This window comes from Rhizobium sp. SYY.PMSO (assembly GCF_046840415.1).
Classification (GTDB): domain Bacteria; phylum Pseudomonadota; class Alphaproteobacteria; order Rhizobiales; family Rhizobiaceae; genus Rhizobium.
On sequence record NZ_CP177349.1, the window covers coordinates 1,184,972 to 1,410,841 of the forward strand.

The window sequence follows — 225,870 nt, forward strand, 5'->3', positions numbered from 1 at the left end:
TCATGGTTCTGGTTGCGGCCCTACGGATGCTGCGCGAGGCCGGAGATTCCCGCGTGCGGTCCATCGACCTGCTTGCCTGGCTCGACATCGTCGCGCTGGCAACCGTCTGCGATGTCGTGCCGCTGAAGGGCTTGAACCGCGCCTATGTCGTCAAGGGGCTGATTGCGGCGCGCCATCAGGGCAATCCCGGGCTTGCGGCGCTGTTTCGCAAGGCGGGCCTCGGCGGTCCGGTCACGCCCTATCATTTCGGTTTCCTGATCGGCCCGCGCATCAATGCCGGCGGCCGCATCGGCGATGCCGCGCTCGGCGCGCGCCTGCTGACGCTGGAGGATGCAGGCGAGGCCGAAACGATCGCCGCGAAGCTGGACGAACTCAACCGTGAAAGGCAGGCCATGGAGGCCGCCATGCTGCAGGAGGCGGAAGCCGAAGCGCTGGCGGAGTACGGCAATGGCGATGGCGCTTCCGTCATCGTCACCGCGCGGGAGAGCTGGCATCCGGGAATCGTCGGCCTGATAGCCTCGCGCCTCAAGGACAAGTTCCGCCGGCCGGCCTTCGCCATTGCCTTCGATCCAACGGGAAAAGGCACCGGCTCCGGTCGTTCCATCAATGGTTTCGACATGGGGCGCATGGTTCGTGCGGCCGTCGATGCCGGTCTGCTGGTCAAGGGCGGCGGTCATGCCATGGCGGCCGGCTTGACGGTGGAACGAGGTAATCTCGGGAAGCTGCGCGCATTCTTCACGGAAAAAGCGGAAAAGCAGGTGCCTGGTCTGGTCGCCAACGAGACGCTGAAGATCGACGGGGCACTCGGCGCGAGCGGCGCGACTGTCGAGCTCATCGACAGGCTCGAGACGGCTGGTCCCTATGGTTCGGGCCATCCGCAGCCCGTCTTTGCTCTACCAAGCCACAGGTTGCGCGATTCGCGCCTTGTCGGCCAGTCGCATATCAAGATCACTCTGGAGGCGCAGGATGGCGGCCGGGTGGATGGCATCGCCTTCCGCGCGGCGGAGACGCCGCTGGGCGAGCTGCTAATGTCCTCCCGTGGCGCGCAACTCCATGTCGCCGGCACGCTCGGCGCTGATCATTGGCAGGGAAACAGGCGCGTGCAGCTTCGCGTCACGGACGCGGCGAAGGCTCTCTGAAAACCTGTAGGATGCTTTGCTTTTGCAAAGCGAAATCAATGATATCGAGGGGAGAGGCAGTGGCACGCCCTAGGGGAGTCGAACCCCTCTTTACAGAATGAAAATCTGTCGTCCTAACCGATAGACGAAGGGCGCGTGCTGTGGCGCCCTTATAGTCAGCACCTTTCATTCCCGCAAGCGGAAAATCGAGGAAAATCCCAGAAAAATCCATGACTAGACGAAGATTTTTCGAGGCGATTGTGGAAAACCTCAAGTCATCGCGATCTGGTACGCCCTAGGGGAGTCGAACCCCTCTTTACAGAATGAGAATCTGTCGTCCTAACCGATAGACGAAGGGCGCATGCCGCACGACCTAGATAGGAATAACCTATTATATCCGCAAGCGGTAGCACAATGAATTCACGAAGCGGGAGAGAGACAACAGTGGCACGCCCTAGGGGAGTCGAACCCCTCTTTACAGAATGAAAATCTGTCGTCCTAACCGATAGACGAAGGGCGCGTTCAGCTGTTGTGTGGCGCGCTTATAGCGGGGTGATTTCATTCCCGCAAGCGGCAATTTTACTTTTTTGTAGAAAAAATGACAGACGGACCAAACTGCCGCCGGTCGTGAATAAGTGAGCCTTAACAGGCTCTTGCCGGCGACACCGAAGATTTCCCGCAAACGCGGGCTGTTTAGCGGCTGCCTGTGCCCTGCACGGGCTGCACCAGCAGCTTGCCGTTCTGAGGCTGGTTCTTCGATGCGACGAACTGCGCCAGGATCGCCGCCTGTCTGCCGTTCAGTTCACGGACGTTCGGGTTCGGTGAGGTTGTGACACCCGAAGGCACTGCCTGGGCGATCGGCTGGCTCGAATTGGCTGCCGGCGTGGCTGCGTTGCGGATGACGGGTGGCGGCAGAACGTCGGCCGAGGTTCGGCCGTTCGGCACAGCGGCGGCATCCGTCGCCTGCGGCGCCATGGCCTGCATGGCGGCCGGCGGCGCGCTGTAGACGCTGCGCATCATCGGCGTGATCGCCTGGCTGCCGTCGGGCTGGTTCCTGGCCAGCGTCCCGTCCGGATTGACGGCGATAGGCGGCGGAGCGGCAAAGATACTGCTTCTGTTCGCGTTGACGGCGGTCGGCTGCGTCACCAGGCCGGCTATGCCGGTCTGTCCATCTGCGGGAGCTGCCGCGGGGCCTGGATAGAGCGCCTGATTCTGCTGGGCGACGATTTGCTGGCGGCTGCCGTTGACGCTGTGCACCAACGGGTCGCGATAGGCGCCATCGGTTTTGCGCCGTCGGGCGTCGGCCTTGCTGTTCATGTCGGCGGCCAGTTGTTCGGCGGCTGTCGGCTGTGCGGCGGGAGCGGCTTGCGATGTTTCTTCCGGCTGTTTGGCCGTGGTCGCGCAGCCCGCGATCATCACAAATGCGCCGATGGCGGCAATAATGCTTGCGAGCTTCTTCCCGCCGTATAAAATCTGTTGGTCGCACATGGGACGTTCCCTGCAAAAAGGTCTGCATCGGAACGGCCTCCTGCGAGGGACGACGATACCGCGCGCGCCGACTGGAAACGGAAACTGCGCGATATCCGATGCATGATGCTTCGAGTCGTCCAAGCATGCCGGAGGACAGGCATGGGCGGCAAGCGCGAAACGGATCGCTCCGCGCGTGCCGTAAGCCTCGCGAAAGCTTGCGCCTTACCAGGAGCCGGTATTAGGCATCGAGGCCCAGGGCTCGGCGGACGGAAGATTGGCGCCCTTCTGCAGGATTTCGATGGAAATTCCGTCCGGAGAGCGCACGAAAGCCATATGACCGTCGCGCGGCGGGCGATTGATGGTGATGCCGTTGTCCATCAGATGCCGGCAGGTCGCATAGATGTCGTCGACTTCATAGGCGAGGTGGCCGAAATTGCGTCCTCCGGTGTATTCCTCCGGGTCCCAGTTGTAGGTCAGTTCCAGGCTGGGCGCGCCATTGCTGCGGGATGATTCTGCATCCTCTTCGGCTGCAAGGAAAACGAGCGTGAAGCGACCTTTCTCGTTTTCGTAGCGGCGGGTTTCAGTAAGGCCGAACAAAGTGCTATAAAAATGCAACGAGGCGTCGAGATCAGTGACACGAACCATCGTATGGAGATAACGCATTCTATTTCCTCTCTTAAAGTTGAGCGCGCCGGATCTTCGAACGAAGCACCAGCTTCGCGCAAGCCTTGGAGCGGTAATCTAGGGTGGGAATAAACGAAAACTAGGACTTGCGCTTTTCCGTTACCAAGATGTTAATCTTGATATCAGGGAATCAGTTAACCGTAACAGTGTGACGCGTAATCGAGGGCTGGCTAGGATGGGTGACAGAATTTCATCGAAGGGAATTGTCGACTTCGAGGAGATGTCGGGCGATACCGTCGAGCTCATCGAAATCTCAGGCGTCGTCAAGTGGTTCGATGTCGCCAAAGGCTTCGGTTTTATCGTGCCGGACAATGGCATGCAGGACGTTCTGCTGCATGTGACCTGCCTGCGCCGGGACGGTTATCAGACGATTCTCGAAGGAACCCGTATCGTTGCGCTGATCCAGCGCCGGGAGCGTGGCTATCAGGCCTTCAAGATCCTCTCCATGGATCAGTCGACAGCAGTGCATCCGTCGCAGATGCCGCCGGTGCGCACGCATGTTCAGGTGACGGCGACCAGCGGCCTGGAGCGCGCGCTCGTAAAATGGTTCAACCGCACGAAGGGCTTCGGCTTCCTGACGCGCGGCGAGGGCACCGAGGATATTTTCGTGCACATGGAAACGCTCCGGCGCTTCGGTCTGGCGGAACTGCGCCCCGGACAGGTGGTGCTGGTCCGTTTCGGACCCGCCGAAAAGGGCCTTATGGCGGCGGAGATTCATCCAGATGCACCGAGCCCGGTTACGCGGCCACACTGACATGAAAAGAGATTTGTTTCTCAAGTTCCTGAAAAGCGCCATCTTGGCGCTTTTTCTCGTTGGGGCCATCGCCCCGTCGTCCTTTGCGGCGCAAACGGCAGGGCAGCAGTCGATGGCTTTCGATTCGGAGCCGCTCTCCATCGCATCGGCCAAAGGCCAGACTCACAAGTTCACGGTAGAACTGGCGCTGACGCCGCCTCAGCTGGAATTCGGCCTGATGTATCGTGACAGGATGCCGGCCGATCACGGCATGTTGTTCGATTTCGGCACATCGCGGCCGGTCATGATGTGGATGAAGAACACCAGGCTTCCGCTCGACATGCTCTTTCTGGATCGGAAAGGTGTCGTCACCCACATCCAGGAAAACGCAGTGCCGTATTCCGAAGCGATCATCAGTTCCGACGGACCGGCTGCCTATGTCATCGAGCTGAATGGCGGAATCGTCGAGAAGCTCGGCCTTGCGGTTGGCGACAAGGTGACGAGCGCGACCATTTCAGCCAAGCTCGGCAAGTAGATTTTCACCGGGGAAGACCTGCCGGATGTGATTTTAGCTGTTGCAGCAGGCAGATGAACCGTGTATCTCCCCACTCGTTCCGCAGAGCCCGCGCTTGGGCAGTGCGGAATAAAAACATGATCCCACTCGCGCAAGGGCGATATTGCGGTGATCATGCTCACGGTACGGAGTGTAGCGCAGTCTGGTAGCGCATCTGGTTTGGGACCAGAGGGTCGGGAGTTCGAATCTCTCCACTCCGACCATTTAAATATCCTCAGTTCTTAATAGAAGTCCTGCCGGTTGTCGCGGCGACGTCGTTTGTGCATCATGAGCCGATGTTCCTCTCGCCGGAATAATTTCGGGCAAGGATAGATATTGCGCCGCGCGGTCGTCCCGCGCCCCCAACGCTCTGGTTCCAAACCGGATATGTTGTTACCACATGCGGCGCGATCTCAATCTGATCGTCTTCCGGGCAAGGCTTTGCAAACAGTTTGAAAGCTGCATCCGCCGCCCGCGATTTTTCGGCGCCTTTTTGCTTGAAAACCAAGGGATTCGCAGCTAATCAAAAACCGATATGCGCTCGACCCGAAAGGGCCGCGGCGAGACAAGTGAAGCACAATGGCGGGTCGCTCCCGCTTTATTCGGAGGCGCTGCAGCAATGCCTGCCAAGATTTATCGTCCCGCAAAGACCGCCATGCAATCCGGCAAGGCCAAGACCCATCTGTGGGTTCTGGAGTTCGATCAGGAAATCCCGCGCAAGATCGATCCGATCATGGGTTATACCTCGTCGGCCGATACGCGCCAGCAGCTCAAGCTGACGTTCGAGACGCAGGAGCAGGCGGAAGATTACGCCAAGCGCAACGGTATCGACTACCGGGTAATCCCGCCGAAGGATCCTATCCGTCAGGTCGTGTCTTATTCCGACAACTTCCGCTTCAACCGCATCCAGCCCTGGACTCACTGAGACAGGCACTTATTGAACGCCGCCCATTGAGTTTGAAGGCGGATTCAGGCATGTGTTGGCGGTCGCATCTCGTTGCGGCCTGGCCTTACGGCCCCTTAGCTCAGCTGGATAGAGCACTTGCCTTCTAAGCATGTGGTCGCAGGTTCGAATCCTGCAGGGGTCGCCATCTTTTCAATGACTTAGCGCCGGTTCAAGCCTGATCTGTGTGATAGAGCCGGAGCCTTCCGGGCGCAGGAGTTGGGCACGATTTCCACTGTCTGCCTCATCAGGCCTGGTTCAGCGGCAGAGTGACAGATTCTGGATCTGATTGCTCCTCCTTCAACCGAAGAGCAGGAAGCAGCTTCGCATAATTTAGACGCCGAGAATGGCATCTATTTCAGCGATGATTGCTGCGTAGGTCTGGATGTGCCGGTGATACTCGGCCTTGATCTCTTCGGTGATGTCGGAGAGTGGTCCGTTCCCTTCCTGTCGGAAGTGGCGCGTATCACTGTCGTCGATGTGCTTGAGGCGCTGCTCATATTCGGCGAGCTTTTTCTTGTGGCTCTCGCGAAGTTTCGCCAAATCCATTTTGGGATCTCCTGTCTTGCGTCAGTACAATGGCAGACGCCTGGTCCGGTGACAATCATCGGTTTCGGCAAAGCCGGACCCGCATGCACTCGAGACGTTCGGACGCAATTGTCGATCCTTGGCGTGGCCGCCATCTAATATGGGCACTCAGTTCAGCACTCCCGGCCAGCCGACGGCATCTTTCGGTCTCGTGGCGTCGACGGCCATCTGAATGAGGTCGTGACCGGATATCGCCCCGGCCAGCTTGATAATGATGATGGCGGCGCCCAAGAGCGCGAGCCCACCGATGATCCGATCGCTTCTTTTCACGGCCCGCTTCCCCCGACGTTTCGTGAATCCCGCATTGTTCGCGGTAGCGGATACTATATCGCGTCTCACACGAAGCGCCATATGGCTTGTTCACGTTGCCAGCCGCCCGGCTGCGACAAGCAACAGTCCGCCGGCAATACCTTCGATCCATCTCCTGTGGCGATCGCTGAAATTTCTGCGAGAACCGACGGCCGCGACGGCAAGGCTGAGCAATGCATAGACAATCCCGCATAGGCCGATGAAGATTGCCGAGAGCAGCGAGGCTTGCAGGACGACGCTCCCATCGTGCGTCAGGAACTGCGGCAGGATGGCAAAATAGATCATCATGCCTTTGGGATTGAGAGCGGCCGTCAGAAAGCCGCGCCAAAATCTGTTGGCTGCGATCCCTGAGGGTAGCGATGTAGTGCCGTCGGCGCTCATGGAGGATGCGATGAGCCGGAAGGCGAGGTAGCTCAGATAGCCTATGCCCAGCCAGCGCAGCACGGCGAACAAGATCGGAGAGGTTGCGATGATGGTGGCCACCCCGAATGCCGCCAGCGTCGAATGGACGATATAGCCGATGCAGATGCCTGCGGTCGATCGCAGACCCGCGGAGGCGCCTCCCGAGATTGCCTGGGATGCCACGAAGAGCATGTCCGGGCCGGGTGTACAGATGAGCGGCAGCACGGTGGCTGCAAAGAGAACGAGATTGGCGTTTTCCATGCAGGAAAGCCTAGCGATTCATCGGCGCAATCGGCTTGCGAAGATGCCAAATTCTGCAAGATTATTGGCATTGAATTCTATGAATCGCAGTTTTTCGATAGGGAATCCCAATGGGACTGGATGAGATCGACAAGCGCATTCTGCGTGCCTTGCAGCGCAATGGGCGAATTCAGAATGTGGAGCTGGCGAAGGAAGTGGGGCTTTCGCCATCCCCGTGCCTGCGTCGTGTCAAGCTGCTCGAAGATGCCGGCATTATCGATCGCTATGTCGCTGTCGTGAACCCGGTCAAGGCGGGCCTGCCGCTTTCGATGTTTGCCCGCGTCTGGCTGACGGCGCAGGATGCGGAAACGATCGACCGCTTTATCGCCGCCATGAAGATGCTGCCGCAGGTGATGGAATGCTACATCATGCTGGGGGAAAGCGACGCATTGCTGCGTGTCGCCGTTTCAGATCTGGACGATTACAGGCAGTTTCAGTCCACGCACCTGACGAAGGTCAACGGCATCCAGAACGTCAAAACCGATGTGCCGAGCCAGATTGTCAAACAGACATACGCCCTGCCGCTGCGCTGACCGGCTTGCGACGCCATCTTGCCAACGAAGGGCTGCTCATGAAAAACCCGCCGGCTGCGAGGCAGCGGCGGGTCTCGTTTCATGCGAGCTGTACAGTGATCAGTGCAGGATCTGGCTCAGGAACAGCTTGGTGCGCTCATGCTGCGGATTGTCGAAGAATTCCTTCGGCGAATTCTGTTCGACGATCTGGCCCTGGTCCATGAAGATGACGCGGTTGGCGACCTGGCGGGCAAAGCCCATTTCGTGAGTCACGCACAGCATCGTCATGCCTTCTTCGGCAAGGCCGACCATGGTGTCCAGCACTTCCTTGATCATTTCCGGATCGAGCGCCGAGGTCGGCTCGTCGAACAGCATGATCTTCGGGTTCATGCAGAGCGAGCGGGCGATCGCCACGCGCTGCTGCTGGCCGCCGGAAAGCTGGCCGGGATATTTCTTTGCCTGCTCGGGGATCTTGACGCGGGTGAGGAAGTGCATGGCGATCTCTTCCGCCTGCTTCTTCGGCATCTTGCGCACCCAGATCGGCGCCAGCGTGCAGTTTTCCAGAATGGTCAGGTGCGGGAAGAGGTTGAAGTGCTGGAACACCATGCCGACTTCGCGTCGGACTTCATCGATCTTCTTCAGGTCGTTGGTCAGTTCCACGCCGTCGACGACGATGCTGCCCTTCTGATGTTCCTCCAGCCGGTTGATGCAGCGGATCATCGTCGACTTGCCTGAGCCGGATGGGCCGGCAATGACGATGCGCTCGCCGCGCATGACCTTGAGATTGATGTCGCGCAGTACGTGGAAATCGCCGTACCACTTGTTCATGTTCCTCATTTCAACCGCGACCTCGGTCTCGGAAACGGTCATTTTTTTCGGTTGGGCTTCAGCCATTTTATATTTCCCTCAATTCTTATCGCTTGTGGCCGGTGTCGAGATGGCGCTCCACGAAACCTGAATAGCGCGACATGCCGAAGCAGAACAGCCAAAAAATGAAGCCGGCGAAAATCAGTCCCGTCACCGGTGTCACGGCGGTGGCCCAATTCGCATCCGAAAAATTCTGGCGAACGATGCCGAGCAGGTCGAACATGCCGACGATTGCCACGAGCGACGTGTCCTTGAACATGCTGATATAGGAGTTCACGATGCTCGGAATGACCAGCTTGATGGCCTGAGGCAGCACGATGAGCCGCATCTTCTGCCAGTAGCTGAGACCGAGCGAATCGGCCCCTTCGAACTGACCTTTGGGTACGGCCTGCAGGCCGCCGCGGAAGACTTCGGCCATATAGGCCGAGGTGAAGATCGCAACGCCGACCACGGCGCGCAGCAGCTTGTCCACCGTCCAGCCCTGCGGCATGAACAGCGGCAGCATGTAGCTGGCCATGAACAGCACCGTGATCAGCGGCACGCCGCGGATGACTTCGATGAAGATCACGCACAGCATGCGGACGACGGGCATTTTCGAGCGGCGTCCGAGCGCAAGCACGATGCCGCACGGAAAGGAGACCGCGATTGCGACGAAGGCAATCACCAGCGTCACCATCAGACCGCCCCATCTCTCGGTCCCCACGACTTCGAGGCCAAATCCACCATGCAGCAGGAAGAACGATACGACCGGCAGCACGATGAACGCCAGAAGCAAGGTCATCCCTTTCCTCGGGACCGACGGGATCATTAGCGGCACGAAGGTAAGGATCGTGAGAATGACGACCAGCACGGGCCGCCAGCGTTCGTCCGGCGGAAAAAGGCCGAACATGAAGACGACGAATTTCGCGCGAACGAAGGCCCAGCAGGCACCACTCCAGCCCTCCGGCTGGGTTCCACCTTGAGCGGGTGTGGCGCAGAATGTGCGATCGGTTCCGCTCCACACCGCCTTTATGAATAGCCAATCGACCAGTTGCGGGATTGCCCAGACGAGAAAGACGATGGCAAGGACGGTCAGGACGACGTCCTTCGGTGTGGCGAAGAGGTTTTTCCTCATCCAGTGCCATACACCTCTTTCGCTGGCGGGCGCGGGTTGCTGCGACAAAAGCGTTTTGCTGACGAAGCTCTGATTTGCATTCGGCATCTTATCTCTCCACCAGCGCCATCTTGGCGTTGAACCAGTTCATGAACAGCGAGGTTACGATGCTCAAGGCGAGATAGACGATCATCCATATGATGACGACTTCGACCGCGCGTCCGGACTGATTGAGGATAACGCCGCCGACGGCGACGAGATCGGCGTAGCCGATGGCGATGGCGAGCGAGGAGTTCTTGATCAGATTGAGATATTGGCTCGTCAGCGGCGGAATGATGATGCGCATTGCCTGCGGGATGACGATGAGGCGGTTGATGGCCGATACCCGAAGGCCAAGTGCGCCCGCCGCTTCGGATTGGCCTTTCGGCACGCCGCGGATACCGGCGCGCACGATCTCGGCAATATAGGTTGCCGTATAGAGGGAGAGAGCCAAAAGAAGCGCGATGAATTCCGGCCCCACGACAGTCCCGCCGGTCAGGTTGAACTTGCCGGCGACCGGGTAGTCGAAGGAAAGCGGCATCCCCGTTGCCAGGAAGACCAGCAGGGGCAGGCCGACCAGGATGGCGACCGAAACCCAGATCGTATGGAATTGCTGGCCGGTTGCCGCCTGGCGTCTATGTGCCCATCGCGCCACGAAAAACACGATTGCTATGGCGACAAGGAGAGCAATCCCCACGGCCCACATGCCGGCGCCGAAAATCGGGCTGGGGAAGGCGAGGCCGCGATTGCTGAGATAGCTGGAAAAGGGCAGATGCACGGCTTCCCGCGCCTGCGGCAGCAGCACCAGAACCCCGCTGTACCAGAAGAAGATAACGAGCAGCGGCGGGATGTTGCGGAAGAGTTCGACATAAGCCTGCGAAAGCTTGGCGATCAACCAGTTGTTCGAAAGCCTGCCGATGCCGACGATGAAGCCGACGATCGTCGCGGCGATGATGCCCACGACCGAAATGAGGAGGGTGTTGAGCAGGCCGACGATCAGCGCATCGATATTGGTGGAATCGCTGGAATAGGGGATGAGAGCCTGTCCCAGATTGAAGCCGGCCCGGCCTTCGAGGAAGCCAAAGCCGAAGGAACGGTTCAAATCGCTCAGATTGCGGGCCGTATTATGAATGACGAATGCGGCGAGGGCCACAAGAATGACGATCGTCAAGGCCTGATAGAACAGGCCCCGGATTTTGGGATCGTATAGCGCTGATATGGATGAGCGCTCGCCTTCAGGCGAATTTGTAATAATTGCCATGCAGAGTTTTTCCCCAATGTGCCTGTTTCAGGCTTGTTTTCTTGAGGTGGGAAAGGCGGATTGCCGCCTTTCTCCTAATTTTGGACGATGTCGCTTAGCGCACCGGAGGCGCGTACTGGATGCCGCCCTTGTTCCACAGCGCATTGAGGCCGCGGGCGATCTTCAGCGGGCTGCCGGCGCCGATGTTGCGGTCGAAGACTTCGCCGTAATTGCCGACGCCCTTGATGATGTTGTAGGCCCAGTCATTGGTCAGGCCGAGGTCGGTGCCGATCGTGGAGCCCTGTTCGGTGCCGAGGAAGCGCTTGATATCCGGGTTTGCCGAATTCTTCATCTCGTCGACATTCTTCTGCGTGATGCCGAATTCTTCGGCGTTGACGAGCGCATAGGCCGTCCAGCTCACGATGTTGAACCACTGGTCGTCGCCCTGGCGAACGGCCGGGCCGAGCGGCTCCTTGGAGATGATTTCAGGCAGAACGACGTTATCGTCCGGGTTCTTCAGCGTCAGGCGCAGTGCGTAGAGGCCGGACTGGTCGGTGGTGTAGACGTCGCAACGGCCGGAGTCATAGGCCGTGTTGACCTCTTCGAGCTTGTCGAAGACCACCGGATTGTATTGCAGGTTGTTGGTCTTGAAGTAGTCGGCAAGGTTGAGCTCGGTCGTCGTGCCGGATTGCACGCAGATCGCCGCGCCGGAAAGCTCGAGCGCCGACTTCACGTTCAGTTCCTTGCGAACCATGAAGCCCTGGCCGTCGTAATAGGTGACGGGACGAAACTTGAGGCCGAGCGCGGTGTCGCGATTGATGGTCCAGGTCGTGTTGCGAGACAGCACGTCGATTTCGCCGGACTGTAGCGCGGTGAAACGGTCCTTCGCGCTGAGGGGCGTGTACTTCACCTTGGTCGGGTCGCCGAAGACGGCGGACGCTACGGCCTTGCAAAAGTCGATGTCGAAACCGGCCCAGTTACCGGAGGCGTCCGGTTGCGCGAAGCCGAGAAGACCCGTATTCACGCCGCACTGAACGAAGCCCTTGGCCTTTACGTCGCTCAACGTCGAAGCGGAAGCTCCGGACGCGGTGTAAGCCAATGCTGCGACTCCGAGAAATGCGGAGAGAGCAAACTTTTTCATCTTTCCCAACCTTTGTCTATTTGTTTTATAGTTAAAATGTATCGCCCCCGAAGCCGGTTCCTGGAGAACCACGCTCCTTCCCTTTCCCGGTGCGAGTGGGCCTATCACAGTCGCAAATGGTGTAACGGTCAAGAGATCGCCCGGATTATTGCGGATTTATTCGGCATTTTTGCCCGCCATGGTCGAAAAATGGGCATTTGGCGTCGAAATGGGCGGTATTTTGCCAAAAATCTGCGCGGAAATGAGGTTTGTGTCGCCAATTTTGTTAGTTTAGCCTTCCAATAATATGTGATGTCGGGCTGATCGGGGTTGACCCCACTGGACTTGGCCGCCACAAATCCAGCTTCCCCGCAGCGCCAAAGGCATATCCGGACATGAAAGACAAAGACACTTCCCTGCAGAACGCCGGCATCAACACGCGTTTGTCCCACATCGGCAACTCGCCCTTTGATTTCCACGGCTTCGTCAACCCCCCCGTAGTGCATGCCTCGACGGTGCTGTTTCCCAATGCGCGTGTAATGGAGACGCACGACCAGAAATACACTTACGGGACGCGCGGCACGCCGACGACGGATGCGCTGTGCGAGGCAATGAATGCGCTGGAGGGATCGGCCGGAACGATCATCGTGCCGTCCGGGCTTGCGGCCGTCACCGTGCCTTTTCTCGCCTATCTGTCCGCCGGCGATCACGCCTTGATCGTCGATTCGGTCTACGGCCCCACACGTTTTTTCTGCGATACCATGCTGAAGCGTCTCGGCATCGAGGTCGACTATTACGATCCGCTGATCGGCGCCGGCATCGAGCAGTTGATCAAGCCGAACACCAGGCTGGTCCACACCGAGGCGCCGGGTTCCAACACCTTCGAGATGCAGGATATTCCTGCCATCTCGGCAGCGGCGCATCGGCACGGCTGCGTCGTGACCATGGACAATACCTGGGCGACGCCACTCTATTTCAAGCCGCTCGATCACGGCGTCGACGTCTCCATCCATGCGGTGACGAAATATCCGGCCGGCCACTCCGATATTCTGATGGGGACTGTTTCCGCCAATGAGGCGCATTGGAAACGGTTGCTGGACGCCCATGGCCAGCTGGGCATCTGCGGTGCGCCGGACGATGCCTATCAGGTGCTGCGCGGCTTGCGCACCATGGGCGTGCGTCTGGAGCGTCACCAGGAAAGCGCGCTTGCGATTGCCCGATGGCTCGAGGGCAGGGAGGATGTCGCGCGCGTGCTGCATCCGGCATTGCCAAGCTTCCCCGGTCACGATCTCTGGAAGCGCGACTTCAAGGGATCGAGCGGGATTTTCTCCTTCGTTCTGGCCGTCGACGATCCGCAGAAATTCAAGGCGAAGGCGCACGCCTTCCTCGATGCCTTGCGTATTTTCGGTCTCGGCTATTCCTGGGGCGGTTTCGAAAGTCTTGCGGTGCACGTCAATCTCAACGACCGGCGCATCACGAAGGCACCGGCAGAGGGACCTGTCATCCGTCTGCAGATCGGTCTGGAAGACGTCGCCGATATCAAGGCGGATATCGAAAAGGGCTTCGCTGCCGTCAGGCAAGCGTAGTCAGCCGGCGGCGCGATAGCCGTAGATCCAGTCCATGTCCGCCGCCAGGCTTTGCGGCGGACGAAGCGAGAGGACGAGATCGCGCGCCATGCGGATCGGCCCGCGGGCATGGTAGGCGAACTGATTGAAGGCGGCGCGCTGCCGCAGGCGCGCAATGCGCGGCGACCGGTGCTTTTCGTAGAGGTCTAAAGCTTCGGTCGGCGGCCGCGTCGCAAGCATGCCGGCAAGTTCGAACGCGTCCTCGATCGCCATGGCTGCCCCTTGTGCCGCGAACGGCATCATCGCATGCGCGGCGTCGCCGATCAGCACCGTGTCTTCGCCGTTGTGCCATCGGCCGGCTTTCATTTCATAAAGCGGCCAGAAACTCGCCTTTTCCTGCGCTTCCAGCATCTGCACGATTGCGCCGTTCCAACCGGAGAAGGCGCGCAGCATCTGCCTGCGTTGAGCCTGGCTGCCGGCTGCGCCCCAATCGCGGCTGGCGCTGTTGCCGGAGACGATGGCGACAATATTGAAGGCTGCATTCTCCCGGATGGGATAGCAGACGAGATGGCTGGATGGGCCGAGGAAGGCGGTAACGTTCGCCTTGTCCAGCATGGCCGGAGCCGCCGTTTCCGCGATGGAGAAGCGCCACGCAATATTGCCGGAAAAGAGCGGAGCGGGGGCACCGGGCACCAGCGCATGCGCCTTGGACCAGACCCCGTCCGCGCCGATGACGAGATCGAACTTTCTTCCGGCGAGATCCTCCAGCGCCTGCTTGGCTTTGATGTCGATGTGCTGACCCAGATGCAGCTTGCACAGCGCATTGGCGGTCACGGCATCGAGAAGGGCCTTCTGCAGGGTCGCGCGATGTGCGGCCCCATAGGGCGCACCCCATCGCCGCATGGCGAAATTTCCGCAGGGAACGGATGTGATCTGTCCTAGCGACGAGCCGGATACGAGCCGGATTTCCCCTGGCTCCAGCCAGACGGGCCGAAGCGCGTCGAGAACGCCGAGCGTATCGAGGATGCGGGAGGCATTCGGTGAAATCTGCAGGCCTGCGCCGACTTCGGTCAGTACCTCGGCCTGCTCGAAAATGTCCGAGGCGATGCCATGTCTCGCCAGCGCCAGTGCCGCCGTCAATCCGGCTATTCCGGCGCCGATGATGGCAACTGCTTTGATCGGCATTCTTCTATGTCCGATCAGGCTCTACGGCGTCACGCGGCCTTGAAGTGAAAGACGCAGCCGGCCGGGTTGGTCTGGTCCGCCTTCAGCGACGGATTGTAGCGGTAGAGCGTCGAGCAGTAGGAGCAGACCTTCTCGCTCTCGTCGCCGATATCGATGAAGATATGAGGATGGTCGTAGGGAACCGAGGCGCCGGTGCACATGAATTCCTTGACGCCGATTTCGATGACGCGATGTCCGCCGTCGTTCTGGAAATGGGGAATATTGTGGCCGGCCATGATGATCTCCGAATGCGTCTTGCCGTAGCGGCATGAATGTTGCGCCAGACTTGGTAGCCTCTCTTTATAATCCTTCGTGCTGATTGTGTAGTGCGAAAGTCCCGCTTGATGCAGAGATTTTCGCACGCGCAGGGTTCATTTGATATCGCCGATAAAATATGGTCCGGCGCCAACAGGATCCAGCTTGCAAAGACGAAGCCATGAATTTGAATGCTCCCCGGATGTCCAATTTTCTCAGAGACGGATTGAAGCTCGCCTTTTTCGATGAAGGCGACCCCAGCGGGCCGCCGGTGCTGCTGATTCACGGCTTTGCTTCGACCGCGGTTGCGAACTGGGTCAATCCGGGCTGGCTCAAGACGCTTGGCGATGCAGGCTATCGGGTCATCGCCATCGACAATCGCGGCCACGGCTCGAGCGACAAGCTTTACGATGCCGATGTCTACCATCCCTGGATCATGGCCGACGATGCCGTTGCCCTCCTCGACCATCTGGGCATATCCGAGGCCCACGTCATGGGCTATTCCATGGGCGCGCGCGTTGCCACCTTCATGGCGATCGCGCATCCGGATCGCGTCCGCTCGCTGGTGCTCGGCGGTCTCGGCATCGGCATGGTCGAAGGTGTCGGCGATTGGGATCCGATCGCGGAAGCGCTGGTGGCGCCGTCGCTCGATGACGTTACCCATGCCCGCGGGCGCATGTTCCGCGCCTTCGCCGAGCAGACGAAGAGCGACCGGCAGGCGCTGGCCGCCTGCATCCAGGGCTCGCGCGACCTGGCGGCAAGGCAGGACGTCGCCAAGATCGAGGCGCCGACCTTGATTGCCGTCGGCACAAAGGACGATATCGCCGGCTCGGGACAGGAACTGGCAGCTCTGATGCCGAACGCCGAAGCCGTGGATATACCGAACCGCGATCATATGCTTGCCGTCGGCGACAAGCTCTTCAAGGCGGCCGTCCTCGAATTCTACCACCGCCTGGACAAGCGTTAAGTCACTTGCCGGTGAAGCGCGGCTTTCGCCGTTCGGCAAAGGCGGTACGGCCCTCGGCGTAATCGGCGCTGTCGAAAGTCTCTGCGCCGATCACCTCCGCCTCGCGCAGCAGGTCGCCATCCTGTTCGATCACGGCGCGGATCGCGAGTTTCGATGCATGCAGCGCGATCGGGGCGTTTGCCGCGATCGCATGGGCGAGGGCGGAGACTTCGCCGTCGAAAGCGCCCGCCTCGATTTCCTCCAGCAGAAAGCCGGCGGCAACCATCTTGTCGCTCGACATGGGCGCGCCGGTAAACAGCGTGACCTTGGCCATCTGCGCTCCAAGCGCGTTGACGATGTCCTGCACGGCATCGGCCGGATAGGCTATGCCGAGGCGAACGGCAGGAACCGAAAAGCGCGCGCCTTGCTCGGCAATCCGCAGATCGCAGGCGGCCGCCAGCCCGAAACCGCCGCCATAGCAGATGCCGCGGATCGCCGCGATCGTCGGCACGCGGCAGTGGCGAATGGCCTCGAAAGCCCGGCTGTTCAATGCCTCGTAGACCACGGCGGTCTCGGAATCCTTGCGCATGGTGTCGAATTCGCGGATGTCGGCGCCGGCTGAAAAATCCGCGCCGGCGCCGCGCAGAACGATCACATGCGCACGCGCTTCATCGGTCAGCCTGCGCACTGCCTGCGGGATGGCGCGCCACATGGCGGCCGTCACGGCGTTCTTTCGGTCGGGGTTGCTCACAGTGATCGTACCGATCGCTTCAACGCATGTCGCGCGAATGAGACCGCTGGCAAATTCATGCTCGAAATTCATGCGCGCCCAACCCATTTGTCTTGTGTGGCATTTATTCTATATAATGCACCCCTGACAGAAAATCGGGAGACCGCCAATGGTCGCAGCAACGGACATTCGCCCCGTGGAGGGCTTGGGTGCAGTTAAGATCATGGATCCTATCTGGGACAGCATGCGCGAGGAAGCGCGTGCCGCTGCCGAAAGGGATCCGCTGCTTGCCGCCTTCCTCTATTCGACGATCATCAACCACCGTTCGCTGGAAGAATGTGTCATCTATCGCATTTGCGAGCGTCTTGATCATCCCGACCTGCAGGCCATCCTCCTGCGGCAGACCTTCGAGGAAATGCTGGCGGACTGGCCGGAATGGGGATCGATTCTCCGTGTCGATATCCAGGCCGTCTACGATCGCGATCCCGCCTGCCTGCGGTTCCTGGAGCCTGTCCTCTATTTCAAGGGGTTCCATGCGCTGCAGACGCATCGCCTCGCGCACTGGCTCTACAATCGTGGCCGCCGCGATTTCGCGCTTTATCTGCAGAGCCGTTCCTCCAGCGTCTTCCAGACCGATATCAACCCGGCAGCACGCATCGGCAAGGGCATCTTCCTCGACCATGCGACCGGTCTTGTCGTGGGCGAAACCGCCGTGATTGGTGACAATGTATCGATCCTGCATGGCGTGACCCTCGGCGGTACAGGCAAGGAAGGCAGCGACCGCCATCCGAAAATCGCCCATGGCGTCTTGATTGGTGCGGGAGCCAAGATCCTCGGCAACATCCAGATCGGCCATTGCTCGCGCATAGCTGCGGGCTCCGTTGTCCTGAAGGAAGTGCCCGCCAAGACCACGGTCGCCGGCGTTCCTGCCAAGGTGGTCGGCGAAGCAGGCTGTTCCGAGCCGTCCCGCTCGATGGATCAGCTCCTTGCCGAGCAATTGGCCGTGGACCAAATCATGGGTGCGGGAATCTAGGAAATTTCGATCTAACTTTTGGGAGATAGTGCCGTCGCGAACCGTGCACGACGCGGTTCCGGTCTTTACACCGCCGCTTTTCCCATGCAAGAAGCGGCCAACCGAGATCCTCACGGAGAAGCATTGTGAAGCCTGAAGAAATCAAGAAACTCGACGCCTATTTCAAACGCACGTTCAATCCGCAGATCGTGGTGAAGGCCCGCCCGCGCAAGAACGATTCGGCGGAAGTCTATCTTGGCGAAGAGTTCCTCGGTGTCGTCTATATCGACGACGAAGACGGCGACCGCTCCTATAATTTTTCGATGGCTATCCTGGACGTCGATCTCTAATTCTGCCGATCTCGATTTCCGATCGAATTGCCGGGCTGTATTTCATTGAAATACAGCCCTTTTTCTTTGGTTGTCGCCGGCTTTGCCTTGCGCCTCGGTCAAGCCCGGCATATCGGCACTGCGTTTTTTCCGAGTTTATTGCCGATATTTTAGTCAAAGCCTGCGGTTGCAGGGGCTATGATATATATTAGGGAAAACAGAATGATGCGGTGCATTCATGAGCGCCGACATCGCGCCGTCATTCGAAATGCAACCCAAGGAGGATATTGCGGCGCACAAGACTACTTGACTAATTGTGCGCCGCATTTAAGCTTTAAGTCTGCAAACCGGCCATCGGCCGACCAACAAGGGACGGAGAAGCATGTTCAATTTCGATGAAGCGAACAAGAAGGGCAAGGAAGCTATGGACACGGCGCTGAAGAGCTATTCCGATGTCACCAAGGGCTTTCAGGCGATTGCCGCCGAAGCTGCCGAATACTCCAAGAAGTCTTTCCAGGACAGCGTATCGCACTTCGAGACGCTCGCCGGCGTCAAGAGCTTCGAGGCGGCCTTCGAACTGCAGAGCGGCTTCGTAAAGTCTTCCTACGAAAACTTCATTGCCGAAGCCACCAGACTCGGTGAAATGTATGCCGATCTCGCCAAGGTCGCCTATAAGCCTTACGAAGCGCCCGTAGCGGCTGCGACGAAGGCCACGAGCAAGGCGGCAGCGACGGCAGCCGCCGCTTAAGCATTCGCCGAAAGGCAATTTTCCGGAAGGACCGGCTACGCGACGCGTGGCCGGTCCTTTGCGTTTTTGCGCATCGGACAGGAGTCGGGAATATGCAGCGACTTTTTTGATCGCAGCCCGCTTTGTCAGCGAATTGTGATTGCAGTGTCGGGCAAGGGGCTTAAAATCACGCCAATATGAACTAAGTTAGAGGTTCGGATATCCGGCCCGACCGAAGTGAAGATGCCAACCCCAGTGCCAAGTCGGAATGCGATAGCTTCTGCCGGATGATTTGAGGAATGAACGAAATGATCGCTGAGCCGATCCGGATGCAAAACAACAGCGAAAGGAATGGGGACAACGGAAATCGCGGGACCTCGGTGATTACACGCACCAAGCCCAAAACCAAAAAGCCCAACCTGTACCGCGTGCTGCTTCTGAATGACGACTATACGCCCATGGACTTTGTGATCCATATCCTGGAGCGTTTCTTTCAAAAGGATCTCGAGAGTGCCACCCGCATCATGCTTCATGTCCACAACCACGGCGTGGGCGAGTGCGGGATATATACATATGAAGTAGCCGAAACGAAGGTGAGCCAGGTGATGGATTTCGCCCGGCAGCACCAGCATCCGCTGCAATGTGTTATGGAAAAGAAGTGAGGATCTGAACGTGCCAACATTTTCGCCTAGTCTTGAGAAGGCGCTGCATCAGGCACTGACCTACGCGAACGAGCGGCATCACGAGTATGCCACGCTGGAACATCTGCTTTTGGCGCTGGTAGACGACGCCGATGCCGCAGCTGTCATGGGCGCGTGCAATGTTGATCTCGACGCGCTCCGTAAGACTCTGACTGAATACGTCGATAATGAATTGTCCAACCTGATCACGGGCTATGATGAGGACTCGAAGCCGACGTCCGGCTTCCAGCGCGTCATCCAGCGCGCCGTGATCCATGTGCAATCGTCCGGCCGCGAAGAAGTGACGGGCGCCAATGTTCTCGTTGCGATTTTTGCCGAACGGGAAAGCCATGCTGCCTTCTTCCTGCAGGAGCAGGAAATGACCCGCTACGACGCGGTCAACTACATTTCCCACGGCATCGGCAAGCGGCCGGGTTCCTCCCAGACCCGCACGCCGCGCGGTGCCGAAGATACCGAATCCGAAAGCAAGCCGACCTCCCGCGGCGAGCAGGAAGAGGGTAACAACAAGAAACAGCAGGACGCCCTCAAGGCCTACTGCGTCAACCTCAACGAGAAGGCCAAGAACGGCAAGATCGATCCGCTGATCGGCCGCAACTCCGAGGTCAACCGCACGATCCAGGTGCTGTGCCGCCGTTCGAAGAACAACCCGCTTTATGTCGGTGATCCCGGCGTGGGCAAGACGGCGATCGCCGAAGGCCTTGCCAAGCGGATCGTCGAGGGCAAGGTTCCCGAAGCGCTGGCCGACGCCACGATCTTTTCGCTCGACATGGGTACGCTGCTTGCCGGCACCCGCTATCGCGGCGATTTCGAAGAACGCCTGAAGCAGGTCGTCAAGGAGCTCGAAGAGTATCCGGGCGCCGTGCTGTTCATCGACGAGATCCACACCGTCATCGGCGCGGGCGCCACCTCCGGCGGTGCGATGGATGCGTCGAATCTGCTGAAGCCGGCACTTTCTTCGGGCGCGATCCGTTGCATCGGTTCCACCACCTACAAGGAATACCGCCAGTTCTTCGAAAAGGATCGGGCACTCGTCCGCCGCTTCCAGAAGATCGACGTCAACGAGCCGAGCATCGAGGATGCCATCGAAATCATGAAGGGCTTGAAGCCCTATTTCGAAGAGTATCATCACCTGCGCTACTCGAACGACGCCATCAAGACGGCCGTCGAGCTGTCGGCTCGCTATATCTCCGACCGCAAGCTGCCGGACAAGGCGATCGACGTCATCGACGAGACGGGTGCCGCGCAGATGCTGCTGCCACCGTCCAAGCGCCGCAAGCTGATCACCGAAAAGGAGATCGAGGCGACGATTGCGACCATGGCCCGTATTCCGCCGAAGACGGTCTCCAAGGATGACGAGATGGTTCTCGCCAACCTCGAACAGGAGCTGCGCTCGGTCGTCTACGGCCAGGATACGGCCATCGAAGCGCTCTCGACCTCGATCAAGCTGGCACGCGCCGGCCTGCGCGAGCCGAACAAGCCGATCGGCTGCTACGTCTTCTCCGGCCCGACCGGCGTCGGCAAGACGGAAGTCGCCAAGCAGCTTGCCTCCTCGCTCGGCGTCGAACTGCTGCGCTTCGATATGTCGGAATATATGGAGCGCCATACGGTCTCCCGCCTGCTCGGTGCGCCTCCCGGCTATGTCGGCTTCGACCAGGGCGGCCTGCTGACCGATGGCGTCGACCAGCATCCGCATAGCGTGGTTCTGCTCGACGAGATCGAGAAGGCGCATCCGGATATCTTCAATATCCTGCTGCAGGTCATGGACCACGGTGCACTGACCGACCACAACGGCAAGAAGATCGACTTCCGCAACGTCATCCTGATCATGACGACCAATGCGGGCGCTTCGGAAATGGCCAAGGCCGCTATCGGCTTCGGTTCGTCCAAGCGCACGGGTGAGGATGAGGAGGCGTTGAACCGCCTGTTCACGCCGGAATTCCGCAACCGTCTGGATGCGGTCATTCCCTTCGCGCCGCTGCCGACCACCGTTATCCACAAGGTCGTGCAGAAGTTCATCATGCAGCTGGAAGCGCAGCTTTCGGAACGCAACGTGACCTTCGACCTGCACGAGGACGCCATCGCCTGGCTGTCCGAGAAGGGCTACGACGACAAGATGGGCGCCCGTCCGCTGGCGCGCGTCATCCAGGAAAACATCAAGAAGCCGCTGGCGAACGAAATCCTGTTCGGCAAGCTGAAGAAGGGCGGCGTCGTCACCGTCACGGTCGGCAAGAAGGAAGACGGCTCGACCGGCATCCTGCTCGAGGCGATCGCAGACACCGCTCCGATCCGGCCGAAGCCGGAAGCCGAAGTCGGCGATATACCGGCCGAGGTGGAGGAGGACGACGGCGATACAGTCAAGACCCGCAGCCGTGTCGGCAAGGCGGGGACGGCGGCCGATAGCCGTCGTTCGGCAAAGACTTCGGCGGCCAGCGAAAGCGAAGAGCCGGAAGGCAAGTCGCCGCGCAAGGGCGGCGGCGCGGTCCCGAAGGTTCCGCGCAAATAGCCGACGATCGGTTGCCTGAAAAAAGTAAAACGGCTGCATTGGGAACAATGCAGCCGTTTTCATATGCTTATGCAGAAAATCTTAGAAATGACTTTAGGGCCTCAGCGCATCAGGGCAGCGCTTCGATGATCTTCCTGGCGTTTTCCGCCAGCACCGCACCATCCTCCATCTTGCCCGAGTGCGGCTTCAGCGCTACGCCTTCGAGCCGCGGGATCACATGGAAGTGCAGATGAAACACCGTCTGTCCCGCGGATGGCTCGTTGAACTGGGCGATGTAGACGCCATCGGCCTCGAAGGCTTCCTGAACGGCGATGGCAATCTTCTGAACGACCGTGATCGCGTGCTGCAAGGCGGCTGGATCGGCGTCGAGAATGTTGCGGGAAGGGGATTTGGGTACGACCAGCGTATGACCCGGCGATTGCGGCATCACATCCATGAAGGCGACTGTGTGCTCATCCTCGTAAACGCGATAGGAAGGGATATCGCCCTTCAGGATCTTCGCGAAGATATTGTTGTCGTCATAGGCGGGGCTGGTCATCCAGGGGCTCCTCGTCTGTGGTTGCGAGTATACGGAACGGCTAGATATCCTGCCGCTCGCCTTTACGGAAGGGGCTATGCTCGGTGAGAATTTCGCTCATCTCCTCGACCTGTTCGCGCTCGTGCTTCAGATAATCGGCAACGGCACGCCGCAGACCCTGATGGCCGATATAATGCGCCGAATGGGTGATGACCGGAAGATAGCCGCGAGCGAGCTTGTGCTCGCCCTGCGCTCCGGCCTCTACCCGCTTCAATCCCTTGCTCAGCGCGAAATCGATCGCCTGATGATAGCAAACCTCGAAATGCAGGAAGGGATGATCCTCGATGCAGCCCCAATGGCGGCCGTAGAGCGTTTCGCCGCCGATGAAATTGATGGCGCCGGCAATGTAGCGGCCCTCGCGCCTGGCCATGACGAGCAGGATATCGTCGGGCATGCGTTCGCCGATCAGCGAATAGAATGTCCGGGTAAGATAGGGGCGGCCCCATTTGCGGCTGCCCGTATCCATGTAGAAGGCGAAGAACTGATCCCATATGTTTTCGGTTAGATCGCTGCCGGTCAGCCAGTCGATGCTGATGCCATGCTCCAGCGCCGTGCGCCGCTCCTTCTTCAGCGCCTTGCGTTTGCGGGACGCCAGCGTTTCCAGGAACGCATCGTGATCGGCATAGCCTTCGTTGATGAAATGGAACTGCTGGTCGGTGCGGTGCAGGTAGCCATCGCCTTCGAAGACGGAAACCTCGTCCTCGGGCAGGAAGGTGATATGCGCGGAGGAGACGCCGAGCTGGCGGGTCACTTCTTTCAGGCTCTCGGCAAGCGCCGGCTGCATGACGCTTCGGTCCTGTCCCTCGGCGACGAGCAGCCGCGGCCCGGTGGCGGGGGTAAAGGGAATGGAGCATTGCAGCTTCGGATAATAGCGGCCGCCGGCGCGCTCGAAGGCATCGGCCCAGCCATGATCGAAGACGTATTCGCCCTGGCTATGGCTCTTCAGATAGCCGACAATGGCGCCGAGCAGCTCGCCGCCGTCGGTTTCCAGCAGCAGATGATTGCCGAGCCAGCCTGTCTTGTCGGTCGCGGAGCCGGACTCCTCGAGCGACGACAGGAAGGCGTGGGAGACAAAGGGATTGTATGGCAGGACGCTGCCTGTTCTCGACGCCCCGGCCAGCCTGGACCAGCTCTCCGGAGCGATGTTCTTGAAGGATCGTTCGACTCGAATGGATAATTCGTCTGTCATCAATTCTTGCGCTAGGAAAGAAGGGAGGGGCTCTCACCGCTGCGCCATGCACTCCGACAGGCGTGTTGCAGGTGCAGCGGCAATTTGCGTTTGCGCAAGGCCTCTCCTTCAATCGATCCCGATTTATGAGGCCAGGCGCGGATCAAAGCCTTCGAAGGTCATCTGGTCTGCATTGGCAAATGTATGTTTGCGGGCCGCTTCGTCGCGCACGGTCCAGGTGATGACCGGAATACCGCGCTGGCGCTGCGCCGTGATGAAAGGGTTCGGCAGGTGGCCATAGAAGTACGATATGAAGTCTAGCCCAAGATGCATGGCTTCGTCATGCTGAAAAAACGTCTCGGGCTTGTTTCCTTCCGCCGTAAGGCCGACCGGGTAGGGTGCGTCCAGGGCCTTGAGGTCTCTGAGCAGCCAGTGGTCGAAGCTCATCAGCGCGACATGGCCCTTGTAGCCCTCCAGCACTTCGAGAACCGATTCTGCAAAACCCTCGTCATCGCCCTCGCGTCCCTTGAGCTCCAGCACGAGCGGCACCTTGCCGTCGCAAAGCTGCAGGAGCTGCTTCAACGTCGGGATCTTGTCCTTGGTGCCGCCGATCGAGAGCAGCCCGAGCTCGGCGGAGGTGCGCTCGCGAACCTCGCCGGGCAGGTTGCAGACGCGCTGAAGATCGTCGTCATGGAAGACGACCGGCACGCCGTCCGAGGCATAATGCAGGTCGCACTCGATGGCAAAGCCCGCCTCGATGGCGCGGCTGAAGGCCGAAAGCGTGTTCTCCCAGACCTCTCTGTTCATGTCGTGATAGCCGCGGTGGGCGATGGGTCGCTCGGTCAGCCAGGCAAGCTTGCTCATCATGCGATTTCCAGAATGGCATCGATTTCGACGGCGGCATTCAGCGGCAGGGCTGCCATGCCGACGGCGGCGCGGGCATGCTTGCCGGCATCGCCCAATATGTTTGCCAGAAGATTCGAGGCGCCGTTGATCACAAGATGTTGCTCGACGAAATCAGGCATCGAGGCGACGAAGCCGTTCAGCTTGATCAGCCGCTTGATCCGGCCGAGATCGCCGCCGAGGGCCGCTTTTGCCTGGGCAAGAATATTGATGGCGCAGAGTTCGGCTGCGCGCTGGCCGCCGGCAACATCGACATCCTTGCCGAGGTGGCCGGTCACGCCGATCTTGCCGTTTTCCATCGGCAGCTGCCCGGACAGGTAGAGAAGATTGCCGCTGATGACATAGGGAACATAGTTGGCGGCAGGCGCTGCGGCCTGCGGCAGAACGATGCCCAGTTCCTTCAGGCGATCCTCGATAGCGTCGGACATTTTCATCTCCCGTTTTGTTGTAAAAACTTCAAAAATCCGGCATCAAGACTAAATTCCGTCACTTAGGATCGGCAGCCTCGTTTTAGCCGAAAGCGTTCTTATAACATCGCGTGCGAGTCCAACAGGAGATAATGAATGTTCCGCTCGAGTCTTGCTGCCGCCGTCGTTTCGGGGCTGGGCATTCTGTCGCTGGGAATACCTGTGGCCCACGCCGCAGGTCCGAGCGGGCTGATCGCACACCGGGCCGTCTACGATCTTGAGCTGAAGGATGCTTCCGATCGCTCCGGCATTTCCGGCATGGTCGGCCGCATGGTCTACGAATTCGAAGGCTCCGATTGCGCCGGGTTCACCACCAATTTCCGCTTCGTGACGAAGATCGACACGGGCGATTCCACCCGCGTCAGCGACCAGCAGACGACGACCTTCGAAGATCTCGGCAAGCGCCTGTTCCGCTTCGAGACCAAGTCCTATACCGACAACCAGCTCGACAAGGACGTACGCGGGGCTGCAAGCGACGACCAGAAGGGCATAAAGGTCGATCTGACCGAGCCGCACAACAAGCAGGTCGAGCTCATCCAGAGCCGCTTTCCGACGGAACATATGCTCGACATCATCCATAACGCCAAGCTCGGCAAGAATTTCTTCGAAGCGCAGGTTTTCGACGGTTCCGACGATGGCGACAAGCCGCTGATAGCGACCACCGTCGTCGGCAAGGAGCAGTCGCCTGCCACGGACGATCCCGATGCCGACAAGGCCGGCGCCTTCGCCAAGACGCCGTTCTGGCCGGTGACGGTCGCCTACTTCAACGAGAAGTCCACCGGCGACGCCACCCCCGTCTACCGCATGTCCTTCAAGCTTTACGAGAACGGCATAACGCGCGACCTCACCATGGATTACGGCGATTTCGTGCTGACCGGCAAGCTCACCAAGCTCGAGGTTCTCGATACGAAGGCGTGCCAGTAGCTCTTCACCGGGCGATATGTCCGGGGTAGCCGGCCATTGCGGTCGATTGGCGGAACCTCCCGCTTATGGGGCTCGTATCCGCCGACCGCTTCGGCTTAACGCCAATGTCATGCCGGCGTTGCTCGATAAATTGACCGGCTGAGGGCCGCGCGCGGTTATTTTTCGGCTGAAAGCCTTGCATTCCAAGCGAATCGAAGGTATGGGCACCCGCATTCCACACGTAAGGCATGGGATTGTCCGGGAGAAATCCGGATTTTTCCGCCCGGTGGCATTCTCGAAGAGGATGCTGTTCGCCTTGCGGAGGTTCAACCGGAAAAGGATACAAAGGCATGGCATTGCCCGATTTTTCTATGCGCCAGCTTCTCGAAGCAGGCGTTCACTTCGGCCACCAGACGCACCGCTGGAACCCGAAGATGAAGCCGTACATTTTCGGCGATCGTAACAACATCCACATCATCGACCTCGCCCAGACGGTTCCGATGCTGAGCCGCGCCCTGCAGGTCGTCAGCGACACCGTTGCCCGCGGCGGCCGCGTTCTGTTCGTCGGCACCAAGCGTCAGGCGTCCGAACTGATCGCCGACAGCGCGAAGCGTTCGGCTCAGTACTACGTCAACGCCCGCTGGCTCGGCGGCATGATGACCAACTGGAAGACGATCTCCAACTCGATCCAGCGTCTGCGCAAGCTCGACGAAATCCTCTCCGGCGAAGCCCAGGGCTTCACCAAGAAGGAGCGTCTGAACCTTGAGCGCGAACGTGAAAAGCTCGACAAGGCCCTCGGCGGTATCAAGGACATGGGCGGCACGCCGGACCTGATGTTCATCATCGACACCAACAAGGAAAAGATCGCGATCGACGAAGCCAAGCGCCTCGGCATCCCGGTCGTCGCCATCATCGACTCGAACTGCGATCCGGACCTGATCGACTATCCGATCCCGGGCAACGACGACGCCTCGCGCGCCATCGCCCTCTACTGCGACCTGATCTCGCGCGCCGCCATCGACGGTATCGCTCGCCAGCAGAGCGCATCGGGCCGCGACCTCGGCGCTTCCGAGGAAGCTCCGGTCGAGCCGACCCTGGCGGACGGCACCGAAGCCTGATCGCGCCACGAGGCGGGCATATACTTGCCCGCCCAAGCGCATTGACATCCGGGATAAGGCCGTTTGCGACTTCAACGAGTTCGAGCGGCCTTATCGCGTTTTGGATAACGTTTTGCCTGCTGCATAATTCCTGAAATCGAAATCGATTTAAGGGTGAAATTATGCAGTGGATTTAAAGCGCTACAGCGACCTTTGCGCATCACTTGCGACGCATGGCGCTGTAGGCGGTAAATCCAGGCATGCTCCAAACAGAATTCCACAGTATGACGCAGCTTCATAACGCTGTCATACTTACGGGTACATTTCGTCCCTCAAATCGGTGCCGCATCGGCTCAAAACCGCATGCCGCACCGTATGAACCGACAAGAGGAAGCTTATGACCGAGATTACGGCTGCACTGGTGAAGGAACTGCGCGAAAAGTCTGGCGCAGGTATGATGGACTGCAAGAAGGCGCTGACCGAAACCAACGGCGATATCGAAGCCGCGATCGACTGGCTGCGCGCCAAGGGCATCTCCAAGGCAGACAAGAAGTCCGGCCGCACCGCCGCTGAAGGCTTGATCGCCATTGCCGGCGCCGGTCACAAGGCCGTTGTCGTCGAGCTCAACTCCGAAACCGACTTCGTTGCCCGTAACGATGCCTTCCAGGACCTCGCTCGCGGCATCGCCGAAGTCGCGCTGTCCACCGACGGCACGGTCGAAGCCATTTCGGCTGCGACTTACCCGGCATCCGGAAAGCCGGTCGCCGACGCCATCAAGGACGCGATCGCCACCATCGGCGAGAACATGACGCTTCGTCGCGCCGCCAAGCTGGAAGTCGAGCACGGCGTCGTGGCGACCTACATCCATAACGCTGCCGGCGACGGCATCGGCAAGCTCGGCGTTCTGGTCGCCCTGAAGTCGGTCGGCGACAAGGCCGTCCTGACGTCGATCGGCCGCCAGGTTGCCATGCACGTTGCCGCTACCAACCCGCTGGCCATCCGTGCCGAAGAAGTCGATGCCGCGGTTGCCGAGCGCGAACGCAACGTCTTCATCGAGCAGTCCCGCGAATCCGGCAAGCCGGAAGCCATCATCGAAAAGATGGTGGAAGGCCGCATGCGCAAGTTCTTCGAGGAAGTTGCCCTTCTCTCGCAGGCTTTCGTCATCAACCCGGACCTGACCGTCGGCGCTGCCATCAAGGAAGCTGAAAAGGCTGCCGGCGCCCCGATCGAAATCACCGGCATGGCCCGCCTGCTCCTCGGCGAAGGCGTCGAGAAGGAAGAAAGCGACTTCGCTGCCGAAGTCGCGGCCGTCGCCAAGGGCTGATCGGTAAAAAGAAGCCATCTCCCGGATTGGTGAAACCATATCAGGGAAAACGTAAGGGCATCGCGTGACAACGCGGTGCCCTTCGTGTATCCGGCTTTTCACAATCATTCCCCGGTGATCACTTCAAGGAGCTACCATGTCCCAGCCGATCTACAAGCGCGTGTTGCTCAAGGCTTCCGGGGAAGCTCTGATGGGCAGTCAGGGATTCGGCATCGATGTGACGGTCGCCGACCGGATTGCGGGCGATATCGCACAGGCACGCGAAATGGGTGTCGAAGTCGGCGTCGTGGTGGGTGGCGGCAATATTTTCCGCGGCGTCGCCGTGGCCTCCAAGGGGGGAGACCGCGTGACCGGCGACCACATGGGCATGCTGGGCACCGTCATCAACGCGCTGGCTCTGGCGACCTCGCTGCGCAAGCTCAATATCGATACCGTCGTCCTCTCGGCTATCTCCATGCCGGAAATCTGCGAAAGCTTCTCGCAGCGCGCCACGCTCTATCATCTGTCGCTCGGCCGGGTGGTGATCTTTGCCGGGGGCACCGGCAACCCGTTCTTCACCACCGATTCCGCCGCAGCGCTGCGTGCCGCCGAGATGGGCGCTGAGGCAATCTTCAAGGGCACGCAGGTCGACGGCATCTATTCCGCCGATCCGAAGAAATTCCCCGATGCGGAGCGCTTCGACCATCTGACCCATAGTCAGGTGCTCGAGAAGGGGCTGGCCGTCATGGATGTGGCGGCCGTGGCACTCGCGCGCGAAAACGCCATTCCGATCGTCGTCTTCTCGATCCATGAGAAGGGCGGCTTTGCGGAAATCTTGACCGGCGGCGGCCGCAAGACCATCGTATCAGACAATTGACGTTCCTGTGGCGCCGGGAGCGTCCGGCGTCGCCTTATCAGACGGGAGTATAGACATGAGTGAAGGCACCGACCTCAAGGAACTGAAGCGCCGCATGGATGGCGCCATCGCTGCATTCAAGAGCGATATCGCCTCGCTGCGCACCGGGCGTGCATCCGCCAATATCCTGGATCCGGTCGTGATCGAAGCGTATGGTTCGCGCATGCCGCTGAACCAGGTTGCCAACATCACCGTGCCGGAGCCGCGCATGCTGACCGTTTCGGTGTGGGACAAGTCGATGGTCGGCGCAGTCGAGCGCGCGATCCGCGAATCCAATCTCGGCCTCAATCCCATCATGGATGGACAGAACCTGCGCATCCCGCTGCCGGAACTCAACGAAGAGCGTCGCCGCTCGCTGGTGAAGGTGGCCCATGAATATGCCGAAAAGGCGAAGGTGGCGATTCGCCATGTTCGCCGTGACGGTATGGACGGCCTCAAAAAGGCCGAAAAGGACGGCGTAATCGGTCAGGACGAGAGCCGCTCTCTCTCCGAACGTGTGCAGAAGATGACGGATGAGACGATTTCGGAAGTCGACCGCTTGCTCGCCGACAAAGAAAAGGAAATCATGCAGGTCTGATCGTATGCCGGGGAGTGTCGCGCTTTCGATATGCCAATATTGAAAGCGGCGATGGTGCCCTAGATTACGAGGCCAGAGCTTCTTTCCGCCGAACGAAACCGGACCCATATGTCAGCTCCTACGTTCTCTGTCGTACCCGAACACGTTGCCATCATCATGGATGGCAACGGTCGCTGGGCCAATGCGCGCGGCCTGCCGCGCACAATGGGCCACCGCAAGGGCGTGGAGGCCGTTCGCGAGACGGTGAGGGCTGCCGGCGATATCGGCATCAAATATCTGACGCTTTTCGCCTTCTCCTCGGAGAACTGGCGCCGTCCCGAGGCGGAGGTGAGCGATCTCCTCGGCCTCCTCAAGGCCTTCATCCGGCGGGATCTTGCCGAGCTTCACCGGCAGAATGTCCGGATTCGCGTCATCGGCGATCGCGGCGGCCTGCGCGGTGACATCCTGCCCCTGCTGCTCGAGGCGGAGGAGACCACCAGGAACAATACGGCCCTGACGCTGGTCATCGCCTTCAACTACGGCTCGCGCGACGAGATCACGCGTGCCTTCATAAGCCTTGCAAAGGATGTCGAGGCCGGGCGGTTGCGTCCGCAGGATATCAGTCCGGAACTGGTCGATGCCCGTCTGGACACCGCCGGAATTCCCGATCCCGACCTCATTATCCGCACGAGCGGCGAGGAGCGGCTCTCGAATTTCCTGCTGTGGCAGGCGGCCTATTCGGAATTCATGTTCGTGCCGGACTACTGGCCGGATTTCAATCGCGATCTGTTCTTCGCCGCGCTGGAGAAATATGCTGCGCGCGACCGGCGTTTTGGCGGTCTTTCCGCCAAGCAGGCGGCGGCCGTGGGGTCCTGATGAATCGCGAACTCAGGCTGCGCATTGTTTCAGGCATCATCCTTGCCGTCGTCGTTCTTGCCGCCACATGGTTCGGAGGTCTCGGCTTTCGCCTTCTGGCGGCGGTAATCGGCCTGCTCGTCTACTATGAATGGTCGACGATAACGGATTTGCATGGCCGCGACCCGCAGGGCAACGCGCTCGGTTGGCTTGCGCTCGTGCTGATCGCCGGCGCGACGGTCCTGGGCGAATCCGTCTATTCCATCGAGGTTCTGGCCGCCTTCGTCGCCGTCACGGCGATCATGGTCGGCATTCGCGGCAAAAGCTGGTGGCTGCCGGGTGGCATATTCTATTCCGGATTGACGGCGATTGCCCTTGCGGAGATGCGGGACGACGACCTGCGCGGCTTCGTGCTGATGCTGTTCGTTTTCGCGACGGTGTGGGCGACGGATATTTTCGCCTATTTCGTCGGCCGAGCCATCGGAGGGCCGAAGCTTGCCCCGCGTATATCGCCGGGTAAGACATGGTCGGGCGCGATCGGCGGCGCCATCGCGGCCGTCCTTGCCGGAACCGCGGTCGTCTGGAGCTTTTTTTCCGCCGAGGATTTGAGGATTCCCATCCTTGCCCTGGTGCTTTCCGTCTGCAGCCAGAGCGGCGATCTGTTCGAGTCATTCATCAAGCGCAAGTTCGGCGTAAAGGACTCGAGCCATCTCATTCCCGGCCATGGCGGGGTCATGGATCGCGTCGATGGACTAATTTTTGCTTGTTTTGCAGCGTTTTTGTTGGCTATCGTAATGTCGCTGACAATGAGCGGCGAGACCTTTTCATTGGGCGGCGTTCTGCTCGGGGTCTGAAATTAACACGAACAGGATCGTTGCATGGGTAGCGCGGCTAGCTTGATCGGTTTCTTGACGAACAACGTCATTACGTTTGTCTTCGTCCTGTCGCTGCTCGTTTTCGTGCACGAGATGGGCCACTATCTGGTCGGCCGCTGGTCGGGTATCCGCGTCATGGCCTTCTCGATCGGCTTCGGGCCGGAAATTGCCGGCTTCACGGACCGACATGGCACGCGCTGGAAGCTTTCGCTGATTCCGCTCGGCGGTTACGTGCGCTTCTTCGGCGACGAGGACGCCTCCAGCAAGACCGACGTGGATCAGCTTGCAGCCATGACGGAGGAAGAGCGCGCTCATTCCTTTGCCGGCGCCAGGCTCTGGAAACGGGCCGCGACGGTTGCCGCCGGTCCGATTGCGAATTTCCTTCTTGCCATCGTGATCTTCGCGGTACTTTTCAGCATCTATGGCCGCACGGTCGCCGATCCTGTCGTTGCCATGGTGACGCGTGACGGCGCGGCGGCGGAAGCCGGAATCGAACCGGGCGATCGCCTTGTTGCCATCGACGGTGCCAAGGTGGCCACCTTCGATGAGGTGCAGCGCTATGTCGGCCTGCGCCCTGGCCGTACGATCGTGCTGACCGTCGAGCGCGACGGCCAGAACCGCGACTTCCGGATCGTCCCGAAGCTGGTGGAAGACACCGATCAATTCGGCAACAAGATGGAGATGGGTCGCATCGGCATCGCTCTGGTCGATCCGGTCGTCACTGCGGTGGAGCCGGCCGGACCGGCGGCAAAGGCCGGCGTGCTGGCGGGGGATCGCCTGATCGCGGTCGACGGCAAGAATGTCGCAACCTATTACGATATTGGCCGCTACGTGTCCGAGCACCCCGGCAAGAACATCGTGCTCACCATACAGCGCAACGGTGCAATACGCGATTTCCCGATGATGACCGATACGCTGGTCGATACGGCCGCGTCCGGTGACAAGAAGGATGTCGGCAACATCGGCATTGCGCCGATCGATCCGCTGGTGGCATCGATCGCCTCCGACAGCCCGGCCCAGGCGGCGGGTCTTGAAGTCGGTGATCGCATTCTTTCTGTGGATGGACGGGAAATCGGCTCCATTGGTGAAGTGCAGCGCTCCGCAGCGGCTCACGCCGACAAGCCCATGACGATGACGGTCAAGCGCGATGGCCAGACGCGCGAGGTAACGGTCACGCCGAGGAAATCGGAAGAGACCGATGCTTTCGGCGCCCGGACGCAGATCGCCACCATCGGCATCACCGATGGTCAGAAGCCGATCAGGCTGCGCTACGAGGCATATGGGCCGCTACAGGCGCTGTCCGAAGGCGTGAAGCAGACCGCCAGCATCGTTTCCGGCACCTTCGAATATATCGGCAATGTCATCGGCGGCTACATGAAAGCCGATCAGCTCGGCGGCCCCATTCGGGTTGCACAGCTGTCGGGTCAGATGGCAACCCTGGGTTTTGCCGCCGTGTTGCAATTCGCCGCCATACTTTCTGTTTCAATAGGGTTATTAAATTTGATGCCCGTGCCGGTACTTGATGGCGGGCATCTGATGTTCTATGCGATTGAAGCCGTAAGGGGAAAACCTCTGGGTGCACGGGCACAGGATATCGCTTTCCGGATTGGGTTTGCGATGGTGCTCTCGCTCATGGTGTTTGCGACGTGGAACGATATTAGTTCCCGAATAGGCTAGTGGGGCAACGAGAGAGGAAATTACGATTTATTTACGATGTTTCAAAGCTGTAGTGGCGAATGAGCCACGCTTTGAAATGAAGTAAACAGAAATTAACGTGCTCCCTTGCTTGTATGTCAAAAGCGGGTAAAACGACACACGTGGCCGGAATCGGGTTCGCTCGGGGCTGGGGACGATTGAAAAAAGGTAAGAAGTGAAATGAAGGCTGGTTCAAAATTTTTGAACGCAGTGTCGGCGGTAGCGCTGTCTGCTGGTGTTGTTGCGTCGGGCGCTGGTGTTCTCACACTTGCCTCTGCTTCAGTCGCGGAAGCAGCTGTCATTCAGCGGGTTGACGTTCGTGGTGCTGAACGCGTCGGTGAGGCGGCTGTTCGTGACAATATCACGATCAAGCCCGGTAAGAGCTTCTCTGCCGGTGACATCGATGCTTCGGTAAAGCAACTTTATGCGACCGGATATTTCTCCGACGTCCATATCACCGTTGCCGGCAGCTCCCTGATCATATCGGTCAAGGAAAACAAGCTGATCAATGCCGTTGTCTTCAATGGCAACCGCAAGATCAAGGACGACAAGCTTCAGGGCATCGTCCAGACTCATTCGGCCGGGCCGTACAATGAGGCGACCGTTCAGGCTGACATCAAGACCATCAAGGATGCCTACGCCACCATCGGCCGCAACGACGTGCAGGTGACGACGCAGACCGCCGAGGTTTCCCCGGGTCGCCTCAACGTGGCTTTCGTCATCAACGAGGGCGATCGTACCAAGATCGATAAAATCAATTTCTCGGGCAATCAGGCCTACGGCAGCGGTCGCCTTGCTTCGGTCATCAGCACCAAGAAGAGCAACTTCCTGTCGTTCCTGACCCGTAAGGACGTCTACAGCCCTGAGCGTCAGCAGGCCGACCAGGATGCGCTGCGCCAGTTCTACTACAATCACGGCTATGCCGACTTCCGCATCGTCAGCGCCGACGCGACGCTGAACGAGCAGAACAACGAATACACGCTGAACTTCAATGTCGACGAAGGTCCGCGTTACACCTACGGCGACATCAACGTCATTTCGACGGTAGATGGCGTCAACGCCGATGAGCTGAAGGGCCTGGTCATCACCCACAAGGGCGATGTCTACAGCGCCAAGGACATCCAGACCTCGATCGAGAACATTTCCAAGCGCGTGGCATCCGCGGGCTATCCGTTCGCCCGTATCACGCCGCGCGGCAACCGCGATCTGTCCGGACACACCATCGGTATCGAGTATCTGGTCGACCAGGGCGAGCGTGCCTATGTCGAGCGCATCGAGATCCGTGGCAACACCCGTACGCGCGATTACGTCATCCGCCGCGAGTTCGACCTCAATGAAGGCGATGCCTTCAACCAGGAAATGATCACGCGCGCCAAGCGCCGCCTCGACGCTCTCGGCTACTTCACCAAGGTCGACATCACGACGGCTCAGGGCAGCGCTCCGGATCGCGTGGTTGTTATCGTCAACGTCGAAGACCAGCCGACCGGCTCGTTCGGTATCGGTGCGGGTTACGCCGTCGGCAACAACGGCGGCCTGCTGCTGGAAGCTTCGGTCGAGGAAAAGAACTTCCTCGGTCGCGGTCAGTACATCCGCGTCGCGGCTGGTGCCGGTACTGAAGGTAATCGTACCTACAACATCTCGTTCACCGAACCCTACTTCCTTGGCTATCGCCTGGCTGCCGGTTTCGATATCTTCAAGAACCAGACGTCGAGCGACGATTACTACGACTATTCGGAAGAAGGCTTCTCGCTGCGCGTGACTGCGCCGATCACCGAGAATTTTGCGACGACCCTGCGCTATAACTACAAGCGCCTGACTTACGACGGCACGAACGACTGGCAGGATCACCTGTCGGCCCCGTACCTCAATCTCGTCGAGAACGGCCCCTGGGTTCAGTCGACGGTTTCGCAGACCTTCACCTACAACACGCTGGATGACCAGAATCTGCCGCGTGAAGGTATCATCGCCAAGTTCACGCATGAATATGCCGGTCTCGGCGGCGATTCCGACTTCTACAAGCTGAGCGGCAAGGCTCGTTACTATCAGATGATCAGTGACGAAGCCGATATCATCGGCTCGCTGACGGTCGGTGCCGGTTATGTGATGCCGACAGACGGCAAGCTGAACGTCTTCGATCAGTTCACGCTCGGTGGCCGTGAAATCCGCGGCTTCGAGAATGCCGGTATCGGACCGCGTTCGTCGCATGGCGATCCGCTCGGTGGCACGACCTACTTCACCGCTTCGGCTGAAGCGAGCATGCCGATGCCGGGTGTTCCGCAGGATATCGGTCTGCGCATCGCAGCCTTTGCGGATGCTGGCTCGCTCTACGGCAACAAGGCGAATCTCTTCGGCGATACGCTTCACAACGACAACTCGATCCGCGCCTCGCTTGGTGCAGGTCTGATCTGGTCGTCGCCGTTCGGTGTCATCCGTGTCGACTATGCCGTACCGGTTCTCAAGGAAGACTACGACAAGGTTGAGAATTTCCGGTTTGGCATCGCCAACCAGTTCTGATATCGGCAGTCCAGAACTGCGGGCTTGAACACCGTTCTGGAGCTGGTGCTTATATGGATCATACACGTTTTTTCCCGTCCCATGGTGGCGTCAGCTTGAAGCAGCTGGCGGAATATCTTGGGGCGGAACTGGCTGATACGGCCTCTTCGGAGGTCGTCATCAGATCAATCGCCCCCGTTTATCGGGCGGGCGAGGGTGATATTTGCTATATCCTCTCCCGAAAGAATCGCGGCGAGCTGGAAACCTGCAAGGCTTCTGCCATCATTTGCTTGCCGGCGCTGAAATCTTTCGTTCCCGCGCATATCCCGGTACTTCTTTCGAGGAAACCGCATACGGATTTTGCCATTGCCGGCGGGCTGCTGCATCCGGAGGCCATGCGGCCGGTCGTGTTCACATCGACCCCGGCAACGATCTCGCCCGCCGCGATGATCGATGCGACAGCCAAGCTGGAGGCCAATATCGGCGTCGAGCCTGGCGCCGTCATCGGTGCAGGCGCCGAGATCGGCGAAGGGACGTATATCGGTGCCAATGCCCTGATCGGGCCGGGCGTGAAGATCGGTCGCAATTGCAGCATCGGTGGTGGAGCGAGCGTGCTCTGCGCCTATCTCGGCAACGGCGTTATCATCCACAATGGCGCGCGCATCGGGCAGGACGGTTTCGGATATGCACCGGGCCCGCGCGGCATGGTGAAAATCGTGCAGATCGGCCGTGTCATCATTCAGGACAATGTCGAGATCGGCGCCAATACGACGATCGATCGCGGCACCATGGACGACACCGTGATCGGCGAAGGCACCAAGATCGACAATCAGGTACAGATCGGACATAACGTCCGGATCGGTCGGCATTGTGCTATTGTCAGCCAGGTCGGCATCGCCGGTAGCACGGTGATCGGCGATGGCGTGCAGATCGGCGGTCAGGCTGGCCTCAACGGGCATATCCACATCGGCGACGGCGTTCAGATCGGCGCCAAGAGCGGCGTGATGAACAGTATTCCCGCAGGCGAGCGCTACGCGGGTCTCCCAGCGCGGCCGCTGTGGGATTTTCTAAGGGAATCGGCGGAGATCGCGAAGCGGTCAGGAGCCAGGGAAAAGAAAGACGGGAGTGCGGAGCATGACTGAGGAAGCCAAGACGTCGCTGTCGTCGGCTGACATCATTGAGATTATGAAGCTTTTGCCGCATCGCTATCCTTTCTTGATGGTCGACAGGATCATCGAGATCGATAGCGACAACTCCGCGATCGGCATCAAGAACGTGACGGCGAACGAGCCGCAATTCATGGGGCATTTCCCGGGTTCCCCGATCATGCCGGGTGTGCTGCTCATCGAGGGCATGGCGCAGACCGCCGGCGCGATCTGCGCCCGCAAGGACGGCATCGGCGGTAACCTCGTCTATTTCATGACGATCGACAACGCCCGCTTCCGCAAGCCGGTCGTTCCCGGCGACCGCGTCGAATTCCATGTCGTCAAGCTCAAGCAGCGCGGTACGATCTGGAAGTTCCATTGCGACGCCAAGGTCGATGGCTCTCTGGTCGCGGAAGCCGATATCGGAGCGATGATCGTCAGGAAGGATCAGGACGAGGCATGAGCACCATCGCAAAAAGCGCGAGCATCCATAAGTTCGCGGTCGTTGAGGATGGTGCCATCATCGGCGAGAACGTCGTGGTCGGACCCTTTTGCCATGTCGGCCCCAAGGTCGTATTGCACGAGAATGTCCATCTGCTGACCCATGCCGTCGTTACCGGTCGCACGACGATCGGCAAGGGAACGAAGATATTTCCGATGGCCGTTGTCGGTGGTGATCCGCAGAGCGTTCATCACGGCGGCGAGGAGACGACGCTCGATGTCGGCGAAAACTGCACGATCCGGGAAGGCGTGACGATCAATACCGGCACAGCCGATTACGGCGGCAAGACGATCGTCGGCAACAACAATCTGTTCCTTGCCAATTCGCATGTGGCTCACGATTGTCGCGTCGGCAACAACGTCATCATGTCCAACAACGTCATGCTGGCGGGGCATGTGGTCGTCGGAGATCGCGCCATTCTCGGCGGCGGTTGCGCGGTGCATCAGTTCACCCGCATCGGCCGCCAGGCTTTCATCGGCGGACTTTCGGCTGCAAGCTACGACGTCATTCCTTACGGCATGTTGAACGGCAATCCGGGCGTACTCTCGGGTTTGAATATCGTCGGCATGTCGCGCGCAGGCATAGATCGTGCAGCCATCCACAGGGTTCGACGCGCCTACAAGGCCATCTTCGAAGGCGAGGGTTCGATCCGTGACAATGCTGCCGCGATCCGCGGCGAATATGCCGATTGCAAGGAAGTGATCGAGATCCTCGATTTCATCGCAGCCGATAGCGACCGCGCGCTGTCGTCCCCCAATCGCGGCAAGAGCTGACGTGGTTTCGGCCGGCCAGGGCGGCAAAGGCAGGCTGGCGATCATCGCAGGCAGTGGCCTTCTGCCGGTTTACGTCGCCGATGCAGCTCGTCAGGCCGGTGAGAACCCCGTCATTATCGCATTGACGGATGAGGCGGATCGGGATTGGTCCGCCTTTGATCATGCCAATCTCGGCGTCGGCAATTTCGCAGGCCTTGAGGCGATGTTTCGCCGGCATGGCGTGGATCGCGTCGTGATGTCGGGCGGCGTGGCAAGGCGTCCGTCCTGGCGACAGGTGCATCCGACCTGGCGCGTCATCAAGGAACTGCCCTCGACCATACGCACTCTTCTTTCGGGTGGCGACAATGCCGTTCTGCAAATGGTCATTCGATTGATCGAGGCAGGCGGCGTTCGCGTCGTCGGCGCGCATGAGATCGCGCCCGACCTGCTGGCGGCGACCGGTCCGCTGGGGCGATTGTCTCCGTCCGAGGAGGATCTGCGGGATATCGCGCAGGGAGCCAAGGCAGCCGATGCGCTCGGTCTTCTGGATGTCGGGCAGGGCGCGGTCAGTGTCGGCGGCCGCGTTGTCGCGCTTGAAGGCGCCGAAGGCACGGATTTGATGATCGAGCGGGTTGCCGAGTTGCGGGCGGCCGGGCGTATATCGACGCGCCGGCGCGGTGTGCTCGTAAAGCTCTGCAAGCCACAGCAGGATGTCCGCGCCGACCTTCCCTCCATTGGAGCCTCTACGGTGCTGAACGCCAGGAAGGCGGGCCTTGCCGGCATTGCTGTGGAAGCTGGCCGAGCCCTGATTCTCGATAGGCAAGCCGTCATCGCGGCTGCCGATGAGGCCGGCATTTTTGTTTGCGGCATTGACCGCGGGCTCGGCACGGAGGGTTTCATGTGAGTACGCCATTGAAGCTTGCCGTCGTCGCGGGAGAGGTTTCCGGTGATCTGCTGGGCGGCGATCTCGTCGCCTCGCTGAAGCGGCGTTACGATGGGCCGGTCGAGCTGGTAGGCGTCGGCGGCGAGGCTCTGGAAGCGCAGGGCTTGCGCTCGCTCTTCGATTACTCCGAACTTTCGATCATGGGCTTCATACAGGTCATCAAGCGGCTGCCGAAGCTGCTTGCCCGCATCCGACAGACGGCCGATGCCATTATCGCCGCCGAGCCTGACGTGCTTCTGATCATCGATAGCCCTGATTTCACTCATCGCGTCGCGAAGCGGGTGCGCAAGGCATTGCCCGCTCTCCCGATCGTCGATTACGTCTGCCCCAGCGTCTGGGCGTGGAAGGAATATCGCGCGCAGCAGATGCTTGCCTATGTCGATCATGTGCTGGCCGTCTTGCCGTTCGAGCCTGCCGCCATGCAGCGTCTGGGCGGCCCGGCGACGACCTATGTCGGCCACCGTCTGACGGTCGATGCCGACTTGCTGGAGACGCGCCGCCTGCGTGCCCTGCATAAGGCGGATGCTGCCGACGCGCAAAAGACCATCCTTCTTCTGCCCGGATCGCGGGCTTCGGAAATCCGTCAGCTTCTGCCGGTTTTCAAACAGGCTACCGAAGAGTTTAGCCGGCGAAATGATGCCATCCGCTACCTGCTCCCGACGGTGCCGAAGCAGGAAGCCCTGGTACGCTCTCTTCTCGATAGCTGGAGCGTCAAGCCGGATATCCTCGTTGGCCAGGATGCAAAGTGGAAAGCTTTCGCGCAGGCGGATGCGGCCATGGCGGCATCCGGTACGGTAATCCTGGAACTGGGCCTTGCCAGTGTTCCCGTGGTTTCGACCTACAAGACCGAGTGGCTTGCCAAATTCGTGATGTCGCGCATCAAAGTGTGGACGGCGGCCCTGCCGAACCTGATCGCCGATTACGCCGTCTTGCCCGAGCTTATCAACGACGTGTTGCGGCCTGGCCTTCTGGCTCGCTACATGGAACGACTGTCGAGCGACACTCCGGAGCGCAGGGCCATGCTGACGGGCTATGATTTGGTCTGGCAGCGCATGCAGACCGAAGAGCCGCCCGGCGACAAGGCGGCGCAGATTGTTCTGGATATTCTCGCCAATAAAAAAACCGGTCATCTCTGACCGGTTTTTTTGTTTCATTGCCGAAGCTCAGCGCTTGGAAACAGGCACGTATTCGCGCAGCGGAGCGCCCGTGTAGAGCTGGCGCGGGCGGCCGATGCGCTGGTGCGGATCCTCGATCATTTCGTTCCACTGCGCGATCCAGCCGACCGTGCGGGCGAGAGCGAACAGAACGGTGAACATGGTCGTGGGGAAGCCGAGAGCCTTCAGCGTGATGCCGGAGTAGAAGTCGACGTTCGGATAGAGCTTCTTCTCGATGAAATATTCATCGGTGAGAGCAATGCGCTCCAGCTCGATCGCGATGTCGAGCAACGGATCGTCCTTGATGCCGAGTTCGCCGAGAACCTCGTGCGCCGTCTTCTGCATGATCTTGGCGCGCGGATCGTAGTTCTTGTAAACGCGGTGGCCGAAGCCCATCAGACGGAACGGGTCGTTCTTGTCCTTGGCGCGGGCGATGAATTCCGGAATGCGGTCCACGGTGCCGATTTCGTTCAGCATGTTGAGCGCAGCTTCATTGGCGCCACCGTGAGCCGGACCCCAGAGGCAGGCAATGCCTGCTGCGATACAGGCGAACGGATTGGCGCCGGAAGAGCCTGCCAGGCGAACGGTCGAGGTCGAAGCATTCTGCTCGTGGTCGGCATGCAGGATGAAGATGCGGTCCATGGCGCGGGCCAGCACCGGATTGACGACATAGTCCTCGCACGGAACGGCAAAGCACATGCGCAGGAAGTTCGACGCATAGTCGAGGTCGTTCTTCGGATAAACGAAGGGCTGGCCGATGTGGTACTTGTAGGCCATCGCGGCGAGCGTCGGCATCTTGGCGATCATGCGCAGGCTCGCGACCATGCGCTGATGCGGATCGGTGATGTCGGTCGAGTCGTGATAGAAGGCGGAGAGCGCGCCGACACAGCCGCACATGACGGCCATCGGATGCGCGTCGCGACGGAAGCCCGTGAAGAAGCGCGACATCTGCTCGTGCACCATCGTATGGTGGGTCACACGATAGTCGAAATCCTTCTTCTGTGCCGTCGTCGGCAGTTCGCCGTAGAGAAGGAGGTAGCATACTTCGAGGAAATCGCCGTGTTCGGCCAGCTGATCGATCGGATAGCCGCGATGCAGCAGAACGCCTTCGTCGCCATCGATATAGGTAATGCTGGACTCGCACGACGCGGTGGATGTGAAGCCAGGATCGTAAGTGAAAGTGGAGGTGTTCTTATAAAGGGCACCAATATCAATGACACTTGGGCCGATGGTTCCGGTCTTCACCGGCAAGTCCACCGTCTTTTCGCCCCAAGTTAGTTTCGCGCTTTGTTCCGTCATGCTGATCCTCCAAGATTTGGCGGGATTGACGCCATAAAAAGCGCCAAAAGGTTAAGCGACTACCGACTAGCTATATGATCCCGAGGCTAATGCCAAGTTATCCTAACGCCGAATTGTGCATTGCAGTATCAACTTTTGGGCACTGCGTCGGCGGCGCTGATCATGCGATGCCGGGAGAGCGGCCTCATTTACCGGCACACATGTCGATTTCGGTTGAAATCCCTGCATGGTGACGGCAAGAATCGCGCAGAAGCTGTAGTTTTGCGTGGGGGCAGCGGCGAGTGCCTAATTTGGAGGCATCGGAACAGCAGGAGGAGGGCCGGGATGTCGCCGCACCGTTGCGGCCTCGCCCCGCCATTGCCGCGATCGCCTTACGTGCCAAAGCGCGACAACGGGAGCGGACGCAGGACCAGGCGCCGCTGACATCTCGTTTCCTTCGGATTCTGAAGCGGCTTCAACTCGGTATCAGGGACCTGATCGAGGAGGAGGCGGCATACGGACGCGCCATCCTGTTCGCGCCGATCTATATGGGGATCGGCGCGATCTTCTGGTTCAAGGCCGGCAACGACCCGCCTCCGCAGGCGGTGATTGCAGGCTTGCTGCTCTTTGCCGGCGGCTTCGTGTTCAGGCGGGAAGTGGGCAGGGTGTCTCGCCATCTGCTTTTCGCCGGCATGCTCATTTGCCTGGGCATGGCGCTGGCGCAATGCGAAAGCTGGCGGGCTTCCACGGTGATGCTCGATTCGGCGGTGACGACGACCGTTACCGGCCAGGTCGAGCGGCGCGAATCCTATGACAACGGCGGCTGGCGCTATGTCGTTCGTGTCGAGGCGACCGAAAAGCCCAGCATTCGCAGGTCGCCGCAGCGAGTCACGATCTTCGTGCGTAAACAGGCGGATGCTTTCGATCTCGGCGATCGCATCCAGGGCAGGGCGCGTCTGACGCCTCCTGCCGGGCCGGCCTTGCCCGGTCTCAACGACTTCGCATTCAGTTCCTATTTCAACGGTATCGGAGCGAACGGCTTCGCTTACGGCACGCCGAAACTGTTGTCTCCGGCTGATGACAATGCGGCGGGTTCGTTGCTCGACATGGCCGATATCAGACTTGCCGCCCTTCGCAACAGCATAGGCGACAGGATAAGGCAAACCTTGCCCGGTGACACCGGCGCTTTTGCTGCGGCACTTGTCACCGATGAGAGACGAGCGATCTCCAAGGACACGACCGAGGCGCTGAGAATTGCCGGCCTCACCCACATCATCGCAATTTCGGGTTTGAACATGGCGCTCTCGGCCGGCATCTTCTATGTCGGCCTGCGCTATCTGTTCAGCCTGTTCCCCGGCGTCGTGCAGGCGTGGCCTACCAAGAAATTCGCGGCATTCGGCGCGCTTGTCACGGTGACGGCCTATTACCTCATTTCCGGTTTCGGCGTGTCGGCGGAGCGCGCTTTCATCATGATGGCGATCATGCTGGTTGCCGTCCTTCTCGACCGGCCATCGCTCAGCCTCCGCAACGTGGCGTTATCCGCCATCGTCATTCTCATCCTTTCGCCGTCGCAGGTGCTCGGCCCGAGCTTCCAGATGTCCTATGCCGCAACCCTGGCGCTGGTGTCCGGCTATTCGCTGTGGAAGCGGCGGCGGCATCGGGAAAGCATTCTCTCGCGGTTCCGCGTGCTGAGCCCGCTGCTGTTTGTTTCGCGCTTCTTTGGCGGCGTGCTGTCGACCTCGTTCATCGGCGGCGCGTCGACGGCCATATTCTCGATCGAGCATTTTCACCGCCTGGCGACATACGGTCTCGCCGCCAATCTTGCGGCCATGCCGGTGGTTTCCTTCATCGTCATGCCGTTTGGCATGGCGGCGATGATGCTCATGCCGCTTGGTCTCGACGGCCCTTTCTGGAACGTCACCGGGGAGGGGCTGGAGCTCGTCATCGTGATTGCCAAAACCGTGGCCGGCTGGGGCGGGGACATCACCTTCGGCCGCCAGCCGGGCTGGCTGATGCCGACATTCATTGTCGGCTTCCTGATCATGAGCATGCTGCGGACCAGGCTTCGCCATTTGGGCTTGGTGCTGTCGCTTTCATCCGTCGGCGCGGCGGCATTCGGCTCCGGCGTGCCGAAGCCGGATCTGATGATCTCCGAAGACGGTGTTCTCGTCGCTCTGCGTCAGGACGCCATACTGGCCACCAACCGCGAACGGCCGCAGGCCTTCATCTTCGAACAATGGCAAAAGGCGCTGGTTGCACCTGAATATCAGCCGCCGACCATTCTTCCTGGCGACAGCCGGCTTCCTCATGTCAGCAAGTCGGATCGCCACCGACGGCTAAGCCGTGAAGAGGAGAGCGCCGTTCGCAAGGCAATGGAAGAGGCTCTTGACCGTACCATGCAGGGAAGCTTCGCCTGCCAGAAAGGCGCATGGTGCGTGGCCATGCTCGAAAACGGCGCCATGCTCGTCACCATCGAAAACGCAGCCTATCTGCCTCCGGCTTGCGATACGGCAAATATCGTCGTGACACCCATCCGGCTGCGGCTGGATCATTGCCGCTCCGGCGCCATGCTCATAACCGGCGCCACATTACGGCAAACCGGTTCCATCGAAATGGCGCTTGCCACCGACAAACCTGTTGTTTCCGCAGCGTTCGAAAACCCCCAACGGCCGTGGACGCGGCATCGAACCTACGATTGGCGCACGGATAAATTCGGCACGCCAGCCAGGCCCGTGCCGACGGTTAGTGATAGCGCCGAATGAGACCGACGAGCTTGCCCTGGACCTTGACGCGATCCGGTCCGAAAATGCGGGTTTCATAGGCCGGATTGGCGGCTTCCAGCGCAATGGAGGCGCCCTTGCGGCGAAAGCGCTTCAGGGTTGCTTCCTCGTCGTCGACAAGAGCGACCACGATATCACCCGGATTGGCTGTCGTTGAATTGCGGATGATGACGGTGTCGCCGTCAAAAATTCCGGCATCGATCATCGAATCGCCCCTGACTTCCAGCGCATAATGCTCGCCGGAGCCGAGCATGTCGGCGGGAACGGTAATGTCGTGCGTGTTGTTCTGGATGGCGGAAATCGGAACGCCGGCAGCGATACGCCCCATGACCGGCACCGAGGCCGAACCGTTGTGATCGTCATTCGCAACCTTCGCCGGCGCGGGGGGAGCGACCGGTTGAGGCTTGCCGAGACTGCCTTCGATGATACTGGGCGAAAAGCCGCGTCGCGGCTGCAGGCTTGGATTATAGGCTTCCGGCAGTTTGATGACCTCCAGCGCTCTTGCTCTATTCGGCAGGCGGCGGATGAAACCGCGCTCTTCTAGAGCCGTGATCAGGCGGTGAATGCCGGACTTGGATGCCAGATCCAGCGCGTCCTTCATCTCGTCGAAAGACGGCGGGACGCCGGATTCCTTCATGCGTTCGTGAATGAACAAAAGCAGTTCCTGCTGCTTGCGCGTCAACATCGTCTTGGAACCCCAGAATCAAGAAAAGGTCGTGAAACAAATCCAGAACGGACACTATATGTTCCATATGTGTTCCGCAAGTACTTAAATTTCGGTAAAACCTTGTGCGGCCAATTAAATAATTACCACTGTCGAATGAAGCGGCTGAATACCCAAGAGGGGTACATGTGGGCTAACCTGCCGATAAATATGGAAAATGCTGTCACGGCTGCTTCCGCGGCGTTCCAGTTCCATGGTGACGTTGGATTCGTGAATGCACGCGAAATCGCGGCGGATAGACCGGCTGGAAGAGAGAATCAGCTATCCCGTCGCCGGGATTGCCGTCTTCTTTGCCGCCATATCCCAAGGTTCTTGCTTCCATCTTGAATCAGGCGTTGGATGGGCGCAAATCTGCTCTGGCAGGAACACAGGAAAAGCCATGACCTCGTCACCGCATCCGCTGGATCATCTCGTGCTGCCCACCGTCAATATTGCCTTGGCGCGTGAACGCTTGGGCAAGCTCGGTTTCACGGTGGCCCCCGATGCGCGTCATCCTTTCGGCACCGAGAATGCCTGCGTCTTCCTTGCCGACAAGACCTATCTCGAACCTTTGGGCGTGGCCTCCCAGGAGCAGTGCGAGGCGAGCCTCGCGGAGGGCAACGTCTTCGTCGCGCGCGATCAGGCCTACCGCTTTCGTGTGGGTGAGGATGGCTTCTCGGCCGTCGTCTTCGGGTCGGACGATGCTGTTGCCGATGATGAGCGGTTCAAGGCAGCCGCGATCTCGGCCGGGCGGATGCTGGATTTTTCCCGGCCCATGAGAATGCCGGACGGAACGGAAACTGTCGCCGGCTTTCGCCTTGCCTTCGCGGCCGATCTGCGCGCGCCCGATCTTCTCGCCTTCTGCTGCCAGCGCATCAATCCCTTGCCGGCAGACCGCGGCGTGCTGGAGCGTCATGAAAACGGCGTGACCGGAATTGCGCGGGTGGCGCTTTCCGCGCCGAAGCCGGCGGCCTATCGCAGCTTTCTCGAAGAGGTTATCGGCGGCCCGCGCGTATCGGAACATTCCTTCGGATTGACGGTCAAGGCGGCCAATGCGGATCTTGAAATTTTGACGCCGGAAGGAATGGAAGCGTTTTACGATTTGCCGGTCTCCCCGGAAGATCCGGGGCTTCGTGCGCGCGCAATCCTTTTCAAAACGCGCGATCTTTCCGTGACATCGTCGCATTTCGCTGCTAACGGCGTCACCTACACGCGTAAGAACAATCGTATATTGGCGAGGTTTGCGCCCGGACAGGGCGCATTGTTCGCCTTCGAGGAGATAGCATGAGCACGAATTCCGAAGTGACCGTCGGCGAGGGTGCCTCCAAGGTCCTGTTTTCCAACGCCGCCAAGCTGTCGCTGATTGCCGGTCCCTGCCAGATGGAAAGCCGCGACCATGCTTTCATGGTCGCCGGCGTCCTGAAAGAGCTCTGCGGCAAGCTCGGCATCGGCCTCGTCTACAAGTCCTCCTTCGACAAGGCCAACCGTACGTCCTTGTCCGGCAAGCGCGGCATCGGCCTGGAAAAGGCGCTGGAAGTCTTTGCCGATCTCAAGAAGGAGTATGGCTTTCCGGTATTGACCGACATTCATACGGAAGAGCAGTGCGCCATCGTTTCGAAGACGGTCGATATCCTGCAGATTCCGGCCTTCCTGTCGCGTCAGACGGATCTTCTGGTTGCGGCTGCGAAGACCGGTCGTGTCGTCAACGTCAAGAAGGGGCAGTTCCTCGCTCCCTGGGACATGAAGAACGTGCTGGCCAAGCTCAATGACAGCGGCAATCCGAACATCCTCCTGTGCGAGCGTGGCGCCTCCTTCGGCTACAATACCCTCGTCTCCGACATGCGCTCGCTGCCGATCATGGCGGCGATGGGCGCGCCGGTCATCTTCGATGCGACCCATTCGGTACAGCAGCCGGGCGGGCAGGGTGGCTCCACCGGCGGCGACCGCCGATTCGTCGAGACTCTGGCGCGCGCCGCCGTTGCCGTCGGCGTTGCCGGCGTGTTCGTCGAGACGCACGAGGATCCGGATAACGCGCCCTCGGACGGTCCGAACATGGTCTATCTGAAGGACATGCCGCGCCTTCTGGAAAAGCTGCTGGCCTTCGACGCCATCGCCAAGGCCTGAGAAATAACCGACATTCAACAGGCTGACATGAAATTGCGCTACGCGGCCTTCAGGAGTGTCACAGATTGGGCGCGCGGAACAGCATTGTAATTTCCGCGCCTTCGACTAAGACGATTTAAATCGATTTATAAACCAGCGAGCAGGAAGCTATCATGACCGCAATCACCGACATTATCGCCCGCGAGATTCTCGACAGCCGTGGCAACCCGACTGTCGAAGTCGATGTCTACCTCGAAGACGGCAGCATGGGCCGCGCGGCGGTTCCGTCGGGCGCGTCGACCGGCGCGCATGAAGCCGTCGAGCTTCGCGATGGCGGCAAGCGCTACCACGGCAAGGGCGTGGAAAAGGCCGTCGAAGCGGTCAACTCCGAGATCTTCGATGCGATCGGCGGCATGGACGCTGAAAACCAGATCCAGCTCGACAATATCATGATCGAGCTCGACGGCACGCCGAACAAGTCGCGTCTCGGCGCCAACGCCATCCTCGGCGTTTCGCTTGCCGTCGCCAAGGCCGCTGCCCAGAGCGCAAACCTGCCGCTTTACCGCTACGTCGGCGGTGCGCATGCCCGCCTCCTGCCGGTTCCGATGATGAACATCATCAACGGCGGTGCCCATGCCGACAACCCGATCGACTTCCAGGAATTCATGATCCTGCCGATCGGCGCAGACTCCATCCGCGATGCCGTTCGCATGGGTTCTGAAGTCTTCCACGTCCTGAAGAAGGAACTGGCTTCGCAGGGCCATAATACCAACGTCGGCGACGAAGGCGGCTTCGCACCGGGCCTCTCCAGTGCTCCGGCAGCCCTGGATTTCATCATGAAGTCGATTGAGAAAGCCGGCTACAAGCCGGGCGAAGAAATCGCCCTCGGCCTCGATTGCGCCTCGACGGAGTTCTTCAAGGACGGCAAGTACGTGCTGGAAGGCGAAGGCCGCACGCTGGAACCCGGCGCGATGGCCGAATATCTGGCCGAACTTGCCGCCAAGTACCCGATCGTTTCGATCGAGGACGGCATGGCTGAAGACGACTGGGAGGGCTGGAAGACGTTGACTGACCTGATCGGCAAGAAGACCCAGCTGGTCGGCGACGACCTGTTCGTCACCAACTCCGCCCGCCTGCGCGACGGTATCCGCATGGGCGTTGCCAACTCGATCCTCGTCAAGGTCAACCAGATCGGTTCGCTGACAGAAACCCTCGATGCGGTCGAAACCGCGCACAAGGCCAATTACACGGCTGTGATGTCGCACCGCTCCGGCGAAACGGAAGACTCCACGATCGCCGATCTCGCCGTCGCCACCAACTGCGGACAGATCAAGACCGGCTCGCTGTCGCGCTCCGACCGTCTTGCCAAGTACAACCAGCTCATCCGTATCGAGGAAGCGCTCGGCCCGCAGGCGAAATATGCCGGCCGCTCCATCCTGCGCAGCTGATGTTCGATGCGCAGGACCCGTTCGGGCTTGCGGCCATATCATCCGTTGAAATCGAACCGCGCCCTCGGGCGCGGTTTTTTGTTGCCTTGCGCAGTTAGAGTCAACGGACGGTTAATCTCTGCCGGTTAGATTGGCTGTAGGTGTTTGATTTGACGCGATCTTCTTCGAAGGCGGCATCGGCTTTGAAGTAAGGTTGCCTAAGCCGGGATGTTTCGAGCGAGCATGTGGACAAAGTATCATAAGAAGAGAAGGTTCGGCCGTTTCGTTCTTCCCGCCATTACCATCGCTTTTGTGAGTTACTTCGGTTATCATTGTATCCATGGTGACTACGGCCTGAAGGCGACCGAGGTTTTCGAACAGCGCCGCATCGACCGCAGCAAGGAATTGGCGGATCTCGTCGCCAGGCGCGAGCACCTCGAAAAGGAGGTTGCTTTGTTGAGCGACGGCTCGCTGGACAAGGATATGCTCGATCAGTATGCGCGCTATCAGCTGACCTATTCCAAGGCGAACGAAATCGTCATCTTCAACAAATAGCCGCAATTAACCGAATTCAGGTTAATCGTTTTTTCCTTAGATATTTCAATAATTTACAAAGAATATGAGCCATGCAATTATAGCATTGCTGTGGCGGACAATCTTGCCTATGTTAGATTTCGTTATAGAACGAGGCTACTCACATAGGGAGGGTTGAATGGCGCCGCGAAAGAACGCGTCCGTTTCCAGCCGTAAGACGGCATCAAGGCCAGCCAAGGAAACCAATGGCGGTCCGATCGCAGATTTCGATCGTGATGCGGAACTCAAGGCTTATCGTGAGATGCTCCTGATCCGCCGCTTCGAGGAAAAAGCCGGCCAGCTTTACGGCATGGGCTTCATCGGCGGCTTCTGTCACCTTTACATCGGCCAGGAAGCTGTCGTTGTCGGCATGCAGATGGCGCTGAAGGACGGCGACCAGGTCATTACCGGCTATCGCGACCACGGTCACATGCTGGCGACCGGCATGAACGCGCGCGGCGTCATGGCCGAGCTCACCGGACGCCAGGGCGGCTATTCCCGAGGGAAGGGCGGCTCCATGCACATGTTCTCCAAGGAAAAGAATTTCTACGGCGGCCATGGCATCGTCGGCGCGCAGGTTTCGCTCGGCACCGGTCTGGGCTTTGCTAACTGGTATCGCGGCAATGACAATGTCAGCGTCGCCTATTTCGGCGACGGTGCTGCCAACCAGGGCCAGGTCTATGAGAGCTTCAACATGGCGCAGCTGTGGAAGCTGCCGGTGATTTTCGTCATCGAGAACAACCGCTATGCCATGGGCACCTCGACGGCGCGCGCCACCGCGCAGGCCGATTTCTCCAAGCGCGGCGCCTCCTTCGGCATTCCGGGCATCCAGGTCGATGGCATGGACGTTCGCGCCGTCAAGGCGGCTGCCGACGAAGCCGTTGCGCACTGCCGCTCCGGCAAGGGCCCGATCATCCTGGAAATGCTGACCTACCGTTATCGCGGCCACTCCATGTCGGATCCGGCTAAATACCGCTCCAAGGACGAAGTGCAGAAGATGCGCTCCGAGCATGACCCGATCGAGCAGGTTCGTGTTCGCCTTCTCGAAAAGGGCTGGGCGACCGAGGACGATCTGAAGGATATCGACAAGGATGTCCGCGAAATCGTCGCCGACAGCGCCGATTTCGCCCAGAACGATCCGGAGCCGGATGCATCCGAGCTCTACACCGACATTCTGCTCTAAATCGGGGAGGGACGATCCATGCCCATCGACATTCTCATGCCCGCCCTTTCTCCGACCATGGAAGAGGGTACACTTTCGAAATGGCTCAAGAAGGAAGGCGACAAGGTCGTTTCCGGTGATGTCATTGCCGAAATCGAAACCGACAAGGCCACCATGGAAGTGGAAGCCGTCGACGAAGGCACGATCGGCAAGCTGCTGATCGACGCCGGCACCGAAGGCGTCAAGGTCAACACCAAGATCGCCATCCTGCTGCAGGACGGCGAATCGGCCGATGCCATTTCTTCGGCCAAGGCCGCACCTGCCGCCGAGCCGGCAAAGACGGAAGCGCCCGTCGCCGCTCCGGCGCCGGCAGCCGCGCCGGTTCCCGCTCAGCCGAAGGTTGCCGCAGCAGCCGATCCGGAAATTCCGGCCGGCACCGAAATGGTGTCGATGACGGTGCGCGAAGCGCTGCGCGACGCCATGGCCGAGGAAATGCGCGCCAACCCGGACGTCTTCGTCATGGGTGAGGAAGTGGCCGAATATCAGGGCGCCTACAAGGTAACCCAGGGCCTGTTGCAGGAATTCGGCGACCGCCGCGTCATCGACACCCCGATCACCGAGCACGGCTTTGCCGGTATCGGCGTCGGCGCCGCCATGGCGGGCCTCCGCCCGATCGTCGAGTTCATGACCTTCAACTTCGCCATGCAGGCGATCGACCAGATCATCAACTCCGCCGCCAAGACGCTCTATATGTCCGGCGGCCAGATGGGCGCTCCGATCGTCTTCCGTGGCCCGAACGGTGCGGCAGCCCGCGTCGGCGCCCAGCACAGTCAGGACTACGCGGCCTGGTACAGCCACATTCCGGGCCTCAAGGTCGTCATGCCCTACACGGCAGCCGACGCCAAGGGTCTCCTGAAGGCTGCCATCCGCGATCCGAACCCGGTCATCTTCCTCGAAAACGAAATTCTCTACGGTCAGCACTTCGATGTGCCGAAGCTGGATAATTTCGTCCTGCCGATCGGCAAGGCCCGCATTCACCGTCCGGGCAAGGACGTAACGGTCGTCTCCTTCGGCATCGGCATGACCTATGCCATCAAGGCGGTCGCCGAGCTGGAAGCCCAGGGCATCGATGTCGAACTCATCGATCTGCGTACCATCCGCCCGATGGACCTGCCGACGATCATCGAGTCGGTCAAGAAGACCGGGCGTCTGGTCACCGTCGAGGAAGGTTATCCGCAGTCCTCCGTCGGCACGGAAATCGCCACCCGCGTCATGCAGCAGGCCTTCGACTATCTCGACGCGCCGATCCTGACGATCGCCGGCAAGGACGTACCCATGCCATACGCCGCCAACCTCGAAAAGCTGGCGCTCCCGAGCGTCGCCGAAGTGGTCGATGCGGTGAAGGCCGTTTGCTACAAATAAGGGGAGGGCTTATCGATGCCTATCAACATCACCATGCCTGCCCTCTCGCCGACCATGGAAGAGGGCAACCTCGCCAAGTGGCTGGTCAAGGAAGGCGACAAGATCAAGTCCGGCGACGTGATCGCCGAGATCGAGACTGACAAGGCAACGATGGAAGTCGAGGCCGTCGATGAAGGCACCGTCGCCAAGATCGTCGTTCCTGCCGGCACGGAAGGCGTGAAGGTCAATGCCTTGATCGCCGTGCTTGCCGCCGATGGCGAAGATGTCGCGGCTGCAGCTTCCGGCGCTGGCGCCGCTGCTGCACCGGCGCCCAAAGAAGCTCCGAAGGCGGAGGCAACCCCGGCGGCCGCTCCCGCCGCAGCGCCTGCTCCGGCAAGCGTTTCGGCTCCTGCTGCACCCGCCCCGGCACCCTCGGCATCGGCTCCGGCCGCAAACGACGGTCATCGCACCTTCGCGTCGCCGCTTGCACGCCGTCTGGCCAAGGAAGCCGGCATCGATGTGACTGCCGTTTCCGGTTCCGGTCCTCATGGTCGCGTGGTCAAGAAGGATATCGAAGCTGCTGTTTCCGGCGGCACCGCCAAAGCCGCTCCTGCAGCTGCACCGGCCGCGCAACCGCCTGCCGCTGCCGCCGCTCCGGCCGCGCCGAAGGGCATGTCGGACGATGCCGTCCTCAAGCTGTTCGAGCAGGGTTCCTACGAACTCGTGCCGCATGACGGCATGCGCAAGACCATCGCCAAGCGCCTGCAGGAATCCAAGCAGACGATCCCGCACTTCTACGTTTCGGTCGATTGCGAACTCGACGCGCTGCTGGCGCTCCGCACGCAGCTCAACGATTCCGCTCCGAAGTCGAAGGATGGCGTTCCGGCCTACAAGCTTTCGGTCAACGACATGGTCATCAAGGCCCTGGCGCTGGCATTGCGCGACGTTCCGGATGCCAACGTTTCCTGGACCGACAGCGCCATGGTCAAGCATAAGCATGCCGATGTCGGCGTCGCCGTTTCCATTCCGGGCGGCCTGATCACCCCGATCATCCGCAGCGCCGAGCAGAAGACGCTCTCGACCATCTCCAACGAGATGAAGGACTACGGCAAGCGCGCCAAGGAGCGCAAGCTGAAGCCCGAGGAGTATCAGGGCGGTACGACCGCCGTGTCGAACATGGGCATGATGGGCGTCAAGAACTTCGCTGCCGTCGTCAACCCGCCGCATGCGACCATCCTGGCCGTCGGCGCGGGCGAACAGCGTGTCATCGTCAAGAAGGGCGAAATGGCGATCGCAACCGTGATGACCGTCACGCTGTCGACCGACCACCGCGCCGTCGACGGTGCGCTCGGTGCCGAGCTCCTGGCCGCCTTCAAGGGTTACATCGAAAATCCGATGGGGATGCTCGTCTGAGCCTTGTTCTGACACGGAGGCATGAATGACCAAGACTGTTCTGTGTTACGGCGACTCGCTGACATGGGGCTATAGCGCCGAGACGGTCGGCCGTCATGCCTATGAAGATCGATGGCCGAGCGTGCTGCAAAAGGCGCTCGGCGATCAGGTGCGCGTCATCCCGGAAGGGTTGAACGGCCGCACGACGGCGTTCGACGATCATCTCGCCGACTGTGATCGCAACGGCGCGCGGATTCTTCCGACGATCCTGCAGACTCACAATCCGCTCGATCTCGTCATCATCATGCTCGGCACCAACGACATGAAGCCGGTCGTGGCCGGCTCGGCCTTTGCCGCTTTGCAGGGTATCAGCCGCTTGATCCAGCTGGTGCGCAATCATGCCTGGGGGTTCGATTACGAGGTGCCCGATATCCTCATCGTCGCCCCGCCGGCAATCTCCGAGACGGCCAATCCCGCCTTCGCGGCCAGCTTTCTCGGCGCAGTCCAGGAATCGAGCAAGCTGCCGACGCTTTACAGCGATCTGGCCGATGAACTGGGCTGCGGCTTCTTCGATGCCAATTCGGCCGCCGTCACCACGCCGCTCGACGGCGTGCATCTCGATGCGGAAAATACCCGGGCGCTCGGTCGCGGCCTCGAGCCGATCGTGCGGATGATGCTCGGTCTCTGATACAGTCAAGGCGCCGGCTCCGATCCGCCGCCACCAATAAGGCAGGAAACACATGGCTGAGAATTACGACGTCATTATCATCGGCTCCGGTCCGGGCGGTTATGTCGCCGCCGTGCGCGCCGGCCAGCTTGGCCTGAAGACCGCGATCGTCGAGCGCGAGCACCTGGGCGGCATCTGCCTCAACTGGGGCTGCATACCCACGAAGGCGCTGCTCCGCTCGGCTGAAATTCTCGATCACTCCAACCATCTGAAGGATTACGGCCTCGTTCTCGAAGGCAAGGTAAGCCCCGATGTGAAGGCGGTCGTCGCCCGTTCGCGCGGCGTCTCTGCTCGCCTTAACACCGGCGTCGGCTTCCTGATGAAGAAGAACAAGGTCGATGTGATCTGGGGCGAAGCCAAGATCACCAAGCCCGGCGAGATCGTCGTCGGCAAATCGACCAAGCCTGTCGTAGAGCCGCAGCATCCGCTGCCGAAGAACGTCAAGGGCGAAGGCACCTATACCGCCAAGCACATCATCATTGCCACCGGCGCCCGTCCGCGCGCTCTGCCCGGCATCGAGCCGGACGGCAAGCTGATCTGGACTTATTTCGATGCGCTGAAGCCGGACTTTTTGCCGAAATCACTGCTCGTCATGGGCTCGGGCGCCATCGGCATCGAGTTCGCGAGCTTCTATCGCTCGATGGGCGTCGACGTCACCGTCGTCGAAGTCATGCCTACGATCATGCCGGTCGAGGATGCCGAAATCTCCGGCATCGCCCGCAAGCAGCTTGAAAAGCGCGGGCTGAAGATCTTCACCAAGGCAAAGGTCACGAAGGTCGACAAGGCTGCCAACTCGATCACCGCCCATGTCGAGACCGAAGACGGCAAGGTGCAGCAGATCGTTGCCGACCGCATGATCTCGGCTGTCGGCGTGCAGGGCAACATCGAGAACCTCGGTCTCGAGGCGCTCGGCGTCAAGACCGACCGCGGCTGCATCGTCATCGACGGCTATGGCAAGACCAACGTGCCGGGCATCTACGCCATCGGCGACGTCGCCGGTCCGCCGATGCTGGCGCACAAGGCCGAGCATGAGGGCGTCGTCTGCATCGAGAAGATCGCCGGCCTGCCGAACGTTCATCCAACCGACAAGGGCAAGGTTCCGGGCTGCACCTATTGCCAGCCGCAGGTTGCCTCGGTCGGCCTGACGGAAGCCAGGGCCAAGGAACTCGGCCGCGATATTCGTGTCGGCCGCTTTTCCTTTGCCGCAAACGGCAAGGCAATCGCGCTTGGCGAAGATCAGGGGCTTTGCAAGGTGATCTTCGACAAGAAGACCGGCGAGCTTTTGGGCGCACATATGGTCGGCGCCGAAGTGACCGAACTCATTCAGGGCTTCGTCGTCGCCATGAACCTGGAGACGACGGAGGAAGAGCTGATGCACACGATCTTCCCGCATCCGACCGTTTCCGAAACGATGAAGGAAGCTGTGCTGGACGCCTATGGCCGGGCGCTGAACGCTTGATAATTTCCTGCCACGCCCTTTATCCGAAGGGTGGAAAACAGGAAAGGAAATCAACATGTCTATCACGACGGAAGGTTGGGTCGTCTTTCTTCTCATCGGTCTGGTCGCCGGCTTTCTGGCGAGCCTGGTGGTCGGGGGAGGCGGGCTCATCAGCTGCCTGGTGAGCGGCGTGATCGGCGCTTTCGTGGGCGGTTTCCTGTTCCATTGGTTCGGGATTTCGCTCGGCATTCAAAATGCGCTGGTGGTGGAAATCATCCATGCCACCGTCGGCGCGATCATTGTGGTGCTATTGGCGAGATTGATCGCCTAGAGCAATTTCAGGAAAAGTGCGCAGCGGTTTTCCGTCCGGAATTGCGAAAAACAGAAGGATGGGGCATTTCCGTGACTCCCTTTGGAAACGGAAATGTCCTGAGATCGGGGATGTGATGGAAAGTGTCGGCTGGCTGGGTCTGGTCATCATCGGCGGTCTCGCGGGCTGGCTCGCAGGCAAGCTGATGGACGCGCGCTACGGCATCATCCTGAACATCGTCCTCGGCATTGCCGGCTCGGTCGTGGCGGCAGGGCTTATGGTGGCCCTGCATGTCAGTGCGCCAGGTGGCCGGCTTGGCTTTTTCATCACCGGTTTCATCGGTGCATGCATTCTGATATTCCTCGCCAAAGCCGCTCGGCGATGAAGGGCCGCATCTAGGCGGCGGAAAGTAGACGTTTCATGGTCACGATACTCGACAGGATCAACCCCGATGCGAAGCGCGTCAGGCATCCGGAGAAGGCGCACAAGCCGGATACGGAAGTCCTGCGCAAGCCGGACTGGATCCGCGTGAAGGCGCCGACATCGAAGGGCTATGCCGAAACCCGCTCGATCGTGAAGGAGCATAAGCTCGTCACGGTCTGCGAGGAGGCGGGATGCCCGAATATCGGCGAGTGCTGGGACAAGAAGCACGCCACGTTCATGATCATGGGCGAGATCTGTACGCGCGCCTGCGCCTTCTGCAATGTCGCGACAGGCAAGCCGAACGCGCTCGACATGGCGGAGCCGGAGAATATCGCCAAGGCCGTCAAGGAGATGGGGCTCAGCCACGTTGTCATCACCTCTGTCGATCGTGACGATTTGGCAGACGGCGGCGCCGAGCATTTCGAGAAGGTCATCTGGGCGATCCGCGCCGCGTCGCCGGCAACGACGATCGAGATCCTGACACCGGACTTTCTGAAGAAGCCGGGTGCGCTGGAGCGCGTCGTCGCCGCCAAGCCCGATGTCTTCAACCACAACATGGAGACCGTACCGGGGAACTATCTGACGGTTCGTCCCGGCGCTCGCTATTTCCATTCGGTCCGCCTGCTGCAGCGCGTCAAGGAACTGGACCCGACCATGTTCACCAAGTCCGGCATCATGGTCGGCCTCGGAGAAGAGCGCAACGAAGTGCTTCAGCTGATGGACGACCTGCGCACCGCCGATGTCGACTTCCTGACCATCGGCCAGTATCTGCAGCCGACGCGCAAGCACCATCAGGTGATGAAATTCGTCACGCCGGAAGAATTCAAGTCCTATGAGACCGTGGCCTACACAAAGGGTTTTCTCATGGTGTCCTCAAGCCCGCTGACCCGCTCGTCGCATCATGCGGGCGACGATTTCGAGCGGCTGCGTGCCGCTCGCGCCAAGAAGCTGCTGATGGCGGCCGAATAAGCCGGATGGCATCGAGGCTTGCCTTTTGAACGAACCGCGGCGATTGTGCCGCGGCTTTTGTTTGTGCTGTTTTTGCTTGCATATGGGCGGAATGGAGAACATGCCGCCGTTCGTTGCCGATGTCGGTGCTTTGGAGTCGCCTGTGGAGCTGGACCGTGGAGCAGATCGTCGCGCCGCAGGCGCTTGCCTATGTCGATATCGATCAGGGTGCCGCTCTTGTCAGGAAGGCGAACCGCATCCTCATCATGGGCTGTTCCGGCGGGGGTAAGTCGACCTTGTCGTTGAAGCTCGCCGCCCGCTTCGGTCTTGCCTACATCTCGATCGATCGCGACATTCTGTGGCTGCCGGGCTGGGTCGAGCGCGGCAAAGAGGAGCAGCGCGCCATCATCGTCGCCAAGGTGCGGGGCGAGCGCTGGATCATGGACGGAACCAACCCCTCGACATTCGACGTTCGCCTGCCGCGTACCGATCTCGTCATCTGGGTGCGGATGCCGCGTCTGCTTTGCGTCTGGGGCGTCGTCTCCCGCTGGATCAAATGGATGGGCCGCACACGCCCGGAAATGGCGCCAGGCTGCATCGAAAAGGTTGATTGGGAGTTTCTGCGCTTCATCTGGACATTCGAGGAGAAGTTCACGCCGCGCGTTCTTGCGGGTCTTGCCGCGCATGGCGCGGAGGTGCCCGTTTTGCAGGTGAAATCCCGCGGCGAAATGCGTCAGCTTCTTGATCTTCTTGGCGGTCCTGCTTAATTGCCGATCATGCCTCAGTTCGAAACCCATCGCCCCGTTCCGCATTCGCCTGACCAGATGTTCGACCTCGTCGCCGATGTCGAGCGCTACCCGGAGTTCCTGCCGCTTTGCGAGGCGCTCGTGGTCCGCAGCCGCAAGGAGCGCGACGGCAAGATCCTGCTGATCGCCGATATGACCGTCGGCTACAAGGCGATCCGCGAGACCTTCACGACGCAGGTGCTGTTGAACAAGGCGGAGCGCGCGATCGATGTGAAATACATCGACGGCCCCTTCAAGTATCTCGACAATCGCTGGCGCTTTCAGCCGTCGGAAAATGGCGGCTGCGTCATCGATTTCTTTATCGACTACGAGTTCAAGAGCCGCATTCTCGGTGCCCTGATGGGATCGATGTTCGATCGGGCCTTCCGCATGTTTACGGATGCCTTCGAGACGCGCGCGAACAAGATCTACGCCTGACCGGACGGTGTCACCGACCGAGCGCGACGAGCATCTCCAGCGCCGTTTTCAAGGTGGCGAGCCTGACATTGTCGCGGCCGATATCGCCATAGCGCATTTCGCGATGAATCAGCGTGCCGTTGCGCGCCTTCGCGGCGAGGTGGACGAGGCCGACAGGTTTTTCCGCGGAGCCGCCGCCGGGGCCGGCAACACCGGTAACGGCCACGGCAAAATCGGCTCGTGAGCGGAAGAGGGCACCGTGCACCATCTGCAGCGCCGTTTCCTTCGAGACCGCGCCGAATTGCGCAAGGGTCTGCTCCTGAACGCCCAGCATCTCCATCTTGGCGGTATTGGTGTAGGTCACGAAGCCGCGATCGACCACGGCGGACGAGCCGGGAATTTCCGTCAGCGCTCCGGCGATCAGCCCGCCGGTACAGGATTCTGCCGTCGCGACCATCCAGCCCTTTGCCGTGAAGTCTGTGACGATCTTTTGCGCAAGCGCGAGAATTTCATCGGGGAAATGCATTATGCCTTGCCTCCGCGATAGACCACCGTCGCCGTCGCAATGGCCGCGATGCCCTCGCGGCGGCCGACGAAGCCGATTTTCTCATTTGTCGTTGCCTTGACCGAGCAGCGATCGATGCTGATGCCCAGAAACTCCGAAAGCCTGGCGCGCATGACATCGCGATGCGGCCCGATCTTCGGCGCTTCGGCGATCAGCGAGACATCCGCATTCATGATGGTGCCGCCACGCTCGCGCACGATCTTGGCGGCATGCTCGATGAAGATGCGGGATGACGCGCCCTTCCATTGCGGATCGGAGGGCGGAAAATGGTCGCCGATATCGCCGGCGCCGCAGGTGGCGAGCAGGGCATCCGTCAGGGCATGCAGGGCGACATCGGCATCCGAGTGGCCCTTCAGCTTCTGGTCATGCGGGATGAAAACGCCGCAAAGCGTGACGCCGTCGCCGGGTTCCAGCTGATGCACGTCATAGCCGTTGCCGGTGCGCACGTCGGGCAGCAGGCCGGCACTGAGCTTTTCATCGGCCATGGCAATATCCCTCCTGATCGTCAGTTTCACGTTGTCGGCGCTGCCGGCTACCAACGTCACCGGCAAGTTACACCATTCCGCAATCGCCGCATCGTCGGTGAAATCGCTTCTGCCGTTGGCAGCGGCTTCTTCATGGGCGGCGAGAATATCGGCAAAGCGGAAGGATTGCGGCGTCTGCGCGGCGTGAAGCCCGCTGCGGGACACGGTGTCCACGACCAGCCCGCTTTCGTCGCCGCGCTTCAATGTGTCGGTGACGGGCATGGCGGGCAGCACGGCCGGCGCACCGTCTGCCAGCGCCGCGGCAACACGATCCAGCAGATCGTGGTCGAAGAAAGGGCGCACGGCATCGTGAATCATCACATGCGTTACACCGCTTCCCGCAAGCTGCCGAAGCCCGGAAAGCACGGATTGCTGGCGCGTCGCGCCGCCGAAGGCGATCTCGATTTCAGGCAACCCGGCAACCTGCTCCAGCGCCGACCGCAGCAGTGTTTCATCGTCGCGATGGATGACCACGACGATCCTCGACGCGTGCGGCCATGTCACGAATCTTTCAAGCGTATGCGTAATAACCGCCTTGCCGCCGATCGGGCGATATTGCTTGGGACCTTCTTCCGGAGATCCCGCGCGTTCGCCACGCCCGGCGGCAACGATCACGATTCCCACCGACAGCGGTTGCGTTGCGTGCATTTGCGTCATAAACCCCCGAAGAATGAAAGGCCCGGTCTCCGGCATGGCTTTGAAAAGTGTAGCGCTTTCCTGTAAGCAAGCACATGCTAAATGGATGGCCGAACCGGGACCCTGCGTCAGCAGGGTCTAGCGCCTCAACCGAGCATTTTCCAGCATTTGCCCAAAAAATATCGGCATTCTCGGAAACCTCTTGGCAAACTTTTAAAGCGTGTCTAAAAATAGTGCAGATGTACAGTGTGCCCGAAAGATAATCATTTGCTTTCTCCCAAGCTTGCAGCCTCGTTCTCCATCGGTTTCGTGCCTATCCGAAATCGCGTGATTCTCGCGCCGATGTCGGGCGTGACCGATCTCCCTTTCCGGCAGCTTGCCTTGCGTTACGGCGCCGGGCTTGTCGTCACGGAAATGGTTGCAAGTCGCGAACTCGTGCAGGACACGCCTGAATCCTGGGCACGCCTGAAGAGCGCCGGATTGAAGCCGCATATGGTGCAGCTTGCCGGCCGCGAGGCCCATTGGATGGCCGAGGCCGCGAAGATCGCTGCCGACAATGGTGCCGATATCATCGATATCAATATGGGCTGCCCCGCCAAGAAGGTGATCGGCGGCTATTCCGGCTCGGCGCTGATGCGCGATCCGGATCATGCGCTGACATTGATCGAAGCGACGGTCGGCGCTGTGAGCGTTCCCGTCACGCTGAAGATGCGGCTCGGCTGGGATGAGAACACCATCAACGCGCCTCATATCGCGCGCCGTGCCGAAGAAGCCGGTATCCAGCTCGTGACCATTCATGGCCGCACGCGCATGCAGTTTTATGAGGGCAGGGCGGATTGGGATGCGATCCGCGCCGTGCGCGATGTCGTCTCCATTCCGCTTGTCGCCAATGGCGATGTCGAGACGGCGGAAGACGCTCAGGAAATCCTGCGGCGTTCGGGAGCCGATGCCGTCATGATCGGCCGAGGTTGCCAGGGCCGTCCGTGGCATGCGGGCGTTCTGGCCGGTCATCGCCAGCCAGGCCGCCAGGAGATCGTCGATATTGCACTCGAACACTACCGGATGATGCTGGAGTTCTACGGTGAAGCCGTCGGCATTCGCCATGCCCGCAAGCATCTGGCCTGGTATCTCGATCGGTATGCGCCGGCGACGCCAGGCGCCGACAAGGCGAAAATCATGACGTCGAAAGAAAGCGGCGAGGTAGCCGCATCGTTCCATGCGGCGCTGCAGGCAGGCGCTGATATCGCCCAGTGCGTCCAGGAGGCTGCATGACTTCGAAATCCAGCTCCGAGGCCGGGGACAACACGGCCAATTCCGTGGCCATGGCCGTTCTCAACGCGATCCAGAATCCGGTCGTGATGGTCGACGAGGCGGGGCTGATCGCCTTTGCCAATTGGGAGGCGGAAGCCTTTTTCGGCGCCAGCGCCTCGCATCTGTCGCGCTATAGGATTTCCACCTTCATCCCGTTCGGCAGCCCCTTGCTGGCGCTGATCGATCAGGTGCGCGAGCGCCGCGCGCCGGTCAACGAATATCGCGTCGACCTCAGCTCGCCGCGGCTGGGGCAGGACAAGCTGGTGGACCTTTACGTCGCACCGGTTTCCAGCAATCCCGGCTCCGTGGTGGTCGTATTCCAGGAACGTTCCATGGCGGACAAGATCGACCGGCAGCTGACCCATCGTGCCGCCGCCCGCTCGGTCACCGGGCTGGCTTCCATGCTGGCGCACGAGATCAAGAATCCGCTGTCGGGCATTCGCGGCGCCGCACAGTTGCTGGAGCAATCGGTCGAGGATGACGACCGTGCGCTGACGCGTCTCATCTGCGACGAGACGGACCGCATCGTATCGCTGGTCGATCGCATGGAGGTCTTTTCCGACGAGCGTCCGGTCGATCGTGTCCCGGTCAATATTCATTCCGTCCTCGATCATGTAAAAGCCATCGCCAAGGCCGGCTTTGCCCGCAACATCAAGATTTCCGAGAACTATGATCCGTCGCTTCCGGCGGTTTTCGCAAACCGGGACCAGCTCATTCAGGTTTTCCTCAATCTGGTGAAGAATGCTGCCGAAGCGGTCGGAGACCGGCAGGACGGCGAAATCATGCTGACGACGGCCTATCGCCCGGGCATCCGGCTTTCTGTTGCCGGCACCCGCGAGAAAATCTCCTTGCCGCTGGAATTTTGCGTCATCGACAATGGTCCCGGCGTGCCGTCCGATCTGGTGCCGCATCTGTTCGATCCTTTCATCACCACGAAGACGAATGGAACCGGCCTCGGCCTTGCGCTGGTCGCCAAGATCATCGGCGATCACGGCGGTATCGTCGAATGCGACAGCCAGAACCATCGCACCACTTTCCGCGTTCTGATGCCAGCCTCCAAAGGCATCACCCTAGACGATGCCCCCCTTCCGAACTCTACAGGGACTACTCGATGACAGCCACGATCCTTGTCGCCGATGACGATGCGGCCATCCGTACCGTGCTCAACCAGGCACTGAGCCGAGCGGGTTACGATGTGCGCATTACGTCCAACGCCGCCACGCTCTGGCGCTGGGTCTCCGCCGGCGAGGGCGACCTCGTCGTAACCGATGTCGTCATGCCCGACGAAAACGCATTCGACCTGCTGCCGCGCATCAAGAAGGCACGGCCGGATCTGCCTGTCCTCGTCATGAGCGCGCAGAATACCTTCATGACGGCGATCAAGGCATCCGAGAAGGGCGCTTACGATTATCTGCCGAAGCCGTTCGACCTGACGGAATTGATCGCGATCGTCGGCAGGGCATTGTCCGAGCCGAAGCGCAAGCCGGCGAAGATCGATGACGACATGCAGGACGGCATGCCGCTTGTCGGCCGTTCCGCCGCGATGCAGGAAATCTATCGTGTGCTCGCGCGCCTGATGCAGACCGATCTCACGCTGATGATTACCGGCGAATCCGGCACCGGCAAGGAACTGGTCGCACGCGCCCTGCATGATTACGGCAAGCGCCGCAACGGCCCTTTCGTGGCGATCAACATGGCGGCGATCCCGCGTGATCTGATCGAATCCGAGTTGTTCGGCCATGAGAAAGGCGCTTTCACCGGCGCGCAGACCCGCTCGACCGGCCGCTTCGAGCAGGCCGAGGGCGGTACCCTGTTTCTCGATGAAATCGGCGACATGCCGATGGATGCGCAGACCCGCCTGTTGCGCGTGCTGCAGCAGGGCGAGTACACGACCGTCGGCGGCCGCACGCCGATCCGCACCGATGTCCGCATCGTCGCCGCCACCAACAAGGACCTGAAGCAGGCGATCAACCAGGGCCTGTTCCGCGAGGATCTTTATTACCGTCTCAATGTCGTGCCGCTGCGCCTGCCGCCGCTGCGTGACCGCGCCGAGGACATTCCCGATCTCGTGCGCCACTTCATACAGCAGGCGGAGAAGGAGGGCCTTGGCTCCAAGCGCTTCGACCAGGAGGCGCTCGAGCTGATGAAGGCCTATCCCTGGCCCGGCAACGTCCGAGAGCTGGAAAATCTGATCCGCCGGCTGATGGCGCTCTATCCGCAGGATGTCATCACCAAGGAGATCATCGACGCGGAACTGCGGGCCGATGTGCCCGACAGCCCGATCGAGAAAGGTCCCGTACGCACCGGCACGATGACGATAGCCCAGGCCGTCGAGGAAAATATGCGGACCTATTTTGCCGGCTTCGGCGACAATCTCCCGCCCCCGGGTCTTTATGATCGCGTGCTGACGGAAATGGAGTACCCGCTGATTCTCGCCGCGTTGACCGCCACGCGCGGCAATCAGATCAAGGCGGCCGATCTTCTGGGCCTCAACCGCAATACGCTGCGCAAAAAGATCAGAGAACTGGGTGTTTCCGTATACAGAAGCTCCCGCACGGCTTGACAACGCAATCCGATGCGTTGCATTTTCGCCACAATGCGTTGCTTAAAGGTCACGCAGCAGATTCGTCGTTTTTGCGGTGGCGATTCGTCTGACCCACTCTCGTATGAATGAGAGTTCGTCTGATTTTTCAGTCTATTGCAAAGATGATTTGAAGTAGTGGTTTCGCTTCTGTGCGAAACCGGACGACAGTTCCCGCCTTTGCCTGTTGCTCGCGCTGGTGCCAAACCATGGCCGTGCGATTTGACCAGGGCGCCGACCGTCGCTCGGGCGTGGAGATGATGGGAATGATGCAGGACGCGGTGTCGCCGGCGGCGAGCGACGAGGCGGTGGTCAAGGTGACGGACCGTCGTGCTTCCTTTGCACTGCCTGGCTTGATCCTGGCCGGCGGCGCGCTGTTGTGCGCCATCGCGACCCTGCTGATGCTTCTCGGGCTGACGCCGGTAGCGCCGACATCCTCCGTGGTCTTCACCTCGGTCGTGATCAACGGCCTGTTCGTACTGGGACTGATTGCGCTGATCGCCCGCGAGGTTGGCCGGCTTGTGAAGGCGCGCAGCCGCGGCCGCGCCGCGGCGCGCCTGCATATCCGTATCGTCGTTCTGTTTTCGATCGTGGCCATTACGCCGGCCATTCTCGTCGCCATCGTTGCCAGCCTGACGCTCAATGTCGGCCTCGACCGGTGGTTCGGGGTGCGGACGCAGCAGATCATCAGCTCCTCGCAGAACGTTGCCCAGGCCTATCTCATGGAGAATGCCAGCTATCTGCAGGGCCAGACGGTCTCGATGGCAAACGATCTGGAGCGCAATCGCTCGCTCTTCAATCTCGATCGTACCGGATTTGCCGATCTGATGACCCGTCAGGCTCGGGGCCGCGGCTTGCTGGGCGCCTTCCTCGTGCGCCGCGACGGCAGTGCCATCGTCCAGGCTGACATCAAGACCGAGCGGCCGCTGCCGGCCATTCCGAAAGATGCGCTCGATTCCTCGGCCAACGGCCAGCCGACGCTTATCCCGCCCGGTGTGACCAATCTCGTCGGTGCGGTCATCAAGCTCGATGAAATTCCCGGTTCGTTCCTTTACACGGTGCGCGCGGTCGACCCGCGCGTCATGAACGCCATGCGCATGGTGGAGGACAACACCGTCGAGTACAAGGCGATGGAGGAGGGGCGCATGTCGCTGCAGATCGCCTTTGCCGTTCTCTACATCGGCTTTGCCCTCATCGTGTTGCTGGCGGCGATCTGGACCGCCATCGCGATCGCCGACCGTATCGTCCGGCCGATCCGTCTCCTCATCAGCGCCGCGGACAATGTCGCCTCGGGCAATATGAACGTGCTGGTTCCCGTGCGTTCGGCCGATGGCGATGTCGGCAGCCTGTCGCGTACCTTCAACAAGATGATCTCGGAAATCCGCACCCAGCGCGATGAAATCCTCGAGGCGAAGGATGAGGTCGACGACCGCCGCCGCTTCATCGAGGCCGTGCTGTCGGGTGTGACGGCGGCGGTGATCGGCGTCGAGAACGATCGGCGCATCACCATCGTCAACACATCTGCCGAAGAACTGCTGAGCTTGAAGAGCGATGAGCTTATCGGCAAGAACCTGGCGGAAATCGCGCCTGAGGTCGATCAGGTCGTGACCGAGGCAACGACGCGCCATCGCAGCGATTTCCGCAAGCAGATCAGCCTCGTTCGCGGCGGAACGGTACGAACGCTCAGCGTCCAGGTGACGCGGGAGGAATCGCGCGATGCCAACGAATCCTATGTGATTACGCTCGACGACATCACCGATCTGGTCATCGCGCAGCGCTCGACCGCCTGGGCCGATGTCGCGCGTCGCATCGCGCACGAAATCAAGAACCCGCTGACGCCGATCCAGCTTTCCGCCGAGCGAATCCGCCGCCGTTTTGGCAAGAACATCGCCGATGCGGACCGGCCGGTCTTCGATCAATGCACCGATACCATTATCCGTCAGGTGGGCGATATTGGCCGCATGGTGGACGAGTTCTCGTCCTTCGCCCGCATGCCCAAGCCGACCATGGAGCCGAGCGACCTGCGCGATATCCTGCGCGATGCTGTGTTCCTGCGCGAGATGGGCAACAACCATGTCAAATTCGAGCGTGACCTTGGAGACGAGCGGCTGGAGGGCATGTTCGATGCCCGCATGCTCGGCCAGGCGTTCGGCAATCTCATCAAGAATGCTGTGGAGGCGATCGAGGCCGTTCCGAGCGATCAGGCCCGCGAGCAGCCGAAGGTTCTGGTTCGCTCATCGCTGGACCCGGATCGCGACCGCTTCACCGTTGATGTCATCGACAATGGCCGCGGCCTGCCGGTGGAGAACCGGCACAGCATTCTCGAACCCTATATGACAATGCGCGAGAAAGGGACGGGCCTGGGGCTCGCCATCGTCAAGAAGATCATTGAAGACCATGGCGGACAGATCGAACTTCACGATGCTCCCGCCGATTTCGACCAGGGCAGGGGAGCCATGATCCGCGTGCATCTGCCGCGCCGTGAGCAGGCCGCCGTCGCCCAGACAGCAAGTGACAAGGAAAGTGTCTATGGCATCTGATATTCTCGTAGTCGACGACGAGGAAGACATTCGCGAAATCGTTTCGGGAATTCTTTCGGACGAGGGTCACGAAACGCGCACGGCGCATGACAGCGACAGCGCGCTGGCGGCGATTTCCGATCGCGCGCCGCGGCTGATCTTCCTCGATATCTGGATGCAGGGCAGTAAGCTCGACGGTTTGGCGCTGCTGGACGAGATCAAGGCACGCCATCCCGATCTGCCCGTCGTCATGATTTCCGGCCATGGCAATATCGAGACCGCCGTGTCCGCCATCAAGCGCGGCGCTTTCGATTTCATCGAGAAACCGTTCAAGGCGGATCGCCTGATCCTGATCGCCGAGCGTGCGCTGGAGAATTCCAAGCTGAAGCGCGAGGTTTCCGAGTTGAAGCGCCGCACGGGCGATGCCGTCGAGCTGATCGGAACTTCCGTTGCCGTTTCGCAGCTGCGACAGACCATCGACAAGGTGTCGCCGACCAACAGCCGCGTCATGATCTTCGGCCCATCCGGCTCCGGCAAGGAACTCGTGGCTCGCATGATCCACAAGAAGTCGACCCGCGCCAATGGTCCTTTCGTGGCGTTGAATGCCGCGACGATCACGCCTGAGCGCATGGAAATCGCCCTGTTCGGCACCGAGGGCTCGCCGGGGCAGGCGCGCAAGATCGGCGCTCTGGAAGAGGCCCATCGCGGCATCCTCTATCTCGACGAGGTCGGTGAAATGCCGCGCGAGACGCAGAACAAGATCCTGCGCGTGCTCGTCGATCAGCAGTTCGAACGCGTCGGCGGCTCCAAGCGCGTCAAGGTGGACGTGCGCATCATTTCTTCCACGGCCTATAATCTCGAGAGCCGCATCGCCGAGGGCCTGTTCCGCGAAGACCTCTATCATCGCCTGGCCGTCGTGCCGGTGCGCGTTCCCGCTCTTGCCGAGCGCCGGGAGGATATCCCATTCCTCGTCGATCAGCTGATGCGCCAGATTTCCGAGCAGGCGGGCATCCGTCCGCGCCGGATCGGCGATGATGCCATGGCCGTGCTGCAGGCGCATGACTGGCCGGGTAATATCCGCCAGCTGCGCAACAACATCGAACGTCTGATGATTCTTGCGCGTTCCGATGGCGCCGATACGCCGATCACCGCGGAAATGCTGCCGACCGACCTTGGCGACATGCTGCCGAAGGTTTCCGCCAAGAACGATTATCACATCATGACGCTGCCTCTGCGCGAGGCCCGCGAAATGTTCGAGCGTGATTACCTCATCGCGCAGATCAACCGCTTCGGCGGCAATATCTCGCGTACGGCGGAATTTGTCGGCATGGAGCGTTCGGCGCTGCATCGCAAGCTGAAGTCGCTGGGCGTCTGAGCGGCCGCCCGGCCTTCGATATTACGGAATTCGGATCAGGGGCTCGCATGCCGAGAATAGCTTATGTGAATGGCCGCTATGTGCGACACAGCGATGCCATGGTGCATGTCGAGGATCGCGGCTATCAGTTCGCCGATGGTGTCTATGAAGTCTGCGAGGTTCGTCGTGGCGTCATCGTCGATCTGACGCGCCATCTCGATCGTCTCGACCGCTCGCTGAGCGAACTGCGCATCGCCTGGCCGATGACGCGTCCGGCGCTGATCCTGGTGATTCGCGAGACGCTGCGCCGAAATCACGTCAGAAACGGTCTGTTCTACCTGCAGGTGACGCGCGGCGTCGCCCGGCGCGACCACGTCTTTCCGCCGGCCGGTACGCCGTCCTCGATCGTCGTGACCGCCAAGAGCACCGATCAATCCGCGATCGCCAGGAAAAATGCCGAGGGTATCAAGGCAATCACCGTTCGCGACAATCGCTGGGACCGTGTGGATATCAAGTCCGTCGGCCTGCTTCCGAATGCGATGGCTCGCCAGCAGGCCAAGGAGGCCGGCGCGCAGGAGGCGATCTATATCGATCACAACCGCATGGTGAAGGAAGGAGCTGCCACCAACGTCTGGATCGTCGATCACGATGGCAATCTCGTCACTCGACCGGCCGAGCATGGCATCCTGCGCGGCATCACGCGCACGACCCTGCTGGACGTCGCCGCAAAGCTCGGAGTGACGATCGTGGAGCGATTCTTCTCCGTGGAGGAGATGATGGCGGCCCGGGAAGTCTTTATCACGGCGGCGACAAGTATATGTTTTCCGGTCGTTTCCATCGACGGAGAGGCGATTGCCAACGGTCATCCGGGCAGCATGTCACAGAAAATTCGAGAAGCCTTTTTCGACGTTGCGGAAAAGACTGCGATTTGATACCAACATTCGCTGGGAGGAGAGAGTGAGGGTATCTCCTGTCCGGGACCTTTATATATCATGACATTCCACCGACCTTGGTCGGCAAAAAAGAAAGAAGCGGCGCGATGGCGGAACGTTCTCAGAACTTGCAGGACTTGTTTCTCAATACTGTTCGCAAGCAAAAGATTTCCCTGACAATTTTCTTGATTAACGGCGTGAAGCTTACGGGAGTTGTGACTTCGTTCGACAATTTCTGCGTCCTGCTCCGCCGCGATGGTCATTCGCAGCTCGTCTACAAGCATGCGATCTCAACGATCATGCCGGGTCAGCCGATGCAGATGTTCGAGAGCGAAGAAGCCGCATCCTAACCGGGATTTTCTATTATCACGACACGCGATACCAAAAACGATTCCCTCATTCCGGAGTCCGTAAAGCACCGGGATGACATGCGCGCTGTCGTGGTCGTGCCCGTGCTGAAGCAGGCACGCGCGGCGCGTGCCGCTCAGGCCGACAGCGCCATCTCCGTCTCGCGCCCGCCCGAAAGCCGCTTGGAAGAGGCCAAGGGGCTTGCGCTTGCCATCGATCTTGACGTCGTGAACGGCTCCATCGTTCCGATCAACGATCCGCGGCCGGCAACGCTGCTGGGCACTGGCAAGATCGAGGAAATCCTCGCGCTGCTCGACGAATTCAATGCCGGGCTTGTCATCGTTGACCATCCGCTGACGCCGGTCCAGCAGCGCAATCTCGAAAAGGCATGGAATGCCAAGGTCATCGACCGTACCGGCCTGATCCTTGAGATCTTCGGCCGCCGCGCCTCCACAAAGGAAGGCACGTTGCAGGTCGAGCTTGCGCATCTGAACTATCAGAAGGGCCGGCTGGTTCGAAGCTGGACCCACCTTGAACGCCAGCGCGGCGGCGCCGGCTTCATGGGCGGTCCGGGCGAAACCCAGATCGAAGCCGACCGTCGTCTGCTGCAGGAGCGGATTGTCCGTCTGGAGCGCGAGCTGGAGCAGGTGGTTCGCACCCGCCAGCTTCATCGTGCCAAGCGCAGGAAGGTGCCGCATCCGATCGTGGCGCTGGTCGGCTATACCAATGCCGGCAAGTCGACACTGTTCAATCGTATCACCGGCGCCGGCGTTCTGGCGGAAGACATGCTCTTTGCGACGCTCGATCCCACGCTGCGCCGAATGAAGCTGCCGCATGGCCGCACGGTGATTCTGTCCGATACGGTCGGTTTCATCTCCGACCTGCCGACGCATCTGGTGGCTGCGTTCCGCGCGACTCTGGAAGAGGTTCTGGAAGCCGACCTCATCCTGCATGTGCGCGATCTGTCCGACGATGACAATCAGGCCCAGAGTGCCGATGTCCTTCGTATTCTCGGCGATCTCGGCATCGGCGAGGCGGAAAGTGCGGAACGCATTCTCGAGGTCTGGAACAAGATCGACCGCCTGGAGCCGGAAGCGCACGATGCCATCGTGCAGAAGGCTTCGAATACGGAGAACGTCATTGCCGTCTCCGCCAGAAGCGGCGAGGGCGTCGATCGCCTGATGGCGGAGATCAGCCGCCGTCTCTCGGGCGTGCTGACGGAAACGACGATTACGCTTCCGGTCGAAAAGCTGGCGTTGTTGCCCTGGCTCTATAACCATGCCATCGTCGACAATCGCGAGGATAACGAGGACGGCACGGTGACGCTCGACGTGCGCCTGACCGAGACCGAGGCGGCTGAACTGGAGCGACGCATGGGCAATGGCCCCAAGCCGCAGCGCGAGGACTGGGAATAGGGTAACTCCCGGAAAATTGCGCAGTGCTTTCCATCCGGAATTGCGTAAAAACAGAGAACTGGAGCGGCTCAGCCATTCCATGAAACGCGGGACCGCTCCGGGCGCACTCGGGGTATGTCGCGCGGCAGCGGGCAGCCGTTCCGCGCGCAAGGCATGCCGGAGAGCAAAGATCCGAAGCGTTCAACGCGAATCTGAATTGTCGCGCGTCTCAGGCTGTTTTCACGCCTGCCAGCTGCCGCTCGATGGCTTTCGCCGCCTGCCAGATTTCTTCCATGCGTTCCAGTGAAGCGCCTTCCAGCGTCTCTCCATTGGCATCGAGCGTCGTTTCTATGTGATGGAAGCGGCGGCGAAACTTCGTGTTCGTGCCGCGCAGGGCCTGCTCCGGATCGGTCTTCACATGGCGGCCGATATTGACCACCGCAAAGATCAGGTCCCCCAGCTCGTCGCTCACCTTGGCCCGGTCGCCGCTGGCGAGCGCCGACCGCAATTCGCCGATCTCTTCCTCGATCTTGTCGAGGATCGGCTCGGGTGCCGACCAGTCGAAGCCGACCTTGGCGGCCCGCTCCTGCAATTTCAACGCTTCCGTCAGGGCAGGGAATGTCCGTTGCACCGAACCAAGGAACCCATCCTTGAAATCCTCGGTCAAGCCGCTCTTGGCGCGGCGCTCTGCGCGCTCGCGTTTCTCCTCGGCCTTGATCCGATCCCATTGCAGCGTCACCGCATCCTCGGTCTTTGCATCGGAAACGGCAAAGACATGCGGATGGCGGCGGATCATTTTACGGCTGATCGCATGCACCACATCGCCGAAGGAAAACGCGCCGGCCTCCTCGGCGATTCGCGCATGGAATACGACCTGCAGCAGGAGATCGCCAAGCTCGTCGCACAGATCGTCCGTGTCCCGGCGCTCGATCGCGTCCGCGACTTCGTAAGCTTCCTCGATCGTATAGGGCTTGATGGTTTCGAAGGTCTGGACGATGTCCCAAGGGCAGCCGCTCTCGGGGTTGCGCAGCGCCGCCATGATGTCGATCAGGCCGTTTATGTCTCGCGATGCTTCCATCGTTGCCTCGGGTCTTGCTGGAATCAATTCAGTGGGATGTCGTTGCCGCTCTTGGATGCCTGGTAGTTGTCGGACAGTCCGGCATAGGCTTGCTTGATGCGTGCCGTCTGTTCCTTCAACGCGCCTTTGCTCGGATCGGCTTCCGTTTCCACGAGGTCGGCGATGGCAAAGCTCTTCCAGAAGGCATTTTGCCGCCGATAGCCGCCCGGCTCCAGACCGAAGACTTCCTTCAGAATCTTGAGATCGTGCGGGATCGCGAAAGCATCCCGCGAATCCTCATGGCTGAAGAAGTAGTAGTAATTGTCGAAACCGGCCCAGGTGATTGCCGACATGCACATGGTGCAGGGCTCATGGGTCGACAGGAAAATCAGATCCTTGGTGGCGGGCTTCTCGCCAAGTTCGTAGAAGCGCTTGAGCGCGTGAACTTCGCCATGCCAGAGCGGGTTTTCCAGCTCGTTGTTCGTTTCGGCGATGACGAGCGAAAGATCGGACTTGCGCAGAATGGCGGCGCCGAAGACCTTGTTGCCGGCGGCAACGCCCTTGCGCGTCAGAGGCAGGATGTCGTGTTCCACGACGTCGAGAAGGCGGGCTGCAATGCTGTTGTCCGACAAGGGCTTGCTCCAGATTTCCGACTTCAGTCTAGCCGGATTGCTCCGGCACCGGAATGCGCAAACGACATGCGATCCGGGTTTGTCACAGGCAATAAAACCGCCGCGGATTAAGGTCAATCAAAATAGTCTATAAATTTCCTATATTTATCGTCATCTTCTCGTCTGGTGAGTTTTGCTCAAATCCCTGCCATGTCGAGCAAAAGAATACGCCTGCGCCGGGGCATTAGAATTTCTGTTTCTTCTATCTGCTGGCCGCAAAGGCGATATTCGGCAAATCTCGAAGTGGAATGATGATGCCTCCCAGGACTGAACAGCTTTCGGTATTTCCCGCCTTCTTTCGCGTAGAAGGACGGGTGGCGGCTGTCTTCGGCAATGGCGACGAAGCCTTTGCCAAGGCGCGGCTGCTCATGAACACGCAGGCGAGCATCGTTGCCTATGTGCAGGCGCCCGAGGCTGATTATCACGCCTTCCTCATCTCCAACCGCATCGAAACCGTGCGTGGCGTCTTTTCGCCCCGGCAGGTGGAAGGGGCGACGCTGGTCTTTGCCGCTACCGGCGATGCCGAGGCGGATCGCGCCATCGTCGATGCAGCGCGCGCCGCGAAAATTCCGGCGAATGCCGTCGATCAGCCCGATTATTGCGATTTCTACACGCCGGCGCTCGTCAATCGCGCGCCGGTCGCCGTTGCCATCGGCACCGAGGGTGCAGGGCCTGTGCTGGCGCAGATGATCCGCGCGCAGATCGACCAGATGCTGTCGCCGTCGCTCGGCAAACTGGCGAACCTAGCAACGCGCTATCGCAAGCCGGTAGAGCGCCTGGTGCCGCGTGGTGTCGCTCGTCGCGTGTTCTGGCGGCGCTTCTTTTCCGGTCCTGTCGCCGATGCCGTCAATGCCGGTCAACTCCGGCAGGCCGAACGGGCGGCTGACGATCTGCTGCGGTCATCGCGCAAAGTCGAAGGCCGCATCTGGCTGGTCGGCGCGGGTCCGGGCGCGGAGGACCTTCTGACGTTGCGGGCGCAGCGCGTGATGATGGAAGCCGATGTCATCGTCTATGACGCTCTGGTGCCGCAGGCGATTGTGGATATGGGTCGGCGCGACGCCGAGCGCCTGTCGGTCGGCAAGCGCAAGGGTTGCCATAGCAAATCGCAGGAAGAGATCAACGATCTGCTGGTGCAGCTTGGCCGTGAAGGCAAGCGCGTGGTGCGCCTGAAGTCGGGCGATCCGTTGGTCTATGGTCGTGCCGGCGAGGAAATGGCCGCCCTGCGTGCTGCGGGTATCGGCTATGAGATCGTCCCCGGAATCACCTCCGCCTTTGCCGCGGCCGCCGATTTCGAGCTGCCGCTGACGCTGCGCGGCGTTGCCTCGTCGCTGGTCTTCACGACGGGTCATGATCTGACCGGCGATGTGCTGCCCGATTGGGCGAGCCTTGCCGTATCGGGCGCGACGATTGCCGTCTATATGGGCCGTACGGTCGCCGCTTCCGTTGCCGGTCGCCTGATGCAGGCCGGCGTGCCTCCCGAAACGACCGTTGCGGTTATCGAGAACGCGAGCCGCCGCGACCGCCGCCTGATGCACGGCATCATGAAGGATTTGCCCGATCTTGAGCGCCGCGATGAATTGAGCGGGCCGGTCATGGTCATTATCGGCGATGCCGTCGCCGGGGCGAATTTCGAACAATCCGAGCCGCTGGTCCGTCGCGAGACCGTTGCTCAAGACTATGCAAGGAGCTGATTTATGGTCGACAAGGTTCTGACCGCAAACCGGCTCACCGATGGCGTCGCCGTTTGGCTGAACGCAAATGGTGAGTGGACGACATCGCTGCAGGAGGCGCTGGTCGCTCGCCATGCCGAAGCGGAAGCTGCGCTGGAAGCGATCGGCAAGCAAGCCTATGCCGACAACAAGGTTGTCGACGTCAACCTGATCGATGTTCAGGAAACCGACGGCAAGCTCTGGCCGCTGCGCCTGCGCGAGCGCATCCGCGCCGAAGGCCCCACCATGGAATATGCGCCCGGCTACGCCGCGGCCGATCCCGATTTTATTGCAGTCTGAGAAGTCCCGAGGAAATCATGTATCGTTACGATGAATTCGACCACGCCTTTGTCGCGGAGCGGGTTGCCCAGTTCCGCGATCAGGTGGAGCGGCGCCTCTCGGGCGAGCTTTCGGAAGATGCCTTCAAGCCGCTGCGCCTGATGAATGGCGTTTACCTGCAGCTGCACGCCTACATGCTGCGCATCGCCATTCCCTACGGTACGTTGAGCTCGCGCCAGATGCGCATGCTCGCGCACGTCGCCCGCACCTACGATCGCGGCTATGGTCATTTCACGACCCGGCAGAACCTGCAGTTCAACTGGCCGAAGCTGTCCGAGATGCCCGATGCGCTCTCCGATCTCGCTTCCGTCGAGATGCATGCCATTCAGACCTCGGGCAACTGCATTCGCAACGTGACGGCCGATCATTTTGCCGGTGCGGCGGCGGACGAAGTCGCCGATCCCAGGCCCTATGCCGAAATTCTGCGGCAATGGTCGTCCGTTCATCCGGAATTCTCGTTCCTGCCGCGCAAGTTCAAGATTGCCGTCACCGGCGCCGAACGCGACCGCGCCGCGATCCAGGTGCACGATATCGGCCTGCATCTGAAGAAGAACGACAAGGGCGAGATCGGCTTTGCCGTTTATGTCGGGGGCGGGCAGGGCCGCACGCCGCTGGTTGCGAAGCTGATCCGCGACTTCCTTCCGGAAGAGGATCTTCTGTCCTACGTCACCGCCATCATGCGCGTTTACAATCTGCATGGCCGCCGCGACAACAAGTACAAGGCACGCATCAAGATCCTCGTGCATGAAACCGGCGCCGAGGAACTGGCGCGTCAGGTCGAAGTCGAATTCGACAAGCTGAGAGACACCGAACTGAAGCTGCCGGAAGCCGACGTCCAGGCGATTTCGGCCTATTTCGCGCCGCCGGCGCTGCCGGAACGCGCCGAGGGCTGGGAAAGCCTGGCGCGCTGGAAGAAAGCCGATCCGGCCTTCGCGCGCTGGGTGCAGCAAAACGTGCAGCCGCACAAGAATCCCGACTACGGCATGGTGACGATTTCGCTGAAGCCGATCGGCGGTATCCCCGGCGATGCCTCCGATGCGCAGATGGAAGCCGTGGCCGATATCGCAGAGGAATATGCTTTCGATGAAATCCGCGTCAGCCATGAGCAGAACCTCATCCTGCCGCATGTGGCGCTCGCCGATCTTGAAGCCGTCTATCGCGGCCTTGTCGCCGCTGGCCTGGAAACGGCGAATGCTGGTCTGATCACCGATATCATCGCCTGTCCCGGTCTCGACTATTGCGCGCTTGCCAATGCACGCTCGATCCCCGTCGCACAGGAGATTTCGCGGCGCTTCGGCTCGGCCGAGCGTCAGGCCGAAATCGGTGAATTGAAGATCAAGATTTCCGGTTGCATCAATGCCTGCGGCCATCACCATGTCGGTCATATCGGCCTGCTTGGCGTCGAGAAGAAGGGCGCGGAACTCTATCAGATCACGCTCGGCGGCTCTGGCGACGAGAACACCTCGATCGGCGAGATCATCGGCCGCGGTTTCGAACCCGACAAAGTGACCGATGCCATCGAGACAATTGTCGATACCTACCTCGGCCTTCGTCTTGATCCTTCCGAAACCTTCCTCGCCGCTTATCGCCGCGTCGGACCGCAGCCTTTCAAGAATGCGCTCTACGGTTCGTCCTCGACCGCAGCCGAAGCAGCGTAAGGAGATTGAACATGACCAAGATCTGGCGGGAAACCGGCTTCGTGGAAAACGATCCGTGGATCGTCGAGACCGACGAGGTCAAGGCGACCGAGACGCAGAAGCCTCTGCTCGGCCTCGATGCACTGATCGCAAAGGCAGAAGAAAGCAACGAGGCCGGCCTCGGCGTCATCGTCAAGCCGGCGGACGACGTGACACGGCTGCAGCCCTATCTCGATCGTCTCGATATCGTGGCCGTTGCCTTTCCGGCCTTCAGCGACGGTCGCGCTTTCAGCCATGCCTCGCTGCTGCGCGAGCGTCTCGGCTACGCAAAGGAGCTGCGCGCCGTCGGTGATGTGCTGATCGACCAGGTTCCGTTGATGCTGCGCGTCGGCATCGATAGTTTCGCCGTTACCAATGAGACGGCATTGAGGAGATTGTCGGAAAACCGGCTGCCGGGCATTCCGCATTACTATCAGCCGGCTGCGCGTCGCGCGGAAGCCGGGCAGGCCTATAGCTGGCGTCGGCTGCCGGCAAGATCGGCCTGACTTCGGCGGATTTGGATTGCGGCAATTCCATAATGACGGATTGCCGTAATAAAGCCTGCCGATACGCGGAACGTTGGCGATCTGGAATCTTGACTGAAAAATACATATTTCAGTCTTAAGCAGCCGGACGAAATGGAATGCCTTTCAAAACCGGCTATATTATAATATCAGCATCGCGCAATGAGCCTGCCAGGAAAGACGTGCAAGATTAATACGGGATCCGAAACAGAATGAACGCCCCCGCCAAATCAGATGAGTTTGCTTCAGCAGTCCCAGCCGGTGTTTTCGCCGAGAAGGTGCTGAGCGTCACGCATTATACCGACCGGCTCTTTCGCTTCACCATGACCAGGCCGCAAGGCTTCCGCTTCCGCTCCGGCGAGTTCGCCATGATCGGCCTGATGGTCGATGGCAAGCCGCTCTACCGCGCCTATTCGATCGCGAGCCCCGCTTGGGCCGACGAGCTCGAGTTCTTTTCCATCAAGGTGCCGGACGGTCCGCTGACCTCGCATCTGCAGAACATCAAGCCCGGCGATGAAGTGCTGATGCGCAAGAAGCCGACCGGGACCTTGGTCCTGGATGCGCTGACGCCGGGCAGGCGTCTGTACATGTTCTCGACCGGCACCGGGATTGCGCCTTTCGCGAGCCTGATCCGCGATCCGGAAACCTATGAGAAGTACGAGGAAGTCATCCTCACCCATACCACGCGCGATGTCGCCGAATTGAAGTATGGCTTCGATCTCGTCGAGGAAATTCGCAGCGACGAAATTCTGAGCGAGGTCGTCGGCGACAAGTTGCGCCACTATGCGACGGTGACGCGCGAGGAGTTTCCCTTCACGGGCCGCATTACCGATCTCATCGAAAACGGCAAGCTCTTCAGCGATCTCGGCGTACCTGCGCTTGATCCCGCCATCGATCGCGGCATGATCTGCGGTTCTTCCGCCATGCTCAAGGACACCAAGGGGCTGCTTGAAAAGGCCGGCCTGAATGAAGGTGCAAACAACAAGCCCGCCGAGTTCGTCATCGAACGCGCTTTCGTCGGCTAGAACAATTCCAGGAAAAGTGCGCAGCGGTTTCCCGTTCGGAGTTGCATGAGAACAAAAGGATAGGACGTTTTCGCGATCAGATGAAAGCGGAAACGCTCTCGATGAGTTCCAGAGGCAAAGGGCAAGGCGGTTTCGGCGGCGAAGCCGCCTTTTTCATGGGCTGCTGAGATAATCGATAAGCGATGCCATCGCTGCCCGAGCGTGGTTCGCATCGCCGTCTAAAATCGCTTCTATAGCCTGCACATGCATTGCGATCGCGCGGTCCATCCGTTCATGGGTTCCGGTGGAATACCAGAGCCTGCGCGCATGGGTCTGCACCGGCCCGAGTGCGGCCGTGATGAAATTGTTGGGGCAGGCGGCTTCGAGGATCTCATCGAATGCCTTGTCGGCGGCGAAAAAGCCGGGCAGATCGCCGGCATCGGCACACGTCGTCATAAGCTGCGCGCATTCCTGCAACTGCTCGCGCTGCTGCGGATCGGCATGGATGGCGGCGAGCGCGGCCGCGATCGGCTCCAGTTCGCGCCTGACCTGCATGACATATTGATGATCCTCGGGCCGGATCTCCGCAATCTGGAGGCCGACGCGAGGCCGGACGTGAATCAAGCCCTGCCAGGCAAGTTTCTGGATTGCCTCGCGCACCGGGGTTCGCCCATGCCCTGCCATTTCAATCAGCTGCTTTTCGGTCACCAGCGCGCCGGGTTTGAGCTCGAGTGTCACGATCAGGTACTCGAGCGCCAAATAGGCAAGGTGGCTAAGCGAATTTTGCATTCGAGGCTGTGTCCGGCTTGTGCATGGATGACATAGACTGTCATCTGGCGTCGGCGAAAGCAATCGATTGTGATATATCAGGAGGCTCGTTCAGCCCGGCCCAATAGACGGCGATCCCGATGCTCGTTCGCACTCGTGGCTGAAAGAGCCTGATATTATTGGCGGATGGCTGTCGAAAGGCTCGGCGGTCTTCGCTTGGCGGCCATGAGCAGGTCCAGCTCCGTCGATGACGGTCCGAACTTATTGAAGAGGCGCCTGGCCTCCGTGTCGTCGAGGCGATATTTCCGCGCGAATTCGGCAATGCTGTAAGGCCGGCCACGGATGACTTTGCGGGTGGTTGTCCGATTGGCGTTTTCCGTCATGTTTTCAACCTCCTTTCGGTTCCTCTTTGGTAGATAGCGCCGAGGTCGGCATTGGAAAGGCCTTAAAGCGCATCGCAATCTTTCGGATTCTCTTTCTTCCGTCTCAGCCGGCGGCTTTCCGTAAGGCGCAGCCGTCAAACCACCTCGCTTTGCAGGGCATGCTTCAGGCGCATCTCGCGCAAGGTCCATGCGACGAAAAAGGGGAAGGCGTTTGTTCCGCCTTCCCCTTTTTCTCTTCCCGATTCGGGAGTGTATTTCGAAACGTCCGCCGCTAACGCCTGATCAATCGACCAACGAAAATCAGGATGCAGGCGCCGATGAAACCCGTGATCAGATAGTTGATCAATGGGCTGTTGAAAGGCAGCGTAAAGCCGACCTGCCTGAACAGCCAACTAGCAACGATTGCGCCGACAATGCCGAGAACGATGTTCATGAATATGCCGGTATTGCTCTTCATGATCATTTCAGCGAACCAGCCGGCAAGGCCACCGATGATAATTGCTGCAATCCAACCGACTTCCATAAGGTCCTCCTGAGACTCGGTGGGTTGTTCACAGATGTTGATATACACCAAAAACGATTCGTGCCCCAACTATTGCGGATGAGGCAATGATCAATCCGCATCCTGCAACCCTGATTTTCAAGGGAAATCGTCACGGCCATGCGGGTCTGGAGGAATCGATTGGCGCGCCGAAAGCTCGGTTTTTCGCCATGTCGGATGCTCGATGTCCCTGGCACTGGGCGATTTCCCCGGTTCGATGGCGGTATTTCGTCGTCCGAAGATGAGGAAAAGCATGTTTGGGCCCTTACGAGCGCAATTTTATGGGTTGACCGCAATAGGGCGTCTGCATATGTTCCGCGCACTTCCAGCCGAGGCAAGATCAGCCCGCGGAGAGGGAGAGCGTAGCTCAGCCGGTAGAGCAACTGACTTTTAATCAGTAGGTCTCGGGTTCGAACCCCGACGCTCTCACCAATAAATTCAACGATTTACTGGCATTTTGTGGGACTTTGGGACAGGTAGAAAGTCCCACGAGACCGAACATTGGGCGCTGTGCTGGTCAGAGCATGCCGCAGCTTAAAAAGTCCATGCTTGGTTGCCGCGATTTCGGCCGCTTACGACATGGCGTTTGTGGGTCTTTGTTGCGATCCATCAACGGACCTGCCGACGCGCAGGCCATTTGATCGCATTTGCGGTAAAATGGCTGGTGACGAACGGCGATCTGGGAGTAAAATAGCCCAATCAATATGACGGCCGGTAAAGACGATGGGCGAATGATGGAGTTCGTGGCGGAACTATCTGTGTGGGAAATCTACGCAATCGTTTGCGGTTTCCTGGGTTTCCTTGGGATTTTGATCGGGTTGATCGCCGCCAGGCAGCGGTTTGGGATCGCGCTGCAGGTGTTGCCCCTGATCGGCGTGGCGATCACGACGCCGGTAACGGAGCATCTCGTGATTCCCTATCTCACGGAACGCTATCCGGTCATCTTCGCCAACAAGGACTTGCCCAGGAAAATCGATCAGAAGACCACGCTGACGAAAATTGACTTTGCCGATCATATCTACAGCTATTTTTATGATCTGGATGATGACGACGACGACTTCGACCCTCCTCTGGTGAAGTCTGCCCAGCTCTCCGACCTGTGTGATTCTCTGCTGCCGAAGTTCAGCTCCGGTGAGGCCTCGCTGGCGAACTATATTTACCAGCTCAAGGGCAAGGATTATTCATTTTCGGTCGATAGCACCGACTGCTCGTGAGGCCCGAACGGGGGAGTTGCCGGCGGGTCGCGGCGGTCTCATCTGAGACAGGCGACTCAGGCGATCGTGGAGAGAGCTACGATAGCTACCGCTGTCAGGCCGCCGAAGATCGGCAGCAAGACAAGCATGACGCGCCGCGCCAGCTTCTTCTTTTCGACCAACGTCATGATCAGGTTCCTCACATCACAGTGAAATTCAAACGCTGGAATTCATGATCCGTTTCATATTGATCGACATTTTTGTAATATGATATATCGCTAAAATTATGGCGGATTTGAACCTTGATGCATTTGAAGCCGCCGCCGGATCCGTAGAGGTTCGCAGACCGGTAAATGAGGCGGGTCGGTATCTTCGTTTGTTTGGAACCTAACGGGGATCGTCGAGTTTTCTTGCCAAGCGAGTTTTTCTCTCTAACAAGGAAGAGGTGCATCTTGGCCCAAGATCAATCGCATGATCCGCACGAGGAAAGGGAAAGCACGCAGGCGCTGGCAAAGATACAGCACAGCGAGGCGCATGAAGCCGATCGGGTAGGGGAAGAAGACGACAAGGCCCCGCTCGTTGCCGATCCTCGCAACAGGCTTGCGGAAGGCAAGGTCGATCCGGCGACGAAGGAGCTCAAACCAAAAGACGCATAAGTAATTGCTGGCTCGAAAACCGTGTCGACGAGCCCTGCGCTCGCCGTTGCCGCGCCATGAAATGAGACCTGCTGCGGTCGGGTGAGGCGGGATTGACCGTTCGCCTTTAGCGTCATGTGCCATAATCGTGCCCGTGACGGTGATTTCCGGCAAAGACGACGTCATGCGGGAACTTCGATGGCAACGATGTCCGGCGGAGGCTTCCGGGTTTGCCGGAAAGCTCAAAGGCAAGACGGTCAAGTGTTCCGGCACCTCCGATGCGCTTGACACCTCCGTAAGGCCCACCGAATCCGATTTCGTTTTCGGCCGGGCGGCAGCGGCGCTCCGACGCGGTCCTTAGTAATAGCTCATTTCCGGCGCTATCTTAATCGTCTGCCATTCAGGAATGCATCGGCAGGGATGGCGATGACGCGGAGTCGTTGTCGCCCATGGCGGCTGCTACGATCGCGAGGAGAACATATTCCTTTCTCCAGCCCGATTTCTCGGCGGCAACAATCAGGCTCTCGATGGAAGGCTCGAGAGCGAAGAGACAAGCTGCAAGGTAGCTCGCATGCGATCCCGTGTCAGAAGGGGGAGGGTTTATGGCTGGTTTCAATTTCCTGCTCCGTCCATTGAGTCGACCAAACAGGAACGAGCTGTAATTTTAACAGGTTTCCCCTGTTTGTCTCGTCTGTTGCAAAGTGTTGCTGCGGCTGCGGGCGGTTTCGATGGAACTGAAGATAGCGCTCTATCGGCAGGCCTCGGCCTATCCGCCCGCCTCGAATGAATACACAAAAAACGATTGCGCCCGAGTTGATTGTATCGGCCGGCAAATCCGCGGAAGACGGTGAAGCGGACATCTTTCACCCTGCAAGCGGCTTTCCGATGTCGCACGCAAACATGTCTGTCCGTCTATGTTCTAAAGAGGCGGCAACCCTGCCGCAGAAATCAACTTTACCGCCATTTCGACGGTAAAGTTGACATCAGAGTGGGGCGGAGCCCGATCGTCAGGCCTTGCCGCCGTTCTTCTTGCAGTCGCTACGGAACTTGGCGCGCGCCTTTCCGTGCAGGCCCTTGGCATCGGCCTGGGTCGAACATGCCTTGGAAACGGCTGTCTGAGCTGGCTTCATTGCCTTCGGCTTGGTCGTGGTGGTCGTCGAAGGAGTCGACGTCGTCGCACTGGGAGTCGTCGTTGGCGTTGTGCTGGGGGTCGCCGTTTGCGCCATGGCGCTTACGCTGAAGAGCGCGGCAAAGGCTGCAGTCGTGAACATAGTAGCGATTCGCATGGGGGCTTTTCCTCCGCTAACTAACTGGGTGGAATGTACGTTGTTCGACGAACGACAACAGCTTGAACCAATATTTTCGCAAAAGCAATTTGTTCGTCGAACGGCTCTGCGACCGTTGGTCGCGCCCGCGACGCCTCATATTCACGTATTGACCGGTGGCTTTTGTCTCCCTCAGCTTTGAGGGGTTTCGCCCGGCCTTGCTGGAAAAGGTGCTCGCTCGAAAAGGTGATTGGCTTTCAGGTTACTGCGACGTTAGGAAGGAGCCGGAATGACATAGCCGGAGTCCATCGTGTCGCTTGCCGATATCTCGCTTCTGAGTGCCTTGCTCGCCGGAGCACTTTCGTTTCTCTCGCCCTGCGTGCTTCCGCTCGTTCCGCCCTATCTCTGTTATATGGCGGGAATCTCGGTCGAGCAGTTTCGCGGCGGCGGGGCGGCCGTTGCTGCCGGGCCCGGCGCTCGCGGCAATGTGCTGATGTCGGCGCTCTTCTTCACGCTCGGATTTGCCTCTGTCTTCGTGGCGCTGGGCGCGGGGGCATCCTCCATAGGGCTGCTGCTGCGTCAGCATCTCGATGTTCTCGCCAAGATCGGCGGTCTCATTATTGTCGTCATGGGTTTGAATTTCCTCGGCGTTTTCCGAATCGGCCTGCTTGCGAGGGAAGCCCGGTTCCAGGGCGGCGGCAAGCCGGCGACGCTGACGGGCGCCTATGTCATGGGCCTTGCCTTCGCCTTCGGCTGGACGCCCTGCATCGGTCCGGTGCTCGGCGCCATCCTTGGCATTGCCGCCTCGCGCGAAACCGTCGGCGCCGGCGCCGGGCTGCTCGCCGTCTATTCGCTCGGGCTCGCCATTCCCTTCTGGATCGCCGCCGGCTTCTCCGGTGCCTTCATGCGCTTTCTCTCCCGCTTCCGCCGCCACCTGGGAACGGTCGAGAAGGTCATGGGCGGACTTCTGGTGCTGACCGGCCTGGCTTTCATCTTCGGCTATATCAGCGACATGGCGATCTGGTTTCAGCAGACCTTTCCAATCCTGATGAAAATCGGCTAAGTCGGGCGCATATCTTTCGCCCTGATTTTCCTCGGCAAAATGGAACATGCCCGATGGCTGAACCCCATGGCTGACATTGTCGGTCTGCTGCTGCCGTTCTTCGGCCTGATCCTCATCGGCTACGTTGCGGCCCGCATCACCAGGCAGCCGGCGGAGGCGCTGGGCTGGCTGAACACCTTCATCATTTACGCCGCACTGCCAGCGCTGTTTTTTAAGCTGGTATCGCAGACGCCGATCGAACAGCTGACGCGGGTTGATTTCATCGCCACGGATATCGCCGCGACCTATTCGATCTTCCTGCTGCTGTTTCTGGTCGGCCGCTTCCTTCGCCGCAATTCACTCGCCGACAGCACGATCCAGGCTTTCGCCGGCGCTTACGGCAATATCGGCTACATGGGTCCCGGCCTTGCTCTGTTGGCATTGGGCGAGAGGGCAGCCGTTCCCGTAGCGCTGATCGTCTGTTTCGAGAACGCCCTGCATTTCATCGTCGCGCCGGCCTTGATGGCGCTGGAAGGTGGAGACAGGCGTTCGCCGTTACGACTTGCCGCGGACATCGCCCGAAAGGTGCTGCTGCACCCCTTCATCCTGTCGACCGCATTGGGCTTCGCCGCGGCTGCGCTGTCGCTGAACCAGCCGGTCGCCTTCGAGCGGTTTGTGAATTATCTCGCGCAAGCTGCTGCACCGTGTGCATTATTTTCCATGGGTGTTACGCTTGCATTGCGCCCTCTGAAGCGAATTCCGGTCGAGATCGGCTATATCGTGCCGGCGAAGCTCATCCTGCATCCGCTCGTCGTCTATATCGTTCTGCAACTGGTCGGCGGTTTCGATCCCGTATGGATCGAGGCGGCCGTGTTGCTGGCGGCATTGCCGACGGCGACGAATGTCTTCGTCATCGGTCAGCAATACGGCGTGTGGCAGGAGCGGGCATCCGCCACCATCCTCATCACCACGGCCTGTTCCGTGGTGACGGTTTCGCTCGTTCTTTACTTCATAAAATCCGGCGCCTTACCGGCGCAGCTTTTCCGGTAAGATCGACGGAAAGTTGCGCAGGCTGCCACCGGGCTCGATGCCTTCGCGCATGACGATATTGCGCAGCGGAGCGATGGCCGAAAGCACATGCAGCCCAGCGGCGCGCAGCATCTGCACAGGCAGGAAGTCCGACAGCAGCGAACGGTTGAGGAGATCGACGCTTGCCGTCCGGCTGACGATGTCCGCGCGTCTCTTGCGGTCGAAGCTGTCGCCGGATGTCGCCGGGATCGGCTGGTCCGTGCGCCCGCAAAGAATCTCGGACAAGGCCAGTATATCGCGCAGGCTGAGATTGAGCCCCTGGGCCCCGATCGGTGGAAAGACATGAGCGGCTTCGCCGATCAAGGCGGCGCGACCCTTACCGAAGCGATGGGCCGTCATGCCGGACAGCGGCCAGACCTGCACGCTGTCCTCGACAGTAATCTCGCCGAGCATCGATTGCATCCGCTCCTCGACCAATCTGCCGATCTCTTCGAGCGACTTTTCGGCATTCGCCGCCGCTTCGGCGGGTTTCTGCACCCAGACGAGGCTGGAGCGCCTGCCGGGCAGAGGAACCTGGGTGAAAGGGCCGCTTTCCGTATGAAATTCCGTGGAGATGTTCTGATGCGGCAGGCCATGAGCAAAATTCAGCACCATGGCCGATTGCGGATAGGACCAGCCCTTCACCTTGATTCCCAGCGTCTCGCGCACCATCGAGTTGCGCCCGTCGGCGCCAACGACGAAGGCGGCATCGATCGAATCACCGTTGTCGAGGGCAATCGAGACACCATCGTCGCGGAAGGTGAGGTCGGAGGCGGTGGCGTCGATGCGGCTGACATTGCCTTCGGCGTCGATGGCCTTGCCCAGACTGTCGAGCAATATCGCATTCGGAATGTTGTAGCCGAAGGCATCCAGGCCGATCTCGGAGGATCTGAAGGAGACGGTCGGGCCTCGCAGCAGCCGCGAAGTGCCGTCGACGATGCGCATGGTGGTCAGGGGCGCCGCCGAGGGCGCGATGCTGTCCCACAGCGTCAGGCGCTCGAGAAAGCGGATCGATTGATCCATCAGCGCCGTCGTTCGCCTGTCGGCTTTGTTATGCGGCGCGGCGACCAGCGCGACGGATCTTCCGCCGCGCGCGAGTGCGAACGCCGTGATCATGCCGGCCAGGCCACCGCCGATAACGGCCACTTCAATCTGCTTCATATCGATGCCTCAATTACCTCTGCTTCTGAAAATAGGCGCTTAGCCTGTTGAAATCCATGGGATGAAACATCGCAACGGGTGAAAATGACACGAAGTCGCGCTAGCGTGCCGGCATCGACGCTTTTGTGCTGGCGGTGCAAACCAAAGGATGCATATTAGCGAGAAAAATCGCCTGCCGGGGCAGGCGCATAAGCAGGCGAGTCACGGGGCGGATGAAAATCTTCAATTACAAGCGGGTGCCTTATGCGGAGATTCGTGCCTTCTCCGTCCATATTCTGACAGCCTCGGGATCTTTTCTCGCCTTTCTCGGTGTCGTTGCCGCATCGGAGCATCGTTTTGTCGACATGTTCTGGTGGCTCGGGCTGGCGCTGCTCGTTGACGGCATCGACGGGCCGATCGCCCGCAAGGTCCGGGTCAAGGAGGTCCTTCCGAATTGGTCTGGCGATACGCTCGACAATATTATCGACTACGTGACCTATGTGCTCCTGCCTGCCTTTGCGCTCTACGAAAGCGGCATGATCGGCGAGCCATGGTCGTTCGTCGCGGCCGGCATGATCGTGGTCTCCAGCGCCATCTATTACGCCGATACCGGCATGAAGACGGACGAATATTTCTTCTCCGGCTTTCCGGTCGTCTGGAACATGGTGATCTTCACGCTTTTCGTCATAGACGCAAGTGCCACGACAGCCATGGTCCTCGTCGGCGTTTCCGTCGTCTTGACCTTCCTGCCGATCAATTTCCTCCATCCCGTACGCGTCAAGCGATTGCGCCCGCTCAATCTCGGCATATTCCTTTTCTGGTCGGCGCTCGGCATCTATTCGCTGCTCATGCAGTTCGTCATGCCGCAATGGGCAGTTGTCCTCTTCATCATCAGTGGTATTTATCTTTATTGTATCGGCGCCGTGCTGCAGTTTTTCCCGTCCCTCGGGCGTCAATGAGGATTGCGCGTCATGAAGAAGACCAAGGTTGTTCGCATCCACGAAAATGGCGGTCCCGATGTCATGAAGCTGGAGGAGGTGGATCTGCCGCCTCCGGGCGCCGGTGAGGTACAGATTCGCCATGCCGCGATCGGCCTGAATTTCATAGACGTTTATTTCCGCTCCGGTCTCTACAAGGCGCCTCGGTTTCCGTTGCCGCTCGGCAAGGAAGCGGCAGGAACGATCACCGAAGTCGGGCCCGGCGTGACCGATTTTGCCGTGGGTGATCGCGTGGCCTATGTCGGCAGCGACGGCGCCTATAGCGTCGAGCGCAACATCGAGACCCGCCATCTGGTGAAGGTGCCCGACGATATTTCTCTCGAAACGGCGGCATCGATGATGCTGAAGGGAATGACGGCCGAATATCTGCTGAACCGCACCTTCAAGGTCGGTCCCGGTACGACCTTGCTGTTTCACGCGGCCGCAGGCGGCGTGGGCCTGATCGCCGGCCAGTGGGCCAAGGCTCTCGGAGCCGGCACCGTCATCGGCACCGCCGGTTCCGCAGAAAAGGTCGAGCTGGCATTGGCGCATGGCTACGATCACGTCATCGATTACGGCAAGGAGAACTTTGCCGATCGCGTCCGCGAGATTACCGGCGGCAAGGGCGTCGATGTCGTCTACGACTCGGTCGGCAGGGACACGTTCCCGCATTCGCTCGATTGCCTGAAACCGCGTGGCATGTGGGTCACCTTCGGTCAATCGTCCGGCCCGATCGAGAATTTCAATCTCGCCATCCTCAATCAGAAGGGATCGCTTTTTACCACGCGCCCTAGTCTTTTCGCCTATGTCGGCACGCCTGAAGAGTTGAGAGCCAGCGCCGACGCATTATTTGCTGTTGTGCAAAGCAACAAAGTGCGTATCAATATTCATCAGACTTATCCGTTGAGCGAGGCTGGGCGCGCGCACGCGGATCTTGAAGCCAGGAAAACGAGTGGAACTACACTACTGATCCCATAGATCCGTAAAGGGCAGGACGGTGGGAAGGAAATGAGGGGAACGTGTCGTCATCCGATGTGCCGGCAACCGGTGCACTATTGTCGGTTCGCAAACTGACGAAACTATTCGGTAGTTTTGCAGCCTGTAACGAAATCGATCTTGAAATTCAGCCAGGCGAAATTCACGCTCTCCTCGGTGAGAACGGCGCAGGCAAATCCACGCTCGTCAAAATGCTGTTCGGCGTGCTCGAACCGTCGCACGGGCAGATCGTCTGGCAGGGGCAGCCTGTGTCGATCGATGCGCCGGGCACGGCGCGCAAGCTCGGCATCGGCATGGTATTCCAGCATTTTTCCCTGTTCGAAGCGCTGACTGTCGCGGAAAATATCGCGCTTTCGCTCGACAGCAATATTCCGCTCGCAAAAATTTCCGAGGAAGCCGCAAAGCTCTCGCACGCCTATGGACTGCCACTCGATCCGAATGCCCATGTGGCGGACCTTTCCGTCGGCGAGAGGCAGCGCATCGAAATCGTCCGCGCGCTCCTGCAGAATCCCAGGCTCATCATTCTCGACGAGCCGACCTCGGTATTGACGCCGCAGGAGGCCGATCGCCTGTTCGAGACGCTTTTCCAGCTCAGAGACGAGGGGCGCTCGGTGCTTTATATCAGCCATCGGCTGGAGGAAGTGCAGCGCATCTGTTCGCGCGCCACTGTGTTGCGTCATGGCAAGGTTACGGGCGCCTGCGATCCCAGGCAGGAAACGACCGGATCGCTTGCCCGCATGATGGTCGGCAGCGATGTCGCCAGCGTCCAGCACGAAGGTCTCGGCAAGACGGGGGATATTCTCCTGGAGGTTGCCGGCCTTTCGGCACCGGCCCGAACTCCCTTCGCCATGTCGTTGAAGGGTGTCTCCCTGCGCGTGCGCGCCGGTGAAATCCTGGCGATTGCCGGTGTTGCCGGAAATGGCCAGGGTGAATTGTTCGATGTCATCTCAGGCGAATACACCGTCGCATCCGACGATCTGATCCAGTTGCGCGGCAAGCCGGTGGGGACCAAAGGCATCAATGCGCGCCGGCTGCTGGGAGCCGGTTTCGTACCGGAGGAGCGTCATGGTCATGCGGCCGTATCGGCATTGAAGCTGTCGGACAATCTCGTGCTCGCCCGTAATCAGTCGGATCGCAAGGCATTCCTCGGCGGCGGATTTCTCAACGTCATCAGACACGGTGCGGTCAAGCAGGCGACGAAGCGGATCTGCGCTGCGATGGATGTGCGCAAGAGTGGCGAGGACCCGGCTGCCGGCGCTCTTTCCGGCGGCAATCTGCAGAAATTCATCGTCGGCCGCGAACTGGATCGGCAGCCGAGCGTGCTCGTCGTCAATCAGCCGACCTGGGGCGTGGATGCGGGCGCCGCAAGCCGTATCCGTCAGGCCCTGGTCGATCTCGCTCGCGACGGTTCGGCCGTGCTCGTCATCAGTCAGGATCTCGATGAGATTTTCGAAGTCGCGACGGATATCGCCGTCATCTCCGAAGGGCGTCTGTCGGCATCCTATCCCGCCGGCGAACTGACCCGCGAAAAGATCGGCCTGCTGATGGGCGGCCTGCATGAATCCACGACGCATTCGGAGCCTGCCCATGCGCATTGAACTCGAAAAGCGCCCGCAGGTCTCGAAATTGTTCGGCTTCCTGTCGCCGCTGCTCGCTCTCGTATTGGCGCTGATCGCCGGCACGATCATGTTCGCCGTCATGGGCAAGGACCCTGTCGAGGCGCTCGATGCCTTTTTCGTAGAGCCCCTCTTGGAAGTCTGGTCGCTGCACGAACTGGCGATCAAGGCAGGGCCGCTGATTCTGATCGCCGTCGGCCTTTGCCTCTGTTACCGCTCCAACAACTGGAATATCGGCGCGGAAGGCCAGTTCACCATGGGGGCGGTCGCCGGCTCGTTCATCCCGATCATCTTCACGGACTGGCATTCGCCGATGGTTCTGCCGTTGATGCTGATTGCCGGCGCCATCGGTGGCGCGCTTTATGCAGCCATTCCGGCGCTCTTGAAGGCGCACTTCAATACCAATGAGATTTTGACGAGCCTGATGCTGGTCTATATCGCGCAGCTTTTCCTGGATTGGCTCTCGCGCGGGCCTTGGCGCGATCCGCAGGGCCATAACTTCCCGCAGAGCATCGATTTTCCGCCGGAGGCTGTGCTGCCGGCGATATGGGAGGATTCCGGGCGGGCGCATTGGGGAATCGTCTTTGCCGTGATCGCGGCGATCCTCGCCTGGTTCCTGATGAAATATACGCTGAAGGGCTTTGAGATAACGGTGCTCGGCCAGTCGGCGCGGGCAGGGCGCTTTGCCGGTTTTTCCTCGCGCAAAATGGTCTGGTTCGCCTTCCTCTTCTCCGGCGCGCTTTCGGGCCTTGCCGGCATATCCGAAGTTTCCGGCTCCATCGGCCATCTGCAACCGGCGATTTCGCCGGGTTACGGCTTTACTGCCATCATCGTCGCATTTCTTGCGCGCCTCAATCCGCTCGGCGCCATCCTTTCGGGTTTTGTGCTCGCCCTGACCTATCTCGGCGGCGAGGCGGCGCAATTGTCGCCGGGCATTTCCGCCAAGGCGGCGAGCGTTTTCCAGGGTCTGCTGTTGTTTTTCGTGCTCTCCTGCGACACGCTGATCTACTACAAGATCCGTCTGGTCTGGTCGCGGGTTCGGGGAGGTGCGGCATGAGCGTCTTTGAAGCAGTCCTCCTCACCATCATCACCGCGTCGACCCCGCTCGTCATCGCCGGTCTCGGCGAACTGGTGGTGGAGCGCTCCGGCGTGCTCAATCTCGGCGTCGAAGGGATGATGATCATCGGCGCCGTGGCGGCTTTCGTCGGGGCGCAGATAAGTGGATCGCCTTATGTCGGCTTGGTGACGGGCATCATTGCGGGCGCGTTGTTTTCGCTGCTGTTCGGCTTTCTTACCCTGACCCTGGTCACGAACCAGGTCGCGACCGGCCTGGCGCTGACCATTCTTGGCCTCGGTCTTTCCGGCATGATCGGCGAGGGCTATGTCAGCGTGCCGGGCGTGCAGCTGCACGAGATCGTCTTCCCGTTTCTGTCGGATATTCCGCTGATCGGATCGGTGCTGTTCAAGCAGGACCTGACGTTCTATCTCTCGATTGCGCTGCTCATCGGGGTCAACTGGTTCCTCTTCCGCAGCCGTGCGGGCCTTAAGCTGCGCGCCGTCGGCGACAGCCACGGCTCGGCGCATGCGCTGGGCATCGACGTCATACGCACGCGCTATCTCGCCGTCATGTTCGGCGGTGCCTGCGCCGGACTTGCCGGTGCGCAATTGTCGCTTGTGTACACGCCGCAATGGGTCGAGAACATGTCGGCCGGCCGCGGCTGGGTGACGCTGGCATTGGTGGTCTTCGCATCCTGGCGGCCGATGCGCGTCATGGCCGGCGGCTATCTCTTCGGCGCCGTGACGATCCTGCAGTTTCACGCGCAGGGATTCGGCATCGGCATTCCCTCGCAGTTCCTGTCGATGCTGCCTTATGCATCGACTATTGTGGTTCTCGTCATCATCTCTCAAAATCGCCGCGCGACCTTGATCAACACGCCAGCGTCGCTCGGCAAGGCCTTCGTTCCGGAGCGTTAAGAACAAGAACCGGACGGATTTCATAGTGTCAAACCAACAGGGGTAACCATGAAAAAACTAGCACTCGCACTCGCCACGACAGCCGCTTCCATCGTTGGTTTCGCCGCTGCGGCCGAAGCGGCGCCGACCAAGGTCTGCTTCGTTTACGTCGGCTCGCACACGGATGGCGGCTATTCGCAGGCCCACGATCTCGGCCGCCAGCAGATCCAGAAGGAATTCGGCAACAAGATCGAGACGCCTTATCTCGAAAACGTGCCGGAAGGCCCGGATGCCGAGCGCGCCATCGAGCGTCTCGCCCGCTCCGGCTGCTCGCTGATCTTCTCCACCTCGTTCGGCTTCATGGACGCGACCGTCAAGGTTGCCGCCAAGTTCCCGAAGGTGAAGTTCGAGCATGCGACCGGCTTCAAGAGCGGCCCGAATCTCGCGACCTACAATTCGCGCTTCTATGAAGGCCGCTACATCCTCGGCCAGATCGCCGCCAAGACGTCGAAGAACCATGGTGCCGCCTACATTGCATCCTTCCCGATTCCGGAAGTTGTCATGGGCATCAACTCGTTCGAACAGGGCGCCCGTTCGATCGACCCGAGCTTCAAGCTCAAGGTCGTCTGGGTCAACACCTGGTTCGACCCAGGCAAGGAAGCCGACGCCGCCAAGGCCATGGTCGATCAGGGCGTCGATGTTTTGACCCAGCACACCGACACCACCGCGCCGATGCAGGTCGCAGAAGAGCGCGGAATCCATGCATTCGGTCAGGCTTCCGACATGATCAAGGCTGGCCCGAAGGCACAGCTGACCGCTATCGTCGACACCTGGGGCAACTATTATTCCAAGCGCGTGCATGCGCTGCTCGACGGCACCTGGAAGTCCGAGCAGAGCTGGGACGGCCTGAAGGACGGCATCCTGAAGATGGCGCCCTACACCAACATGCCCGACGACGTGAAGAAGATGGCTGAGGAAACCGAAGCCAAGATCAAGTCCGGCGAAATCGCGCCGTTCACCGGCCCGATCAACAAGCAGGACGGCACGCCCTGGCTGAAGGCTGGCGAAAAAGCCGACGACGGCACGCTGCTCGGCATGAACTTCTACATCGAAGGCGTGGACGACAAGCTGCCCGCTTCGAAGTAAGGCATCCAAATAGACTGAGGTAGACAAGGGGCGCCTGCGGCGCCCCTTTTTTCTATACGTCACCAAGTTGGTCTGCCCCGTGGGGCAAATCAATTAAAAGGTGAAAACGCGTGAAAGAACGAGTACGCTGTTACGGCAATCTCTAACTCACATATGAAGCTGGGTATCGCTATGTGTGTCAGATATGTAACCGCAATATCAATGGCTCTGGCTTTATTTGCAGCAACTGCGCACGCCGACGAAGGTCAGGATAGATACAACGCCGGAGACTACGAGCGCGCGCTGAAATATTGGCAACCTGGCTGAAAATGGAGATGCTCAAGCCGAGTTTGGTTTGGGGCTTCTCTATGAAACCGGGCATGGTGTGGTGCAAAACTTTGATACGGCCCAAAGTTGGTATCGTAAGGCGGCTGAGCAAGGCTTGTCTGATGCGCAAAATGCACTAGGGGCAATGTATGATGTTGGTCGGGGGGTTGCCAAAGATGATGTGCAAGCCACTGAGTGGTATCGTAAGGCGGCGGAACAAGGAAATGTCCACGCAGAAGTGAATTTGAGTACTCGGTATCAATGGGGGCTTGGCGTTCCTCGGGATATAAACCTAGCTATTGCTTGGCTTGAAAAAGCATCCGATGCTGGTAACTCCGTTGCTCAAGCCAATTTAGGCTTCATCTACCTGACGGAGGATGGAATAAAGGACTATTCGAAGGCTGCAATTCTTTTTCAAAAGTCAACGGATCAGGGGTACTCGGGGGGGCAAAATGGTCTTGGCACAATATGCTTTCTCGGACTGAACAGACCGAAAGACTATACTTGCGCAGTGGATTGGTTTCGGAAAGCGGCAGCGCAGGGCGCTCCAGCGGCGGAAGCGAATCTTGCGAATGCGTATGCCGGTGGCTTTGGGGTCAAAAAGGATACCAGCCTGGCGATATTTTGGTATCGAAAAGCTGCGGAGCAAGGCAACCCAGACGCAGAAAAGAGTCTTGGGGATGCATATGCTGTTGGCGGTTTTGGGCTCGAAAAGGATATTGACTTGGCAATATTCTGGTATCGAAAGGCTGCCGAAAAAGGAAATTTTGAGGCGCAAGAACGTCTACAATATATTCTCGATCGCCTACATATCCTTAAGGGTTAGCTCTTCAGCATATCTCTGTAATTGGTATCTCATCTCCGCAGCAATAGAAAGATTATCCAAGCGCACAAGCATCTTCAATATTTCCTTCAGGACGCGTGCACCCTGAAAGGCTAAATGATGAATTAAAAATATTACTATATGATTTTTTGACCCGTGGGCCAGCGAGATAGCCCTTGGCGGATGTCGCCGGTCTATCCGGAATCGTTTTTTCGCTCTATACATCGGCCGGATATTCGCTGGCCACGGTTGGTGTCGAGCTTGACGCGATCGCTGCCGTGGTGATCGGCGGAACGTTGCTGACGGGAGGAGCGGGGTTCGTCGGAGGGACACTCATCGGAATTCTCATACAGGGCTTGATTCAGACCTACATCACCTTCGATGGAACGCTTTCCAGCTGGTGGACGAAGATATTGATCGGCTTGCTGCTGTTTGCCTTTATTCTGATGCAGAAGGGCCTTCTGCTGCTGTCCCGTTTCAATCGACGATACGCCTGAGGGAAGGACGGAGTGTTTGCGCAGCCGATGGCTTGATACGAGAGAACCCGGTGGAAAGTCGCGCACGAGCCATGCTCAGGTGGTCGACGACCTCGGCAAGGCGATCGTTTCCGGCGTCTTTCCGATCGGCAGCATCCTTCCGGGCGACGGCGAGCTTCTGGAGCGTTTCAAGGTATCGCGCACGGTGCTGCGCGAAAGCATGAAGACGCTGGCGGCAAAAGGGCTGGTGGTGCCGCGGGCGCGGGTGGGGACACGCGTCACCGAGAGGATCCATTGGAACATGTTCGACAATGAGGTGCTCAACTGGCACTTCGAGAGCGGCATCAACAAGGAGTTTCTTCTCCACCTTTACGACATACGCATGGCGTTCGAGCCGTTCGCGGCGGGTCTGGTGGCGCAGCGGGCGAGCCCGGAGGACATCGACCTGCTTCGCCGTCTTGCCGCGTCCATGGCGGCTGCGCATCACACGCCGGACAGCCTTGCGGTTGCCGACCTGCATTTCCATCTGGCGATCACCGAGGCTTCGGGCAATCCGTTCATGCGGTCGCTCGGCGGGCTTATCGAGGCGGCGCTTGTCGGCATGTTCCGCATGAGCGCGCCTCCTGCGAGCAACGGGTTCGGCAATATAGCCGATACGCATATGGCCATCGTCGATGCCATCGCCGCGGGCGACAGCGCGGCGGCGCACAAGGCGATGGAGTTCGTCATCAACGATGGACGGCGATATGTCCTGCGGGCTTTCGAGGCTCTTGCCGAGGCTTGATACCTCTTTCGAATTTCGTCGTAGTTCATCGATCGACTTGTTGCTATGAGGGGATTCCGCCGGTTACGGGCGGTGCCTGACCGTATTTTCGGAGCTTGAAATGGAACGTACCTGCCTCGCCATCATCCTCGCCGCCGGCGACAGCACTCGGATGAAGTCGTCTATGTCGAAAGTCCTGCATCCGATCGCCGGCCGTCCGATGATCGCGCATGTGATGGAGGCGATCGCCAAGACCGATATTTCGGCGGCGGCTCTCGTCGTCGGGCGCAACGCGGATGAGGTCAGTGTGGCGGCAAGCATCGGCGGCATCGCCGTCGAATCCTATCTGCAGAAGGAACGCCTCGGCACCGGTCATGCCGTACTGGCAGCGCGCGAGGCGATCGCCAGGGGATATGACGACATTCTGGTTGCCTATGGAGACGTGCCGCTGCTCACCGACGCGCCGCTTCGCGCAGCCCGCCAGGGATTGGCCGAAGGCAACGACGTCGTCGTCATTGGCTTTCATACCGACAATCCCAATGCCTATGGCCGATTGCTGGTCAAGGACGGCGAACTGATCGCCATCCGCGAAGCGAAGGACGCGACCGATGCCGAGCTGGCGATAACCTGGTGCAACAGCGGCCTGATGGCGATCAACGGCCGCAAGGCGCTGGATCTTCTCGATCGCATCGGCAACAACAATGCCAAGGGCGAATACTATCTCACCGATCTTGTCGAGATTACCCGCTCGCTGGGCGGCCGTGCGGTGGCCGTCGATGCTCCGGAAGTCGAGATGACAGGCTGCAACAACCGGGCCGAACTCGCCTTCATCGAGCGTCTCTGGCAGGAGCGCCGCCGGCATGAGCTGATGTTGTCCGGCGTTACCATGATTGCGCCGGAGACCGTGTTTCTGGCCTATGACACGGTAATCGGCCAAGACGCGCTCATCGAACCGAATGTCGTGTTCGGTCCCGGTGCGGTAATCGAGGGCGGCGCGGTCATCCATGCCTTCTCCCATATAGAGGGCGCCCATGTCGGCGCCGGTGCGACGGTTGGCCCGTTCGCTCGGCTGCGGCCGGGCGCGGATCTCGCCAGCGACGCCAAGGTCGGCAATTTCTGCGAGGTCAAGAACGGCAAGATCGGCGAGGGCGCCAAGGTCAATCACCTGACTTATATCGGCGATGCGACGGTGGGCGCCGGCAGCAATATCGGCGCTGGCACGATCACCTGCAACTATGATGGGGTCAACAAGCACCAGACCCATATCGGCGCCAACGCCTTCGTCGGATCCAACTCTTCGCTCGTCGCACCGGTTCGCATCGGCGAGGGCGCCTACATCGCTTCCGGCAGCGTCATCACAGACGATGTTCCTGCCGATGCGCTTGCCTTCGGCCGTGCGCGCCAGGAGGTGAAGCCGGAGCGTGCCAAGATCATCCGTGAAAGGGCCCTTGCCATCAAGGCGGAAAAGAAGGGCGGCCACTAAACCCATGGGCGAATGACGTAACGGTCGGAAATCGAAAGTGACCGTTGCGGCAATTGAGAAAATTGCAGGAATGATTAGGACTTGCCCTCATATCTGAGGCCAGACGGAGAGTTGTATGTGCGGTATTGTCGGGATTGTCGGAACGAAGCCCGTAGCGGATCGCCTGGTGGATGCGCTGCGGCGCCTCGAATATCGCGGCTATGATTCGGCCGGGGTTGCGACGATCCATGACGGCGTGATGGATCGCCGCCGCGCGGAAGGCAAACTCTTCAACCTGGAGAAGCGGCTGGAATCAGACCCGCTGCCAGGTACGACAGGCATCGCCCACACGCGCTGGGCAACGCACGGCATTCCGAATGAGACCAATGCCCATCCGCATTTCGTCGAGGGTGTTGCCGTCGTTCATAACGGCATCATTGAAAACTTCTCCGAGCTGCGCGAGGAGCTGAAGGCCGAAGGCAAAGTGTTCGCATCGCAGACGGACACGGAAGTCGTGGCACACCTGCTTGCCAACTATATCCGCGAAGGGCTGGACCCGCGCGCGGCCATGCTGAAGATGCTCAACCGCGTCACCGGTGCCTATGCCTTGGCGGTGATGTTCCAGAGCGACCCCGATACGCTGATGGCGGCGCGTTCCGGCCCGCCGCTCGCTGTCGGATACGGCAAGGGCGAGATGTTTCTCGGCTCGGATGCCATTGCGCTTGCGCCGTTCACCAACGAGATCACCTATCTCGTCGATGGCGATTGCGCCATCGTCACGCATGGCGGCGTGACCATTCTCGATTTCAACGGCAATGAAGTGAGCAGGCCCCGCCAGATTTCCCAGGCGACTGCCTATGTGGTCGACAAGGGCAATCATCGCCACTTCATGGAAAAGGAAATCTACGAGCAGCCGGAGGTCATCTCCCATGCGCTCAGCCACTATGTCGATTTCGGCAGCCGTCGCGTCCGCACGGATGTTTCGTCAATTGACTTCGGCAGCGTTTCCGGCCTCGCGATCTCGGCCTGCGGCACGGCCTATCTTGCCGGTCTGGTCGGAAAGTACTGGTTCGAGCGTTATGCGCGTCTTCCCGTCGAAATCGACGTCGCCTCGGAATTCCGCTACCGCGAGATGCCTTTGTCTCCTTCGCAGGCGGCGTTGTTCATCTCGCAGTCCGGCGAGACGGCCGATACGCTGGCTTCGCTGCGTTACTGCAAGGACAATGGCCTGAAGATCGGCGCCGTGGTCAATGTCAGGGAATCGACCATCGCGCGCGAATCCGATGCGGTATTTCCGATCCTGGCCGGCCCCGAAATCGGCGTTGCCTCCACCAAGGCTTTCACCTGCCAGCTCGCCGTTCTCGCGTCTCTGGCGATTGGAGCGGGCATAGCCCGCGGCACCGTCAGCGCCGAGGAGGAAGAGGAGATGGTGCGCCATCTCGTCGAGATGCCGCGCATCATGGCGAATGTCCTGAACATCATCCAGCCGCAGATGGAAAACCTGTCGCGGGAGATTTCGAAGTTCAAGGACGTGCTCTATCTCGGCCGAGGCACCAGCTTCCCGCTGGCCATGGAAGGCGCGCTGAAGCTGAAGGAAATCTCCTATATCCATGCCGAGGGCTATGCGGCCGGTGAGTTGAAGCATGGGCCTATCGCGCTCATCGACGAAAACATGCCCGTCATCGTTATCGCCCCGCACGACCGCTTCTTCGACAAGACCGTTTCCAACATGCAGGAAGTAGCCGCGCGTGGCGGCCGCATCATCTTCATCACGGATGAATTGGGCGCAGCCGCCTCGACATTGCCGACCATGGCGACGATTACCTTGCCCGCTGTCGACGAGATCATCGCGCCGATCATCTTTTCGCTGCCGATTCAATTGCTTGCTTATCACACCGCTGTCTTCATGGGCACCGACGTCGACCAGCCGCGCAACCTCGCCAAATCGGTGACGGTGGAATAAAGTATCCCGCTGTCTCGCCTTCGTCGTCACGTCGTCGTGAGCCGGGCGCTTGATCGGCCCTGCGCGGCAGCGGACGGGTTGTATGCCGCGCCGATTTCTGGCACGTTTCTTGAGTGGAGATGGTGGGGAGGATTTGCCGGGTAGCGGTAGCGACGGAACGGAGTTTTCGAGCGGCGAATGACTGATAAACTCATCAAAATATCCGTAACCACGCGGATCAGAAATAATTTCCTGGCCGGCCTGATTATCTGCGCTCCGATAGCCATCACGCTCTGGCTAACCTGGTCTGTCGTCCATTGGGCCGATAGCTGGGTGCGCCCCTATATTCCCGCACGCTACGATCCCGAGAGCTATCTGAATTTTGCCGTTCCAGGCACGGGTCTGGTGATCGCGATGATCTTCATCACGATCGTCGGCTTTCTTGCCAAGAATCTCATTGGCCAGAGCATCGTCCGCTTCGGCGAGTCGATCGTCAATCGCGTGCCGTTGGTACGAACCATCTACAAGAGCGTCAAGCAGATCTTCGAAACCGTGCTGAAAGAGCAGGGCACCTCGTTCAAGAAGGTGGGCCTCATCGAATATCCAAGCGCTGGCCTCTGGTCCATGGTGTTCATATCGACGGATGCCAAGGGCGAGATCGCGTCGAAGTTCAATGCCATGGGGCAGGACATGGTGGCCGTCTTCCTGCCTCCCACGCCCGTACCCACAGCGGGCTTTCTGGTGTTCGTTCCCCGCGAAAAGATCACGGTCCTCGACATGAGCCCGGAGGATGGCGCCAAGCTGCTGATATCAGGCGGTCTCGTATCCCCCGATTACAAGGAGGAACTGGTCGCGACGAAAAGCCTGCGTCCGCCGGTTCCCATGAAGTCGCTCTCCTAGAGCAATTCCAGGAAAAGTGCGCAGCGGTTTTCCGTCCGGAATCGCGAAAAAACAAAGGGATAGAGCGGTTCATCGATTCCGTGAAACGAGGAACCGCTCTAGGATAATTCCAGGAAAAATGCATAGCGGTTTTCCGTCCGGAATTGCGTCAAAACAAGGGGATGGAGCGTTTTCGCAATTCGAGGAAAAGCGGAAAGGTTCTGGAACAGCTCCAGCCGTTGGCCGGCCATCCTCGCGTCGTGCGCCAGCTGTCATGTGCGTATCATATTGACGCCTTAGACCGTCCTTCGAAACAGACAATCGGGATCATCTCGCCAGCGGCATGTGCGGAGCGCCAGCGCCGGGCAGGGCTTTTGTCGCGGGGCTTTCAATCCGCCGGAGATGGACGCCGTTGTCTTCGCACAGGTTTTCATCAGGAGGATATTGCCTTGAAAAATATGCGTTTCAGGAGCCTGCCGCTGCTTTCGGCCGCGCTCGCCACATTTGTCTTTACCGCGCCGATAATGGCGCTTGCGGATAATTCCGTAACGGTCGAGGGCGTGACGCTCGTCAATAAGGGCCGCGTCGCCGTGGGGCGCATTCCCTCCAATCTGCGCGACAAGTTCGGCGAAACCTTCGGCTCCGGTTCCGGCATGTCGATCGATACGAAGAGCTGGGTTCGCAACGCCGACGGCACTTATAAGGGTTCGCTATGGCTGCTGCCCGACCGTGGCTACAATGCTGTCGGCACCACGGATTACCGCCCGCGCCTGAATACGATCGACGTCACCTTGAGCCCGGTCGCGCCCGGTGCGACGCCTGAGGCCGGCAAGGAGCAGTCGGGCGTCGATGCCAAGCTTGCCGATACCCTGTTGTTGAAGGACGACAGGGGCGCCGACACCACCGGCCTCGACCCGGCCGACGGCACCCGAAAGGCGGAAGGCAGCATGCCGCTTTTGCCCCAGGCCCCGAACGGCAAGATCTCGCTTGATACCGAAGCGATTGCGCGACTTCCCGACGGTACGATGTTTATCAGCGACGAGTATGGACCCTATATCTATCGCTTCGCCGCCGATGGCCGCATGATGTCGGCAACGCCGCCGCCGGCAGCCCTGCTGCCGATGCGCCATGGTGCCGTCAACTTCGCCTCCAATAATCCCGGTCCCGGCGAAACCGCTCCGGATCCGAAGGACCCCACCAGCGGCCGCCAGAACAATCAGGGGCTGGAGGGCATGTCGCTGACGCCGGATGGCAAGTTCCTGATCGCCGTGCTGCAATCGGCAACCCGCCAGGATGGCGGCGACTCCAGCTCCACACGCCAGAACACCCGCGCGCTGATCTATGATGCCGCCGATCCCGCAAATCTGAAGCTGGTGCATGAATATGTCGTGCCGCTGCCGGTCTTCACGAATGAGAAGGGCAAGACTGCGGTTGCCGCCCAGAGCGAAATCTACGCGCTTTCCGCGCGGACATTCCTCATGCTGGCCCGCGACAGCAACAACGGTTACGGCCAGAAGGGCGACAAATCGCTCTATCGCAGCGTCGTCGCTGTCGATGTGTCCGCCGCAACCGATATCGCAGGCAGCAAGTTCGATGCCGATACGGCGGTCGCTCCCAAGGGTGTTCTCGATCCCTCGGTAAAACCCGCAACGGTCAGCCAGTTCATCGACATCAACGACAGCGCCGATCTCGCACGCTTCGGCCTCCACAATGGTGCGCCGAACGACCGCGACAATCTCTCGGAGAAGTGGGAGGCCATGTCGCTTGCCAGCGTCCAGGACCCGAAGCTGCCGGATGACTACTTCCTGTTCATTGCCAATGACAACGACTTCCTGACCCAGGACGGCTATCAGGTCGGCACTGCCTATAAAGGCGATGGCGGCGCCGATGTCGATACCATGTTCCAGGTGTTTCAGGTCACGATCCCTGGCCTCGCTGGCAAGTAAGTTCAAGAAATAGGGATGGACGCGGCAATCGCGTCCATCCACTCATCCAGCCCGCAGGAACCGGATCGCCTCGTCGCGACGGAAAAGATAGAGCAGGGTGCGCACTGCCATGCCGCGTTCGCCGGTCAGCTCCGGATCGCGCTCGATGAGATAGGCGGCATCCTTGCGGGCGATTTCCAGAAGGTCGGCATGTGCCTCGAGGCTGGCGATGCGGAAGCCGGGCGTGCCGGACTGGCGCGTGCCGAGAAGCTCGCCTTCGCCGCGCAGCTTCAAATCCTCTTCGGCGATGCGGAAGCCGTCTTCGGTTTCGCGCATGATCGACAGGCGAGCGTGACCGGTTTCACCGAGCGGCCCTTTGTAGAGCAGGATGCAGGTTGAGGCTTCGTCGCCACGGCCGACACGGCCGCGCAACTGATGCAGCTGCGCCAGACCGAAACGCTCCGCGTGTTCTATGACCATGATGGTCGCGTCAGGTACGTCGACGCCCACCTCGACAACGGTCGTGGCGACCAGCAGGCGGATCTCGCCGTTCTTGAAGGCCATCATCACGGCATCTTTTTCCGGCCCGCTCATTCGGCCATGGATGAGGCCGATTCCCGGGCCGAGCGCCTTGCTCAAGGTGGCATGGCGCTCTTCGACCGACATTAAATCGGATTCTTCGGATTCTTCTACAAGAGGGCATATCCAATAGGCTTTTTTACCTTCAGATAGTGCGCTTTTCAGCCGAGCGACGATATCGCCGGTTCGTTCGTTCGGAATGGTGATCGTCTGGATCGGCTTGCGCCCCGCCGGCTTCTCGGTGAGCTTCGAAACATCCATGTCGCCGAAAGCGGCGAGAACCAGTGTTCGCGGGATGGGCGTTGCGGTCATGACGAGCATATGCGGCGAGATGCCCTTCGCCGTCAGGCGCAGGCGCTGGTGAACGCCGAAGCGATGCTGTTCGTCGACAACGGCGAGCATCAGATTGGCATAGGCGACGCTATCCTGAAAGAGAGCGTGTGTGCCGATGATGATCTGCGCCTCGCCGGAGGCGATGCGCTCCAGGATCGCATCGCGCTCGCGGCCCTTCGTGCGACCTGTCAGAATTTCGACGGAAAGGTTTGCGCTGGCTGCGAATTTGGAAATTGTCGCATAGTGTTGCCGGGCAAGAATTTCGGTCGGAGCCATCAGCACGGCCTGGCCGCCGCTTTCGATCACGGCGGCGATTGCCATCAGCGCCACCAGCGTCTTGCCTGCGCCGACATCGCCTTGCAGCAGCCTCAGCATGCGCTCCGTGCCGGCCATGTCCTTGAGAATATCCGCAACTGCATCGCGTTGGCTGTTCGTCATCGAGAAGGGAAGGGATTCCAATATCTTGTTACTGATTTCTCCAGTGGCATGAACGGGTTGTCCGGCAACTTTACGCAGCCTCTGGCGCACGAGCGAGAGCGACAATTGCCCGGCAAGGAACTCGTCATAGGCGAGCCGGCGGCGGGCCGGTGCCTGCGGATCGATATCGGAAGCATCTCTCGGCGCATGCAGCATGTGGAAGCTGTCGGAGATCGAGGGAAAACCCTGCTTCTGCGTCAGAGCGATATCGTCCCACTCAGGAAGTTGCGGAATCCGCGGGAGCGCACCTTCGATGGTCTTGCGCAGGAATTTCGGCGTGAGGCCGGCGGTCAGGGGGTAGACAGGTTCAACGAGCGGCAGGTTTTCAGCTTCGCTCTCGCGCATGATATAGTCAGGATGCACCATGGACGGCCGGCCATTGAACCAGTCGACCTTGCCGCTGACCGTGACGGTCTCGTCGATCGGCAGCTGCTTTTCGAGCCATTGCGCCTTGCCACGAAAGAAGACCAGCGCCAGCTCGCCGGTTTCGTCATGCAGGTAGACGCGATAGGGCACATTGCTGCGCGGGTTCGGTGGTGGCTGATGGCGATCGACGCGGCCGGTAATGGTGACGATGGCGCCTTGCGGCGCTCGGGCGATACCCGGCTGCTCGCGCCGATCGATGATCGAATGCGGCGCATGGAAAATAAGGTCGATGACACGGCAGTCGTCGATCGTCTCGCGGTCGAGCAGTTTTACCAGCAGCTCGGATACCTTCGGCCCGACGCCGGGCAGCGAAGATATGGAGGCGAACAACGGATCGAGGATGGCGGGACGCATGGCGGGCAAAATGCGACGGGCAGGGCGCGTTTGGCAAGGGGCAGTGCCGGGCACGACGTCTTTGAGGTCAACACTCCCCCGAAAATTGCGCTTCCGGCGCTTTTTTCTGAAAAACCGGTTCCCACCTTTCAATGCTGGTTTTATAGAGACGCATCAACATAAAGGTGTTTTTGATGACTGGGCTCACCCTCAGCAGTGCCGATCTCGATCCTCGCCGTCGGCGCATCCTTTTCCGCTGTTGGCATCGGGGCATCCGCGAGATGGATCTGGTTTTCGGCCAGTTTGCCGACAACGAACTGCCGGGCCTTGCCGAGGCCGAGCTCGATGAGCTGGAGAGCATCATGGCCGAGGAAGACAATGATCTTCTCAGGTGGATCCTCGGCAGCCAGCCAACGCCGCAGCATCTGCAGACGCCGCTGTTTGAGCGTCTGGCATCTTACAAGCCCGATTTCGAAGAAATCGCCGAAAGATTCGGACTAACGAAATGATCCCCGGTTTCGACGCGAAGAAGCTGCTCGCCGCAAGCGAGCCGATGACGATCGGTCATGTCCCGGCCGGCCTGGAGCCCTTCCTGATTGCCGAGATGGCAAAGGCCGGCCAGCCGATCGCCTATGTCATGTCCGACGGCCAGCACATGGCCGATGTCGAACAGATGCTCGGCTTCATCGCGCCCGAAATACCGGTGCTTACCCTGCCCGCCTGGGATTGCCTTCCCTACGACCGCGTTTCGCCGAGTTCCGACACGTCGGCCCGCCGTCTGGCGGCATTGTCGGGCCTGATCGCCCACCATCGCAAGCCGCATGCGGCCATCGTGCTGGTAACGGTCAATGCCATGCTGCAGAAGGTCGCGCCGCAGGATATCATCGAAAGCCTGGCGTTTTCGGCCCGGCCGGGCAATCAGGTCCGGATGGACGACATCGCAGCTCGCCTCGAACGAAACGGCTTCGAGCGCGTGGCGACCGTGCGCGAGGTCGGCGAATATGCGGTTCGCGGCGGCATTCTCGATGTCTTCGTGCCGGGCAGCGAAGAGCCGGTGCGTCTGGATTTCTTCGGCGATACGCTGGAAAGCATCCGCAGCTTCGATCCGGCCAGCCAGCGCACGACGGGGCAGGTGCGCTCGCTCGATCTCAATCCGATGAGCGAAGTGACGCTGACGCCGGATACGATCAGCCGCTTCCGCAAGAACTATCTTTCCGCCTTCGGCGCCGCCACGCGCGATGACGCGCTTTATGTCGCCGTGTCCGAAGGGCGCCGCTACGCCGGCATGGAACACTGGCTACCGCTCTTCTACGAGAAGCTGGAGACGGTGTTCGATTATCTCAAAGGCTTCCGGCTGGTGACGGATCATACGGTGCGCGAGGCGGCCGAGGAACGTTCCAAGCTCGTCTTCGACTATTACGATGCCCGCCTGCATTCCGGCCAGCCCGCCAAGGGACAGATGGCGCAGGGCACGCCATACAAGCCGGTGACGCCGGGCCAGCTCTATCTGGATGGCAAGGCCTTCGGCAATGCGCTCGATGCCTTCGGCGCCATCCGCATCTCGCCCTTCAACGAGCATGAGGGCGAGGCGCGCCGCGTCATCGAGCTTGATGCTCGGCAGGGGCCGCGCTGGGCGCGTTCGGCGACCGATAGCGCCGACAGCGAGCGCGTCAATGTCTTCGACGCCGTCGTCAAGCATATCGCCGACAAGCGGGCCGCGGGCGGCAAGGTGCTGATCTCGGCCTGGACCGAAGGTTCGCTCGATCGTCTCCTGCAAGTGCTCTCCGAGCATGGGCTGGCCCGCGTCAAGACGATCGAGGCCTTCAAGGATCTCGGCGGTCTGGCGAAAGGCGAGGCGGCAGCCGCGGTGCTCAGCCTGGAGGCCGGTTTCGAGGCGGGCGACCTCGTCGTTGTCGGTGAGCAGGACATTCTCGGCGACCGCATGGTGCGCCGCTCCAAGCGCCGCAAGCGCGCCGCCGACTTCATCTCGGAAGTGGCGGGGCTCGACGAAGGCTCGATCGTCGTTCACGCCGAGCATGGTATCGGCCGCTTCGTCGGGCTGAGGACCATCGAGGCTGCTGGCGCGCCGCATGCCTGCCTTGAGCTGCGTTATGCCGACGACGCCAAGCTGTTCCTGCCCGTCGAAAACATCGATCTCCTGTCGCGCTATGGTGGCGAAGGCACCGAGGCGCAGCTCGACAAGCTCGGCGGCGGCGCCTGGCAGATGCGCAAGGCCAAGCTCAAGAAGCGCCTGCTCGATATGGCGGGCGCCTTGATCCGCGTTGCGGCAGAACGCCTGACGCGCCATGCGCCCGTGCTCAGCACGCCGGATGGCCTCTACGACGAGTTTGCCGCGCGCTTTCCCTATGACGAGACCGACGACCAGATGAACGCCATCGAGGCGGTGCGCGAGGATCTCGGTGCCGGCCGGCCGATGGACCGCCTCGTCTGCGGCGATGTCGGCTTCGGCAAGACGGAAGTGGCGCTCCGCGCCGCCTTCGTCGCCGCCATGAACGGCGTGCAGGTCGCCGTCGTCGTGCCGACGACCTTGCTCGCCCGCCAGCATTTCAAAACCTTCTCCGAGCGCTTCCGCGGTCTGCCGATCCGCGTACAACAGGCGTCCCGCCTCGTCGGCTCCAAGGAACTCGCGCTCACCAAGAAGGAAGTCGCCGAAGGCAAGACCGATATCGTCGTCGGCACGCATGCTCTGCTCGGCGCCGGCATCAAGTTCGCCAATCTCGGCCTGCTCGTCATCGACGAGGAACAGCATTTCGGCGTCAAGCACAAGGAGCGCCTGAAGGAGCTGAAGAGCGACGTGCATGTGCTGACGCTGTCTGCGACACCGATCCCGCGTACGCTGCAACTGGCGATGACGGGCGTGCGCGAGCTGTCGCTCATCACCACGCCGCCGGTCGATCGCATGGCGGTGCGCACCTTCATTTCGCCTTTCGATTCGCTCGTGATCCGCGAAACGCTGATGCGCGAGCACTATCGCGGTGGCCAGAGCTTCTATGTCTGTCCGCGTCTTGCCGACCTCGCCGATATCCACGCCTTCCTGCAGTCGGATGTGCCGGAGCTGAAGGTGGCCGTCGCGCATGGCCAGATGCCGGCCGGCGAGCTGGAGGACATCATGAACGCCTTCTACGAAGGCCGTTACGACGTGCTGCTGTCCACCACCATCGTCGAATCCGGCCTCGACGTGCCGACAGCCAACACGCTGATCGTCCATCGAGCTGACATGTTCGGCCTTGCGCAGCTCTATCAGCTGCGTGGCCGCGTCGGGCGCTCCAAGGTTCGTGCCTTTGCGCTTTTCACCCTGCCGGTCAACAAGGTGCTGACGACGACGGCTGAGCGCCGGCTCAAGGTGCTGCAGTCGCTGGATACGCTCGGTGCCGGCTTCCAGCTCGCCAGCCATGACCTCGATATCCGCGGTGCCGGCAATCTGCTCGGCGAGGAACAGTCCGGCCACATCAAGGAAGTCGGCTTCGAGCTTTACCAGCAGATGCTCGAGGAGGCCGTTGCCGAGGTCAAGGGTGTCGACGAGATTCAGGATACCGGCTGGTCGCCGCAGATTTCCGTCGGCACGCCGGTCATGATCCCGGATGATTATGTGCCCGACCTGCATCTGCGCATGGCGCTCTATCGCCGCCTCGGTGAGATTACCGAACTGAAGGAGATCGACGGTTTCGGTGCCGAAATGATTGACCGCTTCGGCCCTTTGCCGACGGAAGTGCAACACCTCCTCAAGATCGTCTATATCAAGTCGCTCTGCCGCGTCGCCAATGTCGAAAAGCTGGATGCCGGCCCGAAGGGCGTCGTCGTGCAGTTCCGCAACAAGGAATTCCCGAACCCGGCCAACCTCGTTGGTTACATCGCCAAGCAGGGCACGATGGCAAAGATCCGCCCCGACCACAGCGTGTTCCTGACCCGCGATCTGCCGACGCCGGAAAAGCGGCTGCAGGGCGCGGCTGTTGTGATGACGCAGCTGGCAGAGCTGGCGAAGTAGCGGAACGGCTCAGTCAGCCTTCCCTACGGCTGACGAACAGCCCGGTTTCCTTCTCGGTTTCAAGCACGCCGCCGCCAGCCTCGACTGCCTCGGCAATCGCCTTGCGAAATGCCGTTAGCTGCGCCTCGTCAGCTTCGTCGCCGGGAGGATAGGAGGTGAGAGCGAGGTACACGTCTTTCGGTTCCGTCACACGAAGGCGGGCCGGATGCTCGGTCATCCTGACATTTCCGAATTGGCTCTGCATCAGCCGCTCAGCTGTATCGTAGCCGAAGGCCGCACCGGCGGGATCGTAGGGAGGGCTGCCGAAGATGGTGGTCAGTTCGTACAGTTTGCGAATGTTGCCGGCGCCGTTGGTCGTCACGGCAAGAAAGCCGCCCGGTTTGAGCACGCGATGCATTTCTGCGATGGCTTTGAACGGGTCGGGCAGATGATAGAACATATGCATCGCAATGACGCCGTCAAAGGAACTGTCCGCAAAGGGCAGGGTTGCTGCGTCTACCTGTTGGCCCGTGATGCCGCCAAAAGGCAAGGCTTCGCATCGCTCGAAGGCTTCCTGAACCATGCCCGGAGAAAGATCAGCAAGGGTCAGGTCGAGATTTTTCGGCAGCAATGCCGCCGTTGCCGCCCAAAACTAGGCAGGCCCGCAGCCGATGTCGAGAATACGGTCTCCGGATCTCAGCGGAAGCTGCTGCGCAACCCACGGAAACCAGCCGATTTCGGCAATCGTATATTCGCTGTTGAGGCGGCCCCGCGCCGCAAGCCTTTTGCTGTCCGCATATTGCTTTTCGTTGACAGACGTTATCGACGACATATCCGGTTGCCTCCCGATCTGGTGCCGAAAATCCCGCGTCTTGCACTCGGCGCAGCCTATAATGGATGTGTCGTCGCGCCAACTCTCTTTATGGTTGATGCGGCTATAGAGTTCCAGCAAAGGCGGCCGCGGCCAGCAATATGCCTGTGAGGATGTTCGCCAGAAACAGGCGGTAGCTGATGTCAGGGCGCGAAAGATCGAGACGCCAAGTCTGCCAGCCGAGATGCACGGCGACAACAAGCATTCCGGCGGCATAGGGCAGCGACATGCCAACCATCCATCCTCCAAGCGACCATGCCGCAACGCTGACGGCGTAAAACAGGCCGATACAGGTCTTGCCGTGCTCGCCGAACAGGATCGCAGTCGATTTCAAGCCCAGTTGCGTGTCGTCGCGAACGTCGACATAGGCATAGACGGTATCGTATCCGATCTGCCAGGTGACTGCTCCTAGCCACATCAGAAGCGCGCCGCCAGGAATCTCGCCCGCAATTTCCGACCAGGCCATCAGCATACCCCAGTTGAATGCCGCGCCGAGTACGGCCTGAGGCCAATGTGTGAAGCGTTTGCAGAGGGGGTAGATAAAGACGAGCGGCAAAACGCAGATTGCGACGAAGCGCGTAAAAGGCGTCAGGAAAAACAGGAGCGAAGCGGCCAGTGCGAGCTCCGCCGCCAGAAAGAGCACTGCCTGCGGCACACCGATCTGTCCGCTCGCCAATGGCCGAAAGCGTGTACGCTCGACATGGCCGTCAAATTTTCGGTCCGCAATATCGTTGATGGTCGAGCCCGCGCTTCGCATCAGCAATGCGCCAAGGGAGAAGATGATCAGCTGCCGGATGTATGGGAAACCGTGCGAGGCTTGGATAAGCGCGGCCCAGCAAGGAAAAAGCGTGAGCCATATGCCGACCGGACGATCCAGACGTGCAAGCCGCGTGTAGGGCCGCAATGCCGGAGGCAGCAGGCGATCCACCCAGTCTCCCGGTTTTATGTCGCTTAGATCGGGGCGGGCGGAAGCGTTCATCATCGGAATCCGGCAGCTGAATGGAGGCTACAAAGTAGAGTCTTTTGCGTAGGCTGCAAACGAAATTGGCGCAGCAACCGAAAGCGATCCCACGTAGAACTGGATCACTTTACTTGCCGTTCAAAAAGCAGTCGATTGATCTCGAGGACGAAGCGAATAACCGAGAAGCCGGCATTCTCGAGCAACTTCCGTAAAGGTTTATTTTCAGGGCGCACGAAAGCTCGTATCTTCGGGAGCTTCAGGACTTCATCGGCTCTTCCTTAAGTGCGGCTGACACAAGTTCGCGGCCATATCCATGGCCCCAAACATCCGGATGGAAATAGTACCCCAATTCCACACCCCAGCCGGGATCGAACGGATCGTTGTAGAGGCCGCCCCAGCCGATAAGCCGTCCATTGTCTTTCAAAACCGCCGTTCAGGGCGCATAACCACAGCGCCGGCGCTGCCGCTCGTGGACGGCAATGCGCCGAGGCATTCCTTTAACGAGGCGTCCACATGGGTGAACTGCATTGCTTCCGGATTGCCGGAGAACTCTAACAACGCAGAAGCATCCGAGAGCCGCGGTTGCCGGAGTCGCGGTGCCTCGATCATTCTCGTTCCGTGTTCAGTTCATTCCGGCGCGAGCCTCCGCTTTCATCCTGGCGATGTCGCGCAGCGCGCCGGCAAGCACGTCCGGCGTCTGGGCGCCGCTGACGGCGTATTGCTGGTCGAAGATGAAGAAGGGCACGCCATTGACGCCGATCTTCTGCGCGGCGTCGATTTCGGCGACGATAAGATTGCGGTCGGCGTCGGAGGCAAGCAGCGTTGCGATCACCGATTTGTCGAGCCCTGCTTTTTCGGCGATATCGAGCAGAACCGCATGGTCGCCGACGTTTCGGCCTTCTTCGAAATTGGCTTTGAACAGGGCATCGACCACCTTATGCTGCTTTTCGCGGCTTTCGGTGACGGCCCAGTGGATCAGACGGTGTGCGTCGAGCGTGTTCGGGCCGATCTTGATGGCGTCGAAATCGAACTTGATGCCCACTTCACGGCCGAGCTCGGTCAGCATCTTGTGGCCTTCAGCGACGCGTTCTGCGCCGCCAAGCTTCTGCTCGAGCGCCTTCTTCTGGTCGACGCCCTCTGGCGGATAGTCGGGATTGAGCCGGTAGGGTCGCCAGTTGAGGTCGACACCCACTTCGTCCTGCACCTCGGCAATAGCCAGCTCCAGGCGGGCCTTGCCGAGATAGCACCATGGGCAGACGACGTCCGAGACGATGTCGATCGTGATGCGTTCCATGGTTCCGTCCTTTCGGTGTTCAGGCTGATCTCCACCATCTATGCCTAAGTGGCGACGGCTTCAACCAGTTACCAAAAGGGAACCGGCCGACCTCACTGCACCGATGCGTCCCACCAGACGGGCAGCTGATAGCCGTAGAGCGGCAATATGTCTGGGTGGGCGATATGGCTTCGCCGAGCCACCCATTGCTGCGCGATGTGATAGAGCGGCACGACATAATAGCCCGAGATCAGGATGCGATCGAAGGAGCGCACCGCATCACGGAAGTCCTCGGCGGAATGCGCCGTCAGGAAATGATCCATCAGCGTGTCGATGTCGGAATCCGCTACTCCGGCAAAATTCAGGCTACCCGGCGTCTTTGCGGCGGCGGAGCTCCATCGCCCCACCTGTTCGATGCCCGGCGACAAGGACGATGGATAGGATTTGACGATCATGTCGTAGTCGTAATTCGTCGTGCGCAGCTGATACTGCGAATCGTCGACAGTGCGAATGGTGACGGCAACGCCGAGCAGCGCCAGCGAGCGGCGGTAGGCGATGGCGATGCGCTCCTGGTCGGCGTTCTGCGTCATGATCTCGAAGCTGAGCTGATGTCCGGCGCTGTCGACCATGCGCTCGCCCTTGATCGTATAGCCGCCCTGCTTGAGGAAATTCACCGCCTTGCGCAGGATCTTGCGGTCGCGGCCAGAACCGTCGCTGACCGGCAGCTTGTAGGTGCCGTCAAGAACGTCGGCGTCGATACGGTCCTTGATCGGGCCGAGCATGGCTAATTCGTTGGCGTCGGCGGGCACGCCGAAGGACGAGAGATCGGAATTCTGCCAGTAGCTTTCGGTGCGCGTATAGGCGCTGGAGGCAAGGTTGCGGTTGAACCATTCGAAATCGAAGGCCAGCGTCAGGCCCTTGCGCACGTTCCTGTCGGCAAATATGGGCCGGCGCGTGTTGAAGACGAAGCCCAGCATGCCGCTCGGCAGCTTCGGCGTGAACGTCTCCTTCACCACCGCTCCGGAACCGACGGCGGGGAAGTTATACGCCTGTTGCCAATGGGCAGGGCTGCCATCCTGATAAATGTCAAGATCGCCCTTCTTGAAGGATTCGAATACGGTGGTGTCCTGCAGGAAATAGTTCACCACCACCTGATCGTAATTGTCGACGCCGACCTTCGCCGGAATGTCCTTTCCCCAGTAATCAGGATTGCGCTCGAAAACGATTCGCTGGCCCGGATCGACGCTTTTCACCCGATATGGGCCGGAGCCGATCGGAATGCTGAGCGTGGTGCGGTCGAAATTGTCTGGATCGGTCGCGTGTTTCGGCAGAATCGGCAGTGAGGAGGCAATGATCAGCGGCGTTTCGCGATTGGCCTTTTCGTTGAAGCGGATCAGCACGCCATGCTCACCCACCTTCTCCATGCTGGCGATCGTGTCGAGCCAGGAAGAAAAGGGGATTCGCCCCTTGTCGCGCAGGATCTGGAAGGTGAAGATCACATCGTCCGGCGTCACAGGCTGCCCGTCGGACCATTTGGCGTCGGGGTTGAGATTGAACTGGATATAGCTCCTGCTGTCGTCCCATTCGACCGTCTGCGCCAGCAAACCGTAAAGCGTAAAAGGCTCGTCGCGCGAGCGCTGCATCAGCGGCTCGTAGACGAGGTTGCCGAATTCCGGATCCCACATGCCGCGCGCCGTCGTGCGCATGCTCTTCAGAATGAAGGGATTGAGGTTGTCGAAGGTGCCGACGACACCATAGCTGATGCGGCCGCCCTTTTTGACGTCCGGATTGACATAGGGGAAATGCTTGAAGTCCGCCGGCAGGGCCGGATCTCCGTGCATGGCAATGCCATAGAGCGGTTGCGCCGCTGCAGCGTTGCACAAGGCTGCGAAGAACAGGAAGACAGCGATCCGGAGCGCTTGCATGGCATCCTTTCCGGTAAGGGTACGATTCGGCCGAACATTATCATGAGCGTGCCGAATTCAACACGCGACTGCGGAATTCTTAGGTCTCGACAGAAAACGCCAAAGAAAAGCTGGATATCCGCGCCAGTGCGATGTAACAGGGGTGCCGGGTTTCCCGGGTCATGTATTTGCCTTATTCATTCGACAGGTGGACGACGGTTTGACCCGAATTGCATGGGACGGCACGCTGTCGTCCTGCAGCGGATTTCAGGAGGCGGTTTCGCTATGATGTTCAAGACTGACAACAAAATGCGGGCAGGTCTTTCTGCTCTGGCTCTCATGATCGGTGCGGCCATGCCGGCGGCTGCCTTTGCCCAGGATGCGTCCAACGCAGCTCCTGCCGATGGCGGCAGCGATCCCAACCAGCCGCGTCTGGGCTGGTACAAGACCTGCACCAAGCAGGACGATGCCGATATCTGCATCGTGCAGAACCTGATCATGGCAAACAACGGCCAGCTGGTGACGGCTGTCGGCCTCATCTCCGTCGATGGCAAGGTGAACCGCAAGATCCTGCAGATTTCCGTTCCGACGGCCCGCTTGATCCCGCCCGGCATCACCATGCAGGTCGATGGCGGCAAGGGCCAGAAGCTCGATTACGCCGTCTGCCTTCCGGACAAGTGCACCGCTGAAGTGCCGGTGACCGATGCCATGGTTGCTTCGCTGAAGAAGGGCACCGACGTGACCTTCACCTCGATCAATTTCCGCCGTGCGCCGAACCCGATCAAGATCTCGCTCACCGGCTTTGGCGCTGCCTATGACGGCCCGGCCATCTCCGACTCCAAGCTCGCCGAAAGCCAGAAGAGCCTGCAGGACAGCATGCAGAAGAAGGCCGAGGAAGCACGCAAGAAGCTCGAAGACGCGCAGAAGGCTGCCAAGCAGCAGTAAGCGTTCGGAAGCATATTCTTAGCGAAAAAGCCCGGAGCGATCCGGGCTTTTTCTTTTGGGACGGTGCGACCTTCTGGTTGATGTCGTTCCGGGCGGAAAAACCGCCGCGCACTCCTCCTGGAATTGCTCAAACATCAAGGCTCAAACAAAAAGGGAAGGCGTTGGGAGCGCCTTCCCTTTGAAATAAAACCTATCTATGACCGGCGCTTAGTGGGCAAAGCTCATCTTGGGCCTGAGCTGGCCGGTTGGCGCGCGATCGAAGATCTGGGCGATCTGCGGATTGCGCAACGGAACGCCGCTCTCGTCATTTACGAGGTTCTGCTCCGATACGTATGCGACATACTCCGTCTCGTCGTTTTCGGCGAGGAGGTGATAGAAGGGCTGGTCCTTGTCAGGCCGCACTTCTGCCGGAATGGAATTCCACCATTCCTCTGTGTTTGCGAATTCCGGATCGACATCGAAGACGACACCGCGGAAGGGGAACATCCGGTGTCGAACCACGTCGCCAATATTGAATTTTGCGTTGCGTTGTTTCATGGCACGACTTCCTTTCAAGTAATCATGTGGTGACTTTCACCACTGATATCAAGGATTTTGCCCCCATTCCTTCATCGAACTGTCACAGTTGCGCCGGCTTCCGGCCGCGAGCCGGGAATTTGCGGCATGCACAGGCTTTCACGACGATGGAACGGCCGCCAGAGCCGCCGACCCCGAAAAAAGCCCCGGCAAGCCGGGGCTTTCCTAGCATTCATCAGACAGAATAGTACATGTCGTATTCGACCGGATGCGGCGTCATTTCGAAGCGCATGACTTCCTGCATCTTCACTTCGATGAAGGCATCGATCTGGTCGTCGTCGAAGACACCGCCTGCGGTCAGGAACTTGCGGTCCTTGTCGAGGCTTTCCAGAGCTTCGCGCAGCGAGCCGCAGACCGTCGGGATCTTCTTCAGTTCCTTCGGCGGCAGGTCGTAAAGATCCTTGTCCATAGCCTTGCCGGGATGGATCTTGTTCTTGATGCCGTCGAGTCCTGCCATCAGCATGGCGGCGAAGCCGAGATAGGGGTTGGCGGTCGGGTCAGGGAAGCGGACTTCGACGCGCTTTGCCTTGGGGTTCGAGCCGAACGGGATACGGCAGGATGCGGAACGGTTGCGAGCCGAGTAGGCCAGGAGAACCGGCGCTTCATACCCCGGGACGAGACGCTTGTAGGAATTCGTCGACGGGTTGGTGAAGGCGTTGATCGCCTTGGCGTGCTTGATGATGCCACCGATATAGTAGAGGCAGCTTTCCGACAGGCCCGCATATTCGTCGCCGGCGAAGGTCGGCTTGCCGCCCTTCCAGATCGACTGGTGAACGTGCATGCCCGAGCCGTTGTCGCCGAAGATCGGCTTCGGCATGAAGGTTGCCGTCTTGCCGTAGGCGTTGGCGACCTGATGAACGACGTACTTGTAGATCTGCATGCCGTCGGCGCTGCGAACCAGCGTATCGAACTTGATACCGAGTTCGTGCTGGGCGGCGGCGACTTCATGGTGATGCTTTTCGACGACGACGCCCATTTCGGTCAGAACCGTCAGCATTTCCGAGCGCATGTCCTGGCAGCTGTCGATTGGCGGAACCGGGAAGTAGCCGCCCTTGACACGCGGACGGTGACCGAGGTTGCCGGTCTCATAGTCGGTGTCGTCGTTGGACGGCAGTTCGCTCGAATCGAGCTTGAAGCCGGTGTTGTAGGGATCGGCCTTGTACTTGACGTCGTCGAAGACGAAGAATTCGGCTTCCGGGCCGAAGAAGGCGGTGTCGCCGATGCCGGAGGCCTTGAGATAGGCTTCGGCCTTCTTGGCGGTGCCGCGCGGATCGCGGTTATAGGCTTCGCCGGAGACCGGGTCGAGGATATCGCAGAGGATGACCATGGTGGACTGCGCGAAGAACGGGTCCATATGGACCGTTTCAGGATCGGGCATCAGCACCATGTCGGATTCGTTGATGGCCTTCCAACCCGCAATCGAGGAGCCGTCGAACATGACGCCATCGGCGAACATGTCTTCGTCGACACAGATCACATCCATGGTGAGGTGCTGCAGCTTGCCCTTCGGGTCCGTGAAGCGCAAGTCGACGAACTTGACGTCGTTGTCCTTGATTTGTTTCAAAATTTCGCTTGCGGTCGCCATTAAATTACTTCCTTGACTGAGATGACGATTAACGAGCCGCGGCCGGAAGGGCCGGGCGGATTAGATGGCGTCGATGCCCGTTTCGCCGGTGCGGATTCGAATGACCTCTTCCACGTTGGAAACGAAAATCTTTCCGTCGCCGATACGGCCTGTTTGTGCAGCCTTGCGGATGGCCTCGATCACCGCCTCTGCATTTTCGTCCGCCAATACAACTTCGACCTTCACCTTCGGCAGGAAGTCGACGACGTATTCGGCACCACGGTAAAGCTCCGTGTGGCCCTTCTGACGACCGAAGCCCTTCGCTTCCGTGACGGTGATGCCCTGCAGGCCGACTTCCTGAAGGGCTTCCTTCACTTCGTCGAGCTTGAAGGGCTTAATGATCGCTTCGATCTTTTTCATGAGAAAATGTCTCTCCGCTTCTCCTGTTACAGCAGGATTACTCCCCGCTCGGCCAACGTAATGCACGTATCATGCCAATTGAGAATGAGCCGCCGTAAAAAATCCCGGCGAATTTGTACCGAGACGATGAATTGATGAGGATTTTTCGGGAAAATGGAAGCGATTTCGCGCGTAAATGCTTGGGATAAGCAAAATTTCGCGAAAAAGTGCCGTGCGCATCATGTTTATGCTCCGGCAAGCCGTTGAATGTTATTGTTTAATTGTTGTGCAAATGCATAAATATCAATCAAATTGCATGGCGCAATAACGGTTGTTTTTGAGGCAGATTTCGCATCTATAATGTTCGCCATGATGTTGCCGCTTGCCGACCTGCTCCTCACCCCCGACGATATGGCTGCCGTCGACAGCGCTGCTGCCGCGTCCGGCATCGATTCCTATGGGCTTATGGAAAAGGCGGGGCAGGCTGTTGCCGCCGTGGCGCTTCGGTATTTCCCCCAGGCGCTCCGATATGTCGTTCTTTGCGGACCGGGCAATAATGGTGGGGACGGCTACGTCGCCGCGCGCGCGCTGCTGGCGGCCGGGGCTGGCGTACAACTCTTTTATCTGGGCGATCCGAAACGGCTGAGGGGCGACGCGGCTCGCGCTCTGGCGGATTGTCCGGTGCCTGGAGCGCCGGTTGCCGATTACGTGCCGCTTGCGGGCGACCTCGTTATCGACGCGGTTTTCGGCGCGGGTCTCTCTCGATCCGTTCCCGAGGATATCGCGGCCGTGATCGCGCGCGTCGCCGCGGCGGATGTTCCAGTGATTGCCGTCGATCTGCCGTCGGGCCTCGACGGGCGTAGCGGTCAGGTGCTCGGCGCGGCCTTCCAAGCAACGCGGACGGTGACGTTCATGACGCGTAAGCCGGGCCATCTTCTTCTACCCGGTCGGGACCTGTGCGGTGAGCTGGAGGTCTTCGACATCGGCATTCCCGGCCGCATCGTTCGCGCCCATGCCGATCGCCTGATCGCGGAGAACACGCCGGCCCAATGGCTGGCAAAAATACCGTCCGCGGGCACCGACACGCACAAATACAAACGTGGCCATCTCGTCGTCTTTTCAGGTGGATCGAACGCGACGGGTGCGGCGCGCATGTCGGCCATGGCCGGGCTGAAGGCAGGGGCTGGGTTGGTCACGATCGCTTCGCCGCGAGACGCATTGGCCGTCAATGCCGGCCTGCTCACGGCGATCATGCTGCATGCCGTCGAGGATGAAGCCGCCTTACGTGAGTGGCTTGCCGATGAGCGCCTGTCGACCTTTGTTCTCGGACCGGGTTTCGGCGCCGGCGAAAAGGCGCGCCAGTTCTGCCTTGCGCTCGCGGATCGCCATCTGGTGCTGGACGCGGATGGCATAACCTCGTTTCGCGATCGGCCGCAGAGGCTTTTCGATGCCTTTGCCGAAGGACCGACACGATTGGTGCTGACCCCGCATGAAGGGGAGTTTGCAAGGCTTTTTCCCGATATTGCCGCAGACGAAGCCTCGAGCAAGATCGACAAGGCGCGGGCCGCCGCCGCAAGAGCCCACGCCGCCATCATCTACAAAGGCGCCGACAGCGTGATCGCCGCCCCGGATGGCAGGGCGCTGATCAACGCCAATGCGCCGCCCTGGCTTGCCACGGCCGGCTCCGGCGACGTGCTGGCCGGGATTGTCGGCAGTCTCATGGCGCAAGGCGCGCCGGCTTTCGAAGCCGCAGCAGCCGGCGTCTGGCTGCATGGCATGGCGGGCCAGCATGCCGGTAAGGGTCTTACGGCCGAAGATCTCGTTGAGGCCGTCAAACCGCTGTAAAACCCTTCCAGAAAAACTGCGCGGCGGTTTCTCGTCCGGATTGCGGAAAGAGACAAAAGGCGAAACGCCTTCGCGATTCGAAGAAAAGCGGAAGCGCTCCGGCCGGCTATTTCGCGACTTCCGCCTGCAAGGCAATCGCGCCCGGAGGCGCATTCACCTTGCCCTCGTGGATCATGAAGGCAAAGACATCGCGAGGCACGACCTCGACCTTGCGCTTCGCATCGATCAACGGCAGGTCATCCGGCACCTTGCCCTCGGCCCAGGTTCTCAGTCGATTGGCCCAGGCTTTCAGATCCTTCGGCGGATAGCAGGTCTCGATATCGTCCGATCCCTTTTGCAGGCGCGCATAGACGAAATCCGCCGTCACATCCGCAATCATCGGATACTCGAAATGCTCGGCGCAGACCGGCGCTATGTTGTATTTTTCAAGCAGGACGACGAACTCCGGCACTTTGAAGGAGTCGTGCCTGACTTCGACAACATGCCTGAGTGCGAGCCCATCCTGCTTGGCCGGCAGCAGCTTCAGAAACGCCTCGAAATCATCCGGATCGAATTTTTTCGTCGGCGCGAATTGCCAGAGCAGGGGACCGAGATGATCACCAAGCTCGCTGATGCCCGATTCCAGAAAGCGCTGCATCGACTCGCCCGCTTCCGCAAGAACCCGGCGATTGGTTACGAAGCGCGTCGCTTTCAGGGAGAAGATGAAACCATCGGGAACGTCAGCGGCCCATCTTGCAAAGACCTCGGGCTTTTGCGTGCTATAATAGGTGCCATTGACCTCGATCACCTTCAGCTGGCGGCTGGCGTAGTTCAGCTCGTCCTTTTGCTTCAGGCTGTCGGGGTAGAAGGTCCCGCGCCAGGGCTCGAAGGTCCACCCGCCTATGCCTGTGCGGATTTCGCCCGCTTTGGTCATTCTCTCCTCCTTGGCCGCTCGGCCCGGTGATTGTCACTCCGCTGCCGCAACCTTCTTCACCGGGCGCCGCTCCAGCAGCTCCTTCAGGAATTGGCCCGTATAGGAACGCTTCTCCTTGACGATCGTTTCCGGCGTGCCGACGGCCACGATCTCGCCGCCGCCATCGCCGCCTTCCGGACCGAAATCGAGAATCCAGTCGGCGGTCTTGATGACTTCGAGATTGTGCTCGATGACCACGACCGAATTGCCCTGATTGACCAGTTCGTGCAGCATTTCCAGAAGCTTGGCGACATCGTGGAAATGCAGCCCGGTGGTCGGCTCGTCGAGGATATAGAGCGTACGGCCCGTCGAACGTTTCGACAGTTCCTTGGCCAGCTTGACGCGCTGCGCTTCGCCGCCCGAAAGCGTGTTGGCCTGCTGGCCGACCTTGATATAGCCGAGGCCGACATCCTTGAGGCTCTGCAGCTTGTCGCGCACGGCGGGAACGGCCGCGAAGAAATCGACGCCTTCTTCCACCGTCATGTCGAGCACGTCGGCGATCGACTTGGTCTTGAAGGTGACGTCCAGAGTCTCGCGGTTATATCGCTTGCCGTGGCAGACGTCGCAGGTGACATAGACATCGGGCAGGAAATGCATCTCGATCTTGATGACGCCGTCGCCCTGGCACGCTTCGCAGCGGCCGCCCTTGACGTTGAAGGAAAAGCGGCCCGGCTGATAGCCGCGCGCCTTGGCTTCCGGCAGACCGGCAAACCAGTCACGGATCGGCGTGAAGGCGCCGGTATAGGTCGCCGGGTTCGAGCGTGGCGTGCGGCCGATCGGAGACTGGTCGATATCGATCACCTTGTCGATATGCTCGAAGCCGTCGATGCGATCGTGATCGGCCGGAATTTCGCGCGCGCCCATGACGCGCCGTGCCGCCGACTTGTAAAGCGTCTCGATCAGGAAGGTGGACTTGCCGCCGCCGGAAACCCCTGTGACCGCCGTGAAGACACCGAGCGGTATCGAGGCCGTGACATTCTTGAGGTTGTTGCCCCTTGCGCCGACGACCTTGATTTCCTTGCCCTTCTTGGGCTTGCGGCGCTCTTCCGGAACCGGCACGCCGAGTGCGCCGGAAAGATACTTCCCGGTCAGCGACTTCGGATTGGCCATGATATCCTGCGGCGTCCCATGGGCGACCACCTGGCCGCCGTGCACGCCGGCTGCGGGGCCGATGTCGACGACGTCGTCGGCCGTCAGGATCGCATCCTCGTCGTGCTCGACGACGATGACCGTATTGCCGATGTCGCGCAGGTGCTTCAACGTTTCCAGCAGGCGGGCATTGTCTCGCTGATGCAGGCCGATGGACGGCTCGTCGAGGACGTAGAGGACGCCCGTCAATCCCGAGCCGATCTGCGATGCCAGCCGAATACGCTGGCTCTCGCCGCCGGAGAGCGTGCCGGAATTGCGCGACAGACTCAGATATTCGAGGCCGACATCGTTGAGGAAGCGCAGGCGATCGCGAATTTCCTTGAGGATACGCACGGCGATTTCGTTCTGCTTGTCGGTAAACGTCGCCGGTAGCGCCTCGAACCAGTCGCGGGCAACACGAATGGACATCTCCGACACCTGGCTGATGTGCAGCTTGTTGATCTTGACCGCCAGGGCCTCGGGCTTCAGGCGGTAGCCGTTACAGGCCGGGCAGGGTGCCGCCGACATGAAACGCTCGATCTCCTCGCGCGCCCAGGCGGAATCCGTTTCTTTCCAGCGGCGTTCGAGGTTCGGCACGATGCCTTCGAAATTCTTGTGGGTCGTGTAGGAGCGCGCGCCGTCGGCATAATGGAATTCGATCTTGTCTTCCGTGCCGTTGAGGATCACGTCCTTGGCTTTGTCGGACAACTCGTTCCAGCGGCTGCCGAGCTTGAAGCCGTAATGCTTGCCGAGGGCTTCGAGCGTCTGATTGTAATAAGGCGAGCTCGACTTGGCCCAGGGCGCGATCGCGCCGTCGCGCAGCGTGCGTTCCGGTTCCGGCACGATGAGATCCGGATCGATCTTCTGCTGCGAGCCGAGGCCGTCGCAGGAGGGGCAGGCGCCGAAAGGATTGTTGAACGAGAACAGGCGAGGCTCGATTTCCGGAATGGTGAAGCCGGAAACCGGGCAAGCAAACTTCTCCGAAAACAGCACGCGTTCGTGCGTCTCGTTCAGCGACTTGTTGGCCGAGCCGCCGGCAGCGGTTTCTTCCGGCGGCAGCGGCTTGTCTGCGAACTCCGCAACGGCAAGGCCGTCCGCAAGGCGCAGCGAGGTTTCGAAACTGTCCGCAAGCCTGGCTGCCATATCGGGCCTGACGACGATACGGTCGACCACGACATCGATGTCGTGCTTGTATTTCTTGTCGAGCGCCGGCACATCGGCGATCTCATAGAACTGCCCGTCGACCTTGACGCGCTGGAAGCCCTTTTTCATGAGCTCCGCCAGTTCCTTTTTATATTCACCCTTACGGCCGCGCACCAGCGGCGCAAGAATATAGAGCCTGGTGCCTTCCTCGAAAGCGAGCACGCGGTCGACCATCTGACTGACCGTCTGGCTCTCGATCGGCAGGCCCGTCACCGGCGAATAGGGAACGCCGACGCGCGCAAACAGCAGACGCATGTAGTCGTAGATCTCTGTGACAGTGCCGACCGTGGAGCGCGGATTGCGCGAAGTGGTCTTCTGCTCGATCGAGATGGCGGGCGAGAGGCCGTCGATCTGGTCGACATCCGGCTTCTGCATCATCTCGAGGAACTGGCGCGCATAGGCCGAAAGGCTTTCGACATAGCGGCGCTGGCCTTCGGCATAGATGGTGTCGAAGGCGAGCGACGACTTGCCGGAGCCGGAAAGCCCAGTCATCACGATCAGCTTGTTGCGGGGCAGGTCGAGATCGATGCCCTTGAGATTATGCTCGCGCGCACCACGTATGGAAATAGTCTTCAGTTCGCTCATCGTCGTATGCAGGTCCCTTGGAGTCTGCCTTTATTTAGTGATGCCAGCCCGCGAGTCGAGGCTGAAATGAAGGATGAAGCCGGGTTTTCGATTCCGTTGACAGCATCATAGGGATAAATTAGAACAAATAAAGAACAAAATTATCGCGGCGATTTCTTTGTGGATGAACGACACTGGGAAGACCGCATAAATAGCGCCTGACAGCCGCTATGGGTTAAGGTGCTCGGATAGAGTTTCAAAGCCGCCGATGGGCGGCAAGCAGGGTGGTATTATGGCCGGTAGTGTGAACAAGGTAATTCTGGTTGGAAATCTCGGGGCGGACCCGGAAATCCGCCGCACGCAGGACGGCCGCCCGATTGCCAACCTCAACGTGGCGACATCGGAAACCTGGCGCGACCGCAATTCCGGCGAGCGCAAGGAAAAGACCGAATGGCACCGCGTCGTCATCTTCAACGAGGGCCTGTGCAAGGTTGCCGAACAATATTTGAAGAAGGGCGCCAAGGTTTACATCGAAGGCGCGCTGCAGACCCGCAAGTGGCAGGATCAGAACGGCCAGGATCGTTATTCGACCGAAGTCGTGCTTCAGGGCTTCAATTCGACCCTCACCATGCTCGATGGGCGGGGTGAAGGCGGTGGTTCCATCGAGGGCGGCAGCCGTGGCGGTCGCAGCGGCGGCGGTGACTTCGGCGGCGGCTATGGCGGTGGTGGCGATTACGGCGGTGACGATTACGGCCAGTCGTCCTCTCAGGGCTCTTCCCGTGGCGGCGGCGGCAACCGTGGTGGTGGCAACCAGGGCGGCGGCGGCGGCAATTTCTCGCGCGATCTGGATGACGACATCCCGTTCTGAGATCGGTATTCGTAATCGAATCCTTGAAAAGCCCGCCGCATTGGCGGGTTTTTTTTAGGAAAGAGCCAGCGCCGCCTTTGCACCGTCCACGACGAATTGCGCGGCCAACGCTGCCAGGATGACCCCGAGCAGGCGGGTCAGGATGGCGCGGCCGGTTGCGCCCAGCATGCGGTCAAGCCTGTCGGAAATGGCAAGCGCGGCAAAGACGAGACAGAGATTGGCGGCGATGACGCCGATCAGCTGCGCGCGGTCGAGCGTCGTCGGCAGCGATCCCGCCAAGAGGATCGTGGCGGAGATTGCGCCGGGGCCGGCGATCAGGGGCAGGGCGAGAGGAAAAACCGCGATATTGCGGATATGGTCCTGCGTGATGGCGACTTCCGTCGTCTTCTCTTTCCGGTCCTGCCGCCGCTCGAACACCATCTCGAAGGCGATCCAGAACAGCAGCAGGCCGCCGGCGATGCGAAAGGCGCCGATGGAGATGACGAGGATGCCGAGCACGCTCGCGCCGAAGAGGGCGAAGGCTGCCAGAATGAAGAAAGCGATCAGCGAGCCGCGCAACGCCACCTGCTTGCGCTCGGAGCGGTTCATGCCCGCCGTAAGGCCGATGAAAAGCGGCGCGAGCCCGGGTGGATCGACAGTGACAAGCAAAGTTGTGAAGGCATTGATCAGCGTATCCGCACTCGCCATATAGCCCCCGAAGCTTATTCTGTCGCTGTTATCGGGCATTGTTATGCGAGGAATGAGTTTTCGCAAAGGGCCATGCGCCGCTATCGGCGGGTTACGCCACGGAAATGTTCGATTTTGCGGCTTAAAGGGGCAAAAGCCTGTTCAAAAACATCGGGCTAAATTGGCACTCGCCAAGCCTTTCGGCTATAAATTTCACAGTGATTCTAAAAGAGATCGTGATCTGTTTTGACTGAGCAAACACCACCCGGCGGCGGGAAGCTCCCGCCAGGCATCGAGCCGATTTCCATCATGGAGGAAATGCAGCGGTCGTATCTCGATTACGCCATGAGCGTGATCGTCAGCCGCGCGCTTCCAGACGTTCGCGATGGTCTCAAGCCCGTCCATCGGCGCATTCTCTACGCGGCCAATCAGAGCGGCTATCACTGGAACCGTAAATACGTGAAGTCGGCCCGTCCGGTTGCCGACGTCATGGGTAGCTACCACCCGCACGGCGACGCCTCGATCTACGACGCCTTGGTTCGCATGGCGCAGGACTGGTCGATGCGCGTGCCGCTCATTGACGGGCAGGGCAATTTCGGTTCGATCGACGGCGATCCGCCGGCGGCGATGCGTTACACGGAATCGCGCCTGACGAAAGTCGCCCACGAGCTTCTTGAGGATATCGACAAGGAAACGGTCGACTTCCAGGAAAACTACGATGCAACCACGGAAGAACCGAAGGTTCTGCCGGCACGCTTCCCGAATCTGCTCGTCAACGGCTCCGGCGGTATCGCCGTCGGCATGGCGACGAATATTCCGCCGCACAACCTCTCCGAGGTGATCGACGGCTGTATCGCCCTTATCGAAAATCCTGCGATCGAACTGCCCGAAATGATGCAGATCATCCCTGGTCCGGACTTCCCGACCGGCGCGAAGATCCTTGGCCGTGCCGGTATTCGTTCGGCCTATGAGACGGGGCGTGGCTCCGTCATCATGCGCGGTGTTGCGACCATCGAGCCGATGCGCGGCGATCGCGAGCAGATCATCATCACCGAGATTCCCTTTCAGGTGAACAAGGCCTCGATGATCGAGAAGATGGCGGAACTCGTGCGCGAGAAGCGCATCGAGGGCATCTCCGACCTACGCGACGAATCCGACCGTCAGGGCTACCGCGTCGTCGTCGAGCTGAAGCGCGACGCCAATGCCGACGTCATCCTCAACCAGCTCTATCGCTATACGCCGCTCCAGACTTCGTTCGGCTGCAACATGGTGGCGCTGAACGGCGGCAAGCCCGAGCAGATGAACCTGATGGACATGCTGCGCGCGTTCGTGGCGTTCCGCGAGGAGGTCATCAGCCGGCGCACGAAATATCTGCTGCGCAAAGCGCGCGATCGTGCCCATGTCTTGGTCGGTCTGGCGATCGCGGTTGCCAATATCGACGAAGTCATCCGGGTTATCCGCCAGGCGCCGGATCCGCAATCGGCTCGCGAAGAGCTGATGACGCGCCGCTGGAAGGCCGCGGATGTCGAATCGCTTATCCGGCTAATTGACGATCCGCGTCACCGTATTAATGAAGACGGCACCTATAACCTTTCGGAAGAGCAGGCGCGTGCGATCCTTGAACTGCGTCTGGCCCGCCTGACCGCTCTCGGCCGTGACGAAATCGATGACGAGCTCAACCAGATCGGTGTCGAGATCAAGGACTACCTCGACATCCTTTCGTCGCGTGCACGTATTCAAACCATTGTAAAAGAAGAGCTTACAGCCGTTCGCGACGAATTCGGCACGCCGCGCCGAAGCGAAATCGTCGATGGCGGCCTCGAGATGGACGACGAGGATCTGATCGCTCGCGAGGACATGGTCGTCACCGTTTCCCATCTCGGCTACATCAAACGCGTGCCGCTGACTACCTACCGTGCCCAGCGGCGCGGCGGCAAGGGCCGCTCCGGCATGACGACCCGGGACGAGGATTTCGTTACCCGGCTATTCGTTCTCAACACGCACACGCCGGTTCTGTTCTTCTCGTCGCGTGGCATCGTCTACAAGGAAAAGGTCTGGCGTCTGCCGATCGGCACGCCGACCTCGCGCGGCAAGGCGTTGATCAACATGCTGCCGCTGGAGTCCGGAGAGCGTATCACGACGATCATGCCTCTGCCCGAGGACGAGGATAGCTGGGACAATCTCGACGTGATGTTCACGACGACGCGCGGAACCGTGCGGCGCAACAAGCTGTCCGATTTCGTGCAGGTGAACCGCAACGGCAAGATCGCCATGAAGCTCGAGGAGGAGGGCGATGAAATCCTCTCCGTCGAGACCTGCACCGAACGTGACGACGTTCTGATGACGACGGCGCTTGGCCAGTGCATCCGCTTCTCGGTTTCGGACGTGCGCGTCTTTGCCGGCCGCAACTCGATCGGCGTTCGGGGCATCAGCCTTGCATCCGGTGACCGGATCATCTCGATGACGATCGTCCGCCATGTGGATGCGGAGCCTTGGGAACGCGCAGCTTATCTCAAGCGCTCCGTCAGCGAGCGCCGCTCCACGACGGGCGAGGATGAGGAAATCGCGCTGGTCGGCGAGGAAGTCACCGAGGAGGGACAGTTGAGCGATGAGCGCTACGAAGAGCTGAAGGCGCTCGAGCAATTCGTTCTGACCGTGTCCGAAAAGGGTTTCGGCAAGCGTTCCTCTTCCTACGATTTCCGTATCTCCGGCCGCGGCGGCAAGGGTATCCGTGCCACCGACACGTCGAAGACGGGCGAGATCGGCGAGCTCGTCGCCGCCTTCCCGGTCGAGGACGGCGATCAGATCATGCTGGTCTCCGACGGCGGGCAGTTGATCCGCGTCCCCGTGGGCGGTATCCGCGTCGCCAGCCGAGCCACCAAGGGCGTCACCATCTTCTCCACCGCGAAGGATGAGAAAGTCGTGTCCGTCGAGCGCATCAGCGAGCCGGAAAGTGACGACGATCCGGTGGCCGAGGATGAGGCTGTTGCCGGTGAGGCGGCAGAGGTCAACGGCGAAGGCGAAGGTGCCGGCGAAGAATAGTTCGCCGCACTCGGACGATAAAGCTGAGGCCGCTAGGGCGACGGCTTATAAATGGAATGTTTGCAATCGCACGAACCCGGTAACGGGCTCGTGCGATTGCTTTTGGAGCGTTTGTCCGATCTTCGCGCTGTCGCCTGTTCCGGCTGCCTGTCGGTATAGGAGAAGGATGGTGGGGCCTTCGGGCTTGCCAGTTCAACCATGCAAGAACTTCGTCATGGCCGAGGCGGATATGCTATCCAGGAGCGGCGCCGATGGATTTCGAGGCATGGATGCGGTCCTTGACCGGCGCCGACAAGGCCACCCATGTCGGCGCCGCGATGCAAGCGGAAGCGATCATGACATTCGCGGGGTTCCGGAAAACTGAGAGATATGCGTAAAACGCGTATCTGAAAATTCGGGCAAGTCATGCCTTCAAGGATCTGTTCGGCTTGCGGTCTTCTGCGATGATGATTGGGTTTCTCCGCTGCTTTGCGGTGCTTTCATCGAGCCAGGTGTACCCGTCCGGAACGATGGCACGACCATACAGAGCCGTCATACTGGTTAATGCCAGCCGCTTCATATCGGCAGTCGGAGCCACTTTCGCCAGCCGGCGTGCCTCTCGATATTGCTGCTCGGAAATTCATCTTAGAAGACTGTCCCGACATGCGGCGCATGGATCTTGTGCAATGAAAGATCGCATCGGTGCCTTCGATGCAGGTCCGTAAAAGTGCCGTGTCGATGAAATATCCGCCGGGATTTGTCGCGGAAATGGAGCGCGATCAATCCCTATAACGGCGTGATGTGCGGCCGGTGCGTCGACGATCGTACGGCCCGGGTCGTCTCACGTTACCAGTCAGTCCAATGAGCATGCCGATCGCGGGAGGAAGCGCAATTGCAGCATACGGCCTGCTATGCCGGATGTCGCAGAAATCGGGTCGTCGATGCCGCCGAGTGCCATTTTCAGCAATAAAAAACCGGACGCTGGCGGGAATAGCGTCCGGTTCAGTGTCCATCCGAGCATATGGCGGGGAAAGATGCTCGGTACGCGGAGATCAGAGCGTCTTGTGACGCTTATGCAGTCTCTTGCTTTCTTCGCTTTCGCGATGAAGCGCCGAAATGGTGGATGCGACTGACACGACAAACATGATGCTGATGAAAAGTGTAAGCAGCGTCAAAATAGTGAACATGATCGCTCCCTCCTTTGGTGGGACTAGCGTTCAGATCCCTTAATACTGGTTCGTGGCAACGAAGGGGCGAGCCGAAGCAAAGGGACCATAGATCTTCGACTGGTCGGGTTTTTGATCGTAGAGGGCAACGGTTGCGGCAAGCATTCCCGAAATCATGGCCATCCAAACAACGTTAATAAGGGTGATCTTGTCGGGCATACTCTTCTTCCTTCTTGCCGCTGTGTGCAAATCTGAGTTCGGACTGTAAACGCGGCGGTTCGTAAATGGTTCCGCCGATATTGAGAGCTATCTAGCAATGCGCGTCTGAAGCGACCTTGAATGCCTTGTTCATCTGGCGTTCAGATTCGCGATGCGTCTTGCGCATGGCGGTGGCGATTTCTTGGGCAAAATCTTTATTTTTGCCGATTTTTGAGGCATGGTTCCATTCGAGCTCGTAGTTGTCCGCGAAAACATGAACGAGGCATTCGACGAAAAATGAACCGAGGATGGCGCCTGCGATGATGAAGACGAGCATGGCTGGATTTCCCTGAGGCCGAGACCGGCGAGCCTTTGAACCAGGCCCGTTTCGATGTTGATGGCAGTTAAGCACCGTCGAGCTGAAACGGGCTTGAACGTCGCGTTCATCTACGGTTCAGAGGCGGCTCCTGGGTTGCAAATGACTTGCGATACGGCCCCATCCATGACAAAAGGCGTCGAAACAACGAGCCGGCTTGGTAATGACGACAGCCTTTTATCCCGGATCCTTCGACCCGATGACCAACGGACATCTGGATGTCCTCGTGCAGGCGCTGAACGTCGCCGCCAAGGTGATCGTTGCGATCGGCATTCATCCCGGCAAGAAGCCGCTGTTCTCCTTCGAGGAGCGGGCAGATCTGATCCGTAGATCGCTGGCTGAAGCCCTGCCGCAAAAGGCGGGCGATATTTCCGTCGTCGCCTTCGATAATCTGGTGGTCGACGCCGCCCGTGCCCACGGCGCGACCCTGCTGGTGCGCGGCCTGCGGGATGGCACGGATCTCGACTATGAAATGCAGATGGCCGGCATGAACAGGCAGATGGCGCCGGATATCCAGACGCTGTTTCTGCCCGCCGGTACGGCCTCGCGGCCCATAACCGCCACATTGGTACGGCAGATCGCATCGATGGGCGGCGACATCAGCGCCTTCGTGCCGTCGGCGGTTCTGGAAGCGCTGAACGGCAAACTCAAAAATATGGCCGGCGGAAACAGCTGAGCCGAAATCCAATCCCGAACGGAGTATCCATGAAACTCTTTCATATTGCATTGGCAGGATTCTTGAGCCTTGCCGCCTTTGCAGGCAGCGCATTCTCGGCGGCGGCCGAGGATCTTCTGACCATCCAGCTCAAGGATGGTCCCGTCGTGATCCAGCTCATGCCCGAGGTCGCGCCGAAGCACGTCGCACAGATCGAAGCGCTGGCGAAGAAGGGTGCTTACGACAATGTCGTCTTCCATCGTGTCATCGATGGCTTCATGGCCCAGACCGGCGATGTTCAGTACGGCAATGCGACGAAGGGCTACGATCCGAATAAGGCCGGCACCGGCGGTTCCGATCTGCCCAACCTTCCGGCCGAATTCTCCAAGGTTCCGTTCCAGCGCGGCACCGTCGGCATGGCGCGCGCCCAGGATCCGAATTCCGCCAATTCACAGTTCTTCATCATGTTCGCTGATGGCGATTTCCTGAACGGCCAGTATACGGTTGTCGGCAAGGTCGTTTCGGGCATGGAATTCGTCGACAAGATCAAGCGCGGCGAAGGCCAGAACGGCGAAGTGAGCAAGCCAGACCGCATGATCAAGGTCACTGTCACCAAGAAGTGATTTCATGGGTGTGATCCCAAAAGGCGCAAGGCGGTCTTGGATAGGATCATACCGAGGCAAGTTGCATGATCCCGAAAGGCGTGGAGCCGTGAAGGGAGCATGCGCAACCAAACAGAGAGAACAAGGAAACGAACATGGCTGAGATCAAGGACCCGGAAAACACGCTCATCCTGGAAACCACCAAGGGCCAGGTTGTCATTCAGCTTCTGCCGCAGGTCGCCCCGGAGCATGTCGCCCGTATCAAGGAACTCGCACGCGAAAAGGCTTACGACGGCGTCGTGTTCCATCGCGTCATCGACGGCTTCATGGCACAGACCGGCGACGTGCAGTTCGGCAAGCAGGGCAGCGAAACCTTCAATCCCGGCCGTGCCGGCATGGGCGGCTCCTCCAAGCCGGACCTGAAGGCAGAATTCTCCGCGACCTCGCATATTCGCGGCACCTGCTCGATGGCCCGTTCGCAGAACCCGAACTCGGCCAACTCGCAGTTCTTCATCTGCTTTGCCGACGCTCCGTGGCTGAACAAGCAGTATTCCGTCTGGGGTCAGGTCATCTCCGGCATGGATATCGTTGACCAGATCAAGCGCGGCGAACCGGTGAAGGATCCGGACTCGATCGTATCCGCACGGGTTGCTGCCGACGTCTGATCGTGATTATTCCTGAAACCCGCCTCTTGCGCCTCAGGCGCGAGGGGCGGGTTTCGCTTTGCCTGGATGAACTGCCTGGACGAATTGAATGCGTGTTGACCTTTTCGACTTCGATCTGCCGGAGGAGCGTATTGCGCTGAGGCCCGCCGAGCCGCGCGATAGCGCGCGCCTGCTCGTGGTCGATCCCAGCGATGGCGCAAGCACGCTGAGCGACCATCGGGTGCGGGAGCTGCCATCCTTCCTGCGTCCGGGCGACGCCATGATCTTCAACGATACCAAGGTGATACCGGCACAGCTTGAAGGTATTCGCCATCGCGAGGGCGCGCCCGGCCAGCAGGTCTCGGCGACCTTGCACATGCGGGCGGCGCCAGATCGATGGAAGGCGTTTGCCAAGCCGGGCAAGCGTATCAAGATCGGTGATCGCATCCAGTTCGGTCACGGCGAGAATGTCTGCGCGCTCGGCTCGCTCGATGCCACGGTCGAGGAAAAGGGCGAGGGCGGCGAGATTACCCTACGGTTCGATCTGTCCGGACCTGCCCTGGACGAGGCGATTGCCGCCGTCGGCCACATTCCGCTGCCGCCCTATATTGCCGCGAAGCGTGCCGAAGACGAGCGCGACCGAGCCGATTACCAGACGATCTACGCGCGTGAAGAGGGCGCCGTTGCTGCCCCGACCGCTGGCCTGCATTTCACACCGTCGCTGTTTGCCGCGCTCGATGCGATGGGTATCGAACGCCATTTCGTGACGCTGCATGTCGGAGCCGGCACCTTCCTGCCGGTAAAGGCCGACGATACCGACGACCATAAGATGCATTTCGAGATCGGTCATGTCGATGCGGCGACGGCTGAAAAGCTCAATGCCGTGAAGGCGAGGGGCGGGCGCATCGTCTGCGTCGGCACCACATCGCTGCGATTGATCGAAAGTGCTGCCGCCGAAGACGGCACTATCCAGCCCTGGCAGGGTGCTACGGGCATTTTTATCACGCCCGGCTACCGCTTCAAGGCCGTTGATATGCTGATGACGAATTTCCACCTGCCGCGCTCGACCCTGTTCATGCTCGTATCGGCTTTTGCCGGCCTCGATACGATGCGCGCGGCCTATACCCATGCTATCGAGACGGGCTATCGCTTCTATTCCTATGGCGATGGCAGCCTGCTCTACCGGAAAGACTAGAACGACATGAGCGAGAGCTTTCAATTTCAGCTGAAGAAGACCGATGGCGGCGCGCGCCTCGGCGAAGTCTCCATGCCGCGCGGCACGATCCGTACGCCGGCATTCATGCCCGTCGGCACGGTCGGCACCGTCAAGGCCATGTATCTGGACCAGGTGCGCGAAACCGGCGCCGATATCATTCTTGGCAATACCTACCATCTGATGCTGCGACCGACGGCCGAACGTGTCGCCCGCCTCGGCGGCCTGCACGAGCTGATCCGCTGGTCGCATCCGATCCTGACCGATTCCGGCGGCTTCCAGGTCATGTCGCTTTCCGGCCTGCGCAAGCTGGACGAGCAGGGCGTCACCTTCAAGTCTCATGTCGACGGCAGCCTGCATCACATGTCGCCGGAGCGATCGATCGAGATTCAGGGATTGCTCGATTCCGACATCCAGATGCAGCTCGACGAATGCGTCGCCCTGCCGGCGACGCCGAAGGATATCGAGCGGGCCATGGAAATGTCGCTGCGCTGGGCGGAGCGCTGCAAGGTGGCATTCGGCAACCAGCCCGGCAAGGCGATGTTCGGCATCGTGCAGGGCGGTGACGTTCCGGAGTTGCGCGTCCGTTCTGCGCAGGCGCTGAGCGGCATGGACCTGAAGGGCTATGCTGTCGGCGGACTCGCTGTCGGCGAGCCGCAGGAGGTCATGCTGCGCATGCTCGAGATCACCCTTCCCGAGCTGCCGACGGAGAAGCCGCGCTACCTCATGGGTGTCGGCACGCCGGACGACATTCTGAAGTCCGTCGCCCGCGGCATCGATATGTTCGACTGCGTGATGCCGACCCGCTCCGGCCGTCACGGACTGGCCTTCACGCGGCGCGGCAAGGTCAACATCCGCAATGCCCGTCACGCCGAGGACATGCGCCCACTCGACGAGCAATCGAATTGCCCGGCCTCCCGAGACTACTCGCGCGCCTATCTGCACCACCTTGTCCGCGCCAACGAAGCGCTCGGCGGCATGCTGCTTTCCTGGCATAACCTCGCCTACTATCAGGAACTGATGCAGGGCATCCGCCAGGCGATCGCCGAAGGCCGCTTCGCAGACTTCATGGCTGAAACACAGGAGAACTGGGCGAGGGGCGATCTCGAGCCGGTCTGATCGCTGACGGCGCACCGGCGATACGCTCGCTTGCCTGTCGGGCGATTTCGCACTATCACGGGCCGTCGAAAAAGGCAGGGTCGGTTTCGGTAAGCCCGACCCCTTTCACCCGGAAGCTCTGCTCCACGCCTCGGCGTGAGAACCCACGACGCGGAACTTGGCCATTGTGGCCCAGTGTCCCGCGTTGACGTGGGCTTTTGACCGACATGTCTCCGCGGGAAAACCCAAGGAGCTGTCATGAGATTGAACCATCTGGATTTGCATGTGCCCGACGTCGCTGCGACGCGGGATTTCTTCGTTGCCGCGTTCGGCCTGACGGAGGTCGAAACGCGCGGCGCAAACGGTCTCGCCATCCTGCAGGATGATGCCGGCCTTGAGCTGGTCATCAGCCGCCCGATCGAGACGTTCGGCGGCGCCGATACGGTCGCGGTCGGCCGCAATACCTACCATGTCGGCTTCATCCTGCCGTCTCGCGAGGCAGTTGATGCGCAGTATGAGCGCGTCAAGGCAGCAGGCGGCGAAATCCGGCAGCCGCCGTCGGCAATCCGTGGCGGATGGTTGTTTTATTGCCTCGCGCCAGGCCGAATCCTCGTGGAAGTCGGGTGGCGTCCAAGCGGTTAAGCCGCTTGGTAAATCTTTTATTATCGATTGCTTGCTATCTTTAGCAGACATCATTTCTAGCCGGCTAAGACAGACTTGCCCAGGCAATCTCCGTCTCAGGTCGTGTGCCGAAATGGGCTTCGAAACAATAAAGCATTGGGAAAAATAGCGAATCGGAATAAACGGTCCATCCGCCTGTGAATAACTTCATTGGCTGATTTGATTGCGTGACCGCTTGGAATTTCAAAAAAATCCAGCTACAACGCATTTTCTTGATCGATAAGGGCTGTACTACCGAAAATAGGAGGCACTTGCCGTTGAGGGCGCAACGCAAATTCGGGGCATGTCTTTCGGGGCTATTGGTTGTCGGTTTGGCCGCTACCAGCTGCACGACGACGCAGAAGACAACACCGACCCCGCACAATACCACGAAGCCCATCCGTGGTGCCAAAGTTACCTACAATTATACCATCAAGGACAAGGACTGTCTCGAACGTGCGATGTACTTCGAGTCGGAGCGCTCCGATCCAAGCGGTTACATGGCCGTTGGCACGGTCGTGATGAACAGACTGACTTCCGGTGCCTATCCGCCCACGATCTGTGGCGTGGTCTCCCAGGAAAGACAGTTCGCGCCGGGCGTCATGACCAGGGAAGTCAAGGATCAGGCAAAGCCAGATCTGGAAGTCGCTGCCTCGGCCATCCTGCGCGGCGAACGGCACCCCCAGGTGAAGGACGCGATGTTCTTCCATACCGAGGGTCTGAGATTTCCGTACGATAACATGCACTATGTCGCCTATGCCGGTGGAAACGCGTTCTATGAGAAGCGCGGCCGGGATGGTGAGCTGCAGACGCCTGCGCCGCTTCCGGCCTACGAGGTTGCGATGAATTACGTGCCCACGCAGGGCGCGCCGCAATCTCCGTTCGTCCTGCCGGAAACGCAGCCGGCGGAACCGGCTTCGTCCATGGCGGCCTTTACGCCGGTTTCGAACCCCACGGTCGTGATGCCGCAGGATGCCATTATCATCCCGGCTGCGGTTCCGATCCCGACGCCCGCGCCGACGAACATGGCGATCTCGGGCCCGCTTTCGAACGACGAACCGACGTTCACGAATACACCGGCGCCAGCCTCGACCGTCGTCATCCCGGAGCCTCGGCCGGAATTTGACGGTAACAGCGCCCCGGGGAATTCACTCAGAGTTCGCGGCTAGACATTACTGCGGCAGGCTTCCATGACAGCGCGTTTTTCCTTGAAGGAAAACGCGCTGTTTTCATTTTGGGATCCCGCTGCGGTTCAGATACCCTCGCTCGCCGTTTTCGCAAGGATGTGCACGTTGTTGATTCTGTAGCTGCCGTCCGGCTGACGGACTATCTGATAGATCGCCGTCCAGTTCTTGTCGTCCGTGCCTGTGATCAGCAACTCCTGATAGACGACGGCCCCTCCGTCTATCGCCCGACCTTTGCCGAAAGCAAAATTGCCGGGATGGTAGACCGGCTGATAGTTCTTCTTCACCATGGCAAGGAAGCTGTCCTTGTCTGGAAAAAGCGCCTTGATGCCGGGTGCTGCGAAGGAATAGGCCGCCGCCGCGTCATTGCGCAGAAATGCTGCGATCTGTCGTTCAATGAGGCTCTGTGCCGTCTGCACCGGGTCTTGCGCTCTTGCGGCCGGCGCGAAGGCGATGCAGCAGAGAAGAGCGACTATGGAAAAAGCGCGCATGTCCGTCCCCAGCCATGTGACGGCGAGCATAGCGCGCTTTCGGCTCAAGCAGAAGCCGTTACTGCCAGCGGCGGAAGAGGGCGCTGGCATTGACGCCGCCGAACCCGAAACCGTTGGAAATCGCATAGTCCATCGCCATTGGCCGTGCGGCGGTGCCGACGATATCGATGCCGTCAGCGGCCGGGTCCGGATCGTGAAGGTTGCGGGTCGGCGGAGCGATCTGGTCGCGCAGCGCCATGATGGTGAAGATCGCCTCCATGCCGCCGGCCGCTCCCAGAAGATGGCCGGTTGCCGCCTTCGTGCCGCTGACCGCAATGGCGCCATCGCGACCGAAAACGGCTTTGATGGCTTCCATCTCGCCATGGTCGCCGACGGGGGTCGATGTGGCATGCGCATTCAGATGATTGACCTCGCTGGGCGATATCCGCGCCTGCGAAAGCGCGGCAAGCATCGCCCTGCGCGCGCCGTCGCCGTCTTCCGGTCCGGCGGTCATGTGATAGGCATCGGCGGCGGTGCCGTAGCCGACAAGCTCGGCAAGCGGCGTGGCGCCGCGCGCAAGTGCGTGCTCCAGGGTCTCGATGACAAGCATGCCTGCACCTTCGCCCATGACGAAACCGTCACGGCCGTTGTCGAAGGGGCGGGATGCCTCTTCCGGCCGATTGCTGAATCCGGTCGAGAGTGCGCGCGCCGCTGCGAAGCCGCCGAGGCTCACCTTGTCGATGCAGGCTTCCGCGCCGCCGCAGATGGCCACATCGGCCTCGCCGGCACGGATCAGCCGTGCCGCGTCGCCGATCGCCTGGACGCTGGCGGCGCAGGCTGTGACCGGCGCTCCGAGCGGTCCCTTGTATCCGTAGCGGATGCTGATCTGGCCGGCGGCGAGATTGACGAGGAAGGACGGAATGGTGAAGGGCGACAGGCGTTTGACACCGCGCGTTTCAGCGGTGCGCACGGCATCGGCAATGGCGGGAAATCCGCCGACGCCGGATGCTACGATCGTGGCCGTGCGTTCCAGATCGGCAGTGTCCTTCGGCTGCCACCCCGCCTGGAGGATCGCTTCTTCGGCCGCCGCCATGGCAAACAGGATGAAACGATCCATCTTCTTCTGATCCTTCGTCGGCACATAGCGGTCCACATCGAAGCCGGCATCCGCGTCCTCCGCGATATCGGGAACGACGCCGCCGACCTTGGCGGCGAGATTGCCCACCATCTCCTCAGGCAGCAGTCTCAGACCCGAGCGTCCCTCGACCAGCCGTTTCCAGCTTGCGTTGACACCGACGCCCAAGGGGGAAACCAGTCCCATGCCCGTTACGACGATACGATCCATATCTTGCTCCTATTCGGTCAGGCGTCGAAGCCCAGAAACCATGCCTTCATCCGGGTGATGCGCTCATGAACGGCATCGTCTGCCGCCGGTCCCGCCACGAGGATCGTGTCCTCGGGCTGAAAGGCGCGGCCGGTGACGCGGTCAATCAGAAGCGGGTCGCGATCTTCTCCGGTATTGGCGTCGGCGAGCCGCATGGCGACTTCCCCCGGCGGCAAATGCCGGTTGCCCCAGGTGAACAGCGCCATCAGCACGGGGAAGAAATCCCGGCCCTTTTCGGTCAGCACATATTCATAGCGTGGCGGCCGCTCATTATAGATCCGCCGCTCGAACAGACCCTCATCGGTCAGGTGTTTCAGCCGCCGCGTCAGGATGTTCGGCGCGACGCCGAGATTCTTCTGGAATTCATCGAACCGGCTCAAACCTTGAAGCGCATCGCGCAGGATCAGGATACTCCACCAGTCGCCGACGCTTTCGAGCGCGCGGGCCGCGGGGCATTTGAAGGCGCTGAAGCTGGTTCTTTGCATGACAGGGCAGATAGCATGAGTAACTATCATGATGCAAGTTACTTGCTCGCGAACATATGGGCGAGGCGACCCCGATCCTTCGATGAGCTCAGGAACAGGGTGCAGCGCCTGCGACGGAACATGGAAAAGGAAGCTGCCCTCATGCAGAGCAGGCGAACGCAGTTACACCGGTAATGCTCTACGTCTGCGATTCCACCGGCACCGAAGCTGACATGTCCTCTTCCGGGATGTCGTCGAAGGACGCGTAGTTGAGATTGTAGAGCTTTGAATAGAGCTTGCCGTTCGCCATCAGCTGATTGTGGTTGCCGCTTTCGAGAAGCTGGCCGTTCTGCAACACGATGATGCGGTCGGCCTCGCGGATGGTGGCCAGACGATGGGCGATGACGAGACCGGTACGGCCTTCCAGCAACTTTACCAGCGCCTTCTGGATCAGCATTTCTGTATAGCTGTCGATATTCGCCGTCGCTTCGTCGAGCACGAGGATTTTGGCATCCGCGACGAGGGCGCGGGCAAAGCTGACGAGCTGGCGCTGACCGAGCGAGAGGCCGCCGCCGCGCTCGCCGAGAACGGTATCGTAGCCATCGGATAGGCGTATGATGAATTCATGTGCGCCGACCGCCTTCGCCGCCTCGATGATCTCCTCGCGCGTCGCCTCTGCCTTGTTGTAGCGGATATTCTCCAGCACCGTGCCGGTGAAGAGAAACGGTTCCTGCAGCACCATGGCAATCTGGCGGCCAAGCGAATCCTGGGTGAGGGAGCGTACGTCATGGCCGCCGACCAGCACCTGACCCTGCTGCACATCGTAAAAGCGATGGATGAGCGCCATCGAGCTCGACTTGCCTGAACCCGTCGGGCCGATCAGCGCCACCGTCTCTCCCGGATTGACCTTGAAGCTGACGTTCTTCAGCACGGGATGCTTCGGATTATAGCCGAACACGACGTCGCGAAATTCGACCGAACCGTCCATATCGGGCGATAGCTCCACGGCGTCGGGCGCATCCTTGATGTCGATCGGAACGTCCAGCACCTCGGTCAACCGCTGGCCGGAGGCCATGGCTCGCTGCATGACGGAATATTGCATGGTGAGCGAACGGATAGGATCGAAGAAACGCTGGATGTAGAACAGGAAGGCGACCATGATGCCGACGTCGAGCTTATGATTCAGCACCATCGAGCCGCCGACGATGATGACGATTGCCATCGCCATGCCGGTCAGCGTGTCGACGATCGGCACCATGATCTGGGCATAGCGGGCCGCCGTCAGATGAGTCTCGAGATTGGCATGCGCCTTTTCGTCGAAAAGCGAGAAGTTCACGCCTTGCCGATGCATGCCCTGCACGGCGCGCACGCCGTGGATCGCTTCCGCCAGCGCGCCGTTGGTGACGGAGTTGGTTTCATGCGCGTTCATGAAAGCGACACGCGCCTTCGGAAGCCAGAACAGCCGCACGATGAAGAGGATCGGCATGACGGAAAGCGTCAGCAGGCCAAGCCGGAAATCGAGCGACAGCATGACGATGACAATGCCGAAGAGCAAGGCGATGTCGCCGACGGAAAGCACAGATGTTTCAAGGAATTCCTGCATGGAGTTCACGTCGCCCTGCAAGCGCGACATCAGGCGGCCGACTTCCGTCTTATCCATGAAGGACAGCGAGACTCGCTGCAGATGCGCAAACATCGCCCGGCGTATATCGAACAGGACCTCTTCCGCGACCTGACCGACGAACGTTTCCTGCACGTAGCTTGCGCCGTAGTTGACGAGGATGGCCACGGCAAAGATCGAGAGCGACAGCCAGAGCGCCGAATAATCGATAGCGCCCGGCGCCATTGCATTGTCGATCGCGTGACGGATCACAAGCGGAATGACGATCTGCGATCCCGTGAAGAGCAGAACGGCCACGACCGAAATATAGATCTGCCGGCGATAGGGACTGACGAAGGCCCAGATGCGGCGAATGATCTTGGTGTCGAAGACCTTGCCGAAGATCTCCTCTTCGACACGGTGCGAGCCAACCACGGCGCGGGGAGGGCGGCGACCATCCTCGCGCACGTCGTTGCGCTCGGTTTCGGTGATTTCCGACATTGTCAAACCTCCCTTTTCGCCCTTTCGAGCGTGCCGCCGGATGTCTTGACGACATCGTCCTCCGGGCGAACCTGCAGATCGTAAAGCGCCTTGTACCGCCCTCCCGCGGCCAGAAGCTGCTCATGGGTGCCGCGCTCGACGATCTCGCCGTCCTCGATGAACAGGATCTGGTCGGCATGCATCAGCGAACTCAGCCTGTGGGCGACGATCAATGTCACCCGGTCGCGCGCAAAGCGCTTCATGGCGCTGCGGATACGCTGCTCCGTCGCCGCGTCGATCGCCGCGGTAGAATCGTCGAACACCATCACGGCGGGCTTCAGCATCAGCGTGCGGGCGATCGTCAGGCGCTGGCGCTGTCCGCCGGAAAGCGATACGCCGCGCTCGCCGACAACGGTGCCGTAGCCGCCCGGCAGACCCAGAATGTAATTGTGCAGCTGTGCCGACTCGGCGGCGCGCTCGATGCGGGTTTCCTTCGCCCATGGGTCGCCATAGGCGATATTGTTCTCGATGCTCGTCGTGAACAGAAAGGAATCCTGCTGCACCACGGCAACATTCTGCCGCAGCGATTGCAGCGTCGCCTTGCGAATATCCTGGCCATCGATGGTGATCCGTCCGGCCGTAACGTCGTAGAAGCGCGGAATGAGATGAGCGATGGTGGACTTGCCGCTGCCGGGCGGGCCGACGATGCCGATGGTCTCGCCGCGCTTCGCCTCGAAACAGATGTTCTTCAGCACCGGTCGTCCTTCAGGCCCCGGATAGCTGAAACCCACGTTTTCGAAGCGCAGCACGCCTTCCGCTACGGCAAGCGGCTTCGCATCCGGCGCGTCCTTGATGGCGATGTCGAGATCCAGAAGTGCGAACAGGCGCGAACCGCAGGTCGATGCGCGGGCAAAGGCATTCACCATCAGGCCAAGCTGACGCACGGGCATCTGCAGGATGGTCATGAATGTAAGGAACGAGGCGAGGGTGCCGACGCTGATCTCCCCCTTGATGACCTGGAGACCGCCGGCCCATAGTACCAGGCCCATGGAGACGAAGAAGGAAAGGTTCATGGCGCTGGTGTTGATGACGCGAATGCCGACGCGCCTGTGGGCGAGGGAAAGCGCGTTATGCGAGGCGCGGTCGAATTTCATGATCTCATGCGCCTGTGCTGCGAAGGCGCGGACAACGCGGATGCCGCCGAGATTTTCCTCCATCACGCGCGTCAGCACCGAAAGACGCTCCTGCAGGTCGAGCCATGTCGAACGCAGGCGCAGCTGGGTTGCGGAGGAGCGCCACGCGACGAACGGCACGAAGCTCAGGGCCAGCAGACCGAGCACGACATCGGTCGAGAGCAGCATGTAGGCGCCGACGCCGATCAGCATGCTCAGCAGCACCATGCGCACCAGCGCGGTGGAGAAATACATGCGCACGCCTTCGAGATCGAGCAGGCCGACGGTGATCAGATCGCCGGAATGGACCTTGTCGTGAAAACTGAAGGAAAGTTGCTGGATCTTCTCGTAACAGGCGAGCCGGAGCTCGTAGCCCATATGATGGCCGACGGACTCGCTATAGTAGTTCTGTATCATCGTGAAAAGGCCGCGCAGAATGCTGACGACGAGCAACAGCAGGGCCGTGGTCATCAGCGCGTTTTCGGCGATCTGTCCGGCGGCGCCCCCGGCAACTGCTGTCTGGGTCTGGTCAACCGCACGCCCAAGCAGCCGCGGGATCGTCAGCTGTAACGTTGCAGCTACAAAAGTTGCCCCTATGGCGAAGCTCGTCTGCCAGGGGTGGCGCAGCGTCATATGGGTGATCCGAACGATCGTCGACAGGCCCTGGCCCCAACCGACCGCATTGACATGCGCGCGCGAAGCCAATGGCTTGGCCGCGCTTCTTGATGAATCGCTGTTCACGCTCTTATCCAGGCATTTTTAAATGAGGCGGGCCCGAAGACGGGTTCGTATCTCAGGAGACGCATTGATAGGATGAATTTTGCCGATTCCATGGCCGCGTTCAAGGGTCAATCGGTCACAAGTTCCCGCCTGAACGTTAGATTGCGTGTTTAAAAAATCATCGATGACATGTCGGAATCGGAGCCGGCGACACGTCCTTTGGGCACCATGCCGGAAACAAGGAGGGTATCATGCGCAGGGTCATCACAGCCACATTCATCAGCCTCGACGGTGTCATGCAGGCTCCAGGCGGTCCGGACGAGGACCCAACCGGCGGTTTCCGCCATGGCGGCTGGACATTCCATTATTTCGACGAGGCGACCGGCAAGACGCTCTTCGAAGTGTTCGGGAAGCCGTTCGATCTGCTGTTGGGACGCAAGACCTACGATATTTTCGCCGCCTATTGGCCTCACGTCCAGGGCGATGATCCGATTGCAGAGAAGTTCAACGGCGTCACCAAATACGTTGCGACGCGCGGCGATGCCAAGCTCAAGTGGAACAAGAGCCAGTCCCTCGGCTCGGATGTCGTGGCCGCGCTCAAGGAGCTGAAGGCAGGCGAGGGGCCGGATCTGCTCATCCAGGGCAGCAGCGATCTCATTCAGACCTTGTTGCGCCACGGGCTTATCGACGAATTCAACCTCGTCATCTTTCCGCTCGTGCTGGGTGACGGCAAGAAGCTGTTCGCCGGCGGTGCAGTCCCTGCGGCAATGAAACTGCTGCGCATGCAATCGTCTCCCACCGGCGTCATCTTTGCCGCCTATCGGCCGGACGGTCCGGTCAAAACCGGTTCCTTCGTCGGGCCGGAGCCATCCGAAGAGGAGATCGAGCGGCGCAGGCTGCTCCAGTAGCGGCTGGACAGTGGCGGGGCGTCCAAACGGCGCCTCGCTTCGGTTCCATCGCTTTTTCGGTCGCCCGAAATTCGCGTGGCCTTTTCATGATCTCGCGCAAGCCTTTCGTTAGGTGTGCATGGCTTGCCTTGACCCGGCCTTGAAAAGAGCAGGGGGTATCCTCCTCTTCCCCCCTTTTTCACGCGGTCGTTCTTTTTTCCGCCATAGATTTGCCCGATCCATCGCCTTCCAAACTGGCGACCGCGACCTTGGGACGCCGCCGGTTCGCCAGCAATGCCAATTACGGGAACTGCAGAGAAAGCCATGCTCAAGAACACCTCCTTGCTCCTCGCCGCGGCGATCTCGACCTTATCGCTCTTCGGCGCAGCTTCGGTGGCGCAGGCCGGGCAGGCGAGCTATCTCGTGGATGCGCATAGCGGCGAGGTGCTGGAGGCGTCGAATGAAAACGAGCTGAATTATCCCGCTTCGCTCACCAAGATGATGACGCTTTATCTCGCGTTCCAAGCATTGCACGACGGCCGGCTGAAATGGGATCAGAAGTTGACCATGTCGGCAAATGCCGAGGGCAAGGAGCCGTTCAAACTGGCCGTCGGCGTCGGCCGCAAGGTGACGGTTCGCGAAGCCGTCGAAGGCATCGTCGTCCTGTCGGCCAATGACGCGGCTGTCGCCATCGGCGAGCAGCTTGGCGGTTCGGAAGACAGCTTCGGAAAGATAATGACGGCGAAGGCCCGCCAGCTCGGCATGAGCAACACCGTCTTCAAGAATGCTTCCGGCCTTCCGGATCCCCAGCAGGTCACGACCGCCCATGACATGGCAACACTCGGCCTTGCGCTGATGCGGGACTTTCCGGAGGAGTTCAAGCTTTTCTCCATGCGCGGCATCAAGTTCCGTGGCATGAAGCTGCGCGGCCACAACAATCTGATGTATCGCTACGCAGGCGCCGACGGCATCAAGACCGGCTATACCGATGCTTCCGGCTACAATCTCGTCACGTCCGCGACGAAGAACGGCCGTCGCGTCGTCGGCGTGGTCATGGGCGAGAAGACCGCCGAAATCCGCGACGACAAGATGGCGAGTCTTCTGGACACATATCTCACTCCGGCGGCCACAACAGCAACGGTATCGACCGATGCTGCAAGGCAAAGCTCGGCGAACTGATTTCCTCTGCTCGAAGCCGTTGCCGCCAATCGGCAAAGGTCAATTGTTGCATTTGAAAATGGAATCTGCCCGCTTGATCTCACGAAAGATCGTCGATCGATGCCGTCCGAGCTTCTCGGCGATGATACTGACGCTCAGACCAGCCATCCGCCAGCGAGCAATCTTGCGTCGTTCATCCAGATCAATATGGGAGTAGGTGCGTTCCATTGCATCTTCCTTGCGAGTGACAACCCATTGGTATCATTCGCAAGTCGCGCTTCATCCTTGAACGCACCCGGCTACAGAGATTGTCAAAGCCGGATAGGGCTGCGACGCTGCTGGCCAGTTAGAAACGCGCCACTGGCACTGCCGATCAGCGCCCGAGCATGCGGCTGGTCCGGGTTGCAAGCGTGGTCGGGCGCGGATGGGACGCGCCCCTTCGGCTTCAGCTTCGAGACTATGCCCACACCCGTTCATTCCGCCGCTTCCATTCGAGCCAGCGCCTTCTGCCGTTTCGCAATCACCTCCGGATCATTCATGAAATCCGTTCTCGGACCTGGCTTGCGGCCACGCTTCTGGTAACCGTTGCTCTGGCTGCCATCCGGTATCCCAAACATATGGTCCGTCTGCCCCGTGCGGCGAGGGCCGCTCTTGCTCCGTTGCTGTTCTCGTCCAGCCTGCATCTCGGCCACGATCGACAGCACGTCGTCCAGACGCTTGTTCTCGACGACTCCCGGCCGATGGACCGACCGCAACTTGTCGAAGGTTCTGTAGGGCAGGGCAAAGCTCTCGTGCATGATCTCGAGGCGACCGTCCGGATAATCGCAGACGATAACCTTCTTACCTGCCAGGGGTCTGGAAACGTCGGTCGGATCGAGGATGAACAGCACCTTGTCGTAACGCAGCGTCAGAGATTGCGACAACGTGCGAACTTCCTTGCGGCACATGGCGCCATCGAGGTTCTCATGGTCGGCCAACGGCCGGTGCATGTCCTTCGGGTTACGCGGCGGCTTGCCGAAACGCGCGTTGAAATCTGCAATGAACTCAGGCGCATAGACATTGGCAGCTTCGATCGTATCGATGCCGCGAAGTCGCATCTCCTTGACAAGCCGATCCTGCAATGTCTGGTTGGCGCGCTCCACGCGACCCTTTGCCTGCGGGGTGTTGGCACAGATGATGTCGATATTGAGTTCATAGAGAGCCCGTCCGAACTGCGTCAGGCCGCTTGTCCGGTCTGTCTCCGACGCATGGAGCGAGCGGAAAACGCCGTGCTTGTCGCTGTAGAAGGCCAGCGGCTTGCCCCATTGCTGCAGATAGGCCTTCGTCGCGTGCAGATAGTCGAATGTATTCTCCGATCCGGCAAAGCGTAGATGTAAAAGCTTGCCGGTGGCGTCGTCGATATAGACGAGCAGAGCGCATTTGGGGCCGCGGTTCTCGAACCACCAGTGATGCGACCCATCGATCTGCACCAGTTCGCCAAGGCAGTCGCGCCGGCCGCGTGGCTGGAAAACCCGTTTCCTGCGTTCCCGACGCGAGAGCCAGATGCCAGCCTCGGTCATCCATTGCCGTAGCGTCTCCTTGGCAACAGAAATCCGGTGCAGCTCGATCAGCTTCTCGCGCGCCAACGTCGGACCGAAATCCAGATAGCGCTCCCGGATCAGATCCAGCGCCGCATTGCGGAAATCCTCGCTATGGCGCCGATTGCTCGGCCGCGATCGCTTCTTCGAAACAAGACCCGCCGGACCATCTTGATCATAGGCCTGCAGCAGTCTGTGGACCTGACTTCGACTGAGGTTGAGCCGTTCGGCAGCCTGGACAACGCTCAGGCGCTCGTCACGGATCTTCTGGATGACTTCGAGGCGATGCAACTCTTTCGGCGACATGGTGATCAAACAGGACATGACGACTCCGACCGCTCATGGTCTCAACCAGGCTGAAGGTCGTCATCCTTGCTCCCAACGTTGGCTTTGACCAGTGCATCGAGAGGCAAGACTGTCGCATCTCTAACTGGCCCAACTGTCGCATTACTAAATAGCCGCTACAGAGATCGATCAGATAAGATAGATTATGGAACTAAGATAGATAAGGATGAAGTCAGAGATTAGATTTTTCGATATTATTTCAGATAATTGGCGAGATTTTCGAGAGTCGATTTCAATCCCTCGTCATGATCTTTCTTCGTGATGCCATGTGGCACGTTCTCGCAAACTATGGTGACGTTCGTGCCGGACGGCATCCTGACAAAGGACCAGGTCATGAGCATCGTTCCGGCGAATGCGGCGTCTTCGGATTCAAAATCCACAGCCTGGACGATGCGTTCGTCGGGAACGATTTCGAGGAACCGGCCGGAAACGATATCGGTATGCTCGGACGATTTTCCGGGTGTCGAGTGATCAGACGCATCATAGGACAATGCCAGCCGATAGCTGCCGCCTTCGCGCGGCTCGAAGACGTGGATACGGCACGTCATGCTTCTGGGAGGAAGCCACGAAGCCAATGCCTCGGGATCGATGAACGCCTTGAAGATTGCGTGCGGCGTGGCGTCGACCAGCCTGGAAGCCTTGTCGGTTCTTTTCCTGCCCGAAGCCTCGTTCATCGCATCCTCCCTTGCATCGCCGCGATGATCCGAAGGACGCAGCCGCGCCGGCTGTCATTGCTGCCGGGACTTGAGCTGTTTCCCTCAGCTTGCCTTGATGCGGATCACCTTTGCCGCGATCTTTTCGGCCAGCAGCTTTGGATTGCAGACGAAAATGCTGTCCGGACGCCCGGCTGCGCACCACACTTGATCGTATGTCAGAAGGCTTTCATCCATGAAGACAGGCAGATCCAGAAGATGGCCGATCGGCGCGACGCCCCCGATGGCGAAGCCGGTTTCGTCACGAACGCGATCGATATCGGCGCGCTTCAAGCGAATTCCGTAAGTCGTTGCGATATAAGCCGTATCTGCATTATGCGCTCCGGAAACAAGAAGCAGCGTCAATGCCTGGGTCTCGGCATTCACGAAGACCAGGGATTTCACGATCTGGCCAACGGCGCAGCCGGCCGCCTTGGCAGCCTCCTCGGCTGTCCGCGTCGACTGCTCCATGCGCTTGATCGAGATGTCGAGCCCCAGCCTGTGCGCTGCAAGCTCGACGCGCTCCAGGCTGGAAAGCTTCCTGATATCTTCGCTCATAGATCGTCATCCTCCACGTCGAGTTCGACCTGCATCTGATCATAGGCCGGCTCGACATGATCGGGTGTTTCAGCCAGCACGGTTTCATAATCGAGCGGCGTATGCATGTGGGTCAAGATGGCATGTTTCGGCCGCAAGCGTTCGATCCAGCCAAGCGATTGTTCCAGCGAGAGATGGCTTGGGTGCGGACGATATTGCAGGGCGTCGATGATCAGAATGTCGAGATCCTGGACTTTTTCTATCGATTCCGGCGGGAAGTCGCTGATATCGCTGCAATAAGCGAGTTTTCCGATACGAAAGCCGAGCGAGTGGATATCGCCATGCAGCTGCTTGTGAGGCCAGAAACGGATCGGGCCGCCTGCCCCTTCGATCGTGAAGCTCTTTTCGAGATTTTCTATGAGGACCGGCCGCACGATCGGCGGATAGCTGCTGCCGGGCGGCGTTTCCAGACAGTAGCGGAAGCCTTCGCGGATGCGCTCCATCGTCGGCGGATCGGCATGAATCGGGATGCGCTCATGCAAGATATGGAAGTAGCCGCGCAGGTCATCGATGCCGTGAATATGGTCGGCATGCGCGTGGGTATAGAGGACGGCATCGATGGAGCTGACGCCGGCGCGGATCATCTGTTCGCGAAAATCCGGCCCCGTATCGATGACGACGGTGGTAATTCCGCCGTCCGGCGCGATCTGTTCGATGAGGAATGCCGCACGCGTGCGCCGGTTCTTCGGGTTCTTGGGATCGCAATTGCCCCAGTCGCCGGTGATGCGGGGAACGCCCGGCGACGATGAACAGCCCAAAATGGTGAAGCGCCGCCGGTATGTCACGACGTCAGACCCTCGTCATCTTCGAGAAGCAGCGGAATGCGTTCGCCGTGGTGATCTCGGCGATCTCCTTCATGCTGACGCCGATCGTATCGGCCAGCACCTCGGCTGTGTTGACGACGTAGGACGGTTCGTTGCGCTTGCCGCGCCAACGCTTCGGCGCAAGATACGGCGCGTCGGTCTCGACCAGCAGTCGGTCGTGCGGAATCGTCTTTGCGATTTCGCGCAGCTCCTCCGACTTCGGGAAGGTCAGAATGCCGGAAAACGAGATGTAGCCGCCAAGCTCGACACCTGTGCGGGCAAGGGCAGGGCCGGCGGAGAAGCAATGGAGAATGAAGGGAAAGGCCCCCTTCCCCGTCTCTTCCGTCAGGATCGCCGCCATGTCCTCGTCGGCGCTGCGGCTGTGAATGACGAGCGGCAGCTGCGTTTGACGGGCCGCAGCGATATGGCGCAGGAAGCCGGTCTTCTGGTCTTCCGGCTTGACGGTATCATAGAAGTAGTCGAGACCCGCCTCGCCGATCGCGACCACCTTTTCATGCTGGTTTGCCAGTCGCACGAGGTTTTCGGTCTGGATATCCAGCTCCTGATCCGCGCTGTTCGGATGCGTGCCGACCGAGCAGAAAACCGAAGGATAGCGCTCGGTGAGCGCTATCAATCCTTCGAGCTTCCTGACCCTTGTCGAAATTGTGACCATCTGCCGGACGCCGACCTCGTGGGCACGCGCGACGATCGCGTCGCGCTCTTCCTCGAAATCGGCAAAATCCAGATGGCAATGCGTATCGATCAGCATGGAAAACCTTATTCGACAGTCGGCGCGACATAACGCGGGAAGACCGGCTTCGGAGCTTCCAGCGGCGTTCCGGCAACGAGGCGGCCCGCTTCGCCGAGCGCTGCGAAATCGCGCCTGTCGGCGGGTATGGCGATAAGATCCAGAAGCTTGCCCGACGATTCCGGCATGAAAGGCTGCAGCAGGATGGCGATCTGACGCACGACGTCGGCCGTGACATACAGCACGGTCGCCATGCGGGCCGGGTCGGTCTTCTTCAGCGCCCAGGGCTCCTGACTTGCGAAATAGCGGTCGGTCTCTGAGACGACGGCGATGATCGAGGCCAGAGCGCGGTGGATGAGCTGCTTGCCCATGTCCTCGCGCGTCGAGGCGAGCAAGCCGTCGGCCTGTGCGAGAAGCGCCTTGTCCTCGTCGGTCAGCGGACCGCATTCAGGGATCTGGCCATCGCAGTTCTTGACGATCATCGACAGCGAGCGGCTGGCGAGGTTGCCGATGCCGTTGGCAAGATCGGAATTGATGCGCGTGCCGATCGCCTCTTCGCTGTAGCTCCCATCCTGGCCGAAGGAGACTTCGCGCAGGAAGAAGTAGCGCACCTGGTCGAGGCCGAAGTGGTTCACGAGATTGACGGGGTCGACGACGTTGCCGAGCGACTTCGACATCTTCTCGCCCTTGTTGAGCAGGAAGCCGTGAGCATAAACGCGCTTCGGCAGCGGCAGCTTTGCCGACATCAGGAAAGCCGGCCAGTAGACCGCGTGGAAACGGATGATATCCTTGCCGATGACATGCAGATCGGCCGGCCAGTATTTCGCCCGCGGATTGTTGCGATCCTCGAGATATCCCGTCGCGGTGAGGTAGTTCGTCAGCGCATCGACCCAGACATACATGACGTGGGACGGATCGTTCGGCACCTTGATGCCCCAGTCGAATGTCGTGCGCGAAACCGACAGATCCTTCAAGCCCGATTTGACGAAGGAAATGACTTCGTTGCGGCGTTCGGCGGGACCGATGAAATCGGGATTTTCCTCGTAGTGCTTCAGCAGCCGGTCCTGATACTCGGAGAGCTTGAAGAAATAGCTTTCCTCCTGCACCCATTCGACCGGCGTGCCTTGCGGGCCGTAGCGAACGCCGTCGGCGCGCAGCTCGGTTTCGTTTTCCTGGTAATAGGCCTCGTCGCGCACCGAATACCAGCCGGCGTAGGAATCCTTGTAGATGTCGCCGGCATCGGCCATCAGATTCCATATGTTCTGCGAGGTTTCGTGATGGCGCGGCTGCGTCGTGCGGATGAAATCGTCGTTCGACGCGTTCAGCAGCTTGCCCATCGCCTGAAATTCGTCTGAATTGCGGTTGGCGAGCAGTTGCGGTTCTATGCCTTCGGCCCGCGCCGTCTGCTGCATCTTCTGACCATGTTCGTCCGTACCCGTCAGGAAGAAGACGTCGCGGCCATCCAGGCGCTGGAAGCGTGCCAGCGCATCGGTGGCAATCAGCTCATAGGCATGGCCGATATGCGGCTTGCCATTGGGATAGGCGATCGCGGTGGTGATGTAGAACGGAGTTTTTTCGGTCATATCGGGCAGTGGTCCGCTTTTTTACTGTTGCGTCTCTGTTTTTCTCGCACCGCCCGCTTTAGCGCATGTTTGCCGGGAGCGAAACACCAAGTTTCGCGCCCGCAGTATTCGGAATTTCGAAGTGGCGCTTTGCTTGACTCGATCCCGTCTCGCCTTTACCCCTGCGAAAGAGTGGGACGCAGGACAGACATGGCCGTGAATTTCATCGACTTATTTATTTATCTGCCCCGCGGCTTCAAGGGGCCGCAGTTTTGAGTTTGATCGGTTCCTTTCAGCCACTTTATTCCTTCTCCGGCTTTTTCGTCGGCATGCTGGTCGGCATCACGGGCGTTGGCGGCGGCTCGCTGATGACGCCTTTGCTGGTGCTGCTCTTCGGCGTCCATCCCGCGACGGCGGTCGGCACAGACCTGCTCTATGCCGCAATTACCAAGACAGCGGGAACGGCCGTCCACGGCATGCACGGGCGCGTCAACTGGAAAGTGGTCGGCCTGCTTGCCTCCGGCAGTGTTCCGGCAGCCCTTGCCATGCTCTGGATCATGGCCGGCGTCAATCGCGAGAGCCCTGCCGTCGCCCATACCATAACCCACTCCCTGGGCTGTCTTCTGCTTCTGACGGCGCTCATGCTGATTTTTCGCGGCCAGATTCTGGGCGCCATCCGGAAATGGCGCGGCGAACGCGGAACGCTGTCGCCGCGCAGTATCGCGCTCTTCACCGTCGTTCTCGGCCTTGTGCTCGGCATTCTCGTCACCATGACATCCGTCGGCGCCGGCGCGCTCGGCGTGACGGTGCTGCTGGTCCTTTATCCGCAGACGGACGTCCGTGAAATCGTCGGCTCGGACATCGTGCATGCCGTGCCCCTGACCCTGATCGGCGGCATGGGCTATTGGTTCATCGGCGAAATCAACTGGACGATGCTGTTCGCCCTTTTGGTGGGCTCGATTCCCGGCATCGTCGCGGGCAGCCTGCTGGCGCCGCGCCTGCACGAGCGCTCCGTGCGCATCATCCTTGCCGTCACGCTGGCCATCGTCGCCTGGAAGCTGATCTTTCCCTGACGCGACGGGCGCCATGCATCGGCTATGCCCGGGCGGCGGCTGGCCTAGCACCGAAAATGGCCCTTAATGACCGCCATCAAACCAAAGCATTCCCGTTGCCATTGGCATGAAAGCCATCTCATTCCCTGCGTTTCATTTTTGCGCGGACGTCGAGAAAGGCGTTGGTGAGATCCGTCAAGACAGGCGAAGTGGCACTGCCATTTGCGCCGCCGATCGGGTCCGCAATATGCATGTTTCTGAGATCATTCATGAAGTCCTCCCAGAGCGCCGGTCCGCCCTTTTCCAGAAGTTCGGCGCGGATGCTCAGGTCTTCGCTGACCGGCAGATGCCGGCGGCCCCATGCGCCGATCGTCGCGATCATCGGTACAAGCTGAATCGCCGGTTCTGTGAGGCTGTAAATCGCCTTCTGGCTGTGGGTGGGATCGTCCAGCCTGGTGATCAGGCCGAGCGAGACGAGACGCTTCAGGCGCGCGGCGAGTATGTTGGAGGCAATCCCCTCCTCGGAGCGATTGAGCAGTTCGCGAAAATGGCGGCGATTGCCGAACATGATGTCGCGGATGACGATCAGACTCCAACGATCCCCCAGCACCTCCATCGTCAGATTGATCGGACATCCCGACCGCCGCTCAATATCCATATCTGCTTCCTTTGACGAACAAATTGCAAGGTAGGAACAACCATGGTAAGACGCAACTAGTTGCAAATTGCAATTAGGCGGAGGAAACCATGTCGAAAGTGCGCGTTGCGGGATTCTCGGTCTCGATCGATGGCTTCGGAGCTGGACCCGAGCAAAGCTTGAACGACCCGTTGGGCAAGCGCGGACCGGAATTGTTCGAGTGGTTTTTCCCGACCCAGACGTTCCAGGGCATGTTTGGTAAAGAGGGCGAAACGGAAGGGGCGGACGCGAAATATGCATCGTCGGCAATGTCCGGCTTTGGTGCTTTCATCCTCGGCCGCAACATGTTCGGCCCCATTCGCGGCGAATGGCCCGATGAGAACTGGAAAGGCTGGTGGGGAGACAATCCGCCCTATCATGAGCCAACATTCATCCTTACCCATCATGCCCGAGAGTCGATTGTCATGGAGGGTGGTACGACCTTTCATTTCGTCACGGGAGGTATCGAAGAGGCGCTTGCGCGGGCCAAAGCCGCCGCTGGAGGCAAGGATATCAAGATCGGCGGCGGTGTCAGCACGGTGCGCCAATATGTGCAGGCGGGCCTGGTCGACGAGATACATTTTGCCATTTCTCCGGTCGTGCTCGGGAGAGGCGAAGCGATGTTCGCCGGTCTCGATCTGCCTGCGCTGGGATTTCGGCTTACGGCCCGGGATGCGACGGGGAAAGCTACTCACATCGTTTTGCAAAAATAAGGTCTACCCCGTCCCGAGGGTTACGACTGAACCTTCCGCGCGCAAGAAGCTTGGGATGGCGGCGTGGCCACCATCAAGAAACACGTCACGCGCGATGCCGGGTTCACAATCGCGCCTATCGCGGGTGAGGTGCAATACGGGTGTGTAGCGACTCTCTGTCCGGAATTGTGCGATGAAATTTATGCCGACAGATGCTGCTTGAGTTCGCCGAGGATGGTGATGAGCGTCTGTTTGCGATCGAGATTATAAGCCTGAGACACGGTCAGCCGCTCGGTGGTTTCCGAGTGCAGCCGCGCCAGCCGCTCGGCCGTGCCAACGGAACCCTGGAGTGCCGCTGCCCGTGCGCGCTCGATGATATCGTCGCCGATATGCGACAGGAAGAAGCCGAAGATCGTATCGCTGTCCTTGCCCGAAAGCGCATCGGCAAGTCGATGCATTGCCTTGCGCGCAGCCGGTCCATCCGCCGAAAGCACCTGCCGATAGGCCTCGATGATTTCGCCGCCGCCATAATTCAGAAGCTTGAGCGCCTCGCTGACGCTGCCCTTGGCCGCCGCAAGCAGTTCGCTCCCCTGCCCGGCCGGTACGCCCAGATTTTCCAGTGCCATGCGCAGCGCATCGTTTCCAAGCGGCGCGAGCTTCAAAGGCAGGCAACGTGAGCGGATCGTCGGCAGAAGCCGGCCCGGTGCATGCGACAGGACGAGGAACAGGGCGCGCTTTGGCGGTTCCTCGAGTATCTTGAGGATGGCGTTGGCCGCGCTGCGGTTAAGATCGTCGGCCGGATCGATGACGACGATCCGCCAATTGCCCGTGCCCGAGGTCTGTGAAAAGAATTTCCCGGCGCGGCGCACTTCGTCCACTGTGATCGTGGTCTTCACCTTTCCGGTCTTGTCGTCCACCGGCCGGCTCAGATGCAGCAGATTGTGGGATGCGCCACCGGAAATCTGCCGGCTGACCGCGGATGCCGGGTCCGGATCGCCGATCGTCTCCGGTGCCGATGCGGGATCGGGGTGGGATAGAACGTGATTGGCGAACCGAAAGGCCAGCGTCGCCTTGCCGATACCTTCGGGCCCCTCGAACAGCATGGCATGATGGCCCTTGCCGGAGCGATAGGATTGCGCGAGGAAGGCTTCCGCCTCCGCATGGCCAAAGAGCCTCATATTGTCCTGTGGAGGAATTGCGCCGTCGAGAACGCCCGGCCGTTCGTCGCTCATTGCGCCGCTTCCGATCTAGCAGAGGCAATGTTGGCGGCGCGAAGCCGCTGGTCCACGATCCCGGCGATTTCTTTCGCGATATCGTCCTCAGGACGCTGCGCATCGATGACGTGGCAGCGATCGGGTTCCCGCGCGGCAATATCGAGGAATGCCTCGCGGCGCTTCTCATGGGTCTGCATCTCTTCCTTCTCGAACCGATCGGGTGCGGCAACCGCGGAGGCGCGCCTGCGGGCGCGTCCAAGGCCCACTTCGGCGGGAATGTCGAGAATCAGCGTGCAGTCCGGAACGACGCCGTTGACGGCTATTCTTTGCAAGGCTTCGATATAGTCGGATTCGAGATTGCCCGTCACGCCCTGGTAGACGCGTGACGAATCCATGAAACGATCACAAAGGACGATGGTGCCGCGCGCCAGTGCCGGGCGAATGACTTCCTCGACATGGTCGTTGCGAGCCGCTGCAAAGAGAATGGCTTCCATGCGCGTGCCGAATGTTTCCGCGGCGCCGGAAAGCAGGACATGCCGTGCCGCTTCGGCGCCCGGAGAGCCGCCGGGTTCGCGCGTCACCAGAACGTCGTGGCCACGCTCGCGCAACCGTTCAGCCAAGCGACGGATCTGGGTGGATTTACCAGCCCCTTCGCCGCCCTCGAAGCTTACGAATAATCCGTTTGCATCAGCCAATGATCATGTCCTGCACTTTTTGCATGCCGCCTTTTCGGCATGCGGCACGCATCTTGTTTAACCCAAGACATGCTCCGGTGGAACCGTGCATGGCTCGGTGTCCGCTACTCTATATGGGGATTGAACAGGGATTTCGCGAGCCTTGCGGCTTTCTCACGTCGGCAACGGCTTATCCCATAGCCAGGAGAACAACAGGGATTCGGTCAGTTCCATGAAGGCGTCGAAGGCACGGCGGCCCAACGTGCCCTGCGCGACCGATTCCTTCGTGTATAGCGGCAGTTCCCTCACCAGCCGCGCACCCAGGAATACCCGCAGGGTTCCGGCTTCGTAACCTGCCGCCACGGGTGCGGCCAGCGGCCAGCGATAGACGATGCGCGCCGACAGACGGTCCGGTGTTTCCACCGGGACATAGACATCGACGGGAATTTTCGCCTGCAGGCCGACCGTGGAGTCAGCGCCGCCGTAGACGCTGGCGTCGCCGATCACCTCACCGTCAGCGAAAATGCGCTGGCTCTTGAAGTTGCTGAGACCCCATTCGAGGACGCGCCGCGTTTCCTCCACGCGTTCCTTGTCGCTTTTCAGACCGCCAAGCGCCAGGAACAGCCTCCGGCCGTCGCGTTGAATGGAGGCGACGATCGAAAAACCTTCGCCGTCGGCAAAACCAAGCCCGAGACCGTCCACGCCGATATTGAGCAAGAGCATGGGGTTCTTGTTGCGCTGATAGATCTTGTTCCAGGTGAAGTCGGGCTGCCCGAAGTATTTGTAGAGATCGGGATGCTTCTCCTGCAGATCTTGCGCCAGCATGACCATCTCCCTCATGGAGACCTTGCCGCCGCTGTTGGGATCGTTGGCATCGGGCAGGCCGGTGGAGTTGGTGAAGGTCGCCCGCGACATGCCGATCTCTCTTGCACGCGCCGTCATGCGCCGCGCGAATTCGCGCTCGCTGACGGAAATTCCTTCGGCCAGGACAATGCAACCGTCGTTCGCCTGCTGCACGGCGATACCCTGGATCAGGTCGCCGACGCGTATGCGCGATTTCAACGCGGCGAACATCGTCGACGTGCGCGAGGGGGCGCCGCCGGTCCGCCAGGCATTTTCCGAAACGGGATATTCGGTGTCTAGATTGATCTCCCCTCGCCCGATCGCATCGAAGACGACATCGAGCGTCATCAGCTTTGCGAGGGATGCCGGCGAAATCAGCTGATCCTCGTTCTTCGCGAGGAGGATGGTGCCGGTGGACGCCTCGATCATGAACGCCTGCGCGGCTTTCGTGTCGAAAGTGCCGGGCGTGGCAGGCTGCCCAAGAGCTGCGGCATTGCCGATGCCGAGGAGAAAAAGGAACAAAAGAATCAAGCGCTTTGACATATCGTCCCCTTAATCCGATCACCCCGTGATTATTTTAGTGACCGGTTAAGATTCAGGCAATGACGCTGATCAATCCACCTGGGTCGTGCCCTGATGCTGGCGGCGGTAGGACGACAGGATCGAATCCTGGGTCAGTCCGTCATTGCGAACCATGACGGCATCGAAAGCGAGGTCGACATACACCGTCTTGACCGGCGCTTCCTGATAAGCGGCGACGGTCGAGCCAAGGGCCTGATCCTTCACGCTTGCAAGACGCCGAGAGATGTCCGGCCGCTCATAGGGGATCGGGCCGATCCGCGGCAGCACGATCATGGTCGGCTCCATCGGCTCTGCGGCAGGCATGGCGCCGCCATTCCACATCATCGGCGGCGGATTGTTGCGCTTGCTGGCGCTATAGCCGGAATCCGGCGTGGAATCGGCGAAAGCCGTGGCGGAATAAGGCGACTGCCGCGGGATGGGAGCGATGGCGGGCGCGGCGCCATAGCTGCGCTGCTGGCGGCCGACACGAACGGCATTGTCCGAATCGGGCAATTGATCCGCGGTCATGCGGCCGGCCGAGGCAACCATCACGCCGGTAGCGATCTGGCCGCCGGGATTGATGCTGGGCAGGCGCGAACCCTTCGGAATGTAGGATGCCATCAGATAGGGTTCGTCATGGCCGTCCATACGGGCGCGGCCGACATACTGCACGCGCACATCGCCGGTGCCGCTGTGCTGGAGATCGAGCATCTGCGCCGTCTTGTTGGAAAGGTCGATGATGCGGCCGGGGTGATAGGGGCCGCGATCGTTGACGCGAACGATGATGGAGGAGCCGGTCTCGACATTGGTGACGCGCGCATAGCTCGGCAGCGGAAAGGTCGGATGGGCGGCGGTCAAGGCCTGCTGGTCGTAGACTTCGCCGTTGGCTGTCAGGCGGCCGTGGAATGCCGAGCCGTACCAGGAGGCGATGCCGACCTTGTTGTAGCTGTAATCTTCCTTGGGATAGTACCACTTGCCCTTCACCTGGTAGGGGTTGCCGACCATGAAGCGGCCGCCACCCTTCGGCACGGGGCCGTTGTTGACGACGCGGGGGCTCGCCTTGACGCCATACTCCTTCTCGGAGAAATATTCCTTGCCGTGCTGACGTTTGGTAGATGCCTGATGGGTGGTGCCGCAGGCCGTGATGGTTGCGCACATCAGCGAGAGAGCAAACCAACGCATACCCGTTGCGTATGTCATCGCACGATTTTCGATTTTCATCTGTCCCAAGCCGCTACTCATTACTCTGACGGAGGTCTGTCACCGGTACGTCCCTCATTCCGGTATCCTGCTACGCTCCAATCACCTAACGGTGCTTTAATCATGATTGCAGTTTGTCAATTTTGCGATGCAAATTGAGCGCACCGAAGAAATTCCGAAGATCGTGGTTAATGCATGGTAAAGCCGCGACGGATTGAAGTCGTCGCGACGGCTGCATGGCCGCCGATGCGCGGTTTGTCTTCGAATTGCCGTCCACAGGTTCGGATCGAGACAGATACGATCGAATTGTCCCTTCGGCCGCATCGCTCCGAATGGTTTTGAGGCAGCTTTGTCAGGTGCCTGTATCGAGATGCATCAGTATTTCGCCATGAGCAGCATCGCGGGGCCTTCAAGGCCCTGCCCCGCTCTTCGCGTCGTCAGCCGTCAGTGAGACACGGTGCCGATAATATGCCGCAGCTTGTCCGGATTGCGCGTGCAGTAGATCGCGACGACTTTCTCCCGCTCTATATGCAGCGCGGTCGTCTGTACCACATTGCCGCCTTCTATCGTCAAGAAGCCCGGCAGGCCGTCGATGGCGGCTAGCGGATCAGCCGCGACGGCTGCGTACTGAAAACATGCGTCAACTGCTCGTGAAGCAGCATAACGGCGGCAAGTCCGATGTGCGGCCGCCGCGACGTCGGCACCTTGCCGCCGCCATCGGCATAGACGACCACATCCTCGGAAAGCAAGGCGCGAAGAGCGGACATGTCTCCCGTTCTCGAAGCCGTGAAGAAGGCGGTGGCAAGCTTGAGGCCTTGCTCTCTTCCCACCGCGAAGCGCGGCCGGGCTTCGGCGATATGTGCCCTCGCCCGGCTTGCAAGCTTGCGGCAGGCGGCAGCTTCGCGGTCGATGGCAGAGGAGACGTCGTCGAAATCCATGCCGAATACATCGTGCAGGAGAAAAGCGGCGCGTTCGAGAGGGGAAAGACGCTCGAGCGCCAGCATCAAGGGCAAGGTAACGTCGTCGGCGGCGTCGCCATCTTCCGGATCGAAGATCGGCTCAGGCAGCCAGGAGCCCACATAGGACTCCCGGCGACGGCGCGCCGATTTCAATTCGTTCAGGCACAGCCTGGTGACGACTGTCCGCAGGAATGACGCCGGCTCGCGGACGGACGTATGATCGGTCGCGAGCCAGCGCAACCACGCATCCTGCACGATATCCTCCGCATCTGCGACGGACCCGAGCATCCTGTAGGCCAGCCGCACGAGGCGCGGGCGCAGCTCGGAAAGGATCGAATCGGAAGATATCTCAGTCATAGGCGGCAACGGCGTGTTCCAGGGGAATGGATCGGCGACCGCGAACGAACTGCAATGTGGTCAACGCCACACGCCGCCCGAGATAGCGCGCCGTAGCGAGGTCGGATGCGGGCGGCGCGGTCTGCGGCCCCTCGTCCGTGTTCGCCTGTGCGCCGGCGCCAAGCCAGAAACCGAGCCGGTTCAGATCTTCCTCCGAGCCGGTCGAAGAGCAGTTGGCCGGCGGAAGATCGAGACCGACCCAGTGCATTCCGTGCTGCGCGGCAAAGACGACCATTTGCATCAATGTCGAGAGCTTGTCGCCGGATCGCGATCCGGACGTGGTGAAGCCGGCCGCGATCTTGTCCCTCCATAAATAGCCCTTGGCGAGAACCGCACTCGAAGTCGCCTCCTGGAATGCTTTGAAGGGTGCTGAAACGGCACCCATATAGGTCGGAGACCCAAAGACGATCGCCTCGGCTGCATTGAGTTCGCCCCAGTGGCGTTCAACCTTGTCCACGGTCAACAAAAGAGCCTCCGCGCCGTCGACCTGCTCGATCCCCGCCTTGACGGCTTCAGCCTGCCGATGCGTGTGCCCGTAGCCGCTATGATAGACGATTGCGATGCTCTGCCTCATCATTGTCTTCTCCTTCGAAAATGGCGTTGCGAAGGACATGACAAGATGCGGATGCCGATTGTGACATACGGAGATTTCAAGGGATGAGAAAGAGAAAGGTTACTGGCGGAAGAGGTGGGATTCGAACCCACGGTACGGTTTCCCGCACGCCGGTTTTCAAGACCGGTTCCTTAAACCACTCGGACACTCTTCCAAGCAATTGAAAAGGTTGAAAAATCTACGATATGTTGATTTTTCGGGACCGGCTGTTGCCACCGATTTTCACCCAATCACTCGACGGCTGGCTTTTTAGCAGTTTTGGTCGCCGCGTCAACTCGTTCCGCGGCGTTCTCCGTATTCCCGGCCTTCGATGAAACTGGAGGCTGAACAGGTCGGCATCGTCAAGATAGCAAGAATCAAAATAATAAGAATAAGGTGCCCTCGGCCCTGGAAATGGCCGGGGCACCTTCGCCAGGTCAGGGGTCAAATCTGACTGAAGCACCCTAGTAATAAGTTAAGCTTAGTTTTTGTCAATTGCGGTCCCGAAAAACGCCTGAGGTCTTTTCCGCAGGTCGGACTCGTTTGCGGCGGGACGTTCGGTTTGCCGCTATCTTCCCAGCCGTCCGATGCTTCGATAATGCGGACCGATGGAGATGTGGTTTCACGCCGGCCGTGATCTATATGAAAAGCGTTCCAAAGTGTCGCGCCTTTGTGCGAAAGGTTCGGCATGGACTATCAAGGACACCGCCCTCGCCCATGACGTTTGACGACCGTTCTCTGTCTCTCGGCGCCGAGCCCCTGGCCGGCTCTGCTCTTGCCGCTTTTTTCAGCCGCGATGCCGTTACGGTCGCCTCCGATCTGATCGGAATGCGCTTGACGGTCGCAGGCGTCGGCGGACGCATCGTCGAGACGGAGGCTTATCGGCCCGATGACGAGGCTTCTCACGCTTATCGTGGGCCGACACGGCGCAATGCCTCCATGTTCGGACCGGCAGGACATGCCTATGTCTACCGGTCCTACGGCATTCACTGGTGCCTGAACTTCGTCTGCGCAGATGCGAGCGCCGTCCTCATCCGGGCGCTGGAGCCGGAAAGTGGCATCGAAGACATGATCCGGCGGCGAGGCCCTGCCGACATCCTCTCGCTTTGCAATGGGCCGGGAAAGCTTTCGCAAGCGCTGGCCGTGGATATAAGCCTGGACGGACGATCTCTCGACGCCGCGCCCTTTGCCATCTCCCTAGCTGAACCGGTGACGGTCGCGGCCGGCAAGCGCATCGGCATTACCAAGAACATCGATCCGCTCTGGCGTTTCGGAGCGGCCGGCTCGCGCTTCGTCAGCCGTCGTTTCTCCTGAAAAGCGCCGCCCGAAGGCGTGTGGCGGCTGTACTGGAAGCGTAAGAGGCGAAGCTGAAAAATCTGACGTGTTTCGAAACAGGCAAAAAAAGACCGCCGGGGGTGGCGCCCGGCGGCCATCAAGCCACGCAGTGAAACTGGAAAGACTGCGTGACTATTCCATTGCGACGCTGTGATCGACCGCAGGCGGCGCCTTAGGCTTCCGCAAGAGCACCAGCAGCGGCATGGCGAAGATCGACATCAGCATCAGCAGCTTGAAGTCGTCCATATAGGCGATGATGGTCGCCTGGGTCGTGATCATGCCGTCGAGCGTGGCGCGGCCGACGGCCGTCATCGGGCTGATGCCCTGCGCTGCCGTCATGTCGAAATAACGATTGAACGGCGTGACATAGGCGGCGATGTTGGCGTGGTTGACCTGCGTGTTCTCCGTGATCAGCATCGAAACGACCGAGATGCCGACGCTGGAGCCGATATTGCGCGAGAGGTTGTAGAGGCCCGTACCCTCGCCGCGCATCTGCGCCGGCAGCGTCGCAAAGGCGATCGTCGTCAGCGGCACGAAGAGGAAGCCGAGACCCGCGCCCTGGACGAAGCCGACCGAGATCAGCGTCCATTGCGAAACATCGGGCGTCCAGCCGGTCATGTCGTACATGGCCCAGGCCGTCAGGGCGAGGCCGATGAACAGCAGCCAGCGCGTATCCACCTTGCCGATCAGGCGCCCCACAAGGAACATGCAGAACATGGTGCCGAGGCCGCGCGGTCCCATGACGATGCCCGCGGTCACGACCGGATAGCCCATAAGCGTCTGCAGATAGGGCGTCATGAGCGCCAGCGACGCCAGATAAGTTACGCCGACGATGAAGATGAACAATATGCTGACGGCAAAGTTCTGGTCGAGAAAGAGTCGCGGATTGACGAAACTTCGCTCCGCCGTGAACATATGCACGATGAAGAGATAGAAGGCGCAGGCGCAGACGAGTGCCTCGATGATGATTTCGCTCGAGTAGAACCAGTCGAGCTGCTCGCCTCGGTCGAGGAAGAGCTGCAGCGCCGCGATGGCGATCGAAAGCATGCCGAAGCCGAACCAGTCGAGCTTGGCAAGCGCATCGAGCTTCGTCTCCGTCACGTAGACGACGATGCCGAAGAAGGCGAGCGCGCCGATCGGCACATTGATGTAGAACACCCAGCGCCAGCTGATATTGTCGGTGAGCCAGCCGCCGATGACCGGTCCCAGCACCGGACCGACCATGACCGAGACACCGAACAGCGCCATGGCGCGGCCGCGTTCCTCGACATTGTAGATATCGAGCAGGATGCCTTGCGACAACGGCACGAGCGAGGCGCCGAACAGGCCCTGCAGCAGGCGGAATCCGACGATCTGCACCAGCGATTCCGAAAGACCGCATAGAACAGACGCGACGACGAAGCCGGCGATCGCCACCAGCAGCACGCGCTTTCGGCCGAACTTTGCCGAAAGGAAGCCGGAGGGCGGCGTCATGATCGCCGCCGCGACGATGTAGGATGTCAGGACCCAGTTGATCTGGTCGGCGCTGGCGGAGACGTCGCCCTGAATATGCGGCAGGGCGACGTTGGCGATGGTGGTGTCCAGCGCCTGCATGATCACGGACAGGATGACGCAGGCGGTGATCGCACCGCGATTGGCGATGGGCGCGGACGGCGAAGCGGAGGTTGGGTTACTCATGATCCTGACCGCGGGAATGGCCCAGCAGGTTTGTAATGAAGTCCGGCAGGCCGCGGGCATGGCCGGTATCGACACCGGCGACGACGCTCATGCCCATACGCAACGGAGGCTTGCCCTCGATGTCGTCGATGTTGATGATCATCGGAATGCGCTGCACGACCTTCACCCAGTTGCCCGTCGTGTTCTGGGCCGGCAGCAGCGAGAAGCTGGAGCCGGAGGCGGGCGAAATGCTCGCGACCGTGCCCTTCCAGGTCACGTTCGGATAGGCATCGACCGAAATATCGACCTTCTGGCCGGGACGCACATAGGTAAGCTCGGTTTCCTTCGGGCTCGCGTTGATCCACATGTGAGTGGTGGAAACCAGCGAGAAGCCCGGCTGCGAAGCCGTCAGATAAGCACCGACCTGCAACGAGGGAACGTTGGCGGTAATGCCGTCGAAGGGCGCCCTGACGACGGTGTCGTCAAATTCGCGCTGGGCATTGTCGACCGCAGCCTTTGCCTGCAGATAGAGCGGGTTCTGTTCGACAGGCAGATCGGCTGAACCGTCGCCGCCCAACTGAGCGAGCGTGGTGGCGGCTTGCGCCTTTGCAACGGAAACCTTCTGCTGGGCGGCTTCGAGATTATGCTTGGCTTCGTCGAATGCTGCCTTCGACGCGACGGAACTGTTGATCAGGTTCTGCTGACGTTCGAATTCCGTCTGATAGTAGGGAATGTCGGCCTGGGCCTGGGCGATTTCAGCCAGTGCCTGCTTGTAGCTCGCCTGCAGATTCAGGATCTGGTTCTTCGCGTTGCCGAGCTGCGCCTTCGCGCCATCGAGCGCGATCTGGAACGAATCGGGCTTCAGGCGGAAGAGCACCTGCCCTTTCTTCACGACTTCGTTCTCATGCACGTCGACCGAGATCACCGTGCCGGAAACATCCGTCGAAACCCCGACCATGTCGGCCTGGATATAGGCGTTGTCCGTGGACATGATCTGTCCTCCGGTGACGTAATAGTAGCCGCCGATGACGAGAGCCACGGGAAGCAGCGCAAAAAGGACCGGCCGCGTCAGGTTGCGGCGCTTGCGCGGCGTTTCGGGGGGCGCGTCCGGTGTACCCGCGGCCGTCGCCGGAGATTGTGGCGCCGGAGTGGAGGACGGAGCCTCGGCCACAGGTTGATTTTGTTCGGAGGAGTTTGCGTTCGCGGGTACGCGAAGCGGAGAGGATGCGTCAGCCATGTTGTATCTCTTTATCGACCGCCTTCGAACGGCAGGCGCTAAGCAGGTTTGATTTCATAAGGGTAAGCAATTCATAAAGGTGCTCATGATCCTCCTGGGAGGTTCCTTCGAGCGCTTCCTTGCGGGTGCAGTCGCCAATATCGCGCATCGTGTCCATCAGCGGCCGAGCTTCGTCCCGCATGTAGAGAAGCCAGCTTCGGCGATCGCTCGGATGCTGCCGGCGTTCCACCAGGCCACGGTCGCTCAGCTTGTCGAGGATGCGAACCAGCGTAATCGGCTCGATCTCCAATATTTCCGCCAAGCCGGCCTGATGGATTCCTTCATTATTGGCGAGATAGGCAAGCGTCTGCCACTGCGAGCGCGTCAGGCCCAAATCTTTCGCGCGCTGCTCGAACCGCTTTCGAAGCAGTCGTGCTACGTCGTGAAGGAGAAAGCCGAGGGTAGGTGTCGAACTCATTGTATGAGAAGCCTGCTATTCATAAGCAACCTTATAATTACCGCTACGTATAGTAAGCGCCCATGCGATACAAGAGGGTAGACGATCAACAAATAGCGATGGTCGAAGATGTCGCAGCGGTGTCGCAAAGATGTCGCAGTGGCCCGGTGATTTGGGTATGCGGCGCTAACAGAGGCATGACGGGCAGACCGGTTTTCGATGGCCGTTCCATAACTGAAAAGGCGCGGACGATTCGCCCGCGCCTTTCCGGCAGTTTCTTAAAGAGAACGGAGTGCCGTTCCGCCCGTCGACCTGAACTAGCGGCGACTGAGAAGGCCGATGAGATAACCGATGCCGGCAGCGGCGGCGACCATGAAGATCGGGTCTTCACGAACTCTCTCGCGCAGATGCTCCGTGATCTCCTGTGCCTCTTCCGCGACGACGGATTTTGCTCCCTGCCCCACGGCCGCCATGCTCTGCGACAGTTTCGAAAGATCTTCGCGCAATGCGGCTACCTGTGCGGTCAGGTCCTCCATGGCCGTTTCGGCCTGTGCTCGCGCAGACGAAGACTGGGCGGAAGCGGATTTCGTCGTCTCTGCCATCGGGTGCTCCTCATGTTTCCTGGCTGCTAAAACGCTGGTGGCGGCTAAAGGTTCCGATGCGTTTGCATGTCATCCGGTGATTTCCCCGCTGGCTCTTCAATTCCGGTCCGGATTGTTCTAAGGAACTCCGATTGTTTCGCCTGCGGGCGAAGGCGCGTTTATGACGAGGTTTGCTTTCCGATGTTCGAAGTGCTGAGAAAAATCGCCCAGACCTGGGTCGCAAAGGGTTTGTTGCTTCTTCTTGCGGCGGCCTTCTGCGTATGGGGCGTCGAGCGGTCCCTTATCTCGGGCGGCGGCAGCAATACCGTCGTCACGGTCGGCGATCAGCACATCGATACCAACGAGTTCCGCCTTGCCTATCGGCGCCAGATCCAGGCGATCAGCCAGCAATTGCGCATGCAGGTCACGCCGGAGCAGGCGCGTGCCTTTGGCATCGGGCAGCAGACCGTGGCGCAGCTCGTCGCCGGCGCCTCGCTCGACCAGCTTGCCGCCGACATGAACCTCGGCCTCTCGCAGGACCGACTTGCCAAGCTGATCGGCGACGATCCGGCGTTCAAGGCCTCGAACGGCAGTTTCGACCGTCAGAAGTTCGATCTGCTCCTGCGCAATAGCAGCATTTCGCCCGACGATTATATCAAGGAGCGCAGCAAGGTCGCGATCCGCGGCCAGATCGTCGAGGCGGTCTCGAACGGTTTCTCGGCCCCGCAGGTTCTCGTCGACGCCGTCAAGCAATATCATGACGAGACCCGCAGCATTGATTATCTGCTGCTCACCAATGCCAACATCGATCCCGTCAAGGCGCCGGCCGACGATGTCCTGCAGAAGTGGTTCGACGGCGTGAAGTCGAAGTACCGCGCTCCGGAATATCGCAAGTTCGCCTATGTGAAACTGCAGGCCGAGGATGTCGCCGATCCGGCGAGCGTATCCGACGAGGAAGTGCGCGCCCAGTTCGACAAGCGCAAGGACAGCTTCACCACGCCGGCAACCCGCACCATCGAACAGCTGACCTTCGCCAACAAGGATCTCGCCAACGCTGCCGCCGATGCGCTGAAGACGGGCACGACCTTCGATCAGCTCGTTTCCGACCAGGGCAAGAAGCCTTCCGACGTGCTGCTCGGCACGTTCACCAAGGACCAGGTTCCCGACAAGACGGTTGCCGAAGCGGCCTTTGCCGTCACCAAGGAAGGCGGCACGACCCCCGTCGTGGACGGTTCGTTCGGCCCGGTCATCCTTCGCGTTACCAACGTGAAGGCCGAAACGGCGAAGAACTTCGACGAGGTCAAGGAAGATATCCGCAAGCAGATCGCACTCGGCAACGCCTCCAATGAGATCACCAGCGTCCACGACAAGTTCGAAGACCTGCGCGGCTCCGGCGCATCGCTGCAGGAGGCTGCCTCGCAGCTCAAGCTGAAGCTCGTCACCATCGATGCGATCGATCAGACCGGCCTCGACCAGAGCGGCAACGAGGTCAAGGATCTGCCCGCCCGCCAGCAGTTGCTTCCGGAAGTCTTCAAGGCCGATCAGGGCGGCAACCCTGCCCCTCTGACGGTCGGCAACGATGGCTACGTCTGGTATGATGTCATGGGCATAACGCCCGATCACGATCGTCCGCTTGCCGAAGTGCGCGAAAAGGCCGTCGCCGACTGGACCGCCGAACAGCAGAAGATCGCGCTTGCCGCCAAGGCTGCCGAATTGAAGCAGGAGGCGCAGAAGGGCAAGTCGCTTGCCGATATCGCCGCGCCGCTCGGCATCGCCGTCGAAAGCAAGACCGGCATCACGCGATCGACCGACGATCCGGTTCTGGGTCGCGGCGGCATCGCCGGCACGTTCTCCGGCCCCGTCGATACGGTTGCCAATGCCGTCGGCGCCGACGACACGACGCAGATCCTGCTCAAGGTCACCGATGTCAACGACAATCCGACGACGGACGCGCTGAGCAACGACGATCAGCAGGTCGCCCAGATCGCCAACGCAGCCGGTGACGATATCCTCGATCAGATGGTCACTCAGCTGCAGTCCAAATACGCCGTCACGGTCAACCAGAGCCTCGCCGAACAGGCGATGTCCCGCTAGGCCCGTACGGGAGGATGGATAGTCAATGGCAGATTTGAAGCCTTTCCTCGCCAAGGTCGCCACTCGTGAGGCGCTGACGCGGGATGAAGCCCGCCAGGCATTCGAAATCCTGATGTCGGGCGAGGCCACGCCGTCGCAGATCGGCGCATTTCTGATGGCGCTGCGCGTGCGCGGCGAAACGGTGGACGAAATCGTCGGCGCCGTTACCACGATGCGCGCCAAGATGCTGCCGGTTAAGGCCCCGGCTGATGCGATCGATATCGTCGGCACCGGCGGTGATGGTGTCGGCACGTACAATATTTCGACGCTGGCGGCCTTCATCGTCGCCGGCGCCGGCGTTCCCGTCGCCAAGCACGGCAACCGCGCGCAAAGTTCCAAGGCCGGCACCGCCGACACGCAATCCGTGCTGGGCATCAAGCTCGATATCGGGCCGGAAACGATCGCCCGCTGCATTCGCGAGGCCGGCATCGGCTTCATGTTCGCGCAATTGCATCATTCCTCCATGCGCCACGTCGGCCCTTCGCGCGTCGAGCTGGGCACGCGGACGATCTTCAATCTCCTCGGCCCGCTTTCGAATCCGGCGGGTGCGCGCCGCCAGTTGTTGGGCGTCTTCGCACCGCAATGGGTGTTGCCGTTGGCCGAGGTGCTGAGGGATCTGAAGGCGGAAAGCGTCTGGGTCGTGCACGGCAATGGTCTGGACGAGATCACCACGACCGGAACGACCTCCGTCGCGGCGCTGGAAAGCGGCAAAATCCGTACCTTCGAGCTGACGCCCGCCGATTTCGGCCTGAAGCATGCCGACCTTGCCGATCTCAAGGGCGGTGACGGCGTTGCCAATGCAGCCGCACTCCGCGACGTGCTGGGCGGCGCGAAGAATGCCTATCGCGACATCGCTCTTGCCAATGCGGCTGCCTCGCTGGTCATTGCCGGCAAGGCCGAAACGCTCCATGATGGCATGAAACTCGCGGCACAGTCGCTCGATAGCGGCGCCACCGCGGTAGCGTTGGAAAAGCTCATTGCCGTTTCCAACGAGGAAGGACAGGATTAGGACGTCATGACCGATATCCTTAGGAAGATCGAGATCTACAAGCGCGAGGAGATCGCCGCCGCCAAGGCCAGGCTTTCCCTTGCCGATCTGAAGGCTATGCAGGCCGGCCAATCCGCGCCGCGCGGCTTTCACAAGGCGCTGCTCGCCAAGCAGGATGCCGGCATTTTCGGCCTGATTGCCGAAATCAAGAAGGCAAGCCCTTCCAAGGGCCTGATCCGTCCTGATTTCGACCCGCCTGCCCTTGCCAGGGCTTACGAGGCGGGCGGCGCAGCCTGCCTTTCGGTGCTGACCGATACGCCGAGCTTCCAGGGCGCTCCGGAGTTTCTGACCGCTGCCCGCGCCGCCTGCTCGCTGCCGGCGCTGCGCAAGGATTTCATGTTCGATACCTACCAGGTGCAGGAGGCCCGTGCCTGGGGTGCCGATTGCGTCCTGCTCATCATGGCATCGCTTTCCGACGATGACGCGGAGCGCCTCCAGGACGAAGCCTTCGGCCTTGGCATGGACGTGCTGGTCGAGGTTCACGATGCGAGGGAGATGGAGCGCGCGCTAAAACTGTCTTCGCCGCTGATCGGCATCAACAACCGCAATCTGCGCACCTTCGAGGTCAGCCTCACCGTCAGCGAAAATCTCGCTCCCATGGTGCCGGAGGGCCGTTTGCTGGTCGGCGAAAGCGGTGTCTTCACCCATGCCGATTGCCAGCGCCTCGAAGCTACAGGCATCTCCACCTTCCTCGTCGGCGAAAGCCTGATGCGCAAGGAGGATGTCACAGCGGCGACGCGGCAGCTGCTCAATGGCGACGCCGGCATTCTGGCGGCCGAGTGAAATGACCACGCAGAAGGCCGGTCTCACGCATATCGACGCTTCGGGCGAGGCGCATATGGTCGATGTCGGCGGCAAGGCCGAGACGGCACGCAGCGCCACGGCCACTGGCTATGTCAGGATGAAGCCGGAGACTTTGGCATTGATCCGTGAAGGCAATGCCAAGAAAGGCGATGTCATCGGCACGGCGCGGCTCGCCGGCATCATGGCCGCCAAGCAGACCAGCAATCTCATACCGCTTTGCCATCCGCTCATGCTGACGAAGGTTGCCGTCGATATCGAAGAGGACGCCTCCCTGCCCGGCCTGCGCATAACGGCAACCGCAAAGCTGACCGGCCGCACCGGCGTCGAGATGGAAGCGTTGACGGCGGTATCCGTCGCATGCCTGACCGTCTATGATATGGCCAAGGCCGCGGACCGGACGATGGAGATCGGCGGTATTACTTTATTGGAGAAATCCGGCGGAAAATCTGGGGATTTCCGCCATCCGGGGGCGTGACACATGAGCCTATTGCCCGTTGCCGAAGCGCAAGCGCGCCTCTTGAACAGCGCTTCGCCCATCCATCGCTTTGAAAGCATTCCGCTCGATATGGCGGAAGGCCGCGTTCTGGCCAGGGATCTGACGGCGCGCCTGACTCAGCCGCCGTTCGACGCTTCGGCGATGGACGGCTACGCGCTTCGTTTCGAAGATGCGGCAGCGCCTGGCGCGGAACTGCGGGTTATCGGCGCCTCCGCTGCCGGTCATGCCTTCGAAGGAGCCGTCGGCACGGGCGAAGCGGTTCGCATCTTTACCGGAGCGCCCGTTCCGGCCGGCGCCGATTCGGTGCTGCTGCAGGAAGATGCGCAGCGATTGGAAGACGATCGCATCCGCGCGACCTACCCTTTGCGGAAAGGTCAGCACATCCGTCCGCGCGGGCAGGACTTCCTGCAGGATGAGGTCGTGCTTGCCGCCGGCATGGCGATGGATTTTTCGCGGCTCACCGTTGCCGCAGCCATGAACCACCCGGCGCTGGATGTCTACCGCCGGCCGCTCATCGCTATTCTGGCGACCGGCGACGAGCTTGTGGCGCCGGGAAATGAGCCGGGGCCGTCGCAGATCATTGCATCGAACACCTTCGGCATCGGGGCACTGGCGCGCAATGCCGGAGCTCACGTCCTCGATCTCGGCATCGTTCCCGACAACAGCGACGAGATTACCGCCGCTATCGGGCGCGCGCAGGTGGCGAAGGCCGATGTCATCGTCACCCTCGGCGGTGCATCGGTCGGCGACCACGATCTGGTGCAGGCGACGATGGTCGCCGCCGGCATGAAGCTGGATTTCTGGCGCATCGCCATGCGTCCCGGCAAGCCGCTGATGGTTGGCAGCCTCGGCGACATGCATGTTCTCGGCCTTCCCGGAAACCCGGCCTCCAGCCTCGTTTGCGGCCTGCTCTTTCTTGAACCGCTGATTCGAAAGCTTGCATCCTTGCCGCCCGTCAGGCGCGAGGGTGTCGTGCGGACCGCCGTACCCCTTGCCGCCAACGACCAGCGACAGGATTACATGCGCGCGACGCTGAAGAAGGACGATAACGGCGATTGGCTCGCCGAACCCTTCCCAAAGCAGGATTCCTCGATGATGAAGGTCTTCTCACGCTCCGACTGCCTCATCGTGCGGCCTCCGCATGCGCCCGCACTCGAACCCGGAGCTTCCTGCGCGGTTGTATTCCTGCGGCCGGATCTGCTCGGTTAAACCAGTTCCCGAAAATGCGCAGCGTGCAATCCCGCCATGTGGACTTTGCCATGCCCGGCAAACAAAAGCCGGGAGGTTTGACCCACCCGGCTGATAGCCCATCCAATCGATGGATCGATTACTTGGCCGGCTTCTCGTGATGGCCGCCGAAGCCGGCGCGCATGGCGGAGAGAACCTTGTTGGCGTAATCGTCGTTGCCGCGCGAGGCGAAGCGGCCGTAAAGCGCCGCGCTGAGCACCGGCGTCGGCACGCCTTCGTCGATCGCAGCCGAAATCGTCCAGCGTCCTTCGCCGGAATCGGAAACACGGCCGGCATACTGCGAAAGCGCTGCGTCGCCGTGCAGGGCATCGGCGGTGAGGTCGAGCAGCCAGGACGTGATCACGCTGCCGCGGCGCCAGACTTCGGAGATTTCAGCGATGTCGAGATCGTACTGATAATACTGCGGGTGGGAGAGCGGCGCGGTTTCGGCGTCCTTCTCGGCGTCCTGCTTGCCGATATTGGCATGGCGCAGCACGTTAAGGCCTTCGGCATAGGCCGCCATCAGGCCGTATTCGATGCCGTTGTGGACCATCTTGACGAAATGGCCGGCACCCGACGGACCGCAATGTAGGTAACCCTGCTCCGCGGTGCTGTTCCTGGCGGCTTCTTCGGAGCGCATCGCCGACGGAGCGACGTCGCCGACGCCGGGCGCCAGCGTTGCGAAAATCGGCGACAGATGCTGGACGGTTTCCTTCTCGCCGCCGATCATCAGGCAATAGCCGCGCTCCAGGCCGAAAACGCCACCACTGGTGCCGACGTCGACATAGTGAATGCCCTTCGGCTTCAGCTCTTCGGCGCGACGAATGTCGTCATGATAATAGGAGTTGCCCCCATCGATGACGATGTCGCCCTCTTCCAGCATCGGAACGATCGCTGCCAGTTCCTGATCGACGATTGCGGCGGGCAACATCAGCCAGACGACACGCGGCTTCGCGAGCTTCGATACGAAATCTTCGAGCGACTTGCTGCCGGTGGCGCCGAGCTGTTCGAGCGCCGCGATGCTTTCCTGACGCGCATCGAAAACAACCGCACTGTGACCGCCCCTCATCAGGCGCTGCACCATGTTATTGCCCATACGGCCAAGGCCAATCATTCCGATTTGCATATGTCAGTCTCCTAGGACGGTTTTAATCGTTTTGAATACTCCATAAAGACATTTCGCAATATTTTCCAATGAACAAATGACGGGCGAGCTATGCGCGGGCCAGGCAGCGAACAAAAATTCGCTCGCTCACGCATCTGTGATATCGCAGGCTGAAACCTCCCGCATTCTACCATGATCGCGCTTTGCCTATGTCGAGGAAAGCCGTATATCGCTGTTCTGTTTTCCTGATGGATTGGACAATTTCTCAACAGGCCGGCCCTGTCGGTCCGGGTTGCAGGAGCGGAACCTCACGGCTCGGCGGGTGGCCCGACATAGCGGGCGCGCGGGCGAATCAGCCTGCCGCTTGTTGCCTGCTCCATGGCATGAGCAAGCCAGCCCACCGTGCGCGCCAATGCGAAGATAATCAGCGGCGCATCCTCGGGAAGATGATAGGCATGGGTCATAGCCGTCAAGGCGAAGTCGACATTGACGCGTTCGCCGACCAGTTGCTCGCCGACATCGCGAACCTGGGCAAAGAGCGGAGGCAGCGTGAAGCAACCCAGCAACGCCTCGGCGCGAATATCGACGTCCGGATAAAGCTGATGGCCGAAGGCCGGCAATGGGCGCCCCTCCGCCAAGTAGCCGCGCACCGCCTCATCCACCCCGGCCCTTGCCGCCCGCGCGATCAGCGAGCGCACGCTCTGCCACGCGCCGCCATGCAGCGGTCCCGTCAGCGTGGAAAGGCCGGACAAGGTGGCGGCGGACAGCGTTGCGCCGGCGGACGCGGTGATCCGGGCGGTGAATGTCGAGGCATTCAGCTCATGGTCGGCGAGCAATACCAGGCTGCGGCGTATCAGATCGCCGGCATCGGGGCGGTTCCAGGCAGCGGCAAGACGCTGATGCAGCGGTTGGTCCCATGCGCCGGGGGCCAAAGCCCCGGCGACGGTGCCGAATACGCTTTCCGCTTCGTTCTGCAAGGCCGGAAGCGAGCGCCCGAGGGATGGCAGGTCGTTCATTATGCGCCCGGCAAGAACGGAGAAAGCGGCATTCAGCGACGGAAGCTCTTGCCGCGTCTCGCTTTCCTCGAACAGCAACGGCCGCTTCATGTCCCAGAGCAGCAGCGCGACATCCTCCAGCCGTGCATTTTCCGCCAGCGTCGCCGCATCCTTGCCGCGATAGAAGAGCCTGCCGCTTGAAACCGTCGACAGCGCCGACGGCAAGACGGGATCGCCCCATTGAATGGTTTCGGCTGCCACCGCCTCCGTCTTGCGCCGGCCCGCATGGCGGGTGGCCAGCCTTTTGACGTCATCGGCGAAATACAGGCTGCGCCGGGTATCCGCGGGATCCTGCTTCGCCCGGATGCGGCCGCGGCTGACATTGGCGTAGAGCGTCTGTGATTTCGTTCCCAGCAGGTTCAGCGCCTGCTCCGCCGTCAGCCAGCTCATCGTTCCTCATATTGATCAATTGCATCAAGATTGACGTCAATAAAGTTAGGTCCGATCTAATCGCATAGTCAAAGGAGAACAATGATGAAAAGTGGTCTTGAAGATGTCATTGCAGCCGAAACCAAGCTATCCGATGTCGATGGTGCTGCCGGCCGGCTGATCATCCGCGGCGTATCGCTGGACGATCTTGTGGCGACCAGCCGCTTCGAGGATGTCGCCGCGCTGCTGCTCGATGGTCTGTTCGACGAGCATATCGATGTCGCCTCCCTCCGCGCCCGGCTCGGGGTGGCCCGCGTTGGCCTTTTCGCACATGTGAAGGCAGCCGATGCCGCCCTGCTCGCTCTGCCGCCGGTAGATGCCGTGCGGGCACTGCTGGCTCGCCTCGGTGACGGCGAGGACCTTGCCACGGCGATTTATCTGATGGCAGCGCCGGCTGTCTTCCTGCCGGCAGTCCTGCGTCTGCAGAAGGGCGAGGCGCCGATCGAGCCGGATGCATCGCTTTCCCAATCGGCCGATATCCTGCGCATGCTCACGGCACGCGCGCCGACGGTGGAGCAGACGGCAGGGCTCGATGCCTATCTGGTGACGATTTCCGACCACGGCCTCAACGCATCGACGTTCGCCTCGCGCGTCATCGCCTCGACCCACGCCGGCCTGACCTCCTCCGTGCTCGCGGCGATCAGCGCCCTCAAGGGGCCGCTGCATGGCGGCGCCCCCGGCCCGGTCCTCGATATGCTCGATGGTGTCGGCAAGCCCGAAAATGCCCGCGCCTGGCTGTCGCAGGCGCTCGATCACGGCGAGCGGCTGATGGGCTTCGGTCATCGCATCTATCGCGTCCGCGATCCCCGGGCGGACGCCCTGAAGTCCGCATTGAAGCCGATCTTTACGAGCGGACAGGCGGATGCCGGACGCATCGCTTTGGCGGAGGCTATCGAAGCGGCGGCACTGGCGCTGCTGAAGGAGCGCAAGCCGGATCGTCCTCTCGACGTCAATGTCGAATATTATACCGCGCTGCTGCTCGATGCGCTCGGTTTCCCACGCAACGCCTTCACCGGCGTCTTTGCGATCGGCCGCACGGTCGGCTGGATCGCCCATGCCCGCGAGCAGACACTCGACGGGCGCCTGATCCGCCCGCAGTCGCGCTATGTCGGCCCGCTGCCGAAGGCGGCATAAACCGCGCGTCCGGAGCCGATGGATGCTCAGGCGGCCGCGGGTTGACGCGGCCGCACCATGCCCTCGCGGATATGGCGGGCAAGCTCCAGCGCCTGCGGCGTTGCCCCTCCCTTGGGCAAATGCAGGTTGATCGCAAAAACCGGCAGTTCGGGCAGGCCGTGCTCGACTGTGAGAATATCGAGATCGGCCGGAACGGTGGAGGCGAGCCACGCCGTAACCGCGAGGTCGGTCCGCACCGTTGCCGTGGTCGCCTCAATATTGCCGTTCTCGAAAACCGTCCGCCAGCGCAACCCGTCTTTGCCAAGTGCCGCAAAGACCGAAGACCGGAAGGCGCATGTATCGGCAACCATCGAGATCGGCAGCGGCACCTTGCGATGGGCGTTGCCGGCCCTTGCCCCCACCCACACAAGCCGCTCGACACCAAGGCATTCGCCTTGCGACACGCCGAACGGTTCTTCCACCACGCAAAGGTCGATGGTCCCCTTCGCGAGCTCTTCCAGCAGTTCCGGCGATGACGCGCAAGCCAGCGAAATCTCCACCTGAGGGTGGCGCTCGGCATAGGACTTCAGCACAGGTGCCAATGTCGCGCCGACGAGATCGTAGGGAACGCCGAGCCGGACGCTGCCGCGAACGGCCCTTTCCGTCATGTCGTCCCATATTTCGTCATTCAGCGTCAGCAGACGGCGGGCATTGCCGAGCAGCCGCTCGCCTACCTCGGTCAGCCGCAATCCACGCCTGTCCCGCTCGAACAAGGCGCAGTTCAGCATATCCTCCAAGCCGCTTGATCTGCTGGCTGATCGCGCCTTGCGTCATATGGAGCATATTGGCAGCGACGGTCATGCTGCCATGGTCGGCAACGGCGGCGAAGGTCCGGATAATAGCTATGTCGAAGTTTCTAATCATGATCCGCATTATAATTGCTAATGCATGGCACCTTCAATATTCGTTTTCCTGATGACATGCGGTTATCTATTCCTTTCTCCGAAAATGGAGAAGCCCGGAATGTCGACCGAATCCTTGTTGCCGCTGATGCTCTTCGCGCTGGTTTCGACCATAACGCCCGGCGGCGCGACGACGCTTGCGACCGCATCCGGCGCGCATTTCGGCTTTCGTCGGTCGATACCCGTGATGACGGGTTTTGCTTTCGGCTTGGGTTCCATGGCTTGTGCGGCCGCTGCGGGGCTTGGTGGCGTATTGATGGCCCTGCCGATGCTGCAAATCGTCATGAAGGCTCTCGGCACGCTTTACCTGATCTGGCTTGCCGTCCGGATCGGCAGAAGCGGCGAGCCGCATCATGCAAGGGAGATGACGAAGCCCACGGGTTTCGTCGCAGGCGTCTGGATGCTGTGGCACAATCCGAAGGGTTGGGCCATGACGATCAGCGCCGCAGCCTCCTTCGCCGCGCTGGCAACCGGGCCTTTCAGGCTTGCGATATTGCTCGGATCGACCTTTTGCCTGATCGCCGCCTTTTCGCTGGCCATCTGGTGTATCCTCGGCCACATGCTGGCGCGCTTGCTGAAGACGAGATGGCAATGGCGCGCGATCAATATCGCCCTTGCCGGCCTTCTTGTGATTTCGATCGTTCCGATGTGGTACGACTGAACCGTGATGGATGTCGTTGCGGTTCACGGCCGGCTGCGCCAGAGCCATACGGCCAACGAGCCGGCGCGGCCACGCAAGCTTGTTTCGATCGGGCCGTCGAGGCTTCCTTCTTGGAACGGTGTGCTGTCGCCGCCTGCGGAAAGCAACAGATCATCGCTGATGGCGATTTCGGCCCGGTTGCCGGCGGCAACCTCCATCAGGCGGCTGGCAACATTGACCGTATCGCCGGTTGCCGTGATTTGCTGGCGGTTGCCGCTACCGAGCCTGGAGGCGACGATGGTGCCGAAATGCGCGCCGATCTTGAAGCCGATGCGCGAGGCGATCGCCTCAGGAAGCGACGCGATCCAGCCTCTCATTCTTCCCGCCAGGCGAATGCAGCAACGTGCGGCATCGGCGGAATCGGCTGGTTGCGGCCGGGGCAGGCCGAAAAGGATCATGACGCCGTCACCCATGAAACTGGTGATGGCGCCGCCGCAAGCTGTAACTTCCTCGTCGACCAGATTGTAGAAGGTGTTCAGCAATTCCCGCACGGCGGCTGGGCCGATTGCTTCGCTGAGACCGGTGAAGCCGTTGATGTCGAGGAAGATCACCGCCGCTTCCTGGTGGACAGGCTTTGCGAGAAGGCCGGCATCGCGGGCAAGATGCTCGGCAAGACCGGGCGCCTGGATGCGTTGCAGCCGTTCGCTCTGCTCGGCGAAGCGCGTGGCCTGCCTGCGCCCAAGCCATAGCTGCGCGGCGCCGCAGAACAGCACCGGCGGCACGGCCGCCGCAATCGGCAAGGCGGCACTCAGCCAGATCCCGTGCTTGAAAGCGGCGATATTGATTGCCAGCCAGGCAAGGACGACGCACAGCGCCGTTGCCAGGCCGATGGTGTTGTGCCGCCAGCAAAGAAGGCCGACAATCGCAACCGGCAGGCCGACGGCAAAATAAAGATCCATGAAACGAACGCCGCGATCACGCACCAGACCGTCTCCGGCAATCAGATGCGTGATCGAGGTGGATATGACTTCGGCACCGGGCAGAACAGGGTCGAAGGGGGTCGGAAAGACGTCGCCGCCACCGGTAACGGTAGCTCCGATGACGACGACATGATCCCTGATTGCCTCTTCCGGCAACTGTCCGTTCAAGGCCGTGCTGGCGCTGATGGTGCGGATTGTGCCGCGCGGACCGTAGAACGATAGCGGCATGAGATAGCCGCTATCGGTATGGACGGAACGGTCGCCGATCTTGATATGGTCGGAGATCACGGTGGTCTGCTCGCCGGTTGCGGCGGAAACGACGCGCAAGGAAAAGGACGGCTCGATCCGCTCGCCGCTGCGAAACAGCATGGGGACGAACCGCGGCGTTCCGGTCTTATCGGTCTGCACGTTCACGATGCCAAAGGCCGCCACGTCGGCGAACCGCTGTTGCGGCTCGAGGAATTGGAGCGCGCTCGGCACGCGGGCGAGAGGTTCCCTGCTGTCGTCGACGACCCGTTGCCGGCTTTCGGGAAAGATGCCGGCTGCGGCCAGTACGACCTTGGTTCGCCTGAGCGATTGTTCCAGTGCCGCATCGCCGGCTTCATCGCCCGGATCGACCAGAATCACATCGAGCGCGATGGTTTTCGGCCCCAGGGCGGCAATGGAATCGATGATCCTGGCGAGCGTCGCTCTCGGCAAGGGATAACGCCCGGCCAGACGCGATGTATCGTCATCGATGGCGACGATCGTCACGAGATCGGGCGGTTGGCGACTGCCCCCGAAGCTATTGCGAAGGTTTGTCAGCGTCGCTTCCGCGGCATCGACGACGGGAATGTCGCCGTGCAGATGCGCGATACCGAGGCCCAGCCCCCAAACGGCAGTTAGGATAAGCGCAATCAGCGTCTGCGGCGATGGTCTGCGCATGGGCGTCGGGATCTCACTGGCCGAGGCGAGCCATCAAGGCGTTTATGCGCGAAGGTCTCCATTGGGTGACACTCAGGGGCGAGCGGCCGCGGTCGGCATCGACACCCTGCCCCTGCCGGAGCGTGACGCCCTGCCCCGTCGATACCTTGTTGACCGCAACGCGGCCACGCAAGACAAGCACGGATGTCGTGCCGCCATGCACGTCGACCGCCCATCGCGTACCGCGGACGGCGGCGATCGCCTGAGGCGTCACGACTTCGAACCCGCCTTTAAGATGGCTGCTGTCGACATCGATCAGAGCTGCCTTATTGTCGAGGACAATGGCATCCACCCGGCCGTTGCGGTTCCGGTCCGCAAGCCGGTAATGCGCGCCGCGTTCGACGGTGATGCTAAGCCCCGGTTCGCATGTCAGGGTTTGGCGTTCCGTGCTGACGGCCGGACGCAGGGAGCAGTTCGTGGCCGCCTGTGCGGAGGCCGGGTTTGCCCCAAGGATGCAAAGGGCGCCAGCAGCGAGCGCCAGACCGGACATATGGCTTGTGTGGATCATGATCGTGGCCCCTCATCGCGCATAACTGGAACAGCGGACGCGTATTTCCAGTCACGTCTTTCTCGAACCCCGGGCGCGATGATGCGTCATGAGCGGTTGATCTGCAAGCTGTCGTAGCCCTTGGCCTTGTAGAGCACGGTCGAGACCAGCCAGCTCAGCAGGAAGATACCGACGACGGCGAAGCCGAAATTGGCAAGATTGTCGTTGAGTTCGCCGACGAAGCTCCAGAAGCCGCCTTCGAGGCCGAGCTTGTCGGAGATCAGCCCCAGCGCCTCGATGCCGCCGATGAAGATGGCGACGACGACGGAAGCGGCCGTGATGGTCAGATTATACCACAGCTTGCGAACGGGCTTGACGACGGCCCATCCATAGGCGCCTGTCATCAGCGTGCTGTCGAGCGTATCCATCAGCGACATGCCGGCGGTAAACAGCGCCGGGAAGACGAGGATCGCCCAGAAGGACATGCCCTGCGCGGCTTGTGCGGCGGAAATGCCGAGCAGCCCGATTTCAGTTGCGGTGTCGAAGCCGAGGCCGAAGAGGAAGCCGATCGGGTACATGTGCCAGGACCGGGTGACGACCTTGAACATCGGACGGAAGAGCCGGGCCAGAAAGCCGCCTCCGGCGAGCAGCGTGTCCAGATCCTCGTCTGCGATCCTCTCGCCCCGCTGCGCCCGCCTGAAGGCGGACCAGACGCCCCTGAGCACGAAGAGATTGGCGATGCCGATCAGCAGCAGGAAGATTGCCGAGACCGTCGTGCCGATGACCCCGCCGATATCATGGAATGAACTCAGCCGGCTCTGCATGGCGGCTGCCGTGGCGGCAATCAGGATCGAGGCGATCACGACGATGGAGGAATGGCCGAGCGAAAAGAAGAAGCCGACTGCATAGGGCTGCTTCTTTTCCTGGATCAGCTTGCGCACGACGTTGTCGATCGCCGCGATATGATCGGCATCGAAAGCATGGCGCAGCCCGAACATATAGGCAAGAAGCGCAATCCCCAGAAGCGACGGCCTGTCGCCGAAGGTCAGCCACGTCCAGATCCACACGACGATATTAAATACGATCAGCAGCCCGAAAGTGATGGCGATCTTGGCCTTCGATCGTTCCATGCGATCGTCGAATGGATTGAGGATCATACTTTTGTTCCCGTTATGCTTACGGGCACAGTGCCACGGAACGGGAAGCGGCGCGACAGTCAAATGACGTAGATGCCAAATTTTTCCGCACTGTCGCAAAAATGAGCAAACCCGCCAAAACCGGGTCTGCCTTGCCGGTCTGCTAGCCTCTTTCGAAAGGATAGCCTTCATCCGCCCAGCCGGTCATGCCGCCGATCATGACTTTCACCCGCTTGCCCAGTGTGCCCAGGCGTAAGGCCGCCTTGTCGGTGCCGTTGCAGTGCGGCCCGGCGCAATAGACCACGAACAGCGTATCGTCCGGCCATTCCGCCATCTTGCGGGCAGTCATCTTGCCATGCGGCAGATTGATCGCGCCGGGAATATGCTGCTCCCGGAACAGGGCCGGGCCTCGAACATCTATGAGAACGAAATCGACATTCCCCGATATCGTGGCCTGATGCACATCGGAGCAATCGGTTTCGAAGGCAAGCTTCCGGTGATAGTGTTCGGCAACGAGGTTCGGGTATGCTGCGGGGATTTCACTGGCCATGGACATAAGGCGCTCCTTCTTGGTTCCATTGCATTCATGGCCGAGCGATCCCTGAATTGAAATTGGCCGAGATGCCATATAGCGTCAACATCATGCCAAATTTGGATAAGCCCACTCTTCTCGGTCCGCATGTCGTCACGCTTGTCTATGACGGGTTGTGCACGTTCGAGTTCGGTATCGCCTATGAAATCTTCGGCCTGTCGCGGCCCGAGATGGGCGCCGACTGGTATCGCTTTTCCGCCTGCGCGATCGAGAATGGGCCGCTACGCGCCGCCGGCGGACTGACTGTCCAGGTCGACCATGGGCTTGAGGTCATCGCCGATGCCGACCTGATCGTCGTGCCCGGTTGGCGCGGCATCGGCACGGTCGTCCCCGCCCCGCTGGTGGACGCGCTGCAAGCGGCCAGCCGCCGCGGCGTTCGCATCATGTCGCTATGCTCGGGCGTGGCGGTGCTTGCCGCTGCCGGATTGCTCGCCGGCCGCAAGGCGACGACGCATTGGCGCTATGTCGATTCCATCGCGGCGCGCTATCCGGATATCACCGTCGATGCCGATGTTCTCTACGTCGATGAAGACAGCGTGCTGACCGCGGCGGGAAGTGCTGCCGCCATCGATCTCTGCCTGCATGTCGTGCGCCGGGATTTCGGACCTGACATCGCCAACAGCGTCGCGCGCCGGCTGGTGGTACCGCCGCATCGTGAAGGTGGCCAGGCGCAATATATCGAAACTCCGGTTCTCAGGCAGCGCGAGGGAGCTCGCCTTGGGCCTTTGCTTGAGTGGATGCGCGAGCGCCTGCAGGAAGAGCAGCCCATTGCTGCACTGGCAGCCCGGGCCGGCATGAGCATCCGGACCTTTCAGCGTCGCTTCGAGGCGACCACAGGCATGTCACCGGGCGAATGGCTGTTGAGCGAGAGGCTGCGGCGCGCAAGGGACCTGCTCGAAAGACAGGCGGCCATTTCGCTTGACGATGTCGCCGTGGCCAGCGGATTTGGATCGCTCGCCACCATGCGCCATCATTTTCGGGAAAGGCTTGCGGTCAGCCCGAGCGACTACCGCAAGCGATTTACGGTCCTTAGACCAGACGGCTCTGCTCTGTCGCCGCTTCGATGAAGCTGGAGAACAGCGGATGCGGTTCCAGCGGCCGCGACTTCAGTTCCGGATGGTACTGAACCCCGATGAACCACGGATGATCCGCATATTCGATCGTTTCGGGCAGAACGCCGTCCGGTGACATGCCGGAGAAGGTCAAGCCGCAATCTTCCAGCTTATCCTTGTAATCGATGTTGACCTCGTAGCGGTGACGATGGCGCTCCGAAATATCGGTGGTGCCATAGATCTCCGAGATCTTCGTGCCCTTCTTCAAAGCCGCCTTGTAGGCGCCGAGACGCATCGTGCCGCCGAGGTCGCCGGACGATGTGCGCTTCTGCAGCTCATTGCCCTTCAACCATTCGGTCATCAGGCCGACGACCGGTTCCGGCGTCGGTCCGAATTCGGTCGAAGAGGCGTTTTCGACGCCGGCCAGATTGCGGGCGGCCTCAATGACTGCCATCTGCATGCCGAAGCAGATGCCGAAATACGGCACCTTGCGCTCGCGTGCGAAACGGGCGGCCAGGATCTTGCCTTCCGAACCGCGCTCGCCGAAGCCGCCGGGTACCAGAATGCCGTGAACCTTCTCGAGGTAGGGTGCCGGATCTTCCTTTTCGAAGACCTCGGACTCGATCCATTCGAGCTTGACCTTGACGCGGTTGGCGATGCCGCCGTGATGCAGCGCTTCGATCAGCGACTTATAGGCATCCTTGAGGCCGGTATACTTGCCGACGATGGCGATCGTCACCTCGCCTTCCGGCGTGCGGATGCGGTTGCAGACCTCTTCCCACTGGTCGAGACGCGGCTTCGGAGCCGGCTCGATTCCGAAAGCAGCCAGCACTTCATTGTCGAGACCTTCCTTATGGTAGGCCATCGGCACGTCGTAGATGTTGGCGACGTCGAGCGCCTGAATGACGGCGGAAGGACGGACGTTGCAGAACAGCGAAAGCTTGCGGCGCTCCGCTTCGGGAATCTCGCGATCCGCGCGCACGAGCAGGATATCGGGGTGAATGCCGAGCGCCTGCAGTTCCTTGACGGAATGCTGCGTCGGCTTCGTCTTCAATTCGCCGGCAGCCGGAATATAGGGCATCAGCGTCAGGTGAACGTAGATCGCCGTACCGCGCGGCAGGTCGTTGCCGAGCTGGCGGATCGCTTCCATGAAGGGCATGGCTTCGATGTCGCCCACGGTGCCGCCGATCTCGCAGATGACGAAATCGTAGTCGTCATTGCCTTCGGTGACGAAATCCTTGATCTCGTTGGTGACGTGCGGAATGACCTGGACGGTCGCGCCCAGATAATCGCCGCGACGTTCCTTGTCGATGATGTTCTTGTAGATGCGACCGGTGGTGATGTTGTCGGTCTTGGTGGCCGAGCGACCGGTAAAGCGCTCGTAGTGGCCGAGGTCGAGGTCGGTTTCCGCACCGTCGTCGGTGACGAAGACCTCGCCGTGCTGGGTCGGGCTCATGGTGCCCGGGTCCACGTTCAGATAGGGGTCGAGTTTGCGCAGGCGGACTCGATAACCACGAGCCTGCAACAACGCTCCGAGAGCCGCAGCCGCAATTCCTTTTCCGAGGGAAGAAACCACGCCGCCAGTGATGAATACATATCGCGCCATGGGAGTCACCGGATACCTTTTCACAAATGATTCCGCTAGTCCTAAAATTCGTTTCCGGAACTTTGGACGCACGAGGCGGAATATAGACAAAACAAAACCGGCAGATCCGAGGACCTGCCGGGGATGATCTTTACGACCGGGCTTACTTGCCGGTCGGAACGTCGCCGCCGCTCTGGGCGGGCGCAGGCGTGGCAGCTGCCGGCGCGGTCTGCTGACCGGTCGCGGCCGGGGTCTGCTGCGCAGGTGCTGCGGCGGCAGGCTGGTTCGTCGTTGCCGGCGGCGTCGCCTGCGACTGCGGAGCGACGGCTCCGCTGTTCGGCACGCCGCTGTTGTCGGCCGGCTTCGGCTGGCTGTTGGCCGGTGCGGCGCCGTTCTGGCCGCCGAGCGAATCGAGGATGCCATTGCCCTGGCCGGCTGTGCTCGGGATACGGTTGAGAATGTCGGTCGGGCGAGCTTCGAAGCGCGAAAGCACATTCATGCCGAGCGCGAGCGCGAAGAACAGCGCCGCCAGGATGGCCGTGGTGCGCGTCAGCGCGTTGGCCGTACCGCGCGCAGACATGAAGCCCGATCCGCCGCCGATGCCGAGGCCGCCACCTTCCGAGCGCTGAATCAGCACCACGCCGATAAGGGCGACGACAACCATGAGATAGATGACAAGCAGTACGGTTTGCATAGATCCAGTCCTGCCCGCGGGCGGGCATCAAAAACAAAAGCTTGCGGCTCTTTACATGAGGCTCTCGCCTATTCCAAGCCCTTTTAAGGATGGAATTCCGGGCAAGTTGTTGCTTCAGGCGAACTGCCGATCGAATGCGGCATAGATGGCAAGGAAGTCGGCGGCTTTCAAGCTCTGCCCTCCGACGAGAACGCCGTTGACATGCGGAACGTCCAGAAGGTCGCGCGCATTGGCGCCGCTGACCGATCCGCCGTAGAGGATTCGCATGTTCGCGCCTTCCTTGCCGAAGCGTTCGATGAGCTCGGCGCGGATGAAGGCATGCGCTTCCTCCACGTTTTCGCGGGTCGGCACCACGCCCGTACCGATCGCCCAGACCGGCTCGTAGGCAACCACCGTTGTCTCCGCCGTGGCGCCGTCCGGGATGGAGCCGGCAAGCTCGCGCTTGAGCACGTCGACCGTCTGGCCGCTGTTGCGCTCATAGGCCGTCTCGCCGATGCAGATGATGGCGATGAGCCCTGCATCATAGGCCGCCTGCGCCTTGGCGCGCACCAGCATATCGCTTTCCGCATGGTTCCGGCGCCGCTCGGAATGGCCGACGATGACGTGGGTGCCGAAGCAATCCGCGATCATTTCCGCCGAAATATCGCCGGTATGGGCACCGCTGACCTGCTGATGGCAATCCTGCGCGCCGATCGCGAGCGGACTGTCGTCGCAAAGCGCTGTGGCGACATAGAGCAATGTGGCCGGGGGGCAGAGCAGCGTATCGATCTTTTCCGATAGCGGCGTCTTGACGCCGTCGGCAATCGCCTTGATCTGATCCAGGCTCGCGCGGGTGCCGTTCATCTTCCAGTTTCCGGCCAGAAGCGGCCGTACGGTTTTCGTCATTCCGGTTGTCTCCCCCTATTCCATCAGTCGGACTAACAAAAAGGAGCAGGAAAGGAAAGTTACCGAATGAAGGCGAAGCCGGTTCAAATCGTTTGAAAATGCTTATCCGGAAAATAAATCCGATCGTCCCGCCTGTTTCACGAAGCCTGTGGATCGACGATCCAGTTGAGCACCTTGCGCCAATCGGTCATGCGCACCGGCGTCCCGTGATTTCCGGTTTCGAACAGCGTGAACCGTGTCGGATAATGCGCCTTGTACAGCTTCTCGAACAGGGCCTGCTGGTTGGCCGCCGCATAGACCGGATCCCTGCTGCCATGCGTGAACCAGAGCGGCAGCCTCGCCTTGTAGAAGGCGCTCTTGATGAAATCGGGATCGGTGACGCCGCTCAGGATCGCCATGCCTTTGAGGCGCTTGACGCTTTCGGCATCGCGGGTGATGCCCCAGCAGACGAAGCTGCCCATGGAGGCGCAGGTGAGAATGACGGGCCTGCCGCCGGACTGCTCGTAGGAATAGCGGATCAGCGCCGCGATATCGGCGACGCCGTTGCTGTCGAAACCCTTGACGCTCGGTGCGTAATAGGTGCCGCCATTGCGGTAAGCGAGGTTTTTCAGCCGGTTGAAGTTGCCGCCGAACGTATAGTCGTTGGAGCCGAGCCGCCGGTCGCCGCCGCGGCCGTGGATGAAGATGACGGTAAAGGCCTGCTTGGATGCCGGGCCGACGCGGGTGACGTCGACCTTGCGGTCGCCGAGCTGCAGCGTTTCGTCCTCCTGCGACTTCCAGCGCACGCCCGTATCGACATAGGCCGGCTTGACGCGCTTTTCCGGGATCTGGTCGCGGCCGTTGATATCCCGCATTTCCTGGTAGTCGATCGTCTGGAACGCGCCGTTATCGTGGCTCTCGATGACGGTTTGATTGGAAAACAGCTCGTCCTTGAAGGGTTTCAGCATGTCTGCGGCCGCACCCTCGGCGGTCGCCAGCAGCAGAATGCCCGATATTGCGGACAGGATAGGCAAATGAGCTGTGGACATTCGCATGCGGATACTTCCTCCGATCGGCCATCGGGCTTGCCATTCGTCACCCGGCAACGCAAATCTCTTATAAATATGCCCCTCATGGGGCGCCATCGCTCTTGTGCGCCGTTTCTGGCAGAATCACGGTGATTCGCGAATAGCGGCGATAAATGCGACAATAACGGGGTTTGGCCCCTCCAGGACAAATCTAGCAGCTTGAAGTTCTATGGATAACAGCAACGATCTCTTCTCCGGACTACCCCGCTCGCCGAAACCGGAAGCAGCGGAAAAGCCTGCCGCGAAGGCTGAAAAGCCCGCGACGGCCGCACCTGCACGCGCGGCACCGGCAACCTCGTCGCCGGAGGAATACGGCGCGAGTTCCATCCGGGTTCTCGAAGGGCTCGAACCGGTCCGCATGCGTCCCGGCATGTATATCGGCGGCACGGACGAGAAAGCGCTGCACCACCTTTTCGCCGAAGTCATCGACAACGCCATGGACGAGGCGGTTGCGGGTCACGCCAATTTCATCGAGGTCTACCTCGATCGGCAGGGATATCTGACCGTCACGGACAACGGCCGCGGCATTCCTGTGGAAAACCATCCGCAGGTGCCCGGAAAGTCGACGCTCGAGGTCATCATGACCAAGCTGCATGCCGGCGGCAAATTCGACGGCAAAGCCTACGAGACGTCGGGCGGTCTGCACGGCGTCGGCGTGTCCGTCGTCAATGCGCTGTCGGACGATCTGGAAGTCGAGGTCGCCCGCAACCGCAAGCTCTATCGCCAGCGCTTCTCACGCGGCCTGCCGGTCGGCGGTCTCGAAGAACTCGGCGACGTGCATAACCGCCGCGGCACGCGCGTCCGCTTCCATCCCGATCCGCAGATTTTCGGCGATCACGCCCGCTTCGAGCCTGCCCGTGTCTTTCGCATGGCCCGTTCCAAGGCGTACCTGTTCGGCGGCGTCGAGATTCGCTGGAGCTGCGATCCGGAGCTGGCGCCCGAAGGCGCCGATGTTCCCGAAAAGGCCGTCTTCCATTTCCCCGGCGGACTGAAGGATTACCTCAAGGCGACGATGGGCAACGAGTTCACCGTTACCCGCGAGATTTTTGCCGGCAAGTCGGAAAAGGAAAGCGGCCACGGCTCGCTCGAATGGGCGATCACCTGGTATGGCGGCGACCCGCAGATCCATTCCTATTGCAACACCATCCCGACCCCTGAAGGCGGCACGCACGAGGCCGGTTTCCGCATCGCCCTGACCAAGGGCCTGAAGAACTACGCCGAACTGACGCAAAACAAGCGCGCGGCCAACATCTCGACCGACGACGTGATGATTTCCGGCGTCGGAATGCTGTCGATTTTCATTCGCGAGCCGGAATTCGTCGGCCAGACCAAGGACAAGCTCGCAACAGTAGAAGCGCAGCGCATTGTGGAAAATGCCCTGCGCGATCCCTTCGATCACTATCTCACCGACAATCCGGCCGAAGCCGAAAAACTGCTGGAATGGGTAATCGAGCGCTCCGAGGAGCGCATGCGCCGCCGCAAGGAAAAGGAAGTCAACCGCAAGACCGCCGTCCGAAAGCTGCGCCTGCCCGGCAAGCTGGCGGATTGCTCGCAGAGTGCTGCCGCAGGCGCCGAACTTTTCCTCGTCGAGGGTGATTCGGCAGGCGGCTCGGCCAAGCAGGCGCGAAACCGCACCAACCAGGCGATCCTGCCGCTGCGCGGCAAGATCCTCAACGTCGCCAGCGCCGGCCGCGAAAAGCTTTCCGCCAACCAGCAGATCGCCGACCTCGTTCAGGCGCTTGGCTGCGGCACGCGCTCGAAATATCGCGAGGAAGATCTCCGATACCATCGCATCGTCGTTATGACCGATGCCGACGTCGATGGCGCCCACATCGCCTCGCTGCTCATCACCTTCTTCTATCAGGAGATGCCGGAGCTGATACGCCAGGGCCATCTCTTCCTGGCCGTGCCGCCGCTCTACAAGATCACGCAGGGCTCGAAATCCATCTACGCCCGCGACGATGCCCACCGGCAGGAACTGATGTCGACGGAATTCAAGGGCAAAGGCAAGGTCGAGATCAGCCGCTTCAAAGGTCTGGGCGAAATGCTGCCGGCCCAGCTCAAGGAAACGACGATGGACCCATCCAAGCGCACGCTCCTGCGCGTCGAGATCGACGAGGTCGATTTCGAGGGCACGCGCGACGCCGTCGACAATCTTATGGGCACCAAGGCCGATGCCCGCTTCCGCTTCATCCAGGAACGGGCGGCTTTCGCCGACGATCTGGATATCTGAAGGCCGGGCAGCAATCGCCGATTGCCCCGGCCGACCGACCTGGCGATGTTCGCCGGATTGTCCGGCACGAAGATAACGACGCATGTATGAATGGCGGCATTTCAGCCGTCTACATGGGTAATTTCTCCCGCGCGCAAACCATGAACATCGAACCGGCGTCAGCAGGTATAATTTTCGGCGATACCGGAACCCGGCGACGATCTATTGATCTCGATGGCGGTCAATAATGTCAATTTGAGCGGAAAAGCCGGTCTTTTGCCTTCACGATAGTTCGTCGCGTTCTGTCGGCTTTATTCCAGCGTGTGCAACAGTCGTGTTATTGTCATGGCGGTTGACTAAGAAGCTTGGGGCCATTGCTCTTGAAACGGCCAAGATCATACCCCATAACCGGTTGATCTAATAAAGAGGGGCGAAGTAAGTCCGGTGGGTGTATTTGAACGTCAAAAGCCGAGGGAGCATCGGTGGCTCGGGCCCAGCGCGCATGCGCGCCTGCCGCTGATACCGTCCATTTCCGCTGCACGCTGGCTGCTGATTCTGATTGCCATTGCGGGCATCTATTTCTTCTATGGCTTTCTCGTTCCCGTTCTGGCCGCCGCCGTAATCGGCTTTGCCACCTGGCCCCTCTATAACGATATCGTGCGCCGCACCGGCGGCAACACGACACTCGCCGCCACCATCGCCATTGCGTTCATCGTGACCTTTCTGGTCCTGCCGATCGTGCTCTCCGCCATTTATATGGCTGGCGAGGTGCGCGAATGGTTCAGCTGGGCGGTGCATGTCAACCGCGAGGGCGCGCCGCCGCCGCAGTGGATTCTCGCGTTGCCCGTCATCGGTGTCTGGCTCGGCGATCAGTGGACGCAATATGTCGGCAGCCCCGGCTCGCTCGGTGAACTGGCGCAGCTCGTGAGCGGCGCCCATATCGGCAATATCTACCGGGCGGTGCTCGCCGCCGGCGGCGGAGCGTTCCACGTCGTCCTTACCTTGCTGTTCATGCTGATCGCCCTGTTTTTCATCTATCGTGACGGCTCGACATTCGTTCGACAGGTCGATCTGCTCGGTGAACGCATTCTGCCCAATCGCTGGGAGCGGATTTCCCGCGTCGTGCCGGCGACGATCAGTTCGACCGTGATGGGCATGACGCTGATTGCCATCGGCGAAGGCATCGTTCTCGGGGTCGCCTATTGGATCGCCGGCGCACCCTCCGCTATCACGCTTGGCGTTCTCACGGGGGTCATGGCACTGGTGCCGGGCGGCGCTCCGCTGTCCATGTCGCTCGTCTCGATCTACCTCATCGCCAGCGGTTCGCTTTGGGCGGGCATCGCCCTTTTCCTCTGGGGCACCATCGAGCTTTTCATCGTCGACAAGACGCTCCGGCCGAAGCTCGTCGGCGGCCCGATCAAGCTGCCCTTCCTGCCGACCTTCTTCGGTCTGGTCGGCGGTGTGAAGACCATGGGCTTCCTCGGTCTCTTCATCGGCCCGGTTCTGATGGCGATCATCGTCGCCATCTGGCGCGAATGGATACGTGAAGCTGAATTGAACGAGGAGCAGCAGGCGCAGGAGCCGGAACTGCAACTGCATGTTCGGGACGCGGCCGAGCGCTGAGCCCAATCTATTGCCGTGTAAACCGCTTTTCCATGAACAGGCTGAGCGGATCCGGCTGATAGCTGCCGAAGGGCGGGATTTCGGCGTAGCCGAACGCCCGGTAAAGGCCGATTGCTTCCGGCTGGTATATGCCTGTTTCCAGCCGGATCGCTGAAAGGCGTCTTTCGAGAGCCGCCGCTTCGAGCGTTTCCATCAGTTTGCGCGCAACGCTACGTCCCCTGGCTGCGGGATCGACGAACATCCGCTTGATCTCCGCAGTGCCGTCACTGGCCGCCATCAGGGCGCAGCACCCCACGATCGTTCCTTCCAGCCTGGCAACCCAGAAGATCACCTCCGGTTTTTCCAGTGAGGCCAGGTCGAGGATATGGTTGCTTTCGGGCGGATAAAGCGATTCCGCATAGGCACTCGACATATCCAGAAGGCGAATGACGCCCTCCTGACGCGGGGATTCGACCGATATCGTCAACGACAAGATGAACCTCGGAACATAGAACAATTCCAGGAAAAGCGCATGGCGGTTTTCTGTTCGGAATTGCGTAGAAACAAATGGACAGAGCACTTTCGCGATTCGAGGAAAAGCGTAAGGGCTCTAAATCTACGGCTGGATATCATGCAGCGGCGAGCGTCGCCAGTGCGGCAAAGCTGCGCGCGGCCTGGCGCCGTTCCGCATTCGCCAGCTTTTCCACCATGTCGAGGAGCTGCGATGCGGCGGCGGGAGGCTGTTCGGCGAGTCGGAATTTGCGCATCAGCCGCGAGGAGACGTTTTCCAGCAAGGCAGCGCCGCTCTTGCGGGTGGCTTCGCGCCAGATCAGCGTCGCCTCGACGAAGATCGTGCTGACATCCCTTGGCAGGCCGGCATTTTCATAGAGCGCCCGGATGGCATAGACGCGGCCCCTGGAAATGATCGAGCGCACGCGCCGCTCATCGCGACCTGAAAGATTGGTGATCGCGCAGGCGAAGAAATCGACCTTGCCGGAACACAGCGCATGCATCAGGAAGGCCGGTGTCAGCCAGCCGCTTTGCCTGAGATGCTCCACCAGATCGGGCAATTGCTCATGCTGCGCCGCCCCCGCGATGGCGACGGTCGCCGATTCGGTTGCCTCGCGCGTCACCTGCTGCAGCCTGCTGCCGCCGATTAGCGCCTGGACCAGCGTCGATTGCGCAAGCGCGTCGCTGACCCGGCACGTCAGCAAGTGCCTGGTATCAGAGGACAGCGCATCCCGCGAAAGAAGCAGCCCGCGTATGTCGGCGCAACCGCCCATCCGCTCCGCTATGCGCTTCAGCGCAGCTTGTGAAAGCAAAGCGCCGTCATTTTCCAGCAGACACAATATCTCGGTCTCTCCGCCGATCTCGGCGATCGCTGCACAGACTGCGCGCGGCACCTGCCCGCGGGAGGCGATCAGAACCCTTGTCACGTCGCTGCCATTCAACGCGAGATCGACAAGATCGGCATCGGTGAATGCAGGCGAAAGCAGGATGACCTGCCCTGCAATCTCCGGCTGGTCCTCGGCAAGGGACAGAATGATGTTGCGCGGGACACCGGCCGAGCGGGAGACCGCTTCGGCAAGCGCCAGCCGCACGCGCGGCGACGGATCGTCCAGCAGATAGGTCATCGCCATCTCCGCGGCCGCCCGCTCTTCCGTCGGCATTTCCGATTGCAGATAGGCCCTGCCGAGCGCGTTGGCCGCCCTGGCTCGGCTTTCTGCCTTGGCGGTCTCAGCCCAGCGAAGAAATGCTTCTATGATCACGTAGCGCCCCGATATCGACGAGGCGATTCCAGCCCCGCAAACCCATATCGCTCACGCTATCGGGGAAAGGTTTACGGGTCGTTTACCGTGCTTATTAACCTTTCGCATTTCAGCGCAAATGGCATCCTTCAGGGGGCTTTCGGCCGCAGCATTTCGAAGACGTCGCTGCCCTCGCTGTAATCCATGTAGCCCATGCGGGCGACAGGCCGCGCAAGAGCCATATCCAGCCTGCCATCCCGAATGATCGTTTCGTCGATGTGAATGCCGACGACCTGGCCGATGACCATGATATTCTCCGACACCTCGCCATCGAGACCCTTGGGCTGGAGCACCTCCGTTACACGGCATTCGAGGACTGCAAAGGCCTCGCCGACATAAGGCGCATCGACCAGCTCGCCGGTCCTGGCCGTCAACCCGGCCAGCTCGAACTCATTGACGCCATAGGGAACGGCAATCGAGGAGTGGTTCATCTTCTCGACGATATTGCGGCTGACGAGATTAGCCGTGAAAACGCCTGTCTCCTCGACATTGCGCACGCTGTCCTTCCGGCCGGCGGATGAGAACATCACCAGTTTCGGCCGGTCGCTGACCGCGTTGAAAAAGGAATAGGGAGACAGGTTCAGCGAACCGTCCCTGCCCTTGCTGCCGATCCAGCCGATCGGCCTGGGCGCGACGATGGCCTTGAAGGGATCGTGCGCCAGGCCATGACGATTGCTGTCCGTCGTGTAGAACATCACGCGTCCTCGCCGCCGACCCAGGTCACGGTTTCGGAGAGTTCCGGCCGCGGACGCTCGACGGGCGGGAAGGTCGTCGAGCCGATATGGATGAAGCCCGCCACCTTCTCGCCCGGCTGGACGCCAAGCAGCGGATAGGCGCGCTCGTCAAAGGCAAACCACTCGGTCAGCCAATTGGAAACCCAGCCATGGGCATTGGCGGCGATCAGCAAATTCAAGCAAAGCGCGCCGGCCGACATCAGCTGTTCCCATTCCGGAATCTTGAAATGCGGCGCGGCAGTGCTGACAACCGCGATGACGACCGGAGCGCGGGTGAAGCGGGTCCGCTCGACCTGGATCATTTCCTCGGAAAGATCCGGCTTGGCTTCCAGCGCCAGCTTCAGCAACTCCTCGCCGATACGCACGCGCTCCTTGCCGCGATAGACGATGAAGCGCCAGGGGGCGAGCTTGCCGTGATCCGGCACGCGCGAGGCCAGCCGGAGAATCTCCTCGATCTCGGCCTTGTCCGGCCCCGGTTCCGACATTTGAAACGCGGGAATCGATCGGCGCACCGCGAGATAGTCGACAAGCTTGATATCGGTTTTCATGAAAGGACTGCCTTCATTTTGGCTTATGGGAGGATGTGGGTCTTGAATTTGCCACTGCATTGGTTTTGAAGTGGCGTGTGTTTTATCGGAAGTCAATCGGTTGGGTATCCATGTCAGGCTTTTCATCCGCTCGCCGATTGAGCGCAGCTTTCGCGATGCTCGTCAGCTTGAGCACGGCTGCCTCGGCACAGGAAGCTTTCAAGGAATTCAAGCAGCTGGACGGCAGCACGAAGATGCCGAAGCTCAACGCCTTCATGGCGCCAGACGGTGAGAATTCGCCGGCCCGCACCCTGCGCGACGTTCTCCTCGAAGCCAGGATGACGCCCCAGAGCAGTCCGCAGCAGCAGGGCCTTTCCTGGTATGTCTTCAGCCCGATAGCAGGTCCCGACGGCAAGCTGCCGCTGGTCGCGAGTTCGCGGGGCGGATCGGCCTCCTTCCACCTTTTGCCGGGCGATTACTTCGTCAACGTCTCCTTCGGCCGCGCGGGCGTCACCAAGAGGCTGAGCGTGCCGGCAACGGGTGACATGCAGAAGCAGACGATGGTCCTCGATGCGGGCGGCATGGTCCTGAACGCCGTATCCGGATCCGATGTCCGGATCCCGCCGGATGAGCTGAGCTTCTCGATCTATTCCAGCGAAGCCAAGGAAGACGGTGAGCGCGGCCTGGTCATGGACGACGTCAAGCCGAATACGCTGGTCGGCCTGAGTGCCGGCACCTATCATGTCGTTTCCGAATATGGCGAAGTCAACGCCGTCATCCGCGCCGATATCCAGGTGGAAGCCGGCAAGGTGACGCAGGCGACCATCCAGCACAGGGCGGCGAAGATCACCCTCAAGCTGGTCTCGGACTCCGGCGGCGAGGCGATCGCCGACACGGCCTGGTCGGTCCTGACGGCGGCGGGCGATATCGTCGGGGAAAGCGTCAGCGCCTTTCCGACGATGGTGCTTGCCGAAGGTCGCTATACCGCCGTCGCCCGCAACAAGGACAAGATCTATCAGCGCGATTTCACCGTGGCCGCAGGCATGAATACGGATGTCGAAGTGCTGATGAAGGAGCAACAGCCGCAGGATGCCGATGACGAACAGCCGGCCCGGCAGCTTCCGATCCAGATGCCGCCGATGCGCCAGAGCCAGACGCCACCGGCGACCACCAATCAGCAGCCGCTGCCGACCTATGAGCAATTGGCGCCATCCGGCGGCGATGAAGGCGAAAGCATGGATTGAGCCGGCGCAACGCCCTTCCCGCTTATCCCGCCTTGCGCCGCAGCATCCGTCTCGGGGGCGCCATCGAGAAGACCGCTCCATAGAGCTTCGACAGCAGATCCTTGCGGTCGCTGCCCTCGCTGAGCGCCTCCCAGCTTCTGAGCGCGCCGATATGGGCGGTGATCGTGCTGCCTGAAAGACGCCGGAACTCGCGGATCAGCAGTGAAATCCGCAGGGTCATCGAAATACGGCTTGCCAGATGGAACAAGCGGCCGTTCTGCCCCTCGAAATAGATCGGGATGACGCTGGCGCGCGCGGCCTGGATGAGCTTGGCAGGGAATATCTTCCAAGGCAGATCCTCAGCCCGGCCAAACCCCTTCCTGGCGGTTGCAACGCCACCGGCGGGAAAGATGATGATCGTCGTGCCTTCCTTGAGCAGGCGAACGGCCTCATGCCGGGTCTTCATGTTGATCGCCATTGCTTCCTTGGTTTCCTCGAAGGAAACAGGGAGCGAATAGTCGAGCATTTCCGGCACCTTCAACAATTCGTTGTTGATGAGAACCTTGAAAGGGCGGCCAAGCTGCTCGGCAAGTGCCAGCACCGCGATCCCGTCGCCGATCCCATAGGGATGGTTGGCAACGATGACGATCGGCGCCTCGGGAATTTGGCCCGGCGGCCACTCGCCCTTGATCAGCAGACGCACGTCGATGAGATCGAGCATCTTGCCGAAAACCCGTTCGCTCTTTCCGACGATATCGGTACGCCAGATATCATAGAGCCGGGCATAACGATCACGGCCGGATAGGCCTTCGATGGAGCGGATGAGCCAGCGCTTGATACGCGGATCCCGTTCATTGGCGTAGGATAATTCTCTGAATTCCAAGTGCGCGACGGGGCTGCCCCGCTCCTATGGTTCGGTTGCGTCACATGTTGCAGCCACAGCGACGCATCGATTCATCAACTATATGAAAGATTTATGTCAGTTCTCTGACGGCACCCTGAAGGTGCCGTCAGAGATCAATGGCCATCAAGCGGCCTTGATACGCCGCGCTTCACGCTTGCGCAGGATGTCCGGCGCCGTCGCTTCCAGGGAAAGCGATGCGATCGCCTCATCGAGCGACATGGAGGTCTGCGACTGGCTGCCGAGGCGACGGATGTTGACCGAGCGCTCCTCGGCCTCCTTCTTGCCGCAGACGATGATCACCGGAACCTTCGTCACCGAATGCTCGCGGATCTTGTAATTGATCTTCTCGTTGCGGAAGTCGGTCTCGACCGTGAGACCGGCATCGCGCAGCGCTTCCGCGACTTCTTCGCCATAGGCATCGGCTTCCGAGGTAATCGTCGCGACGACGACCTGCAGCGGCGAGACCCACAGCGGCATATGGCCGGCAAAGTTCTCGATCAGAATGCCGAGGAAGCGCTCCATCGAGCCGCAGATGGCGCGATGGATCATCACCGGCTGCGTCTTTTCGGAGTGCTGGTCGATATAGAATGCACCGAAGCGTTCCGGCAGGTTGAAATCCACCTGCGTCGTGCCGCACTGCCATTCACGGCCGATGGCATCCTTCAGCGTATATTCGAACTTCGGCCCGTAGAACGCACCCTCGCCCGGCAGAATGCCTGTCTTGATGCGCCCTTCGGACTGCGCCTCGATCGTCTTCAGCACGTCCATCATCACGCTTTCGGCGCGGTCCCAGAGCTCGTCCGAGCCGACACGCTTTTCCGGGCGGGTCGAGAGCTTGACGACGATCTCCTTGAATCCGAAGTCCTCATAGACAGACAGGATGAGATCGTTGATCTTCAGGCATTCGGCGGCCATCTGCTCGTCGGTGCAGAAGATGTGCGCATCGTCCTGCGTAAAGCCGCGCACGCGCATCAGACCATGCAGCGCGCCCGAAGGCTCGTAGCGATGGACCGCACCGAATTCCGCAAGGCGGATCGGCAGTTCGCGGTAAGACTTCAAGCCATGCTTGAAGATCTGGATATGGCCCGGGCAGTTCATCGGCTTCAGCGCGAAGACGCGATCATCGTCGGTGTCGTCGCCGGCGACAGTCACCTTGAACATGTTGTCGCGATACCAGCCCCAGTGACCGGAGGTCTCCCAGAGCGATTTGTCGAGCACCTGCGGCGCGTTGACCTCCTGATAGTCGCCCTGCAACCGCCGGCGCATGTAGGAAACCAGCGTCTGGAACATGCGCCAGCCCTTGCCGTGCCAGAAGACGACGCCGGGGCCTTCCTCCTGGAAATGGAACAGGTCCATTTCGCGGCCGAGACGGCGATGGTCGCGTTTCTCGGCTTCGGCAAGAATATGCAGGTAGTTGTCGAGATCCGCCTGCTCGGCGAATGCCGTGCCGTAGATGCGGGTCAGCATCGGATTGTTGCTATCGCCGCGCCAATAGGCGCCAGCCACCTTCATCAGCTTGAAGGCCGTGCCGATCTGGCCGGTCGAGGCCATGTGCGGGCCGCGGCAGAGATCGAACCAGTCACCCTGGTAATAGATCTTCAGATCCTGACCTTCGGGAATGGCATCGACCAGTTCAACCTTGTAGTTTTCGCCCTTGGCGGCGAAGACTTCCTTGGCCTTTTCGCGCGACCAGATTTCCTTGGTGAACGGCTTGTTGCGCTGAATGATCTCGCGCATCCGCTTCTCGATGACCGGCAGGTCATCCGGCGTGAAGGGCTCGTTCTTGGCGAAGTCGTAATAGAAGCCGTTTTCGATGACCGGGCCGATCGTCACCTGCGTTCCCGGCCAAAGCTCCTGCACGGCTTCGGCGAGAACGTGTGCGGTGTCGTGGCGGATCAATTCCAGCGCCCGGTCGTCCGAGCGGGTAATGATCTCGATCTTGCCGTCGGTGACCGGATCGGAAAGGTCGCGCACGGTGCCGTCGATAGCAATGGCGACAGCCTTCTTGGCCAGCGACTTGGAAATGGATTCGGCGACATCGCGACCGGTCGTGCCGGCAGCAAAGCTGCGCACGGAACCATCGGGAAATGTCAGGGAAACGGTTTGGGACATCGATATTCTCCTTGTCCAGTCCCGCCAACGAATGCGGGTGGTTTCGAAAGATGTGCAGTAAGTAAATTTTGACTGACTGCCCGCGCGCCTGATAGACGCATTTCGCCATCTAGTAAAGGAAAAGCGGCGCTAGGCCCGGATCATCTCGGCCAAACCGCGCACCGTGTTCCAATTTCGCATAGTTCCGATCCCGAGGCGTTTCGTTGTCAAAGCCGGCAGCAGCTTCGTTTGGCTGGCTTTCAGGCCGAAATCGATCCAGAGATCGCCGTCGATCACCGCCATCCGCTCGTCCTGGCGATATCTCGCAAGTGTATCGAGAACCTCAGGTTCGAGCGGCTGGCGCATGACGCGGATAATGACCTCACTGCCGAAACCATCGACAAACGGATTGCGCTCGGCAAGCTTCAGCCACGTCTCGGCGTCTCGCACGATGATATCGACATGCTTGCCGAACGTAGCGGTAAAACCTGCCTCGAGCTTGGCCTCGATTGAAGCAACTGGCCGCCTCTCGCATTCGAAAACGAGATTGCCGGTTGCAACCAGCGTGCGGGCATTGCGAAAGCCAAGCCCCTCCGCCATTGTCCTGAGATCGGCCATAACGACCCGGCGTCTCGCTCCAAGAACGATGCTGTGCAGCAGCGCGACATAGACCGCCATACGGTCAGGCGGCCTTTTGCCCGAGCCGAAAATAGCGCCAGGGCGTCCACCAGTGATAACGGCGCTCCAGCTCGCCGGGCACCGGATCGAGCCCGCTCGTACCACCTGGCCCGCAGCGCGAGACGCGGAAGAGCGTCATCCAGCCGCCAGCCCAAAGCCCATGACGGGCAACGGCCTCGTAGCCATATTCCGAGCAGGTCGGGATGTGACGGCAGGAATTGCCGATGAAACCCGATAGCGTCAACTGATAGAGGCGAATGAGGCCCATGCCGAAAAGCCGGTCGGGCGTCTTGCGGAATGGCCCGGAATAATTGCGGGACTTCATCACCTTATCAGCGGATGGCGACACTTTGGGGCGCGCATGTCCTGACGGCGCCGCTCCACCTTCATCTTCATCGTCGTCCTGCATAAGACAGAATTGGCACATGGATCGGCGTCCCGTTCAGACGGCTTCGGCCGTTTTGACGTTCCCGCCCTGACGCGCCGTCTCGATCTGTCCGATCGCATCCACGACGGCATCGAATGTCAGCATGGTTGAGGCGTGACGGGCTTTGTAGTCCCTGACCGGCTTCAGATAGCGCATGTCCTCGAAACGGCCGTCCGGCCCCTCGCCGTCGGCCTTGAGCATGGCAAGCATGTCTTCGCGGGCCTTGCGCACTTCATCTGCCGAAGCGCCGACGACATGAAGCGCCATGATCGAGGATGAGGCCTGGCCGAGCGCACAGGCCTTGACGTCATGGGCAAAATCGGTCACGAGGTCGCCGTCCATTTTCAGCCAGATTTTTACGCGAGAACCGCAGAGTCTGGAATGGGCCTGGGCACTGGCATCGGCGTCGGGAAGGCTGCCGATACGGGCGATATTGCCGGCAAACTCCAGGATTTTGCTGTTGTAGATGTCGTCCATCACAGATTTTGCTCCGATGCACCTGTTTTGCGTTTCGTAACAAAAAACACAGCGTGTCCGTTTAGGACACTTTCACAGGGACAATGCCATACTATATGTATGTCGTTCGAAGACCATCGAAATGCAATGGTCTTCTGTAAGTTTGATGGGAAACCGTGCAGGACGGCAGGCTTGTCCGCCAGCCAGAACGCCCCGGAGCCCGCCAAAGGTACGAAATCTCCGCGTTTCGGGGAATGCCAGTGGCGAGTCCGACAGATGATATCCGCGTAGCGGGTCAGGAGATCCACAGGTAATGGACGCCATTGTAAAGAATTTTCCGCAAGCCGTTGATTCCGAACGTCCCTCGCAAAAGGAAGCCGAGGATGCCGTCCGCGTTCTCCTTCGTTGGGCAGGCGACGATCCGCAGCGCGAAGGCCTGCTGGATACGCCCGCGCGCGTTGCCAAGGCCTACCGCGAGCTCTTCTCCGGATACGATCTGAACCCCGAGGATGTCCTCGGCCGCACCTTTGAGGAGGTGTCCGGCTATGACGATGTCGTCCTCGTGCGCGACATCCCCTTCTTCTCGCATTGCGAACATCACATGGTTCCGATCATCGGCAAGGCGCATGTCGCATACTTGCCGAACGGTCGTGTGCTTGGTCTTTCCAAGATCGCCCGCGTCGTCGAGATTTTCGGCCGCCGGCTGCAGACGCAGGAAGCGATGACGGCGCAGATTGCGAACGCGATCGACGACACGCTGCGCCCGCGCGGCGTTGCCGTCATGATCGAGGCCGAACATATGTGCATGGCCATGCGCGGCGTGCAGAAGCAGGGCTCCTCGACGCTGACGATGACCTTCACCGGTGCTTTCAAGGCCGATCCGGCCGAGCAGGCCCGTTTCATGTCATTGGTCCGGGGTCGCTGACCGGACTTCCACGAAAGCCGGAGATGAATTTGATTTTCAACGCGCCTTCCGAAGACAAATCCGAACTGGAAGATGCAGGCGATTTCACGCCCCGCTTCGACGATCGCGGCCTGATCACCGCGATCGTGACCGATGCGCATGACGGCGAGCTACTGATGGTCGCGCATATGAACGCCGAGGCGCTCGCGCTGACGATCAAGACGGGCACGGCGCATTATTTCAGCCGCTCCCGCGGAAAACTCTGGAAGAAGGGCGAAACCTCCGGGAATTTGCAGACGATCAAGGAAATTCGTACCGATTGTGATCAGGATGCTATCTGGCTGAAAGTCGAGGTCGCGGGACATGACGCGACGTGCCATACTGGACGCCGTTCCTGTTTCTACCGTACGGTCGGGCTCGAAGACGGCAAGCCGATGCTGAGCGTGGTCGACGATCACCTGCACTTCGATCCGGAAGAGGTTTACAAATAGGTCGACCTGTCGGCGAAGTGCTCGAAGAAGCTACAACCGGTATACGATTTGGAAACGAAAAAGGGACAGTATTTTAGCTGAGGCGTATGAGGCCTCGGAGGAGGCCTTGGATGCTGAATTGGGGGTTGAATCGTCACAATGGCGGACAGAACTCGACCGGTTCAGGCCTCTCGCAGGATACATCCGGCCCGCTTCTCCCTCCCGCTCCTCCCAAGAAGGTCAAGATCGCCCTGGCGCTCGGCGGCGGTGCCGCGCGCGGCTGGGCGCATATCGGCGTTCTGCGTGCTCTCGATGAGGCGGATATCGCCGTCGGCATGATCGCCGGCACATCGATCGGCGCCCTCGTTGGCGGCTGCTATCTTGCCGGCAAGCTCGACGAGCTGGAGGCCTTTGCCCGCTCGCTCACGATGCGCCGCATCGCCAGCCTCCTCGATCTCACCATCGGCGGCAGCGGACTGTTTGGCGGCATGCGGCTGACCAAGCGCATGCAGGAGCATCTGGAAGGGCTTTCGATCGAGGATCTCGACCGTCCCTTCGTCGCCGTCGCTTCGGAGCTGAATACCGGTCACGAGGTCTGGATTGCCAATGGATCGCTGATCACCGCGCTCAGGGCGTCCTATGCCCTGCCCGGCATTTTCGAGCCGGTGCGGAGCAACGGCCGCACGCTGGTCGACGGCGCGCTCGTCAATCCCGTGCCGGTCTCCGTATGCCGGTCCTACGAGCAGCCGCTCGTGGCGGCGGTCAATCTGCATTATGACCTTTTCGGCCGCTCCGCCGTGGTCAAGCATAGCGTCGGACGGCCGAACGGCGATTTATTGCGTCGTGACGATACGCCGCCGATGAAGCTCGGCATGACCGGCGTCATGGTGCAAGCATTCAACATCATACAGGACAGGATCGCACGCGCGCGTCTCGCCGGCGATCCGCCGGACCTGGCGCTGCATCCGCGCCTCAGCGATATCGGTCTGTCGGAATTCCATCGTGCCGGCGAAGCCATCGAGCGCGGCTATGAGGAAGCCCTGGCGAGATTGCCCGAAATCCGCCGCATGCAGGAAGCCTACGCTCGCTGACGACGTAGAACGGCGACCGGCTTGCGGTCGATCGCCTGCACGCCCCTTGGCCGGCTTTCGTTCACCCGGCAATATAGGCTTTGATTTGCTCGGCCTCGAGTTCGATCTCGCGGATACGCCATTTGACGACGTCACCGATGGAGATAATGCCGGAAAGCTTGCCTTTTTCCTCGACGGGGACGTGACGGAAGCGGCGCATCGTCATCAGCTCCATCAGCTCGTCGGTCGTGGTATCTTCCTTGCACCGCTGCACCTTCGCCGTCATCAGCGAGGCGATCGGCTTTTCGAGGCATTCCTGGCCATGCTTGGCAACCGCATTGACGACATCCCGCTCGGTGAAGATGCCGGAAATCTTGCCGCCCGGCCCGACGACGACGATGGCGCCGATGCGATTCTCGTTGAGAATCTTCGCGGCCTCGGCAACTGTCGTATTGCCGCCCGTGGTGACGACGTCGCGGCCTTTGGCTTCAAGTATGGCCTTTACGGAAACTGACATTCGATCCTCCCATCTCGAAAGCATGCTGAACACCTGAAGCGTCCGATATGTTCCGAAATTACCCCCGGAGCCCAAACCGGCGCGCTGTCCGCCGGTCGGTCGATCTTCTCATCTCGCAATCGACGGACGGCAATGGTGCGCCTGTGTCAGCGAGAAAGCAACAGCTCATTCATCGAGGGGCAAAGCTTCCTGAACGTCCACGCGCGGCTGGCGGTCGAACAGCGCAAAGAGCAGGAATCCGAACAGGAACCCACCGATATGGGCATCCCAAGCTACCGGCTGCGAACTGTCGCCGGCAAGCGTGATCCCGAAGGCGACGAGCGCATTGCCGACAATCCACATGACGATATAGGCGACCACGGTACGGCTGCGAAGCGAGCCGAGGATGCTGAGGCGTGGGTTGAGATGCGCCTGGCGCATGGAAAGCCGGCGGCTGTCCACGGCCGGGAAGGCAAAGCGGCAGGCTGCTCCCATGAGCGCCGAGACAACGCCGGACGCGCCGATCAGAAGCGTTTGATCTCCCCAGTAAAGCGCCGCATGCATGAAGGCGGAAGCGGCGGACGACAATATCCAGAAAATTATATAGCGCAGGGCGCCGATACGCCGCGCCACAGGCGCCGCGAAGACCATCAGCCAGAGGCTGTTGAAGACGATATGCTCGACGCCGCCATGCAGCAGCGAATAGGTAACGGGCGTCCAGAGCCACTCCAGCCCCTGCTGGGACAGGGGGAAGGCATAGCGCGCCGGAATGAAGCTGAAAGTGAAATAGATCCAGTTCAGCGTATCGTCCGACCACCACGGCAGGTTCATGACGGCGAAAATGACGATCAGAACGGCGAGACTCGCCAGAATGACGGGGGGCAGATTGAAAGCCGGAGCGCGCTTCCGCGGCCGCGGATCTTCCGGCTCTGGGCGCGGCGGCTGTTCATCGTCCATGTCTTGCTCGGCTTTCGATAGAAGGAACCGACACATAGCGCAGCAAAAATCAAAAAAAAAGCCGCCCGGGGACAACGGGCGGCGGATCGGGCGCTCCTCTCCGGATTTGACCTCGAAAGGCCCGTCCGGCACCCGGGAAATTCGTGCTGAAGGTCACTTCGTGAAGTGATGAGCAATTCCTTTCATTTGCCATGGCAAAAGGCAACGACAACCTTTCGTTAACCCTAACGGCCCGGTTCTGGCATGGATTTCGCAAGGCTGAAGCCGAGAGCAATGAATGCTCTTGAAGATGAACTGAAATGGGACACGGACGCATTATGCGCCAGAAGACGAGCACTGAGATATTTACCTATTGGGAGCGGATACGCGGCAGCGCGGATGCGCCCACGCGCGATCTGATACAGCCTTCAGCCGTCGCCCATATCCTTCCCGAGCTGTTCATCCTGGAAAATACGGCGGATGACAATCCGCGCTTCCGCTTGGCCGGCACGGGGATCTGCAATCTCATGGGACGGGAGATTCGCGGCGAGAATTTCGCGGGGCTATGGGCCAGCAGTCATCACGACGATCCCGTGCGCATTGCAGCCGGCGTGATGAGGCATGTCGTGCCGGCGTCGATCAACGCAACGGGCTATTGCATCAGCGGCCGCCGCATGACGTTCGAGATGGTCCTGATGCCGGTTCGCACATCGAACGACATCTGCGACAGGTTGCTGGGCTGCCTGACGCCGACCGTTCACTCGACCTGGCTCGGCAACGAGCGCCTGGAGTTTCTGGCACTCGACCGCAGCCGTCTGCTTTACGATCACCCTGCCCGGCTCGTGGATACGCCGCCTCACCCGGATCCGACCGATCTCCTGCCGTTCGAAGGCAGCCTCAGTCTCGGCGAATGGATGCGCCGCAAGTTGCTTCAAGCAAAAAACAGCCCCGACCGCGCCAAGATTGATCCAGCCCGGGACAGATTCGGCGGTCGTCCTTGAGTTATGCCTCAGGGAAGACAACCTTACTTTAAGGAGTTGCGGCTTATAGTTGGGCGAGACGCAATAGGGTTCAAGACGCTTCCATGCACTCATTCCAGCCGGCCCATGCGACGCGGCCCAATCAAATGGCAGGCAATGCCATCCGCAATGATCAGCGCACCTTTCAACGGGTCCCGATCAATATGCAGGGTCGTCTGATGCTGGCCAATTATGAGGAATATGAGTGCCTGGTGACGGAAATGTCCCCGGGTGACCTGTATGTCACCTGTGAGGGACGTCCGCACGCCGAAGAGCGCGTCATCGCCTATATCGATCATCTCGGCCGCGTCGAGGGCAATGTCGTCGCGGTCGACGGCCGTGGTTTCAGCATGTCCATCAATGCGACCGAGCGGAAGCGTGAAAAGCTCGCCGCGCAACTGACATGGCTTGCCAACAAACACGAGCTTGGCCTGCCGGAAGATCGCCGTCACGATCGCCTGATGCCGCGCAATATCCGCAGCGAACTCACGCTCGAAGACGGCACGCAATATGTCTGCCGCATCATGGATCTTTCGCTTTCGGGCGCTGCCGTCGATGTCGAGATACGCCCGGCGATCGGAATGCCGGTGCGTCTCGGCAATATGCGCGGGCGCGTGGTACGCCATTTCGTGGAAGGCGTGGCGATCGAGTTCCTTTCCCTGCAGTCGCGCGAGACATTGCGCGAATTTCTCTGACGCTGTCATCCTGCTGTCACGCGACGCCGCGAAATAGCGACGCTTGGCTTTTCCTTCAAGCGTGACGGCAAGATGCTCTATCCGGATACAGTTCCATTCGATGACGGCCTGCTGGATGTCGGCGACGGACAGCATATCTACTGGATGCTGTCAGGCAATCCCGAAGGGATGCCCGTCATCATTCTGCATGGAGGCCCCGGGTCCGGCAGCTCCGCCGCGACGAGGCGCTATTTCGACCCGCAATATTATCTGATCGTTCAGTTCGACCAGCGCGGCTGCGGCCGCAGCCTCCCCCATGCGTCCGAGCCCGCGATCGATCTCTCGCACAATACCACTTGGCATATCATTGCCGATATCGAGCGATTGCGGGTGCAACTCGGCCTGGAGCGCTGGATCGTGTTCGGCAATTCCTGGGGCTGCACGCTTGCGCTGACCTATGCCGAGACCCATCCGCAGCGGGTGGAAGGCCTGCTCCTCGTCGGCGTCACCATGACGAGACAATCGGAAATAGACTGGCTCTATCGCGGGCTTGGCCATTTCTTTCCGGAGGAATGGGCGTGCTTTCGAGCCGGAGTGCCGCAGCAGGATCGCGATGGCGATCTGGTTGCCGCCTATTATCGCCTTCTGCGCGATCCGGGTCCGGCAATCCATGTGAAGGCCGCGAAGGATTGGCACGAATGGGAGGCCGCATCGATCCTGATCGATCCGCGCGCGACGCTGTCCTCACGCTGGTCCGATCCGCGCTATCTGACTGCGCGGGCACGGATCATTACACATTATTTTCACCATCTTGCCTGGCTCGATGAGCGGCAGATATTGCGCGACATCCATCGGCTCGCCGGTATCCCTTGCACGATGATACAGGGACGGCTCGATCTTGAAGCTCCTCTCGTCACCGCCTGGGAGGTGTCGCAGGCCTGGCCGGAGGCGAAACTGGTGGTCGTCCCGAACGCCGCCCACTCGCTGGCGACCGCGGAAATGGCGGCTGCGATCATTCGCATGACGGATGAGCTTCGCCGCAACAATTCGCGATAAAAACAAAAAAGATTTTCGGCCCGGCTTTCCCAAAACGGGACAGACGCCACCATTTGCAGTGCCTGACGGCGATATCTGCATACGCGCCATGTCTCGTTATGGCACGATCTCGCCCGTGGCGATGCCGCGGCGTTAAGAACTCCCTTTGCGGGAAACCATTCTGAAACAGCGCATTGCGCGATTTTCTCTCCTCATATCCGATACCACAATCGCTCAAATTTTAATCGAATTTGACGCGAACTTGAATCAAGTTTTCTGCGTGTTTTATGAAAGTTTGATCTGGATTTGAATAAACTAAGCCCTTAATTTGACTGCGTAATTTTGCGTCGGATAAAATCATGCGTGTCATTCTGATCCCAATAAAAACAGGGACAGGGACATGAATTTTCAATCCGTACTTCGCGGCTGCGCCGCTCTGGCACTTTCCACTCTTGGCCTCTTCGGCGTCGCTCAGGCCGCGCCCGCCAATATGACGATCACCGGCGACGCGGCTCCTCCGATCGGTCACTATGAATTCTGCAGGGAAAATCCGCGCGAGTGCGCCTATGCCGGCGGCGACGCCGGTCCGATCATCCTCAGCCAGGATAGCTGGAAGACGATTCTGCAGATCAATTATACGGTCAACACCACGATCAAGCCGATGACCGACATGGAACTCTACGGCGTCGAGGAAAAATGGGCCATCCCGACCACTGCCGGCGACTGCGAAGATTTCGCGCTGCTGAAGCGCAAAGAATTGATCGATGCGGGCTTCTCTCCCTCCGATCTGCTCATGACCGTCGTGCTGCAGCCGAACGGCGAAGGCCATGCCGTTCTGACCGTCCGCACGGATCGCGGCGATTTCGTCCTCGACAACATGCGCAACAAGGTGAAGCTCTGGTCCGAGACCGAATACACCTTCCTCAAGCGCCAGTCCGCGGACAATCCGGCTCGCTGGGTCAAGATCCAGGACGGACGCGCCGTTGCGGTCGGCAGCCTGAAATAAGCCTCATACGATCGTCGGCGACCTAGTGCCGGCGATCGAAGTCAGAGGCCCGGTCTCGTCCCCTGATTTCTGTCCAGGCCGGTGCCTTTGAGCCGTTCCCTCTGTCCCGGGGAACGGCTCTTTTTCGTTGAGCGACACTCCTCAAAGCGGCCGCCGGAAACTTAGCGCGAATTAAGTGTGCCATTAGCATGGCTTGCGATCTATATTTAATCGTCGGTTAACCATTGCGGCGCCAATCATCGTTTCCAGCGAGACTCAAAAAAGTCAGATGCCGCGCGGCTTTACCATCGACGATGGCGGCCGGAGCGGAAGGAAATGAAGGCAAGAGTATGGCTTCTCCCATGTCATCCGCCTCGATGATCGAAGAAAGGCCGCTGATCTCCAGCGGCTTTGTCTATCGGCTCACGGCAGGTGTTGCCGTTCTGGCAGCCCTCACCGTTGCCATATCTGTCGGCGGCCATTGGCTTGGCGAGAAAATCTCCCTGGCGGGCCATACGGGCAGCACCAGGCCTATCACCGTGACGATCGGCGAAGACACGATGCGTTTGACCGCAAACACCATCCGCTTTCCCAGCGAACGTACGGACGGCACGGCCGAGCGCGTCGATCTCTATCTGACCTGGCCGCAAATGCAGGGTTACAGCGAAGCCGACCGGATGCGGTTCGACGACATTTCCCAGTCGTCCTCGCTGATTTTCCTGCAAATCACCCAGAGCACGATGTCGCGCGATATGTCCGGCCGGCTCGGACCGATCTATTCGCAGCTGATGGATGGCGCCGCCTATTCCGGTCCCTTCGGGCTGACCGCGCATCGGCTGCGCGCGGATGCCGGCTATAACGGCGAAGTGCTTTTGACGGCGCCACGGCCCGGTGAACCCGATTATGCCGTACGCTGCCTCCTTCCGGCCTCGCCGGCGCAAGCGACCAGCGGCGACTGCCAGAGGGACGTGAAAATCGGCAAGGATTTGAGCGTTCTCTACCGCTTTTCCAGCAATCAGCTCGGGGACTGGCGCGCCATGGATGCTGCCGTCCGGAGTTTCGTCGAGACGCGCCTTGTGGATAACATCGCCCCGGCGACGACTGCTGCGGGCGGCCGCTAAAATGGCGCAGAAACCTGAAACCAACTGTTCATCATAAACCGATTGGTAACGCTAAGCCCTTACTGTTGAACGCAACGGGCGTTCATGGAGGCGGCGACCGGATCATCGAGAATGTAAATGCAAGCAGAGAGTGATTTAGTGTCCAGATCAATTCTTTCCGTTTCGTCGTCTCAAACCGGTAAGATTCTGGCGAGAGCGCTTATTGGTTTTTCGATCGCGGCGGCGACGATTACCGTGACTGTCGTCGATGCCAGCGCTGCCGGGCCGAAATATGCCGGCATCGTCATCGACGCCAATACGGGCAATGTCCTTTATAGCGAAAACGCCGACACGCTCCATTACCCCGCCTCGCTAACCAAGATGATGACGGTCTACCTGACCTTCGAGGCGCTCGAGGCCGGACGCATCACGCTCGATACTCCCGTCGTGTTCTCCCGGAATGCCGCCGCGCAGGCGCCGACGAAGCTCGGAATCGGCGCCGGGCGCTCCGTGACCGTGCGCGAAGCGATCCTCGGCATCGTCACCAAGTCCGCCAATGATGCCGCCATGGCGCTTGGCGAAATGCTGGGCGGCTCGGAGGAAAGCTTCGCCCGCATGATGAACGACAAGGCCCGCGCGCTCGGCATGACGCGCACGACCTATCGCAATCCGAACGGCCTGCCGAACACTGCGCAAATGACGACGGCGCGCGACCAGGCTCGCCTCGGCATCGCCCTGCGCGAGCACTTTCCGCAATATTACGGCTTCTTTTCCGAAACGAGCTTCCGGCTCGGCAATCGCGTCATACCGGGCCACAACCATCTGATCGGTTCGGTTCGCGGCGTCGATGGCATCAAGACCGGTTATACCCGCGCTGCCGGCTACAATCTCGCGACCTCGGTCAAGGTCGATGGACGTTCCATCGTCGGCGTCGTCCTCGGCGGCGCGTCCACGCCGGCGCGCGACAACCAGATGCGCAAGCTGATCGCGGCCTATCTTCCGCTGGCGTCGACGAAGCATATCGCGACCAATGTCATCGCGCAGACGCCGGCCACGGCACCCAATCTCCAGGCTGCAAGCGCACGCATGGCCGACATCAGCCGCGCCAAAGTCAGGAATGACCAGCCGACGGAAGTGGCCGATGCCCGGCCCTCCAGCATGGCGGCGTTCGCAGCCGTGACGCCTCAATCGGCCAACCCGTTGCTTTCGGCAAAGCCTGTTCAACGGCCCGCTTCCGATGAGGTCGCGGACGACGAGACCGAAATCGATACCGTGACGACCGCATCCACGTCCAAAAGCGATGCGAAGCTCGTCAAGCTGCAGCGGGCGGAGAAGTCTGAAAAAGCGGCAAAGGCTGCCAAGACCGAGCGCGGACCGACCGGCTGGGTCGTTCAGATCGGCGTTTCCTCCAGCAAGAATGGCGCAACCGACCTGCTCGATACGGCAAAGAGCAAGGGCGGCAAGGCCCTGCGCTCTGCCAAGCCCTATGCCGTCGCCTTCGATGGCGGCTTCCGTGCCCGTTTCGGCGGCTTCGAAGACCAGAACGATGCGATCAAGGCCTGCAAGGCGCTCAAGCGAGCCGGCGTAAAGTGCTGGGCGAGCATGGAATAAGAATGCGGCGGAGGTCTTTATCGCCGCAAGACTTGAGAATGGGTCGGGCTTCTCTCGATGGTGCCCGGCTCTCCGGTCCCGAATGTCAAACGGGCCGGCCCTGAGTTTGTAACGTGTACGGGGTTTTGAAATGGCAATGAACGAGAACTTTCCCGGTTTCTCGCTCGATAGCGGGGGCAAGATGAAACCGAAGAGCTTTGCTCTTCATCCGCTGCACGAAGCAGCAATGCGGCTGGCGGACCTCGGTCTCAGCCGCTCGCGCTCGCGCAACAAGACGAAAGACCTGATCGGCATCCTGCTTTGCCACGGTGCGCGCGCCTGGCGCTACTCGCAGCCTGAAGCGCACATCCACCTGCATATAAAGGCCCCAACCGGACGGGCGCCGATCATGATGCGATTGCGCTAGAAAGTTCCAGTGAGCTTCACAGCGATGTCCCGCCAATAAGTTGTTTTAAAACAACTGCATGGGACAGAAAGTTGAATTGTTTTAAGAGACCGCTTTACAGCAGTCCGAGTTCGGAAAGTTCCCGCCGCAGGTCGGCGGGCATTTCGGCAGCGCCCCCGAGACTGTCGAGATCGCGCGGCGCATCCTCCGGCGGCAGATAGCGCCACCCCTGGAAGGGGCGCTTCGGCTGGCCGCTCGTTTCCACGACGCTCGGGTCGAGGATCAACCGGCAGCGTTGAATACCCTCGGCATCGGTGAAAGTCTCTATTCCAAGCAGCTTCTGCCGCGCCTGCACCTGCCCCTTGATCACCCAATAAAGCGAACCGCCATCCAGCAGTTCCTCCATTCGCTTCGGCACCATGCGTGTCGTATGGGTCGTATGCGGCTCCAGCCCGGCGGCAATGGCGTTCATCGCCCGCTCGGAAACCCACTCGCGCAGATCCTCTATCGAATCCGCGCCGACGCACAATTTGATGAGATGCAAAGCCATAGTGCCGTTGAAGTCCTTTTGGCCGGCAGCGTCAAGCTTTTAGATCAGGCGTCCACACTCAGCATTCCACGACATTCACGGCAAGCCCGCCGGTCGAGGTTTCCTTGTATTTTTCGCTCATGTCGTAGCCCGTCTGGCGCATGGTCTCGATGCAGGCGTCGAGCGGCACGAAATGCCGGCCGTCGCCCTTGATCGCAAGCGAAGCAGCCGTGACGGCCTTGACCGCGCCAAGAGCATTCCGCTCGATGCACGGCACTTGCACGAGACCGGCGATCGGGTCGCACGTCATGCCGAGATGATGCTCCAGCGCGATTTCGGCCGCGTTCTCGATCTGCTCTGGCGTCGCGCCCATGACGGCGGCAAGCCCCGCGGCCGCCATCGCGGCTGCCGAGCCCACCTCGCCCTGACAGCCGACTTCGGCACCGGAAATCGAGGCATTGTGCTTGATGATTCCGCCCACGGCAGCGGCCGTCAGCAGATAGTTGCGAATGCCGTCCTGGTCCCAATCCTCATGGAAATGCTGGTAATAGCGGATCGTTGCCGGAATGACGCCGGCTGCGCCATTGGTCGGTGCCGTCACCACGCGTCCGCCGGCCGCATTCTCCTCGTTGACGGCCATGGCGTAGACGCTGAGCCAGTCGTTGGCGAGCAACGGATTGATACGGTTGCTGCGCCATTCTTCCTGAAGCTTGTCATGAATTGCGCGTGCACGCCTGCGCACCTTCAGCCCGCCGGGCATGATGCCGTCGACCTTGAGCCCGCGATCGATGCAGCTGCTCATGGCCGACCAGATGCGGTCGAGGCCGGCATCCAGCTCTTCGGCGCTCATATGAGTCTCCTCATTGGCGCGCTTCATCTGTGCAATCGAGAGACCCGAGCGCTCGGACATTTCGAGCATCTGCTTGGCGCTGGCAAAGGGGAAAGGAACGCGCGCGCCTGCCGCGGCCGGCTTCTTCTTGTCGGCCCGCATCTGCTCCAGCTCCGTATCGGTCACGACGAAACCGCCGCCGACGGAATAATAGATGCGCTTGACCAGCAGGCGCTCGTCCTTGTCGAAGGCGGAGAAGCTCATGCCGTTGGCGTGGCCCGGCAGCGGCACCTTCTTGTCGAAGATGAGGTCGGTCTTCGGCTGGAACTGGTATCCCGGATGGCCCGGCGGCGTGATGCGCCCGCTGCGCTCGACCTCATCGATGATACCGTCCATATGGTCGGGATCGACGCTATCGGGCCTTTCGCCCATCAGGCCGAGAACGACAGCCCTGCCCGTGCCGTGGCCGATACCCGTGTGGGCGAGCGAGCCATGCAGGCTGACCTTGATCGAAGCGACATGCACATTCGAAGACGGGCGCGGCCACTCGTTCGACAGCAGCAGATCCAGGAAGCGATTCGCGGCCGACATCGGCCCCATCGTATGCGAGCTGGAAGGCCCTACACCGATCTTGAACACATCGAAAACTGAAAGAAACATGGATATTTGGTGCCTCCCAGGCAAATCGATTTCCGGTAAGGCTACGCTATCGAGGCAAGCTTGCACGGTGATTGGCCGACATCGGATTTCATGGCAGCGACATTACATATAGGCATTCGGGGACGCAAACAGAAGGCCATTGCGCGCCGCCCATCCTGCGATAGAGTCCGCATCGGATCGATCTGGAGAATCTGCCTTTATGACGACTGCCGACTATGTCGCCCTCGCCCTATTCATTCTTCTCTGGATCGCGCTGAACTGGATCGTCAGCAGCGCCAGCTTCTTCAATCGCACCAGCCTGACGCGGGCGATGAACGAGCGCCGGCGGGAATGGATCTACAATTCGCTGCGCCGCGACCTGAAGATGATCGACACGCAGATCCTCTCCGGGCTGCAGAACGGCACGGGCTTCTTCGCCTCCACCTCGATCTTCGCCATCGGCAGCTGCTTCGCTCTGCTTGGTGCCACCGACAAGGTCAACGCCTTTTTCTCCGATCTGCCCTTCGTCTTCGACAGCGGCCGCACGGCCTTCGAGATCAAGGTGGCCGGGCTTGCCTGCCTCTTCGGCTATGCCTTCTTCAAATTCGGCTGGGCCTATCGGCTGTTCAACTATTGCACGATCCTCTTCGGCTCGCTGCCGATGCGCGAGGAAGCCATTCTCGACCCGCTCGGCGCCGAACGAGCCGCGGAGCGCGTGGTACGCATGAATGTCATCGCCGCGCGCAATTTCAATGCCGGCCTGAGGGCGATCTTCCTGTCGATCGGCTATCTCGGCTGGTTTCTCAGCCCCTATGTCTTCATGGCGACGACGATCTTCATCATCGTCGTATTGATTCGCCGACAGTTTTTTTCGGATGCTCGTCTGGCCATCATGGATGGCGATATGCAATGACAGGGCCGCGCCGGCTGCACCGGCGTGCAAGATTTGAGTTCATGCCTGGAAGGACCCAGTAATGGCCGCCATCGCCGAGAGCGCCGATGCACATCCAAAGCCGCCTCGCATCGGCATTCTGGATACGGCGCGCGGCCTCGCCCTGCTGGCGATGGCAAGCTATCACTGCACTTGGGATTTCGAATTTTTCGGCTATCTCGATTCCGGCACGGCCGAAACCGGCTGGCTGAAATTTTACGCCCGCGCCATCGCCAGCACCTTTCTGTTCCTGGCCGGCTTCAGCCTCGTACTCGCCAATACGCCGGAAATCCGCTGGCGCTCCTATTGGCGAAGGCTGGGCATGATCGTTGCCGCGGCCGCGGCAATCTCGCTCGTCACCTTCATCGGCATGCGCGACGAATGGATATTCTTCGGCATTTTGCACAGCATCGCCGCAGCGAGCCTCATCGGACTCCTGTTCCTGCGCCTGCCGGCCTTCGCCACGCTTCTGATCGCAGCACTGCTTGCGGTCGGTATCGTCGTCGACAATGTCATTGCGCCTCTGTCGCTGCATTCGACATTCTTCGATGTCCCATGGCTCTGGTGGGTTGGGCTGTCGGAAAACATCCAGCGCTCGAACGACTACGTGCCTCTCTTCCCATGGCTGGCGCCATTCCTGTTCGGCTTGGGCATCGCGCAACTGGCCACATCGCTCGGCTGGCTGCAGCGCCTGGCGAAATTCGGTTCCGGTCGCAATCTCATTGCCCGCGCCGGCCGCCACAGCCTGATCTTCTATCTGCTTCACCAGCCGGTCCTGTTCGGCCTGGTCTATCTTCTCTCTCTGGTCGCGCCGGCTCCACAGCAGGATCCGGCCGTCGGCTATATCAGGCAATGTGTAGCGTCCTGCACGCAGTCGGGCAGCGAAGCCATGTGCCGCAGTTTCTGCCAATGCACGCTCGACAGGTTGCAGGCCCAGGATCTGTTCAAGCCCCTGGAATCCGGGGCGATCAAGGCAGATAGCGATGAACGCATAAGCCGAATCGCGATACAATGCACGGAACAAGCGCAATGACAGGGTTATTCCATGAATGCCTATCGTTCGAAGTCGCTGAGTTTTCCGTGGCCGCCGTTGATTTATAGCCTTGCCGTCATCGCGGCGCTGTCTGTCCAGCGGTGGTATCCGTTGCCTCTGCCCTTCATCTGGGCACTCGCCTGCTGGGTCGTCGGAGCGATCCTCACCGCCATCGCGGTGACGTTGAACGTTTGGGCCGTCAAAACGCTGCTGGAGAGGCGGACGACCGTGCTGACCCAACGCTGCACCGCGCATCTGGTGACGACAGGCCCTTTTCGCTTTACGCGCAATCCGACCTACCTCGGCTATACCCTGCTGACGGCGGGCCTGGGCTTGCTCATCGACAATCTATGGTTCGTCGCAATGGCGGCAGCAGCAGCCGCGTTGACGACCTTGCTCGTCATCCGCCACGAGGAAATGCATCTCCTCTCGCGTTTCGGCTGTGAGTTCGAGTTTTACTGCAAGCGCACGCGCCGCTGGCTTTAAAATGGAGTCGACACCGGAACCGACAGACGCGATTCTTGCTGCCACGCCACAAAATCCCCCAACAACGCATCGCTTTTACCAAGCGTTGTACCGGAACTATGGCTCTGAAATCGTCTATGCTGAAACTGAAATGATTAGGTCCCCACGCCGATTTCAGCGAGACGGCCGAGACAGGCCTCTTCGACATTGTCGAGTTCGTTCAGCGTATCGTCGATATCCTTGCGCTTCTGACGCAGTTCATCGCGCTTTTCGTCGACGCGCTTCATCAGCAGCTTCAGCTGGCCGATTTCGCCCGGCGGTTCTTTGTAGACCTGAATGATCTCGCGGATTTCGGCGATGGTAAAGCCGATGCGGCGACCGCGAAGGATTTCGGCGATGAGACGACGGTCAGCGGGCCGGAACAAGCGCGTACGCCCCTTGCGTTCGGGCTGAATGAGACCCTCGTCCTCATAGAACCTCAACGTCCGGGTCGAAACTCCGAATTCCCGAGTGAGCTCCGTTATGCTATAATATCCGTCTACCAAGAATCCGCCCCTTCTGCTGCGGAGTATAATATTGACTTTTACGTAATAGTCAATTTTCATGGGTTTATGGTGCGGTATCGTCCCGTCGCAGATGCGAAAACCAATGGAACGCAAGGCCGGCGAGCGCAAAATCACCCTGCGATGTCTTGCTATCGGCGCCGGTCGAACAGGCGCCGTGACAGCTGGATCGATTTCGAATCGGTACGACATTCCCGTCTTCCCGCCTGTACTTGTCCGCCTGCCTCCGAGTCCAGACCGGCTTTCCCCGCCCGCAGAATAATCAGGACTGCCCGATAGATGTCTGCGCGGTAAAGCCGGGCAAAGTGCGCTCAGATCAAGCGCATCGTATTCCGCTCCAACCGGAAAATAGAAAATATATTATCGGCAATTGGATACGATAAAAAGTTCATATGGAGAATTCAGTTATCTGGATGGTGGCGTTGTCATCGCCTTGTCCTTATTCTCCCAGCCGACACACATCCCTCGTTCGATAGAGAGTACCGTGCCCGCACGTCCCATCATCCGCTTCCCCGACCCGCTTTTGCGAGCCGCCTGTGCCCCGGTTGCCGTCTTCGATGACGATCTGCGCAGCCTTGCGGGCGACCTTCTAGATACGATGCGCGCGGCTCCCGGCGTCGGCATCACCGGCCCGCATATCGGTATCCTCAAGCGTATCGTCGTGATTGAACTCAGCCGCGAAGACGGCGTGCGTACATACATCAATCCGGAGATTCTGTGGTCATCGCAGGAGACCATGCGGCACACGGAAGGCAGCGTTTCCATGCCGGGCGCGACCGAGGAGATCGTCCGGCCGAAATCGATTCGCTTTCGCTATCAAGATGTTGCCGGCGATAGGCACGAAGCGGAAGCGCATGATTTTCTCGCCGTCTGCATCCAGCATGAGATCGACCAACTGGATGGCATCTTCTGGCTTCAGCGGCTTTCCAAGCTCAAGCGCGACCGCCTTGTCAGGAAATGGGAGAAAATGCGGGACTAAGGCTTCAAACGGAAACGGGCACCCGAAGGTGCCCGTTCGATATAAGGTCGATCCGCAGGATCAGCCCTTGAGCTTGGAGTTGCAGAGGCTGTAGTAACCGCCGCCCTTCTGAATCCACTTCAGGCCGCCGAGCGCATTCTTGGCCTTGGCGGCGTTGTAGGCATCGACGCAAGTGTGGAAACGGCCTTTGCCGGGCGTCTCGCTGGCATACTTGGCATCGACCTTTGCCGGGAAGCTCACGCCGGACGGGGCAGCCGTCGTCGGCTTTGCCGGTTCGGCTGCCGGCGGTTTGGTGGCATCGGGCTCGCTGGCATCGACCTTGGCAGTCGCCTTCGCCGTCTTGGACGACGTCGTTGCAGCTGGTGCGGTGGCCGCCGGGGCGGTCGTCGTGGTGGCGCTGGCATCGGCGCTGCACTGCGTCGCGCGGAAGTCGTTCCACTTCTGGCCGTTCAAGGTACCGGCCGTTTTGGCGGCCTGGTATTTGGCGCTGCACTCTTTCATGGTTAGCGCAGAAGCCGAAGAAGCGAGGCCCATCGAGCCTACAACTGTAAGAGACGCAAAAGACATCAACAGAATGGCACGACTAGTCATTGGCATTTCCTCCGCTCTATGACGAATGTCGAAACTATTAATCGTATCGTCCCTATCGATTGTCAATCGACGCGCGATCCGGGGGCGACGGAAGACACCATATGCGGACGAACATGAACGCAAACTGTACGAAAATAGCCATCAAAAAGAGCAGCTTGGCCAAAAAAACAATCAGCGATGGCAGTTCGGGGTCCGCAGGATTCGGCTTCGGCCCGATCGGCCGGCCTATCGATGTGGCACAACGGATGTCGAAACCGTTCTATTGGCACACAAGCGATGCGCTCGGGCTGCAGTAGCATCCGTAGCGCGGAGCCGGGCAAGTCGCCACCGCCAGGCTGAGATCGTGGCAACTGCACTGGACGTGAAACTGCTGATCCGCCGTGGCCGAGGTCGCGCTGTAAATGGAGAAGCCGGTGCCGGTATCCGCCGGACGGGACCCGACGCTAAAGGAATAGTTCGAACCGCCGCTCTGCGTCGAGGAATCGTTCTGCTGCGCCAGGGCGACAATCGGCATGGAGGCGATCGCGCAAACGACGAATATCAGCTGTGCCGTTGATCTGCTCATTCGATCTCACGCCTTTTACTGGCACATCAGATAGGCATGCGGAACGCAGGAGCAGGCATAGGCCTGAGTCGGGCATGTCATGTCCTGCAAGGTGCGGTCGTCGCAGTTGCATGTAACGAAATAGGATGAGTTGTTCGGCAGCTTCAGGATACTGGAGGTGGAATAACCGCTGCCGAGATCGGCCCGGCGATAGGTGAAACTGGACGCCGAGTTTGCGGTATCCGGCTTGGCATCCGCGGCCTGGCTCACGATCGGCAGACCGACCAGCGCCACCAGCAACAACGCCCTGCCGATCATCTTTCGAGATCGGGCGGCGTTCATAACGATTCTCATTTCCTGATTTCCTTCAGAAGACCTTGCATGGGATGAACTGTACAGCCGGAATGTTTCCTGGGTTTCTCTGTGCGTTTCGAAACGTTTCCGCTCCGACATCTGCGGTTGTCGCGCGGTCCGAGCCGTGTGGCAGGCGTTCTCAGGGAGCCGGAAGATGGAACGATACCATCGCCGGCCTCCTCCCAACAGCGGCGCAGCGTTAGACCGGCGATCACTGTTTTGCGATTGGGTGCGCGGCTGAAGGCATGTCGCGATATGGGATTCCCAAAGCCTTGAAGTATGAATGTACCGCCCTAATCTATTGTTGGCAGTTCCCCTCTCTGTGCCCTGGATGCTCTCCCGTCCAGGGCATTTTCTTGCGCGGATGCGGCAACCCGCAAGGAGCTGAATGCCGGCTGCCGAAATGATTCGCTATAATCCGCCAATAGGCGTAGGCTGCGCCCATCGTTGGTACTCTGAACCCGTAGGCGCCGACGACTGAGAGACGACATACTCTCGCCTGCAGAGGTCAAGGAGTTACCCGCATGACCTCGCATGACAATCGAGACAATATTCTCAGCGATCAGAAGCTGCACGATCTTCTCAAGGCCGAAGGCGAGATGGAGCGCGTGGCGGAATCAAAGCGCAATATTCTGACGCACACCAAAATGCCCTGCGACGAAGAAGCGGAAGAATTACTTCTTTAAAGGCATGATGCATCACGCCGGTCGAACCGAGGCGCGAAAATGCGACCCGGTTCGCCACCTCGTCTCGATGCAATCCTGCATGCTCACGTTCAATGCATGCCGTCGATCAGGGAAATACGCCTAATCGTCGTTGATCGTTTGTCCGAATACCTGCTCGAACGCGTCGCGAAGACGGATGTCGACATCCGCCATCATGACCGGCAAGCCGAGATCGACAAGGCTGGTGACGCCATAGGCGGAAATTCCGCAGGGGACGATGCCGGTGAAGTGCCCGAGATCGGGATCGACGTTCAGCGAGAGGCCGTGAAACGTCACCCACTTGCGCACGCGGATGCCAAGGGCCGCGATCTTGTCCTCGGCCACGCCGCCATCCGGCAGCACAGGCTTTTCCGGACGCCTGACCCAGACGCCGACGCGATCCTCGCGCCGCTCGCCGCGCACATTCATCGATTCGAGCGTACGGATGATGACCTCCTCCAGCGCGCCGACGAATGCGCGGATATCCTGCCGGCGACACTTCAGGTCCAGCATGACATAGGCCACGCGCTGACCCGGCCCGTGATAGGTGTATTCGCCGCCGCGTCCCGTTGCGAAAACGGGGAAACGATCCGGCTCGATGAGATCGGCCGCGTTGGCGCTGGTGCCTGCCGTATAGAGCGGCGGATGCTCCACCAGCCAGACCAGCTCCGGCGCCCGGCCTTCGGAGATCGCGGCAACTTCCGCCTCCATCGTGGCAACGGCCTCGTCATAAGGCACCAGCGCATCGGTGATCCGCCAGCGGACGGGCGGCGTACCTTCAACGGGAAACATCTGGTGAGAAAGTTCGGTGCGAAGCATGTTGGCAGTCCCTTACACGCCGCAGGCCGCGCTTGTGGAAATCTGGCACGCCGACGGGTTGTCCACATATGGCGCCATTCGGGCGGGAATTCAAACGTCTACGGCGTTTCCACAGCAATCGGACCGATCCGTTCGGCGGAGCTGTGAAGGAATTTAAAAAATCTGACACATCGCTCTTGTGCCCCCCGAATGCTTTTGCTACATGCAGCCGCGCCGGAGCAATTCGGCCTACCACGATGCGGTCGTGGCGGAATTGGTAGACGCGCAGCGTTGAGGTCGCTGTGGGGCAACCCGTGGAAGTTCGAGTCTTCTCGACCGCACCAAGAACCCGGCTTAGGCCGGGTTTTTTGTTTTCAGATCAATGGTTTGTGCGCAGGACCTGCCGCGAAGCAAAGCGCCGCCGGCAGCGCGCCCCGCAACCAGCCGCGTCACCATCATCGGTTATCGTCAAAGCTGACGTCCCACTTTCCAGGCATGGCGAATGGTCGGGATCAATGCGCGACATCCTTGCTGACATTGCGCAACCGGATCTGATGATCGAGTCGCTCGATCTGGCGAGTCGTCGCCTCGATCAGCTGGCCGATTTCCTGATGGGCCGCACGCAGCCGCGAAAGCTCGTTCCTGACAGCGTCCAATGCGCGCTCGTCGCTGTCTTCCCCAGGTCCGTCACCGGCTCCGGTCATCAGCCATATCGGAGAAACGCCGAAGAGAGCCGACATCTTGACCAGAGCGGATGGATTGGGCTCGGCCCGATCGGATTCCCATGCAAGCATCGTCTCTTCGCTGACGCCAAGCTGGCTGGCCAATGTGGCGAGGCTGACCCCGGCGGAATCGCGAGCCATCGACAGCCGCCCTCCCAGAGTGTCGTCGCCTTCATCCGAAAAAACGGTCGTCTCTTGTTCTGGCTTGAACATCGGTGCGATCCCTTTCCTGGCTGCGCCGGCAATCTTGTGCGGCGCAATCTATGTTTTAGCGGTTTCCCAAGCCTCAGATAGGTCTAGGGGCGTCATCCGGCCACCGTGATGTGTCCCAATTGGAAAAGTGTGACATTTCCGATGACGGTTCCGGCCAAGCGCGACCCGCGCCGATCGCGCCTTGATTGCATGGCCTTCCTGTGTTTGATGTCTGCTCATGTCCGTCTCCTCCGCCGTCTCCACGCAGCAAAATCCGCTCAGGGGCATGACGATCATGGCAAGCGCCATGATCCTGCTCCCGACGATGGATGCAATCGCCAAATACATGGCGAGCTTCGAGGGCATGTCGCCCGGGCAGGTGACGTTCTATCGCTTCTTCTTTCAGCTCGTATGCATGCTGCCGCTGCTGGCGACCGCGACGGGCAGGACGGCCTTCTCGGCAAAGCGTCCCTGGATGAACCTGCTGCGCGGAGCCCTGCATGGCGCCGCCAGTCTTTTGTTCTTCGCTGCCGTGAAATACATGCCGCTCGCCGACGTCTTTGCGATCTATTTCGTGGAACCCTTCATGCTGACGGCGCTTTCGGCGCTGTTTCTCGGCGACAAGGTCGGCTGGAGGCGCTGGCTGGCGATCGTCATCGGCTTCGGCGGGGCAATGATCGTCATCCAGCCCAGTTTCGCCATCTTCGGCCTGAAGGCGTTGCTGCCGGTTGCCTGCGCTTTTCTCTATGCGCTCTATCTCTTCATGAATCGCGCGGTCGGAGAAGCGGATTCGCCGCTGACGATGCAGATCATGGCGGGTGCCGGCGGCACGCTGTTCATGGCGTTCGCGCTGTTTGCCGGCACCTCCGCCGGCATTGCCGATTTCGAGCCCTCCCTGCCCGCCTCTGCGCTCGGACTCGTTCTTTTGCTGATTCTCGGCTCGATTTCGGGCTATGCACATATGCTCGTCGTCCGAGCCTTCCGGCTGGCGCCCCTCTCGCTGCTGGCCCCGTTCCAGTATTTCGAGATCATTTCCGCCACCGTTCTCGGCTATGCGATCTTTGGAGACTTTCCCGATCTTTCCAAATGGATCGGCATCGCCATCATCGTCGGCTCGGGCCTCTTCATCATCTGGCGGGAACGCATGCAGTCAAGATTGGCAAAAACGGCGTGAGCGGAGACATGTTGCACATGGACCGGGAGCGCAGTTTATGGCTAAAACACTGACTGAATAGAGTATTTGGGCGGAGTCTGCATGTTCAAGAAAATCCTGATCGCCAATCGCGGCGAGATTGCCTGCCGCGTGATCAAGACCGCGCGCCGGATGGGCATCCTGACGGTCGCCATCTACTCCGATGCGGATCGGGACGCCCTGCATGTCGAAATGGCCGATGAGGCCGTTCACATCGGTCCGGCTCCCGCCGCCGAAAGCTATCTCGTCGCCGACAAGATCATCGCCGCCTGCAAAGAGACCGGCGCGGAAGCCGTTCATCCGGGTTACGGCTTCCTCTCGGAGCGCGCCTCCTTCTGTGCTGCACTGGAGAAGGAAGGCATTATCTTCATCGGCCCGAAGCCGAAGGCGATCGAAGCCATGGGCGACAAGATCGAATCGAAGAAATTCGCCAATGCCGCCAAGGTCTCCACCGTTCCGGGCTTCCTCGGCATCATCGACGATGCGGATCATGCGGAGAGAATTGCAGGCGAGATCGGCTATCCGGTCATGATCAAGGCGTCTGCCGGCGGCGGCGGCAAGGGCATGCGCATCGCCTGGAGCAAGGACGAAGTGCGCGACGGTTTCGAGCGCGCCCGTTCAGAAGCGAAAAGCTCCTTCGGCGACGACCGCGTCTTCATCGAGAAATTCGTCGTCGACCCCAGGCACATAGAGATCCAGGTGCTGGCCGACGCCCATGGCAATGTCGTCTATCTCGGCGAGCGCGAATGCTCCATCCAGCGCCGGAACCAGAAGGTGGTGGAGGAAGCGCCCTCGCCCTTCCTCGACGAAGCGACACGCAAGGCCATGGGCGAGCAGTCCGTGGCGCTTGCCGAGGCCGTGGATTACCAGAGCGCCGGCACGGTCGAATTCATCGTCGATCGCGACCGGAACTTTTACTTCCTTGAAATGAACACGCGGCTTCAGGTGGAGCATCCCGTCACCGAACTCGTAACCGGCATCGATCTCGTCGAACAGATGATCCGCGTCGCCGCCGGCGAAAAGCTGCCGTTCAGGCAGGCCGATATCAAGCTCAACGGCTGGGCCATCGAAAGCCGCCTCTACGCGGAAGACCCATACCGCAACTTCCTGCCGTCCATCGGACGCCTGACCCGCTATCGTCCGCCGCGCGAAGGCAAGACCGAAAAATCGGTCGTCCGCAACGATACCGGCGTCTTTGAAGGCGCCGAAATCTCCATGTATTACGACCCGATGATCGCCAAGCTCTGCACCTGGGCTCCATCCAGACTGGAGGCGATCGAAGCAATGGGCGAAGCCCTGGATGGCTTCGTGGTCGACGGCATAGAGCACAACATGCCGTTCCTCTCGGCTTTGATGAAGCATCCCCGCTGGCGCGAGGGGCGTCTTTCCACCGGCTTCATAGCCGAGGAATATCCAGACGGTTTCGCGCCTGTGGCGCCGGATGAGGATCAGGCCGCGCAGCTGGCCGCTATCGCCCTTTCCTGCAGCCTTATCGAATCAAACCGCCGCGAGCGCTATGGTGATCGGCTGCGTCCCGCAGCGGGACCGTTGCGCGAGGACTGGATCGTCAAGCTCGGCACGGATTACCTCTCCGTTTCCCTGATCGAGGGCGTAGTGACCATTCCTTTCGAGATGGACATGCAGATCGGCGGCAAGACGGTGACTGTTGCAACCGGCTGGCGTCCCGGCGATGCCGTATGGACCGGCACCGTGAGCGGCCGCAAGCTGACGGCCCAGATCCGCGCCGTCCCCAACGGCCTGCGCATCGATTGGCAAGGTATTTCCGTCAGGGCGAGGGTCTTTACGCCGCGTCAGGCGGAACTCGACAAGCTCATGCCGGTAAAATTGCCGCCCGATACCTCGAAGCTGCTGCTTTGCCCCATGCCCGGTCTCGTCGTGTCGATTGCCGTTGCCGAGGGCCAGGAGGTCAAGGCGGGCGAGACGCTGGCCATCGTCGAGGCGATGAAGATGGAAAATGTCCTGCGCGCCGAGCGCGACCTGATGGTCGGCAAGATCAACGCCAAGCCCGGCGAAAGCCTCGCCGTCGATGCGGTGATCATGGAGTTTGCCTGATTGAAACATGGCATCGGAGCAATTTCGGGAAAAGCGCCCCGGCGGTTTTCCGTCCGGTGCCTCTTGAAACGATAGCGCAGAACGAGCGTCCGGTTTAAACTGGGCAATTACCGCTCCAAGTGTCTGATTTGGCTTGAGCTGCCCCGCGCGCCCATGCCAATGTCGCGCCGAACAAATCATAGCAGGAAGGATGAAACCATGGACGTTCGCGCCGCTGTTGCCGTACAGGCCGGCAAACCGCTCGAAGTGATGACAGTGCAGCTTGAGGGCCCGCGGGCGGGCGAGGTGCTGATCGAGGTGAAGGCGACGGGCATCTGCCACACCGACGATTTCACGCTGTCGGGCGCCGATCCGGAAGGTCTCTTCCCCGCCATCCTCGGCCATGAGGGCGCCGGCATCGTCGTCGATGTCGGTCCGGGGGTCACCTCGGTGAAGAAGGGCGATCACGTCATTCCGCTCTATACGCCCGAATGCCGCGAGTGCCCCTCGTGTCTGTCGCGCAAGACCAACCTGTGCACGGCGATCCGCTCGACCCAGGGCCAGGGCCTGATGCCGGACGGCACCTCGCGCTTTTCCATCGGCAAGGACAGGATCCACCACTATATGGGCTGCTCGACCTTCGCCAACTACACGGTGCTGCCGGAGATCGCCGTTGCCAAGGTCAATCCCGACGCGCCCTTCGACAAGATCTGCTACATCGGCTGCGGCGTGACGACGGGCATCGGCGCGGTCGTCAACACCGCCAAGGTGGAGATGGGGGCGACCGCGATCGTCTTCGGTCTCGGCGGCATCGGCCTCAACGTCATCCAGGGCCTGAAGCTTGCCGGCGCCGACATGATCATCGGCGTCGATCTCAACAACGACAAGAAGGCCTGGGGCGAGCGCTTCGGCATGACGCATTTCGTCAATCCGAAGGAGGTCGGCGACGACATCGTGCCCTACCTCGTCAACATGACGAAGCGCGGCGCCGACCAGATCGGCGGGGCGGACTATACGTTCGACTGCACCGGCAACACCAGGGTCATGCGCCAGGCGCTGGAGGCTTCGCATCGCGGCTGGGGCAAGTCCGTGGTCATCGGCGTTGCCGGCGCCGGCCAGGAGATTTCGACGCGGCCGTTCCAGCTGGTGACGGGCCGCTCGTGGATGGGCACGGCCTTCGGCGGCGCGCGCGGCCGCACCGACGTTCCCAGGATCGTCGACTGGTACATGGAGGGCAAGATCCAGATCGACCCGATGATCACCCACACCATGCCGCTCGAAGACATCAACAAGGGCTTCGAACTCATGCACTCAGGCGAAAGCATCAGAAGCGTCGTGCTGTACTAAAGACAGCCTGAGACTTAGACGGCACAAGGGAACGCTGCACGACTTTGAATGGCACACGGCCTTTTCGCAAATCGATCCGGATTTGGGGGCCGTGGGCAACCAAGGAGGAGGAGCCGAACATGCCAGGTCAAGTATCGATACATCCGGCGCTCGACGGCGGAGTGAAGTCAGGACAGGCGGGTTTCAGCGGTGGGACGCTCGTTTGCGCCTGCACCGATCGCCCGGTCAAGGTCGCGATCAACGGCGGGATTGCGCACAATCACGCCTGCGGCTGCACCAAATGCTGGAAGCCGCAAGGCGCCGCCTTTTCGATCGTCGCGGTGACGCCCCATGAAAATGTGAAGGTTCTCGAAAATGGCGACAAGCTCGCGATCGTCGATCCGGACGCATTGATTCTCCGCCATGCCTGCAAGGCATGCGGCGTTCATATGTACGGGCCGGTAGAGCGCGACCACGCTTTCAAGGGCCTGGATTTCATCCATCCGGAACGTTTCCAGCAGAGCGGCTGGCCGGAACCCACATTCGCGGCCTTCGTTTCGTCCATTATCGAATCGGGAACGCCGCCTTCCGCGATGACCGCCGTTCGCAGCCGGCTGAAGGAACTCCGCCTTGAGCCGTATGACTGCCTCTCGCCGGCGTTGATGGACGTCATCGCTACCTTTGTGGCGAAAAAGGCGGGAACTTTGAGGGAATAAATCTGGCCCCGTGCGTGGGACTTCGATAAACCGCGACTGCGCGTCCGGTCGGATGCGCAGCGTTCTTCATGATAAAGTTCTGTTTCCATGATTTATGTCGATGCCGATGCCTGCCCGGTGAAGCCGGAGATTTTGAAGGTGGCCGAGCGCCACGGCATCGAGGTGACGTTTGTCGCCAATTCCGGGCTCAGGCCGTCGCGTGATCCGATGGTGCGCAATGTCATCGTCTCCAACGCCTTCGACGCCGCCGACAACTGGATCGCGGAACATGCAGGCCCCGGCGATGTCGTCGTGACGGCCGATGTCCCGCTGGCCGGGCGTTGCGTCGCAGCCGGAGCGGAAGTAACGGGGCCGACCGGCCGCATCTTCGACAAAACCAATATCGGCATGGTGACCGCCATGCGCGATCTCGGCGCCCATCTTCGCGAAACCGGTGAAAGCAAAGGCTACAACGCCTCCTTCTCGCCGCGCGACCGCTCCGCCTTTCTCGAAACCTTCGATCGCCTTTGCCGCCGCGCAAAGGCCCATCAATCGCCTGGAGACCAGCAGTGAACATCATTTCCCAAAACACCGCCTTCGGCGGCATGCAGGGCGTCTTTTCGCATGAATCGGAAGCCTGCAAATGCGAGATGACCTTTGCCGTATTCGTGCCGCCACACGCGATCCAGGAGCCACGGCCCGTCCTTTGGTATCTTTCCGGCCTCACCTGCACCCACGCCAACGTCATGGAGAAAGGCGAATACCGCCGCATGGCCGCCGAACTCGGCCTGATCATCGTCTGCCCGGACACGAGCCCGCGTGGTAACGACGTGCCTGACGAACTGACCAATTGGCAGATGGGCAAAGGCGCAGGCTTCTATCTGGATGCGACCGAGACGCCTTGGGCCGAAAACTACCGGATGTACACTTACGTCACGGAAGAACTGCCCGCGATCGTCGCCAGGCAATTCCGCGCCGACATGAGCCGGCAAGGCATCTTCGGCCATTCCATGGGCGGCCACGGCGCCATGACGATCGCACTCAGGAATCCGGACCGCTTCAAAAGTTGCTCCGCCTTCGCTCCCATCGTCCAGCCTTCGACGGCTGACTGGTCGGCACCCGCCCTCGAAAAGTATCTCGGCAGCGATAAGGCCGCGTGGAGACGATATGACGCCTGCTCGCTCGTCGAGGATGGTGCGCGCTTCCCCGAGTTCCTGGTGGACCAGGGCAAGGCCGATGGTTTCCTTGAAAACGGTCTGCGCCCCTGGCTGTTCGAAGAAGCGGTCAAAGGCACCGGCATCGGTCTCACGCTGCGCATGCACGAGCGCTATGACCATTCGTATTATTTCATCTCGACCTTCATGGACGATCACCTGAAGTGGCATGCCGCACGCCTGGGGTGAAATCGGCGGCATGGGTGCCACGCGCTCCACACCTTGAAAAGCTCTTGAAGCCGAGGCATATAGCTATCCGCGCAGACGACTGCGGCGGCCGATATTCATTTATGGGCCGTAACATCCGCGGGGACGGCCTCGCTCTGAACGAAGGAGCGTAAAATGGCTTGGTTCCTGCTTTTCCTTGCGGGCTTGTTTGAAATCGGCTGGGCAGTCGGCCTTAAATATACAGATGGCTTCACGCGGCCGACGCCGACGGTTCTTACCGTCATCTCCATGATTATGAGCGTGGTGCTGCTCGGCCTCGCCGTGAAGACCTTGCCGATGGGCACTGCCTATGCGGTTTGGACCGGCATCGGCACCGTCGGCACGGTTCTGCTGGGCATCGTGTTGCTTGGCGACCCTGCAAATCTCGTCCGCGTGTTCTGCATCGGCTTGATCATCGCCGGCATTGCCGGCCTCAAGCTTACGGCCTGACGGATTTCGATTCCTAGAACGGCTCCTGGTTCTACGGAATCGCTGAGCCGCTCCGGATGGAAAACCGCTGCTTACGTTTCCCGGAATTACTCTAGCGCCGGCGATTGTCCAGCGCCCAGTTCCCCGGTCCGGAAAACACCAGAAACAGGAAGACGAAGCAGAACAGGATCGCTCCGTCTCCCTGATTGTTGGCCGGGAAGAAATCGATCGGCATATGCACTATGAAATAGGCAATTGCCATTTCACCGCTGAGCAGAAAGGCAACGGGACGGGTAAAGAGCCCGAGCAGGACCAGGATGCCGCCCGCCAACTCCAATATCCCCGCGATGAAGAACAGCGTCGTAATGGCGTAGGGCGCCGGCGGAAAGCCGAATAGCTTCTGCGTGCCGTGCTCGATGAACAACAAGGCGGTCATGCTTCGCAGAATTGCGAGTGCGGAAGGCTGATAAGGCGAGAGGCGCTTGGAAAGTGACATGAAGATCTCCGTTCGAATTCGCACGGCGAACGGGATCCTGTCGAAAATTCTCTCGTCCTGCCGACAATGGCATCAACACGCGAGAGACTATTTTATTCGCCGGGCCCGACGATCGATCGAGCCCGGCGCGGCATGATTTACTTCTTCTTGTTGTCGATCGCCAGAAGGCCGGGGCCTGCGAAGATCAGGAACAGGAAGACGAAGCAGTAAAGGATGGCTGCATCGCCGCCATTGTTGGCGGGGTAGAAGTTCTTTGGATAATGCGCCATGAAATAGGCGACCGCCATATTGCCGCAAAGGATGAAGGCGACAGGACGGGTGAAGAATCCAACAATCGTTGCCAACCCGCCGACGACCTCGATGATACCCTGAACCAGAAGCAGGGTCGGCAGCGGACTTGGAAATTGACCACCGGGCGGAAAGCCGAAAAGCTTTTGCAGGCCATGTTCGATGAACAATACGCCGGTGACGATACGCAATACAGTAAGAGCGTGGGGCTGATATTGATTCAGCCGATCGGAAAGCGCCATTTTTAACTCCAGTTTCAACTCCCCCTGCAGGAAGCTTTAGAGCGACCCGCCTTCGACGGGAAAACACGGCTTCTGACGTCCAATCAATTTTCCGTGTAAAATCCGTGGCTTGTTGTCACAGCTCTACAGAGGAATATTGTCGTGCTTCTTCCAGGGGTTGGTCAGATCCTTGTTACGCAACATCCTGAGGCCCTGCGCCAGCCGCCGCCGGGTGGAGCGCGGCATGATCACTTCGTCGATATAGCCGCGTTCGGCGGCGACGAAGGGTGACAGGAAGCGGTCCTCATACATCTTCGTATGGGCTGCGATCTTTTCCGGATCGGCAATATCCTTGCGGAAGATGATTTCGACCGCGCCCTTGGCGCCCATGACGGCGATCTGCGCCGTTGGCCAGGCATAGTTGAGATCGCCGCGCAGATGCTTCGAGGCCATCACATCGTAAGCGCCGCCGAATGCCTTGCGGGTAATGACGGTCAGCTTCGGCACGGTGGCCTCGGCATAGGCAAAGAGCAGCTTGGCGCCGTGCTTGATCAGCCCGCCATATTCCTGTGCCGTCCCCGGCAGGAAACCGGGCACATCGACGAAGGTGACGATCGGGATGTTGAAGCAATCGCAGAAGCGCACGAAGCGCGCCGCCTTGCGCGAGGCATCGCTGTCGAGAACGCCGGCCAGCACCATGGGCTGGTTGGCGACGAAGCCTACCGTGGCCCCTTCGATACGGCCAAAGCCGCAAACGATATTCTTGGCGAAGCTCTCCTGTATCTCGAAGAAATCGCCCTCGTCCGCCACCTTCAGGATCAGTTCCTTGATGTCGTAGGGCTTGTTGGCATTGGCCGGGATCAGTGTATCGAGCGAGGCGTCCGGATCGATCGCGGACTGATAGCACTCGATCTCGGGCACCGCCGCCGTGTTCGACTGCGGCAGGAAATCGATGAGCCGCCGCACCTGCAAAAGCGTATCGACGTCGTTGTCGTAGGCTGCATCGGCAATCGAGGATTTCGTTGTATGCACCGACGCGCCGCCGAGTTGCTCCGACGTCACGGTCTCGTTGGTGACGGTCTTCACCACATCCGGTCCGGTGACGAACATATAGGACGTGTCGCGGACCATGAAGATGAAATCCGTCATGGCGGGCGAATAGACGTCGCCACCGGCACAGGGACCCATGATGATCGAAATCTGCGGAATGACGCCGGAGGCCAGCACATTGCGCTGGAACACCTCGGCATAGCCGCCGAGCGCCGCCACGCCCTCCTGAATGCGGGCGCCGCCGGCATCGTAGATACCGATGATCGGCGCCCGGTTCTTCAGCGCCATGTCCTGTACCTTGGTGATCTTTTCCGCATGCGCTTCTGAAAGAGATCCACCGAAGACAGTGAAATCCTTGGCAAAAATGAAAACGGTGCGCCCGTTGACAGTACCCCATCCGGTCACGACGCCGTCGCCGGCGATCTTGCTCTTGTCCATGCCGAAATCGGTCGAGCGGTGTTCGACGAACATGTCGAACTCCTCGAAGGACCCTTCGTCCAAGAAGATATCGATGCGCTCGCGCGCCGTCAGCTTGCCGCGCGCGTGCTGAGCGTCGATACGCACCTGCCCGCCGCCAAGTCTTGCCACTTCACGACGGCGTTCCAGTTCCTGCAGGATTTCCTTCATGCGACCCTCTCTCCATCACCGCTCGGACTTAGCACGGCGCGCGCCATGTTTGAAGCTGCCGGCTCAGTTCGCCAGCCGCGGCGTGTTCAGCGAGAATATGGAACGGACACGAGCGGCAATGTCTTCCGCCATCAGTTCATCCGCCGTGGCGGGATCGGGGGCGACGGTTCTGACTTCGAAGGACGCCATGGCGACCACGGCACCGCTGTCCAGTGCGGCCGCATCGATGTTGATCTTGGCGCTGTTGCGATCGCGGTTGAAACCGCGCGCCCTGCGGACGTCGCTCAGACGGATGGTCAGGGCAACCTGCGGCAATGGTGCCGTGCGGGTCGTTACGGCGATTGCGGCGTTGACGCGATCGTTGATCGCGGCAACCAGTGCCGGCGATACC

218 protein-coding genes, 8 tRNA genes and 4 pseudogenes (2 of these 230 only partly in view) are annotated in these 225,870 nt (G+C 60.3%); 127 read left to right on the forward strand and 103 right to left on the reverse strand.

Annotation, left to right across the window (positions count from 1 at the left end; translation table 11 throughout):
* On the forward strand, positions 1-1,139 hold the 3' portion of the coding sequence (recJ, locus tag ACJJVH_RS05730; RefSeq protein WP_412064885.1) for a single-stranded-DNA-specific exonuclease RecJ. 667 nt of this gene lie to the left of the window's left edge; only the last 1,139 of its 1,806 coding nucleotides appear in the window; the start codon falls outside the window, past its left edge; it ends in the stop codon at positions 1,137-1,139.
* Positions 1,140-1,199: 60 nt separating this feature from the next.
* Here the strand turns inward: recJ and ACJJVH_RS05735 are convergent.
* The 5 genes from ACJJVH_RS05735 to ACJJVH_RS05755 all read right to left on the reverse strand — a co-directional run bounded on the left by ACJJVH_RS05735 (position 1,200) and on the right by ACJJVH_RS05755 (position 3,251).
* Positions 1,200-1,274 (reverse strand) — tRNA-Glu (locus ACJJVH_RS05735).
* A 130-nt stretch (positions 1,275-1,404) separates the two neighbouring features.
* Positions 1,405-1,479 (reverse strand) — tRNA-Glu (locus ACJJVH_RS05740).
* 84 nt (positions 1,480-1,563) lie between these two features.
* Positions 1,564-1,638 (reverse strand) — tRNA-Glu (locus ACJJVH_RS05745).
* Positions 1,639-1,811: 173 nt separating this feature from the next.
* Positions 1,812-2,606, reverse strand: coding sequence for a hypothetical protein (locus ACJJVH_RS05750; protein WP_412064886.1), 795 nt, complete (start codon positions 2,604-2,606; stop codon positions 1,812-1,814).
* Positions 2,607-2,810: 204 nt separating this feature from the next.
* Positions 2,811-3,251 (reverse strand): VOC family protein, encoded by a 441-nt coding sequence (locus ACJJVH_RS05755; protein WP_113424120.1) that lies wholly within the window; start codon positions 3,249-3,251, stop codon positions 2,811-2,813.
* A gap of 196 nt (positions 3,252-3,447) precedes the next feature.
* Between ACJJVH_RS05755 and ACJJVH_RS05760 the strand changes: the two genes are divergently transcribed.
* The 5 genes from ACJJVH_RS05760 (at position 3,448) to ACJJVH_RS05780 (ending at position 5,649) form a co-directional block, all read left to right on the forward strand.
* Positions 3,448-4,026 (forward strand): cold-shock protein, encoded by a 579-nt coding sequence (locus ACJJVH_RS05760; protein WP_412064887.1) that lies wholly within the window; start codon positions 3,448-3,450, stop codon positions 4,024-4,026.
* Between the two features lies 1 nt (position 4,027).
* Complete coding sequence (locus tag ACJJVH_RS05765; protein WP_113405925.1) at positions 4,028-4,540, forward strand: DUF192 domain-containing protein; 513 nt, start codon at positions 4,028-4,030, stop codon at positions 4,538-4,540.
* A gap of 165 nt (positions 4,541-4,705) precedes the next feature.
* Positions 4,706-4,782 (forward strand) — tRNA-Pro (locus tag ACJJVH_RS05770).
* A gap of 395 nt (positions 4,783-5,177) precedes the next feature.
* Entirely contained in the window at positions 5,178-5,483 is a 306-nt protein-coding gene (locus tag ACJJVH_RS05775) for an ETC complex I subunit (protein ID WP_113385116.1), read from the forward strand.
* 89 nt (positions 5,484-5,572) lie between these two features.
* Positions 5,573-5,649, forward strand: a tRNA-Arg gene (locus ACJJVH_RS05780).
* 185 nt (positions 5,650-5,834) lie between these two features.
* Here ACJJVH_RS05780 and ACJJVH_RS05785 read toward each other — a convergent pair.
* The 3 genes from ACJJVH_RS05785 to ACJJVH_RS05795 form a co-directional block, all read right to left on the reverse strand.
* The gene (locus ACJJVH_RS05785; protein ID WP_113357992.1) at positions 5,835-6,050 is read right to left on the reverse strand and encodes a hypothetical protein; all 216 of its coding nucleotides are present in this window, start codon (positions 6,048-6,050) and stop codon (positions 5,835-5,837) included.
* Between the two features lie 147 nt (positions 6,051-6,197).
* The gene (locus tag ACJJVH_RS05790; protein WP_412064888.1) at positions 6,198-6,359 is read right to left on the reverse strand and encodes a hypothetical protein; all 162 of its coding nucleotides are present in this window, start codon (positions 6,357-6,359) and stop codon (positions 6,198-6,200) included.
* A 90-nt stretch (positions 6,360-6,449) separates the two neighbouring features.
* Positions 6,450-7,061: a LysE family translocator gene (locus ACJJVH_RS05795; RefSeq protein WP_412064889.1), complete on the reverse strand. Its 612-nt coding sequence runs from the start codon at positions 7,059-7,061 to the stop codon at positions 6,450-6,452.
* Positions 7,062-7,171: 110 nt separating this feature from the next.
* Here ACJJVH_RS05795 and ACJJVH_RS05800 point away from each other — a divergent pair, with 110 nt between their 5' ends.
* Positions 7,172-7,633, forward strand: coding sequence for an Lrp/AsnC family transcriptional regulator (locus ACJJVH_RS05800; protein ID WP_113372058.1), 462 nt, complete (start codon positions 7,172-7,174; stop codon positions 7,631-7,633).
* A gap of 99 nt (positions 7,634-7,732) precedes the next feature.
* Here ACJJVH_RS05800 and ACJJVH_RS05805 read toward each other — a convergent pair whose 3' ends face one another.
* From ACJJVH_RS05805 to ACJJVH_RS05820, 4 genes are all read right to left on the reverse strand, one after another.
* On the reverse strand, positions 7,733-8,506 hold the full coding sequence (locus ACJJVH_RS05805; RefSeq protein ID WP_112796296.1) for an amino acid ABC transporter ATP-binding protein: 774 nt from the start codon (positions 8,504-8,506) through the stop codon (positions 7,733-7,735).
* A gap of 19 nt (positions 8,507-8,525) precedes the next feature.
* A complete protein-coding gene (locus ACJJVH_RS05810) occupies positions 8,526-9,680 on the reverse strand; it encodes an amino acid ABC transporter permease (protein ID WP_113385119.1) in 1,155 nt (384 codons plus the stop codon).
* Between the two features lies 1 nt (position 9,681).
* Complete coding sequence (locus ACJJVH_RS05815) at positions 9,682-10,872, reverse strand: amino acid ABC transporter permease (protein WP_412064890.1); 1,191 nt, start codon at positions 10,870-10,872, stop codon at positions 9,682-9,684.
* Between the two features lie 94 nt (positions 10,873-10,966).
* Entirely contained in the window at positions 10,967-11,992 is a 1,026-nt protein-coding gene (locus ACJJVH_RS05820) for an amino acid ABC transporter substrate-binding protein (RefSeq protein WP_112796291.1), read from the reverse strand.
* Between the two features lie 374 nt (positions 11,993-12,366).
* Here ACJJVH_RS05820 and ACJJVH_RS05825 point away from each other — a divergent pair, with 374 nt between their 5' ends.
* On the forward strand, positions 12,367-13,557 hold the full coding sequence (locus ACJJVH_RS05825) for a cystathionine beta-lyase (protein WP_412064891.1): 1,191 nt from the start codon (positions 12,367-12,369) through the stop codon (positions 13,555-13,557).
* On the opposite strand, the gene ACJJVH_RS05830 is transcribed toward ACJJVH_RS05825, so the two are convergent.
* A complete protein-coding gene (locus tag ACJJVH_RS05830) occupies positions 13,558-14,721 on the reverse strand; it encodes an FAD-dependent monooxygenase (protein ID WP_412064892.1) in 1,164 nt (387 codons plus the stop codon).
* Positions 14,722-14,750: 29 nt separating this feature from the next.
* Positions 14,751-14,996, reverse strand: coding sequence for a zinc-finger domain-containing protein (locus tag ACJJVH_RS05835; RefSeq protein WP_047633459.1), 246 nt, complete (start codon positions 14,994-14,996; stop codon positions 14,751-14,753).
* A gap of 200 nt (positions 14,997-15,196) precedes the next feature.
* Between ACJJVH_RS05835 and ACJJVH_RS05840 the strand changes: the two genes are divergently transcribed.
* Complete coding sequence (locus ACJJVH_RS05840; RefSeq protein WP_112796481.1) at positions 15,197-15,982, forward strand: alpha/beta hydrolase; 786 nt, start codon at positions 15,197-15,199, stop codon at positions 15,980-15,982.
* A gap of 1 nt (position 15,983) precedes the next feature.
* On the opposite strand, the gene ACJJVH_RS05845 is transcribed toward ACJJVH_RS05840, so the two are convergent.
* The gene (locus ACJJVH_RS05845) at positions 15,984-16,784 is read right to left on the reverse strand and encodes an enoyl-CoA hydratase-related protein (protein ID WP_412064893.1); all 801 of its coding nucleotides are present in this window, start codon (positions 16,782-16,784) and stop codon (positions 15,984-15,986) included.
* A 76-nt stretch (positions 16,785-16,860) separates the two neighbouring features.
* On the opposite strand from ACJJVH_RS05845, the gene cysE reads away from it, so the two are divergent.
* From cysE to clpA, 5 genes are all read left to right on the forward strand, one after another.
* Positions 16,861-17,724, forward strand: coding sequence for a serine O-acetyltransferase (cysE, locus tag ACJJVH_RS05850; RefSeq protein ID WP_112796284.1), 864 nt, complete (start codon positions 16,861-16,863; stop codon positions 17,722-17,724).
* A 125-nt stretch (positions 17,725-17,849) separates the two neighbouring features.
* A complete protein-coding gene (locus ACJJVH_RS05855; RefSeq protein WP_047633271.1) occupies positions 17,850-18,053 on the forward strand; it encodes a DUF3126 family protein in 204 nt (67 codons plus the stop codon).
* Positions 18,054-18,414: 361 nt separating this feature from the next.
* Entirely contained in the window at positions 18,415-18,780 is a 366-nt protein-coding gene (locus ACJJVH_RS05860) for a phasin family protein (protein WP_112796282.1), read from the forward strand.
* Between the two features lie 287 nt (positions 18,781-19,067).
* Positions 19,068-19,421 (forward strand): ATP-dependent Clp protease adapter ClpS, encoded by a 354-nt coding sequence (clpS, locus tag ACJJVH_RS05865; RefSeq protein WP_069612294.1) that lies wholly within the window; start codon positions 19,068-19,070, stop codon positions 19,419-19,421.
* A gap of 10 nt (positions 19,422-19,431) precedes the next feature.
* Positions 19,432-21,963, forward strand: coding sequence for an ATP-dependent Clp protease ATP-binding subunit ClpA (gene clpA / locus ACJJVH_RS05870; RefSeq protein WP_112796280.1), 2,532 nt, complete (start codon positions 19,432-19,434; stop codon positions 21,961-21,963).
* Positions 21,964-22,072: 109 nt separating this feature from the next.
* On the opposite strand, the gene ACJJVH_RS05875 is transcribed toward clpA, so the two are convergent.
* The 4 genes from ACJJVH_RS05875 to ACJJVH_RS05890 all read right to left on the reverse strand — a co-directional run bounded on the left by ACJJVH_RS05875 (position 22,073) and on the right by ACJJVH_RS05890 (position 25,039).
* The gene (locus ACJJVH_RS05875) at positions 22,073-22,501 is read right to left on the reverse strand and encodes an HIT family protein (protein WP_112796279.1); all 429 of its coding nucleotides are present in this window, start codon (positions 22,499-22,501) and stop codon (positions 22,073-22,075) included.
* Between the two features lie 40 nt (positions 22,502-22,541).
* On the reverse strand, positions 22,542-23,729 hold the full coding sequence (locus tag ACJJVH_RS05880; RefSeq protein WP_113357999.1) for a GNAT family N-acetyltransferase: 1,188 nt from the start codon (positions 23,727-23,729) through the stop codon (positions 22,542-22,544).
* Positions 23,730-23,852: 123 nt separating this feature from the next.
* Positions 23,853-24,572: a glycerophosphodiester phosphodiesterase gene (locus tag ACJJVH_RS05885; RefSeq protein ID WP_113393687.1), complete on the reverse strand. Its 720-nt coding sequence runs from the start codon at positions 24,570-24,572 to the stop codon at positions 23,853-23,855.
* A complete protein-coding gene (locus ACJJVH_RS05890; protein ID WP_112796476.1) occupies positions 24,572-25,039 on the reverse strand; it encodes a RidA family protein in 468 nt (155 codons plus the stop codon). Before ACJJVH_RS05890 ends, ACJJVH_RS05885 begins: the two co-directional genes overlap by 1 nt.
* 135 nt (positions 25,040-25,174) lie before the next feature.
* On the opposite strand from ACJJVH_RS05890, the gene ACJJVH_RS05895 reads away from it, so the two are divergent.
* The 14 genes from ACJJVH_RS05895 (at position 25,175) to lpxB (ending at position 40,249) form a co-directional block, all read left to right on the forward strand.
* Complete coding sequence (locus ACJJVH_RS05895) at positions 25,175-26,002, forward strand: cell envelope integrity EipB family protein (protein ID WP_112796276.1); 828 nt, start codon at positions 25,175-25,177, stop codon at positions 26,000-26,002.
* Between the two features lie 329 nt (positions 26,003-26,331).
* A complete protein-coding gene (gene rpsB, locus ACJJVH_RS05900) occupies positions 26,332-27,099 on the forward strand; it encodes a 30S ribosomal protein S2 (protein WP_047633284.1) in 768 nt (255 codons plus the stop codon).
* A gap of 376 nt (positions 27,100-27,475) precedes the next feature.
* Complete coding sequence (gene tsf, locus ACJJVH_RS05905; RefSeq protein ID WP_112796274.1) at positions 27,476-28,402, forward strand: translation elongation factor Ts; 927 nt, start codon at positions 27,476-27,478, stop codon at positions 28,400-28,402.
* 136 nt (positions 28,403-28,538) lie between these two features.
* Positions 28,539-29,258: a UMP kinase gene (gene pyrH, locus ACJJVH_RS05910; RefSeq protein WP_112796272.1), complete on the forward strand. Its 720-nt coding sequence runs from the start codon at positions 28,539-28,541 to the stop codon at positions 29,256-29,258.
* Positions 29,259-29,313: 55 nt separating this feature from the next.
* Entirely contained in the window at positions 29,314-29,874 is a 561-nt protein-coding gene (frr, locus tag ACJJVH_RS05915) for a ribosome recycling factor (RefSeq protein ID WP_112796270.1), read from the forward strand.
* Positions 29,875-29,982: 108 nt separating this feature from the next.
* On the forward strand, positions 29,983-30,729 hold the full coding sequence (locus tag ACJJVH_RS05920; RefSeq protein ID WP_112796268.1) for an isoprenyl transferase: 747 nt from the start codon (positions 29,983-29,985) through the stop codon (positions 30,727-30,729).
* On the forward strand, positions 30,729-31,562 hold the full coding sequence (locus ACJJVH_RS05925; protein WP_412064894.1) for a phosphatidate cytidylyltransferase: 834 nt from the start codon (positions 30,729-30,731) through the stop codon (positions 31,560-31,562). The genes ACJJVH_RS05920 and ACJJVH_RS05925 overlap by 1 nt, the downstream gene beginning before the upstream one ends.
* A 24-nt stretch (positions 31,563-31,586) precedes the next feature.
* Entirely contained in the window at positions 31,587-33,260 is a 1,674-nt protein-coding gene (rseP, locus tag ACJJVH_RS05930) for an RIP metalloprotease RseP (RefSeq protein ID WP_412064895.1), read from the forward strand.
* Positions 33,261-33,458: 198 nt separating this feature from the next.
* Positions 33,459-35,792, forward strand: coding sequence for an outer membrane protein assembly factor BamA (gene bamA, locus ACJJVH_RS05935; protein WP_112796262.1), 2,334 nt, complete (start codon positions 33,459-33,461; stop codon positions 35,790-35,792).
* Positions 35,793-35,845: 53 nt separating this feature from the next.
* Positions 35,846-36,913, forward strand: a complete 1,068-nt coding sequence (lpxD, locus tag ACJJVH_RS05940; protein WP_412064896.1) for a UDP-3-O-(3-hydroxymyristoyl)glucosamine N-acyltransferase — start codon at positions 35,846-35,848, stop codon at positions 36,911-36,913.
* Positions 36,906-37,379 (forward strand): 3-hydroxyacyl-ACP dehydratase FabZ, encoded by a 474-nt coding sequence (fabZ, locus tag ACJJVH_RS05945; RefSeq protein ID WP_112796258.1) that lies wholly within the window; start codon positions 36,906-36,908, stop codon positions 37,377-37,379. The genes lpxD and fabZ overlap by 8 nt, the downstream gene beginning before the upstream one ends.
* On the forward strand, positions 37,376-38,191 hold the full coding sequence (lpxA, locus tag ACJJVH_RS05950; RefSeq protein WP_113358004.1) for an acyl-ACP--UDP-N-acetylglucosamine O-acyltransferase: 816 nt from the start codon (positions 37,376-37,378) through the stop codon (positions 38,189-38,191). Before fabZ ends, lpxA begins: the two co-directional genes overlap by 4 nt.
* Before the next feature lies 1 nt (position 38,192).
* Positions 38,193-39,074 carry an LpxI family protein gene (locus ACJJVH_RS05955; protein WP_412064897.1) on the forward strand — a complete coding sequence of 294 codons (882 nt, stop codon included), beginning with the start codon at positions 38,193-38,195 and terminating at the stop codon, positions 39,072-39,074.
* Positions 39,071-40,249: a lipid-A-disaccharide synthase gene (gene lpxB / locus ACJJVH_RS05960; protein WP_412064898.1), complete on the forward strand. Its 1,179-nt coding sequence runs from the start codon at positions 39,071-39,073 to the stop codon at positions 40,247-40,249. Before ACJJVH_RS05955 ends, lpxB begins: the two co-directional genes overlap by 4 nt.
* A 27-nt stretch (positions 40,250-40,276) precedes the next feature.
* On the opposite strand, the gene gltA is transcribed toward lpxB, so the two are convergent.
* Positions 40,277-41,566, reverse strand: a complete 1,290-nt coding sequence (gltA, locus tag ACJJVH_RS05965; RefSeq protein WP_112340833.1) for a citrate synthase — start codon at positions 41,564-41,566, stop codon at positions 40,277-40,279.
* A 290-nt stretch (positions 41,567-41,856) separates the two neighbouring features.
* On the opposite strand from gltA, the gene ACJJVH_RS05970 reads away from it, so the two are divergent.
* The gene (locus tag ACJJVH_RS05970; RefSeq protein WP_412065137.1) at positions 41,857-44,307 is read left to right on the forward strand and encodes a ComEC/Rec2 family competence protein; all 2,451 of its coding nucleotides are present in this window, start codon (positions 41,857-41,859) and stop codon (positions 44,305-44,307) included.
* Here ACJJVH_RS05970 and lexA read toward each other — a convergent pair.
* Entirely contained in the window at positions 44,288-45,010 is a 723-nt protein-coding gene (gene lexA / locus ACJJVH_RS05975; protein ID WP_112796248.1) for a transcriptional repressor LexA, read from the reverse strand. The two genes, ACJJVH_RS05970 and lexA, sit on opposite strands and share 20 nt — an antisense overlap.
* A 418-nt stretch (positions 45,011-45,428) precedes the next feature.
* Between lexA and ACJJVH_RS05980 the strand changes: the two genes are divergently transcribed.
* The 14 genes from ACJJVH_RS05980 (at position 45,429) to ACJJVH_RS06045 (ending at position 58,155) form a co-directional block, all read left to right on the forward strand.
* The gene (locus ACJJVH_RS05980) at positions 45,429-46,316 is read left to right on the forward strand and encodes a VOC family protein (protein ID WP_412064899.1); all 888 of its coding nucleotides are present in this window, start codon (positions 45,429-45,431) and stop codon (positions 46,314-46,316) included.
* Positions 46,313-47,152, forward strand: a complete 840-nt coding sequence (gene kdsA / locus ACJJVH_RS05985) for a 3-deoxy-8-phosphooctulonate synthase (protein ID WP_412064900.1) — start codon at positions 46,313-46,315, stop codon at positions 47,150-47,152. Before ACJJVH_RS05980 ends, kdsA begins: the two co-directional genes overlap by 4 nt.
* A gap of 152 nt (positions 47,153-47,304) precedes the next feature.
* Positions 47,305-48,579: a phosphopyruvate hydratase gene (gene eno, locus ACJJVH_RS05990; protein ID WP_112796242.1), complete on the forward strand. Its 1,275-nt coding sequence runs from the start codon at positions 47,305-47,307 to the stop codon at positions 48,577-48,579.
* 222 nt (positions 48,580-48,801) lie between these two features.
* A complete protein-coding gene (locus ACJJVH_RS05995; RefSeq protein ID WP_112796240.1) occupies positions 48,802-49,113 on the forward strand; it encodes an FtsB family cell division protein in 312 nt (103 codons plus the stop codon).
* Positions 49,114-49,270: 157 nt separating this feature from the next.
* A complete protein-coding gene (gene pdhA, locus ACJJVH_RS06000) occupies positions 49,271-50,314 on the forward strand; it encodes a pyruvate dehydrogenase (acetyl-transferring) E1 component subunit alpha (protein WP_112796238.1) in 1,044 nt (347 codons plus the stop codon).
* Between the two features lie 18 nt (positions 50,315-50,332).
* Positions 50,333-51,715: a pyruvate dehydrogenase complex E1 component subunit beta gene (locus tag ACJJVH_RS06005; protein WP_112796236.1), complete on the forward strand. Its 1,383-nt coding sequence runs from the start codon at positions 50,333-50,335 to the stop codon at positions 51,713-51,715.
* Between the two features lie 15 nt (positions 51,716-51,730).
* Positions 51,731-53,107: a pyruvate dehydrogenase complex dihydrolipoamide acetyltransferase gene (locus tag ACJJVH_RS06010; RefSeq protein ID WP_412064901.1), complete on the forward strand. Its 1,377-nt coding sequence runs from the start codon at positions 51,731-51,733 to the stop codon at positions 53,105-53,107.
* A 25-nt stretch (positions 53,108-53,132) separates the two neighbouring features.
* Positions 53,133-53,774, forward strand: coding sequence for an SGNH/GDSL hydrolase family protein (locus tag ACJJVH_RS06015; RefSeq protein ID WP_112796232.1), 642 nt, complete (start codon positions 53,133-53,135; stop codon positions 53,772-53,774).
* A 52-nt stretch (positions 53,775-53,826) separates the two neighbouring features.
* Positions 53,827-55,272, forward strand: coding sequence for a dihydrolipoyl dehydrogenase (lpdA, locus tag ACJJVH_RS06020; protein WP_412064902.1), 1,446 nt, complete (start codon positions 53,827-53,829; stop codon positions 55,270-55,272).
* 55 nt (positions 55,273-55,327) lie between these two features.
* Positions 55,328-55,582, forward strand: a complete 255-nt coding sequence (locus ACJJVH_RS06025) for a GlsB/YeaQ/YmgE family stress response membrane protein (protein ID WP_112796230.1) — start codon at positions 55,328-55,330, stop codon at positions 55,580-55,582.
* A gap of 115 nt (positions 55,583-55,697) precedes the next feature.
* Positions 55,698-55,946 carry a GlsB/YeaQ/YmgE family stress response membrane protein gene (locus ACJJVH_RS06030; RefSeq protein WP_113358014.1) on the forward strand — a complete coding sequence of 83 codons (249 nt, stop codon included), beginning with the start codon at positions 55,698-55,700 and terminating at the stop codon, positions 55,944-55,946.
* A gap of 35 nt (positions 55,947-55,981) precedes the next feature.
* The gene (gene lipA, locus ACJJVH_RS06035; RefSeq protein WP_112796227.1) at positions 55,982-56,953 is read left to right on the forward strand and encodes a lipoyl synthase; all 972 of its coding nucleotides are present in this window, start codon (positions 55,982-55,984) and stop codon (positions 56,951-56,953) included.
* Between the two features lie 155 nt (positions 56,954-57,108).
* Positions 57,109-57,699, forward strand: a complete 591-nt coding sequence (locus ACJJVH_RS06040; RefSeq protein ID WP_412064903.1) for an AAA family ATPase — start codon at positions 57,109-57,111, stop codon at positions 57,697-57,699.
* A 9-nt stretch (positions 57,700-57,708) separates the two neighbouring features.
* Positions 57,709-58,155 carry a type II toxin-antitoxin system RatA family toxin gene (locus ACJJVH_RS06045; RefSeq protein WP_113385150.1) on the forward strand — a complete coding sequence of 149 codons (447 nt, stop codon included), beginning with the start codon at positions 57,709-57,711 and terminating at the stop codon, positions 58,153-58,155.
* Positions 58,156-58,165: 10 nt separating this feature from the next.
* Here the strand turns inward: ACJJVH_RS06045 and ACJJVH_RS06050 are convergent, their stop codons facing one another.
* Entirely contained in the window at positions 58,166-58,660 is a 495-nt protein-coding gene (locus ACJJVH_RS06050; protein WP_412064904.1) for a CinA family protein, read from the reverse strand.
* The gene (locus tag ACJJVH_RS06055) at positions 58,660-59,880 is read right to left on the reverse strand and encodes a bifunctional 2-C-methyl-D-erythritol 4-phosphate cytidylyltransferase/2-C-methyl-D-erythritol 2,4-cyclodiphosphate synthase (protein ID WP_412064905.1); all 1,221 of its coding nucleotides are present in this window, start codon (positions 59,878-59,880) and stop codon (positions 58,660-58,662) included. Before ACJJVH_RS06055 ends, ACJJVH_RS06050 begins: the two co-directional genes overlap by 1 nt.
* Before the next feature lie 225 nt (positions 59,881-60,105).
* Here ACJJVH_RS06055 and dusB point away from each other — a divergent pair, with 225 nt between their 5' ends.
* The 8 genes from dusB to hflX all read left to right on the forward strand — a co-directional run bounded on the left by dusB (position 60,106) and on the right by hflX (position 70,319).
* Positions 60,106-61,131: a tRNA dihydrouridine synthase DusB gene (gene dusB / locus ACJJVH_RS06060; RefSeq protein WP_412064906.1), complete on the forward strand. Its 1,026-nt coding sequence runs from the start codon at positions 60,106-60,108 to the stop codon at positions 61,129-61,131.
* Positions 61,128-62,285 (forward strand): two-component system sensor histidine kinase NtrB, encoded by a 1,158-nt coding sequence (locus ACJJVH_RS06065; protein ID WP_112796220.1) that lies wholly within the window; start codon positions 61,128-61,130, stop codon positions 62,283-62,285. Before dusB ends, ACJJVH_RS06065 begins: the two co-directional genes overlap by 4 nt.
* Entirely contained in the window at positions 62,282-63,733 is a 1,452-nt protein-coding gene (ntrC, locus tag ACJJVH_RS06070; protein WP_112796218.1) for a nitrogen regulation protein NR(I), read from the forward strand. Before ACJJVH_RS06065 ends, ntrC begins: the two co-directional genes overlap by 4 nt.
* Positions 63,734-64,017: 284 nt before the next feature.
* Positions 64,018-66,291 carry a sensor histidine kinase gene (locus ACJJVH_RS06075; protein ID WP_113393697.1) on the forward strand — a complete coding sequence of 758 codons (2,274 nt, stop codon included), beginning with the start codon at positions 64,018-64,020 and terminating at the stop codon, positions 66,289-66,291.
* On the forward strand, positions 66,281-67,645 hold the full coding sequence (locus tag ACJJVH_RS06080) for a sigma-54-dependent transcriptional regulator (RefSeq protein ID WP_112796217.1): 1,365 nt from the start codon (positions 66,281-66,283) through the stop codon (positions 67,643-67,645). The genes ACJJVH_RS06075 and ACJJVH_RS06080 overlap by 11 nt, the downstream gene beginning before the upstream one ends.
* Before the next feature lie 47 nt (positions 67,646-67,692).
* Positions 67,693-68,556 (forward strand): D-amino-acid transaminase, encoded by an 864-nt coding sequence (locus tag ACJJVH_RS06085; protein WP_112796215.1) that lies wholly within the window; start codon positions 67,693-67,695, stop codon positions 68,554-68,556.
* Positions 68,557-68,663: 107 nt separating this feature from the next.
* Positions 68,664-68,906 (forward strand): RNA chaperone Hfq, encoded by a 243-nt coding sequence (gene hfq / locus ACJJVH_RS06090; protein WP_003539403.1) that lies wholly within the window; start codon positions 68,664-68,666, stop codon positions 68,904-68,906.
* Between the two features lie 78 nt (positions 68,907-68,984).
* Positions 68,985-70,319 carry a GTPase HflX gene (gene hflX, locus ACJJVH_RS06095; RefSeq protein WP_112796213.1) on the forward strand — a complete coding sequence of 445 codons (1,335 nt, stop codon included), beginning with the start codon at positions 68,985-68,987 and terminating at the stop codon, positions 70,317-70,319.
* Between the two features lie 208 nt (positions 70,320-70,527).
* On the opposite strand, the gene mazG is transcribed toward hflX, so the two are convergent.
* Together mazG and ACJJVH_RS06105 are read right to left on the reverse strand one after the other, a co-directional pair.
* Entirely contained in the window at positions 70,528-71,376 is an 849-nt protein-coding gene (gene mazG / locus ACJJVH_RS06100; protein WP_112796211.1) for a nucleoside triphosphate pyrophosphohydrolase, read from the reverse strand.
* A gap of 23 nt (positions 71,377-71,399) precedes the next feature.
* A complete protein-coding gene (locus tag ACJJVH_RS06105; protein ID WP_113372074.1) occupies positions 71,400-71,987 on the reverse strand; it encodes a nucleoside deaminase in 588 nt (195 codons plus the stop codon).
* Between the two features lie 287 nt (positions 71,988-72,274).
* Between ACJJVH_RS06105 and cysG the strand changes: the two genes are divergently transcribed.
* From cysG to ACJJVH_RS06130, 5 genes are all read left to right on the forward strand, one after another.
* Complete coding sequence (gene cysG / locus ACJJVH_RS06110) at positions 72,275-73,717, forward strand: siroheme synthase CysG (protein WP_412064907.1); 1,443 nt, start codon at positions 72,275-72,277, stop codon at positions 73,715-73,717.
* A 3-nt stretch (positions 73,718-73,720) separates the two neighbouring features.
* A complete protein-coding gene (locus ACJJVH_RS06115) occupies positions 73,721-74,035 on the forward strand; it encodes a DUF2849 domain-containing protein (protein WP_113358018.1) in 315 nt (104 codons plus the stop codon).
* 17 nt (positions 74,036-74,052) lie between these two features.
* A complete protein-coding gene (locus ACJJVH_RS06120) occupies positions 74,053-75,732 on the forward strand; it encodes a nitrite/sulfite reductase (RefSeq protein ID WP_113358019.1) in 1,680 nt (559 codons plus the stop codon).
* 11 nt (positions 75,733-75,743) lie between these two features.
* On the forward strand, positions 75,744-76,256 hold the full coding sequence (locus ACJJVH_RS06125) for a DUF934 domain-containing protein (RefSeq protein ID WP_112796204.1): 513 nt from the start codon (positions 75,744-75,746) through the stop codon (positions 76,254-76,256).
* A 230-nt stretch (positions 76,257-76,486) separates the two neighbouring features.
* Positions 76,487-77,299: a ferredoxin--NADP reductase gene (locus ACJJVH_RS06130; RefSeq protein WP_412064908.1), complete on the forward strand. Its 813-nt coding sequence runs from the start codon at positions 76,487-76,489 to the stop codon at positions 77,297-77,299.
* Between the two features lie 153 nt (positions 77,300-77,452).
* Here ACJJVH_RS06130 and ACJJVH_RS06135 read toward each other — a convergent pair whose 3' ends face one another.
* From ACJJVH_RS06135 to ACJJVH_RS06145, 3 genes are all read right to left on the reverse strand, one after another.
* Complete coding sequence (locus ACJJVH_RS06135) at positions 77,453-78,067, reverse strand: GntR family transcriptional regulator (RefSeq protein WP_113393700.1); 615 nt, start codon at positions 78,065-78,067, stop codon at positions 77,453-77,455.
* Between the two features lie 155 nt (positions 78,068-78,222).
* Entirely contained in the window at positions 78,223-78,429 is a 207-nt protein-coding gene (locus tag ACJJVH_RS06140) for a hypothetical protein (protein WP_112796198.1), read from the reverse strand.
* Between the two features lie 271 nt (positions 78,430-78,700).
* Positions 78,701-78,952 (reverse strand): GlsB/YeaQ/YmgE family stress response membrane protein, encoded by a 252-nt coding sequence (locus ACJJVH_RS06145; RefSeq protein WP_112796194.1) that lies wholly within the window; start codon positions 78,950-78,952, stop codon positions 78,701-78,703.
* A 374-nt stretch (positions 78,953-79,326) separates the two neighbouring features.
* Between ACJJVH_RS06145 and ACJJVH_RS06150 the strand changes: the two genes are divergently transcribed.
* From ACJJVH_RS06150 to ACJJVH_RS06160, 3 genes are all read left to right on the forward strand, one after another.
* Positions 79,327-79,402 (forward strand) — tRNA-Lys (locus ACJJVH_RS06150).
* A 299-nt stretch (positions 79,403-79,701) separates the two neighbouring features.
* On the forward strand, positions 79,702-80,184 hold the full coding sequence (locus tag ACJJVH_RS06155; RefSeq protein ID WP_112796192.1) for a hypothetical protein: 483 nt from the start codon (positions 79,702-79,704) through the stop codon (positions 80,182-80,184).
* Positions 80,185-80,615: 431 nt separating this feature from the next.
* Positions 80,616-80,819 (forward strand): hypothetical protein, encoded by a 204-nt coding sequence (locus ACJJVH_RS06160; protein ID WP_113358024.1) that lies wholly within the window; start codon positions 80,616-80,618, stop codon positions 80,817-80,819.
* Between the two features lie 986 nt (positions 80,820-81,805).
* Here the strand turns inward: ACJJVH_RS06160 and ACJJVH_RS06165 are convergent.
* On the reverse strand, positions 81,806-82,084 hold the full coding sequence (locus ACJJVH_RS06165; RefSeq protein ID WP_112796185.1) for a PsiF family protein: 279 nt from the start codon (positions 82,082-82,084) through the stop codon (positions 81,806-81,808).
* Positions 82,085-82,373: 289 nt separating this feature from the next.
* Here ACJJVH_RS06165 and ACJJVH_RS06170 point away from each other — a divergent pair, with 289 nt between their 5' ends.
* Positions 82,374-83,126 (forward strand): cytochrome c biogenesis CcdA family protein, encoded by a 753-nt coding sequence (locus ACJJVH_RS06170; protein ID WP_112796183.1) that lies wholly within the window; start codon positions 82,374-82,376, stop codon positions 83,124-83,126.
* A 66-nt stretch (positions 83,127-83,192) separates the two neighbouring features.
* Positions 83,193-84,155, forward strand: a complete 963-nt coding sequence (locus ACJJVH_RS06175; RefSeq protein WP_412064909.1) for an AEC family transporter — start codon at positions 83,193-83,195, stop codon at positions 84,153-84,155.
* On the opposite strand, the gene ACJJVH_RS06180 is transcribed toward ACJJVH_RS06175, so the two are convergent.
* Positions 84,132-85,334: a UbiH/UbiF family hydroxylase gene (locus tag ACJJVH_RS06180; protein ID WP_412064910.1), complete on the reverse strand. Its 1,203-nt coding sequence runs from the start codon at positions 85,332-85,334 to the stop codon at positions 84,132-84,134. The genes ACJJVH_RS06175 and ACJJVH_RS06180 overlap by 24 nt on opposite strands.
* A 212-nt stretch (positions 85,335-85,546) precedes the next feature.
* Here ACJJVH_RS06180 and pcsA point away from each other — a divergent pair, with 212 nt between their 5' ends.
* From pcsA to ACJJVH_RS06245, 13 genes and pseudogenes are all read left to right on the forward strand, one after another.
* Positions 85,547-86,272 (forward strand): phosphatidylcholine synthase, encoded by a 726-nt coding sequence (gene pcsA / locus ACJJVH_RS06185; RefSeq protein ID WP_112796180.1) that lies wholly within the window; start codon positions 85,547-85,549, stop codon positions 86,270-86,272.
* Between the two features lie 12 nt (positions 86,273-86,284).
* Positions 86,285-87,268 carry a quinone oxidoreductase family protein gene (locus ACJJVH_RS06190; protein WP_112796178.1) on the forward strand — a complete coding sequence of 328 codons (984 nt, stop codon included), beginning with the start codon at positions 86,285-86,287 and terminating at the stop codon, positions 87,266-87,268.
* A gap of 41 nt (positions 87,269-87,309) precedes the next feature.
* A complete protein-coding gene (locus ACJJVH_RS06195; RefSeq protein ID WP_112796176.1) occupies positions 87,310-88,884 on the forward strand; it encodes an ABC transporter ATP-binding protein in 1,575 nt (524 codons plus the stop codon).
* Positions 88,874-89,959, forward strand: a complete 1,086-nt coding sequence (locus ACJJVH_RS06200) for an ABC transporter permease (RefSeq protein WP_112796174.1) — start codon at positions 88,874-88,876, stop codon at positions 89,957-89,959. Before ACJJVH_RS06195 ends, ACJJVH_RS06200 begins: the two co-directional genes overlap by 11 nt.
* Entirely contained in the window at positions 89,956-90,876 is a 921-nt protein-coding gene (locus ACJJVH_RS06205) for an ABC transporter permease (protein ID WP_112796172.1), read from the forward strand. The genes ACJJVH_RS06200 and ACJJVH_RS06205 overlap by 4 nt, the downstream gene beginning before the upstream one ends.
* A 48-nt stretch (positions 90,877-90,924) precedes the next feature.
* Positions 90,925-92,001 (forward strand): BMP family ABC transporter substrate-binding protein, encoded by a 1,077-nt coding sequence (locus ACJJVH_RS06210; protein WP_112796171.1) that lies wholly within the window; start codon positions 90,925-90,927, stop codon positions 91,999-92,001.
* A 334-nt stretch (positions 92,002-92,335) separates the two neighbouring features.
* Positions 92,336-93,133 carry a tetratricopeptide repeat protein gene (locus ACJJVH_RS06215; RefSeq protein ID WP_412064911.1) on the forward strand — a complete coding sequence of 266 codons (798 nt, stop codon included), beginning with the start codon at positions 92,336-92,338 and terminating at the stop codon, positions 93,131-93,133.
* A gap of 182 nt (positions 93,134-93,315) precedes the next feature.
* Positions 93,316-93,627 (forward strand): annotated as a pseudogene (locus ACJJVH_RS06220) (ABC transporter permease subunit); the annotation flags it as partial.
* A gap of 16 nt (positions 93,628-93,643) precedes the next feature.
* A complete protein-coding gene (locus ACJJVH_RS06225) occupies positions 93,644-94,390 on the forward strand; it encodes a FadR/GntR family transcriptional regulator (RefSeq protein WP_412064912.1) in 747 nt (248 codons plus the stop codon).
* Positions 94,391-94,490: 100 nt separating this feature from the next.
* On the forward strand, positions 94,491-95,852 hold the full coding sequence (gene glmU / locus ACJJVH_RS06230; protein WP_412064913.1) for a bifunctional UDP-N-acetylglucosamine diphosphorylase/glucosamine-1-phosphate N-acetyltransferase GlmU: 1,362 nt from the start codon (positions 94,491-94,493) through the stop codon (positions 95,850-95,852).
* A 115-nt stretch (positions 95,853-95,967) separates the two neighbouring features.
* Positions 95,968-97,794: a glutamine--fructose-6-phosphate transaminase (isomerizing) gene (gene glmS / locus ACJJVH_RS06235; RefSeq protein ID WP_113424165.1), complete on the forward strand. Its 1,827-nt coding sequence runs from the start codon at positions 95,968-95,970 to the stop codon at positions 97,792-97,794.
* Positions 97,795-97,971: 177 nt separating this feature from the next.
* Positions 97,972-98,673 carry a DUF502 domain-containing protein gene (locus tag ACJJVH_RS06240; RefSeq protein WP_412064914.1) on the forward strand — a complete coding sequence of 234 codons (702 nt, stop codon included), beginning with the start codon at positions 97,972-97,974 and terminating at the stop codon, positions 98,671-98,673.
* Between the two features lie 428 nt (positions 98,674-99,101).
* Positions 99,102-100,598 (forward strand): esterase-like activity of phytase family protein, encoded by a 1,497-nt coding sequence (locus ACJJVH_RS06245; protein ID WP_412064915.1) that lies wholly within the window; start codon positions 99,102-99,104, stop codon positions 100,596-100,598.
* Between the two features lie 42 nt (positions 100,599-100,640).
* Here the strand turns inward: ACJJVH_RS06245 and recG are convergent, their stop codons facing one another.
* The gene (recG, locus tag ACJJVH_RS06250; protein ID WP_412064916.1) at positions 100,641-102,746 is read right to left on the reverse strand and encodes an ATP-dependent DNA helicase RecG; all 2,106 of its coding nucleotides are present in this window, start codon (positions 102,744-102,746) and stop codon (positions 100,641-100,643) included.
* A gap of 173 nt (positions 102,747-102,919) precedes the next feature.
* Between recG and ACJJVH_RS06255 the strand changes: the two genes are divergently transcribed.
* Complete coding sequence (locus ACJJVH_RS06255; RefSeq protein WP_412064917.1) at positions 102,920-103,234, forward strand: succinate dehydrogenase assembly factor 2; 315 nt, start codon at positions 102,920-102,922, stop codon at positions 103,232-103,234.
* Positions 103,231-106,731, forward strand: coding sequence for a transcription-repair coupling factor (gene mfd, locus ACJJVH_RS06260; RefSeq protein ID WP_412064918.1), 3,501 nt, complete (start codon positions 103,231-103,233; stop codon positions 106,729-106,731). Before ACJJVH_RS06255 ends, mfd begins: the two co-directional genes overlap by 4 nt.
* A 13-nt stretch (positions 106,732-106,744) precedes the next feature.
* Here mfd and ACJJVH_RS06265 read toward each other — a convergent pair.
* The 5 genes and pseudogenes from ACJJVH_RS06265 to ACJJVH_RS06285 form a co-directional block, all read right to left on the reverse strand.
* Positions 106,745-107,542: pseudogene (locus tag ACJJVH_RS06265) on the reverse strand (class I SAM-dependent methyltransferase).
* 103 nt (positions 107,543-107,645) lie between these two features.
* Positions 107,646-108,560, reverse strand: a complete 915-nt coding sequence (gene ubiA / locus ACJJVH_RS06270) for a 4-hydroxybenzoate octaprenyltransferase (protein WP_113436147.1) — start codon at positions 108,558-108,560, stop codon at positions 107,646-107,648.
* A 238-nt stretch (positions 108,561-108,798) separates the two neighbouring features.
* Positions 108,799-108,966 (reverse strand): GNAT family N-acetyltransferase, encoded by a 168-nt coding sequence (locus ACJJVH_RS06275; protein ID WP_412064919.1) that lies wholly within the window; start codon positions 108,964-108,966, stop codon positions 108,799-108,801.
* Between the two features lie 198 nt (positions 108,967-109,164).
* Positions 109,165-109,836 (reverse strand): DsbA family oxidoreductase, encoded by a 672-nt coding sequence (locus ACJJVH_RS06280; RefSeq protein ID WP_412064920.1) that lies wholly within the window; start codon positions 109,834-109,836, stop codon positions 109,165-109,167.
* Between the two features lie 92 nt (positions 109,837-109,928).
* Positions 109,929-111,740: an extracellular solute-binding protein gene (locus ACJJVH_RS06285; RefSeq protein WP_412064921.1), complete on the reverse strand. Its 1,812-nt coding sequence runs from the start codon at positions 111,738-111,740 to the stop codon at positions 109,929-109,931.
* Between the two features lie 264 nt (positions 111,741-112,004).
* Here ACJJVH_RS06285 and ACJJVH_RS06290 point away from each other — a divergent pair, with 264 nt between their 5' ends.
* The gene (locus tag ACJJVH_RS06290) at positions 112,005-112,664 is read left to right on the forward strand and encodes an invasion associated locus B family protein (RefSeq protein ID WP_112804308.1); all 660 of its coding nucleotides are present in this window, start codon (positions 112,005-112,007) and stop codon (positions 112,662-112,664) included.
* Between the two features lie 207 nt (positions 112,665-112,871).
* Here the strand turns inward: ACJJVH_RS06290 and hspQ are convergent, their stop codons facing one another.
* The 3 genes from hspQ to ACJJVH_RS06305 all read right to left on the reverse strand — a co-directional run bounded on the left by hspQ (position 112,872) and on the right by ACJJVH_RS06305 (position 115,224).
* The gene (gene hspQ / locus ACJJVH_RS06295) at positions 112,872-113,201 is read right to left on the reverse strand and encodes a heat shock protein HspQ (RefSeq protein WP_112802119.1); all 330 of its coding nucleotides are present in this window, start codon (positions 113,199-113,201) and stop codon (positions 112,872-112,874) included.
* A gap of 214 nt (positions 113,202-113,415) precedes the next feature.
* A complete protein-coding gene (gene glnA / locus ACJJVH_RS06300) occupies positions 113,416-114,825 on the reverse strand; it encodes a type I glutamate--ammonia ligase (protein ID WP_112802121.1) in 1,410 nt (469 codons plus the stop codon).
* A gap of 60 nt (positions 114,826-114,885) precedes the next feature.
* On the reverse strand, positions 114,886-115,224 hold the full coding sequence (locus ACJJVH_RS06305; protein ID WP_015339877.1) for a P-II family nitrogen regulator: 339 nt from the start codon (positions 115,222-115,224) through the stop codon (positions 114,886-114,888).
* A 348-nt stretch (positions 115,225-115,572) separates the two neighbouring features.
* On the opposite strand from ACJJVH_RS06305, the gene ACJJVH_RS06310 reads away from it, so the two are divergent.
* Positions 115,573-117,048: an NAD(P)H-hydrate dehydratase gene (locus ACJJVH_RS06310; protein ID WP_412064922.1), complete on the forward strand. Its 1,476-nt coding sequence runs from the start codon at positions 115,573-115,575 to the stop codon at positions 117,046-117,048.
* A 106-nt stretch (positions 117,049-117,154) separates the two neighbouring features.
* Here the strand turns inward: ACJJVH_RS06310 and ACJJVH_RS06315 are convergent, their stop codons facing one another.
* Positions 117,155-117,961: a DUF72 domain-containing protein gene (locus ACJJVH_RS06315; protein ID WP_412064923.1), complete on the reverse strand. Its 807-nt coding sequence runs from the start codon at positions 117,959-117,961 to the stop codon at positions 117,155-117,157.
* A gap of 33 nt (positions 117,962-117,994) precedes the next feature.
* Positions 117,995-120,916, reverse strand: a complete 2,922-nt coding sequence (uvrA, locus tag ACJJVH_RS06320; protein ID WP_112802125.1) for an excinuclease ABC subunit UvrA — start codon at positions 120,914-120,916, stop codon at positions 117,995-117,997.
* Positions 120,917-121,187: 271 nt separating this feature from the next.
* Here uvrA and ACJJVH_RS06325 point away from each other — a divergent pair, with 271 nt between their 5' ends.
* Positions 121,188-121,763 (forward strand): single-stranded DNA-binding protein, encoded by a 576-nt coding sequence (locus tag ACJJVH_RS06325; protein ID WP_412064924.1) that lies wholly within the window; start codon positions 121,188-121,190, stop codon positions 121,761-121,763.
* 54 nt (positions 121,764-121,817) lie between these two features.
* Here ACJJVH_RS06325 and ACJJVH_RS06330 read toward each other — a convergent pair whose 3' ends face one another.
* Positions 121,818-122,450 (reverse strand): MarC family protein, encoded by a 633-nt coding sequence (locus tag ACJJVH_RS06330; RefSeq protein ID WP_412064925.1) that lies wholly within the window; start codon positions 122,448-122,450, stop codon positions 121,818-121,820.
* A gap of 225 nt (positions 122,451-122,675) precedes the next feature.
* Between ACJJVH_RS06330 and gyrA the strand changes: the two genes are divergently transcribed.
* Together gyrA and ACJJVH_RS06340 are read left to right on the forward strand one after the other, a co-directional pair.
* A complete protein-coding gene (gene gyrA / locus ACJJVH_RS06335; protein ID WP_412064926.1) occupies positions 122,676-125,471 on the forward strand; it encodes a DNA gyrase subunit A in 2,796 nt (931 codons plus the stop codon).
* Between the two features lie 251 nt (positions 125,472-125,722).
* Positions 125,723-125,848, forward strand: a complete 126-nt coding sequence (locus tag ACJJVH_RS06340) for a hypothetical protein (protein WP_412064927.1) — start codon at positions 125,723-125,725, stop codon at positions 125,846-125,848.
* Positions 125,849-126,676: 828 nt separating this feature from the next.
* Here the strand turns inward: ACJJVH_RS06340 and ACJJVH_RS06345 are convergent.
* Positions 126,677-126,835 (reverse strand): hypothetical protein, encoded by a 159-nt coding sequence (locus tag ACJJVH_RS06345; RefSeq protein WP_412064928.1) that lies wholly within the window; start codon positions 126,833-126,835, stop codon positions 126,677-126,679.
* 91 nt (positions 126,836-126,926) lie between these two features.
* On the reverse strand, positions 126,927-127,151 hold the full coding sequence (locus tag ACJJVH_RS06350; RefSeq protein WP_412064929.1) for a hypothetical protein: 225 nt from the start codon (positions 127,149-127,151) through the stop codon (positions 126,927-126,929).
* A gap of 202 nt (positions 127,152-127,353) precedes the next feature.
* Here ACJJVH_RS06350 and coaD point away from each other — a divergent pair, with 202 nt between their 5' ends.
* The 7 genes from coaD to ACJJVH_RS06385 all read left to right on the forward strand — a co-directional run bounded on the left by coaD (position 127,354) and on the right by ACJJVH_RS06385 (position 133,231).
* Positions 127,354-127,866 (forward strand): pantetheine-phosphate adenylyltransferase, encoded by a 513-nt coding sequence (gene coaD / locus ACJJVH_RS06355; RefSeq protein WP_112802129.1) that lies wholly within the window; start codon positions 127,354-127,356, stop codon positions 127,864-127,866.
* A gap of 29 nt (positions 127,867-127,895) precedes the next feature.
* Positions 127,896-128,468 (forward strand): peptidylprolyl isomerase, encoded by a 573-nt coding sequence (locus ACJJVH_RS06360; RefSeq protein ID WP_112802131.1) that lies wholly within the window; start codon positions 127,896-127,898, stop codon positions 128,466-128,468.
* Between the two features lie 134 nt (positions 128,469-128,602).
* A complete protein-coding gene (locus ACJJVH_RS06365; protein ID WP_112802133.1) occupies positions 128,603-129,112 on the forward strand; it encodes a peptidylprolyl isomerase in 510 nt (169 codons plus the stop codon).
* Positions 129,113-129,200: 88 nt separating this feature from the next.
* Positions 129,201-130,286, forward strand: coding sequence for a tRNA preQ1(34) S-adenosylmethionine ribosyltransferase-isomerase QueA (gene queA / locus ACJJVH_RS06370; protein ID WP_113392191.1), 1,086 nt, complete (start codon positions 129,201-129,203; stop codon positions 130,284-130,286).
* 6 nt (positions 130,287-130,292) lie between these two features.
* Positions 130,293-131,423 (forward strand): tRNA guanosine(34) transglycosylase Tgt, encoded by a 1,131-nt coding sequence (tgt, locus tag ACJJVH_RS06375; protein ID WP_412064930.1) that lies wholly within the window; start codon positions 130,293-130,295, stop codon positions 131,421-131,423.
* Positions 131,424-131,660: 237 nt separating this feature from the next.
* Positions 131,661-132,044, forward strand: coding sequence for a VOC family protein (locus tag ACJJVH_RS06380; protein WP_113371774.1), 384 nt, complete (start codon positions 131,661-131,663; stop codon positions 132,042-132,044).
* Between the two features lie 296 nt (positions 132,045-132,340).
* Positions 132,341-133,231, forward strand: coding sequence for a cell wall hydrolase (locus ACJJVH_RS06385; RefSeq protein WP_112802139.1), 891 nt, complete (start codon positions 132,341-132,343; stop codon positions 133,229-133,231).
* Positions 133,232-133,314: 83 nt separating this feature from the next.
* Here ACJJVH_RS06385 and ACJJVH_RS06390 read toward each other — a convergent pair whose 3' ends face one another.
* From ACJJVH_RS06390 to ACJJVH_RS06410, 5 genes are all read right to left on the reverse strand, one after another.
* Positions 133,315-133,737 carry a DUF4864 domain-containing protein gene (locus tag ACJJVH_RS06390; protein ID WP_412064931.1) on the reverse strand — a complete coding sequence of 141 codons (423 nt, stop codon included), beginning with the start codon at positions 133,735-133,737 and terminating at the stop codon, positions 133,315-133,317.
* 58 nt (positions 133,738-133,795) lie between these two features.
* Complete coding sequence (fabF, locus tag ACJJVH_RS06395) at positions 133,796-135,061, reverse strand: beta-ketoacyl-ACP synthase II (protein WP_412064932.1); 1,266 nt, start codon at positions 135,059-135,061, stop codon at positions 133,796-133,798.
* A 17-nt stretch (positions 135,062-135,078) separates the two neighbouring features.
* The gene (locus ACJJVH_RS06400) at positions 135,079-135,585 is read right to left on the reverse strand and encodes a winged helix-turn-helix transcriptional regulator (RefSeq protein ID WP_412064933.1); all 507 of its coding nucleotides are present in this window, start codon (positions 135,583-135,585) and stop codon (positions 135,079-135,081) included.
* 178 nt (positions 135,586-135,763) lie between these two features.
* On the reverse strand, positions 135,764-137,665 hold the full coding sequence (locus tag ACJJVH_RS06405; RefSeq protein WP_113360640.1) for an ABC transporter ATP-binding protein: 1,902 nt from the start codon (positions 137,663-137,665) through the stop codon (positions 135,764-135,766).
* A 2-nt stretch (positions 137,666-137,667) separates the two neighbouring features.
* Positions 137,668-139,557 carry an ABC transporter ATP-binding protein gene (locus ACJJVH_RS06410; RefSeq protein WP_112802147.1) on the reverse strand — a complete coding sequence of 630 codons (1,890 nt, stop codon included), beginning with the start codon at positions 139,555-139,557 and terminating at the stop codon, positions 137,668-137,670.
* A 230-nt stretch (positions 139,558-139,787) separates the two neighbouring features.
* On the opposite strand from ACJJVH_RS06410, the gene ACJJVH_RS06415 reads away from it, so the two are divergent.
* Positions 139,788-140,444, forward strand: coding sequence for a dihydrofolate reductase family protein (locus ACJJVH_RS06415; RefSeq protein ID WP_412064934.1), 657 nt, complete (start codon positions 139,788-139,790; stop codon positions 140,442-140,444).
* 303 nt (positions 140,445-140,747) lie between these two features.
* Positions 140,748-141,602, forward strand: a complete 855-nt coding sequence (locus tag ACJJVH_RS06420; protein WP_112802151.1) for a D-alanyl-D-alanine carboxypeptidase family protein — start codon at positions 140,748-140,750, stop codon at positions 141,600-141,602.
* A 69-nt stretch (positions 141,603-141,671) separates the two neighbouring features.
* Here ACJJVH_RS06420 and ACJJVH_RS06425 read toward each other — a convergent pair.
* The 7 genes and pseudogenes from ACJJVH_RS06425 to metG all read right to left on the reverse strand — a co-directional run.
* A pseudogene (locus ACJJVH_RS06425) lies at positions 141,672-141,809 on the reverse strand (helix-turn-helix domain-containing protein); the annotation flags it as partial.
* Between the two features lie 245 nt (positions 141,810-142,054).
* Positions 142,055-143,482 (reverse strand): ISNCY family transposase, encoded by a 1,428-nt coding sequence (locus tag ACJJVH_RS06430; RefSeq protein WP_113436991.1) that lies wholly within the window; start codon positions 143,480-143,482, stop codon positions 142,055-142,057.
* A 215-nt stretch (positions 143,483-143,697) separates the two neighbouring features.
* The gene (locus ACJJVH_RS06435; RefSeq protein ID WP_412064935.1) at positions 143,698-144,177 is read right to left on the reverse strand and encodes an SRPBCC family protein; all 480 of its coding nucleotides are present in this window, start codon (positions 144,175-144,177) and stop codon (positions 143,698-143,700) included.
* Between the two features lie 84 nt (positions 144,178-144,261).
* Positions 144,262-144,753, reverse strand: coding sequence for a YbaK/EbsC family protein (locus ACJJVH_RS06440; RefSeq protein WP_113361184.1), 492 nt, complete (start codon positions 144,751-144,753; stop codon positions 144,262-144,264).
* Positions 144,750-145,577 carry an MBL fold metallo-hydrolase gene (locus ACJJVH_RS06445; RefSeq protein WP_112802588.1) on the reverse strand — a complete coding sequence of 276 codons (828 nt, stop codon included), beginning with the start codon at positions 145,575-145,577 and terminating at the stop codon, positions 144,750-144,752. Before ACJJVH_RS06445 ends, ACJJVH_RS06440 begins: the two co-directional genes overlap by 4 nt.
* Positions 145,578-145,581: 4 nt before the next feature.
* The gene (locus ACJJVH_RS06450) at positions 145,582-146,364 is read right to left on the reverse strand and encodes a TatD family hydrolase (protein ID WP_412064936.1); all 783 of its coding nucleotides are present in this window, start codon (positions 146,362-146,364) and stop codon (positions 145,582-145,584) included.
* 8 nt (positions 146,365-146,372) lie between these two features.
* Positions 146,373-147,926, reverse strand: coding sequence for a methionine--tRNA ligase (gene metG, locus ACJJVH_RS06455; RefSeq protein ID WP_412064937.1), 1,554 nt, complete (start codon positions 147,924-147,926; stop codon positions 146,373-146,375).
* Positions 147,927-148,234: 308 nt separating this feature from the next.
* Here metG and ACJJVH_RS06460 point away from each other — a divergent pair, with 308 nt between their 5' ends.
* Entirely contained in the window at positions 148,235-148,978 is a 744-nt protein-coding gene (locus tag ACJJVH_RS06460; protein ID WP_412065138.1) for a sulfite exporter TauE/SafE family protein, read from the forward strand.
* 118 nt (positions 148,979-149,096) lie between these two features.
* On the opposite strand, the gene ACJJVH_RS06465 is transcribed toward ACJJVH_RS06460, so the two are convergent.
* On the reverse strand, positions 149,097-149,615 hold the full coding sequence (locus tag ACJJVH_RS06465; protein WP_412064938.1) for a winged helix-turn-helix transcriptional regulator: 519 nt from the start codon (positions 149,613-149,615) through the stop codon (positions 149,097-149,099).
* An 89-nt stretch (positions 149,616-149,704) separates the two neighbouring features.
* Between ACJJVH_RS06465 and ACJJVH_RS06470 the strand changes: the two genes are divergently transcribed.
* Positions 149,705-150,346, forward strand: coding sequence for a dihydrofolate reductase family protein (locus ACJJVH_RS06470; RefSeq protein ID WP_412064939.1), 642 nt, complete (start codon positions 149,705-149,707; stop codon positions 150,344-150,346).
* Between the two features lie 179 nt (positions 150,347-150,525).
* Here the strand turns inward: ACJJVH_RS06470 and ACJJVH_RS06475 are convergent, their stop codons facing one another.
* From ACJJVH_RS06475 to ACJJVH_RS06505, 7 genes and pseudogenes are all read right to left on the reverse strand, one after another.
* Positions 150,526-151,557 (reverse strand): DNA polymerase III subunit delta', encoded by a 1,032-nt coding sequence (locus ACJJVH_RS06475; protein WP_412064940.1) that lies wholly within the window; start codon positions 151,555-151,557, stop codon positions 150,526-150,528.
* On the reverse strand, positions 151,554-152,234 hold the full coding sequence (gene tmk / locus ACJJVH_RS06480) for a dTMP kinase (RefSeq protein ID WP_412064941.1): 681 nt from the start codon (positions 152,232-152,234) through the stop codon (positions 151,554-151,556). Before tmk ends, ACJJVH_RS06475 begins: the two co-directional genes overlap by 4 nt.
* Before the next feature lie 153 nt (positions 152,235-152,387).
* Positions 152,388-153,599, reverse strand: a complete 1,212-nt coding sequence (locus ACJJVH_RS06485) for a D-alanyl-D-alanine carboxypeptidase family protein (protein WP_113406082.1) — start codon at positions 153,597-153,599, stop codon at positions 152,388-152,390.
* 69 nt (positions 153,600-153,668) lie between these two features.
* Positions 153,669-154,838, reverse strand: a complete 1,170-nt coding sequence (locus tag ACJJVH_RS06490; protein WP_412064942.1) for a septal ring lytic transglycosylase RlpA family protein — start codon at positions 154,836-154,838, stop codon at positions 153,669-153,671.
* 423 nt (positions 154,839-155,261) lie between these two features.
* A pseudogene (locus tag ACJJVH_RS06495) lies at positions 155,262-156,133 on the reverse strand (sigma-70 family RNA polymerase sigma factor).
* Positions 156,126-156,749: a flavodoxin family protein gene (locus tag ACJJVH_RS06500; protein ID WP_412064943.1), complete on the reverse strand. Its 624-nt coding sequence runs from the start codon at positions 156,747-156,749 to the stop codon at positions 156,126-156,128. The pseudogene ACJJVH_RS06495 and the gene ACJJVH_RS06500 overlap by 8 nt, the downstream one beginning before the upstream one ends.
* Before the next feature lie 100 nt (positions 156,750-156,849).
* Positions 156,850-156,939 (reverse strand) — tRNA-Ser (locus ACJJVH_RS06505).
* Positions 156,940-157,481: 542 nt separating this feature from the next.
* On the opposite strand from ACJJVH_RS06505, the gene ACJJVH_RS06510 reads away from it, so the two are divergent.
* Positions 157,482-158,078 carry a DNA-3-methyladenine glycosylase gene (locus ACJJVH_RS06510; protein WP_113385899.1) on the forward strand — a complete coding sequence of 199 codons (597 nt, stop codon included), beginning with the start codon at positions 157,482-157,484 and terminating at the stop codon, positions 158,076-158,078.
* 153 nt (positions 158,079-158,231) lie between these two features.
* Here the strand turns inward: ACJJVH_RS06510 and ACJJVH_RS06515 are convergent, their stop codons facing one another.
* From ACJJVH_RS06515 to ACJJVH_RS06530, 4 genes are all read right to left on the reverse strand, one after another.
* Positions 158,232-159,776 carry a DHA2 family efflux MFS transporter permease subunit gene (locus ACJJVH_RS06515; RefSeq protein WP_112802566.1) on the reverse strand — a complete coding sequence of 515 codons (1,545 nt, stop codon included), beginning with the start codon at positions 159,774-159,776 and terminating at the stop codon, positions 158,232-158,234.
* Complete coding sequence (locus ACJJVH_RS06520; protein ID WP_113436566.1) at positions 159,769-160,992, reverse strand: HlyD family secretion protein; 1,224 nt, start codon at positions 160,990-160,992, stop codon at positions 159,769-159,771. Before ACJJVH_RS06520 ends, ACJJVH_RS06515 begins: the two co-directional genes overlap by 8 nt.
* Positions 160,985-161,449 (reverse strand): MarR family winged helix-turn-helix transcriptional regulator, encoded by a 465-nt coding sequence (locus ACJJVH_RS06525; RefSeq protein ID WP_412064944.1) that lies wholly within the window; start codon positions 161,447-161,449, stop codon positions 160,985-160,987. The genes ACJJVH_RS06520 and ACJJVH_RS06525 overlap by 8 nt, the downstream gene beginning before the upstream one ends.
* 296 nt (positions 161,450-161,745) lie before the next feature.
* A complete protein-coding gene (locus tag ACJJVH_RS06530; protein ID WP_112802560.1) occupies positions 161,746-162,030 on the reverse strand; it encodes a hypothetical protein in 285 nt (94 codons plus the stop codon).
* A 180-nt stretch (positions 162,031-162,210) separates the two neighbouring features.
* Between ACJJVH_RS06530 and ACJJVH_RS06535 the strand changes: the two genes are divergently transcribed.
* Genes ACJJVH_RS06535 through glp form a run of 5 tightly spaced genes read left to right on the forward strand, consistent with a single transcriptional unit; the run spans position 162,211 to position 167,699 of the window.
* Positions 162,211-164,103 (forward strand): peptidylprolyl isomerase, encoded by a 1,893-nt coding sequence (locus ACJJVH_RS06535; RefSeq protein WP_112802558.1) that lies wholly within the window; start codon positions 162,211-162,213, stop codon positions 164,101-164,103.
* A gap of 25 nt (positions 164,104-164,128) precedes the next feature.
* Positions 164,129-165,151, forward strand: coding sequence for an anthranilate phosphoribosyltransferase (gene trpD, locus ACJJVH_RS06540; protein ID WP_112802556.1), 1,023 nt, complete (start codon positions 164,129-164,131; stop codon positions 165,149-165,151).
* Between the two features lie 6 nt (positions 165,152-165,157).
* A complete protein-coding gene (gene trpC, locus ACJJVH_RS06545; protein WP_412064945.1) occupies positions 165,158-165,973 on the forward strand; it encodes an indole-3-glycerol phosphate synthase TrpC in 816 nt (271 codons plus the stop codon).
* Position 165,974: 1 nt separating this feature from the next.
* A complete protein-coding gene (gene moaC / locus ACJJVH_RS06550; protein ID WP_112802553.1) occupies positions 165,975-166,469 on the forward strand; it encodes a cyclic pyranopterin monophosphate synthase MoaC in 495 nt (164 codons plus the stop codon).
* Positions 166,470-166,472: 3 nt separating this feature from the next.
* Complete coding sequence (glp, locus tag ACJJVH_RS06555; RefSeq protein WP_113361212.1) at positions 166,473-167,699, forward strand: gephyrin-like molybdotransferase Glp; 1,227 nt, start codon at positions 166,473-166,475, stop codon at positions 167,697-167,699.
* Positions 167,700-167,817: 118 nt separating this feature from the next.
* Here the strand turns inward: glp and gnd are convergent, their stop codons facing one another.
* Both gnd and ACJJVH_RS06565 read right to left on the reverse strand, forming a co-directional pair.
* Positions 167,818-168,843, reverse strand: coding sequence for a phosphogluconate dehydrogenase (NAD(+)-dependent, decarboxylating) (gene gnd / locus ACJJVH_RS06560; protein ID WP_112802549.1), 1,026 nt, complete (start codon positions 168,841-168,843; stop codon positions 167,818-167,820).
* Positions 168,844-169,130: 287 nt separating this feature from the next.
* Positions 169,131-170,267 carry a citrate synthase gene (locus tag ACJJVH_RS06565; protein ID WP_412064946.1) on the reverse strand — a complete coding sequence of 379 codons (1,137 nt, stop codon included), beginning with the start codon at positions 170,265-170,267 and terminating at the stop codon, positions 169,131-169,133.
* An 84-nt stretch (positions 170,268-170,351) separates the two neighbouring features.
* Between ACJJVH_RS06565 and ACJJVH_RS06570 the strand changes: the two genes are divergently transcribed.
* Positions 170,352-171,440 carry a citrate synthase/methylcitrate synthase gene (locus ACJJVH_RS06570; RefSeq protein WP_412065139.1) on the forward strand — a complete coding sequence of 363 codons (1,089 nt, stop codon included), beginning with the start codon at positions 170,352-170,354 and terminating at the stop codon, positions 171,438-171,440.
* 26 nt (positions 171,441-171,466) lie between these two features.
* Here the strand turns inward: ACJJVH_RS06570 and ACJJVH_RS06575 are convergent, their stop codons facing one another.
* Both ACJJVH_RS06575 and ACJJVH_RS06580 read right to left on the reverse strand, forming a co-directional pair.
* Positions 171,467-172,207: a LysR substrate-binding domain-containing protein gene (locus tag ACJJVH_RS06575; RefSeq protein WP_412064947.1), complete on the reverse strand. Its 741-nt coding sequence runs from the start codon at positions 172,205-172,207 to the stop codon at positions 171,467-171,469.
* Entirely contained in the window at positions 172,104-172,352 is a 249-nt protein-coding gene (locus tag ACJJVH_RS06580; RefSeq protein ID WP_412064948.1) for a helix-turn-helix domain-containing protein, read from the reverse strand. Before ACJJVH_RS06580 ends, ACJJVH_RS06575 begins: the two co-directional genes overlap by 104 nt.
* A gap of 90 nt (positions 172,353-172,442) precedes the next feature.
* On the opposite strand from ACJJVH_RS06580, the gene ACJJVH_RS06585 reads away from it, so the two are divergent.
* Positions 172,443-173,042, forward strand: a complete 600-nt coding sequence (locus ACJJVH_RS06585) for a LysE family translocator (protein WP_113423584.1) — start codon at positions 172,443-172,445, stop codon at positions 173,040-173,042.
* A gap of 23 nt (positions 173,043-173,065) precedes the next feature.
* Here the strand turns inward: ACJJVH_RS06585 and ACJJVH_RS06590 are convergent, their stop codons facing one another.
* The 4 genes from ACJJVH_RS06590 to ACJJVH_RS06605 all read right to left on the reverse strand — a co-directional run bounded on the left by ACJJVH_RS06590 (position 173,066) and on the right by ACJJVH_RS06605 (position 177,143).
* Positions 173,066-174,925: a CHASE2 domain-containing protein gene (locus ACJJVH_RS06590; protein WP_412064949.1), complete on the reverse strand. Its 1,860-nt coding sequence runs from the start codon at positions 174,923-174,925 to the stop codon at positions 173,066-173,068.
* A 13-nt stretch (positions 174,926-174,938) separates the two neighbouring features.
* Complete coding sequence (locus ACJJVH_RS06595; protein ID WP_412064950.1) at positions 174,939-175,472, reverse strand: FecR domain-containing protein; 534 nt, start codon at positions 175,470-175,472, stop codon at positions 174,939-174,941.
* Between the two features lie 86 nt (positions 175,473-175,558).
* A complete protein-coding gene (locus ACJJVH_RS06600) occupies positions 175,559-176,608 on the reverse strand; it encodes a HoxN/HupN/NixA family nickel/cobalt transporter (RefSeq protein ID WP_112802542.1) in 1,050 nt (349 codons plus the stop codon).
* Between the two features lie 142 nt (positions 176,609-176,750).
* Positions 176,751-177,143: a rhodanese-like domain-containing protein gene (locus tag ACJJVH_RS06605; protein ID WP_412064951.1), complete on the reverse strand. Its 393-nt coding sequence runs from the start codon at positions 177,141-177,143 to the stop codon at positions 176,751-176,753.
* 65 nt (positions 177,144-177,208) lie between these two features.
* Between ACJJVH_RS06605 and ftrA the strand changes: the two genes are divergently transcribed.
* The gene (gene ftrA / locus ACJJVH_RS06610; protein WP_412065140.1) at positions 177,209-178,246 is read left to right on the forward strand and encodes a transcriptional regulator FtrA; all 1,038 of its coding nucleotides are present in this window, start codon (positions 177,209-177,211) and stop codon (positions 178,244-178,246) included.
* On the opposite strand, the gene ACJJVH_RS06615 is transcribed toward ftrA, so the two are convergent.
* The 4 genes from ACJJVH_RS06615 to ACJJVH_RS06630 all read right to left on the reverse strand — a co-directional run bounded on the left by ACJJVH_RS06615 (position 178,209) and on the right by ACJJVH_RS06630 (position 182,429).
* Positions 178,209-179,837 (reverse strand): CTP synthase, encoded by a 1,629-nt coding sequence (locus ACJJVH_RS06615; protein ID WP_112802539.1) that lies wholly within the window; start codon positions 179,835-179,837, stop codon positions 178,209-178,211. The two genes, ftrA and ACJJVH_RS06615, sit on opposite strands and share 38 nt — an antisense overlap.
* A 142-nt stretch (positions 179,838-179,979) precedes the next feature.
* Complete coding sequence (gene secG / locus ACJJVH_RS06620) at positions 179,980-180,510, reverse strand: preprotein translocase subunit SecG (protein WP_113406090.1); 531 nt, start codon at positions 180,508-180,510, stop codon at positions 179,980-179,982.
* 114 nt (positions 180,511-180,624) lie between these two features.
* Positions 180,625-181,395: a triose-phosphate isomerase gene (gene tpiA, locus ACJJVH_RS06625; protein WP_412064952.1), complete on the reverse strand. Its 771-nt coding sequence runs from the start codon at positions 181,393-181,395 to the stop codon at positions 180,625-180,627.
* A 137-nt stretch (positions 181,396-181,532) separates the two neighbouring features.
* Positions 181,533-182,429: an alpha/beta fold hydrolase gene (locus tag ACJJVH_RS06630; protein WP_412064953.1), complete on the reverse strand. Its 897-nt coding sequence runs from the start codon at positions 182,427-182,429 to the stop codon at positions 181,533-181,535.
* 202 nt (positions 182,430-182,631) lie between these two features.
* On the opposite strand from ACJJVH_RS06630, the gene parE reads away from it, so the two are divergent.
* Positions 182,632-184,695 (forward strand): DNA topoisomerase IV subunit B, encoded by a 2,064-nt coding sequence (parE, locus tag ACJJVH_RS06635; protein WP_112802532.1) that lies wholly within the window; start codon positions 182,632-182,634, stop codon positions 184,693-184,695.
* Positions 184,696-185,118: 423 nt separating this feature from the next.
* Positions 185,119-186,297 (forward strand): AI-2E family transporter, encoded by a 1,179-nt coding sequence (locus ACJJVH_RS06640; RefSeq protein WP_112802528.1) that lies wholly within the window; start codon positions 185,119-185,121, stop codon positions 186,295-186,297.
* A gap of 7 nt (positions 186,298-186,304) precedes the next feature.
* Here ACJJVH_RS06640 and ACJJVH_RS06645 read toward each other — a convergent pair whose 3' ends face one another.
* The 4 genes from ACJJVH_RS06645 to ACJJVH_RS06660 all read right to left on the reverse strand — a co-directional run bounded on the left by ACJJVH_RS06645 (position 186,305) and on the right by ACJJVH_RS06660 (position 189,366).
* Positions 186,305-186,769, reverse strand: a complete 465-nt coding sequence (locus ACJJVH_RS06645; protein ID WP_412064954.1) for a GNAT family N-acetyltransferase — start codon at positions 186,767-186,769, stop codon at positions 186,305-186,307.
* A gap of 136 nt (positions 186,770-186,905) precedes the next feature.
* Entirely contained in the window at positions 186,906-188,060 is a 1,155-nt protein-coding gene (locus ACJJVH_RS06650; RefSeq protein ID WP_113361236.1) for a DUF2336 domain-containing protein, read from the reverse strand.
* A gap of 113 nt (positions 188,061-188,173) precedes the next feature.
* On the reverse strand, positions 188,174-188,779 hold the full coding sequence (locus tag ACJJVH_RS06655) for a flavin reductase family protein (protein WP_113361238.1): 606 nt from the start codon (positions 188,777-188,779) through the stop codon (positions 188,174-188,176).
* Positions 188,779-189,366: a nitroreductase gene (locus ACJJVH_RS06660; protein ID WP_112802524.1), complete on the reverse strand. Its 588-nt coding sequence runs from the start codon at positions 189,364-189,366 to the stop codon at positions 188,779-188,781. Before ACJJVH_RS06660 ends, ACJJVH_RS06655 begins: the two co-directional genes overlap by 1 nt.
* Positions 189,367-189,521: 155 nt before the next feature.
* Between ACJJVH_RS06660 and ACJJVH_RS06665 the strand changes: the two genes are divergently transcribed.
* The gene (locus ACJJVH_RS06665) at positions 189,522-190,589 is read left to right on the forward strand and encodes a hypothetical protein (RefSeq protein ID WP_112802522.1); all 1,068 of its coding nucleotides are present in this window, start codon (positions 189,522-189,524) and stop codon (positions 190,587-190,589) included.
* 22 nt (positions 190,590-190,611) lie between these two features.
* Here ACJJVH_RS06665 and ACJJVH_RS06670 read toward each other — a convergent pair whose 3' ends face one another.
* The 5 genes from ACJJVH_RS06670 to ACJJVH_RS06690 all read right to left on the reverse strand — a co-directional run bounded on the left by ACJJVH_RS06670 (position 190,612) and on the right by ACJJVH_RS06690 (position 195,148).
* Entirely contained in the window at positions 190,612-191,451 is an 840-nt protein-coding gene (locus ACJJVH_RS06670) for a lysophospholipid acyltransferase family protein (protein ID WP_112802520.1), read from the reverse strand.
* A gap of 144 nt (positions 191,452-191,595) precedes the next feature.
* Complete coding sequence (gene thrS / locus ACJJVH_RS06675) at positions 191,596-193,584, reverse strand: threonine--tRNA ligase (protein WP_112802518.1); 1,989 nt, start codon at positions 193,582-193,584, stop codon at positions 191,596-191,598.
* 129 nt (positions 193,585-193,713) lie between these two features.
* Positions 193,714-194,241: a DUF1697 domain-containing protein gene (locus ACJJVH_RS06680; RefSeq protein WP_412064955.1), complete on the reverse strand. Its 528-nt coding sequence runs from the start codon at positions 194,239-194,241 to the stop codon at positions 193,714-193,716.
* A gap of 4 nt (positions 194,242-194,245) precedes the next feature.
* Positions 194,246-194,668 (reverse strand): membrane protein insertion efficiency factor YidD, encoded by a 423-nt coding sequence (yidD, locus tag ACJJVH_RS06685; RefSeq protein WP_412064956.1) that lies wholly within the window; start codon positions 194,666-194,668, stop codon positions 194,246-194,248.
* Between the two features lie 15 nt (positions 194,669-194,683).
* On the reverse strand, positions 194,684-195,148 hold the full coding sequence (locus ACJJVH_RS06690; RefSeq protein WP_112802511.1) for an iron-sulfur cluster assembly scaffold protein: 465 nt from the start codon (positions 195,146-195,148) through the stop codon (positions 194,684-194,686).
* A gap of 289 nt (positions 195,149-195,437) precedes the next feature.
* Between ACJJVH_RS06690 and folE the strand changes: the two genes are divergently transcribed.
* From folE to ACJJVH_RS06705, 3 genes are all read left to right on the forward strand, one after another.
* Positions 195,438-196,049, forward strand: a complete 612-nt coding sequence (gene folE, locus ACJJVH_RS06695) for a GTP cyclohydrolase I FolE (protein WP_112802509.1) — start codon at positions 195,438-195,440, stop codon at positions 196,047-196,049.
* 23 nt (positions 196,050-196,072) lie between these two features.
* Positions 196,073-196,519 carry a phosphoribosyl-AMP cyclohydrolase gene (hisI, locus tag ACJJVH_RS06700; protein ID WP_412064957.1) on the forward strand — a complete coding sequence of 149 codons (447 nt, stop codon included), beginning with the start codon at positions 196,073-196,075 and terminating at the stop codon, positions 196,517-196,519.
* 110 nt (positions 196,520-196,629) lie between these two features.
* Positions 196,630-197,589, forward strand: a complete 960-nt coding sequence (locus ACJJVH_RS06705) for a patatin-like phospholipase family protein (RefSeq protein WP_112802505.1) — start codon at positions 196,630-196,632, stop codon at positions 197,587-197,589.
* 61 nt (positions 197,590-197,650) lie between these two features.
* Here ACJJVH_RS06705 and ACJJVH_RS06710 read toward each other — a convergent pair whose 3' ends face one another.
* A complete protein-coding gene (locus ACJJVH_RS06710) occupies positions 197,651-198,085 on the reverse strand; it encodes a CBS domain-containing protein (RefSeq protein WP_112802503.1) in 435 nt (144 codons plus the stop codon).
* Between the two features lie 165 nt (positions 198,086-198,250).
* On the reverse strand, positions 198,251-199,021 hold the full coding sequence (locus ACJJVH_RS06715; RefSeq protein WP_112802501.1) for a rhomboid family intramembrane serine protease: 771 nt from the start codon (positions 199,019-199,021) through the stop codon (positions 198,251-198,253).
* 317 nt (positions 199,022-199,338) lie between these two features.
* Here ACJJVH_RS06715 and ACJJVH_RS06720 point away from each other — a divergent pair, with 317 nt between their 5' ends.
* The 7 genes from ACJJVH_RS06720 (at position 199,339) to ACJJVH_RS06750 (ending at position 205,830) form a co-directional block, all read left to right on the forward strand.
* On the forward strand, positions 199,339-200,001 hold the full coding sequence (locus tag ACJJVH_RS06720; RefSeq protein ID WP_412064958.1) for a PAS domain-containing protein: 663 nt from the start codon (positions 199,339-199,341) through the stop codon (positions 199,999-200,001).
* 83 nt (positions 200,002-200,084) lie between these two features.
* Entirely contained in the window at positions 200,085-200,714 is a 630-nt protein-coding gene (locus tag ACJJVH_RS06725; protein ID WP_113361249.1) for a PilZ domain-containing protein, read from the forward strand.
* A gap of 72 nt (positions 200,715-200,786) precedes the next feature.
* The gene (gene pip, locus ACJJVH_RS06730; protein ID WP_412064959.1) at positions 200,787-201,749 is read left to right on the forward strand and encodes a prolyl aminopeptidase; all 963 of its coding nucleotides are present in this window, start codon (positions 200,787-200,789) and stop codon (positions 201,747-201,749) included.
* 379 nt (positions 201,750-202,128) lie between these two features.
* A complete protein-coding gene (locus ACJJVH_RS06735) occupies positions 202,129-202,734 on the forward strand; it encodes a transglutaminase-like cysteine peptidase (protein WP_113361253.1) in 606 nt (201 codons plus the stop codon).
* 329 nt (positions 202,735-203,063) lie between these two features.
* On the forward strand, positions 203,064-203,834 hold the full coding sequence (locus tag ACJJVH_RS06740; RefSeq protein WP_412064960.1) for a hypothetical protein: 771 nt from the start codon (positions 203,064-203,066) through the stop codon (positions 203,832-203,834).
* 117 nt (positions 203,835-203,951) lie between these two features.
* A complete protein-coding gene (locus ACJJVH_RS06745) occupies positions 203,952-205,424 on the forward strand; it encodes a D-alanyl-D-alanine carboxypeptidase (RefSeq protein ID WP_412064961.1) in 1,473 nt (490 codons plus the stop codon).
* Between the two features lie 130 nt (positions 205,425-205,554).
* Entirely contained in the window at positions 205,555-205,830 is a 276-nt protein-coding gene (locus tag ACJJVH_RS06750) for a hypothetical protein (RefSeq protein ID WP_113371802.1), read from the forward strand.
* A gap of 94 nt (positions 205,831-205,924) precedes the next feature.
* Here the strand turns inward: ACJJVH_RS06750 and ACJJVH_RS06755 are convergent, their stop codons facing one another.
* Positions 205,925-206,359 (reverse strand): DUF1489 family protein, encoded by a 435-nt coding sequence (locus ACJJVH_RS06755; protein ID WP_112802487.1) that lies wholly within the window; start codon positions 206,357-206,359, stop codon positions 205,925-205,927.
* 58 nt (positions 206,360-206,417) lie between these two features.
* Positions 206,418-207,827, reverse strand: coding sequence for an L-serine ammonia-lyase (locus tag ACJJVH_RS06760; protein WP_412064962.1), 1,410 nt, complete (start codon positions 207,825-207,827; stop codon positions 206,418-206,420).
* Between the two features lie 199 nt (positions 207,828-208,026).
* Between ACJJVH_RS06760 and ACJJVH_RS06765 the strand changes: the two genes are divergently transcribed.
* The 3 genes from ACJJVH_RS06765 (at position 208,027) to ACJJVH_RS06775 (ending at position 210,256) form a co-directional block, all read left to right on the forward strand.
* Positions 208,027-208,719, forward strand: a complete 693-nt coding sequence (locus ACJJVH_RS06765) for a DUF599 family protein (protein ID WP_113436584.1) — start codon at positions 208,027-208,029, stop codon at positions 208,717-208,719.
* A 61-nt stretch (positions 208,720-208,780) separates the two neighbouring features.
* Positions 208,781-209,770: a DUF1624 domain-containing protein gene (locus ACJJVH_RS06770; RefSeq protein ID WP_113371803.1), complete on the forward strand. Its 990-nt coding sequence runs from the start codon at positions 208,781-208,783 to the stop codon at positions 209,768-209,770.
* Between the two features lie 12 nt (positions 209,771-209,782).
* Positions 209,783-210,256 (forward strand): methyltransferase family protein, encoded by a 474-nt coding sequence (locus ACJJVH_RS06775; protein ID WP_112802479.1) that lies wholly within the window; start codon positions 209,783-209,785, stop codon positions 210,254-210,256.
* A gap of 134 nt (positions 210,257-210,390) precedes the next feature.
* On the opposite strand, the gene ACJJVH_RS06780 is transcribed toward ACJJVH_RS06775, so the two are convergent.
* On the reverse strand, positions 210,391-210,780 hold the full coding sequence (locus ACJJVH_RS06780; RefSeq protein WP_112802475.1) for a MerR family transcriptional regulator: 390 nt from the start codon (positions 210,778-210,780) through the stop codon (positions 210,391-210,393).
* A gap of 502 nt (positions 210,781-211,282) precedes the next feature.
* Here ACJJVH_RS06780 and ACJJVH_RS06785 point away from each other — a divergent pair.
* Positions 211,283-211,777, forward strand: coding sequence for a peptide deformylase (locus ACJJVH_RS06785; RefSeq protein WP_412064963.1), 495 nt, complete (start codon positions 211,283-211,285; stop codon positions 211,775-211,777).
* A 60-nt stretch (positions 211,778-211,837) separates the two neighbouring features.
* Here the strand turns inward: ACJJVH_RS06785 and ACJJVH_RS06790 are convergent, their stop codons facing one another.
* From ACJJVH_RS06790 to ACJJVH_RS06800, 3 genes are all read right to left on the reverse strand, one after another.
* Positions 211,838-212,374 (reverse strand): hypothetical protein, encoded by a 537-nt coding sequence (locus ACJJVH_RS06790; protein ID WP_412064964.1) that lies wholly within the window; start codon positions 212,372-212,374, stop codon positions 211,838-211,840.
* Between the two features lie 253 nt (positions 212,375-212,627).
* Positions 212,628-212,933 (reverse strand): hypothetical protein, encoded by a 306-nt coding sequence (locus ACJJVH_RS06795; protein ID WP_112802469.1) that lies wholly within the window; start codon positions 212,931-212,933, stop codon positions 212,628-212,630.
* 15 nt (positions 212,934-212,948) lie between these two features.
* On the reverse strand, positions 212,949-213,266 hold the full coding sequence (locus ACJJVH_RS06800; RefSeq protein ID WP_162764552.1) for a hypothetical protein: 318 nt from the start codon (positions 213,264-213,266) through the stop codon (positions 212,949-212,951).
* A 524-nt stretch (positions 213,267-213,790) separates the two neighbouring features.
* Here ACJJVH_RS06800 and ACJJVH_RS06805 point away from each other — a divergent pair.
* Positions 213,791-213,952, forward strand: coding sequence for a hypothetical protein (locus ACJJVH_RS06805; RefSeq protein WP_162752043.1), 162 nt, complete (start codon positions 213,791-213,793; stop codon positions 213,950-213,952).
* 120 nt (positions 213,953-214,072) lie between these two features.
* Here ACJJVH_RS06805 and lipB read toward each other — a convergent pair whose 3' ends face one another.
* Positions 214,073-214,789, reverse strand: coding sequence for a lipoyl(octanoyl) transferase LipB (lipB, locus tag ACJJVH_RS06810; RefSeq protein ID WP_412064965.1), 717 nt, complete (start codon positions 214,787-214,789; stop codon positions 214,073-214,075).
* A gap of 238 nt (positions 214,790-215,027) precedes the next feature.
* On the opposite strand from lipB, the gene ACJJVH_RS06815 reads away from it, so the two are divergent.
* Positions 215,028-215,112 (forward strand) — tRNA-Leu (locus tag ACJJVH_RS06815).
* A gap of 168 nt (positions 215,113-215,280) precedes the next feature.
* Here ACJJVH_RS06815 and ACJJVH_RS06820 read toward each other — a convergent pair.
* A complete protein-coding gene (locus ACJJVH_RS06820) occupies positions 215,281-215,703 on the reverse strand; it encodes a helix-turn-helix transcriptional regulator (protein WP_112802463.1) in 423 nt (140 codons plus the stop codon).
* Positions 215,704-215,920: 217 nt separating this feature from the next.
* Here ACJJVH_RS06820 and ACJJVH_RS06825 point away from each other — a divergent pair, with 217 nt between their 5' ends.
* From ACJJVH_RS06825 to sugE, 7 genes are all read left to right on the forward strand, one after another.
* A complete protein-coding gene (locus tag ACJJVH_RS06825; protein WP_113406310.1) occupies positions 215,921-216,856 on the forward strand; it encodes a DMT family transporter in 936 nt (311 codons plus the stop codon).
* An 81-nt stretch (positions 216,857-216,937) separates the two neighbouring features.
* On the forward strand, positions 216,938-218,947 hold the full coding sequence (locus tag ACJJVH_RS06830; RefSeq protein ID WP_412064966.1) for an acetyl-CoA carboxylase biotin carboxylase subunit: 2,010 nt from the start codon (positions 216,938-216,940) through the stop codon (positions 218,945-218,947).
* A gap of 198 nt (positions 218,948-219,145) precedes the next feature.
* The gene (locus ACJJVH_RS06835; RefSeq protein ID WP_113360933.1) at positions 219,146-220,273 is read left to right on the forward strand and encodes an S-(hydroxymethyl)glutathione dehydrogenase/class III alcohol dehydrogenase; all 1,128 of its coding nucleotides are present in this window, start codon (positions 219,146-219,148) and stop codon (positions 220,271-220,273) included.
* A gap of 119 nt (positions 220,274-220,392) precedes the next feature.
* Positions 220,393-220,968: an S-(hydroxymethyl)glutathione synthase gene (gene gfa, locus ACJJVH_RS06840; RefSeq protein WP_412064967.1), complete on the forward strand. Its 576-nt coding sequence runs from the start codon at positions 220,393-220,395 to the stop codon at positions 220,966-220,968.
* 87 nt (positions 220,969-221,055) lie between these two features.
* The gene (locus ACJJVH_RS06845; protein ID WP_412064968.1) at positions 221,056-221,520 is read left to right on the forward strand and encodes a YaiI/YqxD family protein; all 465 of its coding nucleotides are present in this window, start codon (positions 221,056-221,058) and stop codon (positions 221,518-221,520) included.
* A complete protein-coding gene (gene fghA, locus ACJJVH_RS06850) occupies positions 221,517-222,350 on the forward strand; it encodes an S-formylglutathione hydrolase (RefSeq protein ID WP_412064969.1) in 834 nt (277 codons plus the stop codon). The genes ACJJVH_RS06845 and fghA overlap by 4 nt, the downstream gene beginning before the upstream one ends.
* A gap of 153 nt (positions 222,351-222,503) precedes the next feature.
* A complete protein-coding gene (gene sugE, locus ACJJVH_RS06855) occupies positions 222,504-222,818 on the forward strand; it encodes a quaternary ammonium compound efflux SMR transporter SugE (RefSeq protein WP_412064970.1) in 315 nt (104 codons plus the stop codon).
* A 91-nt stretch (positions 222,819-222,909) separates the two neighbouring features.
* Here sugE and ACJJVH_RS06860 read toward each other — a convergent pair whose 3' ends face one another.
* From ACJJVH_RS06860 to ACJJVH_RS06875, 4 genes are all read right to left on the reverse strand, one after another.
* Positions 222,910-223,293 (reverse strand): DoxX family protein, encoded by a 384-nt coding sequence (locus ACJJVH_RS06860; protein WP_412064971.1) that lies wholly within the window; start codon positions 223,291-223,293, stop codon positions 222,910-222,912.
* 137 nt (positions 223,294-223,430) lie between these two features.
* Positions 223,431-223,823 carry a DoxX family protein gene (locus tag ACJJVH_RS06865; protein WP_112797461.1) on the reverse strand — a complete coding sequence of 131 codons (393 nt, stop codon included), beginning with the start codon at positions 223,821-223,823 and terminating at the stop codon, positions 223,431-223,433.
* A gap of 123 nt (positions 223,824-223,946) precedes the next feature.
* Positions 223,947-225,479, reverse strand: a complete 1,533-nt coding sequence (locus tag ACJJVH_RS06870; protein ID WP_412064972.1) for an acyl-CoA carboxylase subunit beta — start codon at positions 225,477-225,479, stop codon at positions 223,947-223,949.
* Positions 225,480-225,542: 63 nt separating this feature from the next.
* Positions 225,543-225,870, reverse strand: the 3' portion of a protein-coding gene (locus ACJJVH_RS06875; protein WP_412064973.1) for a hypothetical protein. Its footprint extends 143 nt past the window's final position; only the last 328 of its 471 coding nucleotides appear in the window; its start codon lies beyond the right edge, outside the window; the stop codon is at positions 225,543-225,545.

Excerpts from the sequence above, each read along its gene's own strand:
- pyrH (WP_112796272.1), top strand. The coding sequence starts at position 28,539 with ATGTCCCAGCCGATCTACAAGCGCGTGTTGCTCAAGGCTTCCGGGGAA.
- ACJJVH_RS05840 (WP_112796481.1), top strand. The coding sequence starts at position 15,197 with ATGAATTTGAATGCTCCCCGGATGTCCAATTTTCTCAGAGACGGATTG.
- ACJJVH_RS06775 (WP_112802479.1), top strand. The coding sequence starts at position 209,783 with ATGAATGCCTATCGTTCGAAGTCGCTGAGTTTTCCGTGGCCGCCGTTG.
- tsf (WP_112796274.1), top strand. The coding sequence starts at position 27,476 with ATGACCGAGATTACGGCTGCACTGGTGAAGGAACTGCGCGAAAAGTCT.
- fabZ (WP_112796258.1), top strand. The coding sequence starts at position 36,906 with ATGACTGAGGAAGCCAAGACGTCGCTGTCGTCGGCTGACATCATTGAG.
- ACJJVH_RS06750 (WP_113371802.1), top strand. The coding sequence starts at position 205,555 with ATGGCAATGAACGAGAACTTTCCCGGTTTCTCGCTCGATAGCGGGGGC.
- sugE (WP_412064970.1), top strand. The coding sequence starts at position 222,504 with ATGGCTTGGTTCCTGCTTTTCCTTGCGGGCTTGTTTGAAATCGGCTGG.
- ACJJVH_RS05765 (WP_113405925.1), top strand. The coding sequence starts at position 4,028 with ATGAAAAGAGATTTGTTTCTCAAGTTCCTGAAAAGCGCCATCTTGGCG.
- queA (WP_113392191.1), top strand. The coding sequence starts at position 129,201 with ATGCGTGTTGACCTTTTCGACTTCGATCTGCCGGAGGAGCGTATTGCG.
- rseP (WP_412064895.1), top strand. The coding sequence starts at position 31,587 with ATGGGTAGCGCGGCTAGCTTGATCGGTTTCTTGACGAACAACGTCATT.
- ACJJVH_RS05890 (WP_112796476.1), bottom strand. The coding sequence starts at position 25,039 with ATGTCCGACGCTATCGAGGATCGCCTGAAGGAACTGGGCATCGTTCTG.
- ftrA (WP_412065140.1), top strand. The coding sequence starts at position 177,209 with ATGCCATATAGCGTCAACATCATGCCAAATTTGGATAAGCCCACTCTT.
- ACJJVH_RS06145 (WP_112796194.1), bottom strand. The coding sequence starts at position 78,952 with ATGGAAGTCGGTTGGATTGCAGCAATTATCATCGGTGGCCTTGCCGGC.
- ACJJVH_RS06795 (WP_112802469.1), bottom strand. The coding sequence starts at position 212,933 with ATGAGCAGATCAACGGCACAGCTGATATTCGTCGTTTGCGCGATCGCC.
- ACJJVH_RS06660 (WP_112802524.1), bottom strand. The coding sequence starts at position 189,366 with ATGAAAACCGATATCAAGCTTGTCGACTATCTCGCGGTGCGCCGATCG.
- ACJJVH_RS06360 (WP_112802131.1), top strand. The coding sequence starts at position 127,896 with ATGAAACTCTTTCATATTGCATTGGCAGGATTCTTGAGCCTTGCCGCC.
- ACJJVH_RS06010 (WP_412064901.1), top strand. The coding sequence starts at position 51,731 with ATGCCTATCAACATCACCATGCCTGCCCTCTCGCCGACCATGGAAGAG.
- ACJJVH_RS06175 (WP_412064909.1), top strand. The coding sequence starts at position 83,193 with ATGGCTGACATTGTCGGTCTGCTGCTGCCGTTCTTCGGCCTGATCCTC.
- ACJJVH_RS06080 (WP_112796217.1), top strand. The coding sequence starts at position 66,281 with ATGGCATCTGATATTCTCGTAGTCGACGACGAGGAAGACATTCGCGAA.
- ACJJVH_RS06305 (WP_015339877.1), bottom strand. The coding sequence starts at position 115,224 with ATGAAAAAGATCGAAGCGATCATTAAGCCCTTCAAGCTCGACGAAGTG.
- ACJJVH_RS06030 (WP_113358014.1), top strand. The coding sequence starts at position 55,698 with ATGGAAAGTGTCGGCTGGCTGGGTCTGGTCATCATCGGCGGTCTCGCG.
- ACJJVH_RS05880 (WP_113357999.1), bottom strand. The coding sequence starts at position 23,729 with ATGACAGACGAATTATCCATTCGAGTCGAACGATCCTTCAAGAACATC.
- ACJJVH_RS06790 (WP_412064964.1), bottom strand. The coding sequence starts at position 212,374 with ATGCCAATGACTAGTCGTGCCATTCTGTTGATGTCTTTTGCGTCTCTT.
- hisI (WP_412064957.1), top strand. The coding sequence starts at position 196,073 with ATGAATTTGATTTTCAACGCGCCTTCCGAAGACAAATCCGAACTGGAA.
- ACJJVH_RS06600 (WP_112802542.1), bottom strand. The coding sequence starts at position 176,608 with ATGATCCTCAATCCATTCGACGATCGCATGGAACGATCGAAGGCCAAG.
- ACJJVH_RS06440 (WP_113361184.1), bottom strand. The coding sequence starts at position 144,753 with ATGAGCGAAGATATCAGGAAGCTTTCCAGCCTGGAGCGCGTCGAGCTT.
- ACJJVH_RS06115 (WP_113358018.1), top strand. The coding sequence starts at position 73,721 with ATGGTCGACAAGGTTCTGACCGCAAACCGGCTCACCGATGGCGTCGCC.
- ACJJVH_RS05895 (WP_112796276.1), top strand. The coding sequence starts at position 25,175 with ATGTTCCGCTCGAGTCTTGCTGCCGCCGTCGTTTCGGGGCTGGGCATT.
- ACJJVH_RS06490 (WP_412064942.1), bottom strand. The coding sequence starts at position 154,838 with ATGAAAATCGAAAATCGTGCGATGACATACGCAACGGGTATGCGTTGG.
- lpxD (WP_412064896.1), top strand. The coding sequence starts at position 35,846 with ATGGATCATACACGTTTTTTCCCGTCCCATGGTGGCGTCAGCTTGAAG.
- lpdA (WP_412064902.1), top strand. The coding sequence starts at position 53,827 with ATGGCTGAGAATTACGACGTCATTATCATCGGCTCCGGTCCGGGCGGT.
- ACJJVH_RS06485 (WP_113406082.1), bottom strand. The coding sequence starts at position 153,599 with ATGTCAAAGCGCTTGATTCTTTTGTTCCTTTTTCTCCTCGGCATCGGC.
- ACJJVH_RS06155 (WP_112796192.1), top strand. The coding sequence starts at position 79,702 with ATGATGGAGTTCGTGGCGGAACTATCTGTGTGGGAAATCTACGCAATC.
- ACJJVH_RS06165 (WP_112796185.1), bottom strand. The coding sequence starts at position 82,084 with ATGCGAATCGCTACTATGTTCACGACTGCAGCCTTTGCCGCGCTCTTC.
- ACJJVH_RS06860 (WP_412064971.1), bottom strand. The coding sequence starts at position 223,293 with ATGTCACTTTCCAAGCGCCTCTCGCCTTATCAGCCTTCCGCACTCGCA.
- ACJJVH_RS06585 (WP_113423584.1), top strand. The coding sequence starts at position 172,443 with ATGTCGACCGAATCCTTGTTGCCGCTGATGCTCTTCGCGCTGGTTTCG.
- lipB (WP_412064965.1), bottom strand. The coding sequence starts at position 214,789 with ATGCTTCGCACCGAACTTTCTCACCAGATGTTTCCCGTTGAAGGTACG.
- ACJJVH_RS06570 (WP_412065139.1), top strand. The coding sequence starts at position 170,352 with ATGAAAAGTGGTCTTGAAGATGTCATTGCAGCCGAAACCAAGCTATCC.
- coaD (WP_112802129.1), top strand. The coding sequence starts at position 127,354 with ATGACGACAGCCTTTTATCCCGGATCCTTCGACCCGATGACCAACGGA.
- ACJJVH_RS06800 (WP_162764552.1), bottom strand. The coding sequence starts at position 213,266 with ATGAGAATCGTTATGAACGCCGCCCGATCTCGAAAGATGATCGGCAGG.
- ACJJVH_RS06515 (WP_112802566.1), bottom strand. The coding sequence starts at position 159,776 with ATGAGTAACCCAACCTCCGCTTCGCCGTCCGCGCCCATCGCCAATCGC.
- ACJJVH_RS06190 (WP_112796178.1), top strand. The coding sequence starts at position 86,285 with ATGAAGAAGACCAAGGTTGTTCGCATCCACGAAAATGGCGGTCCCGAT.
- ACJJVH_RS06470 (WP_412064939.1), top strand. The coding sequence starts at position 149,705 with ATGTCGAAAGTGCGCGTTGCGGGATTCTCGGTCTCGATCGATGGCTTC.
- ACJJVH_RS06415 (WP_412064934.1), top strand. The coding sequence starts at position 139,788 with ATGCGCAGGGTCATCACAGCCACATTCATCAGCCTCGACGGTGTCATG.
- ACJJVH_RS06310 (WP_412064922.1), top strand. The coding sequence starts at position 115,573 with ATGATGTTGCCGCTTGCCGACCTGCTCCTCACCCCCGACGATATGGCT.
- ACJJVH_RS06565 (WP_412064946.1), bottom strand. The coding sequence starts at position 170,267 with ATGAGCTGGCTGACGGCGGAGCAGGCGCTGAACCTGCTGGGAACGAAA.
- metG (WP_412064937.1), bottom strand. The coding sequence starts at position 147,926 with ATGACCGAAAAAACTCCGTTCTACATCACCACCGCGATCGCCTATCCC.
- ACJJVH_RS06465 (WP_412064938.1), bottom strand. The coding sequence starts at position 149,615 with ATGGATATTGAGCGGCGGTCGGGATGTCCGATCAATCTGACGATGGAG.
- tgt (WP_412064930.1), top strand. The coding sequence starts at position 130,293 with ATGAGCGAGAGCTTTCAATTTCAGCTGAAGAAGACCGATGGCGGCGCG.
- ACJJVH_RS06200 (WP_112796174.1), top strand. The coding sequence starts at position 88,874 with ATGCGCATTGAACTCGAAAAGCGCCCGCAGGTCTCGAAATTGTTCGGC.
- hfq (WP_003539403.1), top strand. The coding sequence starts at position 68,664 with ATGGCGGAACGTTCTCAGAACTTGCAGGACTTGTTTCTCAATACTGTT.
- pip (WP_412064959.1), top strand. The coding sequence starts at position 200,787 with ATGCTCTATCCGGATACAGTTCCATTCGATGACGGCCTGCTGGATGTC.
- ACJJVH_RS06350 (WP_412064929.1), bottom strand. The coding sequence starts at position 127,151 with ATGCTCGTCTTCATCATCGCAGGCGCCATCCTCGGTTCATTTTTCGTC.
- ACJJVH_RS06500 (WP_412064943.1), bottom strand. The coding sequence starts at position 156,749 with ATGATGAGGCAGAGCATCGCAATCGTCTATCATAGCGGCTACGGGCAC.
- ACJJVH_RS06805 (WP_162752043.1), top strand. The coding sequence starts at position 213,791 with ATGACCTCGCATGACAATCGAGACAATATTCTCAGCGATCAGAAGCTG.
- frr (WP_112796270.1), top strand. The coding sequence starts at position 29,314 with ATGAGTGAAGGCACCGACCTCAAGGAACTGAAGCGCCGCATGGATGGC.
- ACJJVH_RS06520 (WP_113436566.1), bottom strand. The coding sequence starts at position 160,992 with ATGGCTGACGCATCCTCTCCGCTTCGCGTACCCGCGAACGCAAACTCC.
- ACJJVH_RS06125 (WP_112796204.1), top strand. The coding sequence starts at position 75,744 with ATGACCAAGATCTGGCGGGAAACCGGCTTCGTGGAAAACGATCCGTGG.
- ACJJVH_RS06135 (WP_113393700.1), bottom strand. The coding sequence starts at position 78,067 with ATGCAAAATTCGCTTAGCCACCTTGCCTATTTGGCGCTCGAGTACCTG.
- ACJJVH_RS06285 (WP_412064921.1), bottom strand. The coding sequence starts at position 111,740 with ATGCAAGCGCTCCGGATCGCTGTCTTCCTGTTCTTCGCAGCCTTGTGC.
- ACJJVH_RS06755 (WP_112802487.1), bottom strand. The coding sequence starts at position 206,359 with ATGGCTTTGCATCTCATCAAATTGTGCGTCGGCGCGGATTCGATAGAG.
- ACJJVH_RS05980 (WP_412064899.1), top strand. The coding sequence starts at position 45,429 with ATGACCTCGTCACCGCATCCGCTGGATCATCTCGTGCTGCCCACCGTC.
- ACJJVH_RS05825 (WP_412064891.1), top strand. The coding sequence starts at position 12,367 with ATGAAAGACAAAGACACTTCCCTGCAGAACGCCGGCATCAACACGCGT.
- folE (WP_112802509.1), top strand. The coding sequence starts at position 195,438 with ATGGACGCCATTGTAAAGAATTTTCCGCAAGCCGTTGATTCCGAACGT.
- ACJJVH_RS06590 (WP_412064949.1), bottom strand. The coding sequence starts at position 174,925 with ATGCGCAGACCATCGCCGCAGACGCTGATTGCGCTTATCCTAACTGCC.
- tpiA (WP_412064952.1), bottom strand. The coding sequence starts at position 181,395 with ATGACGAAAACCGTACGGCCGCTTCTGGCCGGAAACTGGAAGATGAAC.
- ACJJVH_RS06575 (WP_412064947.1), bottom strand. The coding sequence starts at position 172,207 with ATGCTGAACTGCGCCTTGTTCGAGCGGGACAGGCGTGGATTGCGGCTG.
- ACJJVH_RS06845 (WP_412064968.1), top strand. The coding sequence starts at position 221,056 with ATGATTTATGTCGATGCCGATGCCTGCCCGGTGAAGCCGGAGATTTTG.
- ACJJVH_RS06680 (WP_412064955.1), bottom strand. The coding sequence starts at position 194,241 with ATGGCGGTCTATGTCGCGCTGCTGCACAGCATCGTTCTTGGAGCGAGA.
- ACJJVH_RS06405 (WP_113360640.1), bottom strand. The coding sequence starts at position 137,665 with ATGTCGGAAATCACCGAAACCGAGCGCAACGACGTGCGCGAGGATGGT.
- ACJJVH_RS06315 (WP_412064923.1), bottom strand. The coding sequence starts at position 117,961 with ATGACCAAAGCGGGCGAAATCCGCACAGGCATAGGCGGGTGGACCTTC.
- ACJJVH_RS06400 (WP_412064933.1), bottom strand. The coding sequence starts at position 135,585 with ATGCAAAGAACCAGCTTCAGCGCCTTCAAATGCCCCGCGGCCCGCGCG.
- yidD (WP_412064956.1), bottom strand. The coding sequence starts at position 194,668 with ATGTGCCAATTCTGTCTTATGCAGGACGACGATGAAGATGAAGGTGGA.
- ACJJVH_RS06325 (WP_412064924.1), top strand. The coding sequence starts at position 121,188 with ATGGCCGGTAGTGTGAACAAGGTAATTCTGGTTGGAAATCTCGGGGCG.
- gfa (WP_412064967.1), top strand. The coding sequence starts at position 220,393 with ATGCCAGGTCAAGTATCGATACATCCGGCGCTCGACGGCGGAGTGAAG.
- fabF (WP_412064932.1), bottom strand. The coding sequence starts at position 135,061 with ATGGATCGTATCGTCGTAACGGGCATGGGACTGGTTTCCCCCTTGGGC.
- ACJJVH_RS06380 (WP_113371774.1), top strand. The coding sequence starts at position 131,661 with ATGAGATTGAACCATCTGGATTTGCATGTGCCCGACGTCGCTGCGACG.
- bamA (WP_112796262.1), top strand. The coding sequence starts at position 33,459 with ATGAAGGCTGGTTCAAAATTTTTGAACGCAGTGTCGGCGGTAGCGCTG.
- ACJJVH_RS05995 (WP_112796240.1), top strand. The coding sequence starts at position 48,802 with ATGTGGACAAAGTATCATAAGAAGAGAAGGTTCGGCCGTTTCGTTCTT.
- ACJJVH_RS05925 (WP_412064894.1), top strand. The coding sequence starts at position 30,729 with ATGAATCGCGAACTCAGGCTGCGCATTGTTTCAGGCATCATCCTTGCC.
- ACJJVH_RS05860 (WP_112796282.1), top strand. The coding sequence starts at position 18,415 with ATGTTCAATTTCGATGAAGCGAACAAGAAGGGCAAGGAAGCTATGGAC.
- ACJJVH_RS06180 (WP_412064910.1), bottom strand. The coding sequence starts at position 85,334 with ATGAAGCAGATTGAAGTGGCCGTTATCGGCGGTGGCCTGGCCGGCATG.
- ACJJVH_RS06725 (WP_113361249.1), top strand. The coding sequence starts at position 200,085 with ATGCACTCATTCCAGCCGGCCCATGCGACGCGGCCCAATCAAATGGCA.
- hspQ (WP_112802119.1), bottom strand. The coding sequence starts at position 113,201 with ATGAAACAACGCAACGCAAAATTCAATATTGGCGACGTGGTTCGACAC.
- ACJJVH_RS06365 (WP_112802133.1), top strand. The coding sequence starts at position 128,603 with ATGGCTGAGATCAAGGACCCGGAAAACACGCTCATCCTGGAAACCACC.
- ACJJVH_RS06430 (WP_113436991.1), bottom strand. The coding sequence starts at position 143,482 with ATGTCCTGTTTGATCACCATGTCGCCGAAAGAGTTGCATCGCCTCGAA.
- ACJJVH_RS06140 (WP_112796198.1), bottom strand. The coding sequence starts at position 78,429 with ATGACGGAAAACGCCAATCGGACAACCACCCGCAAAGTCATCCGTGGC.
- rpsB (WP_047633284.1), top strand. The coding sequence starts at position 26,332 with ATGGCATTGCCCGATTTTTCTATGCGCCAGCTTCTCGAAGCAGGCGTT.
- ACJJVH_RS06475 (WP_412064940.1), bottom strand. The coding sequence starts at position 151,557 with ATGAGCGACGAACGGCCGGGCGTTCTCGACGGCGCAATTCCTCCACAG.
- ACJJVH_RS05815 (WP_412064890.1), bottom strand. The coding sequence starts at position 10,872 with ATGGCAATTATTACAAATTCGCCTGAAGGCGAGCGCTCATCCATATCA.
- cysG (WP_412064907.1), top strand. The coding sequence starts at position 72,275 with ATGATGATGCCTCCCAGGACTGAACAGCTTTCGGTATTTCCCGCCTTC.
- ACJJVH_RS05750 (WP_412064886.1), bottom strand. The coding sequence starts at position 2,606 with ATGTGCGACCAACAGATTTTATACGGCGGGAAGAAGCTCGCAAGCATT.
- ACJJVH_RS06835 (WP_113360933.1), top strand. The coding sequence starts at position 219,146 with ATGGACGTTCGCGCCGCTGTTGCCGTACAGGCCGGCAAACCGCTCGAA.
- cysE (WP_112796284.1), top strand. The coding sequence starts at position 16,861 with ATGGTCGCAGCAACGGACATTCGCCCCGTGGAGGGCTTGGGTGCAGTT.
- ACJJVH_RS05755 (WP_113424120.1), bottom strand. The coding sequence starts at position 3,251 with ATGCGTTATCTCCATACGATGGTTCGTGTCACTGATCTCGACGCCTCG.
- mfd (WP_412064918.1), top strand. The coding sequence starts at position 103,231 with ATGATCCCCGGTTTCGACGCGAAGAAGCTGCTCGCCGCAAGCGAGCCG.
- ACJJVH_RS06240 (WP_412064914.1), top strand. The coding sequence starts at position 97,972 with ATGACTGATAAACTCATCAAAATATCCGTAACCACGCGGATCAGAAAT.
- ACJJVH_RS06045 (WP_113385150.1), top strand. The coding sequence starts at position 57,709 with ATGCCTCAGTTCGAAACCCATCGCCCCGTTCCGCATTCGCCTGACCAG.
- gnd (WP_112802549.1), bottom strand. The coding sequence starts at position 168,843 with ATGCAAATCGGAATGATTGGCCTTGGCCGTATGGGCAATAACATGGTG.
- ACJJVH_RS06450 (WP_412064936.1), bottom strand. The coding sequence starts at position 146,364 with ATGCTGATCGATACGCATTGCCATCTGGATTTTGCCGATTTCGAGGAA.
- pcsA (WP_112796180.1), top strand. The coding sequence starts at position 85,547 with ATGAAAATCTTCAATTACAAGCGGGTGCCTTATGCGGAGATTCGTGCC.
- kdsA (WP_412064900.1), top strand. The coding sequence starts at position 46,313 with ATGAGCACGAATTCCGAAGTGACCGTCGGCGAGGGTGCCTCCAAGGTC.
- ACJJVH_RS06005 (WP_112796236.1), top strand. The coding sequence starts at position 50,333 with ATGCCCATCGACATTCTCATGCCCGCCCTTTCTCCGACCATGGAAGAG.
- ACJJVH_RS06255 (WP_412064917.1), top strand. The coding sequence starts at position 102,920 with ATGACTGGGCTCACCCTCAGCAGTGCCGATCTCGATCCTCGCCGTCGG.
- ACJJVH_RS06615 (WP_112802539.1), bottom strand. The coding sequence starts at position 179,837 with ATGGCGCGATATGTATTCATCACTGGCGGCGTGGTTTCTTCCCTCGGA.
- parE (WP_112802532.1), top strand. The coding sequence starts at position 182,632 with ATGGATAACAGCAACGATCTCTTCTCCGGACTACCCCGCTCGCCGAAA.
- ACJJVH_RS06535 (WP_112802558.1), top strand. The coding sequence starts at position 162,211 with ATGTTCGAAGTGCTGAGAAAAATCGCCCAGACCTGGGTCGCAAAGGGT.
- ACJJVH_RS05795 (WP_412064889.1), bottom strand. The coding sequence starts at position 7,061 with ATGGAAAACGCCAATCTCGTTCTCTTTGCAGCCACCGTGCTGCCGCTC.
- lipA (WP_112796227.1), top strand. The coding sequence starts at position 55,982 with ATGGTCACGATACTCGACAGGATCAACCCCGATGCGAAGCGCGTCAGG.
- trpD (WP_112802556.1), top strand. The coding sequence starts at position 164,129 with ATGGCAGATTTGAAGCCTTTCCTCGCCAAGGTCGCCACTCGTGAGGCG.
- secG (WP_113406090.1), bottom strand. The coding sequence starts at position 180,510 with ATGCAAACCGTACTGCTTGTCATCTATCTCATGGTTGTCGTCGCCCTT.
- ACJJVH_RS06705 (WP_112802505.1), top strand. The coding sequence starts at position 196,630 with ATGCTGAATTGGGGGTTGAATCGTCACAATGGCGGACAGAACTCGACC.
- lexA (WP_112796248.1), bottom strand. The coding sequence starts at position 45,010 with ATGTTGACGCGCAAGCAGCAGGAACTGCTTTTGTTCATTCACGAACGC.
- gltA (WP_112340833.1), bottom strand. The coding sequence starts at position 41,566 with ATGACGGAACAAAGCGCGAAACTAACTTGGGGCGAAAAGACGGTGGAC.
- ACJJVH_RS06330 (WP_412064925.1), bottom strand. The coding sequence starts at position 122,450 with ATGGCGAGTGCGGATACGCTGATCAATGCCTTCACAACTTTGCTTGTC.
- ACJJVH_RS06345 (WP_412064928.1), bottom strand. The coding sequence starts at position 126,835 with ATGCCCGACAAGATCACCCTTATTAACGTTGTTTGGATGGCCATGATT.
- ACJJVH_RS06075 (WP_113393697.1), top strand. The coding sequence starts at position 64,018 with ATGATGCAGGACGCGGTGTCGCCGGCGGCGAGCGACGAGGCGGTGGTC.
- ACJJVH_RS06715 (WP_112802501.1), bottom strand. The coding sequence starts at position 199,021 with ATGGACGATGAACAGCCGCCGCGCCCAGAGCCGGAAGATCCGCGGCCG.
- ACJJVH_RS06630 (WP_412064953.1), bottom strand. The coding sequence starts at position 182,429 with ATGCGAATGTCCACAGCTCATTTGCCTATCCTGTCCGCAATATCGGGC.
- ACJJVH_RS06290 (WP_112804308.1), top strand. The coding sequence starts at position 112,005 with ATGATGTTCAAGACTGACAACAAAATGCGGGCAGGTCTTTCTGCTCTG.
- ACJJVH_RS05810 (WP_113385119.1), bottom strand. The coding sequence starts at position 9,680 with ATGCCGAATGCAAATCAGAGCTTCGTCAGCAAAACGCTTTTGTCGCAG.
- ACJJVH_RS06870 (WP_412064972.1), bottom strand. The coding sequence starts at position 225,479 with ATGAAGGAAATCCTGCAGGAACTGGAACGCCGTCGTGAAGTGGCAAGA.
- ACJJVH_RS06050 (WP_412064904.1), bottom strand. The coding sequence starts at position 58,660 with ATGCATTTCCCCGATGAAATTCTCGCGCTTGCGCAAAAGATCGTCACA.
- glmS (WP_113424165.1), top strand. The coding sequence starts at position 95,968 with ATGTGCGGTATTGTCGGGATTGTCGGAACGAAGCCCGTAGCGGATCGC.
- ACJJVH_RS06210 (WP_112796171.1), top strand. The coding sequence starts at position 90,925 with ATGAAAAAACTAGCACTCGCACTCGCCACGACAGCCGCTTCCATCGTT.
- glnA (WP_112802121.1), bottom strand. The coding sequence starts at position 114,825 with ATGGCGACCGCAAGCGAAATTTTGAAACAAATCAAGGACAACGACGTC.
- trpC (WP_412064945.1), top strand. The coding sequence starts at position 165,158 with ATGACCGATATCCTTAGGAAGATCGAGATCTACAAGCGCGAGGAGATC.
- ACJJVH_RS05830 (WP_412064892.1), bottom strand. The coding sequence starts at position 14,721 with ATGCCGATCAAAGCAGTTGCCATCATCGGCGCCGGAATAGCCGGATTG.
- ACJJVH_RS05775 (WP_113385116.1), top strand. The coding sequence starts at position 5,178 with ATGCCTGCCAAGATTTATCGTCCCGCAAAGACCGCCATGCAATCCGGC.
- ACJJVH_RS05760 (WP_412064887.1), top strand. The coding sequence starts at position 3,448 with ATGGGTGACAGAATTTCATCGAAGGGAATTGTCGACTTCGAGGAGATG.
- ACJJVH_RS06740 (WP_412064960.1), top strand. The coding sequence starts at position 203,064 with ATGGCTTCTCCCATGTCATCCGCCTCGATGATCGAAGAAAGGCCGCTG.
- ACJJVH_RS06865 (WP_112797461.1), bottom strand. The coding sequence starts at position 223,823 with ATGGCGCTTTCCGATCGGCTGAATCAATATCAGCCCCACGCTCTTACT.
- ACJJVH_RS06655 (WP_113361238.1), bottom strand. The coding sequence starts at position 188,779 with ATGTTCTACACGACGGACAGCAATCGTCATGGCCTGGCGCACGATCCC.
- ACJJVH_RS06580 (WP_412064948.1), bottom strand. The coding sequence starts at position 172,352 with ATGCGGATCATGATTAGAAACTTCGACATAGCTATTATCCGGACCTTC.
- thrS (WP_112802518.1), bottom strand. The coding sequence starts at position 193,584 with ATGTCCCAAACCGTTTCCCTGACATTTCCCGATGGTTCCGTGCGCAGC.
- ACJJVH_RS06055 (WP_412064905.1), bottom strand. The coding sequence starts at position 59,880 with ATGACGCAAATGCACGCAACGCAACCGCTGTCGGTGGGAATCGTGATC.
- ACJJVH_RS05920 (WP_112796268.1), top strand. The coding sequence starts at position 29,983 with ATGTCAGCTCCTACGTTCTCTGTCGTACCCGAACACGTTGCCATCATC.
- ACJJVH_RS06085 (WP_112796215.1), top strand. The coding sequence starts at position 67,693 with ATGCCGAGAATAGCTTATGTGAATGGCCGCTATGTGCGACACAGCGAT.
- ACJJVH_RS06830 (WP_412064966.1), top strand. The coding sequence starts at position 216,938 with ATGTTCAAGAAAATCCTGATCGCCAATCGCGGCGAGATTGCCTGCCGC.
- ACJJVH_RS06595 (WP_412064950.1), bottom strand. The coding sequence starts at position 175,472 with ATGATCCACACAAGCCATATGTCCGGTCTGGCGCTCGCTGCTGGCGCC.
- ACJJVH_RS06735 (WP_113361253.1), top strand. The coding sequence starts at position 202,129 with ATGAATTTTCAATCCGTACTTCGCGGCTGCGCCGCTCTGGCACTTTCC.
- ubiA (WP_113436147.1), bottom strand. The coding sequence starts at position 108,560 with ATGAACGCTTCCGCCCGCCCCGATCTAAGCGACATAAAACCGGGAGAC.
- ACJJVH_RS06025 (WP_112796230.1), top strand. The coding sequence starts at position 55,328 with ATGTCTATCACGACGGAAGGTTGGGTCGTCTTTCTTCTCATCGGTCTG.
- ACJJVH_RS06820 (WP_112802463.1), bottom strand. The coding sequence starts at position 215,703 with ATGTTCAAGCCAGAACAAGAGACGACCGTTTTTTCGGATGAAGGCGAC.
- uvrA (WP_112802125.1), bottom strand. The coding sequence starts at position 120,916 with ATGAGCGAACTGAAGACTATTTCCATACGTGGTGCGCGCGAGCATAAT.
- mazG (WP_112796211.1), bottom strand. The coding sequence starts at position 71,376 with ATGGAAGCATCGCGAGACATAAACGGCCTGATCGACATCATGGCGGCG.
- ACJJVH_RS05785 (WP_113357992.1), bottom strand. The coding sequence starts at position 6,050 with ATGGATTTGGCGAAACTTCGCGAGAGCCACAAGAAAAAGCTCGCCGAA.
- ACJJVH_RS06065 (WP_112796220.1), top strand. The coding sequence starts at position 61,128 with ATGACTTCGAAATCCAGCTCCGAGGCCGGGGACAACACGGCCAATTCC.
- ACJJVH_RS06720 (WP_412064958.1), top strand. The coding sequence starts at position 199,339 with ATGCGCCAGAAGACGAGCACTGAGATATTTACCTATTGGGAGCGGATA.
- ACJJVH_RS06770 (WP_113371803.1), top strand. The coding sequence starts at position 208,781 with ATGGCCGCCATCGCCGAGAGCGCCGATGCACATCCAAAGCCGCCTCGC.
- ACJJVH_RS06765 (WP_113436584.1), top strand. The coding sequence starts at position 208,027 with ATGACGACTGCCGACTATGTCGCCCTCGCCCTATTCATTCTTCTCTGG.
- ACJJVH_RS06435 (WP_412064935.1), bottom strand. The coding sequence starts at position 144,177 with ATGAACGAGGCTTCGGGCAGGAAAAGAACCGACAAGGCTTCCAGGCTG.
- ACJJVH_RS06760 (WP_412064962.1), bottom strand. The coding sequence starts at position 207,827 with ATGTTTCTTTCAGTTTTCGATGTGTTCAAGATCGGTGTAGGGCCTTCC.
- ntrC (WP_112796218.1), top strand. The coding sequence starts at position 62,282 with ATGACAGCCACGATCCTTGTCGCCGATGACGATGCGGCCATCCGTACC.
- pdhA (WP_112796238.1), top strand. The coding sequence starts at position 49,271 with ATGGCGCCGCGAAAGAACGCGTCCGTTTCCAGCCGTAAGACGGCATCA.
- ACJJVH_RS06420 (WP_112802151.1), top strand. The coding sequence starts at position 140,748 with ATGCTCAAGAACACCTCCTTGCTCCTCGCCGCGGCGATCTCGACCTTA.
- ACJJVH_RS06665 (WP_112802522.1), top strand. The coding sequence starts at position 189,522 with ATGCTCGTCAGCTTGAGCACGGCTGCCTCGGCACAGGAAGCTTTCAAG.
- ACJJVH_RS05875 (WP_112796279.1), bottom strand. The coding sequence starts at position 22,501 with ATGACCAGCCCCGCCTATGACGACAACAATATCTTCGCGAAGATCCTG.
- ACJJVH_RS06130 (WP_412064908.1), top strand. The coding sequence starts at position 76,487 with ATGAACGCCCCCGCCAAATCAGATGAGTTTGCTTCAGCAGTCCCAGCC.
- ACJJVH_RS06745 (WP_412064961.1), top strand. The coding sequence starts at position 203,952 with ATGCAAGCAGAGAGTGATTTAGTGTCCAGATCAATTCTTTCCGTTTCG.
- ACJJVH_RS06460 (WP_412065138.1), top strand. The coding sequence starts at position 148,235 with ATGCTGGTCGGCATCACGGGCGTTGGCGGCGGCTCGCTGATGACGCCT.
- ACJJVH_RS06510 (WP_113385899.1), top strand. The coding sequence starts at position 157,482 with ATGACGTTTGACGACCGTTCTCTGTCTCTCGGCGCCGAGCCCCTGGCC.
- glmU (WP_412064913.1), top strand. The coding sequence starts at position 94,491 with ATGGAACGTACCTGCCTCGCCATCATCCTCGCCGCCGGCGACAGCACT.
- ACJJVH_RS05885 (WP_113393687.1), bottom strand. The coding sequence starts at position 24,572 with ATGAGCAAGCTTGCCTGGCTGACCGAGCGACCCATCGCCCACCGCGGC.
- clpS (WP_069612294.1), top strand. The coding sequence starts at position 19,068 with ATGATCGCTGAGCCGATCCGGATGCAAAACAACAGCGAAAGGAATGGG.
- glp (WP_113361212.1), top strand. The coding sequence starts at position 166,473 with ATGAGCCTATTGCCCGTTGCCGAAGCGCAAGCGCGCCTCTTGAACAGC.
- ACJJVH_RS05845 (WP_412064893.1), bottom strand. The coding sequence starts at position 16,784 with ATGAATTTCGAGCATGAATTTGCCAGCGGTCTCATTCGCGCGACATGC.
- ACJJVH_RS06340 (WP_412064927.1), top strand. The coding sequence starts at position 125,723 with ATGGATTTCGAGGCATGGATGCGGTCCTTGACCGGCGCCGACAAGGCC.
- ACJJVH_RS06205 (WP_112796172.1), top strand. The coding sequence starts at position 89,956 with ATGAGCGTCTTTGAAGCAGTCCTCCTCACCATCATCACCGCGTCGACC.
- ACJJVH_RS06530 (WP_112802560.1), bottom strand. The coding sequence starts at position 162,030 with ATGGCAGAGACGACGAAATCCGCTTCCGCCCAGTCTTCGTCTGCGCGA.
- eno (WP_112796242.1), top strand. The coding sequence starts at position 47,305 with ATGACCGCAATCACCGACATTATCGCCCGCGAGATTCTCGACAGCCGT.
- ACJJVH_RS05835 (WP_047633459.1), bottom strand. The coding sequence starts at position 14,996 with ATGGCCGGCCACAATATTCCCCATTTCCAGAACGACGGCGGACATCGC.
- ACJJVH_RS06015 (WP_112796232.1), top strand. The coding sequence starts at position 53,133 with ATGACCAAGACTGTTCTGTGTTACGGCGACTCGCTGACATGGGGCTAT.
- ACJJVH_RS06825 (WP_113406310.1), top strand. The coding sequence starts at position 215,921 with ATGTCCGTCTCCTCCGCCGTCTCCACGCAGCAAAATCCGCTCAGGGGC.
- ACJJVH_RS06525 (WP_412064944.1), bottom strand. The coding sequence starts at position 161,449 with ATGAGTTCGACACCTACCCTCGGCTTTCTCCTTCACGACGTAGCACGA.
- ACJJVH_RS06710 (WP_112802503.1), bottom strand. The coding sequence starts at position 198,085 with ATGTCAGTTTCCGTAAAGGCCATACTTGAAGCCAAAGGCCGCGACGTC.
- moaC (WP_112802553.1), top strand. The coding sequence starts at position 165,975 with ATGACCACGCAGAAGGCCGGTCTCACGCATATCGACGCTTCGGGCGAG.
- ACJJVH_RS05805 (WP_112796296.1), bottom strand. The coding sequence starts at position 8,506 with ATGGCTGAAGCCCAACCGAAAAAAATGACCGTTTCCGAGACCGAGGTC.
- lpxA (WP_113358004.1), top strand. The coding sequence starts at position 37,376 with ATGAGCACCATCGCAAAAAGCGCGAGCATCCATAAGTTCGCGGTCGTT.
- hflX (WP_112796213.1), top strand. The coding sequence starts at position 68,985 with ATGCGCGCTGTCGTGGTCGTGCCCGTGCTGAAGCAGGCACGCGCGGCG.
- ACJJVH_RS06280 (WP_412064920.1), bottom strand. The coding sequence starts at position 109,836 with ATGGAACGCATCACGATCGACATCGTCTCGGACGTCGTCTGCCCATGG.
- recG (WP_412064916.1), bottom strand. The coding sequence starts at position 102,746 with ATGCGTCCCGCCATCCTCGATCCGTTGTTCGCCTCCATATCTTCGCTG.
- ACJJVH_RS06120 (WP_113358019.1), top strand. The coding sequence starts at position 74,053 with ATGTATCGTTACGATGAATTCGACCACGCCTTTGTCGCGGAGCGGGTT.
- ACJJVH_RS05820 (WP_112796291.1), bottom strand. The coding sequence starts at position 11,992 with ATGAAAAAGTTTGCTCTCTCCGCATTTCTCGGAGTCGCAGCATTGGCT.
- ACJJVH_RS05800 (WP_113372058.1), top strand. The coding sequence starts at position 7,172 with ATGGGACTGGATGAGATCGACAAGCGCATTCTGCGTGCCTTGCAGCGC.
- ACJJVH_RS06390 (WP_412064931.1), bottom strand. The coding sequence starts at position 133,737 with ATGCGCGCTTTTTCCATAGTCGCTCTTCTCTGCTGCATCGCCTTCGCG.
- ACJJVH_RS06605 (WP_412064951.1), bottom strand. The coding sequence starts at position 177,143 with ATGTCCATGGCCAGTGAAATCCCCGCAGCATACCCGAACCTCGTTGCC.